Annotated in this window: 170 protein-coding genes, 3 tRNA genes and 1 pseudogene (1 of these 174 running past the window's edge); 118 read left to right on the top strand and 56 right to left on the bottom strand. The window is 36.4% G+C overall.

The window, feature by feature from the left end; all coding sequences use genetic code 11:
• Both C9E89_RS00545 and C9E89_RS00550 read left to right on the top strand, forming a co-directional pair.
• Positions 1-945, top strand: the 3' portion of a protein-coding gene (locus tag C9E89_RS00545; RefSeq protein WP_107006490.1) for a winged helix-turn-helix domain-containing protein. It extends 231 nt beyond the left edge of the window; 945 of the gene's 1176 nt are visible here — the last part of the coding sequence; its start codon lies beyond the left edge, outside the window; it ends in the stop codon at positions 943-945.
• 115 nt (positions 946-1060) lie between these two features.
• Positions 1061-3829 carry a M16 family metallopeptidase gene (locus C9E89_RS00550; protein WP_107006491.1) on the top strand — a complete coding sequence of 923 codons (2769 nt, stop codon included), beginning with the start codon at positions 1061-1063 and terminating at the stop codon, positions 3827-3829.
• 107 nt (positions 3830-3936) lie between these two features.
• Here C9E89_RS00550 and C9E89_RS00555 read toward each other — a convergent pair whose 3' ends face one another.
• Together C9E89_RS00555 and C9E89_RS00560 are read right to left on the bottom strand one after the other, a co-directional pair.
• Positions 3937-4335: a DUF3144 domain-containing protein gene (locus tag C9E89_RS00555; RefSeq protein ID WP_107006492.1), complete on the bottom strand. Its 399-nt coding sequence runs from the start codon at positions 4333-4335 to the stop codon at positions 3937-3939.
• Positions 4336-4389: 54 nt separating this feature from the next.
• Complete coding sequence (locus C9E89_RS00560) at positions 4390-4767, bottom strand: DUF3144 domain-containing protein (protein ID WP_107006493.1); 378 nt, start codon at positions 4765-4767, stop codon at positions 4390-4392.
• Between the two features lie 90 nt (positions 4768-4857).
• On the opposite strand from C9E89_RS00560, the gene C9E89_RS00565 reads away from it, so the two are divergent.
• A complete protein-coding gene (locus tag C9E89_RS00565; protein WP_107006494.1) occupies positions 4858-5490 on the top strand; it encodes a hypothetical protein in 633 nt (210 codons plus the stop codon).
• A gap of 48 nt (positions 5491-5538) precedes the next feature.
• On the opposite strand, the gene C9E89_RS00570 is transcribed toward C9E89_RS00565, so the two are convergent.
• Positions 5539-7002: a CHAD domain-containing protein gene (locus C9E89_RS00570; protein ID WP_107006495.1), complete on the bottom strand. Its 1464-nt coding sequence runs from the start codon at positions 7000-7002 to the stop codon at positions 5539-5541.
• A 193-nt stretch (positions 7003-7195) separates the two neighbouring features.
• Here C9E89_RS00570 and C9E89_RS00575 point away from each other — a divergent pair, with 193 nt between their 5' ends.
• Both C9E89_RS00575 and C9E89_RS00580 read left to right on the top strand, forming a co-directional pair.
• On the top strand, positions 7196-7822 hold the full coding sequence (locus tag C9E89_RS00575) for an ABC transporter ATP-binding protein (RefSeq protein ID WP_107006496.1): 627 nt from the start codon (positions 7196-7198) through the stop codon (positions 7820-7822).
• Between the two features lie 78 nt (positions 7823-7900).
• Complete coding sequence (locus C9E89_RS00580; protein ID WP_107006497.1) at positions 7901-8905, top strand: ATP-binding cassette domain-containing protein; 1005 nt, start codon at positions 7901-7903, stop codon at positions 8903-8905.
• Positions 8906-9255: 350 nt separating this feature from the next.
• Here C9E89_RS00580 and C9E89_RS00585 read toward each other — a convergent pair whose 3' ends face one another.
• Positions 9256-10713 (bottom strand): CYTH domain-containing protein, encoded by a 1458-nt coding sequence (locus C9E89_RS00585; protein ID WP_107006498.1) that lies wholly within the window; start codon positions 10711-10713, stop codon positions 9256-9258.
• Between the two features lie 190 nt (positions 10714-10903).
• On the opposite strand from C9E89_RS00585, the gene C9E89_RS00590 reads away from it, so the two are divergent.
• Both C9E89_RS00590 and C9E89_RS00595 read left to right on the top strand, forming a co-directional pair.
• A complete protein-coding gene (locus C9E89_RS00590; RefSeq protein ID WP_107006499.1) occupies positions 10904-11284 on the top strand; it encodes a DUF962 domain-containing protein in 381 nt (126 codons plus the stop codon).
• A 109-nt stretch (positions 11285-11393) separates the two neighbouring features.
• Positions 11394-12596 carry a toxic anion resistance protein gene (locus C9E89_RS00595; protein ID WP_107006500.1) on the top strand — a complete coding sequence of 401 codons (1203 nt, stop codon included), beginning with the start codon at positions 11394-11396 and terminating at the stop codon, positions 12594-12596.
• A gap of 58 nt (positions 12597-12654) precedes the next feature.
• Here C9E89_RS00595 and C9E89_RS00600 read toward each other — a convergent pair whose 3' ends face one another.
• The 3 genes from C9E89_RS00600 to C9E89_RS00610 all read right to left on the bottom strand — a co-directional run bounded on the left by C9E89_RS00600 (position 12655) and on the right by C9E89_RS00610 (position 15171).
• Positions 12655-13173, bottom strand: a complete 519-nt coding sequence (locus C9E89_RS00600; RefSeq protein ID WP_147305701.1) for a hypothetical protein — start codon at positions 13171-13173, stop codon at positions 12655-12657.
• Between the two features lie 199 nt (positions 13174-13372).
• On the bottom strand, positions 13373-14068 hold the full coding sequence (locus tag C9E89_RS00605; RefSeq protein ID WP_107006502.1) for a hypothetical protein: 696 nt from the start codon (positions 14066-14068) through the stop codon (positions 13373-13375).
• Positions 14069-14148: 80 nt separating this feature from the next.
• Positions 14149-15171 (bottom strand): hypothetical protein, encoded by a 1023-nt coding sequence (locus tag C9E89_RS00610; protein ID WP_107006503.1) that lies wholly within the window; start codon positions 15169-15171, stop codon positions 14149-14151.
• A gap of 204 nt (positions 15172-15375) precedes the next feature.
• On the opposite strand from C9E89_RS00610, the gene C9E89_RS23680 reads away from it, so the two are divergent.
• From C9E89_RS23680 to C9E89_RS00635, 5 genes are all read left to right on the top strand, one after another.
• Positions 15376-16299 (top strand): hypothetical protein, encoded by a 924-nt coding sequence (locus tag C9E89_RS23680; RefSeq protein WP_213069620.1) that lies wholly within the window; start codon positions 15376-15378, stop codon positions 16297-16299.
• Positions 16300-16590: 291 nt separating this feature from the next.
• Complete coding sequence (gene thiE / locus C9E89_RS00620) at positions 16591-17211, top strand: thiamine phosphate synthase (RefSeq protein WP_107006504.1); 621 nt, start codon at positions 16591-16593, stop codon at positions 17209-17211.
• A 41-nt stretch (positions 17212-17252) separates the two neighbouring features.
• Positions 17253-18554, top strand: a complete 1302-nt coding sequence (hemL, locus tag C9E89_RS00625) for a glutamate-1-semialdehyde 2,1-aminomutase (protein ID WP_107006505.1) — start codon at positions 17253-17255, stop codon at positions 18552-18554.
• Positions 18555-18619: 65 nt separating this feature from the next.
• Positions 18620-19039, top strand: a complete 420-nt coding sequence (locus tag C9E89_RS00630; RefSeq protein ID WP_107006506.1) for a GlcG/HbpS family heme-binding protein — start codon at positions 18620-18622, stop codon at positions 19037-19039.
• A gap of 294 nt (positions 19040-19333) precedes the next feature.
• Positions 19334-19930 carry a GGDEF domain-containing protein gene (locus tag C9E89_RS00635; protein ID WP_107006507.1) on the top strand — a complete coding sequence of 199 codons (597 nt, stop codon included), beginning with the start codon at positions 19334-19336 and terminating at the stop codon, positions 19928-19930.
• Between the two features lie 69 nt (positions 19931-19999).
• On the opposite strand, the gene C9E89_RS00640 is transcribed toward C9E89_RS00635, so the two are convergent.
• The 3 genes from C9E89_RS00640 to C9E89_RS00650 all read right to left on the bottom strand — a co-directional run bounded on the left by C9E89_RS00640 (position 20000) and on the right by C9E89_RS00650 (position 22429).
• Positions 20000-21019 (bottom strand): hypothetical protein, encoded by a 1020-nt coding sequence (locus C9E89_RS00640; protein WP_107006508.1) that lies wholly within the window; start codon positions 21017-21019, stop codon positions 20000-20002.
• A 61-nt stretch (positions 21020-21080) separates the two neighbouring features.
• A complete protein-coding gene (locus C9E89_RS00645) occupies positions 21081-21785 on the bottom strand; it encodes a YidX family protein (protein WP_107006509.1) in 705 nt (234 codons plus the stop codon).
• A gap of 191 nt (positions 21786-21976) precedes the next feature.
• Positions 21977-22429, bottom strand: a complete 453-nt coding sequence (locus C9E89_RS00650; protein WP_107006510.1) for a hypothetical protein — start codon at positions 22427-22429, stop codon at positions 21977-21979.
• Between the two features lie 212 nt (positions 22430-22641).
• On the opposite strand from C9E89_RS00650, the gene C9E89_RS00655 reads away from it, so the two are divergent.
• Both C9E89_RS00655 and rapA read left to right on the top strand, forming a co-directional pair.
• Positions 22642-23286, top strand: coding sequence for an RluA family pseudouridine synthase (locus C9E89_RS00655; RefSeq protein ID WP_107006511.1), 645 nt, complete (start codon positions 22642-22644; stop codon positions 23284-23286).
• Positions 23287-23427: 141 nt separating this feature from the next.
• Positions 23428-26265, top strand: coding sequence for an RNA polymerase-associated protein RapA (rapA, locus tag C9E89_RS00660; protein ID WP_107006512.1), 2838 nt, complete (start codon positions 23428-23430; stop codon positions 26263-26265).
• 82 nt (positions 26266-26347) lie between these two features.
• On the opposite strand, the gene C9E89_RS00665 is transcribed toward rapA, so the two are convergent.
• The 9 genes from C9E89_RS00665 to C9E89_RS00705 all read right to left on the bottom strand — a co-directional run bounded on the left by C9E89_RS00665 (position 26348) and on the right by C9E89_RS00705 (position 32172).
• Positions 26348-26797 (bottom strand): DUF2726 domain-containing protein, encoded by a 450-nt coding sequence (locus tag C9E89_RS00665; RefSeq protein WP_107006513.1) that lies wholly within the window; start codon positions 26795-26797, stop codon positions 26348-26350.
• 58 nt (positions 26798-26855) lie between these two features.
• Positions 26856-26931, bottom strand: a tRNA-Asn gene (locus C9E89_RS00670).
• A gap of 178 nt (positions 26932-27109) precedes the next feature.
• Positions 27110-27520 carry a hypothetical protein gene (locus C9E89_RS23210; protein ID WP_147305702.1) on the bottom strand — a complete coding sequence of 137 codons (411 nt, stop codon included), beginning with the start codon at positions 27518-27520 and terminating at the stop codon, positions 27110-27112.
• 328 nt (positions 27521-27848) lie between these two features.
• Entirely contained in the window at positions 27849-28400 is a 552-nt protein-coding gene (locus C9E89_RS00680) for a hypothetical protein (protein ID WP_147305703.1), read from the bottom strand.
• Positions 28401-28588: 188 nt separating this feature from the next.
• Positions 28589-28664 (bottom strand) — tRNA-Asn (locus C9E89_RS00685).
• Between the two features lie 5 nt (positions 28665-28669).
• A tRNA-Asn gene (locus C9E89_RS00690) sits at positions 28670-28745 on the bottom strand.
• Positions 28746-29078: 333 nt separating this feature from the next.
• Entirely contained in the window at positions 29079-29768 is a 690-nt protein-coding gene (locus tag C9E89_RS00695; RefSeq protein WP_107006516.1) for a pirin family protein, read from the bottom strand.
• A 160-nt stretch (positions 29769-29928) separates the two neighbouring features.
• The gene (locus tag C9E89_RS00700; RefSeq protein ID WP_107006517.1) at positions 29929-30756 is read right to left on the bottom strand and encodes an SIR2 family NAD-dependent protein deacylase; all 828 of its coding nucleotides are present in this window, start codon (positions 30754-30756) and stop codon (positions 29929-29931) included.
• Between the two features lie 141 nt (positions 30757-30897).
• Positions 30898-32172: a L,D-transpeptidase family protein gene (locus C9E89_RS00705; RefSeq protein WP_107006518.1), complete on the bottom strand. Its 1275-nt coding sequence runs from the start codon at positions 32170-32172 to the stop codon at positions 30898-30900.
• Positions 32173-32414: 242 nt separating this feature from the next.
• Here C9E89_RS00705 and hemE point away from each other — a divergent pair, with 242 nt between their 5' ends.
• From hemE to C9E89_RS00725, 4 genes are all read left to right on the top strand, one after another.
• Positions 32415-33488: a uroporphyrinogen decarboxylase gene (gene hemE / locus C9E89_RS00710; RefSeq protein ID WP_107006519.1), complete on the top strand. Its 1074-nt coding sequence runs from the start codon at positions 32415-32417 to the stop codon at positions 33486-33488.
• A 16-nt stretch (positions 33489-33504) separates the two neighbouring features.
• Entirely contained in the window at positions 33505-34311 is an 807-nt protein-coding gene (locus C9E89_RS00715) for a DUF817 family protein (protein ID WP_107006520.1), read from the top strand.
• Positions 34312-34433: 122 nt separating this feature from the next.
• Positions 34434-34904 (top strand): DUF3015 family protein, encoded by a 471-nt coding sequence (locus tag C9E89_RS00720; protein WP_107006521.1) that lies wholly within the window; start codon positions 34434-34436, stop codon positions 34902-34904.
• Between the two features lie 81 nt (positions 34905-34985).
• A complete protein-coding gene (locus tag C9E89_RS00725; protein WP_107006522.1) occupies positions 34986-36872 on the top strand; it encodes an Lnb N-terminal periplasmic domain-containing protein in 1887 nt (628 codons plus the stop codon).
• Between the two features lie 240 nt (positions 36873-37112).
• Here the strand turns inward: C9E89_RS00725 and C9E89_RS00730 are convergent, their stop codons facing one another.
• From C9E89_RS00730 to C9E89_RS00760, 7 genes are all read right to left on the bottom strand, one after another.
• Positions 37113-37472, bottom strand: a complete 360-nt coding sequence (locus C9E89_RS00730; RefSeq protein ID WP_107006523.1) for a cupin domain-containing protein — start codon at positions 37470-37472, stop codon at positions 37113-37115.
• Between the two features lie 63 nt (positions 37473-37535).
• The gene (gene folE / locus C9E89_RS00735; RefSeq protein ID WP_171405017.1) at positions 37536-38084 is read right to left on the bottom strand and encodes a GTP cyclohydrolase I FolE; all 549 of its coding nucleotides are present in this window, start codon (positions 38082-38084) and stop codon (positions 37536-37538) included.
• Positions 38085-38224: 140 nt separating this feature from the next.
• Positions 38225-38926 carry a Smr/MutS family protein gene (locus C9E89_RS00740; protein WP_107006524.1) on the bottom strand — a complete coding sequence of 234 codons (702 nt, stop codon included), beginning with the start codon at positions 38924-38926 and terminating at the stop codon, positions 38225-38227.
• A gap of 159 nt (positions 38927-39085) precedes the next feature.
• Positions 39086-39595: a GNAT family N-acetyltransferase gene (locus C9E89_RS00745; protein ID WP_107006525.1), complete on the bottom strand. Its 510-nt coding sequence runs from the start codon at positions 39593-39595 to the stop codon at positions 39086-39088.
• An 88-nt stretch (positions 39596-39683) separates the two neighbouring features.
• Complete coding sequence (trpC, locus tag C9E89_RS00750; protein WP_107006526.1) at positions 39684-40490, bottom strand: indole-3-glycerol phosphate synthase TrpC; 807 nt, start codon at positions 40488-40490, stop codon at positions 39684-39686.
• 30 nt (positions 40491-40520) lie between these two features.
• The gene (gene trpD / locus C9E89_RS00755) at positions 40521-41567 is read right to left on the bottom strand and encodes an anthranilate phosphoribosyltransferase (RefSeq protein ID WP_107006527.1); all 1047 of its coding nucleotides are present in this window, start codon (positions 41565-41567) and stop codon (positions 40521-40523) included.
• A gap of 13 nt (positions 41568-41580) precedes the next feature.
• Positions 41581-42165, bottom strand: coding sequence for an anthranilate synthase component II (locus tag C9E89_RS00760; RefSeq protein WP_107006528.1), 585 nt, complete (start codon positions 42163-42165; stop codon positions 41581-41583).
• 564 nt (positions 42166-42729) lie between these two features.
• Between C9E89_RS00760 and C9E89_RS00765 the strand changes: the two genes are divergently transcribed.
• The 7 genes from C9E89_RS00765 (at position 42730) to C9E89_RS00795 (ending at position 48547) form a co-directional block, all read left to right on the top strand.
• The gene (locus C9E89_RS00765; RefSeq protein ID WP_107006529.1) at positions 42730-43674 is read left to right on the top strand and encodes a hypothetical protein; all 945 of its coding nucleotides are present in this window, start codon (positions 42730-42732) and stop codon (positions 43672-43674) included.
• Between the two features lie 88 nt (positions 43675-43762).
• Positions 43763-44296: a GTP-binding protein gene (locus tag C9E89_RS00770; protein WP_107006530.1), complete on the top strand. Its 534-nt coding sequence runs from the start codon at positions 43763-43765 to the stop codon at positions 44294-44296.
• Between the two features lie 417 nt (positions 44297-44713).
• Complete coding sequence (gene glnA, locus C9E89_RS00775) at positions 44714-46129, top strand: type I glutamate--ammonia ligase (RefSeq protein WP_171405048.1); 1416 nt, start codon at positions 44714-44716, stop codon at positions 46127-46129.
• A gap of 87 nt (positions 46130-46216) precedes the next feature.
• A complete protein-coding gene (locus tag C9E89_RS00780; RefSeq protein WP_107006532.1) occupies positions 46217-46492 on the top strand; it encodes a hypothetical protein in 276 nt (91 codons plus the stop codon).
• 133 nt (positions 46493-46625) lie between these two features.
• Complete coding sequence (xerA, locus tag C9E89_RS00785) at positions 46626-47513, top strand: site-specific tyrosine recombinase/integron integrase (RefSeq protein ID WP_171405055.1); 888 nt, start codon at positions 46626-46628, stop codon at positions 47511-47513.
• Positions 47514-47608: 95 nt separating this feature from the next.
• Positions 47609-47983, top strand: coding sequence for a hypothetical protein (locus C9E89_RS00790; protein WP_107006534.1), 375 nt, complete (start codon positions 47609-47611; stop codon positions 47981-47983).
• Positions 47984-48172: 189 nt separating this feature from the next.
• On the top strand, positions 48173-48547 hold the full coding sequence (locus C9E89_RS00795) for a hypothetical protein (RefSeq protein WP_107006535.1): 375 nt from the start codon (positions 48173-48175) through the stop codon (positions 48545-48547).
• 13 nt (positions 48548-48560) lie between these two features.
• Here the strand turns inward: C9E89_RS00795 and C9E89_RS00800 are convergent, their stop codons facing one another.
• Positions 48561-49154, bottom strand: coding sequence for a GNAT family N-acetyltransferase (locus C9E89_RS00800; RefSeq protein ID WP_378227623.1), 594 nt, complete (start codon positions 49152-49154; stop codon positions 48561-48563).
• A gap of 597 nt (positions 49155-49751) precedes the next feature.
• On the opposite strand from C9E89_RS00800, the gene C9E89_RS00805 reads away from it, so the two are divergent.
• The 8 genes from C9E89_RS00805 to C9E89_RS00840 all read left to right on the top strand — a co-directional run bounded on the left by C9E89_RS00805 (position 49752) and on the right by C9E89_RS00840 (position 58292).
• Positions 49752-50504, top strand: a complete 753-nt coding sequence (locus C9E89_RS00805; protein ID WP_107006537.1) for an electron transfer flavoprotein subunit beta/FixA family protein — start codon at positions 49752-49754, stop codon at positions 50502-50504.
• A 17-nt stretch (positions 50505-50521) separates the two neighbouring features.
• Positions 50522-51454, top strand: a complete 933-nt coding sequence (locus tag C9E89_RS00810) for an FAD-binding protein (protein ID WP_107006538.1) — start codon at positions 50522-50524, stop codon at positions 51452-51454.
• A gap of 331 nt (positions 51455-51785) precedes the next feature.
• Positions 51786-52280 carry a DUF2147 domain-containing protein gene (locus C9E89_RS00815; protein WP_107006539.1) on the top strand — a complete coding sequence of 165 codons (495 nt, stop codon included), beginning with the start codon at positions 51786-51788 and terminating at the stop codon, positions 52278-52280.
• 329 nt (positions 52281-52609) lie between these two features.
• Complete coding sequence (locus C9E89_RS00820) at positions 52610-53098, top strand: DUF2147 domain-containing protein (protein WP_107006540.1); 489 nt, start codon at positions 52610-52612, stop codon at positions 53096-53098.
• Between the two features lie 394 nt (positions 53099-53492).
• Complete coding sequence (gyrA, locus tag C9E89_RS00825; RefSeq protein ID WP_107006541.1) at positions 53493-56492, top strand: DNA gyrase subunit A; 3000 nt, start codon at positions 53493-53495, stop codon at positions 56490-56492.
• A gap of 163 nt (positions 56493-56655) precedes the next feature.
• Positions 56656-57120, top strand: coding sequence for a hypothetical protein (locus C9E89_RS00830; protein WP_107006542.1), 465 nt, complete (start codon positions 56656-56658; stop codon positions 57118-57120).
• Positions 57121-57144: 24 nt separating this feature from the next.
• Positions 57145-57888 (top strand): hypothetical protein, encoded by a 744-nt coding sequence (locus tag C9E89_RS00835; RefSeq protein WP_107006543.1) that lies wholly within the window; start codon positions 57145-57147, stop codon positions 57886-57888.
• A gap of 89 nt (positions 57889-57977) precedes the next feature.
• The gene (locus C9E89_RS00840; RefSeq protein WP_107006544.1) at positions 57978-58292 is read left to right on the top strand and encodes an NGG1p interacting factor NIF3; all 315 of its coding nucleotides are present in this window, start codon (positions 57978-57980) and stop codon (positions 58290-58292) included.
• A 56-nt stretch (positions 58293-58348) separates the two neighbouring features.
• Here the strand turns inward: C9E89_RS00840 and C9E89_RS00845 are convergent, their stop codons facing one another.
• The gene (locus tag C9E89_RS00845; RefSeq protein ID WP_107006545.1) at positions 58349-59107 is read right to left on the bottom strand and encodes a nitroreductase family protein; all 759 of its coding nucleotides are present in this window, start codon (positions 59105-59107) and stop codon (positions 58349-58351) included.
• Positions 59108-59216: 109 nt separating this feature from the next.
• Complete coding sequence (locus C9E89_RS00850; protein WP_107006546.1) at positions 59217-60017, bottom strand: enoyl-CoA hydratase-related protein; 801 nt, start codon at positions 60015-60017, stop codon at positions 59217-59219.
• A 104-nt stretch (positions 60018-60121) separates the two neighbouring features.
• Between C9E89_RS00850 and C9E89_RS00855 the strand changes: the two genes are divergently transcribed.
• Entirely contained in the window at positions 60122-60688 is a 567-nt protein-coding gene (locus C9E89_RS00855) for a nicotinate-nicotinamide nucleotide adenylyltransferase (RefSeq protein WP_107006547.1), read from the top strand.
• An 11-nt stretch (positions 60689-60699) separates the two neighbouring features.
• Here C9E89_RS00855 and C9E89_RS00860 read toward each other — a convergent pair whose 3' ends face one another.
• A complete protein-coding gene (locus tag C9E89_RS00860; protein WP_107006548.1) occupies positions 60700-61590 on the bottom strand; it encodes a LysR family transcriptional regulator ArgP in 891 nt (296 codons plus the stop codon).
• A gap of 115 nt (positions 61591-61705) precedes the next feature.
• Here C9E89_RS00860 and C9E89_RS00865 point away from each other — a divergent pair, with 115 nt between their 5' ends.
• Complete coding sequence (locus C9E89_RS00865; RefSeq protein WP_107006549.1) at positions 61706-62305, top strand: LysE/ArgO family amino acid transporter; 600 nt, start codon at positions 61706-61708, stop codon at positions 62303-62305.
• Positions 62306-62353: 48 nt separating this feature from the next.
• Here the strand turns inward: C9E89_RS00865 and C9E89_RS00870 are convergent, their stop codons facing one another.
• Positions 62354-63154, bottom strand: coding sequence for an enoyl-CoA hydratase-related protein (locus C9E89_RS00870; protein ID WP_107006550.1), 801 nt, complete (start codon positions 63152-63154; stop codon positions 62354-62356).
• Positions 63155-63564: 410 nt separating this feature from the next.
• Between C9E89_RS00870 and C9E89_RS00875 the strand changes: the two genes are divergently transcribed.
• Together C9E89_RS00875 and C9E89_RS00880 are read left to right on the top strand one after the other, a co-directional pair.
• The gene (locus C9E89_RS00875; protein WP_107006655.1) at positions 63565-65262 is read left to right on the top strand and encodes an AMP-binding protein; all 1698 of its coding nucleotides are present in this window, start codon (positions 63565-63567) and stop codon (positions 65260-65262) included.
• A 240-nt stretch (positions 65263-65502) separates the two neighbouring features.
• Complete coding sequence (locus C9E89_RS00880; protein ID WP_107006551.1) at positions 65503-66180, top strand: response regulator transcription factor; 678 nt, start codon at positions 65503-65505, stop codon at positions 66178-66180.
• 33 nt (positions 66181-66213) lie between these two features.
• Here C9E89_RS00880 and fabR read toward each other — a convergent pair whose 3' ends face one another.
• Entirely contained in the window at positions 66214-66909 is a 696-nt protein-coding gene (fabR, locus tag C9E89_RS00885; RefSeq protein ID WP_107006552.1) for an HTH-type transcriptional repressor FabR, read from the bottom strand.
• Positions 66910-67050: 141 nt separating this feature from the next.
• Here fabR and C9E89_RS00890 point away from each other — a divergent pair, with 141 nt between their 5' ends.
• On the top strand, positions 67051-68118 hold the full coding sequence (locus C9E89_RS00890) for a ferredoxin reductase (protein WP_107006553.1): 1068 nt from the start codon (positions 67051-67053) through the stop codon (positions 68116-68118).
• Between the two features lie 12 nt (positions 68119-68130).
• Positions 68131-69225 carry a fatty acid desaturase family protein gene (locus C9E89_RS00895; RefSeq protein ID WP_107006554.1) on the top strand — a complete coding sequence of 365 codons (1095 nt, stop codon included), beginning with the start codon at positions 68131-68133 and terminating at the stop codon, positions 69223-69225.
• Between the two features lie 129 nt (positions 69226-69354).
• Here the strand turns inward: C9E89_RS00895 and C9E89_RS00900 are convergent, their stop codons facing one another.
• The 3 genes from C9E89_RS00900 to C9E89_RS00910 form a co-directional block, all read right to left on the bottom strand.
• On the bottom strand, positions 69355-70134 hold the full coding sequence (locus C9E89_RS00900; protein ID WP_107006555.1) for a sulfite exporter TauE/SafE family protein: 780 nt from the start codon (positions 70132-70134) through the stop codon (positions 69355-69357).
• A gap of 123 nt (positions 70135-70257) precedes the next feature.
• A complete protein-coding gene (locus C9E89_RS00905) occupies positions 70258-70854 on the bottom strand; it encodes a phosphatase PAP2 family protein (RefSeq protein WP_107006556.1) in 597 nt (198 codons plus the stop codon).
• 199 nt (positions 70855-71053) lie between these two features.
• Positions 71054-71758, bottom strand: coding sequence for an SIMPL domain-containing protein (locus tag C9E89_RS00910; protein WP_107006557.1), 705 nt, complete (start codon positions 71756-71758; stop codon positions 71054-71056).
• A gap of 465 nt (positions 71759-72223) precedes the next feature.
• Between C9E89_RS00910 and C9E89_RS00915 the strand changes: the two genes are divergently transcribed.
• A complete protein-coding gene (locus C9E89_RS00915) occupies positions 72224-73597 on the top strand; it encodes a diaminobutyrate--2-oxoglutarate transaminase (RefSeq protein ID WP_107006558.1) in 1374 nt (457 codons plus the stop codon).
• Between the two features lie 3 nt (positions 73598-73600).
• Entirely contained in the window at positions 73601-75133 is a 1533-nt protein-coding gene (locus C9E89_RS00920; RefSeq protein ID WP_107006559.1) for a pyridoxal phosphate-dependent decarboxylase family protein, read from the top strand.
• A gap of 87 nt (positions 75134-75220) precedes the next feature.
• Here C9E89_RS00920 and C9E89_RS00925 read toward each other — a convergent pair whose 3' ends face one another.
• Positions 75221-75688: an Lrp/AsnC family transcriptional regulator gene (locus C9E89_RS00925; RefSeq protein ID WP_107006560.1), complete on the bottom strand. Its 468-nt coding sequence runs from the start codon at positions 75686-75688 to the stop codon at positions 75221-75223.
• A 130-nt stretch (positions 75689-75818) separates the two neighbouring features.
• Here C9E89_RS00925 and C9E89_RS00930 point away from each other — a divergent pair, with 130 nt between their 5' ends.
• The 12 genes from C9E89_RS00930 to C9E89_RS00985 all read left to right on the top strand — a co-directional run bounded on the left by C9E89_RS00930 (position 75819) and on the right by C9E89_RS00985 (position 89527).
• Positions 75819-77540, top strand: coding sequence for an alpha-keto acid decarboxylase family protein (locus C9E89_RS00930; protein WP_107006561.1), 1722 nt, complete (start codon positions 75819-75821; stop codon positions 77538-77540).
• Positions 77541-77710: 170 nt separating this feature from the next.
• Positions 77711-79093 (top strand): amino acid permease, encoded by a 1383-nt coding sequence (locus C9E89_RS00935; RefSeq protein ID WP_107006562.1) that lies wholly within the window; start codon positions 77711-77713, stop codon positions 79091-79093.
• Positions 79094-79290: 197 nt separating this feature from the next.
• A complete protein-coding gene (locus C9E89_RS00940) occupies positions 79291-80316 on the top strand; it encodes a hypothetical protein (protein ID WP_107006563.1) in 1026 nt (341 codons plus the stop codon).
• Positions 80317-80338: 22 nt separating this feature from the next.
• A complete protein-coding gene (locus C9E89_RS00945) occupies positions 80339-80905 on the top strand; it encodes a LemA family protein (RefSeq protein ID WP_107006564.1) in 567 nt (188 codons plus the stop codon).
• A 198-nt stretch (positions 80906-81103) separates the two neighbouring features.
• On the top strand, positions 81104-82750 hold the full coding sequence (locus C9E89_RS00950; protein WP_107006565.1) for an AMP-binding protein: 1647 nt from the start codon (positions 81104-81106) through the stop codon (positions 82748-82750).
• Positions 82751-83251: 501 nt separating this feature from the next.
• The gene (locus C9E89_RS00955; RefSeq protein WP_107006656.1) at positions 83252-83998 is read left to right on the top strand and encodes a HesA/MoeB/ThiF family protein; all 747 of its coding nucleotides are present in this window, start codon (positions 83252-83254) and stop codon (positions 83996-83998) included.
• A gap of 51 nt (positions 83999-84049) precedes the next feature.
• Positions 84050-85348 carry an ABC1 kinase family protein gene (locus C9E89_RS00960; RefSeq protein ID WP_107006657.1) on the top strand — a complete coding sequence of 433 codons (1299 nt, stop codon included), beginning with the start codon at positions 84050-84052 and terminating at the stop codon, positions 85346-85348.
• Between the two features lie 121 nt (positions 85349-85469).
• Positions 85470-85850, top strand: coding sequence for a dihydroneopterin aldolase (folB, locus tag C9E89_RS00965; RefSeq protein ID WP_107006566.1), 381 nt, complete (start codon positions 85470-85472; stop codon positions 85848-85850).
• Positions 85807-86250, top strand: a complete 444-nt coding sequence (locus tag C9E89_RS00970) for a 2-amino-4-hydroxy-6-hydroxymethyldihydropteridine diphosphokinase (protein ID WP_107006567.1) — start codon at positions 85807-85809, stop codon at positions 86248-86250. The genes folB and C9E89_RS00970 overlap by 44 nt, the downstream gene beginning before the upstream one ends.
• A gap of 412 nt (positions 86251-86662) precedes the next feature.
• Complete coding sequence (locus C9E89_RS23240; RefSeq protein WP_171405049.1) at positions 86663-86839, top strand: hypothetical protein; 177 nt, start codon at positions 86663-86665, stop codon at positions 86837-86839.
• 282 nt (positions 86840-87121) lie between these two features.
• Entirely contained in the window at positions 87122-88441 is a 1320-nt protein-coding gene (locus C9E89_RS00980) for an NCS2 family permease (RefSeq protein WP_107006569.1), read from the top strand.
• A gap of 84 nt (positions 88442-88525) precedes the next feature.
• Positions 88526-89527 carry an adenosine deaminase gene (locus tag C9E89_RS00985; protein WP_107006570.1) on the top strand — a complete coding sequence of 334 codons (1002 nt, stop codon included), beginning with the start codon at positions 88526-88528 and terminating at the stop codon, positions 89525-89527.
• Positions 89528-89642: 115 nt separating this feature from the next.
• Here the strand turns inward: C9E89_RS00985 and C9E89_RS00990 are convergent, their stop codons facing one another.
• On the bottom strand, positions 89643-90197 hold the full coding sequence (locus C9E89_RS00990) for a cytochrome b (protein WP_107006571.1): 555 nt from the start codon (positions 90195-90197) through the stop codon (positions 89643-89645).
• Between the two features lie 229 nt (positions 90198-90426).
• On the opposite strand from C9E89_RS00990, the gene C9E89_RS00995 reads away from it, so the two are divergent.
• Together C9E89_RS00995 and rnhB are read left to right on the top strand one after the other, a co-directional pair.
• Entirely contained in the window at positions 90427-90807 is a 381-nt protein-coding gene (locus C9E89_RS00995) for a hypothetical protein (RefSeq protein WP_107006572.1), read from the top strand.
• A gap of 61 nt (positions 90808-90868) precedes the next feature.
• A complete protein-coding gene (rnhB, locus tag C9E89_RS01000) occupies positions 90869-91441 on the top strand; it encodes a ribonuclease HII (protein WP_107006658.1) in 573 nt (190 codons plus the stop codon).
• An 89-nt stretch (positions 91442-91530) separates the two neighbouring features.
• On the opposite strand, the gene csrA is transcribed toward rnhB, so the two are convergent.
• The 5 genes from csrA to C9E89_RS01025 all read right to left on the bottom strand — a co-directional run bounded on the left by csrA (position 91531) and on the right by C9E89_RS01025 (position 97447).
• Entirely contained in the window at positions 91531-91791 is a 261-nt protein-coding gene (gene csrA, locus C9E89_RS01005; RefSeq protein WP_107006573.1) for a carbon storage regulator CsrA, read from the bottom strand.
• A gap of 230 nt (positions 91792-92021) precedes the next feature.
• Complete coding sequence (locus C9E89_RS01010) at positions 92022-93302, bottom strand: aspartate kinase (RefSeq protein WP_107006574.1); 1281 nt, start codon at positions 93300-93302, stop codon at positions 92022-92024.
• Positions 93303-93327: 25 nt separating this feature from the next.
• On the bottom strand, positions 93328-93726 hold the full coding sequence (locus C9E89_RS01015) for a hypothetical protein (RefSeq protein ID WP_147305704.1): 399 nt from the start codon (positions 93724-93726) through the stop codon (positions 93328-93330).
• A 10-nt stretch (positions 93727-93736) separates the two neighbouring features.
• A complete protein-coding gene (alaS, locus tag C9E89_RS01020) occupies positions 93737-96430 on the bottom strand; it encodes an alanine--tRNA ligase (RefSeq protein WP_171405050.1) in 2694 nt (897 codons plus the stop codon).
• 237 nt (positions 96431-96667) lie between these two features.
• On the bottom strand, positions 96668-97447 hold the full coding sequence (locus C9E89_RS01025; RefSeq protein ID WP_147305705.1) for a hypothetical protein: 780 nt from the start codon (positions 97445-97447) through the stop codon (positions 96668-96670).
• A 194-nt stretch (positions 97448-97641) separates the two neighbouring features.
• On the opposite strand from C9E89_RS01025, the gene gap reads away from it, so the two are divergent.
• Both gap and C9E89_RS01035 read left to right on the top strand, forming a co-directional pair.
• Complete coding sequence (gap, locus tag C9E89_RS01030; RefSeq protein WP_107006578.1) at positions 97642-98667, top strand: type I glyceraldehyde-3-phosphate dehydrogenase; 1026 nt, start codon at positions 97642-97644, stop codon at positions 98665-98667.
• 172 nt (positions 98668-98839) lie between these two features.
• The gene (locus tag C9E89_RS01035) at positions 98840-99070 is read left to right on the top strand and encodes a hypothetical protein (protein WP_322887897.1); all 231 of its coding nucleotides are present in this window, start codon (positions 98840-98842) and stop codon (positions 99068-99070) included.
• Positions 99071-99106: 36 nt separating this feature from the next.
• Here C9E89_RS01035 and C9E89_RS01040 read toward each other — a convergent pair whose 3' ends face one another.
• On the bottom strand, positions 99107-99406 hold the full coding sequence (locus C9E89_RS01040; RefSeq protein WP_107006580.1) for an AzlD family protein: 300 nt from the start codon (positions 99404-99406) through the stop codon (positions 99107-99109).
• Positions 99403-100146, bottom strand: coding sequence for an AzlC family ABC transporter permease (locus C9E89_RS01045; protein ID WP_107006581.1), 744 nt, complete (start codon positions 100144-100146; stop codon positions 99403-99405). The genes C9E89_RS01040 and C9E89_RS01045 overlap by 4 nt, the downstream gene beginning before the upstream one ends.
• Before the next feature lie 150 nt (positions 100147-100296).
• On the opposite strand from C9E89_RS01045, the gene C9E89_RS01050 reads away from it, so the two are divergent.
• On the top strand, positions 100297-100758 hold the full coding sequence (locus C9E89_RS01050) for an Lrp/AsnC family transcriptional regulator (protein ID WP_107006659.1): 462 nt from the start codon (positions 100297-100299) through the stop codon (positions 100756-100758).
• 67 nt (positions 100759-100825) lie between these two features.
• Here the strand turns inward: C9E89_RS01050 and C9E89_RS01055 are convergent, their stop codons facing one another.
• Entirely contained in the window at positions 100826-101557 is a 732-nt protein-coding gene (locus C9E89_RS01055) for a hypothetical protein (RefSeq protein WP_107006582.1), read from the bottom strand.
• 66 nt (positions 101558-101623) lie between these two features.
• On the bottom strand, positions 101624-102178 hold the full coding sequence (locus tag C9E89_RS01060; RefSeq protein ID WP_107006583.1) for an RNA 2'-phosphotransferase: 555 nt from the start codon (positions 102176-102178) through the stop codon (positions 101624-101626).
• 197 nt (positions 102179-102375) lie between these two features.
• Here C9E89_RS01060 and C9E89_RS01065 point away from each other — a divergent pair, with 197 nt between their 5' ends.
• The 10 genes from C9E89_RS01065 to pstB all read left to right on the top strand — a co-directional run bounded on the left by C9E89_RS01065 (position 102376) and on the right by pstB (position 113565).
• Positions 102376-103149, top strand: coding sequence for a YidX family protein (locus C9E89_RS01065; protein ID WP_107006584.1), 774 nt, complete (start codon positions 102376-102378; stop codon positions 103147-103149).
• Between the two features lie 238 nt (positions 103150-103387).
• Positions 103388-104554, top strand: coding sequence for an ATP phosphoribosyltransferase regulatory subunit (locus C9E89_RS01070; RefSeq protein ID WP_107006585.1), 1167 nt, complete (start codon positions 103388-103390; stop codon positions 104552-104554).
• Between the two features lie 72 nt (positions 104555-104626).
• Positions 104627-105946: an adenylosuccinate synthase gene (locus C9E89_RS01075; protein ID WP_107006586.1), complete on the top strand. Its 1320-nt coding sequence runs from the start codon at positions 104627-104629 to the stop codon at positions 105944-105946.
• A gap of 179 nt (positions 105947-106125) precedes the next feature.
• Entirely contained in the window at positions 106126-106917 is a 792-nt protein-coding gene (locus C9E89_RS01080; RefSeq protein ID WP_107006587.1) for a M48 family metallopeptidase, read from the top strand.
• Positions 106918-107066: 149 nt separating this feature from the next.
• Positions 107067-107372, top strand: coding sequence for a phosphoethanolamine transferase domain-containing protein (locus tag C9E89_RS01085; RefSeq protein WP_107006588.1), 306 nt, complete (start codon positions 107067-107069; stop codon positions 107370-107372).
• Positions 107373-107482: 110 nt separating this feature from the next.
• Positions 107483-108259: a M48 family metallopeptidase gene (locus tag C9E89_RS01090; protein ID WP_107006589.1), complete on the top strand. Its 777-nt coding sequence runs from the start codon at positions 107483-107485 to the stop codon at positions 108257-108259.
• 479 nt (positions 108260-108738) lie between these two features.
• Positions 108739-109764, top strand: a complete 1026-nt coding sequence (locus C9E89_RS01095; RefSeq protein ID WP_107006590.1) for a PstS family phosphate ABC transporter substrate-binding protein — start codon at positions 108739-108741, stop codon at positions 109762-109764.
• A 102-nt stretch (positions 109765-109866) separates the two neighbouring features.
• The gene (gene pstC / locus C9E89_RS01100) at positions 109867-111246 is read left to right on the top strand and encodes a phosphate ABC transporter permease subunit PstC (RefSeq protein WP_107006591.1); all 1380 of its coding nucleotides are present in this window, start codon (positions 109867-109869) and stop codon (positions 111244-111246) included.
• Positions 111243-112637, top strand: coding sequence for a phosphate ABC transporter permease PstA (pstA, locus tag C9E89_RS01105; protein WP_107006592.1), 1395 nt, complete (start codon positions 111243-111245; stop codon positions 112635-112637). The genes pstC and pstA overlap by 4 nt, the downstream gene beginning before the upstream one ends.
• Before the next feature lie 13 nt (positions 112638-112650).
• Positions 112651-113565 (top strand): phosphate ABC transporter ATP-binding protein PstB, encoded by a 915-nt coding sequence (pstB, locus tag C9E89_RS01110; RefSeq protein WP_107006593.1) that lies wholly within the window; start codon positions 112651-112653, stop codon positions 113563-113565.
• A gap of 90 nt (positions 113566-113655) precedes the next feature.
• Here pstB and C9E89_RS01115 read toward each other — a convergent pair whose 3' ends face one another.
• Positions 113656-116280 carry a Lon protease family protein gene (locus tag C9E89_RS01115; RefSeq protein ID WP_107006594.1) on the bottom strand — a complete coding sequence of 875 codons (2625 nt, stop codon included), beginning with the start codon at positions 116278-116280 and terminating at the stop codon, positions 113656-113658.
• A 183-nt stretch (positions 116281-116463) separates the two neighbouring features.
• On the opposite strand from C9E89_RS01115, the gene C9E89_RS01120 reads away from it, so the two are divergent.
• From C9E89_RS01120 to rpmE, 4 genes are all read left to right on the top strand, one after another.
• Complete coding sequence (locus C9E89_RS01120) at positions 116464-118632, top strand: AmpG family muropeptide MFS transporter (RefSeq protein ID WP_107006595.1); 2169 nt, start codon at positions 116464-116466, stop codon at positions 118630-118632.
• 228 nt (positions 118633-118860) lie between these two features.
• The gene (gene gloA / locus C9E89_RS01125) at positions 118861-119262 is read left to right on the top strand and encodes a lactoylglutathione lyase (protein WP_107006596.1); all 402 of its coding nucleotides are present in this window, start codon (positions 118861-118863) and stop codon (positions 119260-119262) included.
• A 193-nt stretch (positions 119263-119455) separates the two neighbouring features.
• A complete protein-coding gene (locus C9E89_RS01130; protein WP_107006597.1) occupies positions 119456-120463 on the top strand; it encodes a bile acid:sodium symporter family protein in 1008 nt (335 codons plus the stop codon).
• A 216-nt stretch (positions 120464-120679) separates the two neighbouring features.
• Positions 120680-120904: a 50S ribosomal protein L31 gene (gene rpmE / locus C9E89_RS01135; protein WP_005015004.1), complete on the top strand. Its 225-nt coding sequence runs from the start codon at positions 120680-120682 to the stop codon at positions 120902-120904.
• 130 nt (positions 120905-121034) lie between these two features.
• On the opposite strand, the gene C9E89_RS01140 is transcribed toward rpmE, so the two are convergent.
• From C9E89_RS01140 to epmB, 3 genes are read right to left on the bottom strand one after another with little or no spacing between them, the layout of a single operon-like run.
• Positions 121035-123257, bottom strand: a complete 2223-nt coding sequence (locus tag C9E89_RS01140) for an EAL domain-containing protein (RefSeq protein ID WP_107006598.1) — start codon at positions 123255-123257, stop codon at positions 121035-121037.
• On the bottom strand, positions 123239-124993 hold the full coding sequence (locus tag C9E89_RS01145) for a GTPase (protein WP_107006599.1): 1755 nt from the start codon (positions 124991-124993) through the stop codon (positions 123239-123241). Before C9E89_RS01145 ends, C9E89_RS01140 begins: the two co-directional genes overlap by 19 nt.
• Before the next feature lie 27 nt (positions 124994-125020).
• Positions 125021-126034, bottom strand: a complete 1014-nt coding sequence (epmB, locus tag C9E89_RS01150) for an EF-P beta-lysylation protein EpmB (RefSeq protein ID WP_107006600.1) — start codon at positions 126032-126034, stop codon at positions 125021-125023.
• 351 nt (positions 126035-126385) lie between these two features.
• Here epmB and efp point away from each other — a divergent pair, with 351 nt between their 5' ends.
• A complete protein-coding gene (efp, locus tag C9E89_RS01155) occupies positions 126386-126955 on the top strand; it encodes an elongation factor P (RefSeq protein WP_107006601.1) in 570 nt (189 codons plus the stop codon).
• Between the two features lie 57 nt (positions 126956-127012).
• Here efp and hpaA read toward each other — a convergent pair whose 3' ends face one another.
• On the bottom strand, positions 127013-127900 hold the full coding sequence (gene hpaA, locus C9E89_RS01160; protein WP_107006602.1) for a 4-hydroxyphenylacetate catabolism regulatory protein HpaA: 888 nt from the start codon (positions 127898-127900) through the stop codon (positions 127013-127015).
• A 148-nt stretch (positions 127901-128048) separates the two neighbouring features.
• Here hpaA and C9E89_RS01165 point away from each other — a divergent pair, with 148 nt between their 5' ends.
• The 17 genes and pseudogenes from C9E89_RS01165 to hpaR all read left to right on the top strand — a co-directional run bounded on the left by C9E89_RS01165 (position 128049) and on the right by hpaR (position 146462).
• Positions 128049-128708, top strand: a complete 660-nt coding sequence (locus tag C9E89_RS01165) for a fumarylacetoacetate hydrolase family protein (RefSeq protein WP_107006603.1) — start codon at positions 128049-128051, stop codon at positions 128706-128708.
• Positions 128709-128711: 3 nt separating this feature from the next.
• Complete coding sequence (locus C9E89_RS01170) at positions 128712-129473, top strand: fumarylacetoacetate hydrolase family protein (RefSeq protein ID WP_107006604.1); 762 nt, start codon at positions 128712-128714, stop codon at positions 129471-129473.
• A gap of 17 nt (positions 129474-129490) precedes the next feature.
• Complete coding sequence (hpaE, locus tag C9E89_RS01175; RefSeq protein ID WP_107006605.1) at positions 129491-130951, top strand: 5-carboxymethyl-2-hydroxymuconate semialdehyde dehydrogenase; 1461 nt, start codon at positions 129491-129493, stop codon at positions 130949-130951.
• A 251-nt stretch (positions 130952-131202) separates the two neighbouring features.
• Positions 131203-132063 (top strand): 3,4-dihydroxyphenylacetate 2,3-dioxygenase, encoded by an 861-nt coding sequence (gene hpaD, locus C9E89_RS01180; protein ID WP_107006606.1) that lies wholly within the window; start codon positions 131203-131205, stop codon positions 132061-132063.
• A gap of 21 nt (positions 132064-132084) precedes the next feature.
• A complete protein-coding gene (locus tag C9E89_RS01185; RefSeq protein ID WP_107006607.1) occupies positions 132085-132474 on the top strand; it encodes a 5-carboxymethyl-2-hydroxymuconate Delta-isomerase in 390 nt (129 codons plus the stop codon).
• A gap of 14 nt (positions 132475-132488) precedes the next feature.
• Positions 132489-133292 (top strand): 2-oxo-hept-4-ene-1,7-dioate hydratase, encoded by an 804-nt coding sequence (hpaH, locus tag C9E89_RS01190; RefSeq protein ID WP_107006608.1) that lies wholly within the window; start codon positions 132489-132491, stop codon positions 133290-133292.
• Positions 133293-133305: 13 nt separating this feature from the next.
• The gene (gene hpaI, locus C9E89_RS01195) at positions 133306-134109 is read left to right on the top strand and encodes a 4-hydroxy-2-oxoheptanedioate aldolase (protein WP_107006609.1); all 804 of its coding nucleotides are present in this window, start codon (positions 133306-133308) and stop codon (positions 134107-134109) included.
• 11 nt (positions 134110-134120) lie between these two features.
• Positions 134121-135569, top strand: a complete 1449-nt coding sequence (locus tag C9E89_RS01200) for an NAD-dependent succinate-semialdehyde dehydrogenase (RefSeq protein WP_107006610.1) — start codon at positions 134121-134123, stop codon at positions 135567-135569.
• A 537-nt stretch (positions 135570-136106) separates the two neighbouring features.
• A complete protein-coding gene (locus C9E89_RS01205; RefSeq protein WP_107006611.1) occupies positions 136107-137480 on the top strand; it encodes an MFS transporter in 1374 nt (457 codons plus the stop codon).
• A gap of 178 nt (positions 137481-137658) precedes the next feature.
• A pseudogene (locus tag C9E89_RS01210) lies at positions 137659-138731 on the top strand (RNA-guided endonuclease InsQ/TnpB family protein).
• Between the two features lie 206 nt (positions 138732-138937).
• Positions 138938-140203, top strand: a complete 1266-nt coding sequence (locus C9E89_RS01215) for a p-hydroxyphenylacetate 3-hydroxylase oxygenase component (protein ID WP_107006612.1) — start codon at positions 138938-138940, stop codon at positions 140201-140203.
• A gap of 33 nt (positions 140204-140236) precedes the next feature.
• Positions 140237-141181, top strand: coding sequence for a p-hydroxyphenylacetate 3-hydroxylase reductase component (locus C9E89_RS01220; RefSeq protein ID WP_107006613.1), 945 nt, complete (start codon positions 140237-140239; stop codon positions 141179-141181).
• Between the two features lie 177 nt (positions 141182-141358).
• Positions 141359-142108 carry a helix-turn-helix domain-containing protein gene (locus C9E89_RS01225; RefSeq protein WP_107006614.1) on the top strand — a complete coding sequence of 250 codons (750 nt, stop codon included), beginning with the start codon at positions 141359-141361 and terminating at the stop codon, positions 142106-142108.
• A 214-nt stretch (positions 142109-142322) separates the two neighbouring features.
• Positions 142323-143285: a PDR/VanB family oxidoreductase gene (locus C9E89_RS01235; protein ID WP_107006616.1), complete on the top strand. Its 963-nt coding sequence runs from the start codon at positions 142323-142325 to the stop codon at positions 143283-143285.
• Positions 143286-143321: 36 nt separating this feature from the next.
• Positions 143322-144410, top strand: coding sequence for an aromatic ring-hydroxylating dioxygenase subunit alpha (locus C9E89_RS01240; RefSeq protein WP_107006617.1), 1089 nt, complete (start codon positions 143322-143324; stop codon positions 144408-144410).
• A gap of 165 nt (positions 144411-144575) precedes the next feature.
• On the top strand, positions 144576-145814 hold the full coding sequence (locus C9E89_RS01245; RefSeq protein ID WP_107006618.1) for an OprD family outer membrane porin: 1239 nt from the start codon (positions 144576-144578) through the stop codon (positions 145812-145814).
• Between the two features lie 225 nt (positions 145815-146039).
• The gene (hpaR, locus tag C9E89_RS01250; protein ID WP_107006619.1) at positions 146040-146462 is read left to right on the top strand and encodes a homoprotocatechuate degradation operon regulator HpaR; all 423 of its coding nucleotides are present in this window, start codon (positions 146040-146042) and stop codon (positions 146460-146462) included.
• A gap of 23 nt (positions 146463-146485) precedes the next feature.
• Here the strand turns inward: hpaR and C9E89_RS01255 are convergent, their stop codons facing one another.
• Positions 146486-147691 (bottom strand): MFS transporter, encoded by a 1206-nt coding sequence (locus tag C9E89_RS01255; protein WP_228198961.1) that lies wholly within the window; start codon positions 147689-147691, stop codon positions 146486-146488.
• A 178-nt stretch (positions 147692-147869) separates the two neighbouring features.
• Here C9E89_RS01255 and C9E89_RS01260 point away from each other — a divergent pair, with 178 nt between their 5' ends.
• From C9E89_RS01260 to C9E89_RS01345, 18 genes are all read left to right on the top strand, one after another.
• The gene (locus C9E89_RS01260; protein ID WP_107006620.1) at positions 147870-148808 is read left to right on the top strand and encodes an MBL fold metallo-hydrolase; all 939 of its coding nucleotides are present in this window, start codon (positions 147870-147872) and stop codon (positions 148806-148808) included.
• 131 nt (positions 148809-148939) lie between these two features.
• Positions 148940-150535 carry a GMC family oxidoreductase gene (locus C9E89_RS01265; RefSeq protein WP_107006621.1) on the top strand — a complete coding sequence of 532 codons (1596 nt, stop codon included), beginning with the start codon at positions 148940-148942 and terminating at the stop codon, positions 150533-150535.
• 147 nt (positions 150536-150682) lie between these two features.
• Positions 150683-152089 (top strand): aldehyde dehydrogenase family protein, encoded by a 1407-nt coding sequence (locus C9E89_RS01270; protein ID WP_107006622.1) that lies wholly within the window; start codon positions 150683-150685, stop codon positions 152087-152089.
• Between the two features lie 85 nt (positions 152090-152174).
• Complete coding sequence (locus tag C9E89_RS01275) at positions 152175-152840, top strand: helix-turn-helix transcriptional regulator (RefSeq protein WP_107006623.1); 666 nt, start codon at positions 152175-152177, stop codon at positions 152838-152840.
• Between the two features lie 79 nt (positions 152841-152919).
• Complete coding sequence (gene tynA / locus C9E89_RS01280) at positions 152920-155208, top strand: primary-amine oxidase (protein ID WP_107006624.1); 2289 nt, start codon at positions 152920-152922, stop codon at positions 155206-155208.
• A gap of 140 nt (positions 155209-155348) precedes the next feature.
• The gene (locus tag C9E89_RS01285) at positions 155349-156770 is read left to right on the top strand and encodes an alginate export family protein (protein ID WP_107006625.1); all 1422 of its coding nucleotides are present in this window, start codon (positions 155349-155351) and stop codon (positions 156768-156770) included.
• 27 nt (positions 156771-156797) lie between these two features.
• Positions 156798-158465, top strand: a complete 1668-nt coding sequence (locus C9E89_RS01290) for an arylsulfatase (protein WP_107006626.1) — start codon at positions 156798-156800, stop codon at positions 158463-158465.
• A 306-nt stretch (positions 158466-158771) separates the two neighbouring features.
• Entirely contained in the window at positions 158772-161156 is a 2385-nt protein-coding gene (locus C9E89_RS01295) for an FdhF/YdeP family oxidoreductase (RefSeq protein WP_107006627.1), read from the top strand.
• 61 nt (positions 161157-161217) lie between these two features.
• Entirely contained in the window at positions 161218-162003 is a 786-nt protein-coding gene (gene fdhD / locus C9E89_RS01300; protein ID WP_107006661.1) for a formate dehydrogenase accessory sulfurtransferase FdhD, read from the top strand.
• A gap of 56 nt (positions 162004-162059) precedes the next feature.
• On the top strand, positions 162060-162677 hold the full coding sequence (gene mobA, locus C9E89_RS01305; protein ID WP_107006662.1) for a molybdenum cofactor guanylyltransferase: 618 nt from the start codon (positions 162060-162062) through the stop codon (positions 162675-162677).
• Between the two features lie 42 nt (positions 162678-162719).
• Positions 162720-163727: a GTP 3',8-cyclase MoaA gene (gene moaA / locus C9E89_RS01310; RefSeq protein WP_107006628.1), complete on the top strand. Its 1008-nt coding sequence runs from the start codon at positions 162720-162722 to the stop codon at positions 163725-163727.
• A 7-nt stretch (positions 163728-163734) separates the two neighbouring features.
• Positions 163735-163986: a MoaD/ThiS family protein gene (locus C9E89_RS01315; RefSeq protein ID WP_107006629.1), complete on the top strand. Its 252-nt coding sequence runs from the start codon at positions 163735-163737 to the stop codon at positions 163984-163986.
• A gap of 1 nt (position 163987) precedes the next feature.
• Positions 163988-164491 (top strand): molybdenum cofactor biosynthesis protein MoaE, encoded by a 504-nt coding sequence (locus C9E89_RS01320; protein WP_107006630.1) that lies wholly within the window; start codon positions 163988-163990, stop codon positions 164489-164491.
• A 61-nt stretch (positions 164492-164552) separates the two neighbouring features.
• Positions 164553-165476 (top strand): bifunctional molybdenum cofactor biosynthesis protein MoaC/MoaB, encoded by a 924-nt coding sequence (gene moaCB / locus C9E89_RS01325; protein WP_107006631.1) that lies wholly within the window; start codon positions 164553-164555, stop codon positions 165474-165476.
• Positions 165476-166702: a molybdopterin molybdotransferase MoeA gene (locus C9E89_RS01330; RefSeq protein ID WP_107006632.1), complete on the top strand. Its 1227-nt coding sequence runs from the start codon at positions 165476-165478 to the stop codon at positions 166700-166702. The genes moaCB and C9E89_RS01330 overlap by 1 nt, the downstream gene beginning before the upstream one ends.
• Before the next feature lie 38 nt (positions 166703-166740).
• Entirely contained in the window at positions 166741-167499 is a 759-nt protein-coding gene (gene modA / locus C9E89_RS01335; protein WP_107006633.1) for a molybdate ABC transporter substrate-binding protein, read from the top strand.
• A gap of 18 nt (positions 167500-167517) precedes the next feature.
• Positions 167518-168201, top strand: coding sequence for a molybdate ABC transporter permease subunit (gene modB, locus C9E89_RS01340; protein WP_107006663.1), 684 nt, complete (start codon positions 167518-167520; stop codon positions 168199-168201).
• Positions 168202-168205: 4 nt separating this feature from the next.
• The gene (locus C9E89_RS01345; protein WP_107006634.1) at positions 168206-168847 is read left to right on the top strand and encodes an ATP-binding cassette domain-containing protein; all 642 of its coding nucleotides are present in this window, start codon (positions 168206-168208) and stop codon (positions 168845-168847) included.
• 115 nt (positions 168848-168962) lie between these two features.
• On the opposite strand, the gene C9E89_RS01350 is transcribed toward C9E89_RS01345, so the two are convergent.
• The 3 genes from C9E89_RS01350 to C9E89_RS01360 form a co-directional block, all read right to left on the bottom strand.
• Entirely contained in the window at positions 168963-169610 is a 648-nt protein-coding gene (locus tag C9E89_RS01350) for a 3-oxoacid CoA-transferase subunit B (RefSeq protein ID WP_107006635.1), read from the bottom strand.
• 3 nt (positions 169611-169613) lie between these two features.
• A complete protein-coding gene (locus C9E89_RS01355; protein WP_107006636.1) occupies positions 169614-170318 on the bottom strand; it encodes a CoA transferase subunit A in 705 nt (234 codons plus the stop codon).
• A gap of 138 nt (positions 170319-170456) precedes the next feature.
• On the bottom strand, positions 170457-171338 hold the full coding sequence (locus tag C9E89_RS01360) for a LysR family transcriptional regulator (RefSeq protein WP_107006637.1): 882 nt from the start codon (positions 171336-171338) through the stop codon (positions 170457-170459).
• A 404-nt stretch (positions 171339-171742) separates the two neighbouring features.
• Here C9E89_RS01360 and C9E89_RS01365 point away from each other — a divergent pair, with 404 nt between their 5' ends.
• From C9E89_RS01365 to C9E89_RS01395, 7 genes are all read left to right on the top strand, one after another.
• A complete protein-coding gene (locus C9E89_RS01365) occupies positions 171743-172729 on the top strand; it encodes a quinone oxidoreductase family protein (RefSeq protein ID WP_107006638.1) in 987 nt (328 codons plus the stop codon).
• A 24-nt stretch (positions 172730-172753) separates the two neighbouring features.
• Entirely contained in the window at positions 172754-173602 is an 849-nt protein-coding gene (locus tag C9E89_RS01370; RefSeq protein WP_107006639.1) for a TauD/TfdA dioxygenase family protein, read from the top strand.
• Between the two features lie 64 nt (positions 173603-173666).
• Positions 173667-174716, top strand: coding sequence for a BKACE family enzyme (locus C9E89_RS01375; protein ID WP_107006640.1), 1050 nt, complete (start codon positions 173667-173669; stop codon positions 174714-174716).
• A gap of 129 nt (positions 174717-174845) precedes the next feature.
• On the top strand, positions 174846-176180 hold the full coding sequence (locus tag C9E89_RS01380) for an MFS transporter (RefSeq protein ID WP_107006641.1): 1335 nt from the start codon (positions 174846-174848) through the stop codon (positions 176178-176180).
• Between the two features lie 3 nt (positions 176181-176183).
• Complete coding sequence (locus C9E89_RS01385; protein WP_107006642.1) at positions 176184-176834, top strand: DsbA family oxidoreductase; 651 nt, start codon at positions 176184-176186, stop codon at positions 176832-176834.
• Entirely contained in the window at positions 176831-177157 is a 327-nt protein-coding gene (locus C9E89_RS01390) for a Rieske (2Fe-2S) protein (protein WP_107006643.1), read from the top strand. The genes C9E89_RS01385 and C9E89_RS01390 overlap by 4 nt, the downstream gene beginning before the upstream one ends.
• The gene (locus C9E89_RS01395) at positions 177150-178157 is read left to right on the top strand and encodes a YeiH family protein (RefSeq protein ID WP_107006644.1); all 1008 of its coding nucleotides are present in this window, start codon (positions 177150-177152) and stop codon (positions 178155-178157) included. Before C9E89_RS01390 ends, C9E89_RS01395 begins: the two co-directional genes overlap by 8 nt.
• Before the next feature lie 166 nt (positions 178158-178323).
• On the opposite strand, the gene C9E89_RS01400 is transcribed toward C9E89_RS01395, so the two are convergent.
• Complete coding sequence (locus C9E89_RS01400) at positions 178324-179334, bottom strand: AraC family transcriptional regulator (protein ID WP_107006645.1); 1011 nt, start codon at positions 179332-179334, stop codon at positions 178324-178326.
• Between the two features lie 300 nt (positions 179335-179634).
• On the opposite strand from C9E89_RS01400, the gene C9E89_RS01405 reads away from it, so the two are divergent.
• The 3 genes from C9E89_RS01405 to C9E89_RS01415 all read left to right on the top strand — a co-directional run bounded on the left by C9E89_RS01405 (position 179635) and on the right by C9E89_RS01415 (position 184476).
• The gene (locus C9E89_RS01405; RefSeq protein WP_107006646.1) at positions 179635-180231 is read left to right on the top strand and encodes an RBBP9/YdeN family alpha/beta hydrolase; all 597 of its coding nucleotides are present in this window, start codon (positions 179635-179637) and stop codon (positions 180229-180231) included.
• Positions 180232-180403: 172 nt separating this feature from the next.
• Positions 180404-182239 carry a DUF1302 domain-containing protein gene (locus C9E89_RS01410; RefSeq protein WP_107006647.1) on the top strand — a complete coding sequence of 612 codons (1836 nt, stop codon included), beginning with the start codon at positions 180404-180406 and terminating at the stop codon, positions 182237-182239.
• 605 nt (positions 182240-182844) lie between these two features.
• The gene (locus C9E89_RS01415; RefSeq protein ID WP_107006648.1) at positions 182845-184476 is read left to right on the top strand and encodes a long-chain-fatty-acid--CoA ligase; all 1632 of its coding nucleotides are present in this window, start codon (positions 182845-182847) and stop codon (positions 184474-184476) included.
• Positions 184477-184552 lie beyond the last annotated feature (76 nt).

Here is a 184552-nt window from a genome sequence, read left to right on the forward strand (position 1 = left end):
GAATATTGGGCACATGCTGCAGCATATTTACCCATGCGTGATTATCGTTTTGCTTTAATCCAGATGAATGCAGTCAGACGTGGTGAAAGCCGTTATTTTAATCGTGGTGAGCCTCAGTTAATGACTGAAATCATGGCGCAAATCACAGCAGAAGGTCCACTCAAATTACGTGATATGGAGCTTCGGCATCGTCAGGTTGCTGGACAAGGATGGAAGTCAAGTACAGGAAGACGTGCACTTGAGCAGTTATTTATGCAAGGTGATCTGATGATTTGTCAGCGTCAGGGCATGGAAAAAATTTATGATCTGACAGCGCGATGTTTACCCGTAGATCTCGATTTAAGCGAACCTGATCTGCAACAATATGCACAATATTTATTTGATCAGACGCTACGGGCACATGGTATTTTCAGTTTAAAACAGCTCTTGCACTTAAAAACGGGTCAGTCACTACAAAAGGCGATGCGTCAAATTATTGATGAACAGCTTCAGCTTGGCACTATTACACCTATTCAACAGACAAATGGGCAGTTTTTATATGTCGACACGCAGGCTTTGGCGCATACGCTACAGCCACAAGTACAGCTTAAAATTTTGTCTCCTTTTGATAATGTACTGATCCATCGTGAACGCTTAGAGCAGATTTTTGCGATGGATTATCGGTTGGAGTGCTATTTACCTGCCGAGCAGCGCCGTTTTGGTTATTTTTGTTTGCCTATTTTATATGCTGATCAATTGGTGGGGCGTATAGATTGTAAAGCACATCGGGGAGAAAAAATTCTGCAACTGTGCAGTTTTCATTTACAGGAGGAAGCCAAATCATGGCTAGATCAGGATCAGTTTTATTTTCTACTGATGCAGGAACTGGAAAGGTTTGCAGCATTTAACCAATGCAATGTGGTGGATACGACTGAAATAAAATTTTTACAAAAATGGCAGTCCTGATTTTTAAATGTGATTGAACAGTAAAAAGTTTCAAAAATTAACTATTTATTGCAGTCTTTCTTAAGCTAAGCTGTTTACAATTTTTTAAAATTTATCCAAAAAATCTGGAATTTCTATGTTAATGCGGTTGAAAAAACTCACTTTATCTCTTTGTTTAATGGGCGTCGGGATAGCGGCTTTTGCCCAACCTGTTTTGGTTAAATCTGAACATAATATTGAAGAATATACCTTAGAAAATGGTTTTCGTATCTTATTAGCACCGAATGAAAAAGAGAATAAAGTCTTTGTTAATACAGTATATTTTACAGGTTCTTTGAATGATCCAAAAGGAAAAGGAGGCTTAGCACATTTACTAGAACATCTTGCTTTTAAAGGAACAAAAAATGTTCAAGGCGAAGAATTTCAACGTCGACTTGATCGTTATACTTTAATGACAAATGCGAGCACAGATTATTATTCAACAAAATATACCAATATTGTACGTCCTGAAGCGAATGCTTTAAATGAAATTATTTATTTAGAAGCAGAACGGATGGATCAGTTGGTTTTACAAGAAAAATATGTACCTTCTGAAATTAATATTGTCATGCGTGAGCGTGAAGTCAGAATGGATCAGCCATTTGCTGTACTCATGGATCAAATGTGGAAAGCAGCTTATGGTAATCAATTCTTAGGACGTTTGCCGATAGGTGATTTACCTGAGTTACAGTCTATTAAAATGAATGAACTGAACAAGTTCTATAAAGACTGGTATGCACCCAATAATGCGGTTATGGTCATTTCAGGAAAGTTTGATAAAGCTGAGGTTTTAAAGCAAATTGATCAAAATTTTAGTGCCATTCCAAAACGTGTATTACCAACACAAGCACAAGTTCCCTTATTAGATTCAGCAACTGTAAAAAATCGCCAATTTATTGTAAAAAAAGGCAGCGATTTAGCAAAATTTAATATTTATATGAATGGGAAAAATGAAGCAATTCAACCCGTTTTAGCATTAACACCTTATTTATATACATTGCAGCCTAGTGGTCATTTATATTCCAGTATGGTGGAAACAGGTATAGCAACGAATGTGCAATCAACAACTTGGTTAGATGATGATTTTAATCTGATCTTAATGGGGGCAATTTATGCACCTACACATGATGCAAAACGTATTGATCAAGCCCTAATTTCAGGTGTAGAACAAAACCCAGCATTTAATGAAGTTGAGTTAAAACGTGTTAAAAATCTCTTAAAAAATGCACAAGATAATCTATTGAGTAGTGCATCAGCAGTCGGCTCAATGTTGAGTGATTATGTTGTATCATCACATGGTGATTGGACACAATATTTTAAAGACCAACAAAAAATACAAGCTTTAACAGTCGCAGAAACCAATCAAACCTTAAAAACATTTTTAACGTCACCACATCGTTTTAGTGGGGATATACAGCCTACTCCTGAAGATCAAAAGAAAGCACTTGAGCAAAAACAGTCTACGGAGTCTAATAAAACATTAGATCAGCAGACCATTGCTGAAGAGTCACTAAAGTCAGCAGATGAATATAAAAAAGAAGTAGCGCAGTATGTTGATGTTTCAAAACATCTTTTGCAAAAATCTGAGCAAAAAATTCAACGTGGTCAACTCAAAAATGGAATGCAATATGCACTATTTCCAACGACCACTCGTGATGATAAAACCTATGCAACCTTGAATGTGGAGTTCGGTACTGCACAGTCTTTATTCAATAAAGATGAGATTATTGAATTTACTTCTTATTTGTTATTGCGTGCTTCAGACCAATATAGTTTGCAAGATATTGCAGATAAAACGATAGAAGCAGGTGGTTCAGCCAGTGCAGTTGCAAATGGCAATGGGATGCAAATCCAAATTTCTGCGAAAAAAGATAAGTTTGATGACTTTTTTCAGTATATTTTAGCTGTGATGAAAAAGCCAAAGTTCGAACAATCACAGTTTGATTTAATCAAGTTACAAAGTTTAGCGACTTTAGATCGTCCTTATACCGAGCCTGAAACTGTAGCTGCATTGACTATTTCTCGTTTGCTAGAGACTTATCAAGCAGGTGATTTACGTTATCACTATGAACCAGAGTTGGCAAAACAGCAAATTAAGTCCATGACGAATCAGCAAGTAAAAGATTTATATCAGAAATTTTTTGCAATGGATCATGCACAAATTGTCATTACAGGACAATATGATGCTAAACATATTCAAAAGTTACTTCAATCACAGTTAGGAAATTGGAAAAGTAAAGAAAAATATGAGCGTTTAAGCTCTGATTTTGAAGCATATAAAGCACAAAAAGTTCATGCACTTTCAGAGCAACGAGAGTTTGGTAATTATCAAAGTATTTTGACAATTCCTGTTGGGGCATATCATGTGGATGCACCTGCATTAATTGTATTAGATAATATTTTAGGTGATTCACAATTATCTTCTCGTTTAGGTAAGGAATTGCGTGAAAAGAATGCTTTAGTTTATGGTTTTGGTAGTCAATTGGATCTAGATGACGTTGTTGAGTCTGGTGCAATCAAGATAGAAGCCAACTATACTGCGGGAAAATCAGCCCAAGTTTCACAAGTCATTCATCAAGTATTAACTGAATTATTAAGCAATGGCATAACGGAACAAGAGCTTGAAGCAGCAAAAGCCAGAATCATGAAAAAACGTGTTACTTCACTTGAAGATGATCGTATTATTCATCGTATGTTAGTTTCCCAAATGCAAAATAAACGTAACTTATTGGATAGAGCACAACGTGATCAAGAGTTTGCAAAATTGACCAAAGCAGATGTAGATGCTGTGATTAAGAAATATATTGATCTGAATCAGTTAGTTGAGGTAATGGCAGACCAATATGGTACGGCACAGAAACCATAATTTTTTGTAATCACATATTTTGATCAATTGTTTTTATTTTAATGATCTGTAAAAGAATAAAAAAGCCTTGTAATTGACAAGGCTTTTTTCATTTTTAGATCTGTAAATTAGTGTTGATGATGGTCATGGTCATGCTTATGTGTGTGAAATTCTTCATTTTTACGGAAGCGTAAATAGTTCTCGAATTGTTCACAATATTCGTCATAATTGTCTTCTAACATCATTTGAAACTGTTGAAGTACATAAGACATCACTTGCTCTTTGGCATCACGCATTTCGTTGCCATCTTTAAAAGTATTGGCTGCAACCCATGTATTAAAACGAGCTGTGGCAAATAACATGGCTGCACTGACCTGACCACGTAACTCATTTGGATCAGGTTTTTGACCTTTTGGTGGGCGGCAAAATTCATTGGCTTGTTTGATGAACTCATCGGCACGCTCAAAAAAAACGGCATTTAACGCTTCTTCTTCAGTGACATCCGCAGCATCGATTTTTTGAGACATGAATATTTCCACAACGATTACATAAATATTCTCATATTATAGGCAATCTCGCCTTTAAACGAAATGCTTAACTTCATCCTGTGGTGGATTCATATATTCTTCAAAGTTATTTGCATATTCTTCAAAATTATCTTCTAACATAACTTTATATTGCTCTAAAAAATACTGCAAAATTTGTTCTTTGTTGGCTTGCATATCTTCAGCTTTGTCATAACCACATGCAGTCAACCAAATGTCAAAACGTGCATTGGCATACATCAGTGAAGCACTGACTTTTGCAGCAGATTGAGCGAATTGTTCAGCATCATCTGTCGTGTCTGCAAGCTCGTTTGCAAGTGCAATAAACTCATCTGCACGTTGATAAAATTGTTCATCTGGTGCAGATTCGTTTTGGTCTAATAAGCCATCAAAATTATTTGAATTGTTTGACATTTAAAATCTCTCAATATCTTGTATGTATATTTAAACTATAGCATACTTAAAATAGCCTAAGTATAAAATTAAACAATTTAAGAGGTGTATATGCAAGATGCTATTGCGGTACAAAGTTTAAAAAGTGATATTGCCTTATTGCGTCAAAATATTTGGCCGCCAACAGATTTAGCAAATGTTGAAGGTCTACCTATTTATTATGGTTCAAAACAACAAGTTGCCGAATATTATCATCAGTGGACAGGGTTGATTGAACGTGCGCAAGACTTATTTCAACCCTTTATGGAAGATGAGGTTTTAGATGCTGTCCATCTCCCTAGCCATTTAAATTTACCCTTATTTTTCTTTCATGTAGATCGTATTCGTATTAATAAAACACGAGCAAAAGAATCTAAAACTTTTCGTGGTTTAGCCAGTTTGATGGATAAATGTGGTCAGTTTGAGCCTGAACAAGTTTTAGCGATGAAACACTGGTTAAATAGCGATGATACCGCAGCCTTAGTGGCACATCGTGAGTTTATTGATTTAAGAACTTATATTTTTCAGCATGGTCAAAGTGAATATACACGTACTCGTTTTTATGTGAATGGTTTAGTATTAAGCACAGAAGAGCATTTTGAATTGATTGATGCACGTGATAAGCCACGTAAGCAACGAAATGACAGTTATAGTGATCCTTTAGCAGATAACCAAACTTGGAAAATATTTGGGAAATATCGTTAATCGCATTTTCCCAAATAAAATCTAAAATATTGTAAAAATTAAGATTATTTACTTCCAAAAAGGTACAGCTTGAGAAAGATGGCGTAACTCTTGGGCTGATTGTGCTAATAAATCATGCTTTCGTGCAGCAATCCAACCTAGAGCAAATAATGCTTTAGGTTCATGTTCTGAGATGCTTTTAAAAATATTTTCAGCAACAAATAAATCATTGTATAAACCTAAAGCTTCTTGTGCAGGTTTCAGTGCTTTTAAATATTCTTTTACCTTTTCAGTAGGATAGAGCGATGCGATAAACTCAATGCTATAACGTAGACGTTTTAAGCGTTTACGAACACGGTGTTGGTCATCTATTGCTAATTCTAAAAAATTAAATGAATTGTTGATAATATTCTGATGTAATTTTTCAATATCTTTTCTAAATTGTTTTTTCAGATTGAGAGAAAGTGGCTCACTATGCTGTGTATGAATAAACTGAATCAAAGTTAGGATAAGAGCGTGAAAATTAAACGACTTAAACACATCATCTAGTTTATTTTCATCTATATTTTTGTGTTTTTTCAACGTTATGTTGGGTGCGCCATCAGCTAAAATTTCCGGTAAAATTGTACTTTCAACCATATCAAGATCACGTTGATGACCCAGTTGGCGGAAAAGTTCAGCAAGTTGTTGTTCCCATATCGGATCAAGATGAGATGACCAATGCGCAAAAGTTTTGAGTGCACTGCGTAACCTACGGATCGCAACACGAGCTTGATGTACATGTTCCTCAGTAAAGTAGCCTGAGGCAATGGCAGAACTGTTCGGCAAAAGATGCTGTAAAGTATGTTGTATAATCTTTTTAATGGCTTGTTCAGGTGAGCTTTTTGGGTCTAATTGAAATGGTGTTTGAAATTGAGCAGGGATGTTCTGACTGAGTAAATCATCATAATGTGTTTTAGTTTGTGTATTTAAATATAAGGCATAACGTTTAATGCGAGGAAGAACGAAAGAAATAAAATCCTGAATATTACCTTTTTTTAACTTAAATGTTATTTCAGAAAACTCTCGTTTTTGTTGCTGAGAATAAACAAGACCTTGGTCAAAATACACTTCAATGAGGCTTTTTTGAAAATTAAATGATGTGATAAAGCGTTCAATATCTATGCTAAATTTCACATACAGTTCAGATGAAAGATCATTTAATAATTTTTGAGTATTTTTGCTGATGCTTTTATGATGGTTTTTATTACCAAAATTTTTAAACTCGAAATTGTTGGGGGCTGTTGTTCCTAAATTGATTTGAAATTGGGTGGGTGCCAGTTGTTCTGTATTGGATAAATGTAGTATTTGTATCCATTGACCATTTTCTAAACGTTGTTGTAATCCAATACCTTGTGTAGATAAAGGGCATTTATCATGATCAAAGTATTGAGTATGTATAGTGGATTTATCACACTTTTTTCTTTGCAATACTTTGAGAAAGGCATCTTTTTTATCATTTTTGATTTGAAATTTGAGTTCTATTTCAAACATGGTCTAACATCCTGTTATAGAAACTTTTTCTTATATTAGAACAATATAAATTTAAAACCTAGTACATAATTAGATACGTTTAAATATTAAGATAAATTGAATCACTGTTCACAATAAATACATGGAAGCATTTGATTTGCCATGATTAGAATAAGAATAAATTGACTAAAAAATAGATAAAAATAGGTTTTGGATGAGTATAAAAGTTTTAAAAAATTATCAAACTATTTGGAAAATTGTCAAAAATCGTTATCCCAGACCGATACAAGATATGCTGATTTTAGGTCTAGTCTTGATGATTCACACATTACTTTCAGTTGCAGTGCCTTATATTTTAAAAGAAATTGTTGATCAGTCTCATACAACAAATGTCGTAACATTTGACCAGTTATTTACATGGAAAAATCTCTACATTTTAGCAACAGCCTACGCTTTAGGGTGGTTGCTGATGAATGTGTTAAATCATGCAGCGAATTTTTTAAGTGCAAGATTAATGACTAAATTTAAAATTGCACTTTTACATGGTGGGGTCAAACAATTTTTTGAGGCGACATTTGCTGAACAGAAAAAAATTGAATTGGGGGTTTATCAAACGGATATTTTACGTGGAGCTGACTCATTTGGTACGATTACCTACGTTATTTTATTTGTATTAGTTCCTATTTTATTCCAAATTTTAAGTATGGTTTGGGTGCTTGCACACGCTATTGAATTAGCTTATGCCTTATATTTTATGTTATTCGCCGTGATCACTTTTGCATTGAATATATATTTTACTGCGAAGGGAAATGATATTTTTACCGCAATGTATAATGCGTAAAATCAGGTCGGTCAGTTTTTAGTTGAAAAAATTCAAACAAATTATGATATTAAGGTTAATGGTGCGCAGCAATATGAAATGAATTTATACGAAAAGCGTTTAGAACATTATAAAGATGAGATTTTAAGTAGCCATAAAAAACTTGCTGGTTTAATGGTTATACAAGTTTTATTTGTGGGTTTTTTTCTTTTATCGTTTATGTTGTTGACCGTTTATCTGTTCAGTCAAAAGCAAGTGACTTCAGGTGATTTTGTCCTCATTAGTACATATATTATTGCATTAACCATGCCTTTATTAATGGTGTCACAAAGTATTATTCATTTGAAAGGTGATTTTATTGCCATCGAAAAATTTGAACAATATTTTCATTTAATGACAGACCAACTCAGTTCTGAAGTTATTATTGATCAGCCTATTTTCTATGCATTTAAACAAGCCGAATTTTACTTAGGTAAAAACCTAATTACAGATTTTGACTTTGTCATAGAACAAGGGAAGAACTATATTGCGATTGGGCAAACAGGTATAGGAAAAACGAGTTTTATCAACTATTTAATTGGCTTAGAAAAGATAAAAGCAGGGCAATTGTTTTATAAAAATGTGGAAATTAGTCAACAATTCTCTGAAAATATTTTTAAAGAAATTGCAGTCGTGAGTCAAATGCCTGTAGTGTACTCGGGAACATTTAGAGAAAACTTAGTTCATAATAGTCATTATACATATACCGATGATGAGCTTTATGATTATTTAGAACGGTTTAGTTTATTGAATTTAATAAATAAAAATAATCTAACTTTAGATGATAATATTAAACATGTTTATAAAAGTTTTTCAGGTGGTGAAAAACAGCGTATTAGTATTATTAGAGCACTACTTAAAAAACCACAATTATTAATTATGGATGAGCCAACAGCCGCATTAGATGAACAAACAAGTATGACATTAATGAAATTTATTCAAAGCCAAGTAAAAACAACTTTTATCATTTCACATGCAAATTTTGCCCAACAATATGCAGATGAAGTCATTAATTTTGATACTTTAATTCAAAAAAGTGCTATTCAAAAAACGGAGGTGTTCTAAATAGTATGCTACTTATGATGATACTGAAATGAATGAAAAATATTCAAGCACAGCCCCATTTATATTACAAAGTTTGTACTTCTTTTCGTAGGCGATGTCTTACTTTTTAAGGATGAGGAATATATTCCGCAAGGTAACAAAAATCCTTTGTTGGACATGAGAAGCTAAGCTTCGCAAGATATCCGCCCTTGTCCAACGGCGACATCCATGTCGCTCTGCGATAGTACCATCACGTTAAGCTTTAATTTTGGATAAGATTCTACTAAAAATTGCTGTGAAACTGCTCCGCATACTTTTTGAAACATCGCCTAAAATTAAATGTAAAATATTGAATATTTTATAGTTTGACCTTATTTTAAAAACTTTCGACTAACTAAAAACTGTTCAGTTGCTTCAAGTAGTTTTTCTGCATAAGCTTCTTGTTTTGCAGTTAACCAACCTAATGCAAACCAATCACTGGCTTCTAGTTCAGTTTGTTGTAAATAAGATGAAGATGATGCTAAAACTTGATATTGCTCAGATGCTTGCTGTGCATCGTTCAGTGATTTTCCATATTTTTGTAGATTTTTTACATCATAAATTTGGGTTAAAATCGGGAAGCTAAATTTTAACTCATTCAGTCTTTGCGCTAAAAGTTCAAGGCTTTCCAGATGATTTAAATCGGCTTGACTCAAAGCCTCTTGTAATAATTTATATTGATTTTGCAGCGTATTTTGTGCAAACCATTTTAAATCATGAGTGGGTTGTTCAGCTTCTGCAAGGCTAAACATGAGTAATTCTAAATAATGCTGCACATTTTGTGTAGATTTAACTAAATTATTCAACTTTTCCTGTGCATATAGAATGTCTTTATCTAAACTTTCAGCCGTTTTAGGATTTTGTAGCAAAGCACCTAAAGTATTTTGCATGTGTTGAAAATGTTGTAAATTTTGAAAATGACTTTCAAATGCAGCAAGTTGATGTGCCCATTTTTCAGTTTTTACATGTGTCCAATCTTTAAATAAAGATAAACTGAGATGTAAATGGTGTAAGGCAAGCTGAGCTTGTTGAATGTGTTCTGCTTCAGCAACTTGTGCTGAAATTGCGGCAATATTTGGTAATAGATGTTGCATATGATTAGCAATCATCGTTCTTAAGCTTTTATCTGAACTATCTTTTTTGTTCAGGATCATATCTTTAGCGATATGAGCAGGGCTGACAGTTTGATTTAATGTCAATAAGTTACCAAATTCGGCTTTACTACGAACATCTAACCAAAGTTGATATTTTTTCACCCATTCAAAACTAAACGCCAATAAAGATTGGATAGAACCATTTTTTAGTTCAAATTCAACTTCATGAATTTCATGATGTGCTGTTTGAGTACGCACTTCACCAATGTCTAAACTGACTTCAATTTCTGCATCTTCAAATGTAATGACTCGACACGTTCTTTGAATATCAGTTTCAAATTGCAATTGTAGTTGGTCAAATTGATCACCTAAAGCATTTTGCAGAATTTGATCAGCTTCGGAGTTTTTTGGATAGAGTGAAAGATCCAGTTGTGGTGCTTCAGCTAATTCACCTAAATTGTGATTTTCTTCAATACGTTGTAAATGGTTTTTAGTCGCAGCTTTAAGGGTTTGAACCCATGTTTTACCTTCTAAGCGTTGACGCAGTGCAGCACCGTGTGCCGCTAATTTCTTATCAGGCGTATCATAATACTTTGCTTGAAGTTGAATAATTTCAGACTTTTTAGGGTCAATGGCTTTGAGTAAAGCATTACGACGGCTTTCTGAAATCTGAAATTTCAATTCAACTTCAAGCATGGTGAAATCCTGAAAAATAGTAAAATTTGAATTTTAATGCGCTATTGTAGCCTAAAATATACTGTAAAATTGTTCGCTTTCTTGTCGATTCAAACTGCATTATCAGTATTTGTATGGGTCAAAGTTCATTTGGCTTTTAATTCGGCATCCATTAGAATAAAGCAATACAAAATAAATAAGGAAAATCAGAATGAATGCACTCGTTGAACCAAAATCAGAATTAACGACGCCAAACTTTCAGCTACCGATTAAAAACTATTCTGAATTTTATCGTTTTTATTTGACTGAACACCGAAATATTATGAGTCGCCGCCTACATGCGGTAGGCAGTAGCGTCGGGATTTATTTTTTTAGTAAAGCAATTCGTCAACGTAAACCTAAATATTTTGTATATGGATTAGTTTCTGGCTATGCCTGTGCATGGGTAGGGCATTTTGTTTTTGAAAAAAACAAACCAGCAAGTTTTAAGCAACCGTTATATAGTTTTATTTCAGATTGGCGGATGTTATCTGATATTGTTCGTGGTAACTTAAGTTTAAAAGACCGTCAGTTTGATAAAATTGATCGTTAATCGTTTTGATTAAAATTTAATAATTCACTTAAATAATATATAAAACCTCTTTGAATGATTGAATCAAAGAGGTTGAAAAAGATCATAATAAAATAACAGAGGACAATGTATGGCTAAAATAGAATTAACTGCACCTGATGCATTACCTTTAGTAGATCATCAACAAGTTGGTGGCGCAGTAAAAATTAAGCCAGAGGTTGTACAAAATTTAAATCAACAAGTTGAACAATTTTTACAACATTTAATTGATCTTCCTGTACATGAAAAAACCTTTCAAGATAAGGTGAACGCAGTTCATCAACTTGGACATAATAGTGTTAAAAAATCATCACGACTGAGCCACCGCTTACTTTCAAGATCATTGAATCAACTCAATGATGATGCTGACAGTCAAAATATTAGCCAAAGTTTGATTGATCTTAAACAAACTTTAGACAGTTTGAATCCTGCAAATAATCAGAAATTTTTTGCTGTGCGAAAATGGTTAAAATTTTTACCTTTAGGTGAGCGAGTCGAAGACTATTTTGATAAATATAAATCTTCAGAAGAGCATATTAATGTTGTACTGAGTAGTTTAGAAAATGGTAAAGATGAATTAATTAAAGATAATATCGCATTAGAACGTGATAAACGTAATATGTGGGAGACTATGCAAGAGCTTGAACAATACAGTTATATTGGGCAGGAACTCAGCCGAAAAGTTGAAGATATTATTGAAAATGTACGGGTGACAGATCAGCAAAAAGCAATGGTTTTACAAGAAGAAGTTTTGTTTTATTTAAAGCAGAAAGTCACCGATTTAATGACGCAACAAGCGGTGAGTGTACAGGCGTATATGTCGCTAGATTTAATTCGAAAAAATAATTTAGAACTGATAAAAGGTGTAGACCGTGCTTTGATGACAACGGTTTCTGCCTTACAAACGGCTATGGTGGTGGCTCAAGCCTTATCAACTCAAAAACTTGTTCTAAATCAGGTTAAAATTATTAATAGCACCACTGAAGATTTGATTGTTGCAACCAGTAAAATGTTGAATCAACAAACACGAGATATTCAATCACAATCTTCAAATAGTGTAATTAATGTTGAAAAACTACAAGTCGCTTTTAACCAAATTTTTGAAACCATTGATTTAGTGAATGAATTTAAAGTTCGAGCTTTGCCTAATTTACAACAAAGTATGGATCATTTAGCTGCACAGTTACAACGTGCGCAGCAATTTACAGATCAAGTTCGAGCTCAAGAAGTTGCAGAGCAATTAAAAGATGAGCAGCTCACTGTAAAAGATTTTATTTCTGTCAATGAAAAGTAATTTGATATCTGATCATCTATAACCAATAAAAAGTTGTAAGAATTGCAACTTTTTACTTTTAAGCTGAATGATCAGAAATATCTTGCTGCGTCTTAAAAAGATCGGGTTGTTGTAATTTATATTTTAAGAATTGCCCATGATCAACCAATTGATTTAAATCATTTAAATAAATTGACTCAGCAATATTTTCAAACTCATTTACAATCATTTGTAGCTGTTGTTCAATGATCTGATTAGGTGTCTGTTGTTGATCTAAAACTTTACGATTTCTTAAAAACTCAGGAATATCAATAAAATGCTGTAATGCAGGGCTAAGATAGGCATTTAAGGTTCTTTGAATATCCATAATTTCATTTTGAAATGATTCATCTTGACTCTGCTGAAGTTTTTCATTCATAAATTGCATGATTTCTTCGATTTTTGTCAGTTTATTTTGCGCATTTTGACTTAAATGTCGTAGACTCTTACTTTGTAAATGTTGATAATTTGAAATGAGTTGTTGATATTGTAAAAAATAAGCAGTTGGTTGTTGATGGATAACGTCTATTTTATTTTCATCTTCTTGATTTTTTAACATTTTTTTGAATTCTAAATCACTTATTTTATACAGCCAATATACACCAAATACAATTCCCAGTAATATAACGACCAGTAATAGATTAGAAAACCATGTATCTATAAATAGAAGGATACTAATAAAGATAGCAAGTATAATCGAGATAACACACGTGATTAAAGCGTCTTTTCCAGAAATTCGATTATGTGATTGATCTTTATTACTCATCGTTTTGCCAAATTCTCTTTGTATTTTGCTTTAATTCAAATACTGGTTTCACATCTAAATTTTGTTGTATGAAATATTGGTGGTTTAGTAAGGATTGTAAGTCATTTTGGTATAAAAATTCTATTTTTTTAAGTAATTTTTCTATAATTTTATTGCGTTCATCTATGAATGTTTGCTGATCAAAGTTGTTATATGCATGATTTAAATAATGATCAAATAATAGCTGAATTTGTTTTAAGCATTCATTTTCAGCCAATCTAAGTTTACGGTTTAGTTTTTTAGAAATATTAAATTGAGAGGATTTTTTACGTTGCTCTATATCCAGAAAAATCATTTCAATTTCATCTAAATAAGATTGGTTTTGAGAATCTAATTGTGTATGAATATTTTTTTTAAAAATTTGAAATTGTTGTATGATCGTGATTTTTTCTTGATTAACTTTTGGATGATCAGTTTTAAATAGCTGAATAGGGATTGATTTTAAATTTTGATTTTCATTTTTTTCAATATGCTCATGTATTGTATTTGGAAATAAAACTTGATTCAAAATTTTCATAAATACAAGTAAGAAAAGATAAAGACATACTAAAATCAGCACAAAAATACTTAAAGACTTTAAAAAACTGATTTCACTATAGATGAATAAAATACAACTTAAGATGATTAAAGTAATTTTAAGATAATGCATAAATTTAGATCACCTTGAATATTTTGTATTTTCATTCAACCTCTTGATTTTATTATGCTGTTTTTTAATATTCTAAAATTTTATTTTTTATCTATTTTAAAATCTTCCTCGGCTTTTAAACTTTGATGTAAAAATGTTTGATGGTCTAATAAAGATTGTAAATCATGATTGTAAATAGACTCAACTTGCTTTAACAAATCATCTAAAATTTTATTCAGCATTTGTGTAAACCAAAGATCAGGAACATTGTTTAAATTTCGACAAAAACGTGTTTGTTCATTTCGCGGATAAGTCAAAAATTGTTGAGTATATTCAATAATTTGTTCTAATAACGTGAGTTGTATTTTTGCAATACTCTGTCTGGTCTTATAAAATTTATTTTTGTTTGATAGCTTTAAATCAACTTCTTTGAATACTTTATATATTTCATTGATTTGGCGTTTATGGCGTACGCCTAAATAACTTTGATAATGTATTTTTAGGTCGAACAGTAGTTCTGTACTACTATTTTTAGTATTCAGTATAAATGGAGGAATAATTTTATCTGACGTTGTTTTGATTATCATTGGAGTATTTGGTTTAGGTTTTATAGTCCGTTGTTTAAATTTAAGTTGTCGTTCAGAAAAGGATAGTTTATCTTGAGTATTTGAAGTAGGAGATTCCCATTTGATTTCAAAAAATGTACTTTTTATTTTAAAATAGATTAAGTAGGCTAAAATAATAGGCAGTTGGTATAATATAAAGTAAACAAGAAAAGTAGAAAAAATGACGATTAAAATTTTTAAAAATTTTAGATGTATAAATGCTGAAATAATTAAAATAAAAAATGTAGAAATAAAAATGATGCTTAAACTATAAATGAGATTTCTTTTAAAAATACGATAATTTTTTTCATAATATTGAGGTGGTTCTATTTTTTTTGAATAGAAAAAGCACTTATAAAGGAAAAATAAAACTAAATAAGACGTTATAGATGCTAAAAAACTTTGAGTAAAAATTAAAATAAAAAAACCAATTAAGCTGAAAATGAAAATATCACGATAAATTTTCTTAAGTTCTTGACTTGGGGTTTGAAGACCTGCTTTTATTTTGGAGATGAACATTTTTTCGTTTATATATTTAATGTGTTTATAATATAGAGTCTTAAGTATAACAGTAAATAAAAAAGAAGTATTATTTTTATTCAGAAAGCATTCAAATGTTTGAAAATCATAACTTTAGAGATTTAACAATTCCTTATTTGAGGAATAGTTTTATTGCATTTTATTTTTAAAAATAGGATGGCGCTTTCAACAAGGATGATCCAAATGAAAATTAAAATATTAACACTTGTTTGTACTTTAGCATTAGCTGCTTGTGGGAGTGATAATGATGATGATACAAATCCAACAAATCCAACAAATCCAACAAATCCAACAAATCCAACAAATCCAACAAATCCAACAAATCCAACAAATCCAACAACAGATGAAACAGCAAAAGCACTGATCAATGAAGTTAGTGGAATTGTTCTCCGAGAATCTTTAGGAGATGGTTTAATTGACTCTTTGGTATATGGAACAGATGAAATATTGGATAATAATATCAAGTGTGAATCTGGCTCATATCAAAAAACAGCCAATACGGTCACTTTAAATAAATGTGTTGGTGTTTTTGAAGTTGAAGGTAAGGGGAGTGCTTCTGGTGTTATTAAGTTTAAGCAAATCAATGATCATAGTCGTGATTATGAATTTAACGACTTGAATGTTTCATTTGCAGATGGAGAAAATCAGGTCATTAATGGTGGGCTGAATGTCAATGATTTACCTTCCGTAGCGACAATCACAGTAAATCAAATTAAAGCAGTGATCAAACAATTTGATCAAAGTAAAAAACTTAGAACAGTCAACTATGCGGTTGATAACTATAAACTTGTTTGGTCAGCACAAGATGCCACAAATGTTAAATTACAATTGAGTGGTAAAATTGCTGCAACAGGTGGTGAAAATGGTGACTTTAGCGTCGCTTATGACAATACTAATCAGCCATTCTTTGTTAAAAAAGATGCAAAAAATGATGATATTGTTTCTTCGCCATATAGCGGTGTCATGACAATTATTGATACCAAAGACAATAAAAATATTACGACAATTTCAGCTTTAAATGATCAGACTGCACAATATAAAGCAGTTTTAAATAATAAGGTCTTATTTGATGAAACAAAAAAATGGTCTGAAATTTTAGAGTATTAATATCATCATTTGACCTAAACTATTTGGCTTTTAAGTTATTTGTTTTTTAAATTTATGCTGTGCTCCAGACACAGCATTTTTTTATGTGAAAATTAAAGGTGAATCATAAATGTTAATTATAGAAATTAAGGCATAAATAGCCAAAATAAATATAATTTTAGAAAATTTAGCAAAATGTTTGTAATCGATAAACATTATTTGTAAGCATAAAATATTTTTTAATCGCTTTATAACATGAAATATAAAAGAACAACGCTATAATTAGATCAATTAGAAACTTTAGGTATTCGTATGCGCGGTCTTTATCTCATTACCAATGATGATCCAATTGAACTTTTATTGGCAAAGCTTGAAGGTGCAATGTCAACTTATGAAGTGGCAGTGTTGCAATATCGCCGTAAAAAAGTGGCAAAACAAGATCAGGACTATGAAATCGAATATATGAAGTCGATGTGTGCGCAATATAAAGTGCCTTTTGTGATCAATGATGACTTGGAAGCCGCAGTAAAATATGGCGTAGGCGTACATCTGGGGCAGGGTGATGGCTCAATTGTTGATGCTGTTGCTCGTTTACCCAAAAATGTCTTGATTGGTCGTAGTTGTAATAATTCGATAGAGCTTGCTGAACAAGCCATTGCTGATGGTGCAAACTATGTGGCTTTTGGTGCAATTTATGCGACTGAAACCAAGCCTGAAGCAGGCAATATTGGCTTGGAAACTTTAAAACAAGCCCAAGCAAAATTTGATGTGCCAATTTGTGCGATTGGTGGTTTAACTGTTGAAAATTCAAGTGAAGTGATTGATGTAGGTGCCGACCTTTGTGCTGTGATTAGTGATATATTGGGACAGTCGTTATCAGGCGTTACTGTGCGTACCCACGAATGGGCTGATTTATTTGCATCAAAAGCATAAGCTTTTTTGAATGCCGTTCTATTTTTAAGTTGAGCATTTCCATGACTTTATCTGCTAAGCAAGAACAATTGTTTAAACAAGCAAGCAAACATATTCCAGGTGGAGTGAACTCTCCTGTACGTGCCTTTAATGGTGTCGGTGGTACGCCAGTTTTTATTGAAAAAGCCAAAGGTGCTTATTTATATGATGTCGATGGCAAGCGTTATGTCGACTATGTGGGTTCATGGGGACCGATGATTTTAGGGCATGCACATCCTGACATTATCAAAGCTGTACAAGATGCTGCTGTCGATGGTTTAAGTTTTGGTGCGCCGACTGTGCACGAAACCACATTGGCAGACATTATCTGTGAAATCATGCCTTCGATTGAGTTGGTGCGTATGACCAACTCAGGAACGGAAGCGACCATGACCGCAATTCGTCTGGCGCGTGGCTATACTGGACGTGACAAAATTGTCAAATTTGAAGGCTGTTATCATGGGCATTCAGATTCATTGCTGGTAAAAGCAGGTTCAGGTCTGTTGACAAGCGGTGAAGGCGAAGCGACTTCTGCGGGTGTTCCTGCTGATTTTGCCAAGCACACTTTAACTTTGCCATACAATGATATTGCCACTTTAAAAGAATGCTTTGCCAAGTTTGGTGCTGAAATTGCAGGGGTGATTGTTGAACCTGTCGCGGGTAACATGAATCTGGTTAAACCAATTGATGGTTTCTTACAAGCCATTCGTGATGTGTGTGACGAACATGGTTCTGTTTTTATTATTGATGAAGTAATGACAGGTTTCCGTGTGGGTCTGGGCGGTGCGCAGGCACATTATGGTGTGACACCTGACTTAACCACTTTGGGCAAAATCATTGGTGCAGGTCTGCCAGTAGGTGCCTTTGGTGGTAAACGTGAAGTGATGGAATGCATTGCACCTTTGGGTAAAGTTTACCAAGCAGGTACATTGTCAGGTAATCCATTGGCGATGCGTGCAGGGATTGAAATGTTTAAACATTTACGCCAAGACGGCTTTTATGAAAACATTACTGCACAACTCGAAAAACTACTTATAGGGTTACAGGTTGCTGCGAATGAAGCAGGTATTGCCTTTAAAACTCAGCAAGTGGGTGCGATGTTTGGTTTGTACTTTACAGATCAAGAAGATATCACAAGCTTTGACTCGATGTTGAAATGTGATGTCGATGCTTTCCGTAAGTTCTTCCACGGTATGTTAAAACGTGGTGTCAATCTTGCGCCATCGGCTTTTGAAGCGGGCTTTATTTCGGCTGCACATAATGATGAAGATATTCAATTTACTATTGATATGGCAAAAGAAGTCTTTGCAGAAATGAAAGCTTAATACCTCTCCCTAACCCTCTCCTGAAAAGAGAGGGAACTCCTTAAATTTTGAATAGGAATGAACGGATGCAAACCAAACATTATTTAACTTTGGCAGATGGCGAGTTTTTGTTGGATCATGCACATCAATATGCGGTTCAAAAACAATTTAATGTCAGTATTGTCATTGTGGATGAAACAGGGACTTTACTTGCAATGAAGCGTATGGATGGCGCTGCACCCATGACCGCAAACCTTGCTTTGGAAAAAGCCAAATGTTCTGCAATCAGCCGTAAATCTTCAGGTCTATTTGAAAATTTAATTAAAAATGGTCAAATGGGTTTTCTGACCATGGAAACTTTTTCAGGGATGCTAGAGGGTGGCGAGCCTATTTTATATGAAGGGCAGTTGGTTGGTGCTGTCGGTGTTTCAGGTGTGAAATCATTTGAAGATGCAGAGATTGCGTTATATGCAATTCAAAATTTCTTAGCTCAGTTTTCTTCATAAATTAAATGATTTATGCTGTTAAAATGAGGTAGATTGTATCTCACTGCAATCTATCTTATTCAAATAAAAATAAAGGAATTTCTCAGTTCATTAACTATACTCAAACTTTTATTATTCAGTTATACTAAATAGAGATGTTAGTTAATTTTGTTTTAATTTTATTGTAAATCTGGTCACATTCTTGGTTTTGATTGCTATATATATCAATAATTGCTTGAAAATTAGATTTGGAAATCATTAAATAAATTGCTACATTGATAGGATAAAATAAAAAACCATGGGGATGGGGATTGTATGCGCAATAAAATTTATTCAGAAAAACGTCGTAAAATTTATAGATTACTCAACCAAGTTCTGAAAAATTCCTTGTTTACAAAACTTATCCATAAGGATCAAAAACATCAGGATTTAGAAACAGATACATTAACAGGTGTATACAACCAGTTTGCAATTAATCAATTTTTAAAGGAGTTACATCCACAAGAATTGATTCAATACGGGATTATTCTTTTTAATATTGATAATTTTAATAAATTAAATGAAGAATATAATCAAAAAGTTGCCAATGAAGTTTTGGTTTCGGTTGCTTATCAACTGAGTCACAATATTCGTGATACGGACTTGGTTGGGCGTTTCAGTGATTCAGAATTTATTTTGATTTTAAATGATATTAATCAACCACAAATAGCCCAAATTGCCGAGCGTTTACTTGGTGTGATTAAGAGTCATCCAATTAAAATAAAAAATAAATTGATTCATGCTGAATTAAGTTATGGAATGTCAGTCTCTGAACAAAATGTAAAAAGTCATGAGGTTTTACAACAAGCAGATCAAAATCGTTTTGAAATACAGGCTCAAGGCTTCCATTCAGGCTCACAAAGTTTATCTTAATGAAAGTATAGATATTCCTGTTTTTAAAGAAAAAATAGGAATATCCATTGCCTGAAAATATAAAATCGTCTAGGAGCGATTACTTCTACGAGCCATGGTTTTTTCGTCATTAGCATTTAAAATTTTTAAAACTTGACCATCAGTGGTGTGCAAAATGGCTTGTTGATCGGTGTAAACGGTTCCATCTTTTGCTTTTGCAGTTTTATTTGTTGGTGGTGTAAACAGCCAAGTTTCTTGATTTTTAATTAGGGGATGAAGCAAAAAATTAAATTCTGTTCCTTGAGGATAATCAATACCGCCAAAATGTAAATCTTTGGCAAGTGTGCCATTTTCGATGCCTAATAATTGATGATTTTTATCTAAATAAATATTTGCCCACTCAACCGAAATATTTTTGTAGTGCGTTAACGGATTTCTGATTTGCCAAGTATCTTGAGCAATAAATCCATCGGGGTATTTTGAATATTTACTACGTTGAATATCAGCTCCAGCTTGCAAGGTAATTTGTTTGAGTTTGATAGGATTTGCTAAAATACAAAATTCTAAGCCAGAAATATTTGCTTGTTCATCTAAATAAACTTTTATGTAATTTTCAAGTTTGCATTGCCAGCCCTCGATTTGATCAACTCCTTTACCACGCAAGGTAATTGAACGATCATCAAACATTTCTAATTCATAGCCTCTAGGAATTTGTATATTATTAATTTGAAAATTACCAAAAGCGACGGGTGTTGGAAATGTTGCCTCACGAAAAGATTCTTGGTTGTTGGCTTCAAATAAATAAAGTTCTGTGCCTGTTGGCATAGAAATACCTAAAATATTTTGTGGTGAAGTTAATGTTTGATAAGTTGCTTCATGATCAGTTTTAACTTCAAGTTGCGCTTTCTTAACCAGAAAAAATAAACCTATACTGAGCAATACGCATAAGCAACTTGTGACAAAAAGTGATTGTAGGAAAATATTACCATTTTTGAGTTTGGTACGGCATTGTGCGCTAAAAATAAGTCCGATTGCAAATAAGCAAAAAACCAAGCTGCCTATTGCTGCAATAAAAAAAATCCATAAATAGCTAAAAGAAAAAGGAATCATATTTAAATATATTTGGAATTATGCAGGATATTCTATAAGTATCCTGCATATCTTTAAATGATTAATCAAATATTTTGTGAATCGCTTGGAACGGTAAAGTCACAACATCAAATGCCACAGCAAAAGGGAATAACATTAATTTATTGGCTGTGTTGCTACCGACTTCAGAATAGTCTTTCTCTTGTTGTTGCGTATAAATGCTTATACGATAAGGCTTACTGAGCGCTTTAAAAGAATCACGGTTGGTTGCAGCGGGATATACGACTCCAGCAAGTTTAATGTCAAAGCAAAAGCGTTGAGCCTCCATACGTTTATCGCTTGAATTGGTACATTCTTCAGCACCATTTTCAATAAAAAATTCACGGTCAGCTTTGCTTACATCTTCGGCAAGTTTGACATAGGAAAGTTCCACAGTTCCCACAAATTTTCCATCATTTTTAGGTGAGGAAAAATCTAAAGAACGTTTGATTTGTATATTTTTAGGATCAAGTGCAGAAATTACTTTTGCAAATCGATTTCCACCATGTGTTAAAACATAACTATATTGTTGTCCAACAATAACGATACTGTCTTGGGGTAGGTTTGCTAAAGGTTGCGATGGTTTACCAAAAGCGATGACATAATCTTCAATTAAGGTTTTTTGCACTGTTTGTATGCGTATACCATCATCTTTTTCTAAAAGTGTTTTTGTAGCACATCCTGTCGTAAAAAGGACAGCGGTACTTAAAGCGAGGGGAAGGAAAGGGTTTTTGAGTGCTGTAAGCATTTTTATACTCATTGATTATTTTCAATTTAGTTTATAGCATTTAAGTTATATCGCGTTAAGTTTATAAGATGCCAAAATTATCGATAATTTTTCTAATTTTGAGATGTATTTATCATTTTTCATGGTGTGGGTTGGCAAAATATAATGATTGAATATCTTTAATTTAAGTTTTTAATGTGTTGGATGAATGTTTATGGTCTTGGAAGCATGATATTTTTTGTTCTAAAGTCTTGCACTATTGCAAAGAAATCTTTTTTAAATTCGATTGAATTAAAGTTTTTGGGTAGTTTGAAATTTGGATCATGAAGTTGGGTAATGATTAAATCACAATAGTACTGATGTAACTCATTAAGTGTTAAGCGTTTTACAAGCAATGGATTGATATATAATCTAAAAATAATCGAAGATTCCCATTTACCATCCCAGTTTTTATGTTTTTCCAAATACATTTTTTTATAAACTTTCTGATCTTCACCTTCTTCTTCATACACACTGATTGGCACAATAATCGTACCTGTAATTCTTCCACCATATTGTTTGTGACGTAGTGTTCTTGCATAATTATTTCTAAATTGTTGATTGATCTGAAACAATTTTTCCATGTAATCAGCATCATTTGTATATGATGTTGTACCGATATGCATTTTTATTTTCATCATGTTAAGGTTTTCAATATTCTAAACATATTTTTTAGAAAGATAACAATATTGAAATTGTTTGGCGGTCTAAAAGCTTATTCTACTTTTAGATTGTGTCAATTAGAGCAATCAATCGAAAAAACGAAAATATTCATTGTATTTTTAAGCTAAGATTCTTATCATTGCCTGCTTGTTTGCACGATCAGCGGAATTGAACCTTGAGTAATTTTCTAACCGAACACCTGATACATCGTGATGAAGATTTTATGGTGATTGCAAAGCCAGCGGGTATTCTCACTGTTCCGGGCAAAACAGAAGATTTACAAGATTGTGTGATTAATCGTTTATTAAAGATAGAACCAAAAACATTACTTATCCATCGTTTAGATCGTGATACATCAGGTATTTTAGTCTTTGCTTTGTCTCGTTGGGGACAAAAAAGTATTTCCCGTCAGTTTCAAGAACGCCAAACGTCAAAAACTTATCAAGCTGTGGTTGCTGGGCATTTAGTCGGGCAAGGCACAATTGATGTTCCTGTTGTTTATGACCCAGAACACCCTCCTTTGCATATTGCAGACCCTCAAAATAATAAACCTGCGTTAACAGAGTGGCAAAGCATTGAGCATTTTGAAATACAAGGTCAAGCTGTAACACGAGTAAAATTAACGCCGATTACAGGACGTTCACATCAGCTTAGAGTACATATGCAGTTTTTAGGACATCCTATTATTGGCGATACTTTATATGCAACGCCAGAACAACAAATATTAATGCCGCGTTTATGTTTACATGCGGAACAGTTGAGTTTTCATCATCCTAAAACAGAGGAGGATGTACAATTTTATTGTCCAGTTCCGTTTTAACTTGGTTTTATTAACAAAGATTGAATGTGCTCATTATTTTGGTGAGCTTTGTGTCAAAAAGTATTGCTTAATGGGGTTAAACTTTGTTCAAATATTCTCCTAATTTGAGCAACTGTTTTTCAGTCCTAACATGAGATAAAGGTGGAAAAATTGCAACAATTTGCTATAGGTCAACGTTGGTTATCAGATACAGAAACAGAACTTGGTCTGGGAGTATTGATTGATGTCGATGAGCGTTCAATCAGTATATTGTTTCCCAAAAGTGATGAAACTCGTGTATATGCACGCAATAATGCTCCTTTATCTCGTATTATTTTTAATGTAAACGATGAGCTTCAAGATCAGGAAGGCACTACATGGTCAGTAGAGTCACTTGAAGACCGTCATGGCGTCTTACGTTACAATGTGATTCGTACGTTGGCAGATGGCACAGAAGAACGCAAATCTTTAAATGAAACGCGTATTGGAGCTTCTATTCAGTTATCTAAACCACTGGATCGTTTGCTTGCAAGCCAAATTGATTATAAAGAATGGTATGACTTACGCATTGAAGCAATGCAAATGCAAGCAGGAATGCAAACCTCTCCATTACGAGGCATGATTGGTGCACGTGTTGGTTTGATTCCACATCAATTTTATATTGCCCATGAAGTGGGTAAGCGTTTTGCACCACGTGTACTCCTTGCCGATGAAGTTGGTTTGGGGAAAACCATTGAAGCAGGTTTGATTATTCATCAACAGTTAAAAACAGGTCGTTCTGAACGTATTCTGATTTTAGTGCCAGATTCTTTGCAGTATCAGTGGATGATTGAAATGCGTCGTCGTTTCAATTTGAATTTTTCTTTATTTGATTTGACGCGTACTGCTTCGATTAAAGAGCATGATCCTGAACTGAATCCGTTCTTAACTGAACAATGCATCATTGCTTCTGTTGACTTGATGATTGACCATGATGATTTGCGTGAGCAAGCACTTGAAGCAGGTTTTGATCTTTTAGTGGTCGATGAAGCCCATCATTTGATGTGGAGCGAAGAAGAAGGCGGTAATGACCGTTATGACCTAGTTGAAGAATTTGCTGAAAAAACAGCTGGCGTGTTGTTATTGACTGCGACACCTGAACAATTAGGCGTAGAAAGTCATTTTGCGCGTTTACGTTTGCTTGATCCACAACGTTTTAGCTCACTTGATCGTTTCTTAGATGAAGAAGAGCAATATCATCACACTGCAAAAATTGCTGAAGTGTTGATGTCTGATTTACCATTAGAAGCTGAACATTTTACTGCAATTGAAAAGCTCTTAGGTCATGCAATTGAAGATCAACCTGAGCAACGTTTCCGTGCTATTCATGAGTTGTTAGACCGTCATGGTACAGGGCGTATTTTATTCCGTAATACTCGTGAAGCAATTCAAGGTTTCCCTGGTCGTGATTGTCAGCCTGCGCCATTACCTGCACCAGAAAATTGGTCTAAAGATGGTAAATTGCGTGAGCAAATGTGGCCTGAAGAAGCACAACTTGATGGTGCTTGGATGGAAACAGATCCGCGTGTATCTTGGATTATGGAGATGCTACGTACGCAGTTAAAACATAAGAAAGTTTTACTTATTGCACGTAGTGGTCCTGTGGTTGAAGCTTTAGAAAATGCTTTGCGTATTCATGCGGGTATTCGTACAGCAATGTTCCATGAGGGAATGAGTCTGCTTGAGCGTGACCAAGCAGCAGCTTATTTTGCTGAAGACTCATATGGAGCGCAAATTTTACTTTGTTCTGAAATTGGTTCAGAAGGGCGTAACTTCCAATTTGCTTCAGATTTAATTTTATTTGACTTGCCAGCAAATCCAGATGTACTGGAGCAGCGTATTGGTCGTTTAGATCGTATTGGTCAAGAAAATCGTATTCAGATTCATGTACCTTATTTGGTTGGAACAGCACAAGAACGTATGTTCCGTTGGTACAACGAAGCATTGAATATTTTTAGTAATATTTCTCCAACAGCACAAACCTTGCAAGAAAACTTTATTGTTGACTTAAAAGATTGTTTATTGGCAGATAAAGGTCAAGATTTTGAAGACTTGCTTGAAGCTGTTAATGTTCAACGCCAAGCACTTGAAAATGAGTTACAAGAAGGTCGTGACCGCTTGTTAGAATACAACTCTTGTCGTCCTATGGTTGCACAAGAAATTGTCAATGCGCTTGAAGACTATGATGACAATACATTGTTACCAATGTTTATGAAGCGTTTTATGGCATCTACAAACATTGATTTTGATGAGCAAAGCAATGGCACTGTGATCATTAAGCCAACAGATCAAATGCAAGTGCAAGGTTTAGACCTTGATGAAGAAGGCATGACCGTAACTTTCTATCGTGATCAAGCACAAATTCGTGAAGATGCACAATACATCACTTTAGAGCATCCATTTACTGAAAGTGTGATGGAAATGATTCGTACACAATCATTTGGTAGTACGAATGTTGCCTTGCTTAAATCGGCTGCTTTACCACAAGGTTCTGTTTTGCTTGAAGTGTGGTTTAAAGTCGATGTAGTTGCACCAAAAGCTTTAAATTTACCTTCGAGTTTGCCAACACAACTTATTCGTGTGTTATTAAGTGAAAAAGGTCAGGATTTATCGAATAAAATCGCACCTGAAATTTTAAAACCTTATTTACATCATTTAGATAGCAATAGTTGTCGTCAAGTGGTGAAAGCACGTCGAGAAGTCGTTGAGCAACGCTATACGCAAGCACTTGAAATTGCAAGAGGCGCATTGCCAGAGCTAAAACAACAAGCTAAAGAAATTTATGGTAGCAAATGGCAATATGAAATTGATCGTTTAACTTATTTGAAACAGTTCAATCCAAGCATTCGTGAAGATGAAATTGCACGTTTACAAAAACTACAAAAAGAAGGTTTGGAATTGTTAGAAGGGTTGGCGGTTACACCAGAAGCGATTCAAGTCTTAGTGGTTGTTAAACCTTAATTTCTATATCAATTAAAGCTCCTTCGGGAGCTTTTTTTACCATTGAAATAATCAAATGACCTTAGACAGAGAGGCAGATGATTTAAGAATGGGGGAGATCTTTTTTTAGTTGGCGTACTGAAGGAATGCTGGTATAGCGTAAAACTTGATAGCCAGCTTGATGAAACATCGCATCTCGTTCAGCATCTCGTTTTTCTTGACCAATATGACTTGGATCATCAAGTTCAATAATACTCAGTACACGAAAGCTTTGATCTAAAATAACAAAGTCAGTAACTTTGCGATTAAAACGAGATCTTAGTTTATATTCATTTGCGGTAATGAGCGCACTAAAAGCCACTTGTGCTAAGACATGATATTGAGGGAAAGCTTCTTTTAAACGTAGAAACATTTTCTGCTCAAAAGCAGTAATGACAGGTTTGGAATAATATTCCTTTTTGCGAAACAAATTTTGACCAAAGCAAATAACTAAAAAGGCGATGAGTGCAAGACACCCAATGATAAAAAACAAAGTCTCATGTGAATTAAACATAAATACATTCATTTCAAAAGAAAAAGCCCACTTCGTTATGAGTGGGCTTTTTGGAATTTGGCTCTCCAACCTGGGCTCGAACCAGGGACCTGCGGATTAACAGTCCGTCGCTCTACCGACTGAGCTATTGGAGAATCTGGAACGCATTTTAGTGATGAAAGGCAGTATGGTCAAGAGGCAAATGTAATATTTATGAGGAATAAAGTTTGTTTGGTATAAAATTAACCATTTATCGTGTTTTGTGGCAAAAATATTGAAAATAATGTGTTTGATTTAGTGAAAATTGAGGGGTCTATGCTCTATTTTTTATTTTTACAAATTTTCAATATGGTCAGCAAGACTATGATTTTGCTGAGATGAAATTAATAAATAACCCAGTAAATCTAATTCAAGGCGTTGTTCAAGACTTAAAAAATTGCTGAAATCAAAATCTGGGTTTTGATGATAGGACTGAATGAATAAGTCTCGTTCAAATAGTGGTAGGGCATAGAGTATTGAAAGCAATGTTACAGCTTGGAAGTGGGAATCTTTGGGTAAAAAGAATAAAGAAATCGCATGATGTTGATATACTTTTTGCTGAGTTAAACTCAATTTTTCATCTATGTGTTTTTGATCAAGGTGTAATATCACGGTGGCTTGGAAAAAGTTAATATCTTCTACTTGAATATTCGTTTGTGCGATGTCTTCAAGTGGAATATCCAAATGATGAAATAAAGTTCTCACCTCAAATCGTTGTTTTGAAATACGTAGATAAGGTTTGCCAAAACGAATTAAAAATAAAAGATAATATATTGAAATAACGACAAGCAAAAAGCCAATCAGTGCTGCAATTAAACTTAGTAATGGTTTTTGGTATCGTAATTCATTAAATATAAAATAAAAAACAAATACAAAAATATATAATCCTAAAAAACTGAAAATAATTGTGGAGAGTTGAGTTTTAAATAGAATGCTTGTCTTGATATTCATATTGAAATAGAGATTATTACCTGAATTGGGTTGTTATTGTTGAAAATAGATGGTTGCTTTTACTAGCTGAACTTAAGTGCTTTTAATTTGATTTCAAGGTCATTTTAATATGATTTCCTATTAAAATGACATTATTTTCTTGATAGTATTTTAGATCTTTTTCGGATAAGTATTCATTTAGGTTAGGTTTTTCACCCTGATTCCATTGTTGGATAATAGTTTGACGTTGTTGCGTGTTCATGCGTTTAAGCACTGTGATCCATGTAGCAAAATCTAGGTTAATGGATGCATAGCTTTCAGGGAAAATTCGAATACGTAATATTTCTGTGTATTTTCCATAACCTGTTTTATGTTGCGCTTGAATATCCCAATCATTCAGTACTAAGTCACATATTGATTGACCAGAAATAGTATGTAATTTTAGGTTCGTAGAAATAATATCGATAAATTTAATATATTCAGATTTTTTCCATATTCCTTCATGATAAATGGCTTCAGGTGTAATTTTTAAGTGTGGTGTCTTGATTTTAAATAAACGATAAGTTGCAAAGCAAAGCATATAGATCATATAGCCAAAAAATAAGGCGAGTACTGTATATATAATGCTTTGATGTGCAATTGCATTTACAGTCATAATAAATGTTGCAAAGCTAAAAATTAAAATAAAAAATGGAAGAAAAAATTTATTTAGATTTTTTTTCTTTAAATAAAAGAGATGATAATTTTCTGGCATATTTATGTTTTAATCAATTTATTGATGATGTGATTTTAAATCATAAAATAAAAAAAGCCCACTTCGCAATGAGTGGGCTTTTTAGAATCTGGCTCTTCCACCTGGGCTCGAACCAGGGACCTGCGGATTAACAGTCCGTCGCTCTACCGACTGAGCTATGGAAGAATAGATGGCTCTCCAACCTGGGCTCGAACCAGGGACCTGCGGATTAACAGTCCGTCGCTCTACCGACTGAGCTATTGGAGAATCTGATGCGCATTTTAGGGATGAAATGGCAACTCGTCAATAAGATAATGTAAAGAAATGAATTGTTTGCTTTATTAATATGCGTTTTTTGGAAAAAATTTTAAAAAATACGAATTTTGTTGTTTAAATAGGCGATTTTCACTATGCAAGATCATGAAAAATATCCATATTTGCAATGAAAATGGATGGTTACAGGTTTCAATTATTTTTGAATAAAGTGTATACATACTTAATATAAGCATGAGAGCTTAGTAGTCTGGAAGCGTAAAATTAAACGTCACAATATAAAAAACCTCCATAATCAATATGGAGGTTTTATTTTTGAATAAACCATTAGTTGTTTAAGTCAAACCAGATGAATTGACTGTTTTCATTGGCATTGAGCATTGCATCTTCATCAAAAAGATAAGCATCGCCTGCCTTCAAAGTTTGCCCTGCGATATCAATCTCACCTTCAATGACATGTACATAGTTAAATTTTTGAGTTGCTTTAACCTCAAGTGTATGACCTTTTTCCAAATAAGCAGCTTTAATTTCAGCATCTTGACGGATATGCATTGGTGCATTGTCATTTGGTCCCACAATTAATTGCCATTGGTTGGGCGTTTTACGTGGGTCACGTTCAATTTGTTGATAATTTGGCTCTGCATTTTGTACATTCGGCATTACCCAGATTTGCAGCATATGTACAGCTTCATCGCCTTGATTGACTTCACTGTGTTGTACGCCTGTACCAGCACTCATTAATTGCCATTCACCTGCATTGATATGACGCTCATTGCCCATACTATCTTTGTGTGAAATTGTGCCTTTGAGTACACAAGTCAAAATCTCCATATTGTCATGTGGATGTGTACCAAATCCATTATGTGCTGCAATGGTATCGTCATTGATAACACGTAATGAACCAACACCCATATATTTAGGGTTATACCAACTACCAAACGAAAAACTATGTTTGGTATCTAACCAACCTGCTTTGACATGACCACGATCTTCACTACGATGTAGAAATGTATTCATGATGAAACTCCAAATTTTTATTTTTTAACTTGAGTTCATATTAGCTTTCTAGAATATGGATTAAAACCTTAAAGTAGCAACGTATTGTTGTGTATTTGGAACGATGAAAGGAATTGATGAACAGCATTTATGGAACAATAAATAAAAGCTAAAATTTAAATTATTCAGTTAAATTCAGTGCTTGAAAAATCATTTGCATACCTTCTAGCGCGCCGTATTCTAAAGAAATACCTTGTGCTGATGAGAATTGTGCTTCTCTAGGATTAATTCGAATGACAGCAGGAGCAAAACGTTCACTAAAATAACGTACCGTTGGAATTGCTGTTCCTGCACCTAGTTCAATGACTATAGGGTGATGGTATTGCGTGAGCCAAGCATTAAGATTTTGTCTTTGTTGCTGACTACGTCGCTCGATCCAATCATAATCATCAAACATCAAAATATTAGGTCGTGCTAGTGCTTGGCAGTGAGGACAGTGGGGTAACTCACCTAGCCATTCACAACGGATGTGATCAATATGTGGGTTTAATGTTTCTGTTGTCCAAATTTTTGCAGTGCATACATTTAAGCATTGTAAATGTTGAATTGAACCATGACATTCATAAATCAGATTTTCAGCAAAACCTGCTTTTTGAAATTGCCCATCCACATTTGATGTGAAAATAAAATAGGGAAGTTGCAGTATTGCACTGAGTTTTTTTAATAAATGAAAACCCTGATGCGGTATTGTCTCTTGATATAACTTTAAACGATGCCCATAAAAACCCCATGCAAGATGAGGTTGTTGTTGAAATGCGTTTGGATTTGCAATAGATGTAAATTGCATACGTTGCTTAGCTAAGGCTGGATAAGCTTGCCACATACCATGATTACCACGAAAGTCAGGCAAACCAGAATCTACGCCCATGCCAGCGCCTGCCGTGATGATTAAGCTATCTGCATGTGAAAAAAGCTTTTGTATTTTTGAGATGTGTTGAGAATTTAACATCGCATTTGAAACCTATGAAATATTTGTTAAAAATGATCGATTATTATTTGATAAGTATAGGTCAAAGCAAAATGATTTAAGATAAAAAAACCAGTGTATAACAACACTGGTTTTGAAATCATGTGAAAAATTTTTTCAACATTATTCTAAGAATTTAACCGTGACACCAGATTTCACTTTTTTACCAAGATCATTAGCATCCCAGTTGGTTAAACGAATACAGCCATGAGATGCGGTTTTTGAAATCGCAGATGGGTTTGGTGTACCGTGAATACCAAATGATTTTTTGCTTAAACCGATCCAGATATTTCCTACTGGTGCATTTGGACCAGGTGGTAAAGAAAGTGGTTTACGGTTATTTCCTTGTACAAAGTTACTTGGTGAATAGCTATACCATGGATTTGGTGCTACGCCAGTGACTTTATACGTCCCTGTTGGTGATGGTGTGTCAGAGCTACCAATCGTTGCAGGGAATGAACCTACCATCTGGTTTTGTGCATTAAACAAGTAAAGTTGTTTAGCACCTTTATGTGCCACAATGAGGTGAATGTTTTCAGGTAGTTCATTACGAATATTGGTGACAATGATTTTTTCACCAGCTTTTTTAAAGCTTGCTTTAGGATTTAGTTTCTTTAAGAAATCCTCATCCATATGAAATTTTTCACCCAACATTTCCGTCACACGCGTGTAGTACAAGCCTTTCATTTTTGCTTGTAAAGCGTAGTCATGTGGAATAGATGCAGCATAAGGACCTTTCAAGTCTGCATCTGTGATGGTGTACTCTACAAATGCAGGTTTAGCACCTTGTTTTGCAACAAGAGCATCCCAAGTTTCTTTGGTTAGTTCGCCAGTAGGTTTTAAGCCATTCATTTGTTGAAATGAAGAAATAGCTTTTAGGGTATTCATACCACTTGAACCATCAATCGCACCAGGTGAAGCATGGGCGTTGTTCAGCATAACATGCGCACGAGCATAAACAGGGAATTGACCTTTCCCAATATTTTCATACCATTCAGCATTGTTAATGCCATCTAAAGTCCATGATGCTTTAGCTGCATTTGTAGATGGAGATTTAGGCGTTGCTGTTGTTTCACTTGTGCTTGATTCAGTCGTTTTTGCACTTGGTGCAATTGCTGTATCAGCAGTCTTATCTTCAGTCTTTTCTAGGTTTTGTAGCGTTGTAGCTGCTTGGTCTAAGTCATTAAGCTCTTGTTGGGAAATTTGAGCTTCGCTAGCACTTGCTGTATTTACGGTAGATACAGCAGATGAATCAACAGCTAGAGGATCGATCGGATCTTCAACTGCTGATGATACTTTGCTTGGCTTTAAGGGTTGCTCAGCAGTTGTAGGCGCAGCAAATGCAGTACCTGTTAATATACAACTTAAACTCAAAGCAAGAATTGAGCGAACGAACATGTAATTCAACCTTAAGAATTATTCATATTGATTTATAAAAACCGAATAAGTATTGCAGAATTTAAATGTAGATGCAGTAGTTGTTTTGTGTAAATACTCGTTTTATGCAAATAAAAGCCAGCAAAAGTAAACAGAAAATTTAAGAATATGTAGAAAAATAAAATGTCGAGAAGAAAAGCTTATATTTGAAAGCTTTTTTGATATGATGAGTCAAATTGTTAAATTTGAAAATAGGAAAGTAAATGACGACCCTCAAAAATGATCGTTTTCTACGTGCCTTGTTGCGTGAACCCGTAGATACCACACCAGTATGGATGATGCGCCAAGCAGGTCGTTATCTTCCTGAGTATCGTGAGACACGAGGCAAAGCAGGTGATTTTCTTTCTTTATGTAAAAATACTGAATTTGCATGTGAAGTGACTTTACAGCCTTTACGTCGTTATGATTTAGATGCTGCGATTTTATTTTCAGATATTTTGACAATTCCTGATGCTTTGGGATTAGGTCTATACTTTGAAGTAGGTGAAGGTCCTAAGTTTCATAAGACGATTCGTAGCGAACAAGACGTTGCAAATTTACCGAAATTTAATGCAGCATCTGACTTAGATTATGTCATGAATGCAGTTTCAACTATTCGTTCTGCATTAGGTGGTCAAGTCCCTTTAATTGGTTTTTCAGGTAGTCCTTGGACTTTGGCAACCTATATGATTGAAGGTGGTTCGAGTAAAGATTTTCGCTTTACCAAGCAAATGATGTATGCCCAACCTGAAGTTTTACATGCATTATTAGACCGCTTAGCTGATGCAGTGATCGACTATTTAAATGCGCAAGTCGATGCAGGCGCACAAGCAATTCAAATTTTTGATAGTTGGGGCGGCGCGCTAGCACATCGCGAATATCTTGAGTTTTCACTTCAATATATGCAGAAAATTGTTGCAGGTTTAAAACGTGAAAATGAAGGACGTAAAGTGCCTGTCATTTTATTTACCAAAGGCGGTGGGCAGTGGTTAGAACCAATGGTTGCAACAGGTGCAGATGCTTTAGGCTTGGACTGGACAACACCTTTAAATGTAGCACGCCAAACAGTTAATGGTCGTGTGGCACTGCAAGGTAATTTAGATCCTGCAACATTATATGGTTCAGCACAAACGATTGAGAAAGCAACAAAAGCCATGCTAGACGATGCTTATGCCAACGGTGAAAAAACAGGTTATGTTGCAAACTTAGGACATGGTATTACGCAATGGGTTGACCCTGCACAACCAAAAATATTCATTGATACCGTGCATGAATATAGTGCGAAATACTTAGGATAAAACGCTTTTTTTCTCCATGTTTTATATAAAATTAAGTATTGAATTTATCATTAAGGCAGTTTCCGCTGCCTTATTTGGTATTTTATTGCTGATCGCTTTTGCACTGAGTGCAAAAATGGACAGTCATGAGTTTTATGGCTTCTTTCGTTATGATTATTTATTATTTTATGCCTTACTCATTCAAGTCTGTTTACTCTATTTAAAACTCGAATCATGGGCGGAAGCAAAAGTGATTGCTTTGTTCCATGTTATGGCAATGGTGATGGAAATTTTCCTGACTCATCCACACATTGCATCTTGGCAATATCCACAGCCTGCGGTTTTTAAAATCATGACTGTACCGTTATTTGCAGGCTTTATGTATTCGGCAGTTGGCAGTTTTTTTGCACGTTCATTAAGGCTTTATCAAGTTTCTTTTTTAAGATTGCCTAGTTTTGCCAATATGCTGAGTCTTGCATTGTTGTCTTATCTTAATTTTATGACAAAATTTTTTGTTCCAGATATACGCAATGTATTGTTTGTTTGGAGCGTCGTTATTTTTTGGAAAACAAAAATTCGCTTTCAAATACAACAATCTCAATTCCAATTACCTATGCTGCCAATTTTATTGATTTTGGCATTTATCATTTGGATTGCTGAAAATATCAGTACTTTTTATAAAATTTGGTTATATCCAAGTCAGGTCGATGCATGGCATATGGTGGGGTGGGGTAAGCTTGGTTCTTGGTATTTATTGCTCTTGCTCAGTCTGGTGCTAGTCTTACGAATTTTAGGGCACAGAGCCGATACAGGGCAGTGGTTATTAAAAGAGAATGAAAAATAATCAATTAAAATGGTATATTTTGATTTGCTTATCAGAATAACTGTGTTAAACATTTATACAGTGTAATCATAGTTACACAAATCCCAAGAATAAGGGAAACATTAAAAATATTGGAGAACGACATGTTAAAAAAAATCGCTTTAGCAGCCATATTGGCAACAGGATCAGTTTCAGCTTTTGCAGATAGCGATGTAGGTTGTGGTCTAGGTTCTCAAGTTTGGGAAGGACAGTCTGGAAAAATTCCTAAAATTTTAGCTGCAACAACCAATGGTTTGTTTGCAAACCAATTATTTGGTATCACATTTGGTACACTAGGTTGTAGTGGTACAGGTGCTGTGACTGCTCAGGCAGTGACATTTACCAATGAAAATGCTGAATCACTTGCACGTGATATGGCAGTTGGTGAGGGTGAAAGCTTAAATGTTTTGGCTGAATTATTAAATATTAAAGCTGAGGATAAAGCGCGTTTCTTTGCAGTATCTAAACAAAATTTCTCTAAAATTTACTCAGCTGAAAATGCATCTTCAGCAGAAGTTTTAGCATCATTACAAACTGTGATGTCACAAGACGAAGCCTTAAAAGCTTACGTTTAATGTGAAGAGAAAACCCTGTCATTGATGATGGGGTTTTTTTATTTATTTTAGTAAAATTTTAAATGATTCAATATATTATTAATGAAAATATTTGCGCTTTTGTGCACACTCAGTTTAACGCCAATGGCTTATGCAACATCAGTGGATCTTGCATCTGTTCAAAAATATCAACAACTTGCTGAACAAAAACAGCTTTACAAGCAGACTGCATGGCAACGTTTGTTATATGCCAATGCACAAGGTCAAAGTGAAGTGCGTTATGACGGTTTTTTTCTGTCACCACATGGAAAGTCCGACTTAAAGCAAGAAATCAATGCCAATATTGCAGCACTGTTTGAACCTGCTGCTGCCAATCAATCCATTCAATGTCGTTTTCCTGCCCGCAGTCAGTGGCTGATTCAACAACTCGAAATTTCCAAAGCAGCATTGGCTCATGCAGATTGTGCTGAACTGGATGAATGGATGGGGCAAATTAAACCTTATAAAGCCACTTTAATTTATGCCACAGATTTTATGGGTAACCCAAGTTCCATGTTTGGACATACCTTATTGCGACTAGATCCCAAAGATCAAAAACAATTAAATCTGGTGTCTTATGCGCTCAATTATGCTGCTACGGTTCAGGGCAGTGAAGGTTGGTCTTATGCTTGGAAAGGCTTAACAGGACAATATGATGGTGAATATTCACTGATGCCGTATTATCGGAAGGTGAAGGAATATGGTGATTTTGAAAGTCGTGATTTATGGGAATATGAACTCAGTTTAAATCCAGAAGAAACACGATTTTTAGTGCAACACATCTGGGAAATGAAGCATGTTAAATTCCCTTATTATTTTATCAGTGACAATTGTGCCTATCGACTGCTTGGCTTGTTGGACATCGTCCGTCCTGAGCTGAATCTGCAAAAACAGAATAAAATTGCCTCCATTCCTATTGAAACTTTAAAAACAGTTCAAGACAATCATTTGATTCAGGATGTGCAATATCGTCCCGCTTTAGAAACTCAGCTTTTGGCTCAGTCACGTCAGCATGGGCAGCAACTGGCAAAAACAGCACATCAAATCACCTTGTTAAAAGTCGATGATATGCCTGTAATGTTGGCAAAGTTTGATGCTGCTGATCAAGCCAAAATACTGGAAATGGCTTATGATGATTTATACTTGGTGTTTATTTCCCGTAAAATTGCAGCGCAAGAGGCACAGCCAAAGTTACGTCAGATTTTGAGTTTGCGTAGTCAACTTAATATTGAAAAACAACGTACTGAAGTTACACGCCCCCGCCATGATCCTGTTCAGGGTCACCATGCTAAGAATACCTCCATTCACGTGGGTGAAGTGCAAGGGCAACAGTTTGTTGAGTTGGGTTTACGTCAGGCGTATCATGATTTACTTGATCCGCAAGGTGGATACCGTACAGGAACACAGTTAAACTTCTGGGATGGTACTATTCAGTATCGTGATGATAAGTTGAAACTTGAACATTTTGATTTTCTTTCAGTCAATTCCTACAACCCGATCACATCATTTAAAATGCCTTTAACTTGGGGTTTTAATCTGGGATGGCAACAGGAAGCCATTCACCAAGGGCGATTCAATTCAGACCAACAGCATGGTGTATTACAACTGAAAGCTCAGTTTGGCTATAGTCTTGCCGATCAAGATCGGCAGCATGTATGTTATGCCCAGCTACAGCCACAAGTACAAGCGGGTAAATCTCTTGATGATGGCTGGCGTATTGGGCTTGGACCTGCGATGGGTTGTCAGAATATATGGACAGACCGTTTCAACAGCCTAGTACAGCTTGAACTGCCATATTGGCAGGATGCAAATCAGTGGAATTTACGTCTAAATACAGGGCTTAATTATGCAGTTGATGCGCAAAATTCGTTGCGTATAACATGGCAATATCAACAACAAAATCATGTGGATTGGAATAAAACAAGTCTAGGTTTTGTTCACTATTTTTAACACGATAAATATTCGCTCAAATGAATTTTCAACAATCACTATGTCAGTTGCATCAGTAATTATACTTTTCGAGTGAGTCGTGAAGGATTTTGGTTATTGTAAATGGCTTTATATACAGTGAAAAATAATGGGCGTAATTGGGTTTATTGTGTTTGATTAATGAAAAAGAACAATCAAATAAGCAGCGTTAATCATGACACTGCTTTATTGAATATATGGTAAGTGCTTGATCATACAAACTTAAACTTCAACCACCACAAAATATTTTTTCACAGCTTCAACAACTTCAAAAGTTCCGACAAAACTCGGTGGAATGACACCTGCTTCACCCGCTTTCACTTCGATATAAGTATTATTTTCTGCATTGTGAATGCGAACAACACCTTCAAGAATAGTAAAAAATTCTTGTTTATTGTCTGCAAATACAATATTCCACGCACCGACTTCGCATTGCCAAATGCCACAATTCATATGGGGATGTTCATATAAACTTTGGGTCAGACGTTTTGGATTACCTTTAACCAAACGATCTGTACGTGGATAGTCCACCGTAGTTTCACTGTGTGTTAAACCTTGACCTGCCAAATAAATCGGTGACATTTTAACAATCCATTTTATAAAAAAGCCTCAAAAATTTGAGGCTTAACATATTAAATCAAATGATTAGTGTGCTTCAGGCACAGCAGATAAAAATTCACGACGTGCTTCTTTATCTGTTTTGAAATCACCCACGAAAGATACGGTACGTGTGGTAGATTCTTGTTTGCTGACACCACGCATCATCATACACATATGCGCTGAATCAATCACCACAGCAACACCGCGGGCATTTGTTACTTCTGCAACAGCATCTGCAATTTGCTTGGTGAGTTGTTCCTGAATTTGTAAGCGACGGGCAAACATTTCTGTGATACGGGCAAATTTAGATAAACCTAAAACATTACCTGAAGGTAAATAGGCAATATGCACACGACCATGAAATGGCAATAAATGATGCTCACATAAAGAATAGAACTCGATATTTTTAACCAAGACCATTTCATCATTGTCAGAAGGGAAGACCGCATTATTGGTCACTTCTTCTAGCGTTTTGCTATAGCCAGACGTCAAGTACGAAAAAGCTTTAGCCGCACGCATGGGCGTATCTTTCAGACCAGGACGGTCTAAGTCCTCGCCAACGGCAGTTAAAATATTTGCGTAGGATTGCTGCATAGACATAAAACGTGTTCACTTATACGGATTGAACAAGGACGGCATTGTAGCAGAAAAACATGAAATATTTTCCAACTACGAGATAAACCGTCATTTAAATAAAATTTTTACTGGGATTTGCCTGTTTGACATACAGTAGATCAAGACTCTTTGGCAAATTTTGGATTTTTTTCAGCACGTTTCAATAGAACCAGAACAGCACCTGTACCCCCTTGTTTTTCAGGTGCGCTGACAAATGCCAATACATCACGGTGCTGACGTAACCAACCATTGACATACGTTTTTAAAATGGCATCAGGACCTTTGCCATGCACAATTTTAATCACATTTTGGTTTTCTTCTTTCGCGATTTGAATCACTTGCAGTACAGCAGCACGAGCCTCTTCAACTGTACAACCATGCAAATCTACCGCTTCAAACCAGCGCAGATTACCTGCTTTTAAGTCTTCAAACACTTTGTGCTGCAATGTTGCAATGCGGTAACTTAAAGTTGCTTGGCTTGCCACAGGATTTAAAATAGCTTGAGTATCAGACAGTTCTGCATCATTGACTTCAAATGCACCTTCAGCCGAAGCGCGTTTGGCTAAGGTCTTTGCATCAGGTTTTTTACGAATATCTTTACGCTCGATTTTGGCAATATTACTATTATCGAGTTTTTTAACGCCGCCCAAAGCTGTTTTAAATAAATCTGCATCACTGATTTCTTCAGGTGCAGTTTCTTGAACTTTCTTAGGTTCAGGCTGTGCTGCAACTTTTGAAGAATGCGGATGACTGATTTGTTTTTTAAATTGCTTTAATAAATCAAGTTGTGATTTGGAAAATGGAGAATCAGAATTACTCATATTGGAAAATAGTAAATAAAGGGTATTTACTGTGAATTATAGTCTGAATCAGGCTAAATTTGAACTGAATTGGATTTAGTTCACATGTTATCAGTGTAATTTTATATTTTTAGTATGAATGACAGTGATTTTTAATTGATGTGAAATATGACTTTAAATTCATTCTGTTGCATTAAAGGCTGTATCATATTTTACTGTTGCTTTTGGGGTAGTATCATTAAAACTTAAAGCTTGAAAATATTGTGGAGGTACATCTTCTAAAATCAAATCAGGATAAGATTTAAAACCAAAGCGTTGATAATAGAGTGGATCACCCAATAAAACACAACCTTTGGCTCCTTGTTTTTTCAAAAGCTCTAAAGCAGAGTTCATCAATTGTGAACCAATGCCTTGTTTTTGCATTGTGGGTAAAACGGCGATCGGACCTAATCCATACCAACCTGATTCATGTGTTGATAGTTCTACAGGTGAAATCGCAACATGCCCAACAATGTTCTGATCAATTTCAGCGACTAGAGAAAGGGTCAGTGTATGATTTCGACGCAACTCATTGACAATAAATTGTTCAGTATGACTTGAATATTCCACATCCAAAAAAGCCAAACGAATGACTTCTGAAATAGCATTTATATCTTGTGCTTTTTCTGGACGGATGATGATTTTATTCAAAGTATTCTCTCATTCTGCTGAATTTATTATGATTTAAACAGTTAAGAATAATGATTCTTAACTGTTTGATCTATATTTAAAAATAAGACTAAATGGCTTGAGGAACACCAAATAATTCAGTAAATGCATGATCAGGACGAGGCTGCTTCATAAAACTTTCGCCAACCAAGAATGCATGAATGTCATGTTCCTGCATGCTATGTACATCTTCAGGGGTGGCAATTCCGCTTTCAGTAATCAGCAAACGAGAAGGATCAAGCAACTTTTTCAAACGGAAAGATGTATTTAAATCGACATCAAAGGTTTTCAAGTTACGATTATTCACGCCCAATAAACAACGCTCAGAAAGCTTCATTGCACGTTCAAGTTCTTCTTCGTCATGGACTTCAACCAATACATCCAGATTGTGTTCAAACGCAGTTTTTGACATTTCTTCGAGTTGCTGATCTGACAAACTTGCCACAATCAACAAAATACAATCTGCATGTAACGCACGTGCTTCAATCACACCATAAGGATCAATCAGAAAGTCCTTACGCAGGGCTGGCAGTGTGCAATGCTGACGTGCAATTTGAATATTTTCATCAGCACCCTGAAAGAAATCGATATCTGTTAACACAGACAAACATGCCGCACCTGCATTTTGATATTGTTCAGCAATTTCAGCAGGATTAAAATTTTCACGAATAATGCCTTTGGACGGAGATGCTTTTTTAATTTCAGCAATCACCGCAGGACGTTTACTGTGCAAAGCGTTGGCAAAACCACGTACAGGCGTTGCTGCCTGAGCAAGCTCTTCGATGTCTTTTAAACTACGTTGTTTTAAACGTACTGCAAATTCTTCGTATTTACGATCTACAATTTTACCTAAAATGGTATTGGCGATATCCACCATAATGATATTCCTTAAATTTTGGCTAAATGCTTAAGCTTCGTATTCTTTGAGGGTTTTGGTAAATTCTGACAAAACGCCCATTTTTTCCAAAGCCTGACCGCCATAAATAATGTCATGTGCCAAAGCCACACCTTGTTTATAGGAGTTGGTTAAGCCTGAAACATAAATCCCTGCACCTGCGTTTAAAGCAATCATGTTAGCTGCTTTTTCACCTTTTGCCGATTTTTTCTTACTCAAAGCGTCTTTAATCAGTGCAAGACTTTCAGCAGCACTGTCTACAGATAAGCCTGTTAATGTCTGAGATTCAATCTCAACCTCTTCAGGCTGAATCATCCATTCAGTCACTTCACCATTTTTAAGTTCAGCCACATAAGTTCCTGAAGCCAGACTGATTTCATCCAAACCATCTTTGGAGTGAACCACCATCACATGCTCAGCACCAAGTTGCTTCAAAACTTCCGCCATCGGACGGCAAAGTTCAGTGGAAAATACACCAATGACAAAGCGCTTCACCCCAGCCGGATTCGTAAGCGGACCAAGAAGATTGAAAATACTGCGGAAACCCAATTCTTTACGGGGACCTGCTGCATATTTCATGGCTTTGTGATGATTTGGAGCAAATAAGAAACCGACGCCCATCTCACGGATACATCGTTCTGTTTGTTGCATGTTCAAATCAAGATTGATACCTGCCTGTTCCAATAAGTCAGAAGAGCCTGACTTGGATGACACGCCACGGTTACCATGTTTGGCAATTGTTGCACCTGCGGCTGCAATCACAAAAGAAGATGCAGTCGAGACATTAAATAAATTTTGTCCGTCACCACCCGTACCCACAATATCGACTAAATAAGGAATATCACTGACATCGATTTTGATGGCAAATTCACGCATGACACGTGCTGCTGCAGTGATTTCATCAATACTTTCACCTTTTTGGCGTAAACCCATCATCAATGCACCAATTTGGGCATCAGAGGCTTCACCGCTCATAATGGTACGCATCACTGCTTCCATTTGCGGTTGAGTCAGTTCAATATTTTTGGTGATGTTATTTAAAGCTTGTTGAATATTCATTTGGGTCACTCAATTATGCATAAATATCTAAAAAGTTCTTGAAGACTTGGTGTCCATGTTGGCTCAGGATTGATTCAGGATGGAACTGCACGCCTTCTATTGGCAATGTCTTATGTTTCACACCCATGATTTCTTCCATTGAGCCATCGGCTTCATTGGTCCAGCAGGTCACTTCCAGACATTCAGGCAAAGTCGCTTGATCAATCACCAAAGAATGATAGCGAGTTGCTGAGAATGGAGAAGGTAAATTGCTGAAAATGCCCGTATCACTGTGGTACATGTCGGATAAACGACCATGCATTACAGTTTTGGCACGTACAATATCGCCACCAAAAGCCTGTCCAATCGCTTGATGTCCAAGACAAACACCAAGGGTTGGAATTTTCCCTGCAAAATGCTGAATCGCAGGCACAGAAACGCCAGCTTCAGATGGAGAGCAAGGACCAGGACCAATCACAAGATATTTTGGTTGCCATCGCTCAATATCTTCCAATGTGACGGCATCATTGCGAACGACTTTAACTTCTTGATTTAACTCGCCAAAATATTGGACGATGTTGTAAGTAAAGCTATCGTAATTATCTATCATCAAAAGCATGAGCTAATTAACCTATTGAAATTTATACACATAAGTGCTTATTGTCTGAAAATACTCAAAAGATATTTAGAAAGAATTTATTTGAAATTAACCCTTTTAAATCAATCTATAAAATGAGTAAGATGAATCATAACAAAAAACAAGCTTGGCTGTTTGACTATTTTAGAAAGCTGTATTTTCCTTTGATTTAAAAAATCAAAAACGCAAAAGACTAGGTTAATTTTAAAGCGTAAAAATAAAATAAATTGTTGTATAAACATGAGGTTAATTTTTATATTTTTTTATAATTAAATCTTTATATGTAATAAGCCTGATGATCTTAACTTTATCTTTATAATGGTCGGAAATTTCCACTAAAATAGATGACAAATAACTTTCAATTGTGTGAAGATAGATTGAAAATGCAATTTATATTAAGTTGGCAGATAAGCGTAAAAATATAATGATTTAATACATAAGTATTTGTTATGAGAAATGAGCGCTTCGGTCAAATAATAAAATGTTAATATTTTTGCCTTTTTCTCTTAAAATGATAAAATTGTCACATATTTGAAGGGGAAATTTGTGAAAGAAGAAGTAAAAATAGCAATTTTTGGATTGAGTCTAAATGTTTTAGAAAGCCTAAAACAAAAAATTCAGGCACTTTATGATGGGTCAATTCAGATTTCTTGGGCAAATATTGCAGATCCCCAATTAGACATATTATTGGTGAATGATATGTTCTTTGGTTCACCAACGATTCAGAATTTAGTTGGTAATCAGAAAGTTGCATATTTACGTTTGGTAAATAAACAAGATAAATCGGGCTTAATCGAAGATGATGCTTTATATTTACCATTTACTGCTTCAGATGAAATTCGTAATTGGTTTAAAGCGCGTTATCATGGTGAACCGATTAGACAACAAAACCTAAAATCATCAACTTTAAAAAATGTACAACCACTTGAAATTAAAAAATTAATTAAAGAATTATTTGATCCACGCAATAGCAATATTCAAGTATTTGATAATACAGGAAACATTGCACTTATTAATATTCGTAAAGAACAGGTTTGGGCAGACCCTGAACGTCGTACCAATAATACAGATACATCATTGAACTTTACTTATGCCACGATGCAGAAAGTACAAAGTGTTGATTCAATCCAAGGGCAAGATTTAAAAAATTGGTTATGGAATTTATTGTGGTATTCTCCACAGTTATTAGAAGATCATAACGTAAATACATTTTATAAGTTAAAATTTTGGCCACAACCACAATCAGCTTATGAGCGACAAAGTATTTTTAAGATCGCTGCTTGTTTTGAAAAAGGAGCAAGTATTAGTCAAATTGAAAAAAAACTAGAAATCAAGCAATCTATTATTCAACATTTTGTTTCAGTCGCTGTATTAACCAACGCTTTGCAAGAAATAAATGAGACAGATGCGAAATTAATAGTAAAATCAGAAAAAACTGAAGGTGTTCTGAAAGGATTCTTTGGTAAGTTAAGACGAAAGCTTGGCTTATAAAAATATTTAAGTTTGACTTAAAATTTTTTAAATCTATTAGATAATTAAGGTTGTTAACTGTTCATTTAAATGAACAAGGGAGAGAAAATTGATCTTACAGAAATACAAAATTGTATTCGGTGGCACTATGGGGGCTGGTAAAACCGAAGCCATTAAATCCCTTTCTGAAGTTTCAGTGCTTTCTACTGAAGCATTAAATACAGATCAAGATGCGCATAGCAAAGCCTTAACAACTGTCGGCATTGATTACGGTGAAATCAAACTTGAAGATGGGGTTGTGGTTGGCTTATATGGCACGCCGGGTCAGGATCGTTTTGACTTTATTTGGTCTGTGATCTGTAAAGGGGCAATTGGTGCGATTGTACTAATTGATCATTCTCAAAAAACGGCTCTAGAAGATTTGAAGTTCTATCTTGAGGCATTTAAGGCACATGTCGATAACATTATTGTTGGAATTACGCATGTTGATGAAAATCCACAAAGTCTTTTAAAGGCATATCGAGATTTTAGTGAAATGGAAAATTATAATTTACCTATTTTTGCGGTAGATGCACGAAAAAAAGACGATGTATTGTTGGTGGTTGAGACACTAATCGCTCGTGCAGAAGTAGAAATGTCTTAATTTATTGTTATTTAAAGTAAAACTTAATAATACTGTTAAGTTTTACTTGACTTAGAGAAAACAAATATCAAAACAATTGGATGTTTTAAGACAAATAATATTGTATAAGATAAACTCAAAGAACAAGCTAAAAAATAAAATCAGCACCAAGTTAATACATTTAAACCTAATTGCACAATAATGGTGCAATTGAGAGATGAGATCAATATTTAAAAGCCAGAAGAGTGTATGAAGATGGTGCAATTATCAATATGGCTTGTATAATAGTAACTAGCTGAACTAAGAAAAGAATGCTTTCTAACAAGGAATTCAACCTTTTAGCAAATATTCTTGAAGTTGGTACGGTAATTGCTATATAAATACCAACTACTAACACGCACAATTAAAAAATGTGCAACAAAAAATCATCGGAGCAAAATGAGCATGGCGAACAAGGTCCTACAACTCATCCAAGAAAGTGGCGCAAAATGGGTCGATTTTCGCTTTACTGATACTAAGGGTAAAGAACAACACGTAACTTATCCTTCCGACAGTATTGATGAAGATACTTTTGAAGACGGTAAAATGTTTGACGGTTCTTCAATTGCTGGTTGGAAAGGCATTGAAGCATCAGATATGATTCTGCGTCCAGATGCTAATTCAGCTTTCCTTGACCCATTCTTTGCTGAAGCGACTGTTGTAGTAACTTGTGATGTCATTGAGCCATCTACAGGTCAAGGTTATGAACGTGACCCTCGTTCAATTGCTCGTCGTGCTGAAGAATATTTAAAATCTACAGGCATTGGTGATACTGCATTCTTTGGTCCTGAACCAGAATTTTTTGTATTTGACGAAGTGAAATGGGACATTGATATGTCTGGCGCTCGTCATACATTGATTGCTGAAGAAGCTGCTTGGTCAACTGGTAAAGACTACGAAGCAGGTAACTCTGGTCATCGTCCACGTGTGAAAGGTGGTTATTTCCCAGTTCCTCCTGTTGATTCTTCACAAGATATGCGTGCTGAAATGTGTGCACGTATTGAAGATATCATGGGACCTGGTCGTGTAGAAGTACATCATCACGAAGTTGCATCTTGCCAATTAGAAATTGGTGTAAGTTTCAACACTTTAGTTCGCAAAGCAGACGAAGTACAACAGTTCAAATATGCAGTTTGGAACGTTGCTCACCAATTTGCAAAAACAGCAACCTTTATGCCTAAACCGATGGTAGGTGATAACGGTTCTGGTATGCATGTTCACGTATCTATCTCTAAAGATGGTAAGAACTTGTTCGCTGGTGATGAATATGCAGGTTTGTCAGAAATGGCACTTTACTTCATCGGTGGTGTAATCAAACATGCGCGTTCTTTAAATGCGATCACAAACCCTTCTACAAACTCGTATAAGCGTTTAGTGCCACATTTTGAAGCACCAATTATGCTTGCTTACTCAGCACGTAACCGTTCAGCTTCTATCCGTATTCCATACGTTTCAAGCCCTAAAGGTAAACGTATTGAAGCACGTTTCCCAGATCCAATGATGAACCCGTACTTAGGTTTTGCTGCATTGTTAATGGCAGGTCTTGACGGTATTCAAAACAAGATCCACCCAGGTGAAGCTGCTGATAAGAACTTGTATGATCTTCCTCCTGAAGAAGAAGCAAAAATCCCAACAGTTGCACATAGCTTAGATATGGCACTTGAAGCGCTTGAAGCTGACCATGACTACCTATTAAAAGGTGGTGTATTCACTAAAGATATGCTTGATGCGTATATCGAACTTAAAACTGAAGAAGTTCGTCGTTTAAATACAACAACTCACCCAGTTGAATTTGATATGTACTACAGCTTGTAATTCTTTTGAGAATTTAGCTGTAAAAAAGACCCGCCTTGTGCGGGTTTTTTTGTATGATAGCTTTATATCAAGCATTGATTTATTTATATGGCACAACGTAAAAAACACACAGGATTTTTCCCGTGGAATGATTGTAAAGATCATGAAAAAGGCTTTAAGTTAAATTTTTCTGAAGTGACTTATTTTGAAGTTGGACGTACAGTTGAAGGTTATAAGCAGGCTGAATTTGTTGCTTTAAGAAATCCTGAACTTGCTTTAGATTTTGATTATCCAAAAAGTTTTTATATCAGTGCTGAAGGTTTAATATTGGTAAAAACCCCTCAAGGTAAGTTTGAAGTGATTGCTAAAACAGATCATGCTTAATTCAATCAAAATTGATCTAAAAAATTAATTAAATAATGGGTATTGCCCTGAGGGATAGAATTTTTTGTTACACTAGCTCAGGTTTAATTTTACGGAATCACTTATGCAATATGGAGCAATGCAACTGCTTTCGATGTGGATTAAAGACCGTAAAATTCAAAATCAGTCAGAAAATACCCTTGATGCTTATTTTCGTGATGTTTCTAGTTTTATAGATTTTTGTTATACCCGAAATATTGAGTTAAATCATGTCGAAGCGTCAGATTTACGTGAATATTTAGCTTATAAGGTTGAAAAAGATCAGCTTGGTTCAACGAGTTTGCAGCGTCATCTCAGCTCAATTCGGCAGTTTATGAAATGGGCAAAGCAAAATCATTTTTTGGCAATCAACCCTGCTGATGATTTGCAATTAAAGCGCCAACCACGACCTTTACCGGGCATGATTGATGTTGAAACTGTGAATCAAATTTTAGATCAGCCAGCACCTAAAAAGCCAATAGAACAGCAGTTATGGTATAGAGATAAAGCAATCTTAGAATTATTGTATTCAAGTGGCTTGCGTTTAGCAGAAGTACAGGGGCTAAATATTCGTGATATTGATTTTAATCGTCAATTGTTGCGCATCACAGGTAAGGGAAATAAAACGCGTATTGTACCTTTTGGTCGTAAAGCAAAAGAAAGTTTGATTCAATGGTTGCAAATCTATCGAATTTGGCAGGGTGAATTTAGCCCTGATGCACCTGTTTTTATTAGTCAGCAAGGTCATCGTATCACCCCACGACAGATTGAAAATCGGGTTAAATATCAGGCACAAAGAGCAAATGTAAATGTTGATTTGCATCCACATTTACTAAGACATTGTTTTGCGAGTCATATGTTATCAAATAGTGGTGATTTGCGTGCAGTGCAGGAAATGTTAGGGCATAGTAATTTAACAACGACACAAATTTATACACACATCGATTTTGATCGATTAGCACAAGTGTATGATCAAGCACATCCAAGAGCGATGAAAAAGTAGCAAATTAAACGCAATTTACTGATCAAAATGACATTGTTTGCGGAAATAAAACGATTTATATTTATTTTTCTTCAATAATATGAAAATTTCTAACAATGATTAAAAAAATTATCCTGTCATTATTGTTGCTACAATCTACAGCAATTTTTGCAAAAACTGTACAATTAGATGAATTATATCAACGTTATAGTGAAGCAGATTATTCCTCTTTAGAGTTGGCAGAATACAATACAGAAGTTGATTTTCAAGCTATTGTTTCTGCTTTAGACGAAAATATAGAGGGTGGTGTTTTACTTGAAGTTGCAGGTTTAAAAGATCCAGCGACTGCTTTAGCACGTGTTGTACCTGTAGATACTGCTGCTGCGCAATTTTCTCAGTTGCAAGAAGGGCAAAAAGTACATCTAAAATGTACAGTTGAAATGGCAAGTGGTTCAGAGTACCTTTCTTTGGGTGAATGTGCTGTAAAATAATCGAAAATTTGTCAATGCTTGCTATAAAAGTACACTTGGTTGCAAATCTTTTATAAAAAGTCATCAAAAAAAGCCGAAAGAATAATTGTTTTTCAAAGCACTCTTGTATATGTTTTAAGCACAATGAGTAATTTAATTAATTCTTTTTCATTTCTGAAAAATTATGTCTGACATGTACTGGGTAATAACATGATTCCTGAGCTTGAGCAAAAATATCAACAATTGACTGAAGCGCAAAAAGAAATTTTTAGAGGCTATGGGTTAAGACAAGTGAAACATTTTGTTGAACTTAGTTTGCCCAAAATTGAGGCAACTTTACCACAACAAGGAAAAGTACTTGGTATTAATGCTGAAGGTAAAGTGCAAGCAATGAATACTGAAACACAACAAGTTTATTTGTGGATTTCAGATCAACAATGGCAAGCTGCAAAAACGAAGTCTAGTCATGTCGATTTAAAAGAAGACTTTTTGGCTGTGTGGGAAATATTTGATTTACAACATCAAGATCTAATCTCACTGAGCCATATTCACCGCGATTTTTTAGAAAATAACCCTATAAATTAAGTGAGCTTTGTTTTTATAAGTTTTTAATTTTAATGTAAAATTCATTTAATTTTTGTGTGTTTAGTCTAAATTGACCTTGAGTTATTTCATACAGAACATGTTGAGATAATGGGTGATTTTCCATTAAGTTGGGATGATTAAATGTCTGAATATAATTCATCTTTAGCCTTTGCATTACTTTTGTAGAGGCTAAATTTACACATGCTGTAAAAGATACAATTTTTGTTAATTTTAAATATTCAAAAGCAAATAATAAACACGCATAAGCAGCTTCAGTTGCATAGCCCTGATGCCAATGCTTTTGGTCTAGACGCCAGCCAATTTCAACGCAAGGTAAAAATAGAAACTGCTCAGGTTGAGAATGTAAGCCAACAAACCCGATGAATTGTTGAGTTGCTTTTAATTCAACTGCCCAAAATCCCCATTGATTTTGTTCGATTAAATTGTGAAAACGAGTAGCTAATAGGTCACTTTCTTCACATGATAAGCAATGAGGAAAATACTGCATTACTTGGGAGTTGGCATTAAGTTGAGCAAATTTTGCAAAATCAGAGTCTTGCCATTGTCGTAAAATTAAACGTGATGTTTCAAGTTGATAGTGGGGCATCATGTACCTATATTTTTTAAGGAAATAGTGTGCAAAATATTGTTGATCAAAATAGCTTGATTTTCATTCAATTTCTTTTTTAGAGTTGAGTTTATAAAATAATCATTTCTAGGGTGAATTTTATTCATAAATAGCATCATATTTTGTTGTTTATCCGAAAGATTGTAAGATTATGACCATAAAGTTGTGACTAAACGTAAAAAAAATAGAGAAAAAAAGCTGATTTTTCGGCTTTATATCTTAAATGACATTTTTTGATATAGAGCATCAGTAAATTTTAGGAAAATTTTTTTTGATGAATTAATCGGTTTTTTATCTTAGATTGACAGTGGTTTTTAGGTGTAATTTGATATTAAACTTTAAAAATCAATGTTTAAAATTTTAATAAATAATAGGCAAAACAAAGTGAATTGTGCAAAAAAAATATTTTTGAACTGTACGTTCAACTATTTTTACGCTTTTTTACAACACTTTGATGAATTGTGACTTGACCGAAATGCCAATCACATTGCAAGATAGGACACCTAAATAATTTTAAATGAAGCGTTATTATAACACTTCTTAATTTTCACTTTTGCTAAAACAGCCGAGGATTACATGAAGGCTCTTGTTGCTGTAAAACGTGTGGTTGATGCCAACGTTAAAGTTCGTGTTAAACCGGACAATAGTGGGGTAGACCTTACTAACGTTAAAATGTCGATCAACCCTTTCGATGAGATCGCAGTGGAAGAAGCGGTTCGCTTAAAAGAAAAAGGAACTGTTTCAGAAATCGTCGTTGTTTCTATTGGTCCTAAAGAAGCGCAAGAACAAATTCGTTCTGCTATGGCGCTTGGTGCAGACCGCGGTATCTTGGTTGAAGCTGATGACAGCCAACTAGGTGCTTTAGAAGTTGCTAAAATCTTAAAAGGTGTTGTTGAACAAGAACAACCACAATTAATCCTTTTAGGTAAACAAGCAATTGATGACGACTCAAACCAAGTGGGTCAGATGTTGGGCGCTTTATTAGGTTCAGGTCAAGGTACATTTGCTTCTGAAGTTAAAGTTGAAGGCGATAAAGTACAAGTTACTCGTGAAGTGGACGGCGGTTTACAAACTGTTGAACTTGCACTTCCTGCAATTATTACGACTGACTTACGTTTGAATGAGCCACGTTATGCTGCGCTTCCAAACATTATGAAAGCACGTAAAAAACCGCTTGATACTAAATCTCCTGCAGATTATGGCGTTACAGCGACTTCTAAGCTTAAAACAGTTAAAGTTGAACCACCTGCTGAACGTAAAGCAGGCGTACAAGTGAAATCTGTAGATGAGCTTGTTGAAAAACTTAAAAATGAAGCGAAAGTGATCTAATACAGAAGGATAAAATCATGAGTATTTTAGTTATCGCTGAGCACGACAATAAAGCACTGAACGGTGCAACATTAAACGTTGTAGCTGCTGCTCAGAAAATCGGTGGTGATATCACTGTATTGGTTGCTGGTTCTGGCGCTCAAGCAGTTGCTGATGCAGCTGCTAAAGTTGCAGGCGTAAGCAAAGTTTTACTTGCTGATGATGCTGCTTATGCAAATCAATTGGCTGAAAATGTTGCTAAACTAGTTGCAGAATTGGGTAAAGGTTATACACATATCCTTGCTGCTTCTACAACAACAGGTAAGAACATTCTGCCACGTGCTGCTGCGCTACTTGATTCAAGCATGATCACTGATGTGATCGCGGTTGAAGGTCCTAAAACTTTCAAACGTCCAATCTATGCGGGTAACGCGATTGCAACTGTAGAATCAGCTGAGTCTGTAGTGCTTGCAACTGTTCGTGGTACTGCATTTGATCCAGTTGCTGCTGAAGGTGGTTCTGTTGCGGTTGAAGCTGTCGCTGCAACAGGTGATGCGGGTATTTCTAAGTTCGTTTCTGAAGAAATCGTGAAATCTGAACGTCCAGAATTAACAGCTGCACGTATCGTTGTATCTGGTGGTCGTGGTGTAGGTTCTGGTGAGAACTATCACAAAGTACTTGATCCACTAGCTGACAAGCTTGGTGCTGCTCAAGGTGCTTCACGTGCTGCGGTTGATGCTGGTTTCGTTCCTAACGATATGCAAGTTGGTCAAACAGGTAAAATCGTTGCACCTGACCTATACATCGCTGTCGGTATTTCTGGTGCGATTCAGCACTTGGCTGGTATGAAAGATTCTAAAGTGATCGTTGCGATCAACAAAGATGAAGAAGCGCCAATCAATGCTGTAGCTGACTACTGGTTAGTGGGTGATTTGAATACTGTTGTTCCAGAATTGGTTTCTAAAATCTAATTCTGAAACTTAAGTTTCAAAAAGCACGCTTAAGAAATTAAGGGTGCTTTTTTTAGTGGAAAATATTTTTAAGTTTTAAATAAAATATTTAACGTGACTTTAAAGAGCCATTTATGTTGGCATAGATAAAAAGATTAACTTTCAAATATTTTTAGGAATTCTTTAAATAAAAAGTACGAAGAAAAATTATATGAATAGTGATTTATTTTTATAGATGTTCAACTTTAATCATTGATTTATTTTAAAAATAACAATTGTATTTTATTAAGTGCGCAGTAATATGATGCTTACTTCTAGTGATGAAGATTAATAATTCTTAATAGGATATAAGATGAAGGTCAATATTTTAAAAAAAATTGGATTGATGATTTTTGTGGGAATGGGGTATTTAGCACATGTGCATGCAGCAAGTCCATTAGAAGGGTATTGGAAAAGTGTAGATGATCGTACTGGGGAGGATTTATCTATTATTGAAGTAAAAAAAATGCCTGATGGAACATATGGTGGTGTGATTTTACATCGTTTTGCTCCACCTGGAGGTGTTGTATTGACGCATTGTACAAAATGCCCTGAACCTTATAAAAATAAACCTTTGGTGGGTATGCAGATTTTATCTGGTTTTGTTGAGGATCCTAGTAAACCTAATAGTTTTATTCATGGGAAGTTGTTAGAGCCAAAAAGTGGCAAAATTTTTGAAGGAAAAGGGGTACTTATTTCAGATGGTCGGCGTTTTCGTTTGAGGGGATATGTGGGGGTGTCAATTTTAGGGCGAACTCATGTTTGGTTGAAGGTGAACGATCCTAAGGCTGAAATTAATAAGAAATAAAAGAAATATAAAATTACATTAGAATAACCCCTTAAATTATGTGAATTATAATGATTTAAGGGGTGTTTTTAAGGCAGTTATTTAACAAGTCAGTAAATAAAAATTTTTGTCCTCAATTAAATCTATGAATTTATTTTATTAAAAAATTAAAGAAATATAGCCTTTTCATAATATCGAGATAAATTTTAAATGAATATTAATTTATTTTTTTAAATTTGATAAATACTCAGCATAACTTTTAAAAATAACAATTGTATTTTATTAAGCGCGAAGTAATATAAAGTTTACTTCTGGTAAGGAAGAATAATTAATTCTTAATAGGACATAAGATGAAAATTAATATTTTAAAAAAAATTGGATTGATTGCTTTAATTGGAATGGGGTGTCTGACAAATATATATGCAAGTCCATTGACAGGATATTGGAAAAGTGTAGATGATCGGACGGGAGAAGCATTATCGATTATTGAAATTAAAAAATTAGAAGATGGAACTTATGGTGGTTTTATTGTCCATCGTTTTGCGGCGCCAGGTGGGGTGGCATTAACGAATTGTACAAAATGCCCTGAACCTTATAAAAATAAGCCTTTATTAGGTATGCAGATTTTATCAGGCTTTATTGAAGACCCTAAAAAAGAAAATCATTTTATTCATGGTAAGGTTTTAGAAGCAAAAAGCGGTAAAATTTTTGAAGGAAAAGGGCAGTTAACAACAGATGGGCGGCGTTTTCGCTTGAGAGGATTTGTGGGAGTGTCGATGTTGGGGCGTACACAGGTTTGGGTTAAAGTGAATGATCCACAAGCAGAAATTAATAAATAAAAAAGAAAAAAGTTTATATCCTCCAAATTACGTAATTTGGAGGTTTTCATTCTCAATTATAGCGTGTGTCATCTTATTTTTTATGTGTAATAAATTCGAATATATATAAAATTTGTACAATTTCCATTCAGAAAACATAAGTTTTTAAACAGAGAAGATGGCGTGATTGAGTAGGGCGAGGAATCAATATTTTATAACCAAAAATTGGTGAATAAATGCACGATTGGTTAATGAAATTTAACAGGATTTGCAGTCATTTAAAGTCACAAAATGTGAAGTATTTGTGCTATAATTTTCGGCTGAATTTTAGATTTTGGCTTAAATTTTTTAGGTCAAATATTTGCAAGATTGATGATATAAATCGAGCATTTTTTGCTTGAAATAAGGAGTATGCATGAGCGTATCGGAAACTAGACCGATTGCCATTGAGGATGAACTCAAGCACTCATATCTAGACTATGCGATGAGCGTTATTGTCTCACGTGCATTACCAGATGTTCGAGATGGTCTAAAGCCTGTTCATCGTCGTGTGCTATTCGCTATGCACGAGTTAGGCAATGACTATAACAAAGCTTATAAAAAATCTGCCCGTGTTGTTGGTGACGTAATCGGTAAATATCACCCACATGGTGACTATGCTGTTTATGAAACCATTGTACGTATGGCGCAAGATTTTAGTTTGCGTTACCAATTGGTTGATGGTCAAGGTAACTTTGGTTCTGTTGATGGTGACAGTGCTGCGGCAATGCGTTATACCGAAGTCCGTATGCGTAAATTGACCCATGAAATGTTGGCTGACTTAGAAAAAGATACAGTTGAATGGGAAGATAACTACGACGGTTCTGAGCGTATTCCTCAGGTGATGCCAACGCGTATTCCTAACTTATTGATCAACGGTGTCACAGGTATTGCTGTGGGTATGGCGACCAATATGGCGCCACACAACATGACCGAAGTGATCAATGCTTGTTTAGCTTATGCTGAAAACCCACAAATCAGTATTGAAGGGTTAATGGAGCATATCTCTGGTCCAGATTTCCCGACTGGCGGTATTATTTATGGTAAATCAGGAATTGTAGACGCTTACCGCACAGGTAAAGGTCGTTTACATATTCGTGGTAAATACCATTTTGAAGAAGACCAAAAAACAGGTCGTACTACGATCGTGTTCACAGAAATTCCTTACCAAGTCAATAAAGCAAAAACCATTGAGCGTATTGCTGAGTTGGTGAAAGAGAAAAAACTGGAAGGTATTTCAGAACTTCGTGATGAGTCTGATAAAGACGGAATGCGTATTGCAATTGACTTGAAGCGTGGCGAAAACGCTGAAGTGATTGTGAATAATTTATTCCTCAATACGCAACTTGAAAATTCGTTTAGCATTAATATGGTTTGCCTAGACAATGGTCAACCTAAGCTGATGAATTTAAAAGACATCATTGCGGCATTTATTCGCCATCGTCAAGAAGTTGTAACTCGTCGTACGATGTTCGAACTGCGTAAAGCGCGTGAGCGTGGTCATATCTTAGAAGGTTTGACTGTTGCTCTAGCAAATATCGATGACATTATCGAAACTATTAAAACCTCTGCTAACCCAGCTGAAGCGCGCGAGCGTTTACTTGCAGGTGAGTGGGCAGGTGGAAATGTAGTTGCATTGCTTGAAAAAGCGGGTGCAATTTCTGTACGTCCAGATGAAATTGAAGGTGAAGATCCAAATCGTCCATTTGGTCTAGATGATGCGATTTATCGTTTATCACCTGCACAAGTTGGTGCAATTTTAGAATTACGTTTGCATCGTTTGACTGGTCTTGAACAGGATAAGTTACAAGCTGAATATTCTGAAATCTTGGCACAAATTGCTGAATTAACAGCAATTCTAAATGATTTCAATCTGTTGATGGCTGTGATTAAAGAAGAACTTGCTTTAGTCCTACAACAGTATGGCGATGCACGTAAAACAGATATTGTTGAATCTCGTATTGATTTTTCACGTGAAGATTTAATTCCAGAAGAACAAGTTGTACTCACTGTTTCTAAAACAGGTTATGCAAAAACTCAACCATTGTCAGATTATGCGGCTCAACGCCGTGGTGGACGTGGTAAATCTGCAACGTCGATGAAAGAAGATGATTATATTCAACATTTAATCGTGACATCGAACCATGCAACGGTATTGTGTTTTACCAATGTGGGTAAAGTTTATCGCCTAAGAGTTTTTGAAGTACCTCAAGCATCTCGTGGTGCAAAAGGTCGCCCGATGGTTAACTTATTGCCATTGGATGCAAATGAAACCATCACAGCGATTCTTCCTGTGATTGATGCACCGAAGAAGTTTACAGAACGTCTTGCTGATTTTAGAAGTTTTGTACGTGCGAATGTAGGCAAACTTCGTGAAAATCAGATCATTGATGCACATTATGAACTGTTAAAAGCGGCATTTGCTGAATTAGGCGAAGCACCAGATGACTTGTCAGATGCTTTACGCAAGCAATTGAAAGAAATCGGTTTAGAGCTTTCTGCAACAGATGTACAAGATGATTTAGTCGCCGAGTTTGCTGAGCGTGTTGAAAGTGTACGTAAAAACTTCTATGTCTTTATGGCAACAGCATCAGGTACAGTAAAACGTGTTGAGTTAGAACAATTTAGTAATGTTCGCTCAAATGGTTTACGTGCGATTGAGTTGAAAGAAGAAGATACCTTGATCGGTGTTGCGATCACTGACGGTGAACAACAGATCATGTTGTTCTCAAATGAAGGTAAGGCAATTCGTTTCTCTGAAACTGATGCACGTGTGATGGGACGTACTGCGAAGGGTGTTCGTGGTATGCGTGTAACACTTGCTGCTGCACAAGCAGAAGAAGATGTGGAAACTGATGTAGATTCTGATGATGAAGATCTATCTGATTCAGCATTTGTGAGCCGTATCGTTTCACTCGTTGTTGTTCCTGAAACGGGCGAAGTATTATGTGCTTCAGCTAATGGTTATGGTAAACGTACTTCTGTCGATGACTTCCCAACCAAAAAACGTGGTGGTAAAGGTGTTATTGCCATTAAGACTTCTGAGCGTAATGGTGAATTGGTCGGTGCTGTTGCGATTGATGTCACCAAAGAAGTGATGTTGATTTCTGATGGTGGTACTTTAGTGCGTACTCGTGCTTCTGAAATTGCACAAACAGGTCGTAATGCACAAGGTGTTCGTCTTATCCGTTTAGGTAATGAAGAAATCTTGGTTGGCGTTGTGGCTGTTGAAGCTGTTGAAGAAGATGAAGAAATTTTAGAGTCAGTTGAAACCATTGATGGTGAAGCATTAGTGGATCAAGAAAAGCTGGTGATTGATGAAACAATTATGGATGAGGCTGATGCTGAATCTAATAATGATGAAGTTGACGAGTAATTTAAATATTTAAAGGAGAGCGCTTAGGCGCTCTTTTTTTTATCTGTATATTTAAGTATTTATCATTTTAATTTATATATGAGTTTTATTTGTAGTTATATCTGTGATAACTTGGTTTCTTAATGAAAGTTAAATGCTTTTATAAAAATAAACTGGAATTTGAATGAAAAATATTTTACTTATTTTGTGTTTAAGTTTACCGCTCATGGCGTGTGAAAAAGTGGGTAATGCGGTATTTGAAAAAGCAATTGGTGAAATACCAGAAAGTAGTGAAGCACAAAATATTAAGGCACAGCAGCTCTTTAGCGCATTGGTTGAAAAAAATGAAATTAAGGTTTACCAGTTGGTTGAATTAGATGTTCATGAATTATTAAATAATAATCCACAAGTGCTGCCAGAAATTTTTGAAATGATGCCTGATCATGTGATTGAGCCAAAAGAGGTAGTTTATCGTGCAAAAACAGTTGATCTAAAAGTAGGAAAAATATTTTCAGTAACTTATTACTATGATTATCCTGAAAAACCCATTCGTTTTACGGTGGTATTTAAAGGGCATGATGGAGGTGCAAAAATATTAGGACTTTTTGTGACATCAGATCAAATAAAACCAGTTAATGAAAGTAAGTAAATGGAAAAATAATTAAGTTAAAATATGGATAATCAAAATATAGATCATGAAAATATAGAAAAACCAGATGTAAAAGGTGAATTAAAAGTCTTTTTTGTTATTTTATGCGCGATTATTTGGTTTACTGTGATGTTTAGTGAATCTCGTAAATCCTATTTAGTTGCATTAACTGAATATGAAATAAGTTATAAATTAAATTGGGCATTAGAAAAAGAATTAGAAGTTGAAGATCTTATTTTTAGTTTCCATTCTAAAAAAGGTAAAACGATAAAACCTAAAGGTCCAGAACTCATTGTTAAAAATCAAAAAACTGGACAAACTCTGGTGAGTAAACAATTTAGTTTTTTTAAAATCAATCATCCTGAAATGAAGTTAATCTCAGATGTGGAATATCCGATAAGCTATCCTGAGTTTTATTATAGTCCTGATTATAGTGTGATGTTGAAGCGTAAAGATTTATATTGGATCACGAAAGCAACTGTGATCAGTGAGGGGCAAGAAGCACGTATTTATTTTAAAAATGCTGATCCAAATTTTAAAAAATATAATCAAATCCGTTCTACAAAAAATATGTACGTTTTTGTATTACTTGCAATATTTATGATTTCTTTTGCTATTTTTGCGACATATTTATTTAGTTGCTTAAAAGATTATAAAAATAATATTTCTTCGATCATTATTTCTATCTTAGGATTATTTTTTGTTATTTATTTTATATTTTACAAACTTATTTATATATGGATACAAGTTGAGTTTAGGATATTTTAGACTTTAAAATACTTTAGAGTTTTAAATCGCTTTAATATATATTTATAAAATTTAAAATCATCAACTATATTATTTGGAATGAAATTGAGATGCTAAAATTAATTTATTATGTTCCAGAGTCACATTTAGAAACGACAAAAGCAGCAATATTTGTAGCAGGTGCGGGAGGGATTGGAAACTATGAACACTGTGCTTGGCAAGTTTTAGGAATCGGGCAATTTAAACCTGTAAAAGGTGCGAACCCGTTTATTGGCGAGTTAGGTCTTTTAGAACAAGTTCCTGAATGGCGTGTAGAAACGATTGTTTCTGAGCAAAAAGCACGGCAAGTTATGCATGCTTTAAAAGCAAGTCATCCTTATGAAGAACCTGCTTTTGAATTTATTCAGATGGTTGAGATTGATTGAAATCAGTAAGCTAAAAAGCAGCCTCTCTAACTCAAAGAGAGGACTTTATTAGTTTTTTAAATCTTCTGAATAAATAAATCACGATCAAAGCGATATTGCGGTAAAAATACACCATCTTCTGCGCGCTCACCTGCGGCGATCACCATAATTGGATATTGTTGATCATTCAAATTTACAATTTGACGCAGCATCGGTTCATCAAAGCCTTCCATCATACAACTATCAAAACCATAAGCACGTAAAGCCAAGACAAGGTTTTCGCAAGCCAATGCTGTCGTTTTTGCTGCCCAAAGCTTAGCATCGGCAGGGTTAAAAGCCGTTACAGGTAATTGTTTGTTCATGGTACGGGCGATTTTAAATGCTACTTTTTTAAAATTACCCAAAGTGTTGAAATAACCAGTTTTATAGTTATAAGGAATATATCTATAATATTTTTGCACAATCGGTGGAACTTCAGGAAATGGAAATTCACTTAAATTTCGTTGAGACATTTCATCTATACGGTCTGTACGGGCAACACAAATAATCAGTTCTGCGGCTGTTCTGGCAGCAAGTTGGCTTAAACATGCTTTAACCAATTGTTGTTTTTTCTCTTGTGTTTGAACAACATAAAATGTCCAAGGTTGTAAGTTAGAAGAGTTGGGTGCAAGTAAAGCTAAATCTAAACATTGCTCTAAAACTTCGTTTGGAATTTTCTTTTCTGTAAATTTACGTACAGAGCGGCGACTTTGTATAACAAGCTTAAAATTATTAATATCAATATTTTGTGGAGCAGGTTCATAATAACGCTGCTTGGTCGAATTTTCTTGTGCCATAAATCTTGCCTTAAATTTATAAAATAAATAAAAATTTCAAATGAAAAAGCCACTGAATATAATGATTTCAGTGGCTTAAACTTATATTCATATAAAAATGAATAGACAATTAGTTAAATTGAGAAAAATCTGGTTTACGTTTTTGCATAAATGCTGAAACAGCTTCTGCCATTTCAGGTGATTTGACACGTGTCATAAATACTTCAGCTTCATGATCTACGCATTCAATAATTTGTTCTAAATTGTGTTTCATTAAAGCTTTACTTTGTTTTAATGATGCTAAAGGCAGTGAAGATAAATGACGTGCTTGTGCTTCAGCATGCGCATAAGCATCTTCTACAATTTCATTGACTAAGCCTGTAGCGAAGGCTTTTTCTGCATTAAATTTTTGTGCAGTAAAAATAAGCTCAGCCGCTTTATGATAACCTGCTTGTTGTACCAAGAGTTGTGTAGCAGCGCCTTCAGGAGATAAACCTAGACTGACAAATGGCATTTGAAATAATGCTGTGTTATCGCTATATACCAAGTCAGCATGTAATAAAATAGTGACACCAATTCCAATTGCTACACCACGAACAGCGACAATTAAGGGTTTAGAAAATCGAGCAGCAGACTTTAATAATACAAATGGTGGATTCATACCTGCTTTACGATCTAAAGGCTTTTGCGCACTAGCCAAGAAGTCTTGCATATCATTGCCCGCAGTAAAGTCATTGTCTTGTCCGCGTAAAATGACATTGCGTACAGCATCATCATGATCTGCTTCATCTAATGCTTGAGCAATCCACAAATATAATTCACCATAAAGTGCATTTTTTGCTTCAGGGCGATTGATTGCTAAAGTGAGCGTACCATTGTCTAAATTTGCATTTAAATGTGGGTGTGGCTGTTGAATACAATTGAGGGTCATCGTACTATCCTTGCTTTAAAATTCATTGGATTTTTATAACGCCATTATGTCGCATATTTTATGTGTAGACGCAAACTGGTCAGTTCATAAAAATGAGGACTATGATGCAATATTGTTTTGATTATCTGGTTTATATTGGTCGTTTTCAGCCTTTTCATTTGGCGCATATGCAAACTATAAACATTGCATTAGCGCAAAGTCAAAATATAATTTTGGCATTAGGCTCAGCACAAAATGAGCGTAATATTAAAAATCCCTTTAGTGCTGAAGAACGTGAAAAAATGATTCTCTCAAATTTTTCACCTGAAAACCAAAAACGTATCCATTTTGTACATGTTATTGATGTTTATAATGATGTGAAATGGGTAAAGCTAGTGAAGTCTTTGGTGAATGATGTGGTTAAATCTGATGACAGAGTGGGTTTAATTGGTCATTTTAAAGATGAGTCTTCTTATTATTTACAGCTTTTCCCTGAATGGAAAATGGTTGAATTGGAGAGTTTGAAAGGGTCAATTTCAGCAACACCACTCAGAGAAGCATACTTTCAGGGTGAAATTAAACAGGCTGAATTTCCATTGGGAACCGTAGAATTTTTAGAGAAATTCCAAAAAACTGAAACCTATCAAAAATTAAGTGAAAAGTTTCAGCAACAAGATCGCTCAAATATTTAGCTTTTTATCTTTTAGTTCAGTACATGATGAGCATATTGAATCAAATGAGCTGTTAAGTGTTGAAGTTGCTGAGATTGTTGTTTCCAATGATGCCAATACAAAGCCAGTTGAATTTGAAACTGCGGTGATATTTCTATGAGTTCACCCGTATCTAAAAACTTTTTTACTTGATAATCAGGCAGCCAGCCATAGCCTAAGCCTATGACCATAGCATCAACAAAGGCAGTCGATGACGGAATAAAATAATGAGGATATTGACTGGGACTGAGACCAAAATTTTGTTGTATATAATGAGTATGTAGATAATCTTTTTCATTGAAAATCAAAGCGGGTGCCTGTCTTAAGGCATCACGGTGTACGCCTTGAGGAAACCATTTTTTTACAAAAGAGGGCGTTGCTGTAAAACGATAATTCATACTGCCTAAGTATTCAGCGATACAACCTTTCATTGCTTGAGGTTCTGTTGTGACACAGGCATTCACAAGACCTGCTTCAAGTAAATGATGGGTTTCTGATTGGTCGTCGACTTGAAAATGCACAGTGATGTTTTGTTTAATCAGTAAATCACGTAATAAAGGTAATAACCATGTGGCGAGAGAGTCAGCATTCGTTGCAATATTGACCTGATAAAAATCAGAATGTGTATCTTGACCTTGGAGCTGTTGTAATAAATTTTGTTGCATTAAACGAGTGTGTTGTAAATGTTGCAAGAGTATTTGCCCAACTTGTGTCACACGACAAGGGCGTTCTCTTAAAATAAGGACTTGCCCTAACTGTTTTTCTAATGTTTGTAGCCGAAGTGTGACTGCTGATGCTGTAATACATAACTTTTCGGCTGCGAGTTCAAAGCTTCCTGTTTCTGCAACAGCAAGAAAAGCTTCACTTTGTTTGCTTTGTAACATGTGTTCATCCAGCATGAGGCTAAGAAAAACTTAGTTTAGCTAATATTTTATAAGAATAATTTATTTTAATTTTCAAATTTGCATAATGGCTCAGTTTAATGATTAAGATGAAACAATGTATATTTTTCTTCAAGGTTTTGCTGTAGGCATGGGGCTAATTGTGGCGATTGGTGCTCAAAATGCTTTTGTATTGAAACAAGGACTCAAGAAACAATATGTCTTTTGGATTTGTTTGGTTTGTGCATTATCGGATGCGATCCTCATTCTCTTAGGCGTGTTGGGCTTTGCTTCAATAATTGAAAAAACACCTGAGATTTTGATCATTGCTCAGTATTTTGGCGCAGCTTTTTTATTTTTTTATGGTGCTCAGCATTTTTATACAGCATTAACACAAAATCAAACATTAATTGCAACAGAACAATCTGAACAAAATTTATGGAAATTATTAGCCATTTGCTTAGCATTAACATGGCTAAATCCTCATGTTTATTTGGATACGGTCATTTTATTGGGTTCAATTTCTACACAATACGCAGCAGCTAAAATGAATTTTGCTTTAGGGGCAATCACAGCTTCGTTTATCTTTTTCTTTGCATTAGGCTTTGGGGCAAGGCTTTTACAACCGATTTTTAAAAGACCTAATGCATGGAAAGTTTTAGATGTCCTTATTGCAATAATGATGTGGGGAATTGCTTTTAATTTAATTTTTCATTGATTTTTAAAATTAAAAAGACTGCATTATCATCTGAATGCAGTCATCACTTTAACGTTTAAAAACAGGTTCACGGCGCTCTGTAAATGCCATGATCCCTTCCATAAAAGCAGGTGTTTGAATCAATTGGCATTGCAAATCTTTTTCATAGTTTAATTGCTGTGTTAAGGTATTTTCGTTGGCAGATGAGTAGGTATTACGAATATGTTGGGCAATATGAGGCGGTAGTGAGGCGAGTTTTTTTGCAATTTTTAAAGCTTCATCAAGCAACTCATTTTTGGGTATAGTTTTCCAGATTAAGCCCCATTGTTCTGCTTGGGTTGCACTGACTTTTTCTCCAAGTAAAGTAATCGCTTTGGTTCTTGCTGTACCAATTAAACGCGGTAAAAACCATGATGTTCCCATGTCAGGAATGAGTCCAAGTTTGGGTGCAAAAGTTAAAATAAAATATGCTTCTTCGGCAGCAAGTGTAATATCACCTGCTAAAGCAATGCCAACACCTGCACCTGCTGCAACACCATTCATAGCAATAATCACGGGAATAGGGAAGTTTTCAAGCTGTTCAATCCATTGATTAAAATAATATTGCATATGATAATCTAATGACTCAGCAGGAGATTTACCGTCAATACCCATAAAAAATTCTGGATTCAGTTCAGCACCTGTGCAAAAAGCTTTACCTTCACCACTTATCACCAGTGCGCCAATAGCACTATTTTCACGAATTGCTGTAAAAGCATCTAAAACTTCTTTTACCATTTCAATAGATAGGCTGTTCATTACAGAGGTGCGTGTAAACTTTAGTAGCGCAACTTCATCAAAATATTCAAGTTTTATCGTTTGGTAAGTCATTCATATATCCTTATATTATTACGTTACTGAGAAAATGATTTGCTTAAAAAGATGTATTACATTGCTTTGTTATTGTGCAAATTTTTGAGTCATTCCTAGAGATGGAAAATATATTTATCTACGTTATAGGTGAATACTTCTTGATCAGCATTGGCAATAAGTAACAGTTTTTACTCAAAATAAGTGTAAATTGAAATTAAAAGATATTTCACTCAATAAAATGGAAAATAGAGAAAAAGCTTCGGAACAGACTATCTTTTTAAGAATTGCAATAGTATAAATAATAGGCATTTGAATATTTTTTGCAATTGGATGCGAAAAGTAAATGTGTACTGTTTAAAAATTTAAAAAAGGGTATTACTTTGTTTTAATTTTATTAAAACATTGATTTTAAAATGGATAAAAACAATATGGATAGCAAAAATCAAGTTGAAGCGCGTGACACACATCTGCACTATTTATTACATTGGGAGCAGAAACAACCTAATAAAACTTATTTAGTACAACCTTTGTCTGATGGCTCTGTTGTGGAATATACATGGGGGGAAGTCGCTCGTCAGGTACGTTTAATGGCGAGCTATTTGCAATCTTTAAAATTTCCAGCACACAGCCGTATTGCTATTTATGGTAAAAATAGTGCGCATTGGATTATTGCTGATTTGGCAATTTGGCTTGTAGGTCATGTTTCTGTGCCCTTATATACCACATTAAATGCAGAGGGAGCAGCCTATGTTTTAGAACATAGTGAGGCAAAATTATTTTTTATTGGAAAATTAGATGGAATCGCTGACAGTTGGCATAGTGTAAAAACAATTATTCCTGAAAATATGCCGTGTATTCGTTTGCCTTTAGCTCCAGATTACCCTGCGCCTACTTGGGATGAAATTATTGCTCAAACGCCACAATCTGAAAACTTATCTTTGCCTCAAGAGGATGATTTAGCAACTATTATTTATACATCAGGCAGTACAGGTTTACCCAAAGGTGTCATGCAAAGTTTTGCAACATTAACTCGCCCTACGCATTCTTTATCAGGAACTTTTGCTGTTACGTCAAATGAACGAACTTTGTCTTATCTACCTTTAGCACATGTTGCAGAGCGAATGTTTATTGAGTCAGCTTCTTTGGCAGCAGGATTTACCGTATATTTTGCCAATAATTTAGAAACTTTTGTACAAGACTTAAACCGAGCAAAACCAACGATTTTCTTTTCAGTGCCACGTTTATGGACAAAATTTTATTTGGGAATTAATGAGAAAATTCCATTATCTAAGCAAAAAATATTATTTAAATTGCCTATTTTAGGTAAAGTGATTAAGAGGAAACTTTTAACTAAATTAGGCTTAAATCATATACGTTTTGCCTTAACGGGTTCAGCACCATTACCTGTAGATATTATCAAATGGTACCGAAGTTTAGGGCTTGAATTACTTGAAGTTTATGGCATGACTGAAAATTGTGGTTATTCACATGTAACACGCACAGGACAATATGCTGAAGGTTTCGTTGGACATGTACAAACAGGTGTGCAATGTAAAATTGATGAGAATGGTGAAATCTTAGTCAAGAGTCCCGGGACAATGTTGGGATATTATAAAAATCCAGAAAAAACAGCAGAAGACCTTACAGCGGATGGTTTTTTACGCACAGGGGATATGGGCGAGATCGATGCTTCAGGACGCTTAAAAATTACTGGAAGAGTGAAAGATATTTTTAAAACCTCAAAAGGTAAATATGTGATGCCTGTACCGATTGAGCAAAAGTTAGGTAATCATGGTTATATTGAGTCAGTTTGCGTGGGAGGTGCTAGTTTGCCTCAACCTGTAGCATTTGTCATGTTAGCTGAAGATTTGCGAAATCACTTGGTTGAAGGCAAGCAGCAAAGAGAACCTGTTGAACAGGAGTTAACAGCACTTTTAAATAGTACCAATGAAAAATTAGAATCTCATGAAAAACTTGCATTTATTGTCATCATTAAAAAATTATGGACTATGGATAACGATTTATTAACACCAACGATGAAGATTAAACGTAATAAAATAGAAGCCCTTTATCAACAACCTCTAGAAAGTTGGGCGGCTAAACAGCAAAAAATAATTTGGGAATAGACTTAAATTTAGTCTGTTGGATGGTAAAAAAGGGAGTTTTAGATAAACTGCCTTTTTTACTATATAGTCAAAAATAATAAATATCAAAAAATAAGCTTTAGGGTAAAATGTGATTTATTTTATATTTTTAAATTTTTGTGTGATTTTTATTGATATTTTTGTATTAAAAATCACCAATCTCAGGGATATAAAATTGACCAGATAGTCCATAAAATATAAAAAAATGAATTGGATATTGTCATGTTTAATATTTCTTGTCCGTTATTAAAACCGATTTTAGTCTTAGAAGATGATCCTAATGTACAAATCCGCATTGAAAAATTGTTATATGCGTTTGGCTATAAAAAGCAAGATGTGCTTTTTGCACAAAGTATTGCAACAGCAAAAAAAAATGCGCAAGAAAATATTGTGCAGTTAGCATTGGTCGATTTAGGTTTACCTGATGGTAACGGAATCGATTTTATAAAATATTTACGTCAAAAAAAGGAAAAAGAAGATATTCCTGTCATGGTGATTTCCGCATGGAATACAACGGAAATGATTTATCAGGCACTCACTGCTGGTGCAACGGGTTATGTACTCAAAGAACGTGATGATTTAGAAATCATGTTTGCGATTCGTAGCATATTAACGGGTGGCGCAATTATTGATCCTAGCATTGCTAAAGAAATTTTAAATAAGTTTGTGGGTGTGGATGTTATTTCACAAGATGTGAGCAAGAAAAGTATTTTATCCAACCGAGAAACAGAAATTTTAAAATTGATTGCTTCAGGTTTAAGCAGTAAAGAAATTAGTCACCAACTGGTGATTGCAAAATATACGGTTGATGTTCATATCAAAAATATTTATCAAAAACTTGAGGTAAATTCTCGTACTAAAGCTATTCATGTTGCACAAAATATAGGCTTATTAAGTTAATAATAAGCCTTTGTGCATAGATGATTTTAAGGTTTAAGGAATGGTTGCATCATTCATATGGCGAGCACCTTCAAGCAACATGCGAATCATAATCATGGTTTGTTCAGCAACTGCTTTGCGTTCATGATTTGGCAAATCTAGCACTTTTGCTCCCATATTAAAAACCAATTGTGTAATGGCTTTGGCTACAAGCTCGGGATGAATGAGTTTATGTCGGTTCAGCTTTTCTAAGCGAATTAAGTCTTCTTGTAACTCTTGTTGAAAAAAAGCCAATTGTTGGTCTACAGCATGTTTATATTGGATTGAACCTGTATAACCTTCACGTAATAATAGACTTAAATTTCCTTCGTCAGCATCTAATTGTTCAATAAATACTTCAACAGAACTACGGATAATACTGCCATTTTTGGTCGCTTGTAGACGTGCTTGATGCAAAATTTGACGTAAGACACCGCCTGCACGGTCAATTAACTCAATTGCAAGTTCATCAATATCTTTAAAGTGTCGATAAAAACTATTGGGTGCAATACCTGCTTCACGTGCAACTTCTCTCAAACTTAAAGATGAAATACTTTTTTGTGGGCTAATTAAATTTAGTGCGGCTTGAAAAAGCTCTTCTTTAGTAATGGTTGCTTTTCTGCCTACTGAACGCACAGATACTTTTTCAAGACCCGTATCTGTGTCTTGAACGGAAATAGAATTTTCAGAGAGTGCAGAGGGCTGATTCATAAATATCAAGTAAATTAAGTTATTTAACTATTATAGCCGTTGCCATTACATAAATGAAATGTCTAGATACAATACAACTGTATATACAAATATATATACATATGTATAATAATTTAAATCCTATTGAGTGGTACGCCTCTGATGCATGCTCTTAAAAAGCAAAAATCTCCTATAAATTCAATATTTGAAGTTGTATTAGGCACTCATGCAAGCAACTTCTGGCTACAAAAAATTAATCCTTTATGGTCAATTCAGCAAGCACTTGGAAAAATTGTCCAAAAAGAACAAACCGCTGTTGATATGGTGAGTTTGACGATTCAAGTAAATCGTAATTTTAAGCATGGGCAAGCAGGGCAACATCATCCTATCACGATTGAAATTAATGGTCGTCGCTATGAGCGTACTTATAGTTTGACTCAACTTGATACACAACATGTTGTATTAACAGTAAAAAAAGTTGAAAAAGGTATCGTTAGTCAGTGGTTAAATGAACAAGCACAAGTTGGAGATATTCTTGAGTTTGGTCAGCCTTATGGTGAGATGCAACTGCCAAACACAACCCAGCCACTCGTATTATTGGCTGCGGGAAGTGGCATTACACCAATGTATAGCTTAGTTAAGGATTTGCTTCAAAACAAAAAAAATAAAGAGCAAACTGTACATCTGATGTATTGGGTAAAAAAACATGCCGATGTTGCATTTAAACAGCAGTTTGAACAATGGGCATTACAATATCCAAACTTTAAATTGGATGTTTTTTATACACAAGATACGCCTAAAGATGCACGTTTAAATGTTGAGTATTTACATTTGGTGAAAGACCTTACACAAAGTACGGTTTATGTTTGTGGTCCATCAGGTTTTGTCAGCACTGCGGAAAGTTTATTTCAGTCCGCACATGATTTTAAAAGTGAAGCTTTTAGCCTTACGCCCATCATTTCTGATGAAACAGGCTTTGTAAATGTGACTTTAACTCAATCGAATAAGGTGCTGGCGATTCCAAAAGGTCAGTCTATTTTGGTGAGTTTAGAACAACAGAACATTAAACCGCAGCATGGCTGCCGTATGGGAATTTGCAATAAATGTGCATGTAATAAAGCCCAAGGTGCAACCAAAAATATGGTGAATGGTCAAGAAAACTCTGAACCTAACAATTTACTTAGAATTTGTGTAAATACTGCACAAACTGATTTAGTTATCGACATTTAAGCGAGTTTTATCATGAATATGCCAGTTAAAATTCAATATTTTACCAATCCTAAAAACCGTGAGTTAACTCAGTTTGAGTTAGATGAACTTGCCCGTGAACTTGATGCAATTAAGCAAGAAGTTCTTGATGATATTGGCGAAAAAGATGCGAAATATATTAAAAAGGTTTATGCAGCGATTCGCTATAGCAGTATTTTAGGGCGTGCTTGTCTTTTTGCAGGTTGGTTCCCACCAGCATGGTTGCTAGGCACAGGTTTACTTGGTTTTGCCAAAATCATGGAAAACATGGAGCTGGGTCATAATGTCATGCACGGGCAATATGATTGGATGAATGATCCACGTTTTAAAGGAACAAATTATGAGTGGGATATTGTAGGTACTTCTGATAATTGGCGTCAAACCCATAACTACAAGCACCATACCTATACTAATATTAAAGGCATGGATGACGATATTGGTTATGGTTTATTGCGTCTTTTCCCTGAACAGCGTTGGAAGCCGGGTTATTTATTACAGCCTTTATACAGCATTCCATTTTGTTTGTTATTCCAATGGGGTGTTGCAATCCAAAATCTTGAAATTGGCAAACTGCTTTACAAGCGAAAAACTTGGGCTGAGTTTAAAAAAGAATGGAAACCGACACAGCAAAAAATAGGCAAGCAATTTCTAAAAGATTATGTATTTTTTCCTTTAATTGCGGGACCTGCGGCATTGCCTGTGTTTACAGGTAATTTGGTTGCAAATGGTATTCGTAACGTTTGGACATTTAGTATTATTTTTTGTGGTCATTTCACCAAAGATGTAGAAGTTTTTCCTAAAACTGTATTACAAAATGAAAGTCGTGGTCATTGGTATATGCGCCAAATTCGTGGTTCCTCAAACTTAACGGGTTCAGAAGCGTTCCACATTTTGACGGGGCATTTAAGCCATCAAATTGAGCACCATTTATTTCCTGAAGTACCTGCACGTCGTTATCGTAAAATGGCACCGAAAGTACAGGCTGTATGTGAAAAATATGGTTTGAACTATAACAATGCAAGTTTATTAAAACAGTATGGTCAGGTACTTGGACGTATTGTCAAATATGCTTTTCCATTTAAAAAATAATCAGCATTGATTTTGAAATAAAACCGCTTTCGAGCGGTTTTTTATTGGGAAATAAGTTTGAATTTTGTCATGATCATTGAAACGACACATTGACCGTGCTCAGCATGAGCATTGAAGATTGAAAAAACCTTAAAATAAGGACAACGAGAATAGATCAGATCCCATTCGCCCAATTAAAAAAACCAATAAAATCAGAAAGAAAATACGGATGAAACCACTGCCATATTTCATTGCCAATGCTGTGCCTGTAATTGCTCCCAAAATATTACATACAGCAAGGACAACGGCTGCGAGCCAAATCACATGACCCGTTGGAATAAAGAAAAACATCGCGGCTGAGTTGGTGGCAACATTGACGAGTTTTGCCGAAGCAGAGGCATTTAAAAAGTCAAAAGCAAAGACTTTGACAAATAAGAATAATAAAAAACTACCTGTTCCTGGACCAAAAATACCATCATAAAAACCAATACATGCACCAAACAAAATGCCGAGCGCAATTTCCTTTTTCCCTGCTTGTAAAACGGTATGAACTTGTCCAAGATCTTTTTTGGCAAATGTATAAATGGCAATGGCAATCAGCAAAAAGAACACGATATAACGCATGAATTCTTTGGGAATAAGCGAAACTGACATTGCTCCAAAGAAAGAAAATATAAATGCAGCAACCATGGTCGGTAGGATTAACTTCCAATTAATGGTTACTTTCTTAAAATAAGCAAGCGCAGAAGACAATGTACCTGCCATTGCAATCATTTTATTGGTACCAAAAACAGTGGCTAAACTATGTTTTGGCAAAGCATGCATGAGGGCAGGTAATTGGACTAAACCACCACCACCCACTGCTGCATCAATCAGCCCACCACAGAATGCGAAAAAGCCGAGACCCATTAAAAGGGTTTGATATTCCATGGTCAGCGCTGATATTTAAAGGAGATGTTGCGAGTTTATGCTAGAAGTATTTGCAATGAAAGTCATAAAAATAACTAAGTCTCACGATTTGAGACTTGGTTGTTGTAATGTAGGATATAGTGTTTATTTTATATACCCTTTATCAATAAAAGGTCTAAAAATACGATAATAAATTGACAAGACCAGATTTAAAATAAAGTCTTTATATTTGTGCCATAGCATGAGCCCAGAAAAATTGACCAATAATGCCAACAAAAAAGCACCAATCATATCGAGTGGAAAATGCACTCCTACATAAACACGAGACCATGCCACTAACCACGCGACCAAGATGAGTAATTTACCCAATTCGCGTTGTGATGAAAAATAGTAAGCAAAGGCGATACTACTAAAAATCGTCATGTGATTACTTGGAAAAGAACCTGTCGGTTTATGTTGAATTAAGGTTTGACCGACTTCCATGACAAAGGGTCGTGGAGAATAAAAAAAATGTGAAATTAACTGACTAATTGACAGTGTCACACAAGTAAAAATGAATGCTTTTAAAATCTGTTTTTTGACTTGTTCATCGCCACGAAACCACAGGATGGCAAATACAACAATCATTAAATACAATAAATCATTAGCAATGAAAATCGCATAGTGCATCATAAAGGATGATGCATGTTCAGGCGCATTTAAAAGATTAAATACAGCAAAATTTAAGTTTTCAATCGACATTAGAGTAAAATTCAAGTAAATCGACGGTAGGCTACTTTAAGCATATTGTCATTAAAATGAAATATAGTGCTCACCTAAAAGCAACAATGTAACTCAAAATTTTGAAACCAATCTGATAGTTACTTTAATTAAAAAACAGCAGAACAAGGGATTGATCTACTGTTTTATAAGGTATGTATTTTTGTCAAAATAAGAAGACTTATTTAAATTGGATAGATCCATTGGCATTGACAGTAATTTTAGACTCGCCAGAAGCCATGTTTTGTCCACCTGCGTCGGCTGCTTCAAATTTTGCCATGCTAGCACGTGCTGCATAGATCGGCTGAGGATAAGAATTATTGGTGTTGATATTTAAGCTCACCAAGTTATATGCCGATTTATTCCATGCCTGTGTCAAAATTTGCGCACGTTGCTGAAAGTTTTTGGAGGCTTCAACCATGAGTTCATTTTCAACTTTTTTCCGTTGTTCATCAGAAACGGTAAAGTTGATGGATTGAGTTTGGAAGTTTTGTTGCAACTCATTAATTAACTGGCTTGCTGCTTTAAAGTCTTTGCTTTCAATTTGGACTTCGGCACGACCACGCCATTCTTTTAATTTTTGGTTGTCATTGTCATAAATTGGGTAAGTAGTTTGAGAACCTGTTTCGACTTTAACCTGAGGATATTTTTTAGCAATGCTCATGGCTTGATTCATGAGTTGTGTAATTTGAGCTGACAATTCAGCAGGTTGTTTGTTGGTTTTTTCAATAAATAAGACAGCATGCATCTCATCATTGGATACTTGGCGAGTTGCGTCTGCTTGTACATTGACAACATTGTAATTTAACGCGTCATTTTCTGCTGCCATAGTCAGGGTGCTCAGCGTTGTTCCTAAAAGTAGGGTGGTTAAGGCTAAATAACGCATAGTTTGTCCTTAAAAGTATTCATTGAAATCATTTATTTGATATTAAGCATAAGTCAGGGAGAGCTTTTGCAGAATTTGTGGTGCATTTGTAATAATTTATACCAAGTTTGCAACAAATAATAAATTAAAATACGATATAAATTAGTATGTTATTTCTATTTTGTAAAAAATAAATGGATTAAAATATTGTAGAAATTAAAAACAAGTAAATTATAGGCTTTTCTTTGCTTTGTCACATAGTATGATGATAATTCTAGTATAGATATTAATGAGCGTTTTTTTCGATAAACGAATAGACGATAAGTACATAAAAGATATTTATTTTCTTGAAAAAAACTGTATTATCGCGCTCCTAGTTAGGAATATTAAAAGCACTCTAACTAGATTTCTATAAAGCACCGAGTCAAAAGACCACAAGTCCCCCGACTTATTTCTTTCAACCCATATCAGAGATGGTAATTCGATATGAGCGTTACTTCTGTAAATCCTGCTGCCACTTCCACAAACGAATACTACTTGACTCGCCAAAGTCAGATGGAATCGAATGTTCGTAGTTATCCACGTAAATTACCGTTAGCGATAGCGGAAGCACATGGTTGTTGGGTTACCGATGTTGAAGGTACAAAGTACCTCGATTGTTTAGCTGGGGCAGGAACATTGGCTTTAGGCCATAACCATCCTGCGGTGATTAAGAGTATTCAAGACACTTTAGCAAGTGGTCTTCCTTTACATACTTTAGATTTAACAACGCCTTTAAAAGATGCTTTTACTGAGGCATTACTTGAGCAATTACCAGGTGGTAAAGAAGAGTATTGTTTACAGTTCTGTGGTCCATCTGGTGCAGATGGTACAGAAGCAGCGATTAAATTGGCGAAGACCTATACAGGTCGTAGCACAGTAATCAGTTTTTCTGGTGGCTATCATGGAATGACTCATGGTGCACTAGCAATGACGGGTAACTTATCTGCTAAAAATGCGGTGAATGGCTTAATGCCAGGCGTACAATTTATGCCATATCCGCATGAATACCGTTGCCCACTTGGGATTGGCGGTGAAGCAGGTGTAGATGCTTTAACCTATTTCTTCGAAAACTTCATTGAAGATGTCGAAAGTGGTGTAACTAAACCTGCTGCTGTGATTCTTGAAGCGATTCAAGGTGAAGGTGGTGTCGTGACTGCACCTGTAAAATGGTTGCAAAAAATCCGTGAAGTGACTGAGCGTCATAACATTGTCTTGATTCTTGATGAAGTTCAAGCAGGTTTTGCGCGTTCAGGTAAAATGTTTGCATTTGAACATGCAGGTATTGAGCCAGATGTTGTTGTGATGTCTAAAGCAGTCGGTGGTAGTTTACCATTAGCTGTATTAGGTATTAAACGTAAGTTTGATGCTTGGCAACCAGCAGGTCACACAGGTACATTCCGTGGTAACCAACTTGCAATGGGTACAGGTTTAGCTTCTTTACAAGTAATTAAAGAGCAAAACTTGGCGAAAAATGCGCAAGAACGTGGTGATTTCTTACAAGCTGAATTGAAAAAATTAGCTGCTGAATTCCCATGTATTGGTAATGTTCGTGGTCGTGGCTTAATGATCGGTGTTGAAATTGTCGATGAGCGTAAACAAGCAGACCATATGGGTTCATTACCTGCAGATTCACAGTTGGCTGCTGCAATTCAAACGGCTTGTTTCAACAATAAATTATTGCTTGAAAAAGGCGGTCGTAGCGGTACGGTGATCCGTTTACTTTGCCCATTAATCATTACTCAAGAAGAGTGTGAACAAGCGATTGCACGCTTTAAGAAAGCGGTTGCAGAAGCACTTGTTGCAGTTCGAGGCGCGTAATTTATGGTAGATTTTGCAGAACATCGTAAAGCGTTACTCTGCAATGATGCTCAATCCATTGCTGACTATGAGTCAGCAATGGGTGAGGCGACCAAAGCGGTCGCAGCATGGTTGCAAAACGACAAAATGTATACAGGCGGTAGCATTAAAGAACTTCGTCAAGCGATTTCTTTTAATCCATCTAAAGAAGGCTTAGGACTTCAACAATCGCTTGAGCGTATGGTTGAATTATTCCTAAACAAAAGCTTAAAAGTACATCATCCGCACTCACTAGCGCATTTGCATTGCCCAACTATGGTGACCAGTCAAATCGCTGAAGTGTTGATTAATGCAACGAACCAGTCGATGGACTCTTGGGATCAAAGCCCTGCGGGTTCTTTGATGGAAGTGCAGTTGATTGACTGGCTTCGTCAAAAAGTCGGTTATGGCGCAGGTCAAGCAGGCGTGTTCACTTCAGGTGGTACACAGTCTAACTTGATGGGCGTACTACTTGCTCGTGACTGGTGTATTGCCAAGAACTGGAAAGACGAAAACGGTAATCCGTGGTCGGTTCAGCGCGACGGCGTGCCAAATGAAGCAATGCGTAATGTCAAAGTCATTTGTTCTGAAAATGCGCATTTCTCTGTGCAAAAGAACATGGCAATGATGGGCATGGGCTTCCAATCAGTCGTGACTGTTCCTGTCAATGAAAATGCTCAGATGGATGTGGATGCACTGGAAAAAACCATGGCGCATTTGCAAGCTGAAGGCAAAATCGTGGCATGTGTGGTTGCAACTGCTGGTACAACCGATGCAGGTGCGATTGATCCACTGAAACAAATTCGTGAAATCACTACCAAATATGGCGCGTGGATGCATATCGACGCTGCATGGGGTGGTGCATTGATTCTGTCTAATGACTACCGTTCAATGTTAGATGGTATTGAATTATCAGATTCGATCACATTGGATTTCCATAAACATTACTTCCAAAGCATTTCTTGTGGTGCATTCTTGTTAAAAGATGAAGCGAACTATCGTTTCATGCATTATGAAGCTGAGTATTTAAACTCCGCTTATGATGAAGAGCATGGTGTTCCAAACTTAGTGTCTAAATCACTACAAACAACCCGTCGTTTCGATGCGTTGAAATTGTGGATGACGATTGAGAACTTAGGTGAAGAGCTTTATGGTTCAATGATCGATCACGGTGTGAAACTCACACGTGAAGTTGCAGATTATATCAATGCAACAGACGGTCTTGAAATGTTGGTAGATCCACAATTTGCGTCTGTGTTGTTCCGTGTGATTCCAGCAGGTTATCCTGTAGAGTTACTTGATACACTAAACCAAAACGTTGCAGATGAATTGTTTGCGCGTGGTGAAGCAAATATTGGTGTGACCAAAGTTGGCAATGTTCAATCATTGAAAATGACCACTTTAAGTCCAGTTGCAACTTTAGAAAACGTACAGAATTTGCTTGCACTTGTGCTTGCAGAAGCTGATCGCATTAAAGATGCTATTGCGGATGGTAGTTATACTCCTGCAATTGATTAATCATTGTATTCATCAACGAAAAACCCAGTTTTAAAACTGGGTTTTTTGATTTAAAAATGAAATTTTTAGCAACTTGTGTATTTCTTATTAAGTAAATTTAGGTTTCATCATGATCTGATTCTGTTCTTTAAAGTTTTTTAAAACAATGTAAGATTTTATATGTCCAATAAAATCACAAGCCAATAATCGCTCTGTGACAAAATGTGAAAGTTGTTCCAAGTTTTCAGCAACAACCTTGAGCATATAGTCTGCATCTCCACTTAAAGAAAACGCCTCCTGAATTTGATCTTCACATTCAATCAAATCTTGAAAAGCCTGTTTTGATACGGCGCCATGCGTACTTAAATTAACATGAACCATTGCCATAACGTTTATTCCAAGAGCTTGTGGAAGAATTCGGGCGCTATAACCTAAAATAATGCCTTTTTGTTCTAAGATCTGTCGACGTCTAGAACATTGCGAAGCTGATAATCCAATCGTGTCGCCAATTTCTTGATTGGTTAAACGTCCATTGCGTTGTAATGCTTGTATGATTTGCCAATCAAACTTATCCATTGCATAAAATCCTTTTATGATACACAAATCATGCATATTGCAAAAAATCTGTTTCTATTATGCATGAAATATAAAAATGAAATGCAATATTATTTTTATAAAGGGAATAATAATGTAAAGGAAAGTGAATATGTTAATAGAAATTGGTAAATACCTGAATAAACGTTTACAAGAGCTTGGAATTAAACATGTTTTTGGTGTGCCAGGTGATTTTAATTTATCTTACTTAGAGCAGATTGAAGAAGAGAAACAGCTTGATTTTGTTGGCAATTGCAACGAGCTCAATGCCGCTTATGCTGCCGATGGTTATGCACGAATCAACGGTTTTTCTGCGCTTGCAACCACATATGGTGTAGGGGACTTAAGTGCGATCAACGGGATTGCAGGTGCTTATACTGAAAATGTTGCGGTGGTTCATATCTCAGGGATTCCACCTTTGCATGCAGTAAAAAATGGTGCGCTTTTACACCATACCTTGGTTGATGGTAATTATGACAATATCATGAACTGTATGCGAGAGTTTACAGTGGCGCAGACCCGTTTAACACCTGCAAATGCAGCCAAAGAAATAGACCGTGTATTGCAACAATGTTTTATAGAAAAACGACCTGTGCACATCCAACTTCCATCAGATATTACCCATGTCAAAATACAAGTGGAAGACCAGCCTTTAAATTTTGTTATGCCGAAAAGTGATCCTGAATTACTTGAAAATGCAATTGAAATACTGGCGAGTGCGATTGTGCATGCAAAAAGCCCAGTGCTTTTGATTGATAATGAAGCGCAAATATTCCAAGTGACACAGCTTGTTGAAAAATTAGCCAACCAATATGCAATTCCTTATGTGTGTTTAAACACAGCGAAAAATATTGTTGATGAATCCTCACAATTGTTTGCAGGTGTCTATGTGGGCGCAGCAAGTCAACAAATCGTCCGTCAATTGGTTGAAAATTCAGATTGTTTAATAGCGATTGGTGCACGATTTACAGATGTGGGTTCTGGGTATTTTACCCATCAAATTAATCCCAAAACGTTTGTAGATATTAAACAGTATGATTTAAATATTTTTGGTCAAAACTTTCCTGCGATTGAATTATCTGAATTTTTGACTGCGCTCTGTCATGCTTTACCGACTCGAAAAGTCCTTAAACCTGTATTAGAGGCAACGCCTTTTGTGCCACAAAGTATTCAGGCTTCACGAAAGCTTTCACATGATATTTTATGGAAATATATTGGTGCATTTTTAAAAGAAAATGATGTCGTCATTGGTGAAGTAGGTACTTCAAATTCTGCTCTATCAGGCATTAGATTGCCGAAAACAGCAAAATACATCGCTCAGCCAATTTGGGGTTCAATAGGTTATACCTTGCCAGCATTATTAGGGGCAATGAAAGCAGCACCAAAACGTCGTCATATTTTGTTTATTGGTGATGGTTCTATACAACTGACTATGCAGGAACTTTCAACGATTATTCGATATGATCTTAAGCCGATTATTTTTGTCATTAATAATGGTGGTTATACCATTGAACGTTTGATCTTAGGAGAAAAAGCAGCTTATAACGACATTCAAAACTGGAAATATACCGAAATGGTTCATGTATTTAATGGGAAAAATACCTATGAAACATGTATCGTGGAAACGGTTTTAGAGCTTGAGCAAGCCTTAGAAAAAATCAATGATCATCAGCATTTATCGTTTATTGAATTAAAACTACCCGCGATGGATGCACCTCTTAGCCTACAAAAATTTGCTGATGTCGTAGCTCGTTATGATTATGGTGATCATGCTTACCAAAAACTAAAAATGCCTGAACAGTATATAAAATGTCAGGATGCGATTTCGTTTTGACGCAAAGAGGAAATGTAGTGGCAGTGCTACATTTCCTCTTCTTTTTTATTTTCCAATTCAAGTTATTTCTAAAATGTGATGCTAATCAAACTATGATCTTTAAGGTATGAGCCGTTAAAGATTATTTCTTCTAAAAAAGTTGTCATGGATACGACAATACAGGAGTTAATATGGAAATTCAGGAAAAAAATACCCTAAAAAAAGAGCTTTCCAATCGTCATATTCAATTGATTGCACTAGGTGGCGCAATCGGAACAGGTTTATTTCTTGGGCTTTCTCAAACCATTAAACTTGCAGGACCTTCAGTATTGTTAGGTTATGCTTTGGCAGGTGTGATTGCATTTTTGATCATGCGACAACTCGGTGAAATGGTCGTACATGAGCCTGTCAGTGGCTCTTTTAGTTATTTTGCCAATAAATATCTAGGTAAAATGGCTGGCTTTATGTCAGGTTGGAATTATTGGGTGTTGTATGTTTTGGTCAGTATGGCAGAACTTTCTGCGATTGGTACATTTATACATTTTTGGTGGCCTGAGATTCCAACATGGTTAACAGCACTTTTCTTTTTTATTTTGATGAATGGGATTAACCTCATTGATGTAAAGTTTTTTGGTGAATCTGAATTTTTATTTTCAATGATTAAAATCGTGGCGATTTTGAGCATGATTGGTTTTGGTGCTTATTTGTTGTTGAGTGGGCAAGCAGGTTCACAAGCAAGTGTGAGCAATCTTTGGCAATTTGGTGGATTTTTCCCCAATGGTATACATGGCTTTATCATGGCTATGGCGATGATTATGTTTGCTTTTGGTGGGCTTGAGTTGATTGGGATTGCGGCGGCAGAAACTAAAAATCCTCAGAAAACCATTCCGAAAGCAGTCAATCAAATTGTATACCGTGTGCTGATTTTTTATGTCGGTGCGATTGGGATTTTACTTTGTTTATATCCATGGAATCAGGTTGCACAAGGCGGTAGTCCATTTGTATTAATTTTCCAATCTTTAAATAGTGGTGGCGTGGCAAATGTTTTAAATTTTGTGGTGTTGATTGCAGCCATCTCAGTTTATAACAGTTGTATTTATTGTAATACACGAATGTTACATGGTTTGGCTGAACAGGGGAATGCACCTCAATTTCTCAAGAAAGTGAATAAACGTGGCATTCCTGTGAATGCTGTTCTATTGTCATCGGCTGTGACAGCACTTTGTGTTTTGATCAACTACATCATGCCAAGCAAAGCGTTTGAGCTTTTAATGATGTTGGTGGTCTCCGCATTGGTGATTAACTGGTTGATGATTTCAATTACACATTTAAAATTTAGAAAAGTGATGTTAAGCACAGGTGAGCAGACTTCATTTAAGAGTTTGTTTGCGCCGTGGTCAAATTATCTCACGATTGCTTTTGTATTCTTTATCTTGATTGTCATGAGTTTTACACCAGATATGCGCATCGCCGTGGTGATGATTCCTGTATGGTTGATATTTTTAGGGGTTATGTATATGACAAAATATCGTAAAAAAGCCCCAATCATGTCTGAGGTAGGTATTTCTCGCTAAATAAAATGTTCTAGACTTGTCGTTAAAGTTTTCCCGAAATTGTTTTGTAGAATCATTTTTTGCAATAATTCGAGTAATTTTTGAGAAACCGAGTTAATCATTTAACTCGGATTTTTTATGTTTATTATTTATCTTTGATCATTCAAAGAATTAAAGCATAATTGTTCATATATTTAAGAATAAATTTTTAGCAGATTATGCCTATTCAAACTGTGAAAACATGGCGGCATGTAACTACAAAACAAAATCAACAGGTGATGAAAAATGTTGCTCGACTATGGAAAATAGGTGAACAAGCAACGTCAACACAAGATATTTTAGATGCATTGCATCCTTGGGGTGAGTGTAAAGATTTATATTTCCACAATTTTATTGCCCATTTATTCATAGTTTTAGGTGTTTTTATTCTGATTTTTGGTTGGATGATTCATGTTTATATTCCCTTTGCTTTGACTTTCTTGGTCGGTATGTTGTGTTTATTTTTTGCTTATTTAATTTATGAATCACGTTCACCGATTGAAGAGGTTATTTATTTTTTAGAGCAACGTATGATCGTGTTGCGTTATGATTTAAATTTTAATCGTGTTCCAAGCTTTTTGCCACAAAGTAGTAACTCACTTTTGGTTATGAGTAAGTTAAAACAATCTTTTCCTTTATTTTCAAAGGGAAATGCGACAAATGAAATTACTCAATACATTGCTACAACATGGGAATTTGAACATAAAAAATATCCAGTCTTATTGTTTCATTATTATTACATCAATGAATTGCCAATGAGTCAGTTCAATAAAGATCAGAATAAAATGCAAGGGATACGCAAAGATCAGTGGGGTGTTTTTATTTTTGATATGCCTCGTTTAGGTTTTGCAGCAACTAATCAGCGTCATGCATTTTTTGAACCTTATACACAAAAATGGTCAACCAGTGATATTTTAGTGAATGAAAATCTTAGGATATTTGGGCATGATCAAAATCAACTTGCACGTCATATTAGCCCAATGATGACTTTGAAATTGAGTGATTTTTTTCAAGATTATTCAGGTGAAGTTGTATTTCATTTTGCAGAAGATATGTTGTGCTATATGGGAAATCAAAACTTATTTCAGCAATCACAACAGAAACAACAAATTCGTGATATTTCTACACTTCGTGGGCATTTAAGAACTTTTAGAATGCCTGAATATGAAAAATTTAAACGTAGCATGTTAAACTTAATTACATAAACAATAATAAGGAGAATATGAAATGGGGATCATCATTTTTATTGCAATTTTCGTCCTTGTATTTATTTGGGCAGTGACTATTCGTAATAATATTGTTCGTTATTTTAATGCAACCAAACGAGCTTGGGCTGAAGTTGCAAATTTTGAGGTACAAAAAGCCAAAATTTTAGGCAATCTAGAACAAGTTTTGACAAAATATACTGAGTTTGAAAAATCGACTTTAGAAAAAGTCACTGAATTACGTCAACAAATTTTAAATCTCAATTTGAATCATACAGATGTTTCTCAATTGCAACATATTGAAAAGCTCAGTCAAGATTTGATAAAAAACTTAAATGTCATGGTCGAAAATTATCCTGAACTCAAAGCAGATCAGATTTATCTAAAAATGATGGATGAGATTCAAGAGCAGAATGAAAATGTGGGCGCAGCAATTACGATTTTTAATCGAAATGTTGAAGAATTTAACAATACAATTCAGGTTTTTCCAAACAATTTAATTAATACATTGACCTTATCAAAAAAGGCAATACGTCCATTTTCAGATCCAATTTTGTTGAAAAATTTTGATTATCGACCAAATTTTTAAAATAATAAAATTGCTTTTATTGTTAAATATCCAAAAACTGCATGATCTTTGCGGTGTTTGGAAATTGTTCAATATTTATATTCATGATTATCTATTCCTATCTTTAGAAATGCTCAATGAATGAGCTTTCAAAATAAAAATATGCGAAAAATGTCATAAAAACTATGATGTTTGCACAGGGATTAAAAGGATATTGTCATGAAGACATTAGAACAAGCGCATCAAGATTTTGATTATGAAGCATTGATTTCAAAGAGTTTAGTGGGCACAGCACAAGCACTGAATGCATATATTGAATGTTGTGAACGTTATGTTGGCTCAGACAAAGTTGCTCTGATTTGGCAAGCGAAAGATGGCAGATCTGAACAATGGACGTTTGAGCAACTTGCGGAAGCTTCAGGAAAATTAGCCAATTACTTTAAGCATGTGGGGATTCAAACTGGGGATTGTATTGCAGGTTTATTGCCGCGTACGCCTGAGTTATTAATCACTATTTTGGCAACATGGCGAATTGGTGCAATTTATCAGCCTTTATTTACTGCTTTTGAGTCGAAAGCGATAGAGCATCGCCTTGATACTGCCAATACTCAATTGGTTGTGACCAATTCAGAGCAACGAAGTAAATTAAATCATATTGAAGTTGCACAAATTTTGACGGTCTATACAGATCAACATGAGAAAAAATTTGACCCAGATTTTTGGCAAGAAGTCGATAAACAACAAGCAGCATTTGAAGCTGTGCAACTTGGTTTTGATGATGATTTTTTAATGATGTTTACCTCAGGAACGACAGGTTTGGCAAAATCTGTTCCTGTTCCTTTAAAGGCAGTTTTGGCATTTAAAGAATATATGTTGCATGCAGTCGGATTAACTGAAGAAGATTCGTTTTGGAACTTAGCTGACCCTGGTTGGGCGTATGGTTTGTATTATGGTATTACAGGTCCATTGGCATTGGGGCATAGCATCATGATGGATGAGCGTGCATTTAGTGTAGATAATGCCTTGGAAATAATCAAAAAATACAAAGTCAGTAATTTAACAGGTTCACCGACCGCTTTTCGTATGTTTTTTGGCTTTAAAGAAAAATTTGATGCTTCAATTCAAACGCATTTGCGTGTGGTCAGTAGTGCAGGTGAACCCTTAACGCCTGAAGTGATTCATTGGTTTAAGCAAGATTTAAAGGTTAATATTTTTGATCAGTATGGGCAAACTGAATTGGGAATGGTGATTGGTAATCATCATGCTTTGCAGCATCCAGTGAAGATCGGTTCAGCAGGTTTTGCAAATCCTGGTCATCGTTTTGCTGTACTCAATCAAAATCATGAAGAAGTCGAACGTGGTGAGATTGGAGCATTGGCAATTGATTTTTCACAATCTCCCCTAACATGGTTTAAAGGTTATGGCGGTAATAACCGTAAATCATTTGTTGGGCATTATTATTTAACAGGTGATACGGTCAAACTCAATGAGTTAGGCGGGATTGATTTTGTGGGTCGTGCTGATGATGTGATTACAACATCAGGCTATCGTGTAGGTCCTTTTGATGTTGAAAGTACACTTTTAGAATGTGTAGAAGTATTAGAGTCAGCAGTCATTGGTAAACCAGATATAGAACGTACCGAAATTGTCAAAGCCTTTGTGGTTTTAAAACCTCAAGTTGCGGCATCGGCTGCATTAGCCACTCAATTACAAGATTATGTGCGTTCTCGTTTATCTAAACATTCATATCCACGTGAGATCGAGTTTGTAGAGCATTTGCCAAAAACATCGAGTGGAAAAATTCAGCGTAATTTATTGAAACAACAAGAAATTGCAAAGCTACAGATGATACAACAAGCCGTTTAAGTGTTTAAGCACTCCTCTAAGCACCCGAAATGGGTGCTTTAATTTTTAAATCTACCTTTTGACTCAGGTTATAAAACGGTTTTGAGCGGGTGATCATTTAATGCGGAAATTGCACACCACATTTGACACATTCAGCAATATGTAAATGTTGCATCTCATATTGAACAAAGTGATGTTTACAAAATAATTGTTTAAACGCTTTAAACATTTGCCATTTACTCCTTTTATAAAAAGATAAAAATGACCTAAATTCATTGAGCGAATGAAGCTGATTTGAATAAATTAGGTTGCTTAGAAATTATTCTACATTATTTGAAAATATTGTCAAATTTCAATAATTTAAATTTAATTTAACGAGTATTGAAATTAAGTATTTAAAGTTAAATCTCCTAATCACAGTAGATCAACTATAATAATACTTCAACTGATCAAGATTCATCTGAAAAGGATATTCCTGTGGTAACAGAACTTGCGCTAGATTTGGAACTTAGTGATGCAGAAATGCATCTTTATTCACGTCAAATACTGCTTGATGGTTGGGATATTGAAGCGCAGGAAAAATTAAAACTTGCCAATGTGCTTATTGTGGGATGTGGCGGAATTGGTTGTACCACTGCTGAATTGCTTGCACGTGCAGGTGTAGGGAAAATTACTCTGATTGATGCAGATACAGTAGAAATGAGTAATTTACAACGACAAATCGCGTATAGTCAGCAAGATATTGGTTTTTATAAAGCCGAAATTTTGGCGAAACGACTACAACAAATTAATCCCTTTATACAGGTTGAAAGTATTACAGAAAAACTTGTGTCACAAAATGCTGAGCAACTCATTCATGCTCAAGATTTAGTATTAGATGGTTGTGATAACTTTGAAACTCGCTATTTGGTCAATCAAATATGTACTCAGCATAATATTGCTTTGATTAGTGCTTCTGCGATTGGTTTTCAAGGGCAATTGTTTATGGTAGCAGAGCATTCGGCATGTTATGAGTGTCTATTTCCCAAAGAACAACATGCCAATGAAAGCTTACGCTGTGCTGATACAGGTGTTTTGGCAACGACCCCGAATGTAATGGCGAGTTTGCAAGCACATCATGCACTTTTATATTTGGGTTTAAATCGGATGGCGTTGAAACAAAAACTCTTGCTTTGGGATGGCTTAACAATGAAACAACGAATTTTAAGCTTTGAAAAAGATCAAGATTGTGCAAACTGTCAGGCAAGCCATACTGCAAATGTCATTTAATTTGTTAAACTCAATCCCATTATTTTTATTCTTTGCTTGTACTTAGACATGATGAAAAACAAAATTTTCTTAGATGGACTGCGCTCCGTTGCCCGTGTCGGTGAAACGGCAGTGATTGCAGCAAAAGCGGGCATTAAATATGCCACTGAAAAACCAAGTAATGCAAAATTGATGCGAGAGACTTTCGAGTCTTTAGGCTCAACCTATATTAAACTCGGACAATTTGTTGCGAGTACACCTTCATTATTTCCACGTGAATATGTGGAAGAGTTTCAAGGCTGTCTAGATCAAACGCCTTATTTACCTTTTAGCTATGTGAAAACTGTGTTAGCTGAAGAGTTTGCGGGTCGTGATTTGACTGAGATTTTTGCTTCTATTGAAGAAAAGCCTTTAGCTTCAGCCTCTATTGCTCAAGTACACGCAGCAAAACTGGTCAGTGGCGAAGATGTTGTGATTAAAGTACAAAAACCAGGTGTAGAAACCATTCTTTATACCGATTTGAATGTACTACATTGGGCAACGAAACTGCTTGAAAAAGCAGTGCCTAAAGTAAAATTTGCTTCATTGGTAGACATTGTAGATGAAATCAAAACACGTATGGTACGAGAGGTTGATTTTATTGAAGAAGCCAAAAATTTAGATGATTTTGTGAATTATTTAAATGTTTCACAAAATCATGCAGCAACTGCACCGAAAGTCTATCACCAATATTCAACGCGCCGTGTCTTAACTATGCAGCGTTTATATGGTGTGCCACTGACTGACTTTGAAGTTGTTAAAAAAGTGGCAAAAGATCCGTCACAAGTATTAATTACCGCGATGAATACATGGTTCGGTAGTTTAATGATGTGTGAAAGTTTCCATGCCGATTTGCATGCAGGTAACCTGATGTTACTTGAAGATGGTCGTATAGGTTTTATTGATTTTGGTATCGTAGGTCAATTAAACCCACAAGTATGGACAGCATGTATGGCATTTATGGATGCTTTACAACGTACTGACTATATTTTAATGGCTGAAAATATGCTGAAAATGGGCATGACAGATCAACAAATTGACACCAAAGTGCTTGCTGCTGATTTGGAGCGTTTATTTAGTGGTGTTTTATTGACAGATCCACAGCAAATCATGACCTCAAATCCTTCTGACCTCAATGACATTATGTTAGATATGGTGGCAGTAGGCGAGCGCCATGGCATTCGTTTCCCACGTGATTTTGCTTTATTATTTAAGCAAATGTTGTACTTTGATCGTTTTATGCGTGTTCTTGCGCCATATACTGATATTTATGCAGATCAACGTTTGCAAATGGTACAAAATCTAGATCCTGCAACTTTATTGAAGCAGTGATTGAGTGTTCCTTCTTTTAAAATGGAAGTGATAAGGGAGTTTTTTTATTAGAAAATTCCCTTAAATATCTCCTTTTTTAAACGAGATATTTTTTAAAATTGAAATAGAGAATTTGAGTGTCATGGATGCAATTATTATTGAAGGTTTGAAAGTTGATACAGTTGTCGGCTGTTTTAATTGGGAGCGACAGATTATTCAACCTTTGATGCTAGATTTGACGATACATACCTCTTTGCAACAAGCGGCAGATTCAGATGAATTAGCGGATACGCTGAATTATGCAGAGATTTGTGAAATTTCAGCTCAGGTTATTCAAGAGGCTGCCCCAAAATTAATCGAACATGCCGCAAAATTAGTGTTGAATGCACTTTTTACTACCTTTCCTGCAATTGAATCTATTATCATTGTGGTTCGTAAGCCTGCCATTATCCCGCAAGCAAATTCTGTAGGAATTCGTCTTGAACGCCACCGAAATGATTTTCGCCCTAGCGCTAGCCAGTAATCATCAACCTAAGTACTATTTTCAAAATACTTTTGCTCAAATTTCAACTTTGGGCGAGGTGATCTTTTCCAATATTTACGTTATTCCTTGTCGTGATGGCGTAGGTGCAGAATATTGGAATGCTGCTTGTTTGCTAAAAAGTACCTTATCTTTAGATGAAATACAGACGATTTTAAAGAAAATGGAACAGGATTCAGGGCGAGTCAGACCTTCACACCAGATTTCTTTAGATATTGATTTGATTGCATGGGGTAAAGACCTAAGTGCAATGCAATTTAACCCGAAAAAATTACCTTTGGCTTTAGATGTAAAAATACCCATGCGTAATATTTGGGAAAATCCAATTTTTAATCATACAGCTCATCAATATCTGCAAGTTTTTCTTCATTCTTCAGTTTAATTTTCAAAGAATATCTTGATCAATAAATCTATCTTTAGAATATTTGGTTGAGTGACTATTTTTAAGAAAAAATAAAATGTAATCGCTGATCATATTTTATTTTATAGCACAGTGTTTTTATTTTGGTATAATTAAACTATTGTTTGAATGATTATTTTTGTTATTGTTTATTTTATATCTGTGTATTATATCTTGAGTAAGTCGTGTATAAGTATATTTTGAATAGAACTTTTTTATGACTAGTTTATAACTGGAGTGATATGTTTTATAAAATAAGATCAAGCACTTAAATTTATTTCTTTGAGATTGATTTGTAGATCTAAAAATATTCTTTAGAAAATTTAATTAAATTGCAAACTAAATCACATTTTTGGTGTTAAAATAGATGAAAGTCGCTAAGAATAGAAAACTCATGGTCAAGATAATCGTATTATTTTCTCTAAGCTCACTTTTTCTTGTTGGTTATTGGACATATATTGATACCAATAAACGTAAGCAACAAGACATGTTAAAGCTCATTCAAGAAGCCAATAAAAATATTTTATCGGTGGAAAACAATCCGCATAATAATATGAATTATGTGAAATAGTGATTGAATTGGTCATGGTGATTTTGTATTTTTAAAAAATAAATAAACAATATGGTATAATTTGCCAATCATATAAAGATAGAGAATAAGGTAATAATTTTGATTGCCTTAAAACGTAGAAAAAGCTGCATTTTTGCAGCTTTTTTAATTAACGTTATCTTTATTTATCTTGCTACTTTGGTATGTAAATTGAATGTATTCTACATAATACTGTGTGGGATTTTCATTTTTTATGCCTATAACTCTTTTAATGAATAGCTCAATTTTCATAGGGGCTCAACAATGACGACTCCAAATCCTTCTGCGGGTTTGCTTGAACGCTTATTCAAACTCAGTGAGAACAAAACCACGTTCAAAACTGAAATTATTGCAGGTGTAACAACATTTTTAACAATGTGTTACATCATCATTGTGAACCCATTGATCTTATCTGAAACAGGGATGGATCATGGGGCTGTATTTGTTGCAACCTGTTTAGCTGCTGCTATTGGCTGTTTTGTCATGGGGCTAGTTGCTAATTATCCAATCGCACTTGCACCAGGAATGGGCTTAAATGCTTACTTTACTTATTCTGTATGTTTGGGAATGGGTGTGCCTTGGCAAACCGCTTTAGCTGCTGTATTTGTTTCAGGTTTGGTATTCATTGCAATCAGCATGTTTAAGATCCGTGAAGCGATTGTAAATGCTATTCCGATGTCATTAAAGTTTGCGATTGGTGGCGGTATTGGTTTGTTCCTTGCTTTGGTCGCATTGAAAAATGCAGGTCTTATTGTTGCAAATCAGGCAACTTTAGTGGGTTTAGGTGATTTAAAAAATCCAACTGTTTTATTTGCACTTTTTGGCTTTTTACTGGTTGTTGTCATGCATCATTTTAAAGTGCGTGGTGCAATTATTATCAGTATTTTAGTGGTGACAGCTTTATCGACGGTGATGGGCTATAACGACTATAAAGGTGTGGTGGGGTCAATTCCATCTATTGCACCAACATTTATGCAAATGGATTTTGAAGGTCTATTTACAGCGAGTTTAATTGGTGTAATTTTCGTATTTTTCTTGGTCGATTTATTTGACTCAACAGGAACTTTGGTTGGGGTTTCTCATCGTGCAGGCTTACTCAAAGATGGTAAATTACCACGTTTGAAAAAAGCACTCTTTGCTGACTCTACAGCAATTGTGGCTGGTGCTGCTTTGGGAACATCTTCAACAACACCTTATATTGAGTCATCAGCAGGGGTGGCTGCGGGTGGTCGTACAGGTTTAACTGCCATTGTGGTCGGTTGTCTGTTTATTGCTTGTTTATTCTTAGCACCTTTAGCACAATCTGTTCCTGGTTTTGCCACTGCACCTGCATTATTGTTTGTTGGTGTATTAATGATTCAAGGGATTACCAACATTGAATGGGACGATATTACTGAAGCTGTCCCAGCATTTTTAACCATTGTATTTATGCCATTTACCTATTCAATTGCTGATGGTATTGCAATGGGCTTTATTAGCTATGCTTTGGTTAAATTACTCACAGGTAAAGCTGCAACAGTACCTTATATGGTGTGGATTATTGCTCTACTTTGGGTGATTAAATTTGTGTATTTTGGTGGCTAATTCAGCATTTTTTTTAAGGGTGTAAACTCAGTTTGCACCCTTTTTTATTTTCATATTTTAAAAAATTTAGATTGAGGTTTTCATATGAATCAAGCAGAACTCATTCGTGCATTACCGAAAGCAGAGCTACATGTACATATTGAGGGCACTTTTGAGCCAGAACTGATGTTTGCCATTGCTCAACGTAACCGCATTGAAATTCCCTATAAATCTGTAGAGGAAGTCAAGCAAGCGTATAACTTTCATAATTTACAGTCATTTTTAGACATTTATTATGCTGGTGCAAATGTTCTGATTTATGAACAAGATTTTTATGATTTGGCTTGGGCATATTTTGAAAAATGTGCAGAAGATCATGTTGTACATACAGAAATATTTTTTGACCCTCAAACACATACAGATCGTGGTATCGCTTTTGAAACAGTCATTACTGGACTAAAACGTGCATGTGATGATGCACATGAAAAGTTAAATATTAGTTCGCATCTTATTATGTGTTTTTTACGTCACTTAAGTGAAGATGCGGCATTTGAAACTTTACAACAGGCACTTGCCTATAAAGATCAGATCATTGCGGTAGGGTTAGATTCTAGTGAAGTTGGACATCCACCTTCAAAATTTGAACGTGTTTTTGCCAAAGCACGTGAAGCTGGCTTTCTTGTGGTTGCACATGCAGGTGAGGAAGGTCCAGCAGATTATGTTTGGCAAGCTTTAGATCTGCTTAAAGTCAATCGTATTGATCATGGTGTTCGCTCTGAAGAAGATGAAACTTTAATGCAACGTTTAATTGCTGAAAAAATGCCTTTGACCGTTTGCCCACTGAGCAATTTAAAGTTATGTGTTGTTGATGATATGGCACAGCATAATATTCAGCGTTTACTACAACAAGGCGTAAAAGTGACGGTAAATTCGGATGATCCATCTTATTTTGGAGGGTATATGAATGACAATTATTTTGCGATCGCAGAAGCTTTAAATTTAACGACAGAGGAGCTTAAACAGTTGGCTAAAAATGCGTTTGAAGCTTCTTTTATTACAGATGCTGAAAAGAAAATGTGGATTGAACGTATAGATGCATTGATCTAAATGTTGTGTGTTTAACTACCAAAAGCAGCATTAAGTGATGCTGCTTTTGGCTGTTTTTAAAGATTGGGTTATTTAAACTGTATGTCTTAGCGCATAAGAAATATGGAAAATAGATTTAATCTTTTTGGCGAGTCATACTACGTAAAACATTATCTTTATCAACAAAATGATGCTTTAACGCTGCTGCGATATGACCAACTAAAAGTAAACCTGCTGCCCAAGAAAGATAAATATGTAATGGTTTTACAATGTCCATCAAGTCTGGATTGTCCTGAACTAATCTTGGAATTTCAAATAAATATAAAACAGGAACAGGGTGTCCTGCACTCCAACTAAATAAACAACCTGTAATCGGGAGAGCCAACAACATAAAATAAAGTGCTAAATGACCTAAATGAGCCAGTGTTTTCATCATCGGTGACATGGTGTCAGGGAGCGCAGGCGTAGGGTGTGTATAGCGCCAAAATATACGAATAATCACTAAAAAAAGAATGGTTGACGCAATATTTTTATGAAAAGTGATGACATCACCTTTAAAGCTACCATCAGCTTCATAGCTTAAAAAATTACCACTATAAAAGCCAATGAACCAAGCACTAATGAAAATAATTGCCATAATCCAATGTAGCCATTGAGCTGTTCTTGTGTAATACATTTTATTTTGTGACATTGCTAAAATTACATATTTGCAGGGAGTCTATATCCTAGCGAATTTTTAAATGCGATACCTATGTTAATTTTGCAACGATAGAGCACTAATTTTGCAACGCTGTTTGAAAAAGTGTACGCTTTCTAAACAAATAGCCTTTCGTTACAAGAATACGTTCAAGATAGAGTTTTCTCGGTCAAAGAGTTTGGGCACAATATGCCCACGAAATTTTCATAAAAAGGAAAACACTGTGAAAAAATTGATTGCAACACTTGCGCCTATCGCTTTAGTTTTGACAGCATGTGCATCAACGACAGGCACAACGGGGAATACAGCAGCAACGACTACACAGCAATTGGGTACTGCGGCATTAAAAATTGCGATTAATGCGAAATGTACAACTGAACTGAATAATTTACCTGCTTGGCAAACTGCAACAAAGTTAATGACTACTGAGCAAAAAACCAATGTTCAAGGTGAAATTTGTGGCTGTGTGAGTGACAAGGCACCGCAAAGTGTAACAGCAGTAGACTTAGCAACGGCTGCAATTGACCCTCAAGCAAGAGCAACGATTGTATCAAATGCTGTGACGAAAACGATCAATGCGTGTGTAGCAGAAGCTGTAAAATAATTTGTGTTATACTTTATAGAGGCTGACTTGTTCAGCCTCTTTTTTTGTGGGTGAATATATGATGTTAATTGCTGGTGTTGATGAGGCTGGGCGTGGACCTTTAGTAGGGTCTGTGGTTGCAGCGGCTGTAATTTTAGATCCAAATAATCCAATTGAAGGCTTAAATGACTCTAAAAAAATAAGTGAAAAGAAACGTGAAAAGTTATTTATTGAGATTAAGGAAAAAGCGTTAGCTTGGGCAATTGCAGAAGCTTCACATACAGAAATTGATGAACTTAATATTTTACAAGCCTCATTATTGGCGATGCGAAGAGCTGTTGAGGCTTTGAATATAAAACCTGAACATGTATTGGTCGATGGCAATAAAGTACCACAAGGCTTAACCATGAGTTGTGATGCGATTGTTGGAGGTGATGCTTTACATGCAGAAATTTCTGCTGCAAGTATTTTAGCTAAAGTGACAAGAGATCATGACATGGTCGCACTTGATGAAAAATATCCTCAATATGGTTTTGCTAAACATAAAGGTTATCCAACCAAAGCGCATTTTGAAGCGATTGAAGAACATGGTGTGATTGATCAACACCGCCGTAGTTATGCACCTGTAAAAAAAGCATTGGGTTTAGTTGAATAGTTTATCTAAAAAGTAATGTATTTTTCTTGCTTACTATAAATTTAAAGCGGCCTCTTGAGCCGCTTTATACTTTCCAAATTAGCAATAACTTAGCGATTAAAGTTATTGTTATTTTGAGAGTAGTTATCATCTTCAAACGAAGGTTGATAATCTTGATCAATATGTTGAAGATGTTCGTGCATCGCACGTTCGTGCTGGATACGCTGGTAAATTTCTTCACGATGGACAGAAACTTCTTTAGGCGCATTAACACCAATACGAACTTGATTACCTTTGACACCAAGCACAGTTACACTGACTTGATCTCCAATCATTAATGTTTCTCCGACACGACGGGTCAGAATCAGCATGTTTATCTCCTTGCAAAACGCTAAACCTGCAATGAATTTCTTTAGAAAGCAACTTTGAAAACAGAGAGCATTTTAACAGAATAATGTGATCAAGTTTTCACTTTAAATCACTCTGATGAAATTTTTTACAACCTCAGAGCTTAATATAACAGAGCCACTATAAAAAACTATAGTGGCTCCGTCATTTTGTAGGGCAAAATTGCCAATAAATTGTCAATTTTGTTCAAATATTAAGCACGTGTGCTAGATTCACCATGTTCACGGTCTAAACCGAAAGCAGTATGAAGTGTGCGAACAGCAAGTTCTAAGTAATTTTCTTCGATAATGACAGAAATTTTGATCTCAGAAGTTGAAATCATTAGGATGTTAATGCCTTCATCTGCAAGCGCAGTAAACATTTTACTTGCAACACCTGCATGTGAGCGCATACCTACACCCACGATCGAAACTTTAACGATGTCATCACGAGTAGCAACTTCACGCGCATTAATTGCTTTCGCTGTATCTTCTAAGATTGCTTTGGCTTTTTTAAGTTCGCCACGGTTAACCGTAAATGTAAAGTCAGTTGTACCGTCTTCTTCAACGTTTTGGATAATCATATCCACTTCAACATTTGCAGAACCAATCGGAGACAAAATTTTAGATGCAATACCTGGCTCATCAGGTACACCTAAAATAGTTAATTTTGCTTCGTCACGGTTAAATGCGATACCTGAAATAATAGGATTTTCCATATTGTCTTCCGCTTCAGTGGTGATTAGTGTCCCAACGTTTTTCTTAAATTCTTCGTCGAATGCGCCATCATCGTCATTATCAAAACTTGATAATACGCGTAAAGGCACTTGGTATTTTCCAGCAAATTCAACTGAACGAATTTGTAGAACTTTAGAACCAAGTGATGCCATTTCAAGCATTTCTTCAAATGAAATACGATCAACTTTTTTGGCTTTTGGTGCAACACGAGGGTCAGTGGTATAAACACCATCTACATCAGTATAGATTTGGCATTCATCAGCTTTTAACGCTGCTGCAAGTGCAACACCTGTTGTATCTGAGCCACCACGACCTAAAGTAGTCGTATTGCCTTGTTCGTCTACACCTTGGAAACCAGCAACAACAATGACATTGCCAGCATCTAAAAGTGAAGTCATAACTTCTGTGTCAATTGACTCAATACGTGCTTTGGTAAATGAGTTATCTGTTTTAATCCCAACTTGGCGACCTGTTAGTGATTGTGCAGAAACTCCAATAGAGTTTAGCGCCATCGCTAACATAGAAATCGTTACCTGTTCACCAGTAGACACCATTTGGTCTAACTCGCGTGGGTCTGGGGTTTCGGTAATGGCTTTCGCTAAAGCCAATAAGCGGTTGGTTTCACCACTCATTGCAGAAACAACCACAACCACCTTGTGACCATGATCATGCCAGCGCTTTATACGACGAGCTACATTTAAAATGCGCTCGGGAGTCCCCATTGAGGTACCGCCATATTTTTGAACGATTAATGCCATAACTTTCCTTACCAAGTAAATAAGTCTAACGACTTAAAGCACTTACACATATTTGAAAACCAGACTTTGCTGGATGTTTCAAAATACCACGTAGCTCGTAAATTTCCCCTTTATTTAAAGTAGGAAGTTCATATCGATACTTTGTGTCAGAGAGGCGAGTTGCTTTAACTTGCCCCTTTGGACTCCATAATTGCAATCCTGTGAATGGCTTAGAATCTAAACGAATAAATTCTAATGTTACAGGCTGCTTAATATAGATTCGATTGTAAAGTTCAGTTTTTACAATCTTCTTTTCAACATAATCAAAAGGCATAAACTCACAATACGGCAAGGCTTTGCTTGGAACATGTAATTGATAATATGTACCCGCAAAAAGCATTGGGCTGAATAAAAATAAACAACACAATACGAGCCTTGTCATCATGTGAGTGACCTTATTTTGCAGCAATCCACGCAGATAATTCTGTCATTACGCGATCAAACTGCTCATTCAATGGTGCGCCACCTTGAGCAAGGTCTGGTTTACCGCCACCTTTACCACCCAATTCAGTTGCTAAGTGTTTAATAATGTCGCCTGCTTTAATATTGGCAGTAAAATCTTTCGCTACAGAAGCAATCAAACTCACTTTATCGCCATCTACACCTGCAATCACAATAACTGCATTATCAAGTTTAGATTTGACACTGTCATGAAGGTGACGGACTGATTTTGCATCTTGACCTTGTACAGTTGCGATCAAGGTTTGACGCCCAGCGATATCTTGAACTTGACCAATAAGATCTGAAGCTTGGAAATTTGCCAGTTTTTGATTCAGTTGCTCAATTTGTTTTTGCAATTGATGTGCTGTTTCTACAGTTGCTTCAACTTTCTCAACAGTTTGATCTTTTTGCGCTTTGAGCAAATCATTGATGTGAACAATATCAGCATCTACTTTTTGTACAACTTCAAGCGCTTTCGTACCTGTCACTGCTTCGATACGACGTACACCAGCAGCAACACCGCCTTCAGATGTGATTTTGAATAGACCAATATCACCTGTACGTTTTACGTGGATACCACCACAAAGTTCGATCGAGAAGTTTTTCTCATCTTTGGTTGTACCCATAGAAAGTACACGAACTTCGTCGCCATATTTTTCGCCGAACAGCATCATTGCGCCTTTTTCTTTGGCAGCATCAATGTCAAGCAGTTCGGTAGAAACGGTAGTGTTGGCAATCACTTCAGCATTGACAATACGTTCAATTTGTTGAATTTGTGCAAATGAAACAGGTTGGTCATTGGCAAAGTCAAAACGTAAAATATCAGATGCAACCAAAGAACCTTTTTGTTGTACGTGCTCGCCAAGAACTTGACGTAGCGCCGCATGAAGAAGATGAGTTGCAGAGTGGTTACGTGCAGTTGCATCACGGATATCTGCTTTTACAATCGCTTCAACCGCTTGAGTCGCTTTTAAGCTCCCCATCGTCACGATACCTTGATGAACAAATGCACCACCAGATTTTTTAGTATCTTGAACTTCGAAAATACCTGTATCGTTTTTGAAGATACCTGTATCACCGATTTGACCACCACTTTCCGCATAGAAAGGCGTTTGGTTCAATACGATTAAAGCTTCATCGCCTTCAACAACTTCATCAACCTGTTCGCCATCTTTATAGATTGCAACAATTTGACCTTGACCTTGAGTGGCATCATAGCCGTCAAATTGAGTTTCGCCTTCAACGTTAACGATTGCATTGTAATCTACAGAGAATTTACCTGCATCACGTGCACGTTGACGTTGCGCTGCCATTTCAACTTCAAAACCAGCTTCGTCGATTTCTAATTCACGTTCACGTGCGATGTCTGCGGTTAAGTCTGTTGGGAAGCCGTAAGTGTCATAAAGTTTAAATACAGTCGCACCAGCAATAACTTTACCTTTAAGGTTTGCTAATTCACCTTCAAGCAATTTCAAACCTTGCTCAAGTGTTTTAGCAAAGAGTTCTTCTTCACGGATCAAGGCATTTTCAATGACTTGACGACGTTCAACCAATTCAGGATAAGCTTCGCCCATGACATTAATCAAAGGTTGCAACATTTTGTAGAAGAATGTGCCTGTTGCGCCCATTTTATTACCATGACGTACAGCACGGCGAATAATACGGCGGAGTACATAGCCACGACCTTCGTTTGAAGGATTCACGCCATCTGCAATGAGGAAACAGCAAGAACGTGCATGGTCTGCAACAACTTTAAGCGAGGCAGGGTATTCAACTGGTTTATTATTGGCTTGAGCTGTTGCAACAGCTTCAGTTATATCGACACCGATAATTTCGGCAGCATCTTTAAGCAAGTTTTGGAATAAATCGATTTCGTAGTTTGAGTTTACATGTTGTAAAACAGCAGAAATACGCTCTAAGCCCATACCTGTATCAACAGAAGGTGCAGGAAGATTATGCAATACACCATCCGCAGTACGGTTAAACTGCATGAATACGTTGTTCCAGATTTCAATGAAACGGTCGCCATCTTCTTCAGGTGTGCCCGGTAAACCACCCCAAATGTGGTCGCCATGGTCAAAGAAGATTTCAGAACATGGACCACAAGGACCTGTGTCACCCATTGCCCAGAAGTTATCTGAGGCGTATTTTTCACCTTTGTTGTCACCAATACGGATGATACGGCTTGCATCTAGACCAATTTCTTTGTTCCAAATGTCAAATGCTTCGTCATCTGTATGGTAAACAGTGGCATAAAGTTTGTCTTTAGGGAGTGCTAGCCATTCTTCGCCAGTCAAAAAGTCCCAAGCAAAGCGGATGGCATCACGTTTAAAGTAATCACCAAAAGAGAAGTTACCTAACATTTCAAAGAAAGTATGGTGACGTGCGGTATAACCAACATTATCTAAATCGTTGTGTTTACCGCCTGCACGCACACATTTTTGTGATGTAGTTGCACGTACATAGTCACGTTTTTCAAGACCTAAGAAACAGTCTTTGAATTGGTTCATCCCTGCATTGGTGAAAAGCAGAGTGGGATCATTGGCAGGTACAAGTGAACTCGACGCGACACGTGTATGTCCTTGCGATTCAAAGTAACGCAAAAATGCTTCACGTATTTCAGCAGTTGTCATAAAACGAGTACTCACAACCAAGTCACTCCTCAATTTTCGTATTGGCTAAAAGTATGTCGCTAAGTCTGATTTTTACGCTTAACTGACACACGGGCTTAATTTTTTAGAACGCCAAAGTATAACGGAAAATGCCGTATGCACCAATGATTTTCAGGGGAATAAGTGCGATTTATATTGAAAATCAAGTATAGAGCGAAATTTAGTGAATAACATGGCAATGTACTGAATATTTGTTAAACGATCAGTCAATCGTTAAATGTCGATTTGCAACAGATTTTTAGCTTTGAAATAATACTTTTTGCCATCGAATTTTAAAATTTGTGATTGTTTTTGTTTGATGATTTTAACATGACAGTTTTGTATATCCACATGAATATTTTCTATATTTTCATTGAGTCGAATATCTGGTAAACCCTGTGTTTTAGAGCTGAGCAAAATGAGCTTTCTGTTTAGTTCGGAGCTTTGGGCATCCTCGCATTGATAAGGAGTTGAATTTGCTACCTGATCAGTAATAAGGTCTTGTAAAACCCACTTTATGGCTTGTTTTGCTTGAATGTGAAACAGTTGTAATATTCGTGTCGAGCTACTTACACCACCAATATGAACTTGATGTAATCCTAATCCGATAATGTGCTGATTTGGAATATTGGAATAAGCATTTATATCAAATTTGATATTTTCTAAGCGTGTTTGCGGAATGATTGGGGTCGGGTGGTGGTAGTGTTGAATAATACTTTGCTTGTGTCGATTGATTAAAAATAAATCGAGTTGATAATTGCCTGCATTGTTTGAAAATTGTTGGATTTCCTGACTTGTTGCAATGAGTACTTGTTCTTGGTGAATGATCAGACAATCGTAAAACGTGGGATTTAGATTGCTTTGTGGCTTTTTAAAGAGATTTGACTTTTGAGTTAAAGCTTTAAGTAAATGATCTGTTTCTAAATCACTGCATCTTTGATAGTTTTCTTGGGCGTAAATTGTTGAGGATAAAGTAAATATCATGAAAATAAAAAACAACATGGTTATTTTCATTTTGGCATATCCTTATTTTTAAAATGATTTATAAAAATTAACTCCATTAAAGTTATTTTAGTGCTGATTTAAAATATGTTTGTGAGATTTAAGTTGATTTTAAATGAGATTGTTTGTATTTGACTATATCTAAGCATGCGTTAAATCCATTAACATAGGAAAGTACAAAAAGCTTTCAATCCGAAGGAAAAATGATGCAACGTGTGGCAATTAACGGATTTGGTCGAATCGGGCGAAATGTATTGCGAGCTTGGTTTGAAAATCCAAAACCTTTTCATTTTGAAATCGTTGCAATCAATGATGTTGCTGATGTTGAAACGATGGTTCATTTGTTTAGGTACGATACAACGCACGGGCGTTTTGATGGTGCTGTAACAATTCAAGAAGAAAATGATAAAATTTATTTATGTATTGATGCGCGTCAAACTAAATTACGTGTGCAAATTCTTCGTCAAGCAGAGCCAAGCCAATTACCTTGGCAGAATTTAAACGTTGATGTTGTTTTAGAATGCACAGGACTGTTTCGCTCACGCCAAGCCGCAACTCAGCATATTTGTGCAGGAGCAAAACGTGTCATCATCGGGGCTGCACCTTTTGATACTGTCGATGCCGCAATTGTTTATGGTGTAAATCATCAAGAAGTAAAAGCGACGGATCAAATCATTTCCAGTGTTTCATGTACCACTCAAGCACTCGTTCCTTTGGTCAAAATTATTGACGATGCTTTTGGTATTGATACAGCTTTAATGACTGAAATTCATGCAGTCACAGCCGACCAGTCTGTATTGGATCATGCGCATCGTGATTTACGTCGTGCACGAGCATCTGGGCAAAATATCATTCCAACCACTTCATCTGCTTTGGGTGCTTTAAAACAAGTGATGCCAAAAATGGAAAATCGCATTGATGGCTATTCGATTCGAGTACCAACAATTAATGTTGCTGCGATTGATCTGACTTTTATTGCTAAATCACCTATTACAAATCACTTGATTAATCAAACTTTAAAGCAAGCAGCTAAATATGATTATGCTGAGATTATGTCTGTGACAGATGAAGATTTAGTATCGAGTGATTTTAACCATTCGCCATATTCTTTAATTGTCGATTTAACTCAAACCATGGTGGTTGGTCATCAAGCGAAGGTATTTGCTTGGTATGACAATGAATGGGGCTATGCAAATCGTTTACTTGATTTGTGCGAGTCATTTACCGCATAAAGTTAATTTATAATGCATTGAATATTTTATATCTTTTGATGGATGCGGATAGTCATTCATCAAAACTTTAACCAATAAAAATGAACTATAAAGGAGAAAGATCTTGATTTACATACTCATCGCAATTGTTGTTTTGTATGTGGCTATATTATTTTTGGTTTGGAAAATAAATGTGCTAAATCAACAGAATCATGATGCAATGCAGGTCTTACAAGCGCAAGAACAGCAGACACATTTACAAGAAGAACATTTAAAACAAACGTTACAATTGATGCAAGATCTAGCGAAAAAGATGCATATCCAGCAAGAAGTTTTAGATAAAACAACACAACGTATGACACAAGTTGAAGTGCAAAAAGCGGAGCTAATTCGCTTATTACAGCAAAATTTTTCAGATCGATAATACAAAAATAGATGGACAACGAGATACTTGATTCGGTTAATGAATCAAGTATCGCAAAATACCTGTTGCAACGATACTAATCAACACCGTAGGCAATAACGATAAATAACATGCGGCAAGAAAAGTAATGGCAATCGCGATCAGATTTGCAGGGTTGTCTGAGACAAAATAAGGCGCAATCACTGAAATCAGTACACAACCTGGAATAACTTGAAGAATGCGTGTTGTACGTTTACTTAAGGTTTTATTCTTAAGCAATAAATAACCCAAAATCCGTGTGGAATAAGTGGTCAATGCAACACAGATAATCGCAATAAGTGTTGTACTGTGAATCATTCTTCATCTCCTACTAAAAATAATGCAGCAATCACACCTGAAATAGAGCCAACCAGTACATACCAACCATTAGGCAAATATAAATAAGCCAATGCAGCCGCAATTAAACTCACGAGCCACGGTAATGCAGGTTTAAAACCTTTCCACATGCCGCGTAATAGAACTAAGAAAACGGCTGGAAATGCCATATCAAAGCCAAATTTAGTCACATCACCTAGAAATGCACCAATACCAACGCCCATCGTAGTGAAAACGACCCACATCACATAAAGTGCAAAACATAATCCGATATAAAAAAATACACTAAAGCCCAGATAAGGATTGCGTGGATTATTTTTATGCGCATCGGTAATACTTAAAGCCCAACTTTCATCACACATAAAAAAGAGTAAAGGTAATGCTTTTCGATTGGGTAAATGGCGAATATAAGGCGCTAAACTAGCACCCATTAAAATATGGCGACTATTGACTAAAAAGGTAATTAAAATTAGAAATAAAAGTTGAGGCGGTTGCGTCCATACTTCAATAATCGCAAACTCTGAACCACCTGCAAAGTTTAAACCTGTTAATAATGGCACTTCTAAAGCAGAAAAGCCTTTTTGTGCAGCTTGTGTACCGAGTACCAATGCAAATGGAATAATTCCGAGTAGCATTGGAATAGAAATTTTGATTCCTCTAAGAAATTCTTTAAATTCTGAAGAATAGGAAAGTTCTGTCGCAGTATTTTTAAAGCTGAACATGGGAGGCTCTGAAAGATTATGAATTTTTCAATATTCATTTTATGCTAAAGAGAGGGCTATATTTCACTAAAAATGATGCTTGAATATTTTATTTTGAAATAATATTGCTCAAATATGCTATTTTTAGACTTTAAATATCAAAAAAATCTTATGAAACTTGATGCGATTGACCGACGTATTTTGCAAGCGTTACAACAGAATGGAAAATTACAAAACAATGATTTGGCTGAGCGAGTTGGCTTATCTCCATCGCCGTGTTTACGTCGTGTAAAACATTTAGAAGATGTTGGCGTCATTGATCAATATGTGGCATTGGTAAATCCGCATAAAGTGAATTTAAGTCTAACGGTTTTTGCCCGAATCTGGCTGAAAAGTCAGGATGAACGTACAGTAAATCAATTTATTGATGCCATTATGAATATTCCTGAAATTGTTGAGTGTCAACTTATGGCAGGGGATTGTGATTTTTTCTTACGCATTGTGGTGTCGGATCTTGAGGCTTATCGTAAATTTCAAATTAATCATTTAAATAAAATCTCAGGGATTCAAAATGTAAAAACTGAGATTCCTTTACAAAGAATTAAACAAACAACTGAATTGCCACTACACTAAAAATAGCCTGAATATTTGCATTTGATGTTTTTTAAATCTTTTAAAATCATATTTTAAAACGAAATAGTTAACCCTTAACTTGATTAAAGTAATGTTGTAGTAAAGTTTCACGAAGTCGGAAAAAGAGAATTAAAGTTGGGAAAAAGATAAAGAGAAAATAGCAATAAACAGACCTTTGTTGCTTTTTATAAAAGGTGATGTGTTGCTGTTTGGTGTAGTGGAAATTTTCAGTTTTTAATTCAAAAATAATCGGTTGAAATTGATAAGGTGAGAGTTTCCTTGTACTTAAACTGACTTCAGCCATTTGATCAAAATGCTCTGTGTAAGCGCATTGTTTACGTTGAATCAGGTCACAAATGACGGGTTTTGAGTCTTGCTCTGAAAAAACTACACTTTCGACTTTCTGTTTATGATCGGGTAAGCGTACTTCTTCTAAACTTAGAAACCCTTTGCGAAGCGGTTGAGCCTCATATGCTTGCTTTTCAACATTATACCAAATAGCTTCAACTTTTTTATTGATGAATAAAGGTGTCGCGACTAAAAAAATTACAGCAAGCCAAAAATGAAGCTTTAAACTTTGAAAACGAATATCTTGTTCGCTATTGTTCACATGTTGATAATCAAAATAATGAATTAAACTCGTCCCTAAACAGCAAATGACGAGTGCTAAAATCGTTTCTATTTGAAAGCTTTGGAAAAAATCAACGCTACAAACGACAATGATCCAAAAAGCACTATAGGCATAAGTAAAACGAACAAGAGGGAGTTTTAGGAAACTATTTTTCTGAATGTTTTTCATTAATTTTTAAATATTGGCAATGCTAAAAGTATAAGTTTGTTTATTCGTGATGTCGAGTAAAGCAGTCTATTTACTCATCAGGCTCAGATAATGACTTGGTACTTTTTCAGTTAACCAAACGCCATTTTCAGCTTGATAAAATTTAAAACCATCTTGCTGCATTTGTTGCGTATTTATTCTAAAAATCACCACTTTGCCGTGCCGTTGCCCGACTTTTGTGGCTGTGATTAAATCGGCAGAAAGATGCACATGGTGACGTTGACCCGAAATTAAGCCTTGCTCAAGAATATCATCAACAAAACGTGTTGCAGTGCCATGATAAAGCATGTCAGGTGGTGTAATAGCTGAGTATTCACGTTGAACATGATGTGTAGAATGACCTTGAACTGCGCGAATTTTGCTATGATCCTCTGAAAGTTGAAAACGCTTTTTATCGTTGTTTTCAACGACCTCGATTAATTCTTGTAGCTTGAGTGGATTTCGATGTTTGATCATCTGTTGTAAAAGGGTTTGTACATCTGTCCAACCTTCAGTATCTAGGTGAATACCAATCGTTTCAGGTTGGTGGCGTAGGACTAAACTTAAAAATTTACTACGTTGTCGTAATATTTTTTCATTCATTTTTTGTTTTTCGTAGAAATTATATAAAGTGTTATTGTGACACTTTATTTTTTAAAAGTAAATGAGTCTCATGCTTTCTCTTGGAAAATGATTTATTTTGTATGGATGGAAATAGAATTTTTATAGAAAATTGAAAAATACAAAGGTGACTGATTTAATAAAGTGAATTTATTTTAAGTAGAAGGGTAATAAAAATAATGAAAAATAAAAAAAGGCTAGGTTTGCTAATGGGTTACATTTGGATGGCTATGAGTTTGTCTGGATGCGCGACAGCGATATTAAATGCTTATGTAGGTGAACAAGATCACTATCGAACAACACAAGAATTTGTTTTTCAGGATCAATTAATTGCTATAGGACATGCGAGCCAAACGGTTGCCGAATATCAAGATGCACTGGTTTTAGCTGGTGAGAAATATAGTTATTTTATAACACCTGCTAAAGATAAAGATACAACAATGACAACAGAAATGCTGAATACTATTTTGCAGAATATAGACTTGAAGTATTTACAAATACATCAGCCAGGATACATACAGCAGTCAATGAGAGCTGTGATTAGTCGCCAACAATTTGAAAATCCAATCGTTTTTGAAATGAAAAAAGATGGGAAAAGTATGAATACGGAAATTTATCTAGTTTACCGTAAGTCTTTAGCTCAAATAGAAAAGAATGAGCAAAATGAACTAGAAAAATTAAAATTCGAATGTTTACATAGCCAAAAAGAATTGCAGTGTGTACAAAAAATTTCAATTGATTTACGGTTGGCTCAACATGTGAATAATAAACAACAACTTCAACATCGGTTTAAACAGCCACTTGAGTTAATTGTATTTCAAACCAAACAAAAGTCTCAATTTTTGCAGACAGCAAAGAATGTTGCTTTATACCCCTTAGCAATTACCTTTGATTTGGTAACGAGTCCTATTCAGGTGGTTGGTTTTTTAAGTCATAAAACACCTAAAATATAGATTATTTTTTTAGAGATTAGCTCAAGTTGTAATGATCTGCGTATAAGTTTTCTAGCGTTTATAATTAAACATAATTCAGTATAAAGTCTAAAAAGCATGAGATTGAAAATGAAATGCATCTTTTCTGCAAAAGTCTAATGCACAGTGTTAAGGATCGTGCTAAAATAAGAGAAATCGGGTGTGTTCCCGATTTTTTTATGCGGATTACTTCCGCGCTGACAGGATTTAGGTTTACAACATGCCCATTTCAGAGACATGGTTATTACCTGATGGTGTAGCTGATGTATTACCAGAGCAAGCGCAAGTAATTGAAACTTTGCGCCGTAACGCTTTAGATTTCCTCGCTTCTCGAGGTTATCAGTTGGTGTACACGCCGTTTATCGAATACATCGAATCTCTTTCTTCTCTTTCAGAATCGAATCAAGATTTAGACTTAGCCACTTTCAAAGTAATTGATCAGTTAACAGGTCGTTTACTAGGTGTGCGTGCCGATATGACACCACAAGTGGCTCGTATTGATGCGCATGTACATCCAGTTGAAGGCGTTGCTCGTTACTGCTATGCAGGAACAGTACTTCACACTAAACCACGTGGGTTTAATACCACTCGCGCACCTTTACAGTTAGGTGCAGAATTATTTGGTTCAGACAGTATAGATGCAGATGTTGAAATGATCGACGTCATGCTCAGTTTGATTGAAAATGCTGGTTTGGTTGAAGGTGTCCATCTCGATTTAGGGCATGTCGGTTTATTTAGAAGTTTAGTCAAACACGCTGGATTAACCAAAGATATTGAACGTCATCTTTCAGATTTATATCAACGTAAAGCTTTGCCAGAGCTTGCTGAATTTACGCAAAATTTAAAATTCGGTGCAGATTTTTATGCATTAGGTCGTTATGCAAGTGATATTCAAGCACTAAAAACGAATTTAAGTGCTGAAATCTTAGCTGATGAAGCATTTAAACAAGCATTTGATGTCTTAACGACAACTCAAGCTGAGATTCAAGCGCGTTGGTCAAATTTACATATTGGTATCGATGTCGTTGAATTACGTTCATACCATTATCATACAGGTTTGATGTATGCAGTTTATGCACCAAATCGTGCAGCACCACTGGCTCAAGGTGGTCGCTATGATGGTATTGGTGAGCATTTTGGTCGTGCACGTCCAGCAACAGGTTTCTCTTGTGACCTTTATGCACTCAGTGCAGGTCAATTTAAACAAATAGAAAAAGTTGTAGCACCAAAAGGTACAAATCAAACGTTATTGGCGGCAATTACGACAGCACGCCAACAAGGTTTAAGTGTAATACAGTTATTGGGTAATGATGATTTAAGCTCAGTTCCAAATGCAACGCATCAAATGATTGAAGTTGCAGGTGAGTGGAAAATCGAAAAAATTTAATGACTAGACACCAGTGTTCATGTCGTTGGTGTGTGGTTTTCAATTTTAACAGCATGATGTAATGAGGCTATTATGGGCAAGAATGTTGTGGTACTTGGTACCCAATGGGGCGACGAAGGTAAAGGTAAAATCGTTGACCTGCTCACAGATCAGGCGGCTGCGGTTGTTCGTTATCAAGGTGGACATAACGCAGGTCATACGCTCGTCGTAGGTGGTAAGAAAACAGTTCTTCACCTCATTCCATCTGGTATTTTACGTGAAAACGTACTGTGCTTAATTGGGAATGGTGTTGTACTTTCTCCTGAAGCGTTAATTAAAGAAATGGATATCCTTGAAAAAGAAGGTGTTCCAGTTCGTGAGCGTTTACGTATTTCTCCAAACTGTCCTTTGATTCTTCCGCATCACATTGCGTTAGACCAAGCACGTGAGAAAAAACGTGGTAATGCGAAAATCGGTACGACAGGTCGTGGTATTGGTCCTGCGTATGAAGATAAAGTTGCTCGTCGTGCGATCCGTGTTGCGGATTTAGTACGTGGTGGTGAACATCTTAAAGCACAACTTGAAGAATTACTTGAGTACCATAACTTCCAGTTAACTCAATTCTTTGGTGTTGAAGCGGTTAAAGTTGAAGACGTACTTGCACTTTGTGACCAATGGCGTGAAGTTGTTGCTCCGCTCGTGATTGATGTAACGACTGAATTACATAACTACCGTAAAAATGGTCAAAACGTGATGTTTGAAGGCGCACAAGGCTCACTTCTTGACGTTGACCATGGTACATATCCGTATGTTACTTCATCAAATACAACTGCGGGTGGCGTAAGCTCTGGTTCTGGTTTAGGTCCTTTGCACCTTGACTATGTTTTAGGGATTACTAAAGCATATACAACACGTGTAGGCGCAGGTCCTTTCCCAACAGAATTGGTGTATGACGCTGCCAATGATGTGGGTGATGCGATTGGTAAACACCTTGGTACAATCGGTGCTGAATTTGGTGCTTCTACAGGTCGTCAACGCCGTTGTGGTTGGTTTGATGCTGAAATCTTACGTCGTTCAGTTGATGTAAACTCACTTTCAGGTATTTGCTTAACTAAACTTGATGTTTTAGATGGTTTAGAAGAAGTTAAAATCTGTGTAGGTTATGAAGCTGCTGATTCTGGCTGTGTAGGTTCTTCTGATGCTTTAGCATTTGAAGCTTTAAAACCGATCTATGAAACGATGCCAGGTTGGACTGAGTCTACATTTGGTGCTAAATCTTTAGATCAATTGCCACAAGCTGCGATTAACTATATCAAACGTATTGAGCAACTGATTGAATGCCCAATTGATATCGTTTCGACTGGTCCAGATCGTGATGAAACAATTGTATTACGTCATCCATTTGATGCTTAAGCGATTGTAAATAAAAAAGCTCCTTCGGGAGCTTTTTTTAGCACTTTAAATAATTAATCAAAATAAATTGTTCTTTTTTTTGATTTTTTATTATATTTATAAGATAATCTACATTCATAAATTAACCAATGTTTATATTGGTTTAAAAATCAATAATGATTTAAGATGTGGAAAATATAATGACTAATAAAAAATTAATATTGGGTTTGGGTCTTGCAGTGGCATTATCAGGATGCACAACAATTGCAGATTTGACTGGAAATGATTCAGCAACACTGAATTTTAATGCAGCACAAGATTATCAACTTCTGATTGAAGATGCGAAAGCTCAGCGAGCATTAGATACAACGTCTTCAACATATAAACGTATTAATACTATTTTTCTAAAAATGAAACCATTTGCAGATCAAGCCAACAAAACAGGTCAACAATTTGATTGGAAACTAAGTGTATTACATTCTGATGAATTAAATGCTTTTGTTATGCCAGGCGGAAAAGTGGTATTTTTTTCAGGCATTGTCAATACTTTAAAGCTTACAGATGCAGAAATTGCCGCAATTATGGGGCATGAAATGACGCATGCTTTAGAAGAGCACTCTAAGCGATCTGCGGGTGCGACAGCACTTACGGATATGGCTGTTAAAATTGGCAAAGGCTATGCAGAAGAAAAGTTTGGTTCATTGGGTAGTCAAGCGCTTGATATTGGTAGTAAATATGGTGTTGGTTTACCATATTCTCGTAGCTTAGAGTCAGCAGCTGACCGTGGCGGATTAATGTTAATGGCTCAAGCAGGTTATAATCCTGAAGCAGCCGTGACTGTTTGGCAAAAAATGAATAAAATTGACAGCTCTGGAAATAGTGCTGTACAGAAATTTACTTCAACACATCCATCAAATGATGATCGTATTAAAGAGCTAAATAAGAATATGCTTGAAGCAAAACAAGTTTATTTGGCTGCAACTAAAAAATAATTTTAAAGAATTTTAAAATAGCTCGATAATGCGCGTCGTTATCGAGTTTTTTTATTTGTTATTGCAGACTAAAGTCGTGCAAAGTTCTGCTTCTCAATCATTATGTGGTTGTTAGAATGTTGTTAGAAGTTTATTAAACGATTATTGTCATGCAGAAAAATATTTCCAATACTATTTTTTATTCCTCGCTATTTGCAATAGGTGGCGCACCTACATTGGCAATGCTGATTATCCAAGCACAAACCAATAATCCTGAAATTATTCAAAATGCTTTATTGGGCTTAAGTATTTCTTTGGCATGTATTATAATTCCAATTATTTTGATTCAGAACAGTATTATTTTCTTTAATCGTAATAAAGCAGGGCTGAATGAAAAAATAAAGCCAGTGAGCAGTTTTTATTTGATTTTAGATGCATTATGTTTGTTATATTGGTTAGCCATTCAATTTTTATAAAAATGGAAAATTACATAAATACTATGATTATGAAGAAATTTTATATACTCACTCCGTTGTAATTTAAATATAATTGTAGATATAACTTGAGATTATTGGAACATACGATAATGAATAATAAACTTATGATGGGTATTTGTGCAGCAGGCTTAATAACGCTTTCTGGTTGTACAACTATGGCAGATATGGCTGGCGCTGATAGTGCCACGCTTAATGTTGCAGCAACACAAGGTTTTAATAAAACAGTGCAAGAAGCACGTAGTAATAAAACATTAGATACTTCATCTTCAACTTATAGTCGTATTAACTCTGTATTTATACGTTTAAAACCGTATGCAGATCAGATGAACCAAACAGGTCAAAAGTTTGATTGGCAGTTGGCAGTATTAAAATCTGATCAGGTCAATGCTTACGTTGCACCTGGTGGTAAAGTTGTATTTTATACAGGTATTGTCAATAAACTCGGTTTAACTGATGCTGAAATTGCCGCAGTGATGGGGCATGAAATGGTGCATGCTTTAGAAGAACATGCAAAAAATAAAATTGGTGCTCAAGCATTGACAGATTTAGCTTTACAAATCGGTTTAAGTGCCGCAGGTGATCGTGTAGGGCAGCTTGGTACAGCAGCAGCACAATTAGGTTCACAAGTGGGCGTGGGCTTACCTTATTCACGTAGCTTGGAAAGTCGTGCTGACCAAGGCGGTTTAATGCTTATGGCAAAAGCGGGCTATAACCCACAAGCTGCGATTTCTCTTTGGGAGAAAATGAATAAACTTGAAGGTGCTGGTGGTGCATCATTCTTGTCGACTCACCCATCCAATTCACAACGTATTGCTGCAATGCGTGAAAATTTACCTGCCGCACAAGCAATTTATAATAAACGTTAAGTTTGATTATATCTTCTATAAAACCGAGATTTTTAAATCTCGGTTTTTTTATTTATATAGATTTAAATGGGTCATAAATACTTTTATATCTCAGTTAAAAATAATGGTTAAATCATATTTGTTGGTAAATTATTGAGATGAGATTTGATTCAGTTGTTTTAATCTGTGTATTTTTAAATGATAAATTTGGGGTAAATTGTGTTTGTTTATAATAAAAAAATTTACATCAGTATGACAGTCTCATGAATTATTACAATTAATGTAGAGAAAGTTGAAAAAATAAATATTTAGAAAAATGTGATTACATATTGAAAATTAAAGAAATTTAAATAAATCAAAAACAAGTCTTTAATTATCATAAAAGCGTCATAAAGCTGTAACTTATTTGTCATATTTTAAAATCAAAATGCAGGTATCCAAAAAGGTACTCCATGATGGAAGTGAAGTACTCAACTTGCAATTTATAAAGAGAGAAAAGAATGCGCTTAAACCATATCGCAATTGCTTTAGTTGTTTCAGGGGCAACGGTGGCAACAGCAGCTAATGCAGCTCGTGACACAATCCAAATCGCTGGTTCTTCAACTGTACTTCCATATGCGAGTGTTGTTGCTGAAGAATTTGGTAATACATTTCCGCAATTTAAAGCACCTGTTGTTGGTTCTGGTGGTAGCTCAGCGGGCTTAAAACAATTCTGTTCGGGTGTGGGCGATAATACAATTGATATCGCAAATGCTTCACGTAAAATTAAAGATACTGAAATTGCAGCATGTAAAAAAGCAGGCGTAAACCAAATTTTAGAAATAAAAATCGGTTATGATGGCATTGTATTTGCTTCAAACTCAAATAAAGCAGCATATAAATTGCGTCCACAACATGTATTTGCAGCCTTAGCGGCTGAATTACCATCAAATGGTAAAATGGTTCCAAACCCATATACACGTTGGAGTCAAATTGATAAAACACTTCCAGATGAACCGATTACTTTAGTCATTCCAGCATCAAATCACGGTACACGTGAAGTTTTCCAAGAGAAAATGGTCGATGCAGGTTGTGAAACTTATGATGCAATCAAGAAGTTAGACAAAGATGCGATCAAAAAAGTATGTTCTAATTTCCGTAAAGATGGCAAAGTGATTGAAATTTCAGGTGACTACACTGAAACATTGGCACGTTTGAAAACATCTCCAAGTGCAGTAGGTGTATTTGGTTTAGGTTTCTATGATCAAAATCGTGACAAATTACGCGTTGCAACTGTAAATAACGTTGCACCTTCTGAACAAACGATTTTAAATGGTGCTTATCCTGTTTCTCGTCCATTATTCTTTTATGTGAAAGGCGAACATTTGAAATCAATCAAAGGTTTACCACAATTTACTGAGTTCTTCTTAAGTAAAAAAGTATCTGGTAAAGGATCTAAACTTGAACGTGCTGGCTTAATTCCAATGTCTGATACTGAGCGTGCAAAAGTTCTAGCTGCATTTAAAGCAGGTCAAGGCGTTAAATAATTTTCAAAAAATAAGAGGCTAATGGTGGGAGACTGCCATTAGCATTTTTTGCTTAAGCAGTGTTTTTTCAAGCGAAATCATTGGAAAAACTGTGGAGAATGCATGAATCTGCTACTTATTGGTGTGTTATTGGCTCTTGTAGCAATTGCGTATCAAATCGGATTGAGTAAAAGTCGAAATATAGCGGGTAAGGGGAAAAACTCAGCAACCTTACATTCACGCCCAGGCTATTATGGGGCATTGGTTGCCTTGTGGTGTGGTATACCTGCTTTTTTGATTTTGATTGTATGGAATCTGGTTGAACCTAACTTATTAAAACAAATAATTTTAAATCATATACCTGCATCAGTTGTAGCATCTTCAGATCATGCCAGTATTCAAGTTCTTGTTGAGCGTGTGAAAGCCATTGCATCTGGTTTTGGGGTAAGTGATACGCCAGCAGCTTATGAAGTAGCTGCTGCCGCAGAATTAAAGAAAGTACAAACAATTGGTGCCTTCGCCAAATTTGCTGTTGTCATTTGTGTTGCACTCTTGGGATTAGTTTGGGCGAAAAAACGTGTTGAACAACAATATCGAGCACGTAACAAAGTTGAGAAAGCAATTAATGTTAGCTTAGCATTGTGTTCAGGTGTTGCGATCTTAACGACCGTTGGCATCGTGATGTCAATGTTCAGTGAAGCTATGCGCTTTTTCCAGTTTGTAAGTCCTCTTGACTTTTTCTTAGGTACTGAATGGAATCCTGGTTTTAGTACCTCGGGGAGTGCTGAAGGAAGTTATGGTTTATTACCATTACTTTGGGGCACACTGATGGTTAGTATAGTGGCTTTATTGGTTGCTGTACCTGTAGGCTTAATGATTGCAATTTATCTTGCTGAATATGCTTCACCACGTTTGCGTTCATGGGCAAAACCTGCAATTGAGATTTTGGCGGGTATTCCAACAATTGTATATGGCGTATTTGCCTTAATGATCATTGGTCCATTTTTTAAAATGGCAGGTGATGCAATTGGACTTAATATCAATGCAACAAGTGCGTTAACCGCAGGTTTTGTCATGGGTATTATGATTATCCCATTTGTATCATCCCTTTCAGATGACATTATCACTCAAGTACCACGTGCTTTGCGTGATGGTTCTTTAGGTTTAGGCGCAACGAAGTCAGAAACCATTCGTCGTGTAGTGATGCCAGCGGCATTACCAGGGATTATTGGTGCATTTTTACTTGCTGCATCTCGTGCTATTGGTGAAACCATGATCGTGGTTTTAGCGGCAGGAAATAGCCCATTGTTACATGTCAATCCATTAGAAGCAGTGTCTACAGTGACTGTAACTATTGTCAATCAATTAACAGGTGATACAGACTTTGCAAGCCCACAAGCATTGGTTGCATTTGCCTTAGGTCTAACACTGTTTGTCATTACACTGGGTCTAAATATTGTTGCACTTTATATTGTGCGTAAATACCGTGAGCAATACGAATGAGTACATCAAATACATCTCCAGTGGATCAAAATGTATTTGATCCTCGTGCAGCAGCAGAGCTTCGTGAAAAACGTAAAGCAAAAATTGCGAAATCTTTGGCTTCGCGTCATCGTACAGAAAAAGCATTTCGTTTCTTTGGTTTAACCTCAGTCATTATTGGTCTTGCTTTTGTTGCTTTACTTTTTGGCAGTATTTTGGCAAAAGGTTTACCTGCATTTTGGCAAGCGAGTATTAATGTTCCTGTATATTTTGATCCTAAAGTGATTGATGCAGGGCCACAACCTACTCAAGCCGCAAATGAAGCACCTGCTCATTTTCAGGAACGCTATGTTGAATGGCAAACAAAAATGGGTATGGTGGATTGGGATGCATTACTTGTAAATGGTATGATTACAAAAGACCCTAAATTGGCGGAACATCGTGATGATTTAGGGAGTATTTATACTAGCTCTGAAGCATATCGTTTGCGTGATATGGTCTTTAAAGATCCAGCATTGATTGGGCAAAAGCGTGATGTCAAAATTTTAGCTGATGCCAATGTGGATGTATGGCTTGCGGGTAATATCGACCGAAATCTTCCTGATGACCAACAGCAGCTTAGTCCTGAAGTACGTAAGCTAGCAGATTCGATGAGTGCGTCTGGCGTTATTGATCGTACGTTTAATATGCAATTATTTACAAATCCAGACTCGCGTAGTTCTCCTGCAACTGCAGGTCTTGCTGGTGCATTCATGGGTTCATTGTTCATGATGCTGATCGTTATTTTTATCTCGATTCCGATTGGGGTAGCAAGTGCGATTTATTTAGAAGAATTTGCTAAACAAAATTGGCTAACTGACATTATTGAAGTCAATATTAACAACTTAGCAGCCGTACCTTCTATTGTGTTCGGTTTGCTTGGTGCTTCAATTTTTGTTGGTTGGATGCATATGCCAATTTCAGCTCCATTGGTTGGTGGTTTAGTGCTAAGTTTAATGACTTTGCCAACGGTTATTATTACGACACGTGCATCATTGAAAGCTGTGCCACCTTCTATTCGTCAAGCAGCTTTAGGTTTGGGTGCTTCACGTATACAAACCATTTTCCATCATGTCTTACCTTTGGCTTTACCGGGTATTTTAACAGGTGCAATTATTGGTGTTGCACAGGCATTAGGTGAAACTGCACCTTTATTGTTGATTGGTATGAGTGCCTTTGTTGCAAATATTCCGGCAACGCCTTTAGATCAGTCAACAGCTTTACCTGTTCAAGTGTTTTTATGGCAAGGCAATGAATTACGTAACTTCTTTGAAGGACGTACCGCAGCAGCCATTATTGTATTGCTTGGTTTGATGATTTTACTCAATAGCTTCGCAATTTGGTTACGTAAAAAGTTTGAAGTACGTTGGTAATCAAGGACAAAATATGAGTACTCTAGATATTAAAAATTCCTTAAAAAAGGATCAGACAGTGAATCAAGATCACACACAATTTACGACTCAAGATACTGAACATAAACGTCCAGCAACTTCATTTGTTTCTCAATTTGAGTCAAATACTGCACCTAAGAAAGACCAAGCAACAACAGTCAAAATCAGTGCGCAAGATGCACATGTATATTATGGTGACTTTGAAGCGATCAAAGGTATTGATTTGCAGATTTATGAAAATGAAGTCATTGCATTTATTGGTCCGTCAGGTTGTGGTAAATCAACATTTTTACGTACTTTAAATCGTATGAATGACACCATTGATGGCTGTCGTGTGACAGGTAAAGTTACGCTAGATAATCAAGATATTTATGATCCTAATTTAGACGTTGTTTTATTACGCGCTCAAGTGGGTATGGTTTTCCAAAAACCAAATCCATTTCCAAAGTCAATTTTTGATAATGTTGCTTATGGTCCAAAACTACATGGTTTGGCACGTGATAAATATGACATGGAAGAAATTGTAGAAAACAGTTTACGTAAAGCTGGTTTATGGGAAGAGGTGAAGGATCGTCTGAACCAGCCGGGAACAGGTTTATCAGGTGGTCAACAACAACGTTTGTGTATTGCACGTACGATTGCTGTGAGCCCTGAAGTCATTTTGATGGATGAACCATGTTCTGCACTTGACCCAATTGCGACTGCAAAAGTTGAGGAGTTAATTTCTGAACTGTCAGCACAATATACGATCGCCATTGTTACGCACTCAATGCAACAAGCAGCGCGTGTATCTGACCGTACTGCTTATTTCCATTTAGGCGATTTGATTGAAGTAAATTCAACAGAAAAAGTATTTACTCAGCCTGACCATCAGCTTACTGAAGCTTATATTACAGGTCGTTTTGGTTAATTTACTGATTTAAATATTTTGTTAATGATCTAATCAATAAAAAAAGCCTCTGATAAATTCAGAGGCTTTTTTGATGGGGAAATGTTGGGTTTAGGTATTTTTATGCGTTAAAGCAGCATCTGTTTCATTACTGTCAACTTCATCTTTAGCAGCTTTCTTCTTGGCATCTTTAGCTTTTTTCTTCTTTTTTTTCTTTTTCTTTGGTTTTTCCTCGATTTCTATACCATCTTCAAGCGCTTGCCAATATTCAAGTTGTGCCATGACTGCGGCATAAATCGAATTTTTACTGTAACGCCCTTTTTTATCTAAAGTTCCAACAGGGCGCGCCATCAGAATTTCAAGTGCTTGGTCAATGGTATCAATAGCATGAATATGGAACTGACCTGTTTCAACAGATTCAATTACATCTTGGCGTAACATCAAATGTTGCATATTTTGACGAGGAATAATCACACCTTGTTTGCCTGTAAAACCTTGTAATTTACACGCATCAAAGAAGCCTTCAATTTTGGCATTGACACCACCAATGGGTTGAACTTGTCCTAACTGATTCATAGAGCCTGTAATTGCCCATGATTGATCAATAGGAATTTGACTGATCGCTGAGATTAATGCGGAAAGTTCAGCAACAGTGGCACTATCACCATCAACTTGCCCATAACTTTGCTCGAAGGCAAGCGCAGCAGAGAAGTGCAGAATCTGTTCACGTCCAAAGTGAGCTTTTAAGAAGCTCGACATCAGCAAAACGCCTTTAGCATGTAAAGAACCACCGAGTTCGACACTACGTTCAATATCAAGGATATCACCACCACCTTGATAGACGGAAGCAGTCAAGCGAGAAGGTAGACCAAATTCTACATCAGCATATTGAATTACTGAGAGTGCATTAATTTGACCTAAACGATGACCTTTGGTTTCAATCAGTTGTGTGCCACGAGACAAATCTTGCCAGTATAGCTCCCGTAAATAGCCTAAGCGATATTGACGGTGTTTGAGTGCTGTATTGATATGATGTGAGGTGACAAGTTTTTGTTCCATCTGTGCAGCATGATGGTGTGATTCACGAATTAAGTCACCTAAAGTTAAAGCATGTAATGATAATGAACTTTGATCTTCAGCTTGACGACTTGAATCCGTTAATAAAGCAGCAAGAGCAGAGCGGTCAAATGGCAAAAGTTTATCTTGTTGCACATAGTCTGCAATCAACTGCATATAAGCTTGTTCGTTGTCATCATTGCGTTGTAAGGTATCGGTAAAATCAGCACGAATTTTAAAAACACTGCCAAGCTCTGGTTCAAGTTCTAATATTTCATAATAAACTTCAGGCTCAGCCAATAAAACCACTTTAATATCTAGCGGAATTGGCGCAGGCTCAATCGAAATACTGCCTGTTAAAGTCAGCATATGTTCTAAAGATGAGAGCTTGAGTTGCCCAGATTTTAAAGCGCGTTTTAGACCTTGCCACGCATAAGGTTGTTCTAAAAGATGCTCTGCCTCTAAAATTAAAAAACCACCATTGGCTTGATGCAATGCTCCTGGACGAATCAAAGTAAAATCTGTCGTGATGGTGCCATTTTGAGTGAGTTGCTCAACATGTCCTAACAGATTGTAATGCGTTGGAAAATCATCAAAGATCACAGGCGCGCCAGAATTTAACTTATGACTGACAACAACATTGGCTTGATAACGTGAAGGTACATGATTAAATAAAGCAGGTGAAAATTCATCACCTTCTTGATCTAAAATGGTTTCGACATTGTCAATAATATCGGCTGCATAGAGTTTGAGATATTGTTCTAAGCCTTCAATTGCTTCAAATTTATTGCGAATTAATTCTATACGTGGAATGACAACTTGTTTGGCAATATCACGATTAAGTTCAGAAACTTGATCACGCGCATCATCTTCAAGGTCACCCAACTGTAAGCCAAGACGATCGAGTTTTTTATCCATGTAACGGATATTGGCAGAGATTTCTGCACGCTGTTTGCTATCAAGTGCATTTAAATCGTCTTGAGATAACTCTAAAACTTGATTATCTACCACATGAATAGGAACAAAAATATGTTCATCATTATGATTAATCAGTTTTAAGTCGAGTTTTTCACCTTCTTTGGTGAGTTCACCCAAAGCAAGTTGTTGTTCATTACCTGTGATTTGACGAATATTTTCAATGCGATTGTGATAGGTTTCAGCACTAAAACGACGTTCTAATTGTTTTAAAATCGTTTTCCATGTTTGATGCAATAAAGCTTGAAATTTTGCACCTTGACTGGCAGGAAAGCGTAGGGCGATCGGCTGTCGTGCATGTTTGAAGTTGTTGACATACACCCAGTCGTCAGGTGTAGACATGGTTTTAGCATGTTGTTGCAGTAAACGCTTAATCATGGTCTTCTTGCCAAGACCTGCTGTGCCGACTGCAAAAATATTATAGCCTGAATAAGGCAGGGCAATACCTGCTTCAACCGAAGCCTTAGCGCGATCTTGACCCAAAAAGTTATTTAACGGTTTGATTCTTTTGGTTGAGGATGGAATCGTAGCGTAATTTGGAATATGGGTCAGTTGTTCTGGTTTTAGTGCAGTTTGTGTCAAAGTATTCTTGATGTCCGTTTGATCAAAAGCTGAAGGTAATGTGTTTTCGATTTGTTGTAATGTGGTTGGCGTTGCTGGAGTTGAAACAGTCGTTGAGCTTAATTGATCGTGTCTTTGGGTCACAGGTGAAATCCAAAACTAAATGTGAAATTGAAAGTTTAAAGGTATACAGGAATGATACTAAAGATCAAGCGTCAAAAACGGAAATATCTGTAAAAGCTGTGCTCTGTTGCATAAAAATGATTGAAACTCGAAGCATTAAGCGGTTGAATAGCACTATTTCATTTTTCAGAAAATAATAACGCAATGTCATCGTCAAGTTCTGAGCAAACATCGGCACAACATCAAGGATGGATCGCTGCTTTTAAAGCATTTTTAGATCGTCGTGCCCTCATCATGTTATTTTTAGGTTTTTCAGCAGGAATTCCTATTTTATTGATTTTCTCGAGTCTATCTCTATGGTTAGGTGAAGCAGGAATTGATAAAAGTGCAGTCACATTTTTTAGTTGGGCTGCATTAGGTTATTCATTCAAATTTGTTTGGGCACCTTTGATTGATGAAATTCCACTCCCTTTACTGACCAAAAAACTAGGTCGAAGACGTGCTTGGTTGTTGGTTGCACAAGTGCTTATTATCTGTGCAATTTGTATCATGGCAATGACAAATCCTGCCAATGGACAGTTCGCACTTTATCAAATGGCAATTGGTGCTGTGTTACTCGGTTTTTCAGCCGCAACACAAGATATTGTCATAGATGCTTATCGTATTGAACTTGCTGAAACAGAAATGCAGACCATTTTGGCATCCACTTATAATGCAGGTTATCGAATCGGCATGATTATTGCGGGCGCAGGTGCATTATTCTTGGCTGCAAAACTTGGTACAGCCAAAGGTAATTATATTTATGAGGCTTGGAGATATACGTATTTAGCAATGGCAGCAGTCATGTGCGTTGGCGTTATGACAACACTATGTATTCGCGAGCCACAGGTTAACCGTGTAGATAAGCATTATAAAAATACAGATTATTATCGCTTGGTTGCGGTATTTTTCGTTGCTGTGATCACTTTTATTGGTTGCTATTATTTTTCTGATGATTTGGTGCAACATTTACAAACTGAATGGAAAATTAATGATAATTTTCTTAAGTTTTTAATGGAAACATTGCGCTTTTTAGGTTCAGGCGCAGCAGCCATTGGCGTAGCAATTATGCTGATTCGTGCAGGTCTTGTAAATTCGCAGATGGCATATGAAACTTGGGTCAATCCAATCGCAGATTTCTTTAGACGCTATGGGGTGAAACTTGCATTAGTTTTACTATTACTTATTGGTTTTTATCGAATTTCTGACATTATTGCTGGGGTGATTTCTAATGTATACTACCAAGATTTAAACTTTAGCAAAGAACAAATTGCCGAGGCTGTTAAAGTTTATGGTGTTATTTTTAGTTTAGTCGGTGGTTTTTTAGGTGGTTTACTTGCACAACGGATGAATATCATGAAATTGATGTTTGTTGGTGCGGTATTAGCAAGTTCAACAAACTTGATTTTTATTGGTTTAGTCAACTCAGGCAAACCGATGGATCAAGTTATAGTACAGGTTGGGCAGCAACAGTTTACAGCTACACCTGATGAAGTGGGTTATTGGAAAGTTCAAGTTCCTAATCAAGTTTTGGCAAGTAGTCAAAATGTGAGTATTTCAACACAATATCAAGACAAATCTGAACAGAGACAAGTACAACTTCCTTATTTAAAAGATACTGGCACAGCGCAAATTCAACTCTTACCGCTGACCAGTGATAACCAATTATCTACTGCTGAATTAAAGCAAAATATTGTGGTGAAAGGGCAGTTACTTGGGGTGAATACAAGTGATTTAAACGCTGAGCAGCCGATTACGTTAAAGTTGGATACTAAAGAATATCCTGCAAAAATAGATAAAGATGGCTTTTTCACAGGCTCGATTGATGCTCAAGACTTACAAGCTTCTACATCAAAAAATGTCAGTGCAATGGTCAATTTTAATCAAAATCATCAGCATTTAGTTACACAACAAAACTATCAATTGGTGAATAGCACATCGACGTTAGATATTGATATTCAACCTTTAAAACCAATTGTTGTTGGTCATAACGACGCTGTTGAAATTAAAGGTAAAGTGATTGAAAAATATAGTTCAAATTGGCTATATTTCGCCATTATTGTTGATAATTTAGCATCAGGTTTGGCAGGTGCAGCTTTTATTGCATTTTTATCAAGTCTCACCAGTGTTTCATTTACAGCCGTACAGTATGCGATCTTTAGTTCTTTAATGACTTTAACACCAAAAATTTTAGGTGGTTATTCAGGTACAATTGTTACCAATATTGGTTATCCAAAATTTTTCTTAATGACAACTTTAATTGGTATCCCGATTTTGATACTTGTTGTTTGGGTCGGAAAATTGTTAAGAGATCACCAGAAATCACAAGGATAGAAAAAAGTAATTTATGTAATATCATGAATACGTTGTAAGGTTTAAATGCCGATTCGATCTACAAGATTGAGTCGGTTTTTTATTTTTATTGGTTTAGAGCAAAGTAAAATGATACTGAAAATTAAACATTCATCATTATTTTTATATTTCATTTGAAGCAATAAATTGAAATGTGAATGCGCATTGCCTATATTGAGAGATTAGTATTTGTTAATTAGGAAATCTATCATGCGCATGCTACATACCATGTTACGTGTAGGCAATTTAGAACAATCTTTGGCGTTCTATACTGAAGTACTCGGTATGACTTTACTTCGCAAACGTGACTATGAAGAAGGTCGTTTTACCTTAGCTTTTGTTGGTTATGGCAATGAAGAAAACAATACTGTTTTAGAGTTAACGCATAATTGGGATACATCAAGTTATGACTTAGGAAATGCTTATGGTCATATCGCTATTGGTGTTGAAGATGCATATAAAGCCTGTGAAGAGATTAAAGCACGTGGTGGAAATGTTGTGCGTGAAGCTGGTCCGATGAAGGGCGGTGTAACTGTGATTGCATTTGTAGAAGATCCTGATGGTTATAAAGTTGAACTTATTCAACAAGATCAAGATGCACGTAATAATTAATAGCGTAAAATTGCGATACAACTTATATAAGAATATATTATATAAAGTTTAAGTGTCGAAATTAAATACTGAACATTTTGCTCAAAAAGTAGCTATATTCAAGAAGCTCAGTAAGATAAAAGTTTACCTTTAGGTAAATTCATCTCACTGGGCTTTTTAGCTTTTCTTTCATTCAAAAGACAGGATGTTTAAGATGAATATTTTAAAAATACTCGCTTTGGATCGTTTCACAATTCTATTGATTGTGATGGTCATCTTGGCAACTTTTTTACCTGTACATGGTGTTGCTGCGGACATTTTTGGGAAAATAACCACTATTGCAATTGCCATTTTATTTTTTTTACATGGTGCAAAACTCTCAAGAGAAGCGATTATCGAAGGAGTATTACATTGGAAATTACACGCAGTTGTTTTTGCATTCACTTTTGCTGTATTTCCAATCATAGGTTTGTTGGCTAAACCAGTTTTATTACCATTACTTGGGCAAGAGTTGTATTGGGGCTTTTTGTTTATGTGTTTCTTGCCTTCAACTGTCCAGTCTTCAATAGCATTTACATCAGTTGCACGAGGGAATGTCGCGGCTGCGGTGTGTAGTGCTTCATTTTCAAACTTGATCGGGATGTTTATTACACCTGTAATGGTGAGTTTATTTATCTTTGGTCAATCTAAACATGATTATGACCCAACCTCATCAATTATTGAAATTACTTTATTGCTTTTAGTGCCATTTATCGCGGGGCAGTTGTTACGTCCTTATGTATTTCCATTGATGCAAAAAGTTCCGAGTATTGTCAGAACTTTTGATCAGGGCACAATTCTGATGGTGGTCTATGGCGCATTTAGTGGTGCAGTTGTTGCAGGATTATGGCATCAGGTGAGTTGGACGACACTGACATATTTAACATTGGCTTGTTCGATTTTTTTAACCATCATCATGCTTTTGGCTTTGTATATTCCCAAGTGGCTTGGTTTTAATAAAGCAGATCAAATCTCAATTTTTTTCTGTGGTTCGAAGAAAACTTTGGCAAGTGGTGTGCCAATGGCGCAAATTCTATTTATTGGACAGCCGATCGGAATGATTGTTTTACCGATCATGATCTTCCATCAAATCCAATTGATGGTCTGTGGTGTAATTGCGAACTATTGGTCTAAACAACACGATGAAAATAGTCAAACTCAAGAAAATTCTGTACTTGATTAGTCGCATTATTGAGAAAAACTCGGTATAATGTTGCCCACTTGTTGTGCTTAGCTCTGACACTTATAGTCTCGGTGGGCTCAAAAGAAATGGTCTGTTATGGTGTTAGCCTGCTAAATTTATTTTTAAATTTGCTTTCCTTAAATAGGGTTTACACTCTGTTTAAGAGTGGCTAATTGCGATGACAGCAAAACCTTTCTTAACTTAGGAGAATCGACCATGCGCGCCGATATTCACCCAAAATACGAAAAATTAGTTGCAACTTGTTCATGTGGTAACGTAATCGAAACACGTTCTGCTTTAGGTAAAGAAACTCTTTATCTTGACGTATGTTCAGCTTGTCACCCATTCTATACTGGTAAACAAAAGAATGTGGACACTGGCGGTCGTATCGACAAGTTCAAACAACGTTTTGCTGGTATGTCACGTTCTATCAAACGTTAATACGACAAAACATAAAAAACGAGCTTTGGCTCGTTTTTTTGTGTCTATATTTTGCTTTGTGACGATCTTCTGCTTTGAGATTCAAAGAGCTTATTGCTAAGCTCCTGATGTATTTTAGTCAGCTCAGATTTTATTGATCTTGAACATCTGTGAGTTGGTCAAGTTTCTTTTGGAAATAGTCGCCTTGTAAGAAACGTGCTTCAACATTCCACGCATTGGCAAAGCTATTCATGTCATCTAGTTGGGTCAGTAGAAACTCTACAGGTTTAATTTCTTGATATTTATCAATCATTTCCTGTAAGGCTTGAGTTGTATTTTCTTTGTTGAGCATCAATGTATATTTTTCATCTAAGGTTAGATGCGTGATATCACTTTGTTGCAAAATAATTTCACTGGAAATACTTGAGCCAAAGCGACGTACTGCGATATCTGCACCATGTTCACGTAAGATCGCAATATTTTTTTGTGCTTCAACGATATTTTTCGCAAGATCTTCTTCATCAAACTGCAAAATAATTGGGTGCGTGGCACGACTTCCAACAATAGTGATTAATTTTGAAACAAGTTCAGGGAATTGTTTATCATGGAATAAAACATGACGATTTAAATTCACAATGATCTTTGCTTCAGGATATTGATGAATAAAGTTATGTAATTGTTTACAAGCTTCTACCAAAATCCAGCGATCTAATTTAATAGAAAGTTCAATGTCTTCATCAAGTTCAATGAGATTGCTAATTTTTTTCCATTGATTTTCATAAATAAAACCACTGGTCACTTGGTAAGTATATAAGTTAGTATCTTGTTTATCATAAAGTTGTTGATATTTAATACGAATTTCACCTTTTTCCAAACTATTTGCAATTTGGCGAAGAATAGGTGAGGACTGGTGTGAAACGTCTTGTTTTATCACATTTTCTGGCTTTGACACAGGTGTAATCGTCGGTACGTCAACGCTTGCTGTTTCAATCGTTTCAATGATAACAGGTGCAGATTCTTGGGAAATAGGCGCTTCTACAAGCGGCGCAAGTTCAATTTTGGTCGATTCTAATGATGCACTCATCTGTAAATCTGATTCAGATGGTTGTGCTGATATACGTGAGTTATAGGCTTGGGTCAGTAACTCAGAAAAATTATTTTCATGAAAATCATGCGCAATAATAGGAGCAACCCCAATTTTGAGATGGAAGTTATAGGCTTGAAAATTAATTTCTTGCAATTGTGGTTTTTGTAGTACATGCAAATTAGAAATTCTAGATTCTAATAATGAATCAGAACCTGCTTGTAATAAGATCCCATAGACACCAGGGTAAATATTGAAAATCGTTTGGTTGGTTTGTTCTTTTAGAAAGTTTTGAATACCTTCAAAATATTTATTTGCGTCTTGCCATGAAAGATCAAAAATAGAGTCAGGACAATCTGCAAGACTAAAAATAACCAACGCATTTGCTTTTGCAGGTTGGTTGATCAGTGCACGGTTGATTTGTGGGAATAAGTTAGAGATAGAACTAGAGTTATTCTGCTGAGGTTGAGTATTTGTACTCTGCTGCGCGCCACCAACTTCAATTGTAAGGCTAAGAGAGTCTTCATCTAAACCTGGTAGAAATTCAATTTTTAAAGGGTTTTGAGTTTTGGCATTTTGATTTTGAGTGCTTAAATCAAAACGAGCATAGTCAAATTGACCTTGAGTTATTTTTTTGAAACGATTTTTGAAATCATTTAAATTTTCAGGCTGTAAAATATCTAAAATTGGTAAGCCGATCAGCTCTTCTTCACTTTTTAGCCCAAATAATTCAAGATATTCAGGGTTTGCTTGAGTATGAATACCTTCTTCGATCACAGCACATGCTTTATGTTGTTCTTCTACAAGAGATTGTGCTTGAGTTTTGGCATTTTCTAAATCTTGTAGTAAATGTTGTTTTGATTGTAGCGCACGGCTATAAGACAATGCCCGAACTAGACTGATATAACAATGTTCTGGTTCTTGCAAATCAATGATGTCATAAATGCCTTTATGAATAAAATATTCATATTGTTCAGGTTTATATTCTGTAGGACGTAATAAAATCACGGGAATATTTACTTGTTTAGACGCTTGGATTAAGGTAACCGCCTGTTCCATTTTTAAATCATAAGCACGTCCAAAAATGATTAAATCCCAAGACGTATTGAGTTGTTTTTCGAAGCTTTTCAAATCATCTAATAGTAAACCTTGTGCGAGATGATCTTTACTCTGAAACATCTCCATCAGCATATTATAACGAATTTGATTATCATCAATAATCAGTACTCGTGTTTCGGAGAGTTTTAACTTCTTAGATAATAATAAATTTCTCACTTCAAAGTGTCCCATAAGTCATGATTATTTAAATCATTTAATTGTTGTTGGATAAATTCATCGATAATCATTTGTTCTTCATCGTTGAGCAATTCAAAATCAAACTGAACAAAACTTTGAGAAATAAACAGTGACTTCAATAAATAAATTTTGATTTCTTGATTTTTAAAACGTAAATACAAAGCTTGTTGTTCTTTGAAATGTGCTAAGTTAGGGAGAACTAAAGACAATCTATTTTGCTCTTCTTGTTCAGTTTGAACCAATAAGCAAGGTTGATAATTATAACTTGAAACCTCAGAAGGCACTTTGATTGCACATGGATAAATATCTGGCGATAAAATCTCAATCCCGACTTCATAGCTTTTATTTACACTTTGTTTAATCCAACGTACAACAGCACATTTCCATTTATTTTGTTGACTTTCACTGACCAAAATCAGTTCGCCTGTACGCAAATTTTTAGGTGCTTCACCTGACCAAGCAATACGATAACCATTAATACTAATATCGAGTACTTCGGTTTGATAAATTTGCTTAACTTCACGGTCAATTTGCTTAATTTTTTGTGTTTGTGCAGCATCATGATTGTGATTTGCAATACTGGTTTGTAGATTTGCTTCAGACCTAAAGCCAAAATTTTGATTGATTAATAATGTTTCATCAAAGGTTTTTGCATTAGATAAATAAAAATGTGCTGTTTGTAAAGTAAAGCAAATTTGTAATTGCGCAGAATATTCATAACGTTCATGTTGACGCTCAGAATGCGTTCCTAAAACGTTTTGTACATGAAATTTTAGTGCAGAGGAAAGAAAATCCTTTTCATTTTTAGAAATATAAGTGGATTCATTTTGAATCGTATCATTGATATGTTCAAGCAATTGTTGGGTTGAAACAAAGACATTTGCTTTAAAATCTTCATGATGTTTACGGTTGTAAATAGGAGGATGATCTTTTGTCGTATCTACAATATATCTTGAAAGAGAGCTTTCTCTTGGTAAAATTTGTGTGAGCTTTGCCCAGTCTAGACTACATTGATAAAGGGCTTGAATCTCATTAGGGCGAATTTGATGAGTATTAAAAATATCTAATAGTAAGACTTGAGCATAAGCTTGCTGAATATTTTGTACAGGAAAATGTGTTCCTTGTAATTGATTGATATTAATTAATAATTCGTTATTTTTTGCAGCGAGTTCATAAATATTATGAATCGTTTGCCACTGATTTGATAACGCAGGGCTGTAAAGCATTTGCTGCTGCGTAAGGAGTAAACCGAGTTGTTGTAATGCATAATAACTAGACAAAATACGAGCAGTTTTAAAGCTACGATTTTGTGCAAATTTTAAAATGGCATATTTTTGTTGATTGAGTTGTAAGGAGCTTCGGTGTGTAATATCGACATAAATTTTTGCAAAATAGGCACGCATAAACGTCGTGAGCTCAATAATATGCTCATTACGATCAGAATGAGAAAGCCCTTGATCTAAAAAGTATTTTTCTAAACCAATTAACACATTTTCAATGCTAGGATGCAAAACTTGTAGCAAATCAAAACGTAATGTTTCGGTGCAATCTAATTCTGCAATTTCATACATTGCATTTAATAACGCTTCTGAACTGTCGCCTAGCTTCATAATAGATAAGTCTGACACCCATTGGTGTAGTGCTTCTACTGATGCTTTTGAAAAGCTCAACTGTTCACGGTTTAAGACCGTTGAAGCGTGGAAAATATCAGAGATTTCCTTATTTATCATACTTATATTGAACTCATTTTAAAAAATCTAAAAACTTGAAGCCCCAAATAGCGGTGTTTTATTTTTCTCTCCCGCAATCTCTCTGACTAATTTAGGAACTAAATAACCGGGTAAGCTAGCGAGTAGTTCTCTATAAATGTCATCAATTTCATTTGTATGTAAATCAAAATGATGTGCACCTTTTACTTTATCTAACACATGTAAATAATAAGGTAATACCCCAGCTTCAAACAAGCGTTGACTGAGTTCAATCAAAACACTTGTAGAATTATTCACCCCTTTTAATAAAACAGCTTGATTCAGTACTAAAATTTGTTCTTTAACCAGCATAGAAAGCTTAGAACAGGTTAAAGCATCAAGTTCTGCTGCATGATTTGCATGCACAACTAGAATGACACGTAGCCGACTGTTTTTCAATAAGTAAACAAGTTCTTCGTCGATTCTTTCAGGAATTACGATTGGAACGCGGGAGTGAATTCGTAGAATTTTAACTTGTGCTAAAGATTCTAACCTTTCAATCCAAAGTGCAAGTTTACGATTTGATAGGGTTAGGGGGTCTCCACCACTTAAAATCACTTCATTAATTTCAGGATGTTGTTCTAAATAATGCTTAATATGTAGCCAGTCATCATTTTTAGGTAAATTTTCTTGATAAGGAAAATGACGACGAAAACAATAACGACAATGTACAGCACAAGCCCCTGTTAGGGTGAGCAAAAATCTTGATTTATATTTATGTAATACGCCAGGAAGTTGGTTTGCTTGCTCTTCTCCTAAAGGGTCTGTGACAAAACCCTCGTGTTCTTCAAGCTCTAAATGATGAGGAAGCACTTGTAATAATAAAGGATCATATGCATTTCCTATTTCCATCTTTTTGACAAAAGCACGTGGCACACGCAGTTTAAACTGTTCTGAAGCGAGTAAAGCACCCGACAATAATTCAGTGGGTGAAAGCTGTAATTGCTCAAGCAGTTCTTGCGGTGAAGTGATCAAATCACTCATCTGTGATTGCCAGTTTTGCTCTTGATATAGATAAGTCATGAAAATAAAAGAATATATAGGGTGTTGGGAGAAAAAACGAACAGTAACTTGAAAAAGTTAGATCCTGTTTACAATGCGATAGATCATTCAATTATCTATTTCAGCTTGATGATTTTAGCACTTAGTTGGCGAAGATGCAGGGGATAAAACTTGATAATATGCTGTATTTAGCTAATATCTGAGCGCTGCTGAAAATTTTTACATTGCTTCAAAGTACGTTGCTCATTTAGAATAGCCAAGAATGACAACATATGGCTAGCAGTCTGCTAGACAAATTCACACATAGTTTTATTCAATGCATGAATTTTCAGCATGAATAGATTCAAGATTTAAGTTTGGAGTGAGCCTTTCATGGCCTATTATTCTACAAATGATTTCAAAGCTGGCTTAAAAGTTATGCTTGATGGTAACCCATGTTCAATCATGGAAAACGAATATGTAAAACCAGGTAAAGGGCAAGCATTTAACCGCGTAAAATTACGTAACCTTAAGTCTGGCAAAGTATTAGAAAAAACTTTCAAATCTGGCGACTCTTTAGAAGCAGCAGATATTGTGGAAGTTGAAATGGAATACCTTTACAACGATGGTGAAATGTGGAATTTCATGGATCCTGTATCTTTCGAGCAAATTGCAGCAGATAAAACTGCAATGGGTGATGCTGCGAAATGGTTGAAAGATGATTCAAATGAAAAATGTACGATTATGCTATTTAATGGCGTGCCATTAACTGTAAATGCACCGAACTTTGTTGTATTAAAAGTTGTTGAAACTGATCCAGGTGTACGTGGTGATACTTCTGGTGGTGGCGGTAAACCTGCAAAATTAGAAACAGGTGCAGTAGTACGTGTTCCATTATTTGTACAGCAAGAAGAAAATGTTCGTGTAGACACTCGTACTGGTGACTATTTAGAGCGCGCATAATTGTAGTTTTACAAGATGCAAAAAGGGATGATAATCATCCCTTTTTTATTTTAAATTTTAATAAGATAGCAGATTTACTTGTCTAAATTTAGAAGGGCTTATACCTGCATATTTTTGAAAAAAGCGACTGAAATAAGCAGGATCTTTAAAACCTAGTTGATAGCAAATAATGTGAATAGAACTATCTGTGAAAATAAGCATACGTTTAGCTTCTTGCATTTGTCGGTTGTAAATTAACTTTTTAGAAGATGTGTTGGCTAAACGGCGGCAAATTTCATTTAAACGTGTTTCTGTAATGGCTAAATGAGCTGCATATTCAGTTAATGTCCAATGGTGATCATAATGAGATTCAATTAATTCATTAAATTTACGAAAAATTGCCAGATCATGATTGTTATTATAGGTATAAGGTAAAGCAGATTCAGCGAGTCGCATGGCTTGTAAAAAAATCAGACCAATTAGGCTTTTTAAAACAAAATTTTTACCTTGTTGATTGTTTTCAAATTCATCTTTGAGTTGATGTAAATAATGTTCTAAACGATGTAAATCTTGAGAATCAGAATGATTGAACTGACCTGAATGTACACACATAGGGTAAATATGCTGAATTTTTAAGTCATTTTGTAGTCGCGAAATAATATTTTGTTGCACGGTTAAGACATGTCCTTCGCAGTCAGGATCAGTTATAAAAGAATGTGCAACAGAGGGTGGTGTTAGAAAAAAAGCAGGTGCTTGACAGATATATTTCACATCGTCTAGAAAAACTTGCACTGTACCTTTAGTGAAAAAGTGTAATTGAAAAAAGCGGTCATGACGATGCGGTGGCATATTTTGACCAAAAAAGTTCGCCAGTTTCGCTTGATCTTCATAATGAATGTCTTCAGTGGTAAGACCTTGATCATCAACTTGCCCCATCGGTAAATTGGGGATAAATGCGTTTTTCATACCTTCGGATCCATGAAAAGTATAATTTTTTATATCATAACGTAAAAAGTGCTTGCAATTAGTTATGATGTTAACTATAAAGTTAATATATTAACTAATTTGTGAAAAGTCTAGAAAAAATATCTAGATCCAAGGAAGAGAAAACGCGATGAATGATCTAAAAAAGATAGATACTCACGGCAATATTTTTGGTATCGCATTAAATTATAAGTGTTTATATGAAAGCTTACAGACACAATTTAATCAAAAGCCTTATGTGAAAGAGCCTGTCAAACCTGTTTTGTTTATTAAGACTCCAAATACCCGTAATCAAAGTGGTCAGGTGGTTTTTAAACAAGTGGGTGATGTTTTACAAGCAGGACCTACGGTGGGTATCGTGATTGGGAAAAGTACCAGTCGTGTACAAGAAAAAGATGCGCATGAACATATTGCAGCTTATGTCGTGGTCAATGAATTGAGTTTGCCTGAAGACAGTTATTATCGCCCAGCCATTAAAGCCAAATGTCAGGATGGCTTTTGTGTCATTGGTGAAGCTGTTGCTCGTGATCAAGTCACAGATATCAATCATTTAGAGTTACGTGTTTTGGTCAATGGTGAATTGAAACAAAAAGGCAATACTTCAAACTGGTTGCGTACACCTGAGCAAATCATTGCAGAAATTTCAGAGTATATGCCACTCAATGAAGGTGATGTGATTTTGACAGGAACTCCATTAGGACGTGTTGATTTAAATGCAAATGATGTGGTTCGTATCGAGATTGATCAATTGGGTGCGATAGAAAACACCATTCAGGAACAGGGAGTATAAATCATGAAAACTGCACGTATTCGTCACCATGGTGAAGTGGTTAATGTTGAAGTTTTAGAGGACTTAAGCGTTCAACTTGAAAATGGTGAAATTTTAAGTGAAGAATCTGTGGAATGGTTGCCTCCTGCGCAAGGAACAATGTTTGCTCTTGGTTTAAATTATGCCGATCATGCGCGTGAATTGGCTTTTGAACCACCAAAAGAACCGCTTATTTTTATTAAAGCGCCAAATACATTTACGGGTCACAATAAAAATACATGGCGTCCTGACCATGTTGACTATATGCACTATGAGTGTGAGTTGGTCGCTGTGATTGGTAAAACTGCAAAAAATGTTAAGCGTGAAGATGCTTTAGATTATGTTGCTGGCTATACCTTATGTAATGACTATGCGATTCGTGATTATTTAGAAAATTATTATCGTCCAAACTTACGTGTTAAAAACCGTCATTCAACCACACCTGTAGGTCCATACATTATTGATACAGCTTCAGTCCCTGAGCCGAATAATTTAACCCTTCGAACTTGGGTAAATGGTGAACTGCGCCAAGAAGGTACGACGGCAGATATGATTTTTGATGTGCCATTTCTCATTGAGTACATTTCATCATTTATGACTTTACAAGCGGGCGACATGATTGCGACAGGAACACCTGAAGGGCTTTCAGATGTCGTGCCGGGTGATGAAGTGATTGTAGAAATTGAGGGTGTAGGTCAATTGCGTAACTACATCGTTTCAGAAACAGAATTTTTTAAAACAGTTTAAGTTAAGGGATGAACGGTATGATTAAACACTGGATTGATGGTAAAGAAGTCGAAAGCCAAGAAACATTTACAAACTATAATCCTGCGACAAATCAAGCGATTGGTGAAGTTGCAAGTGGTGGGCAAGCTGAAATTGATCTTGCAGTTGCCGCAGCGAAACGTGCAGCACCACAATGGGCGAAAACACCTGCAAAAGAACGTGCGCGTTTAATGCGTAACTTAGGTGATCTGATTGATCAAAACGTTGCGAAAATTGCTGAACTTGAAACATTAGATACAGGTTTACCAATTCACCAAACCAAAAATGTTTTGATTCCTCGTGCTTCACATAACTTCAACTTCTTTGCTGAAGTTTGCACTCGCATGAATGGGCATACTTATCCTGTTGATGATCAAATGTTGAACTATACATTGCATCAGCCAGTGGGTGTTTGTGGTTTGGTTTCACCTTGGAACGTACCATTTATGACAGCAACATGGAAAACTGCACCATGTTTGGCATTAGGTAATACTGCTGTTCTGAAAATGTCGGAGCTTTCACCATTAACAGCGAATGAATTAGGGCGTTTAGCTTTGGAAGCGGGTATTCCTGAAGGGGTATTTAACGTTGTTCAAGGTTATGGTGCAACAGCAGGTGATGCTTTAGTGAAGCATCCTGATGTTCGTGCAATTTCATTTACAGGTGGTACGGCAACAGGTCGTCGTATCATGGCAAATGCTGGGCTGAAAAAATACTCAATGGAGTTAGGTGGTAAATCACCTGTGTTGATTTTTGAAGATGCCGATCTTGAACGTGCATTAGATGCAGCATTATTTACGATCTTCTCATTAAATGGTGAACGTTGTACCGCAGGTAGCCGTATTTTCATTCAAGAGTCGGTTTACGATGAGTTTGTAAAAGAATTTGCACGTCGTGCAAAAAATATCATTGTTGGTGATCCACAAGACCCGAAAACGCAAGTCGGTTCAATGATTACGCAAGCACATTATGACAAAGTGACAGGTTATATCAAGATTGGTATTGAGGAAGGTGCAAGCCTAGTAGCAGGTGGCTTAGAGCGTCCAGCAAATTTACCTGAACATTTACAAAAAGGTCAGTTTATTCAGCCAACGGTTTTTGCCAACGTTGATAACCGTATGCGTATTGCACAAGAAGAAATCTTTGGACCTGTTGTATGTTTGATCAAGTTTAAAGATGAAGCTGAGGCATTATATTTAGCCAATGATGTTGAGTATGGTTTGGCATCTTATATTTGGACACAAGATATTGGTAAAGCACATCGTTTAGCTGCTGGTATTGAAGCGGGTATGGTGTTTATTAACAGCCAAAACGTACGTGATTTACGTCAACCTTTTGGTGGCGTAAAAGGTTCAGGAACAGGGCGTGAAGGCGGTGAATATAGCCTTGAAGTATTTACGGAAATCAAAAATGTTTGTATTTCAATGGGATCGCACCATATACCAAAATGGGGCGTGTAACACGCCATTTAGAATTTAAGAACAGCATTCTTGTGTGAGATAAAATACAGGAAAATCAACTCAATATTAAGTTTTGTGTGATGTGTTTCTCAGCGAGATATATTGGATTTTTGTCTTTATTTGAAGCTTGGAGTGGGCTTTTTACCTCACTCTAAGCCTTTTCTCAAGATAAAGGAAATATTCAATATAAAACTCAGCGATCAAAAAATACTTTACACAACATTTGAAAGAAGAATATCAGGAAGATAGAAATGGGTAAGCTTGCTCTTGCTGCAAAAATCACACATGTACCGTCAATGTATTTATCAGAATTGCCAGGTCCAACCAATGGAATCCGTCAAGCAGCAATTGATGGTCATATTGAAATTGGTCGTCGTTGTCGTGAACTTGGTGTCGATACGATCATTGTTTTTGATAGTCATTGGCTAGTCAATAGCGCATTTCATATTAATGCAGGTGAAAATTTTAGTGGTATTTATACCAGTAATGAATTGCCACATTTTATTCAAAATATGGAATTTGATTATGATGGAAACCCTGAATTGGGTCAGTTGATGCAAGAAGAAATTTGTAAAACAGGCATTCGAGCACAAGCACATAATATTAAAAGTCTTGAACTTGAATATGGCACATTGGTTCCAATGCGTTATATGAATCAGGATAAACATTTTAAAGTCGTTTCAGTATCTGCTTTTTTAACTTCTCATGAATTAGAAGACAGCCGTAAATTTGGTGAGGGTTTACTCAAAGCCATTGAAAAATATGAAGGTACTGTAGCGGTATTTGCCAGTGGTTCATTGTCACATCGTTTTATTTGGGATCGTGAATATAAGCGTGGTATGGATGAATATACCCGTGAATGGGATCGCCAAGTTGATAAACATGTTGTCGGCATGTGGCAACGTGCAGAGTGGAAAGCATTTACAGATATGTTGCCTGAATATGCAGAATACTGTTATGGCGAAGGTGGTATGCATGACACTGCAATGCTACTTGGATTATTAGGCTGGGATCAGTATGACAAAGCCGTAGAAATTATTACGCCAGCGTTTCCGAGTTCAGGAACAGGGCAAATCAATGCCATTTTCCCACTGCCTGACTCAATTGTTTAAATCATAAAAAGGAGATTTCTGATGCCTCATTTTATTGCTGAATACAGTGCAAATTTAGAAGAATCAGTCGATTTTCAAGACTTATTTACACAAGTAAATAACTTTTTAGGTGGCACAGGAATCTTCCCTTTAGGTGGTATTCGTAGTCGTGCGATTCGTATGGATAAATTTCGTATGGCAGATGGTTTACATGATTATGCCTTTGTTCATATGACGCTAAAAGTTGGTTCTGGGCGTGATTTAGAAACACGTCAACGTGTAGCAACAGAACTCTTTGAAAAAATTGAAGCATTTTTTCAACCATTAAAAGAGCAGCGTTTATTGGCAATTTCTTTTGAGATGAAAGAACTAGATCCCGTTTTAAATTTCAAATCCAACAATATTCATCAATTTTTAAAAAATAATGGTTAGATAAGGATATCTTTATGTTAGATCAAGCAAAAATTCAAGAACTCGCTTTGCAACTGGATCAAGCTGAAAAATCAGGTCAACAAATTCGTCAGTTTTCATTGCAATATCCTGAAATTACCATTGAAGATGCCTATGAAATTCAAAAAGCATGGGTCGCACATAAAATTGCTGAAGGGCGTAAATTGGTTGGACATAAGATCGGTTTAACTTCACGTGCCATGCAAGTTTCTTCTAATATTACTGAACCTGATTATGGTGCGTTATTAGATGATATGGTATTTGACGAAGGAACTGACATTCCAATGTCACGCTTTATCGTGCCACGTGTTGAAGTGGAGTTAGCTTTTATTTTGGGTAAACCACTTTCAGGACCAAATTGCACGATTTTTGATGTGCTAGATGCAACGGATTATATTATTCCTGCGGTCGAAATTATTGATGCGCGTTTGCATAATGTAGACCCTGAGACACAAATTACCCGTAAGGTATTTGACACGATTTCAGATAATGCAGCCAATGCAGGAATTGTATTAGGTGGTCGACCAATTAAGCCAACTGAACTCGATTTACGTCGTATTTCTGCAATTTTATATCGTAATGGGGTGATTGAAGAGTCTGGAGTGTCTGCTGCGGTATTGAATCATCCAGCCAAAGGTGTGGCGTGGCTTGCAAATAAACTACATCCATATGGTGTGACATTAGAAGCAGGTCAAATTATTTTAGGTGGTTCATTTACTCGTCCTGTTGCAGCAAAAGCAGGTGATACTTTCCATATTGATTATGATCAATTGGGTTCAATTGCATTTCGTTTTATGTAATTGAGGAGCAGACATGATTGATACAACAAATTATTTTAAAAAGAAGCTTAAAACTGAACAGCAAATTGGGATGTGGGTCGGGCTTGCACAGGGGTATTGTGCAGAAATAGCTGCCAATGCTGGCTATGATTGGTTACTCATTGATGGTGAGCATGCACCGAATGATGTTCGTAGTATTTTAGAACAACTACAAGCCATTGCACCTTATCAGAGCCAAGCTGTGGTTCGTCCTGTAACAGGTGATATTCATCTGATTAAACAATTACTGGATATTGGTGCTCAAACGCTGTTGATTCCAATGGTGGAGTCGGCTGAGCAAGCACAATTGATGGTACAAGCAACACGGTATCCACCTGAAGGAATTCGTGGCGTAGGTGCTGCATTAGCACGTGCTTCTCGTTGGAATAACATTACAGATTATTTACAGACTGCTGATGAACAAATTAGTGTGTTGGTACAAATTGAGTCCAAAAAAGGCTTAGAAAATCTAGACGAAATTTTACAAGTCGAAGGCATTGATGGCGTCTTTATTGGTCCTGCTGATTTGTCTGCTGCTTTGGGTTATCGTGGGCAGGCAGGACATCCTGAAGTACAAAAAGTGATTGTAGAAACAATTCAAAAAATTCGCCAAGCAGGTAAAGCTGCGGGTATTTTATCTGCGGATGAAACCTTGGCAAAAACATATTTGGCTTTAGGCACAGAGTTTGTCGCTGTTGGCGTAGACACGAGTTTATTGATGAAGTCGATGACACAATTGCTAGGAAAATTTAAACAGACAGACGCAACTACTCAGCCACAAGCACCAAGCGTCTATTAAGGAATTTAAGTATGCAATTAACAAATACAACTTTATTTAAAGAACAAGTTTTTATTGATGGTCAATGGGTAAATGCACACGACAATAAAACCTTTGCAGTTACAAATCCTGCCACAGGTGAAATCATTGCAAATATTGCATCTGTTGCAGCTCAGCAAGTTGAACAGGCTGTTGTTGCTGCGGATACTGCATTAGCTACATGGAAACTCACTACTGCAAAAGAGCGCTCATTATTATTAAAGAAATGGTATCAATTGATTATTGAAAATCAAGAAGATTTAGCCATGATTTTAAGTACTGAACAAGGGAAACCCATGACAGAAAGTCGTGGTGAGATTTTGTATGGTGCAAGTTTTATCGAATGGTTTGCTGAAGAAGCAAAACGTACTTATGGCGATGTTATTCCTCATGATAAACAAGGTCGTCGTCTTGTTGTCATTCGTCAGCCTGTAGGTGTAGTCGCTGCCATTACACCATGGAATTTTCCAAATGCGATGATTACGCGTAAAGTAGGTCCAGCACTTGCTGCGGGCTGTACCGTGATTATTAAACCTGCTTCTGAAACCCCATTGTCAGCTTTAGCACTTGTAGCTTTAGCAGAGCAAGCAGGGATTCCTCAAGGTGTGATTAATGTGGTGACAGGCAGCGCGCGTGAAATTGGTGCGGTATTGACACAGCATCCTGCGGTCAAGAAAGTGTCTTTTACAGGGTCTACACAAATTGGCAAATTATTGATGGAGCAATGTTCATCAACGATGAAAAAAGTCAGTATGGAGCTAGGTGGAAATGCGCCATTTATTATTTTTGATGATGCAAATCTAGACCGAGCTGTAGAAGGTGCGATTGCTTCAAAATTCCGTAATAGCGGTCAAACTTGTGTATGTACAAACCGTATTTTAGTGCAAGATGCTGTTTATGATGCTTTTATTGAGAAATTAAAAGCTGCCGTGGCACAGCTTAAAGTTGCTCCTGCTTTTGAACAAGGCGCTGAACAAGGTCCGTTGATCAATGAAAAAGCAGTAGAAAAAATTCAAGAGCATATTGAAGATGCAACATCAAAAGGTGCAAAAGTTGTTGTGGGTGGGCAACGTCATGCTTTAGGGCACACCTTTTTTGAGCCAACCGTTTTAGCCGATGTTACTCCTGATATGTTGGTTGCTAAAGATGAAACTTTTGGTCCATTGGCACCTGTTTTTAAATTTTCTACCGAAGCACAAGCAATCCAAATGGCAAATGATACAGAATTTGGTTTAGCTTCATATATTTATACAGAAAGTTTAAGTCGAGCTTGGCGTGTAGGTGAAGCATTAGAGTATGGGATGGTTGGGATCAACGAGGGTTTAATTTCAACAGAAGTTGCGCCGTTCGGGGGAATCAAAGAATCAGGTTGTGGGCGTGAAGGCTCAAAATATGGTATTGAAGATTATCAAGAATTAAAATACATGTGTATGGGCATTTAGATCTATTTATCATGATTTAAAATAAGGGTGTAGCGACCCTTATTTTTACTTATATATAGATAAAATGATGCTTGAAAATGAAATGGTTAACATGCTGATCAAAGCCCAAAGTAAATATTTATCGTTTAATCAATAAATATCAAAAGTTTATTTTCTGATGTGTCGTTATTCATTCTTTTAAAGGATGAGAAATATGTCCTCAGATCATGACTTAAATCTTGCTGCCAATTTGACTGAAGCAAATATCTATTTCACAAAACTCAACCCATATAGTCAACTTTATTTTAGTCATTTGACTTAATATTTTAATTAATTTTATTGAAAATGTATTTTAATTAGATATTGTATATGTTATTAATTAATATATTAACAATTTAATATTTTTTTAAAGTATTAAGTTTTTTGTAAAAATCCCTCATGTTTGATTTTAATTTCTCTAGATATTCAGGTGTTATTAAAATCAATTTGTTAATATATTAATTAAATTCATGAGGTTGAATAAAATAAAGCTGATTGTTTCTCTATAAGGAGATAGAAATGGAAACAACATCTACCTATGCGTCTACATCAGATAAAATGACCAAGGAAGAACGTAAAGTTGCCTATGCAACTATCGTTGGTACGACTGTAGAGTGGTATGACTTTTTTATTTATGCGGCAGCAGCAGGTCTGATTTTTAAAGACTTATTTTTTGCTCCTGCAGGTAATACGCTTGGAACGATACTGGCATTTGCAACCGTTGGAATTAGCTTTTTATTTCGACCACTAGGTGCATTTTTAGCAGGGTATTTAGGTGATAAATATGGGCGTCGTATTGTATTGGTGATGACACTGGTACTGATGGGGATTGCAACAACATGTATAGGTTTGCTCCCGACTTATGCAAGTATTGGTGTTGCTGCTCCAGTCCTATTGCTTATTTTGCGTATTTTACAAGGTCTTGCCGCAGGAGGTGAATGGGGCGGGGCTGTGCTTATGGCAGTTGAACATGCACCTACACATAAGCGTGGACGCTTTGGTTCATTTCCACAAATTGGCGTACCTTTGGGATTGATTTTAGCCTCAGGTATGTTTGCTTTAATGACAGGTATTGTTGCACCCGGTGATGCTTTCATCGAATGGGGTTGGCGCATTCCCTTTCTTTTTAGTATCGTTTTGTTATTTGTTGGGCATTGGATTCGTCGTACTGTAGAAGAAAGTCCTGTGTTTGAAGAAATTAAAGAACGTAAAAGTGCCTCTCAAACGCCTATTCGTGATTTATTTAAAAATCATGCTTTACTGGTTTTATTGGCTGCTTTGGTTTTTGCTGGAAATAGTGCTTGTGGTTATATGACGACAGGTGGCTTCATTCAAAACTATGCGACGAACCCTACAGGACCTTTACAACTAGAGCGAACACCTGTCCTGATTTGTGTCACATTGGCTTCTTTTTGTTGGTTGATTACGACTTATATTTCAGGTGCATTATCAGACAAAATTGGACGTAAAAAAACCTATATCATCGGATGGATTATTCAATTATGTGGCGTTTTTGCACTATTTCCTTTGGTTAATACAGGTGCAATGCCATTATTTGCTTTAGGTTTATGTTTCCTTGCGAGTGGTATTGGTTTGACTTATGGGGTGCAATCAGCATTTTACTCTGAGTTATTTCCAGCATCGGTGCGTTTTTCTGGAATTTCGATTTCTTATGCTTTAGGTGCAATTTTAGGTGGTGCATTTGCCCCAATGATTGGAACATGGCTAGTGAGTGTCACAGGTTCGACCTTCTCCGTCACGATTTATTTGGCAGTGATGACCAGTATTGCGTTATTGTCTACGCTGTCCTTGCGTGATCGTTCAGGTATTCCGTTAGGACCTGACCATGAGGCAGAGCAAATGAAATCACCGATTGTATGGCATAAAAATTAATTGATATTTTATTTGAAAACATCTTTAACCAGCTTCGGCTGGTTTTTTTATCTATTGGAGCGTAAAACCTCGCCGTTCAGGGCGAGGATATAAGCGACTGGCGTAAGTCATACGACATGAAGTGTCGTATAATATCTTTGGGGTTCTCTATTTAAAATGTCATTGTTAAAATAACCACATGAAAACACTTAAATTACGCATAAAAGATAAACATTGCAAGATGCTAGACCAATTAGCATCAGAGGTTAATTTTGTTTGGAATTATGTCAATGATTTAAGTTTTAAGCGTCTAAAAAGAACAGGTCAATTTTTCTCAGCATACGATATTGCTCAATATACCAAAGGCACATCGAAAGAATGTAACTTGCACAGCCAAACTATTCAGGCGGTCACAGAAGAATTAGTTACCCGAAGAAAGCAATTTAAAAAAGCTAAATTGAAATGGCGTGTCAGTAACAAAAAATCAGCTAGGCGTTCTTTGGGATGGATACCATTTAAGAAAGTAGCGGTTAAATATGCTGATGGATATGTGCAATATGGAAAGCATCAATTCAAACTATGGGATAGCTACGGACTAAGTAAATACAACGTTAAAACAGGCTCGTTTGTCGAGGATAGTCGTGGACGTTGGTACGTTTGTCTTGTAGTTGATTCACATAAGCAAGAAAAACCAACCACAACTAAAGCAATAGGCATTGATCTCGGTTTAAAAGATATAGCCACTTGTTCTGATGGCACTGTGATTTCAAATCCTAAGTTCTATCGAAAATACGAGCAGAAATTAGGGATAGCTCAACGAGCAAAGAATAAAAAACGTGTACGTGCATTACACGCTAAGATTGCAAATTGTCGAAAAGATCATTTGCACAAAGCAAGCACCATGCTTGTGAAAAATAATGTATACATCATAGTAGGTAACTTGAGTGCCAAGAAACTTGTAAAAACTAAAATGGCAAAGCCTGTTTTAGATACAGGATTTTCAGCACTAAAAACAATGCTCAAGTATAAATGCGAGAACGCAGGGGTATTGTTTGAAGAAGTCAACGAAGCCTATACCACCTGAGAAACATCGTTTCGCAAGGTTCGTGCTGTGGCTCACGCTCTAGTAGTCCGAAAGGTAGGACAGGACTTGGAATAAGAGAATGGTCGTGCATGGAATGTGGTACATGCCATGATAGAGATATAAACTCAGCGATTAATATTCTTGCGCTCGGACATGAGCGTCTAGTAGTAGGAATCCCCGTCCTTTAGGTCGGGGAGGATGTCAAGATAAATAAAATATGAAATGACGGGGATGACAAGCTTTCATAAATACAGCGATAAAAAGCCATGAAAAGTACAAATTAATACGTGAAAAATGCATTAACTAAATCGTGTATTCCATGAATAATAGAAAAATATTAGGAAGTTAAATAAATATTTTTTTATAAATATCTGATTTTTAAGGAAGAGTAATCATGGAAAATACAATTTCGACACATGAGTCTTTTGAGAACTATGCAAATGACGCATCTGATTCAATCCAAATGATTTATACAGAAGCAGCAAACCCAATTTCGTCAGAAAAAACGATGTTAGAAAAAATTAAGGAAATTTTACCAAAAATTGCGGCACGTGCTGAAGAAGCAGAACAACTGCGCCGTGTGCCTGATGAAAATATTGCTTTGTTAAAAGAAATTAATTTTCATCGTGCATTCCAACCTAAAGTATATGGTGGGTTGGAAATGAGTTTGCCTGATTTTGCCAATTGTATTGTCACTTTAGCAGGTGCATGTGCAGGAACTGCATGGGCTTTTAGTTTGTTATGTACGCATAGCCATCAAATTGCGATGTTTAGCAAACAGCTACAAGATGAAATCTGGCTGAATAATGTTGATGCAACAGCAAGTAGCTCAATCGCACCTTTTGGCAAAGTACAAGAGGTTGATGGTGGCGTTATTTTAAATGGTGAATATGGCTGGAGCAGTGGATGTGATCATGCTGAATATGCCATTGTTGGTTTTAACCGTTTTGATGCAGAAGGTCATAAAATCTATAGTTTTGGTGTGATTCCTCGTCAAGATTATGAAATTGTGGATAACTGGTATGCACAAGCCATTAAGAGCAGTGGTTCAAAACAATTAAAATTAGTCGATGTATTCATTCCTGAATATCGTATTTCTAAAGCCAAAGACATGATGGAAGGTAAATCGGCAGGGTTTGGTTTATATCCTCAGTCAGAAATTTTCTATTCACCTTATCGCCCATATTTTGCCAGTGGTTTTTCCGCAGTAAGTTTAGGTGTGGCAGAACGTATGATTGAAGCGTTTAAAGATAAGCAGCGCAATCGTATTCGTGCTTATACAGGTGTAAATGTTGGCGTTGCAACACCTGCTTTAATGCGCATAGCTGAATCAACACATCAAGTTGCTGCTGCACGTGCATTGTTAGAAAAAACTTGGGAAGACCATCGTTTACATGGCGTTAATCATCTTTATCCAAATAAAGAGACATTGGCTTTTTGGCGTACAAATCAAGCCTATGCAGTCAAGATGTGTATCGAAGCTGTAGATCGTTTGATGGCAGGTGCAGGGGCAACCAGTTGGTTAGATAGTAGTGAACTCCAACGTTTATTCCGTGATGCACATATGACAGGTGCGCATGCTTATACCGACTATGATGTTTGTGCGCAAATTTTAGGTCGTGAATTAATGGGCTTAGAACCAGATCCAAGCATGGTTTAATTTCATTATTATTCAAATACAAGGAGTTGTGATATGAATAGCATGGTCGAAAATATGAATATACAAGCACTAGATCCAAAAGCATTTCGTCGTGCCTTAGGTAATTTTGCGACAGGTGTCACCATTATGACAGCGCAAAATGCGCAAGGTGAGCGTGTAGGTGTTACTGCAAATAGTTTTAATTCAGTTTCTTTAGATCCTGCATTAATTTTATGGAGTATTGATAAAAACTCATCAAGTTACCGTATTTTTTCAGAAGCGACGCATTTTGCAGTAAACATTTTGTCGGCAGCACAAATTGATTTATCCAATAAATTTGCTCGTCGTGCTGAAGATAAATTTGCAGGAATTGAGTATGAAATCGGGGCTGGATCTAGCCCTATTTTAAAAAACTGTTCGGCTGTTTTTGAGTGTGAAAAATTTAATATTGTTGAAGGTGGTGATCATTGGATTATTATCGGAAAAGTTGTTAAATTTCATGATTATGGTCGTTCACCTTTGTTATATCATCAAGGTGCTTATTCTGCGGTTTTACCTCATCCGAGCTTAAACAGCAAAGCAAGTACAGAAGAAAGCGTATTTCCGGGACGTTTATATAACAATATGTACTATTTGCTGACTCAAGCTGTACGTGCATATCAAAATGATTATCAACCTAAGCAACTTACCAGTGGTTTTAGAACCAGTGAAGCGCGTTTACTTCTGGTTTTAGAAAGTAAAACTGCGACCAGTAAAAGTGATTTGCAACGTGAAGTGGCAATGCCGATTCATGAAATTGAACAAGCAACAGAAATTTTGGCACAAAAAGGTTTATTGCTTGATACTGGGCATTCTTATGAGTTAACAGCGCAAGGAAATGAATGTGCTCATATGCTTTATAAAATTGCAGAAAGTCATCAGGAGGAAGTTTTTGCTCAATATGCGCCTGAAGATCGTGAGCTATTTAAAAAGATGTTAAAAGACTTAATTGGTATTTAATTTTATACTGTAAAAGTGAAGTGAATTGTTGTCTTTAGATGACTTTATGCTTCACTTTTACAGAATGGATTATATAGATCACAAAGTGAAAACTCCTTTTTCATTTTTCAATAATAAATCTTGCTAAGCCGCACAGATTCATATACTAATAAGTCATCATCTAAATGGATTTAGAAGATGAATAATCGTCAAAATTTTTCAAATTTCATTGATTTAGCGGCACTCATGGGGCGTCCAGAGTTTGATTCATCCTTATTGTTTTATTTAAATACATGGGTGCAATCGAAGCATTTTTCTATTTTGCGCGTTAAAGATAATATTCCTGCATTATTATTGTGTGATCGACAACATGATCGTCCAAATGTTGCATGGCATTGTGGGCAATCTTATGTCAAACGCTATCATCTCTATGATGATTTATATCAAAATTTAGCCACGCAAAATATAGAGCAGCATCAAACGACAACAGGACAGCTTTGCGCAGATGAAATTATTTTTTCACCTTATCGGCAAGAAATTTATGAGAAAAATGGTCTAATTCAGCGGCTATGTGGTCTTTATCGAGACGATGATAATTCGCCAATTTTATTTAATTTGTATCGTCATAAGGAGCAAGGTTTTTATTCAGATCATGAAATTGAAAACTTTGAACGTATCATTCCTGCATTGGTCAAACTGATTCAAGGTCATTTGGCTTTACAAGAAAAAAGTCAGCAAAAAGACTTAAAGCAGCAACTATTCAAGTATCAGCCTTTACTGACAAGCCAAGAAGTTGAAGTATGTAGCCGTATTTTAAAAGGAATGAGTTATATTGGCATTGCTGCTGATTTAAATTTAAAAGAATCTACCATTAAAACTTATCGTAATCGTGCATTTGAAAAATTAGGAATTAATTTTAAAAATCAACTCTTTGCTTTGTTTTTGTAGTGATTTTACTGTGCTGTGAAACTCAATGGATCGTGATTTCAAAATATTCTAAATTCAACCCATCACATTAGACTTAGCGGAGTGACGCTATCGCATTACATCTCTTTATCACATTATTTTAGATTTTGTCCTCCTTTTGGGGGACAGGCTTTATTTGAAGCCTATTTATACTGAATCTTATTCATATGAGTCATATGAAAGGGAGTCAGTCACTATGGAAAGTTCATTATTCGCGTTGGTTGTTACGCATGTGCAGGCAGAAGCCAAAGACACACTTGTTTTAGAGTTACAACATCCGCAGCGGCAAGACCTGCCACAGTTTAGTGCAGGTTCACATCTAGAAGTTTATCTTGAAAATGGTTTGATTCGTCATTATTCCTTGTTGAATTGTTCAAGTGAAAGACAACGTTATGTGATTGCAGTTGGGCTAGCGCAGGATGGGCGTGGTGGTTCACAATATATTCATCAAAAAATTCGTGTGGGTGATACTTTAAAAGTCAGCTCACCTCGTAATAATTTTCCTTTGCTTGATGCCGATGCGTACTGCTTTATTGCAGGTGGTATTGGTATTACACCTATTTTATCCATGATTCATTGGTGTATCAAAAATCATAAAAAATGGCGATTAATTTATGCTTTAAGACATAAGCAACGTGCGAGTTTTTATGAGGATTTAATTCAATTAGCACCTGAAAATATTCAATTTTATTTTAATGATGAACATGAACAACAGCATTTAAATGTAGAAGAAATTGTTAAAAATCTAAATGCGAGTGAACATATTTATTGTTGTGGTCCAAATGCAATGATGCAAAGTGTGCAACAGGCAGCACAGCATCTTGCGCCAGAGCGTGTACATTTTGAATGGTTTAGCGCGCCTGTTTTGGAGCATTCAGCGATACAGACCTCAGATTCATTTACCTTAAAACTCAAACGCTCAGGTAAAGAAATTCAAGTTATGGCAGACCAGTCGATTTTAGATGCCTTAGAACAAGAGGGCTTTGAACTGCCATTTTCATGCCGTGCAGGTATTTGTAGAAGCTGTGAAACCACTGTGTGTTCAGGCACACCTGATCACCAAGATATGATTTTAAGTGACGAAGAACGTGCTGAAAATAAAAGCATGCTGATTTGTGTTTCTAGAGCCAAAAGCCAAATGATTGAGCTTGATCTTTAAGTTCAAAATATTCAGACATCATCAGGACGATATTGTATGACCATTCCAACCGTAAATATTATAGAAGCATGTCGTAAAGCCGCAGATAAAATGGCAAATAAAGATACGCCATTAATTTTAAATGAATGGTATGTCGCGGCATTTAAAAGTGAAATTGGTAGAAATTTATTTGCACGTAAAATTTTAAATAAGCGTGTTGTGATGTATCGTACTTTAGAGGGGCAAGCCGTTGCGCTTGAAGATCGTTGCGCACATCGTTCATTTCCATTGTCAAAAAGTCATTTAGATGGCAATAATATTATCTGTGGTTATCATGGTTTTAAATATAATAGTTCAGGCGATTTAGTCGAAATTCCATCACAAAAACAGTGCCCACATGGTATTGGTATTCAAACATATAAGTTGGTTGAAACAGGTCCTTTAGTTTGGATTTGGTTGGGAGATCAACAACTTGCTGATGAGTCTAAAATTCCCCAATTGCCGTGGTTGGAGAGTGAACAGTGGGCATCTACTTCAGGTTATTTTTTCCATCCCGGAAATTATGTCAGTATGCATGAAAATCTTATGGATTTAACGCATCTCACTTTTTTACATGCCAATACAATTGGTACGCCAGATTATGCCAGCGCACCTTATAAAACCGAATTAAAAGAGGGTCACTATAAGTTAATTCGTGAAGTTGTACCGACGACTTTATCACCTGTATGGGGTGAAACGACAGGACTTGCAGGTAAGGAAACGGCTGCACGTATTGCAACATCAGAATTTTTATCACCCGGCTTGCATCAAGTGAGTGTTTCATTTTATGACTCGGCGCTTGATGAAAATACGCGCCAAACATTTAAAATTCATACGGCACATATTTTAACACCTCAAACCAATAATACGATGCACTATTTTATTGTTCATGGGCGTGACTTCGCATTAGATGATGAGCATATTGAAGCATTTATGCATGAACAGTTATTTGCTGCTTTTCAAGAAGATGTAGAAGGCTTGGGTGCTTTAGAAGAAGTACTTGATGATCGAGATCAATATCATTTTGAAATTTCTGTCGCAAGTGATTCACCTGCTGTTGCCACACGAATTTATTTAAAGAAACGTGCTGAACAAGAACAAGTTTAATCTGATTTTTTTAAAAATAATAAAACTCTAGAGTTTAAGTGCTAGAGTTTTATTTTCTATTAAGTTAATATATTAAATAAATATAGTTAATATGTTAATTATATTGTAATTTTTCACTATGAACAAAGTATAAAAATACAGGATCGTATTTTAAAGGATAAAATTATGGAAAATTTAAAAATAGCCATGAGGCAAGTGGGTGCTGTTCTTCTCCATTCTACTTTGGTTGGAATGGTATTTAGTCATACAGTTTATGCTGAAGATAATTGGAAACTTTCACTGAAAAATGCTTATATTGATCGTGATTTTGATCCTGAGGCAGTTAAGGATCAAGGCAGTTGGTCTCAAGGAGTTTCTTTATTTTATACCTCAGATTATCAAAAAACACCTTTTGATCAATTAGAAATTGGTTTAGATGCATCAGCACAATATGCAACACGATTAAGTTCAGACAAACATGTTGCAGACAGTATTTTACCTTTTGATGCACAGTCTAAGAGCCAAGCCGATGATTTTAAAAAATATGGTGGAACTTTAAAATTTAAATATCAAGATAATGTCTTACGTGCGGGTGAGTTATGGTTAGATACACCACTCACATCAGTCGATGGCAGTCGTCAGCTATTATCTTCTTATATGGGGGTAAATTTTAACAGTAAAGTTAATGATCAGCTTGGGATCGAGGTCGGTCATGTTTCACGTGTTTCACCTCGTAATGAGGAAGACTTTGTTAAGTTTTCTTATACGCAACAAGGTGTTAAACACAAATCAGATGGTTTGAATTATCTTGATGTTCGTTATAAGTTTAATGATGCTTTAAAAGGTGAATATTATTTCGGAAATTTATCTGATTTATTTAATTTACATTATGTTGGTTTAGATCATACATTTAAACTCGCTGATGAGTTGGCATTAAACTCTAAAATTAAATATTTTAATGCGCAAGATACGGGTAAAGCCGTACATATTGATACGCAAAATATTGGCGTATTGGAAACCGTAAAATATAAAAATCATAGTTTAGGTGTAGGCTTTCAACAGATTATTGGCGATGCTTATCCTTTATTAGATGGTTTTTTGCCTGAACCTTATTTTATTAACTGGAATGTAACTGGATTTGCCAAACAAGAAGAAAAATCTTATCACTTGGTATATGCCTATAATTTTAAAGATCACATTCCCGGTTTAAATACGATTGCTAAATATTCATATGGCGATGATATTAAAATGGTTGATGGACGTAAAAACCAAGAAACTGAGCTTGGTTTAATTGTAAGTTATAATCTTCAGCAAGAAAAATTAAAAGGTTTAGGTGTACAATATATGTATGTTAAATATGATGTAGATCATGGCAATGATTTTCAGGAAAATCGTGTTTTCTTAACCTATAATAAAAAGTTCTAATTCTTGTGAGTTAGCTCATAATCTGAAATAAGTGGATGATTTAATCTGAAGAAAATCATCCATTTTTTGTAGATTAAATTAAAAATTTTGTTCATTATTTATGATGTAAAATTGTTTGAAGCATGAATAAATTTTTTAAAAATGGTCATTCTTCTACAAAAGAAAATATAAATATGATCCAAAATTAAGTTAATATGTTTATTAAAATAAATGATTAGGTTTGATATGAAAACGATCCGTCCCTCTTTAACTTTGGCATTGTTACAAGCACGCGAAGCAACGATGACCTATTTTCGTCCTGCATTGAATGAAATAGGTTTAACTGAGCAACAATGGCGAGTGATCCGTATTTTATATCAATATGAAGAGTTGGAGAGTAATCAACTTGCTGATTTTGCATGTATTTTAAAACCAAGCTTAACGGGGATTTTAAACCGTATGATTGAGCAAGATTTGATATTAAAACGTAAAGATGTGAATGATCAGCGTATTAATTTGATCACCTTAACTGATGAAGGGAAGGCATGCTTTGAGCAGCAAGCCGTTAAAATGGAAGCTTCTTATAAAAAAATTCAAGAGCAATATGGGGTAGAAAAAATGCAGCAACTCATGACCATGTTGAATGACTTGTCAAAAATTAAACTTTAAGATCAAGTCATTTTATTGGTATTTTATGATGTCGTCATAGGTTTTTTATCGTGTAAAAATTTAAAAAGAATAAACAATGCCAATAATAAAGCAAAAATCAACATGGTGTTTTTCACACCAATATAGGTGGCAAGGATGCCTGCCAATAACCCACCTAAAGCGTCAAATCCAAAGCGTAAAGAGGTATAAATTGAAACCACACGCCCACGAAACTCACTGGGCGCATGGCGTTGAATGAGGATATTTGTGGAAACATTGGTGGTGGAAATACCAAAGCCTAAACAAAACATAGCAAAATAATAAAAGAAAGTTAAATCTATCAGTGCTAATGCGATAAGACCTAAAACACAAAGTAGCATGTTATAAAAAATACGATTTTTGATTTGTTGTTCATTTTGTGTATTGGCTAAGATCAGAGCTGAAAGCAGAGAGCCGACACCAGCCGCTCCCCATAAGTAGCCCAAAGTTGTTTCATTGCCATTTAAATAATCTTTTGCAAAAATAGGCAAAATAGCCACATAACTTGATGCAGTTAAATTTAAAATGGCGATTGATAACATCATCCATCGATATTCAACATGATGAAAAACATAGATATAACCTTCTTTGAGCACACTTTGAATAGAGCCTTTTGCTTTCACAACTTGAATATTTTTCATATACATTAAAGCAATGATGAGGCAAAAATAAGACAAGGCATTTAAAATAAAGCACAAAATAGGATCAGCAATGACCAGTAATAAACCTGCAATAGGTGGACCAATAAAACGACATGAATTAAAAATCATGGCATTTAAAGCCAAAGCATTTGCAATATAATTTTTATCTTCAACTAAATCGCTGATAAAAGATTGGCGTAATGGCGTATCAATTGCACTGAGTACACCTAAAAACATGGAAAGTGCCAAAATACTGATCGCATCAAGCCATTTAAAATAAGCACAGATTGCCAAGAGAAATGCTTGTATAAAAAAAAGAATTTGTACAAAAATCAGCGCTTTTCTTTTATTCAGTTTATCAATCATTGCTCCAACAAAGGGGCTGATCACCAGTTGCGGTGCGAGTGCAAAAAATGTGATGAGACCCAGAAGAACAGCAGAATGTGTAAGTTCATAAACCAACCAAGCCAAAGCAACTTGCTGAATCCATGTTCCTAAAGTTGATAAAGTATGCCCAATAAAGTAATTTCTAAAATTAGGATAATTTAGACTTTGGAATATTTTTGGCAATTTAAATCTCTTTAAATGTAAATAAAGGTTGAAAGTTGATTATTTAGTTAATATATTAACATTAATGTTATTAAATATGTGAACTAATTCGGTATCAATCAGGCATATCAATTTTTAATATATTTAAATAAATAGCATTCGATTGAAAAATGGAAAATAGTTGAATTAGGACATGGATATGTTGAACGTTAAAAATGCGATATTAAGCGCATTAACACTCGGTGGTTTTTTACTCAGCTCTATGGCGATAGCCCAAGATCAACTGATTTTGTTAGGAACTAAAGGTGGACCTTCACTTTATTCAACACAGTCATTACCACAGTCAAGTGCAATACAAATAAAGAATGATGTTTATGTGATTGATGCAGGATATGGTGCAAGTTATCGCTTACTAGAAGCAAAAGTGCCGTTGAAAAATATTAAAGCTATTTTTATTACGCATTTACACAGTGATCATATTCTTGATTATCCTGCTTTGTTAATGAACAGTTGGCTAAGTAGTCTAGATCATGAGATTCAAGTCTTTGGTCCAAAAGGGACAAAAGAAATGACAGAAAATCTTTTAAAAGCTTATAACGTCGATATTCAGTTACGTTATGAGGATGAAGGTCGAGAGCCATTAAATAAGTTTTTAAAAGTTCATGAGTTTGACGAAGGCGATGTATATCAAGATGAAAATGTCAAAGTAACAGCCAAACGAGTACCACATCAGCCTTTTAAAATGGGCGAGGCATTTGCCTTTAAGTTTGAAACAGCTCAGAAACAAAACCTTGTATTTTCAGGAGATACCAACTATTACCCACCTTTTGCCAAGTTTGCAAAAAATGCTGATATTTTGGTTCATGAAGTTGCACATGGCGATGGTATTGGTCGTTTAGCCAAACGTATGGGATATGATGAAAGTTTTAGAGATGCTGTGATTGCTCATCATATTACGCCTCAAGATGTTGGAAAAACTGCAACTCAAGCACAAGTGAAAAAACTGGTACTGAGCCATATTGTCCCTGTAGGTGATCCAGAATTAACCGATGCTGTTTGGAAAAAAGATGTCGGTGCATTTTATAAAGGTGAAATTGTCGTTGGAAAAGATGGCATGGTCATTCCTTTAAATCAATAAAATAAATTGTCTGAATGATTGATCTTTTTCCTTTGTATAAAAACCCATGGCGACAGAGGAGATTGATCAAATACAGCAGAATAAACAGTGCTTTAATGAAAAAATGATAAGTGAAACATTGGATGGTATGTATGCAAGAATATGATTATATTGTATGTGGTGCGGGTTCAGCAGGGTGTGTGGTTGCAACACGTCTAATACAAGAAAATAAAGGAAGTGTACTGTTACTTGAAGCAGGTGGTAGTGATGATAATATTCTCATCAAAATGCCTGCGGGTGTTTCGGAAGTGATTCCAACAAAAACATGGGATTACACGACAGAACCTGATGAAAATACCCATCAACGTCGTATGACTTGCGCACAAGGAAAAGTATTAGGAGGCAGTAGCTCAGTCAATGGCATGATTTATATTCGAGGGCAGCAAGAAGATTATGATTCGTGGGCTCAAGAAGATGGATGTGCAGGTTGGGACTTTAATGCGCTATTACCTTACTTTAAAAAAGCAGAAAAAAATGAAAGTTTATCTGAGCCTTATCATGGAACGACAGGACCATTGTCTGTAAGTGAAAATCGCTATCGACATCCGCTTACTCAAGTCTTTATTAAAGCAGGTCAAGAGTTAGGTTTGCCTTATGTTAATGATTTTAATGGGCATAAACAGCAAGGTGTCGGGTTTTTTCAAACCACTACACAAAATGGTGAAAGAGCGAGTGTTTCGCAAACCTATTTAAAATTAGTACAGAATCATCCTCAATTAACGCTTAAATTAAATGTTTTAGTGCATCAAGTCGTTGTGGAAAATCAAAAAGCCTGTGCAATTGAATGTGAAATTGCAGGTAAAAAACATATTTTTAAAGCGCGTAAACAGATTGTTTTAAGTGCAGGATCGATCGGTACACCTAAGATTTTAATGCTTTCTGGAATTGGTCCTAAAAATCATTTAAATGATGTGGGAATCACAACGATTCAGGACTTACCTGTCGGGCAAAATTATCATGATCATTTACATGTATCGATTAATGCCGAAACGAAGCAACCTATTTCACTTTATGGGCAAAATTTAGGATTTAAAAAAATAAAAAATGGCGCGCAGTGGGTATTTACACGAACAGGTGTTGTATCTTCTAATATTCTTGAGGGAGGCGCATTTATTGATACTCATCAAGAAGGTCGACCAGATGTACAAGCTCATTTTTTGCCGGGCTTAGATACATGGGACGATCCTGATGGACTTGGAAAAGGAAAAACACATGGAATTACCCTGAAAAATTGTTTTTTACGTCCAAAATCTCGTGGAGAAATTTTCTTAAAAAGTAAAAATCCACATGATAGTGTGAAAATTCAAGCAAACTTACTGAGTCATCCTGATGATATTCAAGGTATGCTTCGTGCAACAAAATTTGGTTTAGCACTATTAAAAATGCCATCTTTTGAACCTTTGTTGGATCAGGTATTTTCACCTCCTCAAAGTTCTCATCAGAATGATCAAGCATTGATTGAGTTCATTCGTGGCACATGTAAAACAACTTATCATCCTGTTGGAACATGCCGCATGGGGACTGATCAACGTTATTCTGTGGTTGATCTTCAGTTAAAAGTGCATGGTATAGAAAATCTATGCGTAATAGATTGTTCTGTATTTCCATCAATTCCAAGTGGAAATACCAATGCACCGACCATTGCTGTTGCAGAAAAAGGCGTTGATTTGTTAATGCAACGTACTTAAGTGAAGTGCTATGAGATATATGTTATGAAATTAAATATTATGAGATAAATAAATAGATCTTTAGCTTAAAATCATCCTTAAGGATGACTGGTGCAAAAAATATCATCGATAAAATCATGAATGATAAAAGACAAAGGACGAATCGTAATGAATACAAATATGCTCATCAATGGGATACAAGTGCAAGGAGCTGCGGATACTTTCGAGGTATTAAATCCTGCAAATGAACAGGTTATTGCAACAGTGGCAAGTGCTTCAGTCGAACAGGTAAACCAAGCAATTCAAGCAGCTGCTCAAGCATTTAAAACATGGCAATTTATTTCAGATGAAGAAATAAATACAATTTTCACAAAAATTGTGGCGGATATTCGTCATGAACAAAGTGAAATTGCACGTTTAATTACTTTGGAACAAGGTAAACCTTTAGCTTTGGCACAGTTTGAAGTAGAAGCAGGTGCAAACTGGATCGAATATATTTTAAGCTTGAATATTCCTGTAGAAACAATAGATGATCCAAGTGGCAAAACCATACAAGTATTTAACCGACCATTGGGTGTGATTGCCTCCATTACACCGTGGAATTGGCCTTTTATGATTGTGATTTGGCATTTATTTCCTGCATTAAAAGCGAAAAATTGTATTGTCAATAAACCATCAGAATATACGCCACTGAGTACCATTAAACTCATCGAGATCATGAATCGTCATTTACCACAAGGTGTGTGTAATATTGTCTTAGGTCAAGGGGGCGTTGGGCAGGCGTTAAGTGAGCATCCAGATGTTGCAAAAGTCACATTTACGGGTTCAACACGAACAGGACAAAGTATTCTAAGTCATTCAGTTGCATCGCTCAAAGGCGTCGTACTTGAGTTGGGTGGAAATGATATTGGTATTGTATTAAATGATGTGGATGTGAATGAAATTGCACCACGTATTTTTGGTTCTGCATTTTTGAATATGGGACAAACGTGTGCTGCATTAAAACGTTTGTATGTACATGAAGATGTGTATGATCAATTGACCCAAAAATTGGCAGAACTTGCAGATGCACAAGTCGTGGGTGATGGTCTAGATGAAAATACAACTTTTGGACCTATTCAAAACCGTATGCAATATCAAAAAGTAAAATCTTTAATTGATGATGCTGTGGCACAAGGTGGAGAAATTATTACCCAACAAAATCAAGAAACTGAAAAAGGCTATTATATTCGTCCAACTTTAGTGACCAATGTCAATGCAGGCATTGCCTTAGTTGATGAAGAACAGTTTGGTCCTGTGTTGCCAATTGTGAAATTTAGCCAAGTTGAAGATGCAATTTATGCAGCGAATCATACATCTTTTGGTTTAGGTGGCTCAGTTTGGTCAAAAGATCTTGAGCAAGCGCAGCAGATTTCCAGTCGACTTGAAACAGGAACCGTATGGATCAATAGCCACTCAGATTTATCACCTGCTGCACCATTTGGTGGTTGGAAATTATCAGGTTTGGGTTATTCATTTGGTTTGAGTGGGTTATTATTGTTCACGAAAAAACAAGCGATTCATATTACAAAATAGCGAGAATAAATCGCCTTTTGCAGGATGCAAAAGGCTTTTTTCGCCCCATTGGTCTTAATAAATTTTCTAAAAAGGAAGGAAATTTATGCTCAATCAGCAGTTTTTAACACAGTTTGGTGAGAACTTTGTTGAACAAGTTCAACGTGTTTTAGATATAGATGGTTATTTATTATATTCAATTGATAATATTAACCACACACATAATTATCATTTATTTAATATTTCCAAAAACTCTTTAGATGAATATCTCGGAAAAAAAATACAACAAGACCCTGTATGTTTTCGTCATTTTTATTCAGACCATCATACACATGTTGAGTTTTTAGGTGAGCATGAGTCAAATGAAGAATATTTAGATTTTATGCAACGTTGGGATATTGTAGATACCGCAGAAATATTTTTTAGAAAGCGTAATGGTGAGCCAATCGCTGGTTTAAGTATTGTGCGAGAAAATAATCAAAAAAAATTTACAGAGCAAGATAAAAAAATATTGAAATCTTTCTATTTTTTATCTGAAAAATATTTTCAGCATCATATGGATACAGTCGATAAACATTTTTTTATGGAAAAATTTAATTTAACTAAAAAAGAGATTGTCGTTTTAGAAGAGTTATTTAATGGTTTAGAAAGTGGTTTGATTGCTGAAAAATTAAACTGTAGTTTGGCAACAGTCAAAACGCATATTCAACATATTTATCAAAAAACCAATGTAAAAAGTAGACAAGAATTACTCTGTAATTTTTTGAGATAAATCATTCTCAAGGATGATTTATTCTCAGCTTGATTCATTTAATTTAACTGTATAAGTTTGTTTAAATGGATATAAGACAATGCAATATAATGCAATCACGCGATCATTAAAAAAATGGTTAGGTGTAAATTTAGCTGTTGCTACAGCATTATTGAGTATGAATCAACACGTTTTAGCACATGGACAAGCTGCTGAAATGGTACCGCTTTATCAAAATATGACAGATTTTGGTGCCGATGTACAAAAAGATGAATTTACAAATAGTTATACCATTTCTAAAGGCTCCTTAATTGTTCGAGCAAAACCGAATTCTGATATTGTTTTAGTCAATGGAAAACCGTTAAAAGTGAGTGTTCCGTTGCTGATCAAAGAAGGTAAACCGATTGTCAGTAAGGAGTTTGCTACAGAAATTTTTCAGTCAGGTTTAGATCAAACATTTAAAGTCGAGGCAGCACCACATCCGTTAAATGGTTTAACTTCACAAGAAATTTCACAAAGCTTTGAAGCGATTAAACAATCTAAATATGCATATAATAATATGCGATTTTCAGAAATTAAATTAAAAGAACCTGAAAAATCAAAAGTTTGGGATGCATTTTTAAATCATAAAGCATATGACGAAGACCGTGTTGCTATTTTTACCTTGCTTAAAGGTAAACAAGTGATTGAAGGTGCTGTGGATTTGAAAACAAAGCAAGTCACACAATGGAATGTGCTTGAAAATACACATGGTATGGTTTTATATGATGACATGGTTGCAGTACAAGAAATTGTGACTAAAGATGCAGCCTATAAAAAAGCCTTAGCAAAACGTGGAATTCAGGATGTTTCCAAAGTGGTGACGACGCCGCTGACTGTGGGTTTTTTTGGTGGCAAAGATGGTTTAGATCGTGAGTTAAACGTCTTAAAAGTCGTATCGTATTTAGATACAGGTGATGGCAACTATTGGGCGCATCCGATTGAAAACTTAGTGGCTGTGGTTGATTTAGAAAATAAGAAAATTGTAAAGCTAGAGGAAGGTTCGATTATTCCTGTACCTATGCAGCCAAACCCAATTGCCATTAAAAACCAAAAACAATTTAAAGCATTAAATGTCACAGAACCTGATGGTAAAAATTTCTCGATTACTGGGCAAACGATTCATTGGGGACCATGGTGTTTTCATGTAGGTTTAGACTCACGTGTAGGTTTGCAAATTTCAACAGCAACTTATAAGGACAAAGGCGTCAAACGTAAAGTCATGTATGAGGGGAATTTAGGTGGGATGGTTGTGCCTTATGGCGATCCTGATATGGGATGGTACTTTAAATCCTATTTAGATTCGGGTGAATATGGCATGGGAACTTTAACGTCATCGATTGAAAAGGGTGTGGATGCACCCAATAATGCTGTTCTTTTAGATGCTGTGATTGCTGACTATACAGGTCAACCGCGTGTTATTCCAAATGCCATTGCAATTTTTGAACGTTATGCTGGTCCTGAATTTAAACATCAAGAAATGAATCAGCCGAATATTAGTGCTGAGCGCCGTGAATTGGTGGTGCGTTGGATTAGTACAGTTGGAAACTATGATTATATTTTTGATTGGGTTTTTAATAATAACGGGATTATTGGAATTAATGCAGGTGCAACAGGTATTGAAGCAGTAAAAGGTGTACAAGCGAAAACGATGCATGACGCAACTGCTAAAGAAGATACACGTTATGGAACGTTAATTGATCACAATATAGTAGGGACAACGCACCAACATATTTATAACTTCCGTTTAGATCTAGATGTCGATGGCGAAAATAATAATTTTGTCGAGATGGATCCAGTGGTCGTAAAAAATACGCGTGGTGGACCACGCACTAGCGCAATGGAAGTTAAGGAGAGAACAGTTGATACTGAAAAGGAAGCAGTACAAAAGTTTGATCCATCTACGATTCGCTTATTAAGCAATGCCAACAAAGAAAATAAACTGGGTAATCCTGTGTCTTATCAAGTTATTCCATTTGCAGGAGGTACGCATCCTATTGCGAAAGGGGCAAATTTTGCTGCGGATGAATGGCTATTTAAGCGTTTAAGTTTTATGGATAAACAAATTTGGGTCACTAAACGTGATGAAAATGAGAAATTTCCTGAAGGTAAATACTCAAATCGTTCAGATCGTGATACGGGTTTAGGGCAGTTTATTGCAAATAATGACAATATTAAAAACAAAGACTTAGTTGTGTGGATGACCACAGGAACGACGCATGTTGCACGTGCAGAAGAATGGCCAATTATGCCAACAGAATGGGTTTATACCATGTTAAAGCCGTGGAACTTCTTTGATAGTACGCCAACATTAGAAAGTGAAGAGCATAAAACACCTTCACAACATTAATATGAATATTGATAAATCATAGGCATTAAAACAAGGTTGATCTGTATAGATGAACCTTGTTTATTTTAATCGTTTAAATAAGGCACTTGATTTTAGTTAATATATTAATTAAAGTGAAAAATGACAAGGATGTTGTCACAATGAAAATGAAAGTTTTAGCAGTGATTTCTTTATTTTCATGTATTACACATGTTTATGCTGAAGATCATATTCCAATCGTTGAGATTCCAAAAGATTTAGGTGGTCCTCGTTTTTTGGCTTGGAATAATGATTATTTTTATTTAAGTAAAAGTGAAAATAGACAAGGCACTTGGAATGAGCGTTTGAACTATATACCTTTAGGAAATGATGCTGAAAACTATATCACATTGGGTGGGGAAGCTCGCTGGATGTATGAATATTTAAATCATGCTACAGCAAATTTAACGCCTCAAGACCGTAATGAATCAGTTGCACAGCGTTTGCGATTATTTGGTGATTTACATCTACAACAAAACTTTAGAATGTTTTTAGAACTGGGTGATAATTGGGCATTTGATGCAGAAGTACCTACACCAGCAAATTATGATGCTTTTGATATTCAACAATTTTTTGTCGATTATAGACTACCAATCACAGAAAATCTTCAATTGACATTGAGACCTGGACGTTTTGTGATGCCATTAGGAAGTAAAATTCTTGTTTCCACACGTGATGGTAGTAATGTTCAATATAATTATGATGGTTTAGCAACGTGGTTTAACTATCGAGATCAGATAAAAATTGATGTGTTTGATGTTAAGCCTGTTAAATTTCAAAGAGGTTCTTTTGACGATAAAACAGATGAGAGTCGAGAGTTAAAAGGTATTTATTTTAATAGTAAAATATTAGAGCAACCTACAAACCAAGCAAAATTAGATCTGTACTATTTTGATATGCATCATGATCAGCGTATTTTTACTGATGGTGCAGATGTACAGAACCGAAAAAGTATAGGTGCTCGTGTATTTGGGCAAAAAGAAAATATTGATTATGATTTTGAGTATATCCGCCAGTTTGGTGATTATGGCGATAAAAATATTCGTGCCTATGCTGCTTTTTCTCAAGTCGGCTATCACTTTGAGCAAAAACTCAATCCTCATTTATCTCTACAAAGCATGCTGTTTAGTGGGGATAATGACTTACAAGATCAGCGCCTAAAGACTTTCGAGTCTCCATTTCCACGTACTGCATTATTTAGTGGTGCAGCAGAATTTGGCTTAATGAATGCGATATTTATCAAGCCAACATTTGCTTTGGATCTCTTGCCAAATATGAATTTGAAAACGTCTTATGGCGTACTGAAAAAACACAAAAATAATGATGCAATTTATCATGCACCTTCTGGTATTGCATGGAATGAACATGATCAAACCAAATCTAAAGAGATTGCAGGCATTACTGAGGTAGAACTGGATTATCAATATAACCGTAATCTGAATTTTAATCTTTTATTTTCCAATGTTGATGCAGCGCAAGCATTAAAGGAAACAGGTGGAAAAACCAATAACTATTTAAGTGTGACAACGCAATTTAAGTTTTAAATCGGTCTATATTCAAAGGAATGATGAATGAAAGTAAAAAAATATGGTGCGCTATTGGTCTCAGTTTTGATGTGCTCACCTTTTGCCCTTGCAAAAAAACCAAATGTTCTCTTGATTGTGGCGGATGATGTTGGATTTTCTGATATTCAGCCTTTTGGTAGTGAGATTCAAACCCCAAATTTGCAAAAATTAGCACAACAAGGTGCAACACTTTCAAACTTTTATTCTGGTCCAACTTGTTCAGTGACACGTTCAATGTTGCTGACAGGTCAAGATAATCATCAAGTTGGAATGGGGACAATGGCTGAACTCTTGCAGCCTGAGCATGAGGGGAATGAAGGTTATCAGGGAGTTTTGAATCATAAAGCTGCAACATTAGCAGAAATTTTACATCAAAATGGTTATCAATCTTTTATGAGTGGTAAATGGCATTTAGGTAAAAAACCAGAATTAATTCCGTCTGCACGTGGTTTTGATCAGTCATTTGTTTTATTACAAGGTGGCGCTGGGCATTTTGATGAAACTCCACTTTTACTGAATTATGATCCGATTTATTTAGAAAATGGAAAAAAGGTGAGTTTACCCAATGATTTTTATTCTACAGATTATTATACCAATAAAATGTTGAATTTTTTGGAAACATCACGTGATAAAGAAAAACCATTTTTTGCCTATTTAGCATTAACTTCTGCACATTGGCCACTACAAGCTCCAGATCAATATATTGAAAAATATAAAGGTCAATATAAAGATGGCTATGAAGCGATTCGTCAAAATCGTTTAGCACGTTTAAAACAACAGGGTATCATTCCTCAAAATACTCAGGCTAATAATCCTTTTGAGCAACAATTAAAGCCTTGGGAAGCCTTAACAGCCGAGCAACAAGCACGTGAAACAAAAGCGATGCAAGTTTATGCAGCCATGATTGACAACATGGATGCAAATATTGGAAAAATATTAAACTATCTTAAAGAAAAGAATGAGTTAGATAATACAATTGTATTGTTTATTTCTGATAATGGACCTGAAGTTTCTGATATTCAAGGACTAGATGAAAGTGACGGTTTTATGGCATGGGTAAACTCTTCATTTGATAATTCACTTGAAAATATGGGACGTAAAGGTTCATATATCGCGTTGGGTCCACAATGGGCACAAGTTGCAGCGACACCATATCCATATACCAAAGGGTTTTTAGCTGATGGTGGAATTCATGTCCCTGCGATTATGAGTTATCCAAAGAAAATTCCAGCAGGTATTATGAAAAATGAAAATCTGCATGTTATGGATTTTGTACCTACAGTTCTAGATTATGCAGGTATTCGTCATGTACAGCAGGATAAAAGTTTAAAATTTGAGGGTGTTTCATTTGCAAATATTTTTAAAAATAAGCAGTTAAAAAATCGGACACTTAATTGGGAGTTTAATAACCGTAAAGTGATACATGATCGTAACTGGGTGTTGCTTGAACAAGCAAAACCTTATGGAACAGGCTCATGGCAGCTTTTTAACCGTGATACTGACCCTGCAATGAAAGTTGATGTGGCACAACAGTTTCCTGAACAAGTGACGAAAATGAGTAAACAATGGCAACAATATGCCAAACGAGTGGGTGTTGTTGAAGCGCCTGCGCGTTATAACTACACACAACGCATTTGTTTTTATGGTGATTGTATTGGGCAACCTGAAAAATAGTATTTGATAGAAAATTAATCTTTGACGATGGTCTAGGCTTTATTTGACTATAAAGCCTAGATTTTATTTAAGTATATGAAACTATAAAAATAATAAATTTTTCACATAAAAAACTCAGAAAGGTATTTTTAACCATTGATGATCATCGCTTTTGGTGGGTATTTTGTAGTCAGATAAATTTTGCTCAGTATTTATGGATAGAATCAAGCAAAGTTCAGATGATTTTTTATTGAGTTATGGTCTGCATAGAAAATAGGTAGTTGTTAAATTCATCAGTTAAAACAAAATTAAACAGGGAAAGTTATGATGCAACATGATGAGCAAATCAGTGAAAGTACTAAAGTTAGAGTCTATTCTAAAATTGAGCCTTATCATCATGCTGCAGGTGGTTGGGGGGCTTTACTGAGTGTTGCGCGTAACTTGAAAAAGCAAGCAGTGGTCACAAGAGGGGCGATTACTTTATTGAATGCCAACCAACCCACTGGATTTGATTGTCCGGGGTGTGCGTGGCCAGAGCAAAAACATACGCATACCTTTAACTTTTGTGAAAATGGTGCAAAAGCAATCGCTTTTGAAGCCACCAGTAAACGTGTTGATGCTCAGTTTTTTGCTGGACATTCAGTGTCATGGTTAAAGCAACAAAGTGATTATTTTTTAGAATCACAAGGTCGTTTGACTGAACCTATGTACTATGACGCTAAGACAGACCATTATGTACCCATCAGTTGGGACGCTGCATTTGAACTTGTCGCAAAAAAACTAAATGCTTTAGCGCATCCAGACCAAGCCACATTTTATACATCAGGGCGTACCAGTAATGAAGCCGCTTTTTTATATCAGCTTTTTGTGCGAAGTTTTGGAACCAATAACTTTCCAGACTGCTCCAATATGTGCCATGAAGCCACCAGTGTTGGTTTAGGCGATACCATTGGTCTGGGTAAAGGTACTGTGACTCTAGAAGATTTTGAACATACAGATGCAATATTTATCTTTGGGCAAAATCCAGGCACGAACCATCCACGAATGTTAAGCACTTTGAGTGCTGCTTATAAACGTGGTGTGAATATTATTTCAATTAATCCTTTGAAAGAAAGAGGCTTACAGCGTTTTCAAGATCCGCAAAATAAATTGGAAATGATCACCAATGGCAGTACCCCGATCAGTCGTAATTATTTTCAGCCAAAGATTGGAGGGGATTATGCGGTTTTAGTGGGAATGTTTAAGCATTTGTATGAGTGGGATCAAGAAGCAAAAAAATCGGGACAAGCGACTATTTTTGATGAGGCTTTTATTGTCCAAAATACTGCATATTTTGATGATATTTTACAAGAAGTTGCTGCAACTGCATGGCAAGATATTCATGCACATACGGGTCTCACTGAGCCAGAATTACTGCAACTCGCACAGATGTTTAAAGATGCCAAACGCGTTATCTTTTGTTGGGGAATGGGGATGACACAGCATCGTCATGGGGTTGCCAATATCCATATGTTAAGTAATTTATTACTGAGTCGTGGTCATATTGGACGTCAAGGTGCTGGAGCATGTCCTGTACGTGGTCATAGTAATGTGCAAGGTGATCGTACAATGGGGATCAATGAGCATCCTTCAGATGCTTTGTTAGATCGATTAGAGCAAGTTTTTGCAACACCATTTCCACGTAAACATGGTTTAGGCGTGGTAGAAAGTATTAAAGCCATGGCAGAAAAACGCATTAAAGTCTTTTTTGCGATGGGAGGAAATTTTTCTGAAGCAACCCCAGATACACACTATACGTATTATGCACTGAAGCAGTGCGAACTGACCGCACATGTAGCAACTAAGTTAAATCGAAGCCATTTAACCTGTGGTCAAGAGGCATTAATTCTGCCATGTCTGGGACGTACTGAGCTAGACCTACAAGTACATGGTCAGCAATCGATTTCAGTTGAAGATTCGATGAGTAATGTACATTTATCCGCAGGGCGTAATGAGCCTGCTTCAGAAATGTTACTTTCAGAGCCTGATATCGTGGCGCGTTTGGCTGAAAAAGTCTTAGCGAACAGTAGCATAAAATGGCGTTGGTATATTGAAAGTTATGATCGTATACGTGATGCGATTGCAGAAGTTTTTGATGATTTTAAAGATTTTAATCAAAGAGTGTATCAACCTGGTGGATTCCATTTGGAGCATCCTGCAAATATTCATCATTGGCGTACGCAAACGGGTAAAGCCCAATTTATGATCACGCCATTAAAAGCGGTGTATGAAGATACCGAGCATCAATTTAGTGCGCAATATCAACAACAAAAAGTCTATACCCTCATGACCATGCGTTCTCATGATCAATACAACACAACTTTATATGGGCTTGATGATCGTTATCGTGGTGTGTTCGGATTGCGACGCGTATTGTTTATGAATGAACTGGATATTGCAGAGGCTGGATTGGTTGCAGATCAATATGTTGATATTGAGAGTATTTTTTCTGATGGTGTAAAGCGTATCGTCCACCAGTTCAGAATAGTTTCCTATGATATTCCCCGTGGGTGTTTGGGTGCATATTATCCTGAAACGAATCCTTTAGTGGCTTTGAGTAGCCATGATCAACGTGCCAAAATCCCTGCTTCAAAAAATATTCCAGTGATTTTACATCCAACTTCTGCACCAACGGATTCAACTAATTTAGAGCCAGCCGCATTGGAGAGTTGATATGCAGATATTGAGTGATGAGATGCATGGGCAAGCCGTATTACAACCGTCAGAACAGTTGATGGCAGCACAATTGCATTGTGTGGTGCAATATCGTGACCAACAAGTATTTCATAAACAAGAACATATTTTTCAAGAAGTTGCAGTGGCATTGGTTTATAACGGAATTAGTCATGTTGTGATGATGATGACCGCAGTAAATTTAACCGAGTTTGCAATTGGTTTTAGCCTGTCAGAAGGAATTATTTCTGACCTAAGTGCGTTATATGCAATCGAAATACAGCAGCATCAGGAGGGGGTTAGCATCGAAATGACAATTTCTGCACGTGCCTTTGCTTTATTAAAACAGCAGCGCCGTAATATGACTGGGCGAAGTGGTTGTGGTTTATGTGGTATTGAAAGTTTACAACAATTGCAGCTTGGAGCTGTTGTGAATACGCCATTTAATAAAAAATGGCTCGGCGAAATTGAGTCTGCAATTGGTCAATTTAATGATAAACAAGTACTTGGCAGCTTAACAGGTGCAGCACATGCCGCCGCATGGGTGGAAGATGGTATCGTTATTGCATTATGCGAAGATGTTGGTCGCCATAATGCTTTAGATAAGCTTTTGGGTTATATGGCAAAACATGAGATTGATGTTACACAAGGTTTTGTACTGATGAGCAGCCGTGCCAGTTATGAATTAATTCGAAAATGTGTGCAATTCAATATTGCCATGCTTGCCACCATTTCTGCACCTAGTAGTTTAGCGATTGATTTGGCTCAACAAGCAGGCTTAACGTTAGCAAGTTTTTGTCGTGAACAGCGGTTTTCAGTCTATACCCAACTGCCTCATTTGACTTAGCCGTAGAGGGTTGATTTTAAATGTTAAAAAATATTAATAATGAAATAAAATCAATGTTGAAAAATGATTTTCCTCAAACCGATTTAGTGATCTTGGCGGGTGGTCAAGCTCGACGCATGCAAGGGAAAAATAAGTTATTAATGAATTTTGATGGGCAAATCCAGTTAGAAAAAATCTGTCAGCATTTTCGGCAAGATGTTGCCAAAATTTGGGTGAATAGTCATCGGGATGATGAGGAATATCAAAAAATTGATAAAAATATTGCGTGTTTTACAGATGAATGCACAGGTTTTTTAGGACCATTGATTGGCATGATAAGTGCTTGGCAATATACAACAGCAGATTATGTATTGTTTATTCCGTGTGATATTACACAGATTCCAATAGATATTTTGCAAAAACTTCATTTACGACTTGAGCAGTCTAGCAATAGTGCTGTGGTGTATGTGCAGTTTAATCAAGATGCTTTATATCCGTTTTGTTTAATGAAGCGTGAAGCGTTGCCAGTGCTCAAAAAACAAATGCAACAACAGCAAGGTAGTTTGAAGCAGAGTTTTAAGTTGCTGAATGGCAAAGCACTTTGTATAGAACAAGCTGACAATTATGTACATAGTCTCAATTCAATGGATGAATTGAAACAATATCAACAACTTTCGTCGTTTAATTTGAGTTGAACATACGAATCATTTTGAAAATCAGGATTGGAGAAATTGCTCATGCAAAGGATGAACTCCATTTGGGTGGACCAATTCGGAAGAGAAAAAAGAAAACTGAGAATTTCAGTTACTGATCGTTGTAATTTTAAATGTCAGTATTGCATGCCTGAACATCCTGAATGGATGAATAAAAAGCATCTTTTGGATTTTGAGTCTTTATATCAGTTTTGTGAATTGATGGTACAAGGCGGAATAGAGCATATTCGTCTTACAGGCGGCGAGCCGCTGATGCGTCAAGGAATTGTTCATTTTATTCAACAATTACAACAGTTAAAGTCGCAAGGCTTAAAACGTGTTGCGATGACAAGTAATGCGCATTATCTCAAAAAATATGCACAAGCACTTAAAAATGCAGGTTTGGATGATATTAATATCAGCCTAGATAGTCTAGATGCAACACAGTTTCAGCAGATGACGAAAAGTAGTTTAGCACCTGTACTTGCAGGAGTTGAGCAAGCTTTAGACGTTGGGCTAAAAGTTAAAATCAATACTGTGTTGATGAAAGGGATCAATGACTCACAAATTTTGCCCTTGATTGAATGGGCACAGCAAAAACAGATCATGCTACGGTTCATTGAATATATGCCTTTGGATGGTGATGCAAAATGGCATCGCCATGAAGTAGTCACAGAACAAGACATATTAAATGTGGTGGCTGAAAAATATCGAATAGATGCAATTCCTCAAAATCATGAACCTGCACGTTATTATCATTTAGATTCAAACTATGTCATTGGAATTATTTCAACCATTAGTCATTCATTTTGCGGTGCTTGTGATCGTATTCGTTTGACTGCAAATGGTGAACTTTATAATTGTTTGTTTGCAATTCATGGCTTGTCATTAAAAGATGAAATTTCAACTTGGCGACATAAGCCAACCATACAGGCGACAGCAGAATTAACGCAAAAGATTCAACAGTATATTTGGCATAAAGCAGCAGGTTTTCATGAAATTCAGGCAAAACAACAATCACGTAAAATTACCATGCATATGTTAGGGGGATAAATTAGTGATGATCAAAGTTCAAATCGAAGCTTATGGTGCAGTGACTCAGTTTTTACCTAGCGCATTAATGATAGATATGAAGACGAAACAATCACTTCAAGTAGAACAGGTACTTGATGAAGTGATTCGCCAGTACCCTCAAGCAGAACAAGCGATTCAAAAATGTGCATGTGCAATTGGTGATGAGATGATCGCACGTCAAGCCTTGCTAGAGCGAGATTGTACTTTAGTGCTGTTGTCACCTGTCGCAGGAGGATGAAATGACTTTTGCTCGTATTCAAAATACACCGCTAGATATGAATGATTTTGCAGTGATTGAGCAATTTCCCCGTTGCGGTGGAATCGGTATTTTTATTGGGACAGTGCGAAATCACCATGAAGGACGTAGTGTAGAGGCTTTAAAGTACACAGCATATGCACCGATTGCAGAGAAGATGATTCGACAAATTGAGCTGGATATTCAAATCAAATATCAAGTGGAATATGTCAGGGTAATTCATCGAGTTGGGTATTTGGCAATTGGAGAAAAAGCCATTATTGCAATTGCTTATGCAGCGCATCGTCGTGAAGCTTTTGCCGCTTGTGAAGAAGCAGTCGAACGTGTTAAACACGAAGTGCCTGTATGGAAAGAAGAATTTTATACAGATGGTACCCATCAGTTTGTTTCAGGTTGTTGTATTCGCAAAGACTATGATGAGCAGCAAACTCATCAACATCAACATCAACATCAACATCAAGCACATTCACATCATGAACATGGATGAATGTAGATCAACAATCTAAAAACAGCATATATGTAAACCAAATAAAAGTACGGATAAATAAATGAAAAATGTGGGTATGAAGGCTGAGAGTTATCGCATCGCAATTGCAACAGGGATTTTGCATGCACCACCGCATTGTATTGAATTATTAAGACAGGGAAACACAGAAAAAGGTGATGCTTTAAAAACAGCACGTATTGCAGGAATTCTTGCGGCAAAACGTACAGATGAACTGATTCCACTTTGCCATCCTTTACCGATTTATCGCGCTGATGTCGATTTTGAACTGCATGAAAAGCATGTGGAAATTATTGCAACAGTTGAAACGATTGGTCCTACAGGGGTTGAGATGGAGGCTTTGACCGCGGTCAGTTTGGCAGGTTTGACACTGTACGATATGTTAAAACCACACTGTGAACCTGAAGACTTATGTTTAGACCAGTGTAAATTACAGAAAAAGAAAGGTGGAAAATCGCATTTTACTCGTGTATTGAAGGAGTCTTTGTCTGCTTCAATTATTGTGCTTTCTGATACTGTCGCATCAGGGAAAAAACCAGATACAGCAGGGCAAAATGTTTTAGAAATTTTAGAAGAAGCCAATTTTAGCCAGATTCATTATCAAGTTATTCCAGACTCACCAGAACAATTATTGGCACTGATTGAACAGCAAAAAAATCAATATCCTTTGATTTTAACAGTAGGTGGCACAGGTCTAGGACCGAAAGATTTGACAGTAGAAACCTTGCAACCTTTATTAAAACGTGAAATTCCGGGTTTAATGGAAGCTTCACGTAGTTTTGGGCAACGTCGTACGCCTTATGCTGCTTTAAGTCGGGGTGTCGCAGGTTATATTGAACAAAGTTTAGTGATTACCTTGCCGGGAAGTCGTCAGGGCGCGAAAGAGTCATTGACCGCAATTTTACCTGCCTTGGTGCATTTATTTGATGTACAAAAAAATATTCCACATGCAGGAGGTTATCAATAATGTCAGCATGTGGTGCAGAGTCAGGTTTGATCAGTATTGAGCAAGCTTTGGCATTGATTTCAAGTCATACTCAAGCTTTAGCAATAGAACAATTAGCACTTCATTCAGCACTGAATCGTTACTTAGCTGAAGATCTCTATTCAAGTATAGATTTGCCTTTGTTTGCGCAAAGTGCAGTAGATGGTTACGCACTTTGTTCAAATGGTACGGTTGAAATAGGTTGTCAATTTGAACTTTTAGGTGAAATTAAAGCAGGTCAATGCAGTGAGCTTCAGTTAAAACAAGGTCAAGCAATACGTATTTTTACAGGTGCTCAAATACCCGAAGGTACGACAACAATTGCACGACAAGAAATTATTAAAATCATTGAAAATCAAAAAATTGAACTCACAGAAACTTTAAAACTGCATGCAGATACACGTGATCAAGGGGAAGAAATTGCAGTCGGGCAATGCCTCGCACAGCGAGGGCAACAACTCAGTGTAGGCGCGATTGCCGCGCTGAGTATGGCGGGTATACAACAAGTTCGGGTTTTTCAATATCCTAAAATTGCAGTCGTGATTACAGGTGATGAAGTTGCTGTCAATGTTGAAGATTTAGCATCGGGTAAAATTTTTGATGCCAATGCACCACTGATTCAAACTTGGTTTCAACAAAATAACCAAAAGGTCGAAATTTTTCATGTTGCTGATACAGAACATGCAGTCAAAACATTATTACAAGATTTAGCAAAAGATCATGATGTGATTTTGACCACAGGCGGCGTGTCAGTTGGTGATTATGATTTTATTCGTCCAGTCACATTGAACTTAGGTTTTGAGCAAATTTTTTGGAAAGTAAAGCAAAAGCCGGGGAAGCCGATGTTTTTTGCAAAACAAGAACGCCCACAAAAAGCACCTTGCTATCTGTTAGGTTTACCGGGAAATCCTGCTGCGGTTTATGTGGGGATGCAGATTTATACGGCTACTCTCATTCAAGCCTTACAAGGTCAAGCCCATGATTTAAAATGGTTTAATGCTGTGTTGAAGCATGATTTAAAAGCAGATGCCAGAGATCGTTTTTTAAGAATGACAGCGCAGTTTGAACAAGCAACTTTAACAGTAAATAGTTTATCTAAACAGCAGTCACATATGTTGACTAATTTAATGCAAGCCAATTGCTTAGTTCGCATTATTGCGGGGCAAACACCGAAAGCAGGGCAAATTGTGCAAGGTATTTTTATTTAGAGCTGAAATGCTCAATCATCATAAATATGAGTATACATATGAAAAAATTATTGCTGACAGGGCTTTTATTTACATTGAGTTCGCTGAGTCAAGCAGATACTGTGAAAGTTTATGCGGCTGCAAGTTTGACCAATGCAATGACTGAAATTGCAAGAAATTATGAGCGCCTTCATCCAAAAACCAAAGTGATCACTGTCTTTGGCGCGTCATCTACTTTGGCAAAACAGCAAGAAGCAGGAGCGAAAAGTGATCTGTTCTTTTCCGCAGATGTGGATTGGATGAAGTATTTAATTCAAAAAAATGTCATTGCTGAAAATAATGTACAAGATTTGCTGTATAACCAATTGGTTGTGATTAGCCCGAAAAATTTAAAGATTACGTTTAAACCACAAGCAAATTTTAATTTTGCACAATCATTTCAAGGGAAATTATGTACTGGACAGATGGAGTCTGTACCTGCAGGAAAATATGCCAAACAAAGTTTGATTTATCTAAATTGGTTAGACAGCTTAAAAGGTCGTATTGTGGGAACAGATGATGTGCGTGCTGCATTAACCTTTGTTGAACGAGGTGAGTGTGATGTGGGAATTGTTTATAAAACAGATGCTTTGATTAGTTCTAAAGTGAAAGTTATTGGGACTTTACCGCAAGATTCACATCATGCCATTATTTATCCTCTTGCGCTGACACAACAAGGTGTAAAAAATGTTGAAGCACGCCAATTTGAAAAATTTGTTAAAACCAATATCCGAGCAAAAATGATATTTAAGAAATACGGATTTAGCCTAAGCCAATAAATAGCGCAAATGATGATGATATTAAGCCCAGAAGAACTCAGCGCACTTTATCTTTCTGCCAAAGTTGCTCTATTTGCTACGCTATTTTGTTTGCCTTTTGCGGTGGCTTTGGCATGGTATTTAGCGCGTTATGATTTTAAATTAAAGTTTATCGTTGAGGCGTTGTTACAGTTGCCAATGGTATTACCACCTGTTGTATTGGGTTATTTATTATTGGTTTTATTTGGTCAACATGGTTGGATTGGGCGCTATTTACATCAAATCGGTTTTGAGCTTGCTTTTAATTGGAAAGGTGCTGTTTTAGCTTCAATGATTGTGGCTTTTCCATTAATGGTGCAACCGATACGTTTATCTTTTCAATTGATTAATCAACAGTTTGAACAGATTGCAGGTAGTTTGGGTGCAAGTCCAAAAAGAGTATTTTTAACGGTTAGTTTACCTTTAGCATTACCGGGTATCGTGATTGGCAGCATTTTATGTTTTAGTCGTAGTTTAGGCGAGTTTGGTGCGACCATTACTTTTGTAGGTAATATTCCTGATGAAACCAGAACCATTCCGATAGCGATTTATTCTTTTTTACAACAAGCGGAAGGTGAACAAATGGCGATCCGTTTAGTGGTTTTGTCATTAGTTTTAGCATTGAGTGCTTTGATTGCGAATTATTTTATTTTACAAAAATATCAACAAAAACTAAAAGGCTGAGTTTATGTTGCGTTGTGATTTTGAATATCAATATGCTGATTTTCACTTGAAAATTAAACTGGAACAACACACCAAGCTACTAGGTATTGTCGGTGCTTCAGGCAGTGGAAAAAGTACCTTTCTAAAGTGTTTAGTGGGTTTATTGCAACCAAGTGCGGGTTTTATTCAATTTAATGGTCAAACGCTGTTTGACCGTGAAAGGAAGATTAATATTGCAATGCATCAACGAAAAATTGCATTGGTTTTTCAAAATGCGTTGTTATTTCCCCATATGAATGTACAACAAAATTTAGTCTATGCAGAAAAATGTTTAACAGCATCGCAACGCAAATTTAGCTTTGAACAGATTGTAGAATTATTAGAAATTGAAAAGTTATTAACTCGTAAAGCACATCAATTGTCGGGTGGGGAAGCGCAGCGTGTTTCGATTGGGCGTGCATTATTATCATCGCCAGAGTTGTTATTATTGGATGAACCTTTAACAGGATTAGATACGCATTTAAAACAACAAATTTTACCTTTTTTTAAAAAAATACAAGATGAGATTGATTTACCGATGATTTATGTAACACATCAGCATGAAGAACTGACTTTTTTAAAAGCAAAAGTGATTCGTCTTGGACAAAATGCGATATCAGAAATTTAACTTGCGGTATTCATTTTATTTTTAAAGTTATGAAAATCATTGAGCAAAATATGATTTATCCCTACTTTAAAAAAGAGGGATAAGATCGGTAGAGCCTCGGATGATTTCTAAAAGTTTAAGCCACTTTTAAATCTTCAATATTTAAACTTGCACCTGTTGCAGCTTGCATTTCAGCGAGACTAACGTCTTTGGCAAGTTCAATCAGCTTTAAACCTTGAGGGGTAATATCAATCACGCCCAAGTCAGAAATAATTCGACTCACGACGGCTTGTCCTGTCAAAGGTAATGTGCATTGTGGCACGATTTTTGGACTGCCATCTTTGGCGCAGTGTTCCATCAGAACCACTACTTTTTTAACACCTGCCACCAAGTCCATGGCACCGCCCATGCCTTTGACTTTTTTGCCGGGAATCATCCAGTTGGCAAGGTCACCTGTTTCAGAAACTTCCATTGCGCCTAAAATCGCAATATTGACATGACCACCTCGGATCATGGCAAAAGATTCAGAGCTTGAAAAAAATGAAGCACCTTGGCGGGCAGTTACAGTTTGTTTACCCGCATTGATCAGGTCTGCATCCACCGTTTCTGCGGTTGGAAATTCATCAATACCAAGTAATCCATTTTCCGACTGTAACCACACATTAATGCCTTCAGGAATATAATTGGCAACCAACGTCGGCAGACCAATACCCAAGTTGACATAAAAACCATCTTCAAGTTCAAGTGCGGCACGTTGTGCCATTTCATTGCGTGTCCAAGCCATGTCTTAAGCCTCCACTGCTTTTAAGGTCATTTGTTCAATGCGCTTTTCAGGGTTGGCATTGAGCACGATTCGGTTGACATAAATACCGGGTAAATGAATATCATCCGGGTCGATTTCACCAATTTCCACAATCTGTTCCACTTCGACTATGGTGAATTTTCCTGCCATAGCACAGTCAGGATTAAAATTTCGTGCAGTTTTACGGAACACCAGATTGCCTGCTTTATCCGCTTTATAGGCTTTGACCAAAGCAAGATCAGCGGTGAGTGAGGGTTCTAAAATATAAGGTTTTCCATCAAATTCACGGACTTCTTTGCCTTCTGCTATCTGCGTACCAACGCCTGTTTGGGTATAAAATGCAGGAATACCTGCACCCCCTGCACGGAGTTTTTCGGCTAATGTGCCTTGTGGTGTCAGTTCAACTTCAAGTTCGCCTTGCAAAAACTGACGTTCAAATTCTTTGTTTTCACCGACATAAGATGAAATCATTTTTTTAATCTGTTTACTTGCGAGTAATTTTCCTAAGCCTATGCCGTCTGTACCTGCATTGTTGGAAATACAGGTTAAGCCTGTCACGCCAGTTTCCATCAAGGCGTCAATTAAAACCTCAGGAATGCCACATAAGCCAAAACCACCTACGGCAATGGTTTGCTGATCTTTGACCAAATCTGCTAAAGCAACGTGTGCATTGGCAACCACTTTATTCATTGTGCTGACTCCATGTCCTTTTACTTATTATTAGCATTGCAGCAAGCACATGAGAAATTGAAAGATTTAAAGGATTAATGAGCAAAACTCATTAATCAGCAAAGTTGATTGAGCTGTGTGTAAATGCATGCGGTTTTTTTAAAATGAATATGCAGTGATGACTTCAATAAACTGCGCGGAAATATGTGAAAGTTCCATATCTTTTTTATACATCAAGCCTAAATTAAGCTGTACATTGCCTTCAGTGATTTCAACGATGACATTATTTTTTAAATCAATAAATTGCTGAAAATGTCGTGGAATTGCACTGACGCCCATGCCATAGGCAACAAAATGGGACAGCGAACTGATTTGATGACATTCCAATTTCAAGTCCAAAACCAAGTTGTTTTGTATGCAGCATTCTTCAATTACATGGCGAATGATGGATGGTTTTTGTAAAGTCACAAATGGGTAACTACACAGCGTTGCCATACTGATGGATGGATGTTGTGCCAGAGGATGATCTTTGGGAACAACGGCGACAAAGTCTTCTTTAAACAAAGGTTCAAACACCAGTTGATGATGAAATGGCGATTCAAAACAAATCCCAATTTCAAATATACCATCTTGAATTTTTTCAATAATTTTTTCATTGGGCACATCATGAATGGAAAAATTAATATTTGGATGTTGTTTGGAAAATTCATGCAAAATCGCAGGTAAAACGGTATGCGTGGCGAAAGGCATGGAGGCGATATTTAAGTTGCCACGATGCAACTGAAAACGTTGTTTGACATCTTTTTCCATGTCTTCCCAATTGGCGAGTAATTTTTTGGCATAGGGAATTAAGGATTGTCCCTCAGGGGTCAGATTGACCAGACGGGTGGTGCGTTTAAATAATTTTCCGCCCAATTCTTCTTCTAAAGCTTTAATGGTCAAACTCAAGGCGGACTGACTCAAGCACAGTTCATCGGCGGCATTGGCATAATTTAAAACACGGGCAAGCACCAAAAAGGCTTTGAGTTGTTTGAGTGTCATAATAAATTTCAAGCCATTTAAAAAGTATGTGTGTTGTATTGTAGTCGGATCTTCATGTTTATTTTAAAAGAAAATTCAACTGATATTAAATCTTATAAATAGCTCTAAAGAGACGATTTATTGTGAAGACTTTTATATGATTTTACTTAAATAGCCTAAGTATTTTTTAAACATAAATGCATTTCAAAAATTAAACTGCATGGGTTTACAAATAACACACTTCATTTTTAAAGCTTCGTCATTTTACTAAAGCATTTTTTTCAATGAGCTCATCAGAAATACTTAAATTTAAATGTCGCAAAATGACAAGTAGGTGTCATGAAATGTAAAGGGCATTCAGGCAGAGTATTGTAGTTTTGCTCTATGCACTGAGCACTTAAAATAAGCAAAATAGGGAAAGGACAATGACACTGACCAAAGCAGTACGCTTTCATGAAATCGGAACACCAGACGTTTTAACACTTGAACAAGTCGAAGTTGGATCACCCAAAGCAGGAGAAGTTCGTCTGCGTCATGTGGCGGTGGGTCTGAACTATGCAGATACCTATTTCCGTAATGGGACTTATCCGATTCCAATGCCAAATGGGATGGGTGTAGAAGCATCAGGAGTTATTGAAGAACTCGGTGAGGGTGTCACAGACTTTGCGGTAGGTGATCGTGTGACCTATACAGGTTTTATCAATACCTTAGGTGCATATAGCGAAGAACGCTTAGTGCCTGCCAATGCACTGATCAAATTACCAGAAGGTATTTCCTGTGAAACAGCCGCAGCAATGACGATGCGTGGTTTAACCTCAGCCTATTTAATGCGTCGTATTTATGACTTTAAAGCTGGTGATACCATTTTATTGCATGCCGCAGCAGGTGGTGTAGGGCTTATCGTTTCACAATGGGCGAAATTATTGGGCCTAACCGTAATTGGTACGACCTCTTCAGAAGAGAAAGCCGCGATTGCCCGTGCGCATGGTTGTGATCATGTCATTAATTATAGTCATGAAAATGTGGCAGAACGTGTTCGTGAACTCACCAATGGCGTTGGGGTCAATGTCGTATTTGACAGTGTTGGTAAAGATACTTTCATGTCATCGCTTGATTCATTGAAACGTCGTGGTCTGATGGTATGTGTGGGTACAGCCTCAGGACCGATTGCAGAATTTAATCCTGTATTACTGGCAATGAAGGGTTCTTTATACATTACCCGTCCTGCATTGGCAGATTACATTGCGGATCCTGCTGAGAAAAAAGCACTTGCAGATGAATTGTTTGATCATGTGGCGAGTGGTCGCATCAAAATCGAAATCAACCAACGCTATGAACTCAAGGATGCAGTTCAGGCACATCGTGACCTTGAAGCACGTAAAACAACAGGCTCGTCTATTTTTGTGATTTAAATTTGTGATTGAAAAGGATTTCTTATGCAAGTTGAACAATTAACCTGCAGTATTGGCGCAGAATTACATGGCGTTAATCTGGCTGATGCCATTCACGATGATGCTTTATTTTCTGAAATTCGTTCAAATCTGCTGAAACATCGTGTTCTATTTTTGAGAAATCAAGATATTACCCGTGCAGAGCATGTGGCTTTTGCTGAGCGTTTTGGACAATTGGAAGACCATCCAGCCGTAGGTAGTCATCCTGATCATCCGGGTTTGGTACAGATTTATAAAAGCCCAGACAGCCCGATTGATCGCTATGAAAATTCATGGCACAGCGACGCGAGCTGGCGCAAGATTCCACCTATGGGGGCAGTGCTGCGCTGTGTGGAATGCCCAACTGTCGGTGGTGATACCATGTGGACCAATATGGTGATGGCTTATGAAAATTTGCCTGAAGAAATTAAAACCAAAATTGCAGATTTACGTGCCTATCACAGTATTGAGGCGAGTTTTGGTGCAGCCATGCCCATTGAAAAACGTTTGGCACTCAAAGCACAGTATCCCGATGCAGAGCATCCCGTGGTGCGTACACATCCTGAAACAGGCGAAAAAATCCTGTATGTCAATGCTTTTGCAACCCATTTCAGTAATTACCACACCAAGGAACGTGTACGTTTTGGTCAGGATGCCAACCCAGGTGCGGGCGAACTGCTGCGTTATTTAATTACACAAGCCAACATCCCTGAATATCAGGTGCGTTGGAGCTGGGAGCCGAACAGTATTGCGATTTGGGACAACCGCAGTACTCAGCATTATGCTGTGATGGATTATCCAGCCTGTCATCGCAAAATGGAACGCGCGGGCATTATTGGTGATGCGACTTATTGATCTTGCAGTCCATCCATTAAATTCAAATATTTACCTTTAGTTTAAAAATGCATAGGAGATGCACATGCAATTTTTTGATGATTCTTTGCACCCAGAAAACATGGAAAAAGTGGTTATTACCGTTGCGCCATATGGTCCAGAGTGGATGCCTGAAGATTTCCCGGAAGACATTCCTGTCACGATGGAAGAGCAAATCCAGAAAGCTGTCGACTGTTATGAGGCAGGTGCAAGTGTACTACATTTGCATGTGCGTGAGTTGGATGGCAAAGGTTCAAAACGCTTGTCTAAGTTTAATGAGCTGATCGCAGGTGTTCGTGCCGCAGTGCCTGACATGATTATTCAGGTGGGTGGTTCGATTTCTTTTGCACCAGAAACTGAAGGTGAAGCGGCAGTATGGCTGAGTGATGACACACGTCATAAACTGGCAGAACTTGATCCGAAGCCAGATCAGGTCACAGTAGCGGTCAACACCACGCAAATGAATATTATGGAACTGTTATATCCAGAATATTTAAAAGGTACTTCACTTGAACATCCTGCTATTCAAGCAGCGTATGCTGAAATGACGGTTCCTGCGGGTCCTGAATGGCTGATTGAACATTTAAAACGTCTAGCTGCCAATGGGATTCAACCACATTTCCAACTGACAGGAATGCATGGATTGGAAACTTTGGAACGTCTGGTACGCAAGGGCTTATATAAAGGACCAATGAACCTGACATGGATCGGGATTGGTGGTGGCTTTGATGGTCCAAATCCATTCAACTTCTTTAATTTTGTCCATCGTGTACCAGATGGCTGTACTTTGACTTCTGAATCATTGCTGAAGAATGTTTTACCGTTGAATACCATCTCAATGGCAATGGGTTTACATGCCCGTGTGGGGAATGAAGACACGATTATCGATCATAAAGGTGAGCGTTTCTCTTCGGTCGAGCAGATTAAACAGACGGTGCGTATTGCACATGAGTTAGGTCGTGAAGTGGCAAATGGTAAAGAAGCACGTGAAATTTACCGTATTGGTGTACAGTACGACACCATTGAAGAAACCTTATTGGCCAATGGTATGGCACCAAACCGCAAAGCGGGTCAAAAAGGTGTACCACAGCGTTAATCAAATCTTGAGTTAAATGGAGTTTTAACTCAGATGTTGTGCAAAAACCAGGGGATTACGGTTTGATTTTCAAGCGTAATCCCTTGGCGGTTCAAAGCAGAAAATTATAACAATACACAAGGAGGTTGCATGGGTATGCATCATTATACAGCTGAAGCCACTGCTGTTGATTCATCAGTCGGTGTTTCACGTCGCTACGCATGGATTGTTTTTGCCCTGACATTTGGCTTACTGATTTCGGACTATATGTCCAGACAGGTGTTGAATGCCGTTTTTCCCCTACTAAAAGCTGAATGGGCACTGACGGACAGTCAGCTCGGTTGGCTCAGTGGGATTGTGGCTTTGATGGTCGGATTATTGACACTGCCATTGTCTTTTCTTGCAGATCGTTTTGGTCGTATCAAAAGCTTAGCATTTATGGCTGTACTGTGGAGTCTGGCAACTTTGGGTTGTGCCTTGGCTGAAAGTTATCATCACATGTTTGCAGCCCGTTTTTTGGTGGGCGTTGGTGAAGCAGCCTATGGCAGTGTGGGTATTGCTGTGGTTATGGCAGCGTTTCCACGGGAAATGCGTGCAACCTTAGCCAGTGCCTTTATGGCTGGCGGTATGTGTGGTTCATTTTTGGGTATGGCATTGGGCGGCGTATTGGCTGAACATTTTGGCTGGCGCTGGGCATTTGCTGGCATGGCTATTTTTGGTTTGGTGCTTGCCATTTTGTACCCGATAGTGGTGAAAGAGAAAAAAATCAACCCTACAGGGCAAGCTTACAACACTGAACAAAAACCGCTGAAAGTTAAAAATGCCTTGAAAACCCTGTACACATCTAAAACAGTGGTCGCAACCTATATTGGCAGTGGCTTACAGCTCTTTGTTGCAGGTGCAATCATTGTCTGGATGCCGAGTTATCTCAATCGCTACTATGCTATGCCAACCGATAAAGCAGGTATTTTGGCAGCATTAATTGTGCTTGGTGGCGCAGTGGGTACGATCATTTGCGGCATGTTATGTGACCGTCTGGGACGTGAACGTGCAGATCGAAAAACAAGCCTTGCCATTACTTTTTGTTTAGGCAGTTGCCTGTTGCTTTCTCTTGCTTTTGCTCTGCCTGCGGGAACACTGCAACTGATTTTATTGTGTCTTGGCATTTTTATTGTGATTGGAACCAATGGACCATCCACTGCGATGGTGGCAAACCTCACACACACCTCAGTGCATAGTTCTGCTTTTGCCACATTAACCATTGCCAATAATCTATTGGGTATGGCTTTAGGTCCTTTGGTGATTGGGAAAATATCGGATCATGTGGGTCTGCATGATGCATTTCAGCTTATGCCACTCATGAGTATTTTGTCTGCTGCGGTATTTTTCTATGCAAAACGCCATTATCACCACGATCTTCAGCGTTTAACGGAACAAGGCTTACTGCCTCCAACTGCAACACAGCAACAGAAATTGGATGCGTAAAATATGCGTAATTTAAATATTGATGTCTTTTTTGAGTTTATTTGCCCTTGGTGTCTGATTGGAAAGCGCCAATTGCAAAAAGCAATTTATTTATTACAACAGAGTCATCCTGATGTCACGGTGAATCTGAATTGGCGCGGTGTGCAGTTATTGCCGCATATTGCGGAAGAAGGTATTCCATTTAAAGCATTTTATTTGCAACGTTTGGGTACAAGCACTGCGGTCAAAATGCGTCAGGCTCAAGTGCGTCAGGCAGCACAGGCTGTTGGGGTGGAGATTGATTTTGAACGCATTCCACGCATGCCGAATACCGCAAAAGCACATCATTTTTTTAAAAATGCTGCTCGACGTATGAGTCCTGAACAGCAGGATCGTTTGTTGGAAGGTATATTTTCCGCTTATTTTCATCATGCAGAAAATATCAGTGATCCTGTGACATTGCAGAAAATCGCGGTGTACTGTGGCATTGCCGAAGAAACAGTCAGCCCGATTTTAAATCAAACTGATATTTCCTTTGCATCTGCCAATACAGGCGGCAAAGGGGTGCCATATTTTGTTTTTGATGGCAGTTCTGCCATGGCAGGTGCACAGCCTGCTGCGGTGCTGTATCAAGCCATGTTGGATGCACTTGAAACACAAGGACAGTGTGTATGAGTTTACGTTTTCAGGTACCTCATGAAAAAGTTCCCACCATAGGTCAACGGAGTTTTTTACAGCTTGGGGAAAAGTTTGTTGCGCTGTTTAATGTCGATCAAAAACTCTATGCGATTGATGACAGTTGTCCGCATCAAGGCGCTTCTTTATTTGGTGGAAAACTTGAAGGTCAGGTGATTCAGTGCTGTGCGCATGGTTTACGTTTTGATTTGGAAAGTGGTTATTTAGTCAATTCTACGCACATGAAAGTCGCTTCCTATCCTGTTGAACAGGTTGAGGGTCAGGTCTTTATTGTTTTGGATTCAGGAGAGGCAAATGGCTAATGCACTCATGAATGCCCATCAACGTAGTAAAGAACTTTTACCCGGTTTTATAGTCAGTGCAGTCGTGGCGGCAGCAGCCTGTTTTTTGTCAGAACATTATGGCGCACCTGTCATGTTATTTGCCTTATTGTTGGGAATGGGGCTGAACTTCCTTTCCGCTGATGGTAAATGCAAGGCAGGCATTGAATTTACTGCTCGAACGGTGCTGCGTATCGGGATTGCCTTACTCGGCATGCGGATTACTTTAGGGCAAATTACCGCACTTGGTTGGCAACCGATTGTGTTGGTGATCAGTTTGGTTGCAATCACCATTTCAGCCTCAGTGATTGCGGCAAAAACACTTGGTTTTAATAAGTTTTTTGGCATGCTGACAGGTGGTGCAACAGCCATTTGTGGCGCTTCGGCAGCTTTGGCACTGTCTGCTGCATTGCCAAATCATCCGCAAAAAGAAAAGGCGACTTTATTTACAGTGATCGGTGTTTCTGCGCTGTCCACGCTCGCTATGATTGTCTATCCGATGATTGCCAAATGGTTAAATTTGTCACCAATTGAAGCAGGTGTATTTTTAGGTGCAACCATTCATGATGTAGCACAAGTGGTGGGTGCAGGTTATAGCATGTCGACTGAAACAGGTGACACTGCAACGGTGGTAAAGCTGATGCGTGTCGCGATGTTGTTGCCTGTGATTCTTTGTGCAGCCATGATTACCCGTATGCAGGGCAATGACGCAACAGGAGAGCGTCCGCCTTTATTGCCATTTTTTGCAGTTGGTTTTTTAGTATTGGCGTGCATTAATAGTACGGGTTGGGTACCAACAATAGTACAAACGGGTTTAAATGATTTATCTCGTTGGTGTTTAGTGATTGCGATCAGTGCGCTAGGCATGAAAACCCAATTGAAAGAATTGGCTTCTGTTGGAATGAAACCGATTTTATTGATGATTGGTGAAACAATATTCTTAATTTTATTGGTCTTGACCCTGATGCATTGGTTGCTTTAACTGATTTGATTGTAAATGGGAGGTGTCTAAAAAGTAAGACATTGCCTACACAAATGAGTTTGAATTTTATAATAAAATGAGGCAGTGCAAAATAATATTCTACAGAGTTATTCAAAAAAAAGCTTTCAATATGTCTTGAAAGCCTTTTTGATTGACTTAAAAATCATTATTCAAGAATGGCTTTATTGATATTACGCCAAGTCATTGGCGCCATACCAAACTGACTGATAAACCAACGGGTAAATGAACTCGGCATGGAATAGCCCAAAATATCAGAGACTTGACCCAATGAATAATTGGAATTTTTTAAATAGCGGAAAACAAGGTTACGCCGTACATCATTCACAAGATCGCTGAAACTCGTTTGAACCGCCTCCAAGCGACGTTGTAAGGTGCGCACATTTACACCATGCGTAATCGCAACCTGCTCAATGGTGGCACGTCCCATTGGCAACAACAGGTAAATACTTTTGCGAATATCAAAAATAATCGAAGACTCACCATTATTTGGCAAAATATCGAGATAACGCTGAGCATGATTTGCCATGGCAAGATTGGCTTGAGGATTTGCCGTATCCAAGTCATGTGTGGTGCAGACAATGCCATTAAATTCACTGCCAAATTCGAGCGTACATCCAAAAATCCGACGATGTACCGACAAGTCCTGTGGCGCATTGTGGGTAAAATGAATGCTGAGCGGACGCCATTTATTGGCAAGTAAGGCAGCACATAAACGATGCGTAATGCCCAAGGCAAGCTCAATGGATTGACGGCTGTAGCCCGAATTCATGGTGACAATTTCTTCTCGAATAATCACCGTATTACCGACTTCCTCAATATAAAGTGCGAGCGAATTATTCAGTAAATTACGATAACGATTAATCGTGTTCAGCGCATCACGTAAATTATGCTGATAACTGAGTAATAGACTGAGTTCACCAAAGTCAGACAATTCACGTTGTTCTGCCATATACAGACCAAACACATCACAACCACTCAAACGGGCAGATTGCTCCAATAAATCGATGGCTTTTTCTACAGGAATACGCTGTTTGCTGTCACTGAGCTGATTTTGATTCAGACCGACATTGGATAATAAATGGTACGCGTTCAGCTCTAATTGTTGCATCACGCCAACATAATTTTTTAAAACTGTGCTATGCACCAAAGGCACCATTAATTATCTCCTTATTCTTGGTTTCATCATCCTGATGAACAGTATATTTATAACCAAATTAGCATGTTTCTGAAAGTCCCTATTCATCGTCAATTACACCATCTGACTGTATTTATTGATTTTTATATAAATATAAATTTTCAGTTTTCTTTATTGAAATTAATTGATTTATACAATGTGTCATGAAATGAAAAATGACTGTCGCCTGAAGTGCATTTTTGCACAAACCGAGCCTTTATTGTGGATGAAGATTTGCGATCAATTATTGTCCTCAGCGAGCATGATGCTCAAGGTGTAAAGATGGAAAAAATCGACACAAAGGCAACCATTTTAATTATTCCCGGTTTACGTGATCATGTGGAAGAGCATTGGCAAACTCATTTAGCCAATCAATTGAGCCATGTCCGTTCAGTCCCTCCCGCAGAAACCGATAAGTTAAGCTGTGCCAATCGTGTGGCACGCATTCAGGCAGAACTTGATCAGATTGATGGTCCTGTGATTTTGGTAGCACACAGTGCAGGCGTGCTGATGACCGTACATTGGGCAGCTCAGCATACATCGACACAGATTCAAGGCGCGTTATTGGTCACACCACCTGACTTAAATCAGGATTGGCCAAGTCATTATCCAAGTCCTGAGAGTTTACGTCAGGAAGGATGGGAACCTTTGCCGCAACAGGCTTTACCATTTCCAAGCATTGTGATTGCAAGTGACAATGATTATTTGGCAAGTCTACAAGCCATCACAGCGATGGCTGATACATGGGGCAGTCAATTGGTCAATTTAGGTCAAGTCGGACATATGAATCCTGCTTCAGGTTTTGGACCTTGGTCACAGGCGACACAATTTATTGCTGAGTTGGATCGCCTGCAACAGCCTGTCGTTTCAACATCCTAAATACTTTTAAAACTGCATCGGTTTATTCCATTTTAAGCCGATGCCAAAGATGTATTGATTTAAATATTCATGCAGTAAAAAGACTTATACAACAACAATTTATGGTTTTGTTGATGATCAGGACGATCACAGCAAAATAATTTAAAACACATCATATCGATAGGGAGATGATATGGTTCGTCATTTTTTCACCTGTAAAAATATCCAATTGCCTGTTTTTAAGTTGACTCAACTTTGTGCAAGCGTGGGCTTGGCGTGTTTGATGTCTCAGGCTTCAGCAGTGAGTTTTGACTTAAATGAAGATTGGAAACTCGAAAGCAATACGAGTTTAAGTATTGGGCAAAGTTGGAGTACAGCCGATCCTGACGGAGCATTGTTATATAAACCTGATGCCATGAGTATCGGTAAAGACGGTTCAAGTATTGACATTAATGGTGATAATGGACGTGCCAACTTTGAAAAAGGAGATGCCATTTCACAGGTCATCAAAGGTTTAACTGAATTTCGCTTAAATGGTAAAGATCAAGGCGCTGTGTTGAGTGCCAAATATTGGTATGACCATGCTTATGAAACAGGCAAAGGCGATTTTACAAGCTTTGATGATTCGGCTTGGCCTCGTTTGGTGAAGTTCAAAGGCATTGACCTTTGGGATGCTTATATTTGGAAAAATTTTAAATTTGATCAAGATCGAAGTTTAGACCTGAAGTTAGGTAAACATGCTTTAAATTGGGGAAAATCACAGTTTTTTCATAATGGTATCAACTCTGTCAGTGCCTTTGATTATGCTGCATTTAACCGTCCGGGTGGAGATGTCAAAGAACGCATTATTCCTGTAGAAATGTTCTCTTTTGTGGCAGGTCTGAGCGATAAAACCAAAGTGGAAGGTTTTTATCAGTTCAAATTCCGACCATCAGTTGTCGATGGTTGTGGCACTTTCTTTGAAGTCTCTGATGTCTTTGCAGAAAATTGTGGTCCTTTACTCATCAGTGGTCCGGGCTTTACTTCTGATCAGGCAATGAATGGACCTTTAGACTTTACTGTGGCGCGTTTACCAAGTGAATATGCCAAAAATAGTGGTCAATATGGTCTTGCGATTAAACACATGATTCCAAGTTTAAATAATGCTGAAATCGGAGCGTATTATGCCAATTACCATAGTCGAATGATGCATTTTGATGGCGTGGTGGTGTCAGAGCCGGGAGCCGCCAATTATCATACTGCACGTATTTTATCTGTTTATCCTGAAGACATTGAAATGTATGGTTTAAGTTTTGCAGGAAAATTTGGGAAAACGTCTATTTTCAGTGAGTTAAATTATAAGCCAAACATGCCATTGCACTTTAACAGCACCGATATGGTCTATGCACAGGCACTGTATAACGACACACCGATCACAGCACCGGGTGAAACTTTAAAATTAGGGCAACGGATCAATGGCTTTGCAGAAGTCCCCGTTACACAGTTTACCCTTGGCGCAGCAACAGCAATTCCGAATGTTTTAGGTGCAAGTGCTTTGTCGTTGGTGGGTGAGTTGGGTGTCAATCACATCGGCGATACGGATCAATACCATTTTGGGCGCAGTGGAGCATTTGGACGTAGTGGTTTAACCACAGCGGCTTATGATCCTGACAAAGTCGAAACGTACTGTATTTCGCCAAAAACTGCGCAATTGTCAGATGCTGAAATCCGTGATTTAAACGCCAAGTATTGTAATGACAAGGGCTTTTTTGAGGAATGGTCAGCAGGTTACCGTTTACGTGGTGCATTGAATTATAACGACTTGCTTGCAGATACAACAGTTTCCCCAAGTCTGATGTTCCGCCACGATGTCAAAGGTTATGGTCCTAACTTTCAGGAAGGGCAAATGGCGCTCAGTGCAGGCGTTTCTGCAACCTATCAGAAAAAGTATGTCACTGAACTTTCCTATACCAACTTTTTTGGTAATAACGATTTTAGTGTATTGGATGATCGTGATTTTGCATCTTTGGTCTTTAAAATGCAGTTTTAGAATTTGCACCATTTATACTTAGATTAATTTTTCGATGCCTTATTTTTGAAATAGAGAATAAGGCATTTGGTAGTTTTCTAAAATGTATGCTGATTTGATTATTGAGGAAATTAGTAGAATAATATTTTGCACTGCCCCATTCGTATTGAAAAATTCAAAATCATTTGTGTAGGCAATGCCTTACTTTTTAAGGATAAAAAGTAACAAAAATCCTTTGTTGGGTAAAGGGGATGTCCCTATCGCCCTTACCCAACGGCGACATCCATGTCGCCTGAGATAGCATCACTCCGTTAAATTTAATTTTACAGCTTGTATTGGGATTAAATGCGAAATGTCATTAGCATACTTTTTTTTAAACATGATTAGACATTTTTATGGGTAATACATACATCGTGTTTAATGTGAAAATTAATTTATAAAGTTGGGCGGTATTTAAAAAAACCTCCTAAAAAAGCACCGAAATGTGTCGAAAAGATAAATTCGAGTCGTCAAATGATAAAAAATAAAAGAAAAAATCAGCTAATTTAAAAAACATATTCACAGTGCTTTGACACTGAAATTTAAAAAAATTGATTTCTGCGAATTCGGAAATAAGGATATTTTCCATGTATGGCAATATGATGTTTCAGCCCTTGCTGATCAGTGGCTTAATTGAACATGCGCAAACTTATCATGCAGATACGGCTATTATTTTAAAAAATACCAATGGCACAATCACTGAAACAACTTGGGGCGATATTGCCCAAAATTCAAAACGCTTTGCCAATTATTTAAAAACACTGAATTTAGCTGCAAGTGATCGTGTGGCAACGATTGCATGGAATAACCATCGTCATTTGGAAACTTGGTATGCGGTGTCAGGCAGTGGCTTGATTTGTCACACCATTAACCCACGCCTGTTCCCTGAGCAACTCAGTTTTATTATCAATGATGCAGATGATCAAGTGCTGATTTTTGATAAAACATTCGTCAATTTAGTCTTGTCAATTAAAGACAGCATTCCGCAGGTCAAACAATTTATTTGTTTGGATGCTTATGATGCAGACATCGCTCAAATTTTCCCTGACATTCAGTTCTATGATGATCTGATTCAGCCCCAATCTGAACAATTTGAATGGGCAAAACTAGACGAAAATTCAGCGAGTTCATTATGTTATACCTCTGGTACAACAGGGAATCCTAAAGGTGTGCTATATAGCCATCGCTCAACTGTTTTACACAGTTATGCAAGTTGCTTGCCTGATTCATTTTGTTTATCTGCAAATGATCGGGTTTTACCTGTCGTGCCGATGTTCCATGTTAACGCATGGGGCACACCCTATGCCGCAGCAATGGTTGGAGCAAGTCTGGTATTGCCGGGTCCAATGCTCGACGGCACAAGTCTGGTCAATCTGATTGATGACTTTCAGGTGACCACTGCTTTAGGTGTACCGACCATTTGGCAAGGTTTGCTTAATGCAGCACAGACATTGGGCAGTCAACTGAGTAGTTTAAAACGCAACGTTGTAGGCGGTGCAGCATGTCCACCGTCGATGATTAAAACTTTTAAAGAAAAATATCAATGTGAAACCATTCATGCGTGGGGCATGACAGAAACAAGCCCGATGGGTGTAATCAATCAGCTTAAAGCCAAACATGCGCAATTGGATGATGCTGCACAAGATCAATTACGCCTTTCGCAGGGTCGTCCGCCCTATGGTGTGCAATTACGCCTGTGTGAACAGGAAAATGGCACGACAGAAATCGCACGTGATGGTCGCAGTGTGGGTAATTTACAGATTAAAGGGCATTGGATTGTCGATACCTACTTTGGTCAAGATAGAACTGCGCTCACAACAGATGGTTGGTTTGATACAGGTGATATTGCGACTTTGGATCAGGACGGCTATATGAATATCGCGGATCGTTCCAAAGACCTGATTAAATCGGGTGGTGAATGGATTTCATCGGTCGAGCTTGAAAATATTGCAATCGCACATCCTGACATTGACATGGTCGCGGTCATTGCTGCCACGCATTTGAAATGGGATGAGCGTCCTGTATTGATTGCAAAAAAATCTGCCCATGGCGCGGTGACAGAACAAGATTTATTGGACTATTACCACAACAAAATAGCCAAATGGCAAATTCCAGACAAAGTGATTTTTGTTGATGCCATTCCAATTGGTGGTACAGGCAAGATTTTAAAGAAAGATTTACGTGAAATGTATGGATCAGTTTTATTGGAAACTGAGTGAGTATTTTATTTGCAAAATGTTGATTCAAAATAGAGTGCCAAAACACTTGGTTTTAAAACATTGAACAAATGATCAA

The sequence above is a fragment of the Acinetobacter sichuanensis genome, from assembly GCF_003024515.2.
Classification (GTDB): domain Bacteria; phylum Pseudomonadota; class Gammaproteobacteria; order Pseudomonadales; family Moraxellaceae; genus Acinetobacter; species Acinetobacter sichuanensis.

Bases quoted from the DNA above. Each gene is read 5' to 3' on its own strand.
- C9E89_RS00550 (WP_107006491.1), top strand. From the start codon at position 1,061: ATGTTAATGCGGTTGAAAAAACTCACTTTATCTCTTTGTTTAATGGGC.
- C9E89_RS00555 (WP_107006492.1), bottom strand. From the start codon at position 4,335: ATGTCTCAAAAAATCGATGCTGCGGATGTCACTGAAGAAGAAGCGTTA.
- C9E89_RS00560 (WP_107006493.1), bottom strand. From the start codon at position 4,767: ATGTCAAACAATTCAAATAATTTTGATGGCTTATTAGACCAAAACGAA.
- C9E89_RS00565 (WP_107006494.1), top strand. From the start codon at position 4,858: ATGCAAGATGCTATTGCGGTACAAAGTTTAAAAAGTGATATTGCCTTA.
- C9E89_RS00570 (WP_107006495.1), bottom strand. From the start codon at position 7,002: ATGTTTGAAATAGAACTCAAATTTCAAATCAAAAATGATAAAAAAGAT.
- C9E89_RS00575 (WP_107006496.1), top strand. From the start codon at position 7,196: ATGAGTATAAAAGTTTTAAAAAATTATCAAACTATTTGGAAAATTGTC.
- C9E89_RS00580 (WP_107006497.1), top strand. From the start codon at position 7,901: ATGAATTTATACGAAAAGCGTTTAGAACATTATAAAGATGAGATTTTA.
- C9E89_RS00585 (WP_107006498.1), bottom strand. From the start codon at position 10,713: ATGCTTGAAGTTGAATTGAAATTTCAGATTTCAGAAAGCCGTCGTAAT.
- C9E89_RS00590 (WP_107006499.1), top strand. From the start codon at position 10,904: ATGAATGCACTCGTTGAACCAAAATCAGAATTAACGACGCCAAACTTT.
- C9E89_RS00595 (WP_107006500.1), top strand. From the start codon at position 11,394: ATGGCTAAAATAGAATTAACTGCACCTGATGCATTACCTTTAGTAGAT.
- C9E89_RS00600 (WP_147305701.1), bottom strand. From the start codon at position 13,173: ATGTTAAAAAATCAAGAAGATGAAAATAAAATAGACGTTATCCATCAA.
- C9E89_RS00605 (WP_107006502.1), bottom strand. From the start codon at position 14,068: ATGCATTATCTTAAAATTACTTTAATCATCTTAAGTTGTATTTTATTC.
- C9E89_RS00610 (WP_107006503.1), bottom strand. From the start codon at position 15,171: ATGTTCATCTCCAAAATAAAAGCAGGTCTTCAAACCCCAAGTCAAGAA.
- C9E89_RS23680 (WP_213069620.1), top strand. From the start codon at position 15,376: ATGAAAATTAAAATATTAACACTTGTTTGTACTTTAGCATTAGCTGCT.
- thiE (WP_107006504.1), top strand. From the start codon at position 16,591: ATGCGCGGTCTTTATCTCATTACCAATGATGATCCAATTGAACTTTTA.
- hemL (WP_107006505.1), top strand. From the start codon at position 17,253: ATGACTTTATCTGCTAAGCAAGAACAATTGTTTAAACAAGCAAGCAAA.
- C9E89_RS00630 (WP_107006506.1), top strand. From the start codon at position 18,620: ATGCAAACCAAACATTATTTAACTTTGGCAGATGGCGAGTTTTTGTTG.
- C9E89_RS00635 (WP_107006507.1), top strand. From the start codon at position 19,334: ATGCGCAATAAAATTTATTCAGAAAAACGTCGTAAAATTTATAGATTA.
- C9E89_RS00640 (WP_107006508.1), bottom strand. From the start codon at position 21,019: ATGATTCCTTTTTCTTTTAGCTATTTATGGATTTTTTTTATTGCAGCA.
- C9E89_RS00645 (WP_107006509.1), bottom strand. From the start codon at position 21,785: ATGCTTACAGCACTCAAAAACCCTTTCCTTCCCCTCGCTTTAAGTACC.
- C9E89_RS00650 (WP_107006510.1), bottom strand. From the start codon at position 22,429: ATGCATATCGGTACAACATCATATACAAATGATGCTGATTACATGGAA.
- C9E89_RS00665 (WP_107006513.1), bottom strand. From the start codon at position 26,797: ATGTTTAATTCACATGAGACTTTGTTTTTTATCATTGGGTGTCTTGCA.
- C9E89_RS00680 (WP_147305703.1), bottom strand. From the start codon at position 28,400: ATGACTGTAAATGCAATTGCACATCAAAGCATTATATATACAGTACTC.
- C9E89_RS00695 (WP_107006516.1), bottom strand. From the start codon at position 29,768: ATGAATACATTTCTACATCGTAGTGAAGATCGTGGTCATGTCAAAGCA.
- C9E89_RS00700 (WP_107006517.1), bottom strand. From the start codon at position 30,756: ATGTTAAATTCTCAACACATCTCAAAAATACAAAAGCTTTTTTCACAT.
- C9E89_RS00705 (WP_107006518.1), bottom strand. From the start codon at position 32,172: ATGTTCGTTCGCTCAATTCTTGCTTTGAGTTTAAGTTGTATATTAACA.
- hemE (WP_107006519.1), top strand. From the start codon at position 32,415: ATGACGACCCTCAAAAATGATCGTTTTCTACGTGCCTTGTTGCGTGAA.
- C9E89_RS00715 (WP_107006520.1), top strand. From the start codon at position 33,505: ATGTTTTATATAAAATTAAGTATTGAATTTATCATTAAGGCAGTTTCC.
- C9E89_RS00720 (WP_107006521.1), top strand. From the start codon at position 34,434: ATGTTAAAAAAAATCGCTTTAGCAGCCATATTGGCAACAGGATCAGTT.
- C9E89_RS00725 (WP_107006522.1), top strand. From the start codon at position 34,986: ATGAAAATATTTGCGCTTTTGTGCACACTCAGTTTAACGCCAATGGCT.
- C9E89_RS00730 (WP_107006523.1), bottom strand. From the start codon at position 37,472: ATGTCACCGATTTATTTGGCAGGTCAAGGTTTAACACACAGTGAAACT.
- folE (WP_171405017.1), bottom strand. From the start codon at position 38,084: ATGCAGCAATCCTACGCAAATATTTTAACTGCCGTTGGCGAGGACTTA.
- C9E89_RS00740 (WP_107006524.1), bottom strand. From the start codon at position 38,926: ATGAGTAATTCTGATTCTCCATTTTCCAAATCACAACTTGATTTATTA.
- trpC (WP_107006526.1), bottom strand. From the start codon at position 40,490: ATGGTGGATATCGCCAATACCATTTTAGGTAAAATTGTAGATCGTAAA.
- trpD (WP_107006527.1), bottom strand. From the start codon at position 41,567: ATGAATATTCAACAAGCTTTAAATAACATCACCAAAAATATTGAACTG.
- C9E89_RS00760 (WP_107006528.1), bottom strand. From the start codon at position 42,165: ATGCTTTTGATGATAGATAATTACGATAGCTTTACTTACAACATCGTC.
- glnA (WP_171405048.1), top strand. From the start codon at position 44,714: ATGAGCATGGCGAACAAGGTCCTACAACTCATCCAAGAAAGTGGCGCA.
- C9E89_RS00780 (WP_107006532.1), top strand. From the start codon at position 46,217: ATGGCACAACGTAAAAAACACACAGGATTTTTCCCGTGGAATGATTGT.
- xerA (WP_171405055.1), top strand. From the start codon at position 46,626: ATGTGGATTAAAGACCGTAAAATTCAAAATCAGTCAGAAAATACCCTT.
- C9E89_RS00790 (WP_107006534.1), top strand. From the start codon at position 47,609: ATGATTAAAAAAATTATCCTGTCATTATTGTTGCTACAATCTACAGCA.
- C9E89_RS00795 (WP_107006535.1), top strand. From the start codon at position 48,173: ATGATTCCTGAGCTTGAGCAAAAATATCAACAATTGACTGAAGCGCAA.
- C9E89_RS00800 (WP_378227623.1), bottom strand. From the start codon at position 49,154: ATGCCCCACTATCAACTTGAAACATCACGTTTAATTTTACGACAATGG.
- C9E89_RS00805 (WP_107006537.1), top strand. From the start codon at position 49,752: ATGAAGGCTCTTGTTGCTGTAAAACGTGTGGTTGATGCCAACGTTAAA.
- C9E89_RS00810 (WP_107006538.1), top strand. From the start codon at position 50,522: ATGAGTATTTTAGTTATCGCTGAGCACGACAATAAAGCACTGAACGGT.
- C9E89_RS00815 (WP_107006539.1), top strand. From the start codon at position 51,786: ATGAAGGTCAATATTTTAAAAAAAATTGGATTGATGATTTTTGTGGGA.
- C9E89_RS00820 (WP_107006540.1), top strand. From the start codon at position 52,610: ATGAAAATTAATATTTTAAAAAAAATTGGATTGATTGCTTTAATTGGA.
- gyrA (WP_107006541.1), top strand. From the start codon at position 53,493: ATGAGCGTATCGGAAACTAGACCGATTGCCATTGAGGATGAACTCAAG.
- C9E89_RS00830 (WP_107006542.1), top strand. From the start codon at position 56,656: ATGAAAAATATTTTACTTATTTTGTGTTTAAGTTTACCGCTCATGGCG.
- C9E89_RS00835 (WP_107006543.1), top strand. From the start codon at position 57,145: ATGGATAATCAAAATATAGATCATGAAAATATAGAAAAACCAGATGTA.
- C9E89_RS00840 (WP_107006544.1), top strand. From the start codon at position 57,978: ATGCTAAAATTAATTTATTATGTTCCAGAGTCACATTTAGAAACGACA.
- C9E89_RS00845 (WP_107006545.1), bottom strand. From the start codon at position 59,107: ATGGCACAAGAAAATTCGACCAAGCAGCGTTATTATGAACCTGCTCCA.
- C9E89_RS00850 (WP_107006546.1), bottom strand. From the start codon at position 60,017: ATGACCCTCAATTGTATTCAACAGCCACACCCACATTTAAATGCAAAT.
- C9E89_RS00855 (WP_107006547.1), top strand. From the start codon at position 60,122: ATGCAATATTGTTTTGATTATCTGGTTTATATTGGTCGTTTTCAGCCT.
- C9E89_RS00860 (WP_107006548.1), bottom strand. From the start codon at position 61,590: ATGTTACAAAGCAAACAAAGTGAAGCTTTTCTTGCTGTTGCAGAAACA.
- C9E89_RS00865 (WP_107006549.1), top strand. From the start codon at position 61,706: ATGTATATTTTTCTTCAAGGTTTTGCTGTAGGCATGGGGCTAATTGTG.
- C9E89_RS00870 (WP_107006550.1), bottom strand. From the start codon at position 63,154: ATGACTTACCAAACGATAAAACTTGAATATTTTGATGAAGTTGCGCTA.
- C9E89_RS00875 (WP_107006655.1), top strand. From the start codon at position 63,565: ATGGATAGCAAAAATCAAGTTGAAGCGCGTGACACACATCTGCACTAT.
- C9E89_RS00880 (WP_107006551.1), top strand. From the start codon at position 65,503: ATGTTTAATATTTCTTGTCCGTTATTAAAACCGATTTTAGTCTTAGAA.
- fabR (WP_107006552.1), bottom strand. From the start codon at position 66,909: ATGAATCAGCCCTCTGCACTCTCTGAAAATTCTATTTCCGTTCAAGAC.
- C9E89_RS00890 (WP_107006553.1), top strand. From the start codon at position 67,051: ATGCATGCTCTTAAAAAGCAAAAATCTCCTATAAATTCAATATTTGAA.
- C9E89_RS00895 (WP_107006554.1), top strand. From the start codon at position 68,131: ATGAATATGCCAGTTAAAATTCAATATTTTACCAATCCTAAAAACCGT.
- C9E89_RS00900 (WP_107006555.1), bottom strand. From the start codon at position 70,134: ATGGAATATCAAACCCTTTTAATGGGTCTCGGCTTTTTCGCATTCTGT.
- C9E89_RS00905 (WP_107006556.1), bottom strand. From the start codon at position 70,854: ATGTCGATTGAAAACTTAAATTTTGCTGTATTTAATCTTTTAAATGCG.
- C9E89_RS00910 (WP_107006557.1), bottom strand. From the start codon at position 71,758: ATGCGTTATTTAGCCTTAACCACCCTACTTTTAGGAACAACGCTGAGC.
- C9E89_RS00915 (WP_107006558.1), top strand. From the start codon at position 72,224: ATGAGCGTTACTTCTGTAAATCCTGCTGCCACTTCCACAAACGAATAC.
- C9E89_RS00920 (WP_107006559.1), top strand. From the start codon at position 73,601: ATGGTAGATTTTGCAGAACATCGTAAAGCGTTACTCTGCAATGATGCT.
- C9E89_RS00925 (WP_107006560.1), bottom strand. From the start codon at position 75,688: ATGGATAAGTTTGATTGGCAAATCATACAAGCATTACAACGCAATGGA.
- C9E89_RS00930 (WP_107006561.1), top strand. From the start codon at position 75,819: ATGTTAATAGAAATTGGTAAATACCTGAATAAACGTTTACAAGAGCTT.
- C9E89_RS00935 (WP_107006562.1), top strand. From the start codon at position 77,711: ATGGAAATTCAGGAAAAAAATACCCTAAAAAAAGAGCTTTCCAATCGT.
- C9E89_RS00940 (WP_107006563.1), top strand. From the start codon at position 79,291: ATGCCTATTCAAACTGTGAAAACATGGCGGCATGTAACTACAAAACAA.
- C9E89_RS00945 (WP_107006564.1), top strand. From the start codon at position 80,339: ATGGGGATCATCATTTTTATTGCAATTTTCGTCCTTGTATTTATTTGG.
- C9E89_RS00950 (WP_107006565.1), top strand. From the start codon at position 81,104: ATGAAGACATTAGAACAAGCGCATCAAGATTTTGATTATGAAGCATTG.
- C9E89_RS00955 (WP_107006656.1), top strand. From the start codon at position 83,252: ATGCATCTTTATTCACGTCAAATACTGCTTGATGGTTGGGATATTGAA.
- C9E89_RS00960 (WP_107006657.1), top strand. From the start codon at position 84,050: ATGAAAAACAAAATTTTCTTAGATGGACTGCGCTCCGTTGCCCGTGTC.
- folB (WP_107006566.1), top strand. From the start codon at position 85,470: ATGGATGCAATTATTATTGAAGGTTTGAAAGTTGATACAGTTGTCGGC.
- C9E89_RS23240 (WP_171405049.1), top strand. From the start codon at position 86,663: ATGGTCAAGATAATCGTATTATTTTCTCTAAGCTCACTTTTTCTTGTT.
- C9E89_RS00980 (WP_107006569.1), top strand. From the start codon at position 87,122: ATGACGACTCCAAATCCTTCTGCGGGTTTGCTTGAACGCTTATTCAAA.
- C9E89_RS00985 (WP_107006570.1), top strand. From the start codon at position 88,526: ATGAATCAAGCAGAACTCATTCGTGCATTACCGAAAGCAGAGCTACAT.
- C9E89_RS00990 (WP_107006571.1), bottom strand. From the start codon at position 90,197: ATGTCACAAAATAAAATGTATTACACAAGAACAGCTCAATGGCTACAT.
- rnhB (WP_107006658.1), top strand. From the start codon at position 90,869: ATGTTAATTGCTGGTGTTGATGAGGCTGGGCGTGGACCTTTAGTAGGG.
- csrA (WP_107006573.1), bottom strand. From the start codon at position 91,791: ATGCTGATTCTGACCCGTCGTGTCGGAGAAACATTAATGATTGGAGAT.
- C9E89_RS01010 (WP_107006574.1), bottom strand. From the start codon at position 93,302: ATGGCATTAATCGTTCAAAAATATGGCGGTACCTCAATGGGGACTCCC.
- C9E89_RS01015 (WP_147305704.1), bottom strand. From the start codon at position 93,726: ATGATGACAAGGCTCGTATTGTGTTGTTTATTTTTATTCAGCCCAATG.
- C9E89_RS01025 (WP_147305705.1), bottom strand. From the start codon at position 97,447: ATGAAAATAACCATGTTGTTTTTTATTTTCATGATATTTACTTTATCC.
- gap (WP_107006578.1), top strand. From the start codon at position 97,642: ATGCAACGTGTGGCAATTAACGGATTTGGTCGAATCGGGCGAAATGTA.
- C9E89_RS01040 (WP_107006580.1), bottom strand. From the start codon at position 99,406: ATGATTCACAGTACAACACTTATTGCGATTATCTGTGTTGCATTGACC.
- C9E89_RS01045 (WP_107006581.1), bottom strand. From the start codon at position 100,146: ATGTTCAGCTTTAAAAATACTGCGACAGAACTTTCCTATTCTTCAGAA.
- C9E89_RS01050 (WP_107006659.1), top strand. From the start codon at position 100,297: ATGAAACTTGATGCGATTGACCGACGTATTTTGCAAGCGTTACAACAG.
- C9E89_RS01055 (WP_107006582.1), bottom strand. From the start codon at position 101,557: ATGAAAAACATTCAGAAAAATAGTTTCCTAAAACTCCCTCTTGTTCGT.
- C9E89_RS01060 (WP_107006583.1), bottom strand. From the start codon at position 102,178: ATGAATGAAAAAATATTACGACAACGTAGTAAATTTTTAAGTTTAGTC.
- C9E89_RS01065 (WP_107006584.1), top strand. From the start codon at position 102,376: ATGAAAAATAAAAAAAGGCTAGGTTTGCTAATGGGTTACATTTGGATG.
- C9E89_RS01070 (WP_107006585.1), top strand. From the start codon at position 103,388: ATGCCCATTTCAGAGACATGGTTATTACCTGATGGTGTAGCTGATGTA.
- C9E89_RS01075 (WP_107006586.1), top strand. From the start codon at position 104,627: ATGGGCAAGAATGTTGTGGTACTTGGTACCCAATGGGGCGACGAAGGT.
- C9E89_RS01080 (WP_107006587.1), top strand. From the start codon at position 106,126: ATGACTAATAAAAAATTAATATTGGGTTTGGGTCTTGCAGTGGCATTA.
- C9E89_RS01085 (WP_107006588.1), top strand. From the start codon at position 107,067: ATGCAGAAAAATATTTCCAATACTATTTTTTATTCCTCGCTATTTGCA.
- C9E89_RS01090 (WP_107006589.1), top strand. From the start codon at position 107,483: ATGAATAATAAACTTATGATGGGTATTTGTGCAGCAGGCTTAATAACG.
- C9E89_RS01095 (WP_107006590.1), top strand. From the start codon at position 108,739: ATGCGCTTAAACCATATCGCAATTGCTTTAGTTGTTTCAGGGGCAACG.
- pstC (WP_107006591.1), top strand. From the start codon at position 109,867: ATGAATCTGCTACTTATTGGTGTGTTATTGGCTCTTGTAGCAATTGCG.
- pstA (WP_107006592.1), top strand. From the start codon at position 111,243: ATGAGTACATCAAATACATCTCCAGTGGATCAAAATGTATTTGATCCT.
- pstB (WP_107006593.1), top strand. From the start codon at position 112,651: ATGAGTACTCTAGATATTAAAAATTCCTTAAAAAAGGATCAGACAGTG.
- C9E89_RS01120 (WP_107006595.1), top strand. From the start codon at position 116,464: ATGTCATCGTCAAGTTCTGAGCAAACATCGGCACAACATCAAGGATGG.
- gloA (WP_107006596.1), top strand. From the start codon at position 118,861: ATGCGCATGCTACATACCATGTTACGTGTAGGCAATTTAGAACAATCT.
- C9E89_RS01130 (WP_107006597.1), top strand. From the start codon at position 119,456: ATGAATATTTTAAAAATACTCGCTTTGGATCGTTTCACAATTCTATTG.
- rpmE (WP_005015004.1), top strand. From the start codon at position 120,680: ATGCGCGCCGATATTCACCCAAAATACGAAAAATTAGTTGCAACTTGT.
- C9E89_RS01140 (WP_107006598.1), bottom strand. From the start codon at position 123,257: ATGGGACACTTTGAAGTGAGAAATTTATTATTATCTAAGAAGTTAAAA.
- C9E89_RS01145 (WP_107006599.1), bottom strand. From the start codon at position 124,993: ATGATAAATAAGGAAATCTCTGATATTTTCCACGCTTCAACGGTCTTA.
- epmB (WP_107006600.1), bottom strand. From the start codon at position 126,034: ATGACTTATCTATATCAAGAGCAAAACTGGCAATCACAGATGAGTGAT.
- efp (WP_107006601.1), top strand. From the start codon at position 126,386: ATGGCCTATTATTCTACAAATGATTTCAAAGCTGGCTTAAAAGTTATG.
- hpaA (WP_107006602.1), bottom strand. From the start codon at position 127,900: ATGAAAAACGCATTTATCCCCAATTTACCGATGGGGCAAGTTGATGAT.
- C9E89_RS01165 (WP_107006603.1), top strand. From the start codon at position 128,049: ATGAATGATCTAAAAAAGATAGATACTCACGGCAATATTTTTGGTATC.
- C9E89_RS01170 (WP_107006604.1), top strand. From the start codon at position 128,712: ATGAAAACTGCACGTATTCGTCACCATGGTGAAGTGGTTAATGTTGAA.
- hpaE (WP_107006605.1), top strand. From the start codon at position 129,491: ATGATTAAACACTGGATTGATGGTAAAGAAGTCGAAAGCCAAGAAACA.
- hpaD (WP_107006606.1), top strand. From the start codon at position 131,203: ATGGGTAAGCTTGCTCTTGCTGCAAAAATCACACATGTACCGTCAATG.
- C9E89_RS01185 (WP_107006607.1), top strand. From the start codon at position 132,085: ATGCCTCATTTTATTGCTGAATACAGTGCAAATTTAGAAGAATCAGTC.
- hpaH (WP_107006608.1), top strand. From the start codon at position 132,489: ATGTTAGATCAAGCAAAAATTCAAGAACTCGCTTTGCAACTGGATCAA.
- hpaI (WP_107006609.1), top strand. From the start codon at position 133,306: ATGATTGATACAACAAATTATTTTAAAAAGAAGCTTAAAACTGAACAG.
- C9E89_RS01200 (WP_107006610.1), top strand. From the start codon at position 134,121: ATGCAATTAACAAATACAACTTTATTTAAAGAACAAGTTTTTATTGAT.
- C9E89_RS01205 (WP_107006611.1), top strand. From the start codon at position 136,107: ATGGAAACAACATCTACCTATGCGTCTACATCAGATAAAATGACCAAG.
- C9E89_RS01215 (WP_107006612.1), top strand. From the start codon at position 138,938: ATGGAAAATACAATTTCGACACATGAGTCTTTTGAGAACTATGCAAAT.
- C9E89_RS01220 (WP_107006613.1), top strand. From the start codon at position 140,237: ATGAATAGCATGGTCGAAAATATGAATATACAAGCACTAGATCCAAAA.
- C9E89_RS01225 (WP_107006614.1), top strand. From the start codon at position 141,359: ATGAATAATCGTCAAAATTTTTCAAATTTCATTGATTTAGCGGCACTC.
- C9E89_RS01235 (WP_107006616.1), top strand. From the start codon at position 142,323: ATGGAAAGTTCATTATTCGCGTTGGTTGTTACGCATGTGCAGGCAGAA.
- C9E89_RS01240 (WP_107006617.1), top strand. From the start codon at position 143,322: ATGACCATTCCAACCGTAAATATTATAGAAGCATGTCGTAAAGCCGCA.
- C9E89_RS01245 (WP_107006618.1), top strand. From the start codon at position 144,576: ATGGAAAATTTAAAAATAGCCATGAGGCAAGTGGGTGCTGTTCTTCTC.
- hpaR (WP_107006619.1), top strand. From the start codon at position 146,040: ATGAAAACGATCCGTCCCTCTTTAACTTTGGCATTGTTACAAGCACGC.
- C9E89_RS01260 (WP_107006620.1), top strand. From the start codon at position 147,870: ATGTTGAACGTTAAAAATGCGATATTAAGCGCATTAACACTCGGTGGT.
- C9E89_RS01265 (WP_107006621.1), top strand. From the start codon at position 148,940: ATGCAAGAATATGATTATATTGTATGTGGTGCGGGTTCAGCAGGGTGT.
- C9E89_RS01270 (WP_107006622.1), top strand. From the start codon at position 150,683: ATGAATACAAATATGCTCATCAATGGGATACAAGTGCAAGGAGCTGCG.
- C9E89_RS01275 (WP_107006623.1), top strand. From the start codon at position 152,175: ATGCTCAATCAGCAGTTTTTAACACAGTTTGGTGAGAACTTTGTTGAA.
- tynA (WP_107006624.1), top strand. From the start codon at position 152,920: ATGCAATATAATGCAATCACGCGATCATTAAAAAAATGGTTAGGTGTA.
- C9E89_RS01285 (WP_107006625.1), top strand. From the start codon at position 155,349: ATGAAAATGAAAGTTTTAGCAGTGATTTCTTTATTTTCATGTATTACA.
- C9E89_RS01290 (WP_107006626.1), top strand. From the start codon at position 156,798: ATGAAAGTAAAAAAATATGGTGCGCTATTGGTCTCAGTTTTGATGTGC.
- C9E89_RS01295 (WP_107006627.1), top strand. From the start codon at position 158,772: ATGCAACATGATGAGCAAATCAGTGAAAGTACTAAAGTTAGAGTCTAT.
- fdhD (WP_107006661.1), top strand. From the start codon at position 161,218: ATGGCAGCACAATTGCATTGTGTGGTGCAATATCGTGACCAACAAGTA.
- moaA (WP_107006628.1), top strand. From the start codon at position 162,720: ATGCAAAGGATGAACTCCATTTGGGTGGACCAATTCGGAAGAGAAAAA.
- C9E89_RS01315 (WP_107006629.1), top strand. From the start codon at position 163,735: ATGATCAAAGTTCAAATCGAAGCTTATGGTGCAGTGACTCAGTTTTTA.
- C9E89_RS01320 (WP_107006630.1), top strand. From the start codon at position 163,988: ATGACTTTTGCTCGTATTCAAAATACACCGCTAGATATGAATGATTTT.
- moaCB (WP_107006631.1), top strand. From the start codon at position 164,553: ATGAAAAATGTGGGTATGAAGGCTGAGAGTTATCGCATCGCAATTGCA.
- C9E89_RS01330 (WP_107006632.1), top strand. From the start codon at position 165,476: ATGTCAGCATGTGGTGCAGAGTCAGGTTTGATCAGTATTGAGCAAGCT.
- modA (WP_107006633.1), top strand. From the start codon at position 166,741: ATGAAAAAATTATTGCTGACAGGGCTTTTATTTACATTGAGTTCGCTG.
- C9E89_RS01345 (WP_107006634.1), top strand. From the start codon at position 168,206: ATGTTGCGTTGTGATTTTGAATATCAATATGCTGATTTTCACTTGAAA.
- C9E89_RS01350 (WP_107006635.1), bottom strand. From the start codon at position 169,610: ATGGCTTGGACACGCAATGAAATGGCACAACGTGCCGCACTTGAACTT.
- C9E89_RS01355 (WP_107006636.1), bottom strand. From the start codon at position 170,318: ATGAATAAAGTGGTTGCCAATGCACACGTTGCTTTAGCAGATTTGGTC.
- C9E89_RS01360 (WP_107006637.1), bottom strand. From the start codon at position 171,338: ATGACACTCAAACAACTCAAAGCCTTTTTGGTGCTTGCCCGTGTTTTA.
- C9E89_RS01365 (WP_107006638.1), top strand. From the start codon at position 171,743: ATGACACTGACCAAAGCAGTACGCTTTCATGAAATCGGAACACCAGAC.
- C9E89_RS01370 (WP_107006639.1), top strand. From the start codon at position 172,754: ATGCAAGTTGAACAATTAACCTGCAGTATTGGCGCAGAATTACATGGC.
- C9E89_RS01375 (WP_107006640.1), top strand. From the start codon at position 173,667: ATGCAATTTTTTGATGATTCTTTGCACCCAGAAAACATGGAAAAAGTG.
- C9E89_RS01380 (WP_107006641.1), top strand. From the start codon at position 174,846: ATGGGTATGCATCATTATACAGCTGAAGCCACTGCTGTTGATTCATCA.
- C9E89_RS01385 (WP_107006642.1), top strand. From the start codon at position 176,184: ATGCGTAATTTAAATATTGATGTCTTTTTTGAGTTTATTTGCCCTTGG.
- C9E89_RS01390 (WP_107006643.1), top strand. From the start codon at position 176,831: ATGAGTTTACGTTTTCAGGTACCTCATGAAAAAGTTCCCACCATAGGT.
- C9E89_RS01395 (WP_107006644.1), top strand. From the start codon at position 177,150: ATGGCTAATGCACTCATGAATGCCCATCAACGTAGTAAAGAACTTTTA.
- C9E89_RS01400 (WP_107006645.1), bottom strand. From the start codon at position 179,334: ATGGTGCCTTTGGTGCATAGCACAGTTTTAAAAAATTATGTTGGCGTG.
- C9E89_RS01405 (WP_107006646.1), top strand. From the start codon at position 179,635: ATGGAAAAAATCGACACAAAGGCAACCATTTTAATTATTCCCGGTTTA.
- C9E89_RS01410 (WP_107006647.1), top strand. From the start codon at position 180,404: ATGGTTCGTCATTTTTTCACCTGTAAAAATATCCAATTGCCTGTTTTT.
- C9E89_RS01415 (WP_107006648.1), top strand. From the start codon at position 182,845: ATGTATGGCAATATGATGTTTCAGCCCTTGCTGATCAGTGGCTTAATT.